The following is a 227,155-nucleotide window of genomic DNA, read 5'->3' on the forward strand; positions in this document are numbered from 1 at the left end:
TCTTGAAGACGAAGCCGGTCATCTTTGGCTCTTTCGCTTCCACCACGCGCTTATCCGCCTCCTGCGCGCGCGGGCTCGGCGCATATTCGGCCATGGCGTCGATGAGGTCGCGCACGCCGAAATTGCGCAGCGCGCTGCCGAAGAAGACGGGCGTGAGATGCCCCTCGCGGAAGGCGGCGAGATCGAAGGGCTTCGAGCCCTCCGCCGCCAGCATCGCCTCCTCGCGCCAGGCGTCGGCGGCGCCGGGGGGCAGCAGCGAGGCGAAGATCGGGTCGTCGAGGCCGCTCGTCTGCGTGAGTTCGTCGTCCTTGTCGATCTTCCGGATCGTCTTCGTCGCGAAGCGGTAGGTGCCTGCGAAACTCTTGCCGCCGCCGATGGGCCATGTGATCGGCGTCGCGTCGAGCGCCAGCGTCTTCTCGATTTCGTCGAGAAGCTCGAACGGATCGCGGCCTTCGCGATCGAGCTTGTTGATGAAGGTGACGATCGGGATGTCGCGCAGGCGGCAGACCTCGAAGAGCTTTCGCGTGCGCGCCTCGATGCCCTTCGCGGCGTCGATCACCATCACCGCCGCGTCGACGGCGGAGAGCGTGCGATAGGTGTCTTCCGAGAAGTCTTCGTGGCCCGGCGTGTCGAGCAGGTTGAAGACGCAGTCGGCGTATTCGAACGTCATCACCGAGGTGACGACCGAAATGCCGCGCTCGCGCTCGATGTTCATCCAGTCCGAGCGCGTCTGCTGGGCGTTGCGCTTCGCCTTCACCGCGCCGGCGAGCTGGATAGCGCCGCCGAAGAGCAGCAGCTTCTCGGTGAGCGTGGTCTTGCCGGCGTCGGGGTGCGAGATGATCGCAAAAGTGCGGCGCCGCGAAACGGGGTCGCGGGTGATGGGGTTGGTCATTGTGCTCGGTTCAGGCGAAATGGTCAGGCGCCCGGCTTAACGGCTAGCGCCCCCGCCTGCAACGATTTACGCAAAATCCTCCGCCAGCGCCGCCCGGGTCGCCTCGGACAGCACGGCCATATGGCTGTAATTCGGGTGCGTCAGGCCGAGGATCACCCTTGTATTTGGCTCGCGGAAGGCCGCGACCTGCGCGTCCGTGAAGGGGAAATGCACGAATTGCACGGAGCTGGCCTTGCCCTCGGCGGTGGTGCGGTCCTGATCTTCTTCAGCCCTCGCGGCGACGCGCTCGCCGCCGACCTCGATGAAGGCGGTTTCCTCGACGCCGCCGAGGCCGGAAAGCACGCGGGCGCGGCGCAGCGGGTCGTCGATCTCGATCATGAAGGTCGCCACGAGCTCGCGCCCCTTGGGGATGAGCGGATTATAGGCCGCGAGTTCGTCGGCGATCTGCGCGGGCCCGCCCTTCTCTATGTGCAGCATCTCCTGCACCTGCAGCCACATCGTGTCGAAACTCTCGAAATAGAAGGTCACGAAGGTCCCGACCTCGACGCGACGATTCCGCTTGATTGCGGTTATGCGGCGGCGATGCTCCGCGCGGTCTTTCGCGTATTCCGCCCAAGGCAGGATGTCGGATGGTGTGAGTTCGTGACGATTCGTCATCTTGTTGGTGCTCCTGAACCTGAGCCCTAATGCTGAGGCGTGGCGATCTATCGCCGCGTCTCGAAGCACGGGGGCGAGGCCACATCTGCGATCCGTTTTTCCTCGTCCTTCGAGACGGCCGCGCGGCCTACTCAGGACGAGGAAAGCCAATCCCGCCGGGTTACTCGCTCCCGACCCCATAGGCCCGCGCCATCAGCACGATCGGGTGCGAGATACGCTCCGGCTTCGGCGCGTCGCCGCCGAGCGCGCCGATCCCCTGCTCGATATGTATGCCGGCGAGCGGACATTCCGAGACGACATGTTTCTTTCCGGCGGTGTTCAGCTGGCGCGCGGCGGGCTTGCCGACTTTCATGGCGACTTCGAAATTGCCCTTCTTGTATCCCCAGGCGCCGCCGTGACCCGAGCAACGCTCGACCACCGCGACATCCGCCTGCGGAATGAGATTGAGCAGCTCCGCGCCTTTCTGGCCGATGTTCTGCGCGCGGGAATGGCAGGACACGTGGAAGGCGACGCCGCCCTCGACGGGAGTCATGCCTTCGGCAAGGCCCTCTTTCCTGGCGATGTCGACGATATATTCCGAAAGGTCGAAAGTCGCCTTGGAGAGCTTCTTCACGCTCTCGTCATTGGGCAGGATGAGCGGCCACTCGAATTTCAGCATCAGCGCGCAGGACGGCACCGGCGCGACAATGTCGTAACCCTCGTCGATGTAGGGCGCGAAAGCGGCGGCGACCTTGCGCGCGGCGTCGGCGACCTCGCCGATCAGACCCTGTTCGAGCTTCGGCATGCCGCAACAATGCGGGTGGACGACCTTGGTCTCGACGCCGTTCTTCGCGAGGACGTGCAACGCCGCCATGCCGATCGAGGTGTCGTTGTAGTCGCCGTAACAGGTGGCGTAGAGCACGACCTTGCGGGCCTTCGCCGGCCCGCTCTCGTTGCGCGCGGGCGGATTGGCGGCGGCTTTGGCCTCCAGCGTATGGCTGGCGTATTTCGGCAGTTCGGCGTTGCGGTCCAGGCCGGCGATTTTCTCCTCCAGCCCGCGCATGGTCGTGTTCTCACGACGCGTCGCCCAGTTGGCGGCGCCGGCGATCAGCGTCGCCCATTTGCCGTTACGGTCGGTCTCGGCCAGCGCGCGATCGGCGGCGCCGATCCCGTGCTTTTTCGCCTCGACGGCGCGATAGCGCAGCATCAGATGCGGGAAGTCGAGATTGAATTCATGCGGCGGGACGTAGGGGCACTTCGTCATGAAGCACATGTCGCACAGCGTGCAGGCGTCCACGACCTGTTTGAAGTCCGCGCTCGCCACCGTATCGAGTTCGCCGCTTTTTGACTCGTCGACGAGATCGAAAAGACGCGGAAACGAATCGCAGAGATTGAAGCAGCGGCGGCACCCGTGACAGATGTCGAGAACGCGCCGCATTTCGGCGTCGAGCTTCGCCTCGTCGTAAAAATCAGGGTTTTCCCAATCCAGCGGATGCCGGGTCGGGGCCTCGAGACTGCCTTCTCTCATGATGTTCCTGCCTGGCGGGCGTCAGCCGTCATTGCGAGGCGAAGCGGTGGCGGTCGAAGGGCTCCGTCATAAGTCCCGATCACCCCGCCTCCCTCGCAATGACGAAGGTCGGTTACTTCAGCTCGTCGAGCGCGCGCTGGAAGCGGCCGGCGTGCGAACGCTCGGCCTTGGCCAGCGTCTCGAACCAGTCGGCGATCTCGTCAAAGCCCTCTTCGCGGGCAGAACGCGCCATGCCGGGATACATGTCGGTGTATTCGTGGGTCTCACCGGCGACGGCGGCCTTGAGGTTGTCGGCGGTCTTGCCGATCGGCAGGCCCGTGGCGGGGTCGCCAACGCCCTCGAGGAACTCGAGATGGCCGTGGGCGTGGCCGGTCTCGCCTTCCGCGGTGGAGCGGAACACGGCGGCGACGTCGTTGTAGCCCTCAACGTCGGCCTTCTGAGCGAAATAAAGATAGCGGCGATTGGCCTGCGATTCGCCGGCGAAAGCCGCCTTGAGATTCGCTTCGGTCTTGCTGCCCTTGAGCGTAGCCATTGTTGCCTCCAGAAAAGTCACGTCGCCGGAATCGCTCTCTGCGCTTACCGGCGAGGCGAGAATTAGAATAATTCAAAACTAGGCGGCGTCCAACCAAAATCCGACAATCCGCCGGTAGATTTCGCCGCAGGGGACGCCGCACGCGGGACCGGCGGGTTTGACGCCCCCGGCGAGCAGGCTATGTCTTGGCAATTTCGGGGGAAGAGCATGTTCGACCGGCTTGTCCACAACTGGGTCTACGGCGGCTTTCTCGCCGGACTCGCGCTACTTGCGCTTTATCCGCTTCTCGCCGAGCACTGGTCGGAGCCGCTCCGGCTGACCTTTCTCTTCCTGCCGATCTATATTGTGCATCAGTATGAAGAACATGACGCGGACCGCTTCCGGCTGTTCTTCAACCGGACGATCGGCGGCGGCCGCGAGGTCCTTAAGCCTGCGGCCGTTTTCATCATCAATATTTTCGGCGTGTGGGGCGTGATCGTCGCGGCCTGCTATTTGTCGGCCAATGTCAATCCCGGCTTTGGGCTGATCGCGGTCTATCTGGCGGTGGTCAACGCCGTCGTGCACGCCGTCCACGCCATCGCCTTCCGCGGTTACAATCCCGGCCTCGCGACGGCGCTGGTCCTGTTTATTCCCCTCGGTGCCTACAGCATAATGCGATTCGACGCCCTCGGCGCCGGCGGCTTGGCGTGGCAGGCGACGGGCCTCGGCGTCGCCATCTCCATTCACGCCGCCATCATCGCCTATGCCCTGCGCCGCCGGGCGGCGCTCGCCGCTACTTGAAGCCGATGACCATCGAGTCGGGACCGACGAGATGCTCGACACGGGTTTTCGCGAAGCCCGCCTCCTTCATCCAGCTTTCGCAATCCGCTCCCGTGAAATCGAAGCCGCCGGCGGTTTCGATCAACATATTGAGGCTCATCAGAAGGCCGAAGGCGTTTTGGCGGCGGTCGTCGTCGATGATCGCTTCATAAACGATCAGCGCGCCGCCGTCGGGCAGCGCGTCATGGGCCTTTTTCAGCAGCATGCGCTTCTGCGCCAGATCCCAGTCGTGCAGGATGTGGCCCATGATGATGACATCGGCGGCGGGGAGCGCGTCGTTGAAGAAATCGCCCGGATGGAATCGCAGCCGGTCGGCAAGGCCATTCGCCGCGACGAAGTCATTGAAGATCGGACCGACCGCAGGCAGATCGAAACCGCCGCCCGAGAGATGCGCATGGGCGCGCGCGACGGTGACGGGAACCATGCCCTGCGCGGCGCCGACGTCGATGAAAGTCTTGTAGTCCGACCACGGGAATTTCTCGGCAATCGCGCGGGCCGCCCCGGCGCTGACGCCGCTCATCGCCGCAAGGAAGCCGCGCAGACGGTCGGGGTCCGCGTAAAGCGCCCCGAAGAGATCGCCCTCCTCCTTGTTCTCGCTCTGTCGCTGGCCGGTTTTCAACGCCTCCGTCAGATTGCCCCAGCTTGAATAAAGGCGCGCATTGGCCATCTCGAGCAGGCCGCCGACATAGCTCGGCCTCCCGCGCACGAGGAAGAAATCCGTTTCCGGCGTGTTGCGATATTGCCCGCTCTCTCGGTCCAGCATCTTCATCGCCACGAGCGCGTCGAGGAAATCGCGCGCCGAACGCTCGTGGAGGCCGAGCTTTTTTGTCAGCGTCGAGAGATCGGCGGGGCCGTCGGCAAGCGCGTCGAAGACGCCGAGCTCCACCGCCGAGAGCAGCGTCTTGGCGTTCCAGAAGGACATGCCGAGAGCGAGCAGCTTCTCGGGAGAGGGCTTCAACGTCATGGGGATACTCCTGCTGAAAACGTCGTCACTGCGCTTGACGGGGAATATTGAACGCCGCCTGTTACGGGATTGGCTGTTCGCCGTTTACCTTTGAAGATGCAAGCGTCGCCGCTTAATTTGTCAATGAGCGAACGACCGGGAGACAGTGCGCTTGGCTGACCGCTACGAGAGTTTTCAGTCGCTTGCGGCGCGCGAAATAGAGGGCGTGCATTACCGCATCCATGTCGCCGCGCGATCGTCGCCGGTCGTGGTCGTCGCGCCGCATGGCGGATTGATCGAGCCGGGAACGTCGGAAGTAGCGGCGGCGATCGCCGCGGATCGTTTCTCGCTCTATTGCTTCGAAAGCCTGACGATGCGGGCCAGGGGCGACGGCCTCCATATTACGTCCACGCGTTTCGACGAGCCGCGAGCCTTGAGACTGATCGAGGCGTCAGACGTCGCCATCGGCGTGCATGGCCGCAAGAATGGTGAGGACGAGGCGTCGGTCTGGGTTGGCGGACTGCATGAAACATTGCGGGACGCGATCTGCGATGCGCTGCTGCAAAGCGGCTTCCGCGCCAAGACGGTCGGCGAGGGCCACCGCCTCGCGGGCCGCGACCCGGCCAACATCTGCAACCGGGGCCGTCGCCGCGAAGGCGTGCAAATCGAAATGCCGAAGGCCCTTCGGATCAAATTCGCGGCCGACGCAGCGCATCGTCACGCCTTCGCCGACGCCGTGCGCGCTGCGTTGAGCGACGAACTGGCAGGCGTCCGTTGATAGTAGCCGGCGCGGCGCAACGCGCGCCGCGCCCGCCACAACTATCTGCGCTCGATTTTCTGTGAGAGAATTTGCCCGGTGCGGGCGTCGATCAGCAGCTCGGTCTTCCGTCCATTCGGGGACAGAACCTCGACCTCATAGACCCAGCGGCCCCGCTTCCGCTCCAGTTCGATCTCGGTCACAGTTCCCGGCGCCGCTTCATGCGCCCGGGCGAGAATCGTCTCCATCGGCAGGATCGCGCTGTCATTCGTCGACGGCAGAATGTCGAAGAGGTCGTCGGCGGATGCGGCGCCGGCCGTGAGGCCGATGCAAAGAGCGAGCGCTTTAAGACTATGCGAAAATGAGCGATTGATCATGACTCTTCTTTCCTCGACCGATTATTGGCGCCCGACGATGCGGCGTCGACGCAAAATCCCTAACTCTTTTTCTTTCCCGCATATGGGTTGTCGCCCGCCTTTCTCGAAATGCGGATTGGCACGCCCGGCAAGTCAAAGGTCTTGCGCAGGCCGTTGATGAGGAACCGCTCGTAACTCGTGGGCAGTTCCTCCAGTTGATTGCCGAAGATCACGAAATGAGGCGGACGCGACTTAGCTTGAGTCATGTAGCGTATCTTGATGCGGCGTCCAGAGACCGCCGGCGGAGGAGATTCCTCCACCGCGGAGAGGAGCCATCGGTTCAGTTTCGCCGTGGCGATGCGCCTGTTCCACACGGCATGCGTCGCGACGATCGCCTCCATGAGTCTGTCGAGCCCCTGCCCCGTGGCGCCCGACACGGGCACGACCGGACAGCCGCGAACCTGCGGCAACAGGCGCTCGGCCTCCTCTCGCAGCAGGGAAAGCTTCGCCCCCCGATCCTCGATCAGGTCCCATTTGCCAAGGGCGATGACGAAGGCGCGGCCCTCGCGCGCGGCGAGATCGGCGATGGTGAGATCCTGCTTCTCGAACGGGATCGTGGAATCGATCAGCAGGACCACGACTTCCGAGAAACGCACGGCGCGTAGCGCGTCGGCTGCGGACAGCTTCTCCAGCTTGTCGACGACCTTGGCGCGCTTGCGCAGGCCGGCCGTGTCGAAGAGCTTCATCTTGCGGTCGCGCCAGACGAAATCAACGCCAATGGAATCGCGCGTGATGCCGGCCTCGGGGCCGGTGAGAAGCCGATCCTCTCCGAGAATTCGATTGATCAGCGTGGATTTGCCCGCGTTCGGCCGTCCGACCACCGCGATGCGCAGCGGCTTGGTGACGTCGAGGTCGCTGCCGTCCTCCTCGTCGTCGTAGAGGTTTTCTTCTTTGTCGGCTTCTTCTTCCTCTGGCTCGGCGGTCTCTTCGGGCAGAGCCTCGCGCAGCGCGTCGTAGAGATTGCTCATGCCCTCGCCGTGCTCGGCGGAAAGCGGGACCGGATCGCCGAGGCCGAGCGCGAAGCCTTCGAGCGCGCCAGCCTCGCCCGCCTTCCCTTCCGCCTTGTTGGCGATGAGGATCACCGGCTTGCCGGCGCGGCGCACGAGATCGGCGAAATATTTGTCCTCCGGCGTCACGCCGACGCGCGCGTCGATGACGAAGAGGATCGCGTCGGCGGAGAGGATCGCGTTCTCGGTCTGGGCGCGCATGCGGCCTTCGAGCGTAGCGCTCGCGCCCTCCTCCAGCCCGGCCGTGTCGATGATGGTGAAACGCAGATCGGCAAGCCGCGCCTCGCCCTCGCGGCGGTCGCGCGTTACGCCCGGCCGGTCGTCGACCAGCGCCAGTTTCTTTCCGGTCAGCCGGTTGAACAGCGTCGATTTGCCGACGTTCGGCCGGCCGATGATGGCGAGCGAGAAGGACATTTGCGTTTTCTTCGTTTCAAAATATGCGAGCCTGAAGGCCTGTGGTCCAGAGGCGTCTTGGACCGCAGGCCTTCAGGCTCGCAAGAAATGAATGAGGCGTGGCCTGTTACTTGGCCTCGATTGGCGCCGAGCCGGCGGGGGCGTCGCCCTTTTCCGACTCGATTACCGGCGTCACGGGGATGACTCCACCATCGGCCCCGCCGGCGCCGGAGGCGGCCGCCTTCTTGGGGCCGCGCTTGGCGTGCAGCAGGCCCTTGTAAGCGGAGGCGCGCTGACGCATGGATTGAGGCGCGTCACGGTCAGCGAGCACCTGCTCGAACACGCGCTCCGCCTCGTCGAAATCGTCGTTGGCAAGGGCGTCGAGCCCGTTCCATTCCTGAGCGGAGAAGCGGAAAGCCCCGTTCGACGTCATCAGCGGACCCAGCGCGCGCTCCAGCTTCTCGCGGTCGCCGCCTTCCATAACCAGCAGCGCGGCGCGCAGCAGCGCGACTTCCTGCATGAGCTTGTCGACCGTGGGATCCTCGCCGATGGCGTTGAGCTCGGCCAGCGCCTGCGTCTTGTCCGGGCGAGCCTCGGCGGCGCGGATGCGGGCGAGCGCGGCGTAGCCTTTCGGGCCGTCCTTGGCGATCGCGTCGAAGGCGGCGGCGGCCTCGGCGTTCTTGCCCTCATTGGCCAAAGCCACGGCGGCCTCGAAGCGGGCGTTGGCGGCCTCGGCGGTCTTCTGGCGCTTGTCCTGGTAGTAACTCCATGCGCCGGTCGCGGCCACAATCAGGAAAGCGACAACGAAAATCGGCGTCTGATAACGCCGCCAGAAATCGGCGGCCTTGTCCCGACGGACGTCCTCGTCGACCTCGTGGAAAATATCCGACATCTGCTCGCGACCCTTTTGTAACGGCTATTGGAGCTTGGCGCCCGGGCAAGGCGTTAGCACAGGGCGGCGGGAAAGGCGAGTAGCACGCGCCGGGCGGCGGGAGCGCTCCTGTTCCGCCGCGCAGGAGCGGCCGAGGCTGGAGCGGACGCGCGCCTCCTGCCTCGCGAATGCCCGACCTTCTGTCGCTTCCGTCATATTATACAGTAATTTCAGTAGCTTGTCCGGACAAGGCTATTTTTGACCAAGGCGCCATGAGCCATCCCAGTCAGCGGCGGGAGGCGCCGTCGCCAAATCTTCGACGCGCCGCATCAGCGTCATCGACGGCCCGTCGCCGGGCGCCGCCTCCAGCGCCCGGGCGAGCGCCCGGCGGCCCTCGTCCCAACGCTGCGCACGATAGGCGGCGAGGCCCTCGGCGTATCGCAGCCGAAGCTCCATCAGGCGGGGACCTAGCCCGCCTTTCGGCCCCATGGCCTCGAACACCGTTTCCGGCTGCGTTTGACCCAGCATCGCCACGCGATCGATTTCGCGGATCTCGATAACGTCTTTGGCCCCGGCTGCGGCGCGTTCGGACAGAAGGATGCGGGAGCCATACATCTTGTTGGCGCTCTCGAGCCGCGACGCCAGATTCACCGCGTCGCCGAGCACGGTGTAGCTCATCATGTGATCCGACCCGACGCTGCCGACAACCACTTCGCCGGTCGCGACGCCAATGCGTATGTCGAAGGCGATCGGTACATTGCGCACGCCCAACAGCTCGGGAAACTCGGCGCGCAATTGCCCGACGCATTCCAGCATGTCGATGGCGGCGAGGCTCGCGAGCCGCGCATGATCTTCCGCGTCGTTGAAGGGCGGCCCCCAATAGGCCATGATGGCGTCGCCGATATATTTGTCGATAACGCCGCCATGGCGCCGGACCGGCTCCGACATCACGGAAAAATACCGGTTCATGATTTTCACCAGGCCCTGCGGCGTCATCCTCTCGCTGGCGCTGGTGAAGCCGGTGACGTCGCAGAACAAGACCGTCATGACGCGGCGCTGTCCGTCGGAGGCCAGCGCCCGCTGGTCGATCAGACCTTCGACGATGCGCGGATCGACATATTTTCCGAAAGTCGCGCGAATGTGCTCCTTCAGACGCAACTGCTCGACCATACGATTGAAGGCTGCGGTCAGATGACCGATCTCGTCGCGCGTCGTTATATGGATTACCCTGTCGAGATCGCCCATCTCGACGGCGCGCGTCCCCTCGAGCAACTGGCGGACCGGACGCGTCAGACCGTCACTGACCAGCACGGAGAACAATACGCCGAGCAAGGCGGCAAAGAAGGTGAGAGCCGCGGCGACGATCATGGCCTCATGCTGGGTCTGAACCGTGATTTCCGCGTCGGCGGTTAGTGTCCGTCCTGAAAGATGTTGAATCGAATGAATCTGTTGTGATGGATGGGAGGCGGTCTGATTCGTAGGAGGCCGTCGATGTGGACGAAGGCAAACCGGGCGAAATACAATCGCGACAGGTTACGTTATCCGAGTGATGTGACGGACGAGGAGTGGGGGCATGTGGCGCCGCTTATTCCTCCGGCCAAGCGTGGCGGGCGCAAGCGTGAAGTGGACATGCGGGCGGTGTTCAACGCCATCATGTATGTGCTGAGCACGGGATGCCAATGGCGGTACATTCCCAAGGATTTTCCCCCGAAGAGCACAGTGTATCGTTATTTTTGCGATTGGGCCTGGTGCGGCGTTCTGGATCGCATGCACGACGCGCTCTACGTCATGTGTCGCGAACGAGCGGAACGAGAGGCGACGCCCCACCGCGGCGATCATCGATAGTCAGAGCGTGAAGAGCGACGGAAAAAGGGGGGCGCGCATTGATCCGCATGGCTATGACGCCGGCAAAAAGATCAAAGGCAAGAAACGCCACGTACTCGTCGATACGCAAGGTTTGTTGATGGGCGCCGTCGTTCACGGCGCCGACATTCAGGACCGAGACGGCGGCGTCTTGCTGCTTTCGACGTTGCATGGGCGGTTTCCCTTTCTTGAAAAGCTGTTGGCTGACAGCGCCTATCAGGGACCGATCTTCGCCGACGCAACGGGCAAAATCCTACCGTGTCTCAAAATCGAGATTATAAAACGATCCGATCAGGCGAAGGGCTTCGTGAAATTGCCCATGCGCTGGATCGTCGAAAGATCAATCGCCTGGCTAAACCGCTGTAGAAGACTGGCCAAGGATTGGGAAAACCTCAATATCACAGCGCTCGTGTTCCTGCGTTTCGCGTCGATTCGGCTCATGCTACGAAAGCTCTGCAATTGTTGACTAACTTCTGGGACGGACTCTTAGGTTACTACGGGCTATGAAAATTGTGAAAGAGGACGCTGATGTTTCATTGACGGTTGTTGGAGTGCATCAAGATGAAATTGAACCAGCGTTGTGGACTGGTCTGAATGTCGATTGGCTTGGATTCGTGGATAAATCAGGCGATAGTTTCATACGCATCGTTTGCGCTCACGATGTGGGCTGTCTTCTCTCAAATGCAGAAGCAGGAGGAATCGTCCTTAGGGAATACAATAGACTGGGATTGGCGACGCTGGCTCCAGACGTTGGGGGCGCGCCCGAACATGCGCCTCAGGGGGGCGCTATTCTGATAAAGCCGCAGGCCTCAGATGAGGAAATTGCAACTTGGATCCGGACCCTCGCGAACGACCGTGAATTACTCGTGTCCTTAAGGCTGGCGTCGTGGCAAACGAGCCATATGGCATCTTGGGAGCGGGTGGCGGAAAAGCTGAGAGAAGTAATAATTAACTGATGATCGAGTCAATAATATTTTTCGGATTCGTGTGCTTCATAACTGCGTCAATCGCCTTTAGATACAGTTATGACACTTTACATCCCGCGATTATTTTTTCCGCTTTATTCTCATTTGTTTATGTTCTCCAACCACTTGTTTTGATAGCTAATGATAGCGATAAATTTGTTTTATTCAACGGCTCAGAAGATAACGTAATAACATATGAGTTCATTGTATTATTGATATTTGTGAGCTTAATTTCTGGTATCTATGTGGGCTCCCGACGGCGGGAGATGTCATCTTCGCTAGGTTATAATGCTTCGCATCTTACAGTGTTGGCCGGTTTAGTTGGCCTTACGGGTGCTGGTCTTTCATTTTTCTATTTATTTTCGTTTGGCGGCATATCTGAGGTTTACGGGCGTGCTTAGAGTCCGTCCCAGAAGTTAGTCAACAATTGCAGAGCTTTCGTAGCATGAGCCGAATCGACGCGAAACGCAGGAACACGAGCGCTGTGATATTGAGGTTTTCCCAATCCTTGGCCAGTCTTCTACAGCGGTTTAGCCAGGCGATTGATCTTTCGACGATCCAGCGCATGGGCAATTTCACGAAGCCCTTCGCCTGATCGGATCGTTTTATAATCTCGATTTTGAGACACGGTAGGATTTTGCCCGTTGCGTCGGCGAAGATCGGTCCCTGATAGGCGCTGTCAGCCAACAGCTTTTCAAGAAAGGGAAACCGCCCATGCAACGTCGAAAGCAGCAAGACGCCGCCGTCTCGGTCCTGAATGTCGGCGCCGTGAACGACGGCGCCCATCAACAAACCTTGCGTATCGACGAGTACGTGGCGTTTCTTGCCTTTGATCTTTTTGCCGGCGTCATAGCCATGCGGATCAATGCGCGCCCCCTTTTTCCGCGCTCTTCACGCTCTGACTATCGATGATCGCCGCGGTGGGGCTCGCCTCTCGTTCCGCTCGTTCGCGACACATGACGTAGAGCGCGTCGTGCATGCGATCCAGAACGCCGCACCAGGCCCAATCGCAAAAATAACGATACACTGTGCTCTTCGGGGGAAAATCCTTGGGAATGTACCGCCATTGGCATCCCGTGCTCAGCACATACATGATGGCGTTGAACACCGCCCGCATGTCCACTTCACGCTTGCGCCCGCCACGCTTGGCCGGAGGAATAAGCGGCGCCACATGCCCCCACTCCTCGTCCGTCACATCACTCGGATAACGTAACCTGTCGCGATTGTATTTCGCCCGGTTTGCCTTCGTCCACATCGACGGCCTCCTACGAATCAGACCGCCTCCCATCCATCACAACAGATTCATTCGATTCAACATCTTTCAGGACGGACACTTACGGAGCTGTGTATATTGCTGATGGATACATCAGTGAAGCGCGTAACATGTCAGTTGTTGCTGTACCGCTTTTGTTTATTGCGAGAAAAAAGGAGGGTATGTTCTGGCGGCATTGGGCCCTGCTCGGTGTCATTATCTCACCAATGTTGCTCCAAGCGATCCTTGGTGCTAGGCGGGGCCCTTTAATTTTAGTTTTCATGTTGCTCATCGGCGGATATGTCGGAATTCTGAGGAAGAAAATCCCGATTGTATTGGCTGCCGTTTCCGTAATATTGGTTGGATATGTCGCATTGTTTCTCGTGTCCAATCGTGATGCAATTTACGTTGGATCAAAGGCAGAGTTTTCGAGGGGTGCATTTGAAGCAATCAAGGACCTTTATGGTTCTGAATACGTTTATGGAAATAGTATAATGAGGTACTTACTCGGTGGAGGCGATCCTTTCATGGGCCGAAGATTGTTTGGGCATATTTTGGCTCGTGTGATCCCTTCGGCATGGTGGCCAACCAAGTATGAGGAAGTTGCGTCGTACCTAAACCTGATAGGTGTTGATTTTCACGTGAATAATGGGGTGCCGATCGGGTTGGTTGGTAGGATGACCGGGTGGATGCCTGCAGTGGGCGCAGCTCCCGGCTTTGTAGCTGAGGTTTGCTTGGAGTTTGGCCTTGCTGCGCCAGTTTTTGCATTCTCTATTGGTTACTTCTTTGCGAGCGCCTGGATAGCTGCTCGGCGGGAGTCGATGTTCTCAAACGCTGTTTACCTATTAATGGCCTCGATGTCGGTATATCTCGTGCTCCAGTCCTTGGAGGCATTTACCTACCGAATAATTCTTTTTGGGATACCTACGTTGCTGATTTCACGTATGGTATCCTCATGACCTGCCCCTGAACTTTCATCCAGCGGCGGGTTGAGTCCTTCCGGTTGATACGCCCGAGGGCGCGAATGGAGCAACAGGCGATCGGCGGAGTTGGTCCGGGTTGCGCAGCCGATCGCCTGTTGCGGTGAGATTGGCCGCGAAGGCGGCGGGCGTCGCATAGCCGAGGGCCGAATGCGGGCGGCGGTGATTGTAGTCCTGGGCCCAGGCGCTGATCTTCTCCCGGGCATGGTCGAGCCCGAAGAACAGCGCCTCGTTCAGCAGTTCGTCGCGCATGCGCCCGTTGAAGCTCTCGCAGAAGCCGTTCTGCATCGGCTTGCCCGGCGCGATATAGCGCCACTCGATCCTGTTCTCGCTCGACCACGACAGCACGGCGTTCGAGGTGAACTCCGTGCCGTTGTCCGAAACGATCATGCCGGGCCTGCCGCGCCATGCGATCAGCGCCGACAGTTCCCGCGCCACGCGTTGGCCCGAGATGGATGTGTCGGGGATCGCCGCGAGGCATTCACGCGTCACGTCGTCGACGATGTTCAGGATGCGGAACCGGCGTCCGCAGGCGAACTGGTCATGCACGAAGTCCAAAGACCAACGCGCATTCGGCCGCGCCTCGACAGGAATGGGCGCCCGCGCGCCGACAGCCCTTCGGCGGGCGCGCCGCTTTCTCACCGTCAGCCCTTCCTCGCGATAGAGCCGGTAGATGCGGTTCTTGCCCGACGTCTCGCCCTCCTGCCGCAGCAGCACGAACAGCCGCCGATAGCCGAAGCGCCGGCGCTCGTTGGCGAGTTCCCGCAGCCGCTCCCGTAACGGCTTGTCGGTCGGCCGCTTCGAGATGTAGCGGACGGTCGCGCGATCGACGGCGACAATCTGGCAGGCCCGACGCTCCGACAGAGCCATGGCGGCTCGCAGATGCACAACGGCTGCGCGCTTGGCGGCGGGCCCTACCATTTTTTTGACAAAAGCTCCTTCAGCGCCGCGGCTTCCAGCATCTGATCGGCCAGAAGCTTCTTCAGCCGCGCATTCTCTTCTTCGAGCGCTTTCAACCGCTTGGCCTCGGAGACGTCCATGCCGCCATATTTGGCCTTCCAGTTGTAAAGCGTCGTCTCCGACACAGCATATTTGCGAGCCAGATCCGCCGCCTTCGCGCCCGCCTCGTGCTCCCGCAAAATCCCGATGATCTGCTCTTCCGTGAACCGCTTCTTCTTCATCTCGTCCGTCCCGATATGGCCGGACTCTAATCGCATCTGGTCGAGTTTCTCAGGGGCAGGTCACTCACGGCGAAATCAGATAGCATGAGAACAGTCGTTATTTTCAAGAATTTTGGTCCGTATCACTTGGCCCGGTTGGCGGCACTTTCCGGAGAGATGGATTTATTCGCAATACAATTGGAAGCGTCTACAAGCGAGTATCCATGGGATCCAACAGTAGCTACGTCATTCAGATCCTTTACACTGTTACGAAGTGCGTTAGGCTCAAGAGCGCGAGAAGCAGAGTGGGAGCTTCGTCAGATCTTGGACCACATTTCCCCGCAAGTAGTGGCTATTCCGGGGTGGTATGAACCTTTGGCTCTTTGTGCTCTCGTGTGGTGTATAGAAAATAGTCGACAGACCGTGCTGATGAGCGATTCTCGAATGGAAGATGAGCGCAGGAGCATTCTGAAAGAGTTCGTTAAATCGCGTCTTGTCAAATATTTTAATTCAGCATTGGTAGCGGGTACTCAGCATTCAAGCTATCTTGTGGCGTTAGGTTTTTGCGAGAAGGCAATTTTCAAAGGATACGATGTTGTCGATAATGAACATTTTAGCAAGAAAAGTAACGATTTGTCCTGCAACATAGACGTTGTCGATAAATATTTTCTTGTGTGCAGTAGACTTATCCAACGAAAGCGTGTTGATCTCGTCATTGAGGCCTATTCATGTTTTAAGAATTCAAATCTTGGCCAAGAAATCAAGCTGGTCATTGTTGGCAATGGTCCTGAAAGATGTAAATTGGAGCGATTGGCTTCTGAGAGCGCTTGGGGGTCTGATATTATATTTCTCGGGAATAGGGATTATAATTCGCTATCGCACATCTATCAGAATGCCGAGGCATTCATTCTCGCCAGTGATAGTGATCAGTGGGGTTTAGTTGTAAACGAAGCGATGGCAGCGAGTTTGCCAGTCGTTGTTTCGACAGGGGCGGGATGTGCCTTGGATTTAGTTCGTGAGGGCTTTAACGGTTACACCTTTCAGCGTGGTTGTGTTTCTTCATTATGTGAAGGAATGAAGAAAGTTACTGAACGAGGGGAGCGTGTGAGGCTAGGAGAAGGCTCTAGAGGGTGTTATGCACCTTGGATCATGAAATCTGCTGCGCGCTTGAGCATGAGACATGCGAAGGCGACGACGTGGAGTCCTGCGAGGGTCTGAGCATAGCGCTCGTAGTCTTTGACGAGCCGCCTGCATCGCGTCGCCCAGGCGAATGAACGCTCGACCACCCAGCGCTTGGGCAGCAACACGAAGCCTTTTTTGGCCTCGGCGAGTTTGACGACGCAAAGCTCGGCGCCCTGCGCCTTTGCGGCCTCGGACGCCTTTTCGCCGGTGTAGCCCTGATCGACATAAACGAGTTCGACGCTTTCGCCTGTCACATCCTGCACGGCTGCGATGAGCTTGCCGACCTCGGCGCGGTCATCGACATTCGCCGGCGTGACATGCAACGCCAGCAAATGGCCCAATGTGTCGACTGCCATGTGCAGCTTCGAGCCGCGCTTTCGCTTCGCGCCGTCATAGCCCGCTCGTGGGCCGCTCTCAGGGGTCGAGCGCAAGGTGCGGCTGTCGATGATCGCCGCCGTCGGCTCCGCCGCCCGCCCGGAAGCGACGCGCAACTGGGCGCGCAGATCCTGCGCAAGCGCCTCGAACACGCCCGCCGACAGCCAGCGCTGCGATTGCTGATACACGGCGAACCATGGCGGCAGATCGTTGGGCATGGCGCGCCAGGCGATGCCGTAGCGCAGCACGTAACGCAGGCCGTTGAACAGCTCGCGCAGCGAATGTTGACGCTGCGGCGCGCCTTCGTCCATGAGCGTCAGATAAGGCGCAACCAGCGACCATTCTTCGTCGCTGACGTCAGACGGATAAGGTTTGCGAATCGGAGACATCCGATTCTACTAAGACAATCAATCACCAAAGTACATAACACCCTCTAGGACGATAATATCTACTTGGGGGCTCGATGCTTTCGTGAAGGGGATGATAGATGCTGCCGAGTACGCAGCCGGGCAAAGCGTTTTGAAACCGAATCTAATCGAGGGCTTCATTCTGCGAAAAATAGCGCGCCGCAAAGTGCCTTAGTGTCCGTCCTGAAAGATGTTGAATCGAATGAATCTGTTGTGATGGATGGGAGGCGGTCTGATTCGTAGGAGGCCGTCGATGTGGACGAAGGCAAACCGGGCGAAATACAATCGCGACAGGTTACGTTATCCGAGTGATGTGACGGACGAGGAGTGGGGGCATGTGGCGCCGCTTATTCCTCCGGCCAAGCGTGGCGGGCGCAAGCGTGAAGTGGACATGCGGGCGGTGTTCAACGCCATCATGTATGTGCTGAGCACGGGATGCCAATGGCGGTACATTCCCAAGGATTTTCCCCCGAAGAGCACAGTGTATCGTTATTTTTGCGATTGGGCCTGGTGCGGCGTTCTGGATCGCATGCACGACGCGCTCTACGTCATGTGTCGCGAACGAGCGGAACGAGAGGCGAGCCCCACCGCGGCGATCATCGATAGTCAGAGCGTGAAGAGCGCGGAAAAAGGGGGGCGCGCATTGATCCGCATGGCTATGACGCCGGCAAAAAGATCAAAGGCAAGAAACGCCACGTACTCGTCGATACGCAAGGTTTGTTGATGGGCGCCGTCGTTCACGGCGCCGACATTCAGGACCGAGACGGCGGCGTCTTGCTGCTTTCGACGTTGCATGGGCGGTTTCCCTTTCTTGAAAAGCTGTTGGCTGACAGCGCCTATCAGGGACCGATCTTCGCCGACGCAACGGGCAAAATCCTACCGTGTCTCAAAATCGAGATTATAAAACGATCCGATCAGGCGAAGGGCTTCGTGAAATTGCCCATGCGCTGGATCGTCGAAAGATCAATCGCCTGGCTAAACCGCTGTAGAAGACTGGCCAAGGATTGGGAAAACCTCAATATCACAGCGCTCGTGTTCCTGCGTTTCGCGTCGATTCGGCTCATGCTACGAAAGCTCTGCAATTGTTGACTAACTTCTGGGACGGACTCTCAGGAGCGCGAGCATATCCGACCGAACCGAGTCGAGCTTCCCGTTCAATTCGTCCCGCAGCGCGTCGACGCGCTCGAGATTGTCTGAAAGAGTTGCAGAGTCTTTTGCGTCGAGCTGCTTCAGAAACCGCTGGATTTCGTCATTGAGGTGGCGACGCGCATCCACGGCATGTTCTATGCGGTCATCGATCCGGGTGAGCCTCGTCGCGTCGCCAAAAGTGCTTCCCTTCTCGATAAGCGCTCCAATCAGGGCGTGTGCGCTCGCGATATTCTGTTCGACGGCGGCGCCCTTCGCTTCGAATTTTTCGAGGTTCGCGGCGGTTCGGTCATCGCCCGGGCCCAGCTGGATCTTGCCGATGATCATCCGTCGAAGCGCGAGGGCGCGTTCGAGCGATGAAATGTTGGCGCGCGCGAGGCTGCCATAGGCCGGAATGTAGCTGCGCGTCAGCTCTTCGAAATGGGCGCCGACGCGCATGATGTAAATCATCGACAAGAAAGACGTTAGCGCCATCAGCACGATAAGCGCCAAAGCAACGCCCATGATCTTTCGCCTGATGGATAACTGAATCATTACGAGATTTCCTTGAATCGTCATGCGCCGGAAAAGAGCCCGGCATTCGACGCCCCGGCGCCTCACGTCGTCTGACGCCGATCAAAAAAGCCGATCGCTGCAAAACGCGTCAAAACCGAAGACCGTTCGATTACTTTCCCATTTTTTCGTATGCGTCGTTGATCGCCTTGTGCAATTCCTTCCACACGGAGTTGATCCGCACGTCCGGCCCCCAGTTATACAACCCTTTGGCGACCTCGGCGATTGTCTCGTTGATCGGCTCGCTGCCGCCTTCCTCCAGCTCCATGGAGAAAAGCGCCGGCAGGGCGTCGCCTTTCCACGCGTCCCAATGTTCGTTCGAGTAATTGGACACGCCTCGCTGAGCCGCCAGCAATTCCGGCGTAAACCGCGCAAAGATCTGGTGTAGCGGGCCATCCGCCGCCTCGGCGCGATAGGCGTCGCGCACGGCGAAATAACGCACATGCTGAAGCTCATGAGCGAGGCAGCACCCCATGCGGGCGTCGCTCATCGCGGGATCATAATAGATCTTTATGGAGCCGTCGGGCAGCGCCTCGCCTTCCGAGGTGAAACTCTGACCGAGATAATCGAAGGTCTTTTTCTCCGGACTCAGCGTCACCTTGCTCGGGTCGCAGCCGAATTCCCGGACGAGCCCTTCGAGAATCTCGCGCTTTCGGATGAAATCCGGCGATGACGCAACTTCCTCGCCTGTCGCCGCCGGTGGCGACTGTCGGTGCGCCGGCCTATGGGTCGTATCCTCGTCATGGGTGATGCGCCAGTCGAACCCGGAATGAGATGCGGCGACATGCTCCCACCATCTCCGGCCGTCCTTTTGTCGCGGCGAGAGATCATTGACTCTTATCTGTCGAAAAACGCCGGGGTTCTCCTCCAGGGCGGCAATCGCCGCGCCGACCATCTGACGCCCCAGCCCGGGCCTCAGCGAATTTATCTGTTCAAACACCAGCGAGGGGGGATCGAATTTACCCGCGAGGAGCAAGGCGACGCCGGACGCCTCCTTGCCGTCGGGGACGGTGATCATCTTCGCGGACGACGACGCCCTGATCTCCCAGAAGCTGCGCCCGTATTTTTTTGCTTCCGTATACAGCCCGAGCGCCCGCAGATTAGCGCATATGGCGTCGGCGATCGCCTCGATCGCGGGATCGCATTCGTCAATGGCGTCGTTTCCGCGTCCAAACCGGAAAATGTCCCAAAGGCGCACGCGGCAAGCTCCCGGTGAAAGGAAATTTCGGGGCGGCGACGAAATCCATTAACCCATGAGGCGCGCATCGTTAAGGGGGCGAGATTGCGACGCTCGCCCGAAATGGGCGCGCGCTCACATTGATTCAGGCGATGGAGGCAAGCTACATTCCTTCCACCATGCTCTATTACGCCACCAAGGCCATCGTCTCGGCGCTCGTCATCGTCGCCATTTCGGAGATCGCCAAGAGATCGACGGGCTTTGCCGCTCTCGTCGCGTCTCTACCGCTCACCTCGCTGTTGGCCTTTGTCTGGCTTCGTATCGAAGGCGCGCCGCCCGAGAAGATCGCGGAGCTGTCCGGCCAGATCTTCTGGCTCATCATCCCGTCGCTGATCCTGTTTCCGCTGTTGCCCTTTCTGCTCAGGAACGGGGTCGGCTTCTGGCTCAGCCTCGGCGCGTCGATCGCCGCGACCGCGGGCGCCTATGTCCTGATGCTGCCGCTGCTGCGCAGGATGGGCGTCGGACTTTAGCTTCGGCCCGGCCGCTGAATATTCACGAACGTTTGTAGCCCGCAGGCATCCGACGCCGTCACCGGTGAAAGATCCCCACAAGCTCCGTTTCCGCCAACAGATGCTTGCGCGCTTCGACCTCGACCTCCTTGCAGGTCGGGTGCGTGCGAATGGGCAGTTCGGCGCAATCGAGCGCAAGCAGTCGAAAGTGATAATGGTGGACCCCATGGCCGTGCGGCGGGCACGGGCCGTTGTAGCCTAGCTCATCGAAGTCGTTGATCCCGTGCCGGAAATCCTCGAATCCCTCTGGGCGTCCGGCGCCTTCCACCAGCTCCGTGTGGTAGGCGGGGATGTCGTAACAGGCCCAGTGGCGGAAGACGCCGCGCGGCGCGTCCGGGTCTTCACAGAGCAGGACGAAGCTTTTCGTCTCCTTCGGCGCGCCGGACCATTTCAGCGGCGGCGAGCGATCGTCGCCCTCGCAGGTGAATTCCTGGGGGATTTTGTCGCCCCCAGGGAATGCGTCGGAAGTCAATCGCATCGATCCATCGCCCCATAGCAAAGGCCAGGCTATTTCAGCCGCCAGCCGTGTAATCCTACATCCTCGATGCAGGATGCATACTGCGCCAAATTAGCGCCGGACTGGAGTTCGGCGAGCGCGACGGCGCCTTCAATCCAGAATGACATGCGGGACAAAGCGTGAGCTATTCGACGTCAAGGGCGATACATCCTCACGAATGCCCATGCCCGCCGGCGCGCCGCCGACGAGCCATGATCCAAGCACCGGATAGCGGCCGTCGAAATTCCCGAGCAAATGGAGCGCCTGCAGCACGTGACCCTCGGCGCCGTACGAGCCCGGCGTGCTGACGATGGCGCGGCCATCCCTGACGAGCGAGACATTGGCGCCCTCGCGCGAGAAGAGTGGTTTCCGGGCGTAGCTCTCGCCGAGCGCCGCCGCGCGAGGCTCATCGGCGAAATTGCATTCGAGCAGATTGGGATGACCAGGCGCCATCTCCCACAACAGCGCCAGCATCCCCTTGTTGGAGAGCACGGTTTTCCACGGCGGTTCGACAAAGCGCGTGTTGCGCATCGTCGGGGCATGGCTGAATTCGTCGGCGAACATCCATTCCCATGGATAGAGCTTGAACAAGGTTTCGATCCGGCGCCCCTCGCGATCGTAAAAATTGGCGCCCTTGAGGCCGATGTCCTGCATGTCGAGCAGAGCGGCGACGCTTCCCGCCTGCGTCGCGCAATCGGCCAGATAGGCGGTCGTGCCGAAATCCTCGACGCTGTCGCTTATCGCTGCGAGATGAATCAGAGACTTTTGCGCTATCTCGCCCCAACGCGCGATGAGCTTGTCATGAAGCGAGTTGAACTGATCCGCGCCGCGCGGCAAATCACCGCTTTCGACCAGATGCTCCAGCCAATACCATTGCACGACGGCGGATTCATAAAGGCTCGTCGGCGTGTCGGCGTTGTATTCGAGAAGTTTCGCAGGACCCCTCCCGTCATATGCGAAATCGAAACGTCCGTAGAGCGACGGCTCCCGTTTTTTCCAGCTCTCCGCAACAAGGTCGCGCGCATGTGCGGGAATGCGGAGCCGCTCCATCATCTCCTGGCTTTCGACGATACGCCCGACGAGGTCGAGACACATCGCGTCGAGTTCGGCCGTCGGCGCTTCGATATCCTCCTCGATCTCGCGCAGCGAGAATGCATAGCGCGCGTTTTCGTCCCAATAGCGCACTCCGTCCATATTGGCGTAAGTGAAGCCGATTTCCGCGAAATGCCTTTCGAAATCGGGGCGCGGTGGCGAGGCTTCGCGTCTCATGAGCCGCCGAAGTGAAAACCGCCGGAATGACCGAAGCCCCCGAAGGACGCGCCATGCGAGGATGAGCCGCCCGCAGCCCAATGCCAGCCGCTGCTCGAACGGTGGTATGTCGAGCCGCTACGATGCTTGCAGATCAGCTCGTCGGGGTTCGCTGGGTCAGGCTCGCAGTTGAGCTTCCTGTCGAGCCAGTCGATTGTTTCATAGACGCCGAGCGACAGCGCGCCCATGATCGCCAATGAAACGGCGAGCGACCGCTTTTGCGACGACGGCCCGCCGCCCGCGGACGCCTTCGCCCTGTGGGTCACGACCGGCGGCGCCGGGCCGCGTTTGCCGAATTCCTTGCCCTTCTCCGTCATGCGCTCACGGGCTCATGCAGGCGGCGCTGAGCAGCCCCGCCGAAACCGAGACTGCCGCTACCCAGAGCGCCGCTCCGAGCGCATTCTCCTCGATCGCCAGCGACAGGCCCGGGTGTGCGAGACGCGCGAGGAAATAGGCGATGATCTGGGTGACGAGCGCGACGAAGCCCCACATCACGAATTCGAGAACCGAGCCCGTGTGATGGATCGCTCCCGCCAGCGCAATGGAGAATCCGACGAGACTTCCGCCAAAGGCGATCGCCGCCGAAGCGTTCTGCTGCTCGACGATGAGGGCGAACTCGTCGTGCCGCGTCACACGCGTATAGACGAGGCAGAAGACAGCGCAGAAGCCTACCGCGCCGGCGAAATAAACGGAGAAGGCCAGCAGGCCGGACAGAAATTCAGGCACGAACATCGACCCCCGTCAGGCTGAGTCGGAGTCAATGGTAGCATTTACCGAGCTTGAGCGACACAGTCTCCCGCATACAGTTCGCGACAGCGGAAAGAAGCGGGACAGAACGGTCACGGCGTAATCCCGGAACGTCAGCCACCGTCACGGTATCGGATTGAACGCCCGAACAAAGCAGAACTTACGACATTGCAATCGTCGCCAAGCGGATTTGGGCTGCAATTGTGGAATTCCACAATCGCGCGCCGCCTGCACTTTGCGCTCTCGACAAGTGAGCGCGTCTCTAGGTACCGGATGCGAGCGCTCGGATTGCATATCATTGAAGCGCGAGGCGAACCCGGCGCCGCTGTCTGTCATGGAGAGCTCGGCGTCGTTATGTCGACGCCGGCTCTATTGTCGGCCTGGCTCAGTCCTTTGCAGCGCTCACCCGCCACACCGTATTCCCGACATCGTCGGCGACAAGCAGTCCGCCGCGACGATCCACCATCACGCCCACCGGACGCCCGCGCGCCTCCCCTGTCGGACTCAGGAAACCGGTCAAAACATCTTCCGGCCCGCCTATGGGCGCGCCATTCCGGAACTTCACGAAGATCACCCGATAACCGGCGCGCGGATCACGGTTCCATGACCCGTGCTGACCGATGAATGCTCCATTCTGGAAGGGGCCAAGATCGGCCTCGCCAACAAAAGTGAAACCGAGCGACGCCGTATGCGAGCCGAGGGCGTAATCGGGTTTAACGGCCTTCTTCACGAGTTCGGGATTTTGAGGCTCGACGCGCGGGTCGAGATATTGGCCGAAATAACTGTAAGGCCAGCCATAAAAGGCGCCGTCACGCACCGAGGTCATGTAATCCGGCACGAGATTGTCGCCGAGTTCGTCGCGCTCATTGACCGATGTCCATAACTCGCCGGTCACCGGATTCCAGTCCATGCCCACCGGATTGCGTAGCCCCGACGCGAAGACGCGCGTTGCGCCATTCGCCGGATCGATCTCCAGAATTGCGGCGCGGTCTTTCTCTTCATCCATGCCATTCTCGCCGACATTGGAGTTGGAGCCGACGCCGACGTAAAGCCGCGAACCATACGGATCGGCCAGGAGACTTTTCGTCCAGTGGTGATTGCGTCCCGCCGGCAGGTCGGCCACTTTCAGCGGTTCGGAATCAATGCGCGTCTGTCCGTCCGTATATTGATAACTGACCAGGGCGTCGGCGTTGGCGACATAGAGCCGATCGCCGATGAGCGCCATGCCGAAGGGCGAATTCAGACGTTCAAGAAAAACGGTCTTGATCTCCGCCACGCCGTCACCGTCGGCGTCGCGCAGCAGGGTAATGCGGTTGGCGCTCGGCATGTGCGAGCCGGCCTTGCGCATATAGACCCCCATGAAAAACGACCGGATCACGCCGCTGGTTCCCGGCGCGCGCGGCGGCGCGTCGGTCTCGGCGACAAGAACATCGCCGTTGGGCAGTTCGTACAGCCAGCGCGGATGTTTGAGTCCTTCGGCGAAAGCTTTCACCGAGAGCCCTGCCGCAGGCGTCGGCTCCTCGTCAGGCGCCCAGCCGACCGCTCGCGCCGTTTTGACATAGGGCGCCCAGGCCGGGGATGGAGTCGGTTCAGGCAAGGTCGGATTCGGACCGTAGCCCGCGCTCTCGGGCAGGCTTGTCCCGCGATTGCAAGCGGCAAGCCCCAGCGCCGCCGCCGCGGCGCAAGCGAGAAATCGTGCTGAGAAACTTTTTGTGAACATCTAGCCTCCCACAAGGTCGGCGCATGGCATTGAAACGCGCCGACGATTGAAAAATGGCGCGAAGCCCGCGCTTCTCAAGCCTCGGCCAGGATATGCGCGTGAACTGATGAGGTGGATGCCCTCTCCACCCCATCAGTTCAGAGAGAGGGCGCAGATCCGAATTGCCAACTTGCAGATGGAGAACGCCAGTTCAGCGGATGTGAGATGCGAAATGGGAAGACGATCGCGCGGCCACGAAATTTGCCGCCAAAGGTATGCTATTGCCGCCGTTTGTATCCCTCACTCCCACTCGATTATTAACATCATCTGTAAGTTATTGATATGGCTAGCATACTCTTGTTGGTTGTGCCATAAGTACCGGCAAGCATGCCGTCAAAAAGAAACGCTCTTGATTTCATAAGAGTCCGTCCCAGAAGTTAGTCAACAATTGCAGAGCTTTCGTAGCATGAGCCGAATCGACGCGAAACGCAGGAACACGAGCGCTGTGATATTGAGGTTTTCCCAATCCTTGGCCAGTCTTCTACAGCGGTTTAGCCAGGCGATTGATCTTTCGACGATCCAGCGCATGGGCAATTTCACGAAGCCCTTCGCCTGATCGGATCGTTTTATAATCTCGATTTTGAGACACGGTAGGATTTTGCCCGTTGCGTCGGCGAAGATCGGTCCCTGATAGGCGCTGTCAGCCAACAGCTTTTCAAGAAAGGGAAACCGCCCATGCAACGTCGAAAGCAGCAAGACGCCGCCGTCTCGGTCCTGAATGTCGGCGCCGTGAACGACGGCGCCCATCAACAAACCTTGCGTATCGACGAGTACGTGGCGTTTCTTGCCTTTGATCTTTTTGCCGGCGTCATAGCCATGCGGATCAATGCGCGCCCCCCTTTTTCCGCGCTCTTCACGCTCTGACTATCGATGATCGCCGCGGTGGGGCTCGCCTCTCGTTCCGCTCGTTCGCGACACATGACGTAGAGCGCGTCGTGCATGCGATCCAGAACGCCGCACCAGGCCCAATCGCAAAAATAACGATACACTGTGCTCTTCGGGGGAAAATCCTTGGGAATGTACCGCCATTGGCATCCCGTGCTCAGCACATACATGATGGCGTTGAACACCGCCCGCATGTCCACTTCACGCTTGCGCCCGCCACGCTTGGCCGGAGGAATAAGCGGCGCCACATGCCCCCACTCCTCGTCCGTCACATCACTCGGATAACGTAACCTGTCGCGATTGTATTTCGCCCGGTTTGCCTTCGTCCACATCGACGGCCTCCTACGAATCAGACCGCCTCCCATCCATCACAACAGATTCATTCGATTCAACATCTTTCAGGACGGACACTAAGCCAAATCTCCGATGGTAAGATGGACGGCGAGCTATATCCGGTCGTCGGACTGCCGATCGACGCTATACTGAACCACATTATGGAGATGTATGAATACAAAAATATTTATGTGAAGATCGACGTGGAAGGATTTGAACTAAATGTGCTTAATGGGATGATCAACGCTTTGAAGAGAAATATAATTAATGAATTGTTTGTTGAGATGGGGGCGTCGCGTACGCTTGGTGAGACTGACAAGAATAGCGGACATGAACAGATATACATAATTATGGAGTCGTTTAACTATAGACCGCTCTACCTAAGAGATGCTTCTGGCGTTTATGATCAGCATTTCATTCTACATTAGATCGCGAGTTTCAAGAGTGCTTTCAATCCTGTTTATATGTAGCCGAATTAACTCCTAGACGATTCTCCAGCGATTTGGAGATTGCTGTCGAGGTCGTGCTTGCAAGCAGATGATGCCTTCTCCCAGGAACTCAGATGAATATTTTGTTGATAGCAAACCCAACGGTGCCGGTGCCTCCCATTGGTTACGGCGGCGCTGAGCGGGTCTGCTATTTTGTTGCAGAGGGCCTACATCATCGTGGTCACGATGTCACACTGCTGGCGGGCGAAGGTTCCAGCGGGCCTTGGCGTATTGTCACTTACTCATTTCCAAGGAAACAATCACTCTTCTATAGGGCGAAGTCAAAGTTGCATTTCCAATTTCAGAGCGCTTTGATTGCGCGGAAGCATGATGTTATCATTTCGTTTTCACGTCTGGATTATCTTTGGTTGTTAATGAGGATGAGGAAGCCAATTCTGCAAAGATGGGGTAATGATATCCCTGCTGAGGATGAATTTCTCGTTCCGAAGTGTGCCCATATACACCACATAAGTGTCAGTAACGCGCAGCGTCGGCACATTGATTGGGGTGTTTGGTCCACGGTTCCAAACGGTATACCATTGCATGCTTTTCCCTTCTCACGCGAAATCGGAACATATCTAGCTTTCCTTGGTCGCCTCCACCCAAGCAAAGGAGCTCATACAGCAATCAAGGTAGCAAAGCTTGCTGGGCTATCACTCAAAATAGCAGGAAATATACCCCCAGGAGATGAGTGCCAGAGTTATTTCGACAGTCAAATAAAGCCTTATTTAGTGTCCGTCCTGAAAGATGTTGAATCGAATGAATCTGTTGTGATGGATGGGAGGCGGTCTGATTCGTAGGAGGCCGTCGATGTGGACGAAGGCAAACCGGGCGAAATACAATCGCGACAGGTTACGTTATCCGAGTGATGTGACGGACGAGGAGTGGGGGCGATGTGGCGCCGCTTATTCCTCCGGCCAAGCGTGGCGGGCGCAAGCGTGAAGTGGACATGCGGGCGGTGTTCAACGCCATCATGTATGTGCTGAGCACGGGATGCCAATGGCGGTACATTCCCAAGGATTTTCCCCCGAAGAGCACAGTGTATCGTTATTTTTGCGATTGGGCCTGGTGCGGCGTTCTGGATCGCATGCACGACGCGCTCTACGTCATGTGTCGCGAACGAGCGGAACGAGAGGCGAGCCCCACCGCGGCGATCATCGATAGTCAGAGCGTGAAGAGCGCGGAAAAAGGGGGGCGCGCATTGATCCGCATGGCTATGACGCCGGCAAAAAGATCAAAGGCAAGAAACGCCACGTACTCGTCGATACGCAAGGTTTGTTGATGGGCGCCGTCGTTCACGGCGCCGACATTCAGGACCGAGACGGCGGCGTCTTGCTGCTTTCGACGTTGCATGGGCGGTTTCCCTTTCTTGAAAAGCTGTTGGCTGACAGCGCCTATCAGGGACCGATCTTCGCCGACGCAACGGGCAAAATCCTACCGTGTCTCAAAATCGAGATTATAAAACGATCCGATCAGGCGAAGGGCTTCGTGAAATTGCCCATGCGCTGGATCGTCGAAAGATCAATCGCCTGGCTAAACCGCTGTAGAAGACTGGCCAAGGATTGGGAAAACCTCAATATCACAGCGCTCGTGTTCCTGCGTTTCGCGTCGATTCGGCTCATGCTACGAAAGCTCTGCAATTGTTGACTAACTTCTGGGACGGACTCTAAGGAAAACTGGCCGGAAAATTTTTCTTAGGTTTCAGCATCTATCGGCATCTTTCGAACGAATTTCGCGCCTTCAGCTCACCGTCGAGGATTCAGACTCGGTAGCTGAAAGTACCGTCAGCAACAGGTAAGCCTGACTCGCTAAATAAGCCGCTCCGGGCCGCAAGCTGCATTGAGATACCGATAGGACACGCGCCCGCCGCTGACCGATGGGCAGCACTTGCAAAGGCCCCAAGTTCGATCTGGAATGTTGCGGCGGTTGCCGGCCTCCCGGGGACTGACTTCAGAGGGCCGCGGCTTCACGTCCGAACCGGTCCGGTTGAAGCGGACGCGCCAGCCAGTGCTCATGCCGCTATTCCTCTTTTACCTAGAGACCTGCTTATGCACCGCGGTACCGGCTAACGCCATGCCGCAGGTTTCATGGGCGGATGCCCTCGCTTATAGGCCGCCAATATCACGGGCGCAGCTTGTGAACCTACAAACCTTCATTGATTGACGTTGCAAGCGACGCTTCGCTCCATCTATTCGAGAAAAGCACGCCTCTCCCCGACGACGCCGCGCGCGTCGTCGCGACCAGAATGTCGAGATGCGTGGCGTCGGGCGCCGGAGCTGCCGTTGGCTCAAGCACGCCAACCGGCGTGGCGCAGCCACTCAAAGCGAGGCCGATCAGGCCGACGGCGCCCGGTAGGAGCCGGGCGCCGCGTCTTAGCGCGCTGCCGCCGAGACGGCAAACGCGCCTTCGACTATATTTCGGGGGCATCAAGCCCCGTTCGACCGCTGCGGCCGAAACGCCACCGCGAAGCCGCCGATGACGAGGCCAATCAGGACCAGCATTAGCGCCGATTGCTTGAGCCAGGCCATTGCTGGCACGGTGAGCGCCAGCGCAATGCCAAGCACAGCGATTTCAGACGAAACGTGGACGCCTGCGACAAATGTTCCGAGCGCGAGCAGCAACATGAGCGCGAGGCCCGTCGCCGGCCCATTCAGAAATGTATTCACCGAAGGCAGCAGCAGAATGCTCATGGCGATCAGGAACGCCAACCAATGCAGGGATTGTGTAATCAGGAGCTGCTTGCGCGCGGCCTTGTCGGCCGTCTTGCGCCAACCGATGGCGACACAGGCAAGACCAATGGCGACGGCCAGGAACTCCCAATAACCATAGAGGGGCCTGCCAGACATGCTGGTGTATGCCACACCCAGCAGCGCCAAAATCAGGACGACGAGGTAAGGCAAGCGCGCGCCGAGCCAGGGCAAAATCCCTTGCGGCCGATTGGAGGATCTCAGGTCAGAGGAGTCGATCTCGGTCATGCGTCACTCCCCTGCTGTTGGCCAGGCGGTCAGAGGTTTCATCACCCCTCTCGCGACTGAAACATTCATACGTTCAGCCTCCGCTGTCCATCATGCAATCTTGCCCCGCAAGCTATCCGCGAGCGCCGAAAGCGTGTTGGTAAGTTGTCTCGTGGTTTCTGGCGGCGGGAGCGGGTTTTGAGGTTTTGCGCGCCGCCGGCCGGATCCCGCTCAATCCATGGATGCGCCGGAGCGCTGGGATCGTTCGCAGCCACCAGAGCGGCAATAAATTGCTCACCGACCTGCACCAAGGCTTGCCACGGATCGGAACCTGCATCGCGGTGATCCTCCAGCCCTATCAGCCTGCGCGATCGCCATCTCCCCAGCGCCGATGTTCACATCCGCATTTACATCGTCCCCGGATCCGACGTCATCGGCAGTGACAATATTCCTGACTTCCTCAGCCGGCGTCACGGCCTCCCCCTTACCCATACTCCCAGTGACGGCTCACAAAATCGCGATGTCACCGGCCTCGGCAGCGCTTTGATAGAAGCGTCCAGCTGCCTTTTTCGTTTCAACCGACACTAGAAATGAACGCCGCTTAAGGAAGATCGTTGAAAATGCTATGCATACCGGTTCCATTCGGAGTAGTCCGGCGTTCCGCATAAACCGCACGGCCTCGATACGTCCTCGAACCGATCGCGGCAGACTGAACAGCGGCTCGCCGGGTGAGCAAAACGATCCGCGGCAATGCTCGCGTCTCTGGCCGGACGTTTATACTATCAAAAGAGTAATGTTTTCTCGCAGCGCGCAAATGATACGCTTAACCCTGCTCAGCCAGTTTTCGGAGCCCGGTATCGGCGGCGACCTCATTACGTTCAAAAGCTTTCCAGTGCCTCATGAGCCGAGAGGCGTCCGGCATTGTCGGGGAGAGGCCGTATCGGAGGAACCAATATACAACCGCCCAAACCCTCGTGTCCGACAAGTCGAATTGTTTCAATCCGTTCCGAAACGTCCAATCAATCCAACCATTGCTCAGTCCGAGCGCGTATCCGCAGCCATGATGCATCAATATTTGCCATTCAACTGCCCGTGGTCTCATGACATTGGCCATGTAGTTCAATGTCGTGCCTTCGATCTTTATTCGAACCATCTGATTGGGATGCGCCATCGGTGCGCCTTCTTCCGAATAGGGCACACCCTTCGCGGACCAGCCTAGATTTTGCTTTGTCCGATTGGAACGCGACCATCGCCAATGAATATGAAGACAATCATGGATGCAAAATGGTGCCATGACTATATCCTGAAATTTCGCGCGCATTTCGCATTTGTATTCTTCTGGAGTGATGTCGGGGGCCGGATCAAGAAACATGGGGGGCGCGATGTGGATATTGTCGTAGGCACCCTGGCCGGCGACTTTGTTCAAGTTGAAATCCCATTTTTTGAGGGCCGGAGCGGTCGGTTTTCGCGTTGCCTGCGAACTTCCCCAAGTCAAATTTATCGGGTCCCCGATGCGAGGGCGGATAACAACATACTCACCTTCAGGAGCGTCGGCTTGATAATAAGAGAAAATATTGTCCCATAGTGGAATAGGTAGGTCGGGCAATGCCCGCGCGAGGCGATTTATGAATGGATAGGTCAAAACAGCAAAAGGATTTTTGGTAATTTCACTTATAGACGCCACGAACTGCGCAATTCTGGCGGCACTGCTTTGACCTGCCCCTGAGAAACTCGACCAGATGCGATTAGAGTCCGGCCATATCGGGACGGACGAGATGAAGAAGAAGCGGTTCACGGAAGAGCAGATCATCGGGATTTTGCGGGAGCACGAGGCGGGCGCGAAGGCGGCGGATCTGGCTCGCAAATATGCTGTGTCGGAGACGACGCTTTACAACTGGAAGGCCAAATATGGCGGCATGGACGTCTCCGAGGCCAAGCGGTTGAAAGCGCTCGAAGAAGAGAATGCGCGGCTGAAGAAGCTTCTGGCCGATCAGATGCTGGAAGCCGCGGCGCTGAAGGAGCTTTTGTCAAAAAAATGGTAGGGCCCGCCGCCAAGCGCGCAGCCGTTGTGCATCTGCGAGCCGCCATGGCTCTGTCGGAGCGTCGGGCCTGCCAGATTGTCGCCGTCGATCGCGCGACCGTCCGCTACATCTCGAAGCGGCCGACCGACAAGCCGTTACGGGAGCGGCTGCGGGAACTCGCCAACGAGCGCCGGCGCTTCGGCTATCGGCGGCTGTTCGTGCTGCTGCGGCAGGAGGGCGAGACGTCGGGCAAGAACCGCATCTACCGGCTCTATCGCGAGGAAGGGCTGACGGTGAGAAAGCGGCGCGCCCGCCGAAGGGCTGTCGGCGCGCGGGCGCCCATTCCTGTCGAGGCGCGGCCGAATGCGCGTTGGTCTTTGGACTTCGTGCATGACCAGTTCGCCTGCGGACGCCGGTTCCGCATCCTGAACATCGTCGACGACGTGACGCGTGAATGCCTCGCGGCGATCCCCGACACATCCATCTCGGGCCAACGCGTGGCGCGGGAACTGTCGGCGCTGATCGCATGGCGCGGCAGGCCCGGCATGATCGTTTCGGACAACGGCACGGAGTTCACCTCGAACGCCGTGCTGTCGTGGTCGAGCGAGAACAGGATCGAGTGGCGCTATATCGCGCCGGGCAAGCCGATGCAGAACGGCTTCTGCGAGAGCTTCAACGGGCGCATGCGCGACGAACTGCTGAACGAGACGCTGTTCTTCGGGCTCGACCATGCCCGGGAGAAGATCAGCGCCTGGGCCCAGGACTACAATCACCGCCGCCCGCATTCGGCCCTCGGCTATGCGACGCCCGCCGCCTTCGCGGCCAATCTCACCGCAACAGGCGATCGGCTGCGCAACCCGGACCAACTCCGCCGATCGCCTGTTGCTCCATTCGCGCCCTCGGGCGTATCAACCGGAAGGACTCAACCCGCCGCTGGATGAAAGTTCAGGGGCAGGTCAGCTTCTTGGCGTTGTCGGATTGTTATTATCAGCAAAAAGTCCCGACCGGAGATATGGACGCACGTGCTCCCCGTGTGGTGGTTGCTCGCTCGGGCGCACCAGACGGATGGTGGCCTTAGCTTCAGCAACCGGAAGGCTCGACAAGAACATGGCCGTCGGGTAAAGGCGGGCCGAGAGCATAAGGTTTCCGGGATCAAAGTCGGCCCGAGCCTTGTTGCAGGCTACCCCCACGACGATAACAACACGCATGCCCGTGACTGGCACGTCGATCGAAGCGCCGCCGATTCGTCCTTCGATCCGCTCAGCGACAGACCGAGTCATGAAGCGATCGCTCGTGATCACGGTCTCGGGTATCGCTTTGAGTTTCTGGCCGGGGTCGATATCGTAAGCGAAGATGTGCTCAAGGGCGATGTCGTTCTCGGCAGGCAACGGCCATATCCATGGTCGCCCCGTCGCTCGCCGCCGACGATCGTCCGCGTCCGAACCCGGTACTCCTCCGACAGGGGGAGTTCGACTCCTCCTTTAGCGACTTTCACCACAAATGCTGACCAACTGATCGATTCACAGACCGTCGACAGGTGACGACCGTCATGGACGGCACAAGTGAGATTCGTGATGCGATCGAAGGCCCCGCTCGGGACATTCATGTGCCAAAGGGGATGCTTCGCGATATCCGTGACAGTCGCATTGGCCCGAGCGGCGGCCGTCGCGAACGTTGGGGGTCCGCCGGCACGCCCGAAGGTTTGTGTCCTGTCGGGGTTTTGGGTCGCCCCGATCAGCGTTTCGGTCAGCAGGTCATCCAGACCGCGCTTCCACGGAGTGAACTGCTGCCGGTTTCGTGGACACCGAGAAACGGTGTTTCATGAGGCCGGAGGTTTGTTATGGCGAGACGGATATTCAGTCGGGAGTTCAAGGTCGAGGCGGTTCGGTTGGTGAAGGAGCGCGGCGTCACCGTCGCGCAGGCCTGCCGCGATCTGGATGTGCATGAGAACGTGTTGCGGCGCTGGGTTCGGGATCTGACGACGGATCCCGTGCAGGCCTTCCCCGGACACGGCCAGCGGAAGCCGGAGCAACTGGAGATCGAAAGGCTGCGCCGTGAGGTCGCCAAACTGCGGGCGGAGCGCGACATTCTAAAAAAGGCCGCAGCCTTCTTTGCGAGGGAAGCGAAATGAGGTTCGCTTTCGTCGCAAAGCACCGGAGCGTCTGGCCGGTGGCGTGGCTCTGCGAAGCGCTGGACGTGTCCCGATCGGGCTTTCACGCCTGGCTGCGTCGCGGGCCGAGCGCCCGATCGGTCGCGGACGAGGAGCTGACAAAGAAAATCCGCGCGAGCTTCGTGGGCAGCGCCCGAACCTACGGCGCCCGCCGCGTCTGGCGGGACGTTCTAGCCGAAGGCGTCTCCTGCGGCCTGCACAAGATCGAACGGTTGATGCGGGCAAACGCCTTGCGGGCGCGACCGCGTCGCCGGGGTCAGCCGAAGGACGACGGACAAAGGTCGGCGGTCGTCGCGCCGAATGTTCTCGACCGGCAGTTCGCCGCGCAAGCGCCGAACCAGAAGTGGATCGCCGACTTCACCTATATTTGGACGGCGGAAGGCTGGCTCTACGTCGCCGCAGTCATCGACCTGTTCTCGCGAAGGGTCGTCGGCTGGTCGATGAAAGCCGAGATGACCGCTGGTCTTGTCGCGGATGCATTGATGATGGCGATCTGGCGTCGCGGCAAGCCGGACGCCTTGCTGCATCACTCCGACAGGGGCAGCCAATATACGAGCGAGCAGTTCCAGCGCCTCATGGCCGACAATGGCGTCGTTTGCTCGATGAGCCGATCCGGCAATGTCTGGGACAATGCGGCGATGGAGAGCTTCTTCTCTTCACTGAAGACGGAGCGGATCGGGAAGAAACTCTACCGCACGCCTGACGACGCCCGGGCAGACGTCTTCGATTACGTCGAGCGGTTCTACAACCCCGTCCGCAGGCATTCGACGATCGGCTACGTCAGCCCGGTTGAGTTCGAAAAGAAGGTGGGAGTAACTTAACTCGGTGTCCACGAAACCGGCAGCAGCTCAATCAGGAAGACGATCAGAAGGCACCAACTGCGAGAGATGGTCCCCCTCGCAGACAGCACGATTTACGAGATGGAACAGCGCGGTGAGTTTCCTCGGCGCTTTGCGCTGTCGCCGCGCTGTATCGTCTGGGATCTCTCCGAGGTTCACGCTTGGTTGTTGGCGCGGCGCGCAACTCCGATCCGTCGAGCGCAGCATCCCGACGTCTCCAAGCGCAAGTCCCGGCCTGTCAAAGCGCGGGATCGAGCGCAACAAGGGGCATAGAGGGAGGCAGTAACGTCGGAACATGTTTCCGACCCTCAACCCAGGCATCAACGATGTCAGCCCATTCCTGCATCATGTGCCGACGCTGAACCTCATACTCGGCCTTGTTGTAGACGCCGCGTGATGAGCGCCCGTCCTCGTGCGCCAGGCACTTTTCGATCCAGTCGCGGTTGAAGCCCAGCTCGTTGAGGAGCGTCGACCCCGTGCGCCGCAGATCGTGGATGGTGAACGGCTCCAGCGGCAGCCTCTCATTCTTCGCCTGTTCGACGACGGCGTAGGTGACCCGGTTGAAGGTCGCGCGCGACATCGGTGCGTCTGCATCGTACCGAGAGGGCAGCAGGTAGCGCGAGTTCCCGGCGCAAGTCTTGAGCGCGATCATGATGTCGAGCGTCTGCCGACACAAATAGACGTTGTGCGGCTTCGATCGCTTCATACGCTCCTTCGGGATCGTCCAGACGGCATTGTCGAAATCGACTTCGTCCCAAACTGCGTCCTGCAGCTCGCTCTTCCGGACCATGGTCAGGAGGTAGAGCTTCATGCCGAGGCGGATTGTTGGCAGAGTGGCAACATGCTCGAGCTGCTTGAGCATGATGCGGATCTCGGTCGCCGAGAGCGCACGGTCTTTGGGTGTGAAGGTGGCGATCGAGGCCGGACCGACGTCATCGGCCGGGTTTGCGACCTTCTCGCCGTGGAGAATGGCGAAGCCGTAGATCTGCTTCAGGAGATCCCGCACATGGATCGCCGTCGCCGGTGCGCCCCGTTCCACGATCTTCGCGCAATGGGCGCGAAGGTCATCGGGCGTGATCTCGGTCAGCAAACGGTTCCGCCAGACTGGCATAAGCTCCCGCTCAAAGATCGAGCGGCGCATCGCGCGCGTGCTGTCAGCCATTGGCGCGTTGACCAGCCACTTCTCCCCGAACTCGCCGAAACTCTTGGCTTCCTTGATCCGGCGCTTTTCCCGCTGCTTCTCGATGGCGGGGGACCGCCCCTCTGCGATCGCCCGGCGCGCGTCCAGGCATAGTTCGCGAGCCCGGGCGAGCGAGATCCCGTCTCGGGCGTACTTGCCGAGATAGACGGTCTCCCGCCTGCCGTTCAGCCGGTAGTCGAGCCTGAAGGAGATGGCGCCAGACGGTGCCACGCGCACATACATGCCGTCACGGTCGGTCACCTTGAACATTTTCTCTCTAGGTTTCAGAGCCTTGAGCGCTGCATCGGTCAACATGCTGAGCCACCTCGCGAAAAGTACCGTCACGCGGTTTTCGGAGGCTCGTGACGGTGAAAACGCTTACTATTCAGTGTGTTAGATCAAAAAAAGTACCGTCACGAGCCTCATTTGCCGTGACGGTACTTTCGATTTTCCGGTTGATCAATGGGGGCGAAGTCCGTCAGCGAGGCCGCCAGACGCGATTCATGCCCACCGATAGCCCCCGATAGGTATAGGCAGGATTATTTATTTTTTTCAGGTAGTTGTGTCGCGCGGTGGCGTAGTTCCGGATACCATCGGATGGGCAAAAATTATTCCCACTCGATCGTCCCCGGCGGCTTCGACGTCACGTCGTAGACCACTCGATTGACGCCCTTAACTTCATTGATGATGCGCGTCGCGGCGCGGCCAAGGAAGTTCATGTCGAAAGGATAGAAATCCGCCGTCATGCCGTCGCTGCTCGTCACGGCGCGCAGGGCCAGCACGTAATCGTATGTGCGGCCGTCGCCCATCACGCCGACGCTGCGCACCGGCAGCAGCGCGGCGAAGGCTTGCCAGATTTCATCGTAAAGACCCGCCTTGCGGATCTCGTCGAGATACACGGCGTCGGCCTTGCGCAGAATGTCGAGCTTCTCGCGCGTGATTAGGCCGGGGCAGCGGATCGCGAGGCCCGGTCCCGGGAAGGGATGGCGCCCGACGAAGGCTTCCGGCAGTCCGAGTTCACGGCCCAGCGCGCGCACCTCGTCCTTGAAGAGTTCGCGCAGCGGCTCCACCAGCGCCATGTTCATGCGCTCCGGCAGGCCGCCAACATTGTGATGCGACTTGATGGTCACCGATGGTCCGCCGGTGAAGGAAACGCTCTCGATCACGTCCGGATAGAGCGTGCCCTGCGCGAGGAACTGCGGCGCGCCGCGCCCGTCCTGCGCAATCTTCTTCGCCTCGGCCTCGAACGTCTCGATGAAGAGACGCCCGATGGTCTTGCGCTTCACCTCGGGATCTTCGACGCCTTCAAGCGCGCCGAGGAAAAGGTCCGCCGCTTCGACGTGATGCAGCGGAATATTGTAGTGGTCGCGGAAGAGACTGACGACTTCCTCCGCTTCGCCGAGGCGCAACAGGCCGTGATCGACGAAGACGCAGGTGAGTCGATCGCCGATCGCCTCGTGGATCAGCACCGCGGCGACGGCGCTGTCGACGCCGCCCGAAAGCCCGCAAAGCACGCGACCGTCGCCGACCTGATGACGGATCGCGGCGATCGCCTCCTGCCGGAAGGCCGCCATGGTCCAATCGGACTTGAGCCCCGCAACCTTGTGCACGAAGTTAGAGAGAAGCTTCGCGCCGTCGGGCGTGTGCACGACTTCGAGATGGAACTGCACGCCATAATAGCGGCGCTTCTCGTCTGCGATGGCGGCCATCGGCGCGTTCCCGGAAGCCGCGATGACGCGGAAGCCGTCCGGCAGCTTCGTGACGCGGTCGCCATGGCTCATCCAGACCGTGTGGCTCGTTCCCTTTTCCCAGACTCCGTCGAATAGCGCGCTACTCTCCAGCGCGGTGATGTCGGCGCGGCCAAATTCGCGATGATGGCCAGCTTCTACCTTGCCGCCGAGCTGCGTCGCCATCGTCTGCTCACCGTAGCAGATGCCAAGCACCGGAACGCCGGATTCGAAAATTGACTGCGGCGCGCGGGGAGAGCCTTCGTCGGTGACGGAACACGGGCCGCCGGAGAGAATCACCGCCTTGGGGCGAATATCCGCGAAGGCGCGTTCGGCGTTCTGGAACGGCGCGATTTCGCAATAGACTCCGGCCTCGCGCACGCGGCGCGCGATGAGCTGCGTAACCTGCGAACCAAAATCGACGATCAGGACCTTGTCGTGGCGATCGGCGATGTCGTGGTGGAATGTTTCTGTGGCGGTGGTCATGCCCTGCCTTACGGGATTGGCCCGCTCCTTTGCAACAACGCAACATAAAACCCGTCCGTCCCGCTCGTCGCCGGCGACAAGCGCAGCCCGGGGCCGTGGGGCGAGGCGTAGCGGGCAAGCTCCGGAAGCCCGGCGTTCTCGGCCATTTCCGCGCCGGAAAGCGCCATGAAATCCGAATGGGAGCCGAGGAAGACGGCGATCTGCTCCTCATCCTCCTCGAGCAGGACAGAGCAGGTCACATAGGCGAGCCGGCCGCCCGGCTTGACGAAGCGCACCGCCTGCTCCAGCAGCGTGGCCTGCTCCTTCAGGCGAAGCTCCAGCGCGCCGGGCGCGAGGCGCCATTTGGCGTCGGGATGACGCCGCCAGGTGCCCGTGCCGGTGCAGGGCGCGTCGATCAGCACGAGGTCGCAGCGGCCTTCGAGGTCCGCGAGCACGTCGGCCTTGCCGCGCGGGGCGCGGACCTGGATGTTGCGGGCCCCGGCGCGCTCCAGCCGCTCGTGAATCGGCATGAGGCGCCGGCCATCCGAATCATAGGCGTAGAGTTGCCCGCGATTGTGCATCTGCCCGGCGAGCGCCAGCGCCTTGCCGCCGCCGCCGGCGCAAAGGTCGAGAACCTGCTCGCCCGGGCTGGCGGCGCAAAGGAGGGACGCCAGTTGCGAGGCTTCGTCCTGCGGCTCCACAAATCCCTTCACATAGGCCGTCTCGGCCGTGAGCGCGGGACCGCGCCCCTGCCCGACCTCGATGCGAAGACCGATTGGCGAGAGCGGCGTCGGCGCAGGCGAAAGATGCGCGAGCTTCTCCAGCGCCTGATCGCGGGAGCCCTTGAGGATATTGACGCGCAGATCGACCGGCGCGCGGGCCGCGAGCGCGGCGCCCTCCTCCGCCGCGCGTGATCCGAAAGCGCTCGCAAATCGATCGGCGAGCCATTCAGGATAGTCGCCGCGCACATGGTCGGGCGCGTCGGCTAGCGTGGCGCTTTCCAGCCGCGCGCGCTCGTCGTCCGATAGCGGCGGCGGCGCATGGCGCTCGCCGGTGCAGAGCGCCGATATGGCGGCGGCGTCCATCCCCCTCGCCTCGCGCAGCGCCCCGAGCATCTGCGCGCGCGGCGTGTCGGCGCCCATCACATGGCTGGCCGAGGCTGCCTTGCGCAGCGCGTCGAAGACGAGGCTCGCGATGGCGGCGCGATCCTTCGAGCCCGCAAAACGATGCGAGACGCCCCACTCCTTCAGCGCGTCAGCGACAGGCCGGCGGCGTCGGGCAAGAACGTCGAGAATTTCGATCGCGGCGGAGACATGGGCTGCGGGAGTCATTGTAACTCGATAAGGCCGGAAAGGCCGCCCTGCAACCTTGTTGCCCGGAGGCGCCGACAAGGGAGACAGGATCGCGAGTCGTCTCGATGAACTTGCGAGTCCGGAGGTATCCTTGGCGGCGAATGCCGATTCGAAGCGGGTTGTGTGTACGCGAGTTACTGGCTAAGTCTAAGTGGTGCGACGAAACTGTTCGATGGATGAACTCTTCGAAACAGGATCCGCCCTCGAGAAATGACGGCGCAGCGCCGTCGGCGGCTTTGATCGCCTTGCGTCGTTCACTTCGAGTTCACCAGACGTCGCGGAATGTATCCTGTGCGCGATAGTCGAGCGCAATGGAGCAATTTGGGCATGTCGAAACATTTGCGTTGGGCAATTTTGCTTGCGGCCGGCGCGCTCGCCGGTTGCGGGCCCACGGGCGGCTACGACGGTTACGGCGGCGGTTACTATGGCGGCTATGGCGGTGGTTACGGCGGCTATGGCTATGGCGGTTACGGCCGGGGCTACGGCTATCGTGATTATGGTCCGGGCTACGGCTATCGCCGGGGCTACGGCTACGGACGCCACGGCTACGACGGCGGGCGCCCGAATTACGGCCCGCATGGCGGGCCGGTCGCGCCGCCGATCGGCCACATTGCCGGTCCCGGCATGCCGCCGCTCGGCAGCCGCGGAAACGAGATAGCGCCCCCGTCAGGGCGCCCTGGCTACGGCGGGCCGCCGCCGTTGACGCATAATCCGGGCTATCACAGCGCCCCGCCGAGCTTCTCGCATGGCGGGAATCCCGGCAGCAATCTCGGGGCGCCGGGCATGCCGCCCAGCGGCCAGACGCCGATGTGATGAAAGAAGGGGCCGCGATCCATGCCTGGATGCGGCCCCGTTCTCCGTCAGCAGATCATTTCGGCAAACGCCGATAGCGCCCGCGCCTCAATCGCCGCCCGAAACGCGCCGACGCGCGCCGATACAGCGAACCGTGCCGGTCGCGGAACGGTAGACGAGCGTTTCGGTGCGAATGAAGCCCTTGCCGAAGAAGACGCCGTCGACGAGCGGACCGTCGGTGACGCCCGTCACGCAGACCACGACATCGCCGGACACCATCTCCCGGACGCCATATTTTTTCCGCGGGTCGGTGATGCCGTGACGCGCCGCGCGGGCCATCTGTTCGCCCGTCTCCAGCACGAGCCGCCCCTGCATCTGGCCGCCGGCGCAGCGAAGGACCGCCGCCGCCAGAACGCCCTCCGAGGCGCCGCCGCGGCCGAGATACATGTCCACGCCCGTCTCTGCGGGATCGGTGGTGAAGATGATGCCGGCCACGTCGCCGTCCGAGATTAGCCGCACACAGGCGCCGGCCTTGCGGCATTTGGAGATGAGCTGCGCATGGCGCGGACGGTCGAGGATGCAGACTGTGATCTCGCCCGGCGCCACGCCCTTGGCCTCGGCGAGGGCAAGAATATTTTCCGCGGGCTCGCGATCGAGATCGACGACGCCGTCGGGATAGCCGGGGCCAACGGCGATCTTGTCCATGTAGGCGTCTGGCGCATGAAGCAGCGCGCCGGCGGTCGCCGCGGCGGCGATGGAGACGCAACCGGACATGTCCTTGGCGCAAAGCGTCGCGCCTTCGATCGGAGCGACGGCGAGATCGTAATTCGGTCCTGCAGCGGCGCCGATCTCCTCGCCGACATAGAGAAGCGGCTCCGCCTCCCTCTCCCCTTCGCCTATGGCGACGCGCCCCCGCACGGGAAGACGGGCGAGTTCCTCGTGCATCGCCTCGACCGCCGCGCGGTCCGCCGCCATCTCGTCGCCTCGCCCGCGAAGGCGCGCGGCCGCCACGGCGGCGCGCTCGGTCGCGCGCGCAAGCTCGATGGTGAGAAAGCGGTCGATCGACTTCTGGTCGAAGGCGGGCTGTTGCGCCATGGCTCGGTCGCCTCCGGAACTATTCGCGCTCGATGCGGATGACCTGCGCGCGCGACACGATCGTGCCGTCCTGGAAAATATGGTCCAGCGCCTCGCGCACCAGATGCTCGCTCGTCGCATGGGTGATGAGAATGACGTCGACGCAGGCCCCGGGCGCGCCGCGGCTGCCGCGCTGCATGATGCTGTCGAGCGAGATGCCGCGCTCCGCCATGCGCGTCGCGATCTTGGCGAAGGCGCCCGCCACATCGCGCACCGACATGCGGATGTAATAGCCGCCCTCGTGCCGACGCATCGGCGTGCGCTTCAATTCGGTGAGCTGCGCCGATGGCAGGCCGAAAGGCGCCGAGCGCACGCCCCTCGCGATGTCCGCGATATCCGCGACGACCGCGGAAGCGGTGGCGTCGCCGCCGGCGCCAGGGCCGACGAGCGTGAGTTCATGCACCGCGTCGGCGTCGATGGTGACGGCGTTGAGCACGCCCATCACCTGCGCGATTGCGGAATTCTTGCTCACCATGGTTGGGTGCACGCGCTGCTCGACGCCGTCCGCCGTGCGCTGCGCGACGCCGAGCAGCTTGATACGGAAGCCCAGTTCGTCGGCGGCTTCGATGTCCGCGAGCGAAACGCTCTCGATCCCCTCGATGTCGATCGCCTGTGCGGCGATGCGGGCGCCGAAGGCGAGCGAGGTGAGGATCGACAGCTTGTGCGCGGTGTCGAAACCGCCGATGTCGAAGGTCGGATCAGCCTCCGCATAGCCGAGCTTTTGCGCCTCGGCGAGACATTCCTCGAAGGAAAGCTGTTCGCGCTCCATTCGCGAGAGGATATAATTGCAGGTGCCGTTGAGAATGCCGTAGACTCGCTCGATCGAATTGCCGGCGAGCCCCTCGCGCAGCGTCTTGACGATCGGAATGCCGCCGGCGACCGACGCCTCGAAGGCGAGCGCGACATGCTTCTCCTCCGCAAGCTGGCTGAGATGCAGCCCATGAGCGGCGAGCAGCGCCTTGTTGGCCGTGACGACGGATTTGCCATGGGCGAGAGCGGTCTCGACGCTGGCGCGGGCGGCGCCCTCGGAGCCGCCGATCAGCTCGACGAAGAGATCGATATTCCCGGAGGCGGCGAGCTTCACCGGATCATGGAAGAATTCCGCGCCGGAAAGGTCCGCGTCGCGCTCCTTCTCCGGATTGCGGGCCGAAACGCCCGTAACCACGATGCGGCGGCCCGTGCGCGCAGTGAGCGCGTCCGCCTGCCGATGGAGAAGCCGCGCCACCGCCGCGCCGACGGTGCCGAGCCCCGCGATGCCGACGCGCAAAATCTCCGACATTTCGACTCTTTCCGGGAAAAAACCTGAATCGGCCGCAGCGGCCGGGGACGAGATGGCCTTGTGCCCGATTTCGCGAGGGGGATCAAGGAAGCTCGCCGCGAACGCATGGCGAGGCTTGTCCCGGCCAGGCTCGCGCCCCACTCTTAGGGCGTGGCCCGAAAACCGGGCATGGAGATCACTAGGAGGAGGATGTCGGCATGAAGCACTGGAGCGCGGCGGCTGTCATCGGATTTTTCGTCGCTTTCTCGCCGATCTGCGCGCAGGCGGGCGTCGGCGTGCATGTGGAAGCCGCCATGGAGCACGCTCGGGAGGCGATCGAAGACGGCGCGAAGGGCGACGCCGAGGAAATCCTCGTCCATGTCTCGAGCGCGCTTGGCCACGCCCGCGAGGCTCTGCACGAGAAGGCGGTCGAAATGGACCGCGCCGCGAACAAGCTGCTGCACAACGCGATCCGCCACCTGCGAAAGGCGGAGATGCGCGCGCGCTTCGGGGACGTCGCCAGCGCAACGAAACATTCGGTCGACGCGCTGACAGAATTGAAAAAGATCAGGTAAGGCGTCAGTCGCCGCAATTCAGCTCGATATTGCCGATGCGCTCCTGAGCGCCGAGGCGCGCCTTGAGGGTGATCTTGCCTATACAGGCGGCGTCTCGGAGGTACAGCGCCTTCACCGCCTTGCCATCCTTGAAGAACAGGGATTTGAACTTGCGGCTGGCGATGGTGCGCCCCTTCTCGTTGACAACGGATATGATCAGCGGCCCCTTCACATTGGCCTCGGCCGGCGTGCTGGTCAGGGACACGGTAACGAGGAGGTCATTCGCTGGCTGTTTGGCGTCGCCCTCGCCGATCATGGTGTTCCAGCCGCTGAAGGGCGCCGGCGACGCTATATTGTCGGAGAGTATTCCCGTTCCCTCGTAAAACAGGCGCGCCTCCACTCCTGAAATGACTGCGGAAGCGGTCGAGTTGTTTTTCTCCCCGCCCCAGGCGAGCGGCAAGCTGGCGAAAAAGGCGATGGAGCAAGCAAAAATATGGCTGATTTTCATCGGCGTTCCTATGAGAGACATCTGTCTTCTATCAAGGAGAAAACGCCGGATACAGGCTAAACGATCCGTCATCGCGCAGAATTTGGCGAGAGGACGCCAGTGACCGATTTCAACGAGCTCGCGAAAGCTTTTGTCACCCTGCTCGTCGTGGTGGAGCCGCTCGGCCTCGCACCGATCTTTCTCGCCGCGACGGCCGGACGCGGCGAGCGTTCGCGCGCGCGAATCGCCGCCCGCGCCTGTTTCTACGCCTTCGCGATTCTCGCCGGCGCGGCGCTCGGGGGCGAGCGGCTGCTTCACGCGATGGGCATCACCCTGCCCGCCTTTCATATCGCCGGCGGGCTGCTTTTGTTTTCCATCGCGTCTGAAATGGTGCTCGGCGTGCGCATCCGTCGGGAGGCGGACGCCGCTGCGCAGGCGGTCGAGGAAAACGGCCGTCACATTGCCGCCTTCCCGCTCGCGATCCCCCTGATGGCGGGACCGGGCGCCATCACGGCGACCTTGCTGATCGCGGGAAAGATGGCCGGAGACCCCACGCGGCTTGCCGGCCTGTTGGGCGCGATTGCGGTGGTGATCGCGATCTCGTTTCTGGTCTGCATTTTGGCCGGACGCGTCGAACGCGTCTTCGGGACCGCGGTCAATATCGTCATGGCCAAGCTGCTCGGCGTGATCCTCGCGTCGCTTGCCGTGCAGTTCGTCATGGATGGGGCGCGGAGCCTTCTTTAAGCCCGCGCCCCCGATGCTCAATGCGCCACGTTCGACCAGATCTTGCGCTTGGTGAAATAGAGCAAGCCGGCGAACACGATCAGGAAGGACAGGACGCCGAGGCCAATGCGCTTGCGCGTCTCCAGATGCGGTTCCGCTACCCACATCAGGAAGGCAGCGACGTCCTTGGAGTATTGATCGATCGTCTGCGGCGCGCCGTCGTCATAGGTCACCGATCCATCGGCGAGCGGCGGCGGCATGCCGATGCGGCGGCCCGGCACGTAAGGATCGTAGAACTGGCCGGTGGGCAGCTTCACATCCGGCGGCGGGTCCGAATAACCTTCCATCAGCGAGACGATGTAATCGACCCCGTGCTCCTGATAGGCGAGGCCCGGCAACGCGTCGAAGAGAAAGGTCGGGAAGCCCCGCGAATAACCGCGCGCCTTTGCGAGCACCGACATGTCCGGCGGATAGGCGCCCGACATCGCCGCGCGCGCCGCCTGTTCATTCGCGAAGGGCGGCGGGAAACGGTCGCTGGGACGGCCGGGACGGTCGAAATATTCGCCCGTGTCGTTCGGACCGTCCTTGATCTTGTAGCTCGCGGCAAGCTCCGCAACTTCCTTCTCGGAAAACTCCGGTCCGCCCGGCTGGCCGAGGTTGCGGAAGGCGAGCATCTTGATCGAGTGGCAGCTGGAGCAGACTTCCTTGTAGACCTTGAAGCCTCGGCGCAATTGCGCCTTGTCGTAGCGGCCGAAGACGCCGGCGAAGCTCCACTCTTGCCGATTAGGTTTTTCCTCATGCTTCGGGCTATCGCTCGCATGGGCGGGGGCGGCCAACGCGGCAAGCGCCAGAGCGACGCCCGAAATGAGAGAGAAAGTCAGTCGGCGCTTCATCGACGGATCCTGTTCGGCGTTCTTTCGCGCATCAAGCATGTCAGGCTCCCCGGCTCGCGACGGCGGCCTCGATCGACTCGGGCACCGGATCGGGCTTCTCCCGCTTGCCGAGCAACGGCAGAATCACCAGGAAGTGCAGGAAATAATAGGTCGCAAGGATACGCGCGGCCCAGAGATAGACGCCCTCAGCCGGCTGCGCGCCGAGATAGCCGAGCCCGATGCAGACGGCGACGAACACCCAGTACAGCTTGCGGAAGACGGGACGATAGGTCGCCGACTTGACCTTCGAAGTGTCGAGCCAGGGCAGCGCCGCCGTGATGAGAATCGACAGGAACAACGCAATGACGCCAAGCAGCTTGTTCGGTATCGCGCGCAGGATCGCGTAGAACGGCAGGAAATACCATTCCGGCACGATATGCGGCGGCGTCACCAGCGGATTGGCCTCGATGTAATTGTCGGGATGGCCAAGGTAATTCGGCACGAAGAAGGTCATCCAGGCGTAGAGAACGAGGAAGGCCCCGATCGCGAAACCGTCCTTCATGGTGGCGTAGGGCGTAAAGGGAACGGTTTCCTTCTCGACGTCCTTCACCTCGACGCCCGCCGGATTGTTCTGCCCCGTCACATGCAGCGCCCAGACGTGCAGGGCCACGATCGCGACGATGATGAAGGGCAAGAGGTAATGCAGGGCGAAGAAGCGGTTCAGCGTCGGATTGTCGACCGAATAGCCGCCGAGCAGCCAGGTTGTGATCGAGGTTCCGACGACCGGGATGGCCGAGAAGAGATTGGTGATGACGGTCGCGGCCCAGAACGACATCTGGCCCCAGGGCAGCACATAGCCGAGGAAGCCCGTCGCCATCATGACCATGAAGATGACGACGCCCAAAATCCAGAGCACCTCGCGCGGCTCCTTGTATGAGCCGTAATACATTCCTCGGAAGATGTGGATGTAGACCGCGAGGAAGAACATCGAGGCGCCGTTGGCGTGCGCGTAACGCAGCACCCCGCCCCAGTTCACGTCGCGCATGATCTTCTCGACGGAGTCGAAGGCAAGCGTCGTTTCGGGCGTGTAGTGCATCGCCAGCACGACGCCCGTCACGATCTGAGCGACCAGCATGAAGGACAGGATCGCTCCGAAGGTCCACATGTAGTTGAGATTCTTCGGCGTCGGATAGGCGACGAAGGAGTCATACATGAAGCTGATGATCGGCAGCCGGCGCTCCAGCCAACGGGCGAAGCCGCTCTTGGGCGTATATTGCGAATGTCCGCTCATGGAAATTTCTCGAATGCGTCGCGGGCGACAGGAGGCGGCGGGAGGGTCTTACCCCTCACCTAGCCGATCTTGATCTTGGTGTCCGACAGGAAGGTATATTTCGGCACCTCGAGATTGGTCGGCGCCGGACCGCTGCGAATGCGGCCCGAGACGTCGTAGGTCGAGCCGTGACAGGGGCAGAACCAGCCGTCGAATTCGCCCTCCTTGCCGGTCGGAATACAGCCGAGATGCGTGCATACGCCGATGACGACGAGCCATTCCGGTTTCTGGACGCGCTGCGAATCAGCTTCCGGGTCAGGGAGAACGGAGAGCTCCACATTCTCGGCGGCCTTGATCTCCTCGGCCGTGCGGTGGCGCACGAAGACCGGCTTGCCGCGCCATTTCACGGTGACGATCTGACCTTCGGGAATGGCGGAAAGGTCGACCTCCGTCGAGGCCAGAGCCAGCGTGGACGCGTCCGGGTTCATTTGCGCGATCAGCGGCCAGACCGCCGCTCCGGCCGCGCCGACGGCCGCCGTCCCCGTGGCGATGTAGAGAATGTCGCGGCGGTTCGCCTCCGCCGACGGTTTTGCGCTTACGTCCCTGGTGCCCACGCTCTACCCTCTCCCAACTGCTCCGACTAAAGGCGCGCTCGGCGCAATCGTTTCACGTTTTGACCGCAAGCGCCAGATTCGCTTTGCGGTCCGCCGCTGCGGGCGCTAACTGTGGTCTGCGCCCGCGGGCGGGATTTGTGGCGGAATTTGCGCACTATGTCCACAAGTCCGCCACGGGATTTTTCGCCTTTCTCCGCGGCTTTCCGGGCTTTCGCGGCGATTTGCCGCAAATTCTCAAGATTGCGGCGGGAACCCGACGCAATGACTCCCCTGACCCTCGCCCTCTACCAGCCCGACATTCCCCAGAACGCCGGCGCGATGCTGCGGACATGCGCGTGCCTCGGCGCCGACGCCGCTATCATCGGGCCGGCCGGCTTTCCCGTCGCCGACCGCGATTTCCGCCGAGCGGGCATGGACTACCTCGATCAGGTGACCATTGCGCGTCACGTCTCCTTCGCGGCCTTCATGGACTGGCGAGCCCGACTCGCCGAGGCTGGCGACCGCCGCCGCCTCGTCCTGCTTTCGACCCGCGCAAGCAAAAGCTACGCCGATTGCGCATATCAGCCCGGCGATGTGCTGCTGGTCGGGCGCGAATCGGCCGGCGTCCCCGACGATGTCTTCGCCGCCGCCGACATCACCGTGCGAATCCCCATGCGGCCCGGCGCCCGGTCCCTCAATGTCGCCGTCTCGGCCGCCATCGTGCTCAGCGAGGCGCTGCGGCAACTGGGCGCTGACTGACTGTCGACAGGGATGTGTGCGCCCGCACAGCGGCGCGATGCATAAAAGTCTTAATATTTCGTTGCTTCAATTTATTCACGCCGGGAGGCGAAAATGACTATGACCGAATTCAATGAAATGCTTGGCGTCGCCAAAAAGGTTGCGACCGTGCTCATCGGATTGTCGCTTCCGGCGACCCTTTACGCGAAGGGCGACCAGATCTTCTACGCCGTCGGGAACCTTGGGGCGCAGCTGAAATCGGCGGAGATCGCCGGCGTGAAGCTGGAGTTCAGCGAAGCCGCCATCCGCAAATATGTGCGTCCCGACCTCTTCAGCCATCTCGACCCCGCCGAAAGACGGGCCATCGCAAACGACATGGCGGCCTTCGATGCGCGGGCGGTGGTCCGGCTGCTTAGCCTGAGCTTTCTGGACAAGCCTTGCGAGTATGAGCGCCCGACCCATGAAATGGCTCAGGAATACGCCGCCGACATTTTCTTGCGCGAACGCGAACTCGCGGTGATCGAATTCGACGACGCCGAGCGCGACAGGATTGCCCAGAAGCTCAAAGCCAGCGGCGAAAAATCCGACATCGGTTATCCGCGGGCGTGCTACAAGGTCACGCTGACGAAGCGCGGGATGAACGTCCGGACTGCGATGATGCATGTCTTCGCCGCAAATCTGGCGACCAGTCTCGGCGAGAAGGATGCGCCTGCGGCAAAGCCGTATCAGGAAGCCAGCAATTGAGTTTACCCCGCCGTTCGATGGCTGGCGCGGTCCGTCGATAGACGCTCCGCGCTATTTTTTTGCTGATCGCGCGGGGGCCGGCGCGACTCCCGACGAATACGTTATTCGCCTTCCGCGCGTCCCGCGCTACCCTCTACTACTCGCGCATGTGCGACGCGCAGGGATTTTGGAGCGAATTCATATGGACAATGGATTTTTCCAGCGCTTCTTCGCGACGCTCGAGCGTTCGCTTTCCTGGCTCGAAAGCCTGTTGAAGGCCGTCTTCCTCGGCGTTCTGACCGCTGTCGTCCTGCTCAATTTCGACGTGATCACGTCGGGGTTTCGCGGGCTGGCGCAAAAGCTTCCGCTCCTTGTCGAGGTCAACGCGCTGGGCGTCGGGGCGAAATTCAGCCCCGCGGAAATCAACAGGAAGGTCAAATATTCGGAAATCACCACAAGCAATCTGCGGGCGTTTTACGGTCCGGAGCAGGCCGCCAACGCCTCGGAGGGCCTGAAGTCTCTCGATAAGAAGGGCCTCGTTCGGATAATGAATGTCGGCCTGCTGAAAAACATCTGCCAATTCGAAAAGCCAAACGCCGACATTCTCTCCGACAATGCGACGGACAAGGCGCTCGAGGAAAAGCGGCTGGTCAGGATCATCCAGAATCCCGCGCAGACCGAAACCGTTCGGTCGCAGATCAAGCGCAACGAGATCGCAACGCACAAGCCCTCGGATATCGGCTATCCAGTCAGTTGCTACGACATCGAACTGACCAACCGCGGCTACGATGTGCGCACCGCGGTCGTGCAGGCGATGGGGGCGCGCTTCGAGCCGGACGTCGCCGAATGAGGCGGCCGCCCTCAAATTGACAAGCCGCGCGGGGAGTTGGAAAAAAGCCGCCCATATCGGCCCTGCAATCCAACGCCCGGGAAGACGCCATCTTGACGGAAAGCCTGCTGGAACAGCGCAAAATAGCCGCCCGCGAGTGGTTCGAGTCGCTGCAACTTCGCATCATCGCCGCTTTCGAGACGCTCGAGGACGAAGCGCCGGGGCCGTTTTCTCCGGAGGCGACGGCACCCGGCCGCTTCAGCCTCACGCCCTGGGAGCGCACGGACCACAGCGGCGCGCCCGGCGGCGGCGGCCGCATGGGCATGATTCATGGCCGCGTCTTCGAGAAAGCAGGCGTTCATTGCTCGACGGTCTTCGGAACGTTTCAGCCCGAATTCGCCAGGCAGATTCCCGGAGCCGCCGAGGACCCGCGCTTTTTCGCCACCGGCATTTCGCTCATCGCGCATCCATGGAATCCGAATGTGCCTGCCGTGCACATGAACACGCGCTTCGTGGTGACGACGAAGGCCTGGTTCGGCGGCGGCGCCGATCTGACGCCGGTGCTCGACGCACGCCGCACACAGGACGATCCCGATACGATCGCCTTCCATGCGGCGATGCGCGGCGCCTGCGAGCGTCACCCGGTCGCGGACTACAAACGCTTCAAGGAATGGTGCGACGAATATTTCTTCCTCAAGCACCGAAACGAGCCGCGGGGAATCGGCGGCATTTTCTACGACTATTTCAACAGCGCCGGCGACCCTGCGAACAGCGCATGGGACAGTGATTTCGCCTTCACGCGCGACGTCGGCGAGAGCTTTCTGTCGATCTATCCGGAGCTCGTGAGGCGCAACTTCGCCACGCCGTGGAGCGAAGCCCAGCGGGACGAACAGCTCGTGCGTCGCGGGCGTTATGTCGAGTATAATCTGCTCTATGACCGCGGGACGATTTTCGGCCTCAAAACCGGGGGCAATGTGGACTCGATCCTTTCCTCCATGCCGCCGATGGTGAAATGGCCCTGATCACCCGACCCTGAACGTCCAGGCCCTGTTCAGAGCGAAGGTCATGAACATTGCGATGACGGTCGTCACGACCTGCGCGGGTAGATAAGGCGCGCCCCATCGCTCCACGAAGAGGCTCATCAGCGCGTAGGTGAGACAAAAGCCGGCGAAGGCGACGAGCGCGAAGCGCCATGTCGCCTCCCCGTGCGGACGGTCGCTCGCGAAAGTGTGTCGCCGGTTGAGCATGTAGGCGACGACCCCTCCGGCCACATAGCCGCACAGCGTCGCCGGGACCGCGCGCCAACCCGCGCCTTCGACCAGACCAACAAGAATCGCGTAATGGACGATCGTCGCGCCGACGCCGACCGAGGCGTAGGTCGCAAGCTGCCGCGTCGTGGACATTATTGGCGCGGCATCCGGGCGTAATGCGCCGCAATGTCCGCCATCTCCGCGTCGGACATCTGGCGACTCATGTAGCGCATCTCCTTATGCGGCCGCTTGCCGGATTTGAACGCCCGCAACTGGTTGAAGAGATAGACCTCGTGCTGGCCGGCGAGATGCGGGACGTCGGCGCTTTTCGCAATTCCGTCCACGCCATGGCAGGCCGCACATTGAACGAGGATCTCGGGAAGCTCCTCCGCGCGCGCGCCGGTCGCAGCAACCGCGACGAAAAGAAAAAAGGTGGTCCTCAGGAAAATCAACGCTACCTTGACCATAACAGCGTCCCAAACGAGCCTGATGAGCAATGCCATGCCGAACGTCTCGCAGCAAGTTCGCAAATCCGCCGTTGGCGGGACACGGATGATTTCGGCTGATTTATCAAAACACGACAAACGTTTCCGCCTCGGGGGCGTCAAAGTTGTCAGGGGTAATTCACGTAAAATTTTACATCGTTTTTCTTCAACCGGCTTCAAGAATAATAAATATTTCATGTTTACATAATTGCCGCGAACCTCAATCGACTGCGATACCGTGATGGTCCGACGCCCGAAGAACCCCCCTGCAGGAACGGTCGCCAAGCCGATCGCTAACTGGCTGGCGTCGCGGGTCGACGCGACGCTGGAGATCATCCGTCGGCTGGACAGCGTCGCGACCGCCGACGAGCTTGGCGACAGCCTGCTGGAGATAACATCTCCTCTGGGCGTCGAGGCAATTGTGGCCGGCGTCCTCCCCTCGAGCGCGAACCACCACATGGATCACGGCGACGAAAAGACGCCGGGGCATTGGCCCGCACTGCTGACGCGTGAAGCGTTGGCGCAGAACAAACTGCAATCGGAACTGCTGATCGACCTCGAAAAGCAGACCACGCATATCTTCACCCGCGACGCCGCGACCGGCGAAGCCTCCCACCTGCGTTTCGTCTACGCGCGGGATAACGACGCAGAGGCCTGGCCGGACGGCGAACGCATCGTCTTTCCGATCGTCACCGTCGCCGACATGCAATGCGGTTTCGCCTTCCTTGGCGAAAATCTGTCGCGTGATGAGACCGCGATGGAAATTCTGTCCTTCATCGCCAACTACGCATTCGCGCGGATGGTGAAGGTGGACAGGATGTGCAAGAGCAAGCCGAAATTGACCGACCGCCAGAGCGAAGTGCTGAAATGGGCCGCGCTCGGCAAGACCGACTGGGAGATCGCGGCGATCCTGGACGTCTCCCAGCATACGGTCGACAAATACATGCGCCAGTCCAAGGAGGCGCTCAACGCCGTCAATCGGACCGCCGCGATCGTTCTGGCGATGCGCTACGGCCTGATTTCCTGATAGTCCTCCCCGCGTCTCGCCACGCTTGCATCGCCCGCGCCCGAATAAAGACGAGATCTGGCCGGGCGCGGAGCGCTCCCGACCATGGAAACATCGATCGTGTAATAATGAAGGGAACCGATAAGCCGGCCCCGCATCAAGATGCTACCGACGCGAAGCCCGCATTCCATAAAGACTATGGCACCTTCGGCCGAGTTGTGATTCCCGAATCACAGATTTCGATCTCGATATCGTCTCTGCTGTTAACATTCTGAAAGAAAGTCAGAACCCTCCTCTTGTCTTCGTCATTCAGACGGCACAATTCACGAAGTGTTTCGAGCGCGTTCCGTTCCTGGATGAGGTAAAGAAACTCGAGAAACTCTGCGCCACGCCACTCCAGAACCTTTTGCCCGACAGCCTCGGCCAGGCGAACATCTGCCCCACGCATTTTAGAACCCTTCAATATCCTACAATGTCTAATAGTCCCGCCGCATCAAAGCTTTGCACTTGCCGCCATGCATGTCGAAAAGGCGCGCAGGGCTGTCTCATGCATTAAAATGTAATATATTTTGCACGGTTACATGAAGTACGTGATTTCGTACTGGCGTCGGCGCGCCTCAAGTCCATGCGCCCGTCGGACAGGAAAACGCGGCGACGCGTTCTCACCCCTTCTCAACGCCGCAATAATCGTCTAACAGAACCACGACTTTCGAGCCGGGCGCGCCCGCTCGCCGCCCCATGACCTGTCGCATGGGACGGGCGTCTTATCAGACGCCCTTAAAGGGCATTCCGGGACGCGTTCCGGTCCAAGAGGCCGGAAGCGGCCTTTTTTTTGCGCGCTCGCCACCCGGCGAAACACGAAGACGACTCAAGCCCGCCCGTTCAGGACGGGCGTCCAGAAGGACGCTTATGCCGAAAAGAACCGACATATCGACAATCCTGATCATCGGCGCGGGGCCCATCGTCATCGGACAGGCCTGCGAGTTCGACTACTCCGGCACGCAGGCCTGCAAGGCGCTGAAGGCCGAGGGGTACCGGATCGTGCTCGTCAACTCCAATCCGGCGACGATCATGACCGACCCGGATCTGGCGCATCGAACCTATGTCGAGCCGATCACGCCGGAATTCGTCGCCAAGGTCATCGAGAAGGAGCGCTATGCGGTCCCCGGCGGCTTCGCGCTGCTGCCGACCATGGGCGGCCAGACCGCGCTGAACTGCGCGCTCAGCCTCGAAAAAATGGGCGTGCTGAAGAAATTCGACGTCGAGATGATCGGCGCCACGGCGCACGCCATCGACAAGGCGGAGGACCGCGAACTCTTCCGCGAGGCGATGACCAAGATCGGTCTGGAGACGCCGCGCTCGCACCATATCAAGACGCTGCCGCAGGCGCTGGAGGCGCTGGACGACATCGGCCTGCCCGCCATCATCCGGCCGTCGTTCACGCTGGGCGGCACCGGCGGCGGCATCGCCTACAACAAGGCCGAGTTCATCGAGATCGTCGAGCGCGGCATCGACGCTTCGCCGACCAATGAGGTTCTGGTCGAGGAAAGCGTCCTCGGCTGGAAGGAATACGAGATGGAGGTCGTCCGCGACAAGGCGGACAACTGCATCATCGTCTGCTCCATCGAGAACATCGACCCGATGGGCGTTCACACCGGCGACTCGATCACCGTCGCCCCGGCGCTGACGCTGACGGACAAAGAATATCAGATCATGCGCGACGCCTCGCTCGCCGTGCTGCGCGAGATCGGCGTCGAGACCGGCGGCTCCAACGTGCAATTCGCGGTCGATCCGCGCACCGGCCGCATGATCGTCATCGAAATGAACCCGCGCGTGTCGCGCTCCTCGGCGCTGGCGTCCAAGGCCACGGGCTTCCCCATCGCCAAGGTCGCCGCACGCCTCGCGGTAGGCTACACGCTCGACGAGATCGCCAACGACATCACCGGCGGCGCCACGCCCGCCTCCTTCGAGCCGACGATCGATTATGTCGTCACGAAGATCCCTCGTTTCGCCTTCGAGAAATTTCCGGGCGCCGAGCCGGTCCTGACTACCGCGATGAAATCGGTCGGCGAGGCGATGGCCATCGGCCGCAATTTCGCCGAGTCGCTGCAGAAGGCGCTCCGCTCGCTGGAGACCGGCCTTTCCGGTCTCGACGAGATCGAGATCGAGGGGCTGGGCAAGGGCGACGACATGAACGTGCTGCGCGGCGCGCTCGGCACGCCGACGCCGGATCGCCTGCTCGTCGTCGGTCAGGCGCTGCGCCTCGGCATGTCCCGGCAAGAGATTCACGAGGCCTGCAAGATCGATCCGTGGTTCATCGACCGCCTCGCGGAAATCGTGGCGCTCGAAGACAAGGTGCGAAAATTCGGCCTGCCGAAAGACGCCGAGAATTTCCGCAAACTGAAATTCGCCGGCTTCTCCGACGTGCGCCTCGCGACGCTGACGGGACTTGAGGAGAAAGACGTGCGGGCCGCCCGCCACGCGCTGCAGGTCCGTCCGGTCTACAAGCGCATCGACACCTGCGCGGCGGAGTTCGCCTCGCCCACGGCCTACATGTATTCGACCTACGAGGCGCCTTTCATCGGCGCGCCCGAGAGCGAAGCCCGGCCGACGGACAAGAAGAAGATCGTCATTCTCGGCGGCGGGCCGAACCGCATCGGACAAGGCATCGAATTCGATTATTGCTGCTGCCACGCCTGTTTCGCCCTGGCCGACGCCGGCTATGAGACGATCATGATCAATTGCAATCCTGAGACGGTCTCCACCGACTACGACACTTCGGATCGCCTCTATTTCGAGCCGCTTACGAACGAGGACGTCGCGGAGATTCTCGATGTCGAGAAGTCGAACGGAACGCTCGTCGGCGTAATCGTCCAGTACGGCGGGCAAACGCCGCTGAAGCTCGCGCATGGTCTCGCGCAGGCGGGCGCGCCCATTCTCGGCACGCCGGTCGATTCGATCGACCTCGCCGAGGACCGCGACCGCTTCAAGCGCCTGCTCGACAAGCTCGGACTGAAACAGCCGAAGAACGGCATCGCCTATTCGGTCGAGCAGTCGCGCATCGTCGCAGGCGAACTCGGGCTGCCGCTCGTCGTGCGCCCGTCCTACGTGCTCGGCGGCCGCGCCATGGCCATCATCCGCGACCAGTCGGAGCTCGACGAATATCTGCTCGGCACGCTGCCGACGCTAGTGCCCTCCGAGATCAAGGCGCGCTATCCCAATGACAAGACCGGGCAGATCAATATGGTGCTCGGCAAGAATCCGCTGCTCTTCGACCGCTATCTCACCGATGCAATCGAAGTGGACGTGGACTGCCTCGCCGACGGCGAGCAGGCGGCAATCGCCGGCGTGATGGAGCACATCGAGGAAGCGGGCATCCACTCGGGCGACTCCGCCTGCTCCCTGCCGCCGCGCTCCCTGCCGCCGGAAACCATCCTGGCGCTCGAGGAGCAGACGAAGAGCCTCGCCATGGCGCTTGGCGTCGTCGGCCTGATGAATGTGCAATTTGCGCTCAAGGACGGCGAGATCTACGTTCTCGAAGTCAATCCGCGCGCCTCGCGCACGGTGCCCTTCGTGGCCAAGGTCGTCGGCGTGCCGGTCGCCAAGATCGCCGCGCGGGTGATGGCGGGCGAAAAGCTCGCGAATTTCACCCTGCCCGACACGCGCCCGGCCCATGTCGGCGTGAAGGAGGCGGTCTTCCCCTTCGCGCGTTTCCCCGGCGTCGACACGGTCCTCGGCCCCGAGATGCGCTCGACCGGCGAAGTCATCGGTCTGGACCGTTGCTTCGACGCGGCCTTCGTAAAGAGCCAGCTCGGCGGCGGAACGAAAGCGCCGCGCGAGGGCGTGGTCTTCGTATCGGTCCGCGACGAGGACAAGTCCCGGGTCGTTCCCGCCATCCGGCTTCTCAAAGAGATCGGCTTTTCCGTCGTCGCGACCGGCGGCACGGCGCGCTATCTGGTCGAACAGGGCATCTCGGCGCAGAAGATCAACAAGGTCTCGGAGGGCCGGCCGCATATCGTCGACGCAATCAAGAACGGCTCGATCCAGCTCGTGTTCAACACGACGGAGGGCGCTCAGGCGCTCGCCGACTCCCGTTCCTTGCGCCGCGCGGCGCTTCTGCATAAGGTTCCATATTATACCACCCTGGCGGGGGCCATCGCCGCCGCTCAGGGCATTCAGGCATATGTTTCGGGAGATCTGGAAGCGCGGGCGTTGCAGGATTACTTCGAGCCCCGCAACTGACGGAAACCAAAGGTTGATCGGCGACGCTCCGTCGCGCGGGCCCGGGGCCCGGTCGCCGTAAAGGCGAAAGCGCGGGGCGCCGCTGTGGCGGCAAATTCAACGCGACCATGATTCGGGGAGTCCCGCGCCGGTGTCCATGCCCGCGGGAGAAGCGGGTTTTCCCCGATAAAGAGGCGAATCGACGAAAGGCGAAGAGCGAGACCGATGGACAAGGTGCCCATGACAGCCCCCGGCTACGCCGCGCTCGCAGAAGAACTGCGCCGCCGGCAGCAGGAAGACCGCCCGCGCATCATCCAGCAGATCTCGGAGGCGCGCGCCCATGGCGACCTCTCGGAGAACGCCGAATATCACGCCGCCAAGGAAGCGCAGTCGCTCAACGAGGGCCGCATCGCCGAGCTGGAGGACAAGCTCTCGCGCGCCGAGGTGATCGACGTGTCCAAGCTCACGGGCTCGACCATCAAGTTCGGCGCGACAGTCACTGTCGTCGACGAGGACACCGACGAGGAAAAGGCCTATCAGATCGTCGGCGAGACCGAGGCCGACGTTAAGAGCGGCCGCGTCTCCATCACGAGCCCCATCGCCCGCGCGCTGATCGGCAAGACGGTCGGCGACACGGTGGAGGTGAAAACCCCCGGCGGCGGCAAAAGCTACGAGATATTGAAGGTCGCGTTTGTGTGACGGAGCCCGCTCGGGTCCTCTCCCCGCTAGCGGGGAGAGTAGTTTTGCGCCCCTCCTGCCGCCCGCGACCACCCTTCGCATCCTCTCCGACGGCCGCGCCGGCCATGAGGCGCAGACGCTGGGGATCGCCGAGGCGCTTGGCCTGACGCCCGACATCAGGCGCATCGCGCCTCGAAAATTCTACGACTGGATCGCGCCCTTCGGACCGCCCGACCCGCAGGACGCGCCAGCCTTCGCGCCGCCTTACCCCGACATCGCCATCGCCGCAGGGCGCCGCACGATACCCGCGCTGCGGCGGCTGAAGCGGGATTCGGGCGGCGCAACTTTCACGGTCTACGTCAACAGGCCGACGACCGGGCCGGGAACAGCCGACCTGATCGTCGCGCCCCGCCATGACCGCCTCTACGCCCCTAACGTCATTTCGGCGCTCACCCCGGCGAATCGCGTCACGCCCGAGCGCCTCGCCCGAGCGCGCGCCGCGCCCGATCCGCGCATCGCCGCCCTGCCCCGGCCCCGAGCCGCCATGCTGATCGGCAGCGCCGAGGGCGTTGTTTACGATCTCGATTTCATTGCGAGTTACCTGCTCGCCGCCGGCGAAAGCGTGATGGCGACGCCCTCCCGCCGCACGCCGCCGGAAATCTCACGAATGTTGCGCGGGGCGCTCTCCGCTCCGGGCGGCTATTTCTGGGGTGGCGAAGGCGAGAACCCCTATTTATCCATGCTCGCCAACGCCGACCGCATCATTGTCACGGGCGACAGCGTGAATATGGTGGGAGAGGCCGTCGCGACCGGCGCGCCGGTGCATGTCATCGAGCCCTTCGTGACGCGCAGAAAGCTCAGGGCCTATCTCGCCGCGCTGGAGAAAGCGGGCGCCATCCGCATCTGGAGCGGTCCTTTCGATGACTGGACCTACAAGCCGATCAACTCCACGCCGACGATCGCGCGCGGCGTCGCGGAAGCCTTCCGGCGCTTCGCGGCATGAGGCGGAGGGATTGCAGCGCGACGCATAATCGCTAGATTGCGGGCTCCTTCGAGGCCCCCAGCGAGTCCCAAATGTCAGCCCCACAACACGCGCGCGTCATCATCATCGGCTCCGGGCCGGCCGGCTATACGGCGGCGATCTACTCTGCGCGAGCCCTCCTCGAACCGATGCTGATCGCCGGCTTCGATCAGGGCGGGCAGCTCATGATCACCACCGACGTAGAGAATTACCCCGGCTTCGCCGAGCCCATTCAAGGCCCCTGGCTGATGGAGCAGATGCGACTGCAGGCTGAGCATGTCGGCGCGAAGCTCGTCTCGGATCACATCGTGGAAGCGCGGCTCGACAGGCGCCCCTTCACGCTCATCGGCGACAGCGGAAAGACCTATACCTGCGACGCGCTGATCATTGCGACCGGCGCCAAGGCGAAATGGCTCGGCCTGCCGAGCGAAGAGAAATTCAAGGGCTTCGGCGTATCCGCCTGCGCCACCTGCGACGGCTTCTTTTTCCGCGGCAAGAAGGTCGTCGTGGTCGGAGGCGGCAATACGGCGGTCGAGGAGGCGCTCTATCTCTCCAACCTCGCCTCGCATGTCACCCTGGTGCATCGACGCGACACGCTGCGCTCCGAGCGCGTGCTGCAGGAGCGCCTGAGCAAGCGCGAAAACATCTCCGTCCTCTTCGACCACGTCATCGACGAGATCACGGGCGACGACGAGCCGCCGACCGTTTCGGGCGTGAGGGTGAAGAACGTCAAGACCGGCGAGACGCAGACGCTCGACGTGGAGGGAGTCTTCATCGCCATCGGACATGCGCCGGCGTCCGAACTCTTCAAGGGTCAGCTTACCCTGAAGCCGTCCGGCTACATCGCCGTTGAGCCGGGCACGACGCGCACCAATATTGCGGGTGTCTATGCGGCGGGCGACGTCGCGGACGAGGTTTACCGCCAGGCGGTGACGGCCGCGGGGCTCGGCTGCATGGCCGCGCTCGAGGTGGAGAAGTTCCTGCTGGACGCGTGAGGAGAAAAAAACGTGACGGAACGCGTGATCTTCCAGAAGAAAGCCATGCCGATCGAGGTCGAGGCCGGCAAGACCTACTACTGGTGCGCCTGCGGACGCAGCGCCAAACAGCCGTTCTGCGACGGCGCCCACAAGGGCACGGGGATCGAGCCGGTCGCCTACAAGGCGGAGGCGACCGGCAAGGCTTTCTTCTGCGGCTGCAAGCACAGCAAGAAGGAGCCGCTCTGCGACGGCACACACAAGGAGCTGTGAGGCCGCCAAAACTCGGGCAGCCGGACCGCACCTAATCCTTCCCGCATGCGCGAGGGGAGCAATCCTCACTGGATCAAGATCACATGAGGAGTTCGCGCGATCCCCGGAAAGGCTCACGGATTCCCCTCCCCCCGCTTGCGGTGGGGAAGGGTTAGGGGTGGGGGGCTCGCGCAATGGGCAACAAATCCGACCGATCCGACCCGAGAACTTCCCGCGCCAGAGCGCTCAGACGCGACGCCACTCCGGCCGAGCGAAAACTCTGGTCACAACTGAAGCAGCTGGAAATCGCCGGCAGCCACTTTCGCCGCCAGGCGCCTATCGGGCCCTATTTTGCCGACTTCGCCTGTTATCGCACCCGCCTTGTTGTCGAAGTTGACGGCGAGCAGCACGGCATCGACGCGGCACGCCGCCACGACGAGGCCCGAACGCGTTTTCTCCAGTCGAATGGCTACCGCGTGCTACGCTTTTGGAACGCGGAAGTCCTGAGTAACCTCGAAAGCGTTGTGGACACGGTTTGCGCCGCGCTCTACCAAACACCCGAGCAGTAACCGTGTCCCCCCACCCCTGCCCCTCCCCGCCGCAAGCGGGGGGAGGGAAACGAGCCGCGCGACAACACCGCCCATGCCCGACCTTCTCCTTGAACTCTTTTCCGAAGAAATTCCCGCGCGCATGCAGCGTCAGGCGGCCGACGACCTCAGGCGGCTCGTCACCAATGCGCTCGTTGAGCGCGGCCTGACCTATGAGGGCGCGAGCGCTTACGCCACGCCGCGTCGCCTTGCTTTGCAGGTCGTTGGCCTGCCCGGCCGCCAGCCGGACGTGCGCGAGGAGCGGAAAGGTCCGCGCGTCGGCGCGCCGGACGCGGCCATACAGGGGTTTCTGAAAAGCGCGGGGCTGGCGTCGCTCGATCAGGCGAGGATCGAGAAGGACAAGAAAGGCGCGGAATTCTATCTCGCCGTCATCGAGCGCCCGGGCGCCGAGACGATTCAGGTGCTTGCGGAAATCCTGCCCGGAATCGTCAAGGGCTTTCCCTGGCCGAAATCGATGCGCTGGGGCGCGGCCTCGGAGCGCACGGACTCGCTGCGCTGGGTGCGCCCGCTCCATTCCATTGTCGCGACCTTCGGGCCAGAGACCGAAACCCCGGACGTCGTGCCTTTCGAGGTGGACGGGATCATCGCGGGCAATACGACGCACGGCCACCGCTTCATGGCGCCGGCGGCGATCCATGTGAAGCGCTTCGAGGATTATGCAATGTCGCTCGAGCGCGCCAGGGTCGTCATCGACCCCGAGCGCCGGCGCGACATCATCCTGCACGACGCGAAAGACCTCGCCTTCGCGCAGGGGCTGGAGCTGGTGGAGGACGCGGGCCTGCTGGAAGAAGTGGCGGGGCTCGTGGAATGGCCCGTGACGCTGATGGGCAGTTTCGACGAGAGCTTCCTCTCCATTCCGCCGGAAGTCATTCGCGCGACGATCCGCGTGAACCAGAAATGCTTCGTGCTGCGCAAGGACGGCAAGCTTACCAACCGCTTCATCCTCGTCTCGAATATCGAGGCGAGCGACCATGGCGCGACGATCGTCGCGGGCAATCAGCGCGTCATCGCGGCGCGCCTGTCGGATGCGAAATTCTTCTACGAGACCGATCTGAAGACAAAACTCGAAGACCGACTGCCGAAGCTCGATCAGATCGTTTTCCATGAGAAGCTCGGCACGCAGGGCGAGCGCGTGAAGCGCATTGCGGCGCTGGCGCGGGAGCTGGCGCCGATCGTCGGCGCCGACCCCGACAAGGCCGCGCGCGCCGCGACGCTCTGCAAGGCCGATCTCGTCTCGGAAATGGTTGGCGAATTCCCCGAGCTTCAGGGATTGATGGGCAGCTATTACGCGAGCGCGCAAGGCGAAGACCCGTCTGTCGCAAACGCCTGCTACGAGCATTACAAGCCGCAGGGCCAGGGCGACTATGCGCCCAAGGACCCGGTGTCCATCGCCGTGGCGCTGGCCGACAAGCTGGATACGCTCGTCGGATTCTGGGCGATCGATGAGAAGCCGACGGGAAGCAAGGACCCTTACGCGCTGCGCAGGGCGGCGTTGGGGGTGATCAGGATCATATTGGAAAATGAGCTGCGCTTGCAGGCGCTGCCAATTTTCGATTGTCAATACAATGTGTTCTCATTCCACGGCAAAACCCTGAAGGAAACCAGTGAAGGGATGGTCGGCACGAGCGCCATCAGCCTCCTCGAATTCTTCATCGACCGCCTGAAGGTCTACTTGCGAGACAAGGGCGCCAGGTACGATCTTATCGATGCGGCGCTCGGCGCCGTTGCGTTCGATGAGTCCGAGGAGGAGACTGCGAGCGCGGCGTTACAGGACGACCTGCTCATGATTACGAAAAAAGTTGAAGCGCTCGATAAATTTCTCGCAACCGACGACGGCAAGAACCTGCTCGCGGGCTACAAGCGCGCCGTCAACATTCTGAAAGCCGAAGAGAAAAAGGACGGGCCGCGCGCCTACTACCACCGCCATGCGCCGAACCTGCGCGTCGAGCCGCAGGAGCACAAGCTCGCCGCGGCCATCGCGCGGGCGCGCGAGGAGACGACTGAAAAGCTGGAGAAGGAAGATTTCGCTGGCGCCATGCGCTCGCTTGCGAAACTGCGCGATCCGGTGGACGCCTTCTTCGAGCATGTGACGGTGAACGCCGACAACGCCGATCTGCGCCTCAACCGCCTGCGCCTGCTCGCGGAATTGCGCCGCGTGATGATGGGCGTCGCGGATTTCGGGAAAATCGCGGGAGAGGCCGGGACGGCGTAAGGTGTCCGATTTCCTCGTCCTTCGGGATGCAAGCTTCGCTTGCTCCTCAGGAGGAGGAAATCCTTGTCCCCGTCCCTCATCCTGTGAGGTACGCCTGAAAGGCGCGTCTCGAAGGATAAAGGCGGCGTCCCTTACGCCCCATTCCCCGTGAAGGAGCGCGGCGCGGGCGAGATGATCTTCGCGGCGCCGCCGTTGATCTCCAGCACCGACAGGCCGCGCTCGTTCATGCCATCAGGGCGGAAGCGGAACACGCCGTCCGCGCCGTTGAAGCCCGACGGATTGGTGAGCACGCTTTCCGAATAGCGCTGCGACCCCTGCGTGCGCGAGAGGGCGATGGCCAAGGACACGGCGTCGTATGCGAGCGTCGCGATGCGCGCCGGGTCCGAGCCGAATTTCGCCTTGTAACGCTGCGCGAAGGCGTTGAAGCCGGCGTTCTCCGGCGCCGTGAACCATGCGCCCTGCAGGGCCGGCAGGGCGAGCGTGCGTGAGTCGTTCCACAGGCCGGTGCCGATGATCTGCACTTTCTTCGAGTCGAGGCCGTTGGCCACGAGCTCCTTCGAGACCGCCGCCATGGCGTCGGCCTGCTCGGGAATGAAGAGCGCGTCGAACTGGTCGCGCGCGGCCGCGAGGCGCTTCACCGACTCGGCGGAGGCGCCGGGCTTGTAACGCTCGATCATCGGGACACGCAGCCCGTGATTGGCGGCGCTCTGCTGGAACTGCGCCATCGCCAGCGTGCCGTAGTCGTTCTCCGGCACCAGCGCCGCAATGGACTTCTTGCCCTTTTGTGCGGCGAATTCGACGCCGCGCTCGACATAGCCCTCGACGAGGAAAGACAGGAGATAATTGCCTCGTCCCGCCGCCGAAGCGTCGGTCGAGAAGGCGATGACCGGGCGACTCGAAGAACGGGCGACCCGGCCCGCCTCCTTCACATCCGTCGCGAACACCGGACCGAGGATGATTTCGGCGCCCTCGTTGATCGCCGCCTGCGTCGCCGCGGCGGCTCCGGCGGGCGTCGAGCGGTCGTCTTTCACGAGGATCGTGACGTCGTTCGTGCCGCTGTCGGCATAAGCAAGCTTGGCGGCGTTGCGCAGCGACGCGCCGACCGAGGATGGGCCGTTCGCGCCGGTCAACGGCACGACAAGGCCGATCTTCACGGCGCCGTTGCCGATGACTTCGCCGGCGTCCGCCTGCTGATCGGTCGGGGCGGCGGGGCCGGCGGGCGCGCCGAGGCGCAGATCGCGCATACCCGGAATGCCCGGTCCTGTCGTGGGATTACAGGCCGCAAGCGCGACGACCGCGACGCATGCCGCAGCACGGAAGGCGGCGGAGACAAGGCTCTGGCGCGCGGTTCGAGAAATAGTCTTCATAAATAAACCAACCCCCTGCGCTCCGGCGGTCTTTGGCCGCGCCTGCGCCTTACCCCGCCGATAAGGTCCGTCTCCCCGGCGGAAAGTCAATAGATTACTCATTACGCAGCAATTGCGGCCTTGCGATGATTCGCGCTTTTGTTCTACAAAACGAACAAAAGATCATTTTTATAGAACGGCGCGTGCGGAGGAAACCTATGGCCAGCGACGTCGACTCCCCCTCCGCCGCGAGCTACACCGCCTTCGGCTTGCGCGCCGAGGCGGAAAAAATCGAACCGGGGCTTCATGTTGTCGCGACCCCTATCGGCAATCTGAAGGATATTTCCTTCCGCGCGCTGTCGACGCTCGCCGCCGCCGACGCGGTCATCGCCGAGGACACGCGCGTCACCAAGACGCTGCTGGCGCATTACGGCATATCGACGCCGCTCGTCGCCTATCACGAGCACAACGCCAGGGTGATTCGCCCGCATCTGCTGGCGCGGCTCGAGTCCGGGGCCAGACTGGCGCTGGTCTCGGACGCCGGCACGCCGCTCGTCTCCGACCCCGGCTTCAAGCTGGTGCAGGAGGCGCTGGAAAAGGGCCTGCATGTCACGGCCGTTCCCGGCCCTTCCGCGGTCCTCACGGCGCTGGTCGTCGCGGGCCTGCCGACCGACCGCTTCTTCTTCGAGGGTTTCCTGCCGCACAAGAGCGGATCGCGCCGGGCGCGGCTGGCGGAGCTGGCGCATGTGCCCGGCACGCTGGTGTTTTTCGAGAGCCCGCGACGGCTTGCGGAAACGCTCGAGGATTGCGCGGCGGCGCTCGGCCCCCGCAACGCCGCCATCGCGCGGGAATTAACCAAGATGTACGAGTCCGTGCGGCGGGGTCCGCTGGACGAACTCGCCGCCGCGCTGGCGCGGGAGGAGCCGCCTCGCGGCGAAATCGTGCTCCTCGTGGCGCCGCCCGAGGCCGGCGCGGCCGAATTGGCCGAGGCCGACCTCGACGCAAAAATCAACGAGGCGCTCGGCGCCTATTCGGTAAAAGACGCAGCCAGCGTCGTGTCCGCCGCCACCGGCCGGCCGCGCCGGCAGGTTTATGCGCGGGCGCTGCAACTTGCGGCGGAGCGGGAGAAGGCCCCTCCCCGACCCTGAGCATTTCCGCGAAAGAGCGGATTGAACACCCCTATTGCTGCGTTTACGCTGGCGCAGATTTTGAGCTTCGCTCCCGCGAGTCGGCGGGCGGCGCACAGGGAGAGGGACAGGCGTGATCGACGACAGGCGCGACGTCCGCCGCAACGCCTATGCCTATGGCCTGCGCGCCGAGACCGTCGCCACGCTCTGGATGCGCGCCCATCTCTATTCGATTCTCGATCGCAACTACCGCGTCAACGGCGGCGAAATCGACGTGATCGCCCGGCGCGGGAGCACCATCGCCTTCGTCGAGGTGAAGGCGCGCGGCGACCTCGATGACGCCGCCGTCGCCATCACGCCGCAGAAGCAACGCCGAATCGCGCGCGCCGCCAACCGCTGGGTCGCGACCCACCCCTGGGCGATGAACTGCACGCTGCGCGCCGACGCGATCTTCGTGGCGCCGGGGAAACTGCCGCGCCATGTGGAAAATGCGTTCGAGCTCGGGTTTGGGTAAACAACTCTTTATCAACACCCAGAGCGTTACCATTCGCGCAAGTGATTCCACCGCGCGAGACCCAATGCCCCTCACCCCAAAACTCGACACCGTCGCGCTCGCGAGGCGTATCCGCCTCGACGTCATCCGCATGACGAACCGCGGAAAAAGCTCGCATGTCGGATCAGCGCTCTCCATCGCCGACATTCTCGCGACGCTTTACGGCGCGGCGTTGAATGTCGATCCCTTCGATCCGCAAAATCCCGACCGCGACCGCTTCATTCTCTCCAAGGGCCATGCCGGCGCGGCCGTTTATGCGGCGCTGGCGGAGACGGGTTTCTTCGACGCGACGCTGCTGGAGCAGCACTATCAGAACGGCTCGATCTTCTCGGGGCATGTCTCGCACCAGGGCGTGCCGGGGGTGGAGCTTTCCACCGGCGCGCTCGGCCATGGGCTGAATGTCGCGACCGGCATGGCGCTGGCGGCGAAACGCGGCCGCGAGAACTGGCGCGCCTTCGCGCTGCTCGGTGACGGCGAATGCGACGAGGGTTCGACATGGGAGGCGGCGATGTTCGCCGCGCATCACAGTCTCGACAATCTCGTCGCCATCATCGACTACAACAAGCTGCAAAGCCTCGCGAGCGTCGCAGACACTCTCGCGCTGGAGCCATTCGCGGACAAATGGCGCGCCTTCGGATGGGCGGTCGAGGAAATCGACGGCCATGACCATTCGCAACTCCTCGACGCCTTCGACCGCCTGCCCTTCGCGCCCGGAAAACCCGACGTCCTCATTGCGCATACGACGAAGGGCAAAGGCGTGTCCTTCATGGAGAATCAGGTGGCCTGGCACTATCGCACGCCGCTCGGCGCCGATTTCGATCAGGCGATTTCGGAGCTGGAGTCGGCCGATGCGTGACGCCTTCATCGAGACGCTCACTGAACTCGCAGCCGAAGACCCGCGCGTCGTGCTCATCACCGGCGATCTGGGATATGGCGTGCTCACGAAATTCGCGGAGCGCTTTCCCAATCAATTCGTCAACGCCGGGGTCGCCGAGCAGAACATGACGTCCATCGCCGCTGGCATGGCGCTCGCGGGCTGGCGGGTCTACACTTATTCCATCGCAAATTTCCCGACGCTGCGCTGCCTCGAGCAGGTCCGCAACGACATCTGCTACCACGATTGCGACGTCACCATCGTCGCGGTGGGCGGCGGATTCTCGTATGGACAACTGGGCATGTCGCATTTCGCGACCGAAGACCTCGCCATCATGCGCGCGCTGCCGAACATGCGCGTCGTAGCGCCGACTGAGAAATGGGAGGCGCAGGATCTGACCCGCGACCTCGCGCGACAAAAAGGGCCGGCCTATCTGCGCATCGACAAGGACGCGGGCGGCATGGCGCGCCGCGAGGGCGAGCGCGCCACCGTCGGCAAGGCGCGTCGCGTGCGCGAAGGCGCGGACGCCACCATCATCGCGACGGGCGCAATAATGCGCGAAGCGCTCGCGGCGGCCGACAGTTTGTCGGCGCAGGGCGTCCAATGCCGCATCGAGGCGATGCACACGATCAAGCCGCTGGACGAAGAGGCGATCCTTTCGGCTGCAAGGGAAACCGGCGGGATCGTGACGCTCGAAGAGCACAACCGCGTCGGCGGCCTGATGGGCGCCGTTGCTGAAACGCTGGTGACGTCGGGCGCGCGGCCGGGGTTTTTCAGAAGCGTCGCGCTCGGCGACGTCTTCCCGACCATTGTCGGCGACCAGTCATATCTACGCGGACGCTATGGGCTGGATGCGATGACTGTTCAGGACGCCATTGCGAGCGCGCTTGCTACAGGCGCCCCTCTGAAGCGCATGGCGAGCTCGGGCTGAACAGCGATTAAGCAACACGTAGCGAAAACCGTCTCAATCGCCTATTGTGCAAGCAGCCTGCGGGGATCGAAAGCGTAAGGGTGGCGCCATGAAGGCCGCCAGCGGTGGTCCTTCCCTCTCGCCACGTGGGCGCCGACAATAGCGGCGTCAAGCCGGATTCGTATCCCGGGCGGGAGTCAACATGTTCAAACTGAAAACGATTTTGAATGGCCGGCGAAAAGTCGCGGCCATTCTGGGAGCGTTCGCCTGCGCGATGACGCTCGCCTTCGCGGGGCCGGCCTCGGCTGAGACGCCCGACGAGACCTACAAGGCGCTTGGCCTCGCCAAGTCCGCGTCGCCGAAGGAGCTCTACGAAGCGCTGACGAAGCGTTATCACGACGAAGCTCAGGGCGCCGGCAAGGGGTCGCTTGCGAAGTATTGGGAGCCGATCCCGATTTCGAAATATCTGAACCCCCAGAGCTTCTACAAGCCGCCACAGACCGTGGACGTCGACGCCTCGCGCGCGCAATGCGTCGAGTGCCATCAGCAGACCACGCCCGGCTGGACCCACAGCTGGCAAAAGAGCGTTCACGGCAATCTCGACGAGATCCGCAAGCTCCCCGACTCCGATTCACGCGCCTACAAGAAGGCGATGATCAAGGAGGTCGAGGACAATCTGCGTTCGATGGGAACGCTGAAGGCCGGCGAGAATCTGAAGGAAGTCGGCTGTATCGACTGCCACATGGGCGTCGGCAAGGACCACGGTCAGCACAAGGCCGAGCTGAAAATGCCCGACGCCGCGGCCTGCGGTCAGTGTCACGTCCAGCAATTCGCCGAGCGTGAATCGGAGCGCGACACCTTCACCTGGCCGCAGGGCCAGTGGAATCCGGGTCATCCCTCGCACGCTCTTTCCTACAAGGCGAATGTCGAGAACGCGATCTGGGCCGCGATGGAGCAGCGCGAAGTGGCCGAGGGCTGCACCTTCTGTCACACGCCGCAGACGACCTGCAACAGCTGCCATACGCGCCACGAATTCTCGTCGGTCGAAGCCCGCAAGCCGCAGGCCTGCGCGCAGTGCCACAACGGCGTCGACCACAATGAATTCGAAAACTACATGCTCTCGAAGCATGGCACGGTCTACCAGACCCGCGGCGACAGCTGGGACTGGAACGCGCGTCTCGCGGACGCGATGGAAAAGGGCAATATGAACGCCCCGACCTGCCAGTTCTGCCATATGGAATATGAGGGCAAGTTCACCCACAACATGGTGCGCAAGTCGCGCTGGGCCTTCCTGCCCATGCCGAAGATCGCCGACAATCTGAACCATCCGTGGTTCGTCAAGCGCAAGGAATCGTGGGTTTCGACCTGCTCGAACTGTCACTCCGACAGCTTCGCCCGCGCCTATCTCGACGACATGGACAAGGGCGTGATTTCCGGCATCAACATCACGGAGCAGGCGCGCAGCGTGCTCGTGAAGCTTTACAACGACAAGCTGCTGCCGGGTCAGACGACCAACCGCCCTGCTCCGCCTCCGACGGAGAAGGACGAGCCGGGCGCGTTCTTCCAGCTGTTCTGGCAGAAGGGCAACAACCCGACGGCGGTGGAATACGAGTTCGCCGAGATGTGGGAGCACCATCAGATCAAGCACTACAAGGCGCTCGCCCACATGAACCCCGGCGGATACACCTACTCCGACGGCTGGTCGCAGCTCATCAAGAGCGCGGCGAAGATCAACGACGAGGACACGCGCCTGCGTGAAGCCGCAGAGATCCGAGCCGAGCTGAAGCGCATCTCGGGCCAGAAGCGCGGCGATCTCTACGATCTCGACTCGCCGGCGCGCCGCGCCTGGGCGGCCGGGCTCGGCGGTCTCGCGGTGCTCATCGGCGCCGGCCTGTTGTTCCTTCGCGACAGAAAGAAGGCGTAAGGCGCCCCTCGCGTGAGAGGTGCGTAAACTTGACAAGCAATCCGGAGCCGTAACCCGGTTCTGGATTGCTTTTTTCTTTTTCCGACGCTCTCGCCTTCAGGACAGAGCGCGAGACAGAGGTTTGAACCTTTTATGAGAAAGACCATCGGCGCGGTGCTTATCGCAGTGGGCGTGGCCCTGCTCGGCTGGGTCGCCTATTCCACGCTGCATCCGGTCGCGCATTATACTTTCACCCTGGCGTCCGCCCGGGCCGACGCCGTGAAGGAGGTCGAAAACCTTGGCCTCGCGCCGGAGGCGTTGCAGCGTGTCGAGATTACGAGCCCCGAGGAGCGCCGCCCCCTCGCAACCGGGCTCGTTGCGCGCGACGAAACCCGCCTCGCGCCGATCGTCTGGCGCAACGAAGTGACGGAGCCGATCTTTTTCGCCGACGCCTCCGCCGCCGACATGACCAAGGTGCTGGCAGCCATCCGCGAACATGTCCCGGAGGACGCCGTCGTTCTCGCGTGGTGGGATTTCTCACGCGCCATTCGCGTCGCCGCAAAACGACAGGCGCCGCTCGACGACTCGCAGGCGCGCGGACTTCTCATCCCCCCCGCCTGGACCGGCGCGCGCGTCGACGAACGCGCCCGATGGGGCGCCGGCGCCAATCCGCAATCTGCGGAGTCGTTTGGCGAATTCATCGACGCGCTCACAGCGACGGATGAAGCGCAGGGCGCGGCGACGCTGAAAAAACTCGCCGGCGGCAAGCCCGCCTATGTGGCCGTGCATATTTCGGACGTCTGGAAAGCCGCGGCTGTGAAGCCGGACCGCTTCTCCATCGGCTTCAAGGATTTCGCCTCGTCGGGCGTTTCGCATGGCGTTATCAAATCCGCGCAGCAATGGATGCGCGAGCAAAAGGTGGAGGGAGGCTTCGCCGTCGAGCCGATAGGCGGCGCGACGCGGCTGCATTATTTCCAGCGCAAGGGCGACAGCGATGCGCTCATAGCGAAGCTCCTGCCCTTCTCGACGTCGAACCCAATGCAGCTCGACACGCTGGAACTCGTCTATCAGCATAAGGGCTGGTGGATATACCGACTGAAAGATTGAGGCGGAAAGTCCATCGCCGTCCGTGGCCGGCGCAGGATCGCAACCTCAATTTGCAGAAAGAGGAACATGCTCCGCGCTCGCCGGTTGACTCATTACGTCGCAAAAGTGGAGGCGCGTGATGAAACGACTTTACGTCACAACCGCGCTGTCGATTGCGCTCGCCGGCTGGTTGTCCGCAGCAGGCGCCGAACCTCGCAAGGATGACAGCGGCAAGGAACCGGAGAACGGCTATCAGCGCGATGACAATGGCTGGCGCCAACGCGCGGAAGCCGGCCGTCTCGGCTGCAAGACCGAGCGGAAATGGGATGGAGCTCGATACAGGGACGAGGTGACGTGCAAGGACGGCTCAAGCCCGCCCTTGCACCGCAACTGATGGCGTGAGGCGCCGCGCGGCCTAGCTGCTGCGCAGCGCTCCTGCGAGACGGGCGATTCCGTCCTCGATCTCTTTCTCGGTCAGCGCAACGAAACCAAGCATAAGCAGACGATCGCCGCCGTCATTCTTATCGAAGCGCAGCGCCGAACCGGTCGCGAGCGAGCAAACTCCGACGCCTGCAGTGAGCCCTCTCGCCTCGACCTCGGCGGCGTCCGGTAGACCCTCGGGCAGTTTCCAGACCAGATGCATGCCCGCCTGGTCGCCGAAGACCTCGCAGTGGCCGAAATGTTTCGCCAGCGCATTGAGCAGCGCATCGCGGCGCTCGCGATAGAGCTGACGGATGCGGCGCAGATGACGACCGAACTCGCCGCTGGCCATGAAGTCGGCCATGGCGGCCTGCTCCAGCCAGCTCTGGCCATTGTTCATGAGCATCTTCATGCGGCGGAAACTGTCGACGAGCCTGCGCGGCGCGACGACATAGCCGAGGCGCAGGCCAGGCCCCATGCATTTCGAGAAGGTGCCGAGATAAATGACGCGCTCGTTGCGATCGAGGCCCTTGAGCGCCGTCAGCGGCGAGCCGACAAAGCGGAAGTCGCTGTCGTAGTCGTCTTCCATGATGTAGGCGTCGTACTGCGTCGCCCATGACAGCAATTCGATTCGACGTTGCAGGCTCATCGTCACGCCGATCGGATATTGATGCGAGGGCGTGACATAGGCCACGGCGTCCCGCACATGCGGCAACCGCGACACGTCGAGTCCGTCATGGTCGATCGGCGCCGGATGCAGCTTGGCTCCGAGGCTCTCGAGCACGAAGGCCGCCCCTTGGTAACAGGGCGATTCGATCACCGCCGTCGTCCCGGGTTTCACGAGCAGACGGCCGACAAGATTGAAGCCGTCCTGACAACCGCCGACGATGATGATCTGGTCCGGATCGGCGATGACGCCGCGCGCCGGCGCTAGATGCTTGGCGATCGCCTGCCGCAGTTCGAGCAGGCCGGCCGGATCGTTGTAGCTGGTAAGCTTCGAGCCCGCGGTCTTGAGCCGGGCCTTGATGTGTTGCGACCACGCCTTCAGCGGGAAGGACCGCGGATCAGGACGACCGACCCAGAAGTCGGCCACGAGCCGGCGCCGGTCGGGGTCGGCTAGGCGATGGGTGCGTAGCGCGCCCCCGGGAGCGACGGGCTCGGGCTCATCCTCAGCCGCAGGCTCCGCCGCATGGCCGCCGCCATTGTTTGCGGACGACAGGAAGGCCGTGTCGGGCAAATCCGGCGAGACGAAAGTGCCGACGTAAGGCTTGGTGCGGATATAGCCTTCCGCAATCAGCCGCTCATAGGCAAGCACCGCAGTATTGCGCGACACGCCGAGCTGATTGCTCAGCTCACGCGTCGTCGGCAGCGGATCGTCTCCCCGAAGCTGCCCGTTGAGGATCATCGAGCGGATCTGGTCGAAGATCTGATTCTGCAGGGTCGATTTGTCCGACTCCCGCAGAAGTATCGACAATTGCACATGTCCGCTCCGAACAACGGGAACCGGACGACCTATCGTGGAAATGCCCATCATGTGCCTCCTGACACACAGATAAGAGGCGTTTGGTCCAATACATAGATCCACGCCCGATTGGCGCACTGGCGCCACGATACATCTTGCTGCGACCAAAGATCGCAACCAACGATGTGTCAAAAAACCTTTAACTGGCGCCATTAGCTTCCTGCGTTCTGGCGCTTTCTAACGGCCATTTTTTGGTCGAAGCTCTAATGGCGCAAAACAGCGCTCGGGGAGGATAAGAATGGCTCTGACTCACTCGCAAATCGTTCCGACCGCGTTTTGGGTCGGCTTTCTGGTGCTTGGCCTCATCACCAGTTCCTCTGGTCCGGAAAAGCGCCACAGCGCTCAGGCCACGCGCAGCGTCAAGGCGGCAAGGTCTTCACCGGCGCCCATCGGCGCAGTGGCAGCCGAGACGACGGCCCTGGACGCGCGCGACGCGAAGCCTTTGAAAGAGGCCGAACTCGCCGACTGACGGCGCTCCTCTTCCTCCCGACTTCCGGGCGCCGACATTGGCGCCTTTTTTGTTGCCTGGAACCGCTCGTTCAAGGTCTTTCGGCAGAGCGGCCAACCGGTAGTCCGCCGCCTTGATTTGATGAAACCGGCTTCCTATCTCTTCGACAAGGTGACGCTGACGGCGTGACCGAAGATGCGGCCCGAGCGCGGATGTAGCGACGGGCCGTTTCGCTGTGAGGAGGACGTCATGCCGGATGGCCTTGTGAAGCTCATGATTATCGGTACCCTCGGTTTCTTCGTGGGCGCCGCCCTCATCGGTTGGGCTTACGGCTGATCCCGTGTGGTCGGCGCAGAGGCCGCCTGCCCGGTTTTCGCTTCCTCTCGCATTTGCGCCAACCTCTTCCCGCCTCGCAAGGGTGCGACGTGAGTGAGCGCCGTGATCGACAGGAATCCGCCGATCCACGCGCCGACAGCCGCGAATAGAACATAGGCCCAGTTCGACGTGTAGCTGATGACCGCAAATGCGGAAAGCAGGTACCATATGCTGCTCCAGCTCGCGGCCGCAATTCGACGGCGCTCGGAAACGGCCGCATTGAAAAATACATAGACAGCGTCGGTGATCGCCGTCGATGCGACGACCCCTGCGGCAATCAATGGGTCGATCGTCGGGAAATCCATATGATCCTCCGCTTCTGCCTCAGCTCCGGCTGCCGTCGCCGCAAGCGAAACATTGTCGACGGGGTCGATCAAGCGGTCGCCGTGATGCTTGTGGACAAAGCGCCATCATCAAATATTTTGGCGGCCGCGCCCAAATCACGGACAATCCGGCGAGCATGAGAACGAAGGCGTCGGCGCTCCATCGCCAATTCCGCTTTCCCGCCGCCTCATCAACGATCGATAGCATGGATTTCGCCGACGGGCACAACGGCGCAGGCGCGCGCGGACTGACGGGCGACAAGTTCTCGCGCCCCCGGTTTCCCCACGGCGCGACACGCACTGAGAATGCGCCCGTTTATCCAGACCACGACAGTGAGACGCAAAATCCCTTCACGTGATTTGAATCGGTCCACCGTCTCGCCTGGCTGATTGATAGGCAGCAACTACCGGCTCGGGACCTTTGGAAAAACACAGGTGAGATCGTTAGCGACGCTCGCGCTCAACCTCGACGCCAAAGCGTGAAGCCAATTTCCACCAATCAACCCGCGTCGGCAATCAATCTGTCACTCCAGATGATGTAAATATCCGACTATGGAGCACCCAGCGTAATGCTTTCCATCAGCCGCCGCCAAATATCATCGCAAAGCTTCCCAACGCTGCGACGAGCATTGATATGGCTACGGCGTTGAAAATTTGCGGACGTATCATTTCTTAATTTCCATCGTTCCGCATAGAGCGACGATTGAAACTCGGATGCAATTCCCCAATTTGCCGCACCCGCCGATTTCGGAGATTTGAGACGCGCTCTTTTCTTTTTCACTTCAACGACAGGCGCGGGCTCGACCAGCGCCACAGTTCCCGAACGGATCGGAGTGCGCGCATGCGGGATTGTCGCCGGAGCGAGGACCCTCGCCGAACGGCGGTGATCGGAGAACCCGGGAGTGTGAGTAAAAAAACTCCGCAAATCGGCATATCATTTGCGGGCAACCGGCCTGCCGAACTTTGATCTTTTATTAGTCGCGCCCCAGAACGGCCGCCTTCACGCTCTCGTAGATGGCGGGCAACCCGCCATCCGGCTCGAACTGTTCAAGGAAGCTGCGCCGCTTCTCCTCTATTTTCGCCAAATGCGACGCAACACCCGGAAGTGCGCGCAGCATCTCCATCTCGGCCTCGACGGCGCGGATCAGCGACTCCGGCGCCGGATGGTAATTCCGCGGCGTCTCACGCGCGTTGTTGGTGAAAGTGAAGAAGTCTTTGAACTCGCGCTTCCAAATCGTATGATTGGTCAACGCGTCGCCGCGCGCTTTCTTGACAGCGAACTCCTCGAACGACTTGCACCAGTAATGCGCGAGCCTGCCGCTGGTAAAGACCGGATCAAGTTTCTTCTGCCGTAACGACCAGTCCAGCCTCGTGAAATCCGCGCGCGCCAGAAATCCGTCGGGCGGAATGTTCGGGTAATGGACGCGGTGCAGGGAGATGATGTCGCGTAGCCGCACCAGGCTTTTGATTCCCGGCCGCCCCTTCCCATGCGGAAAGCGCCTGCATAGGGGTCGCTGCTCATAGGCATAGACGTAGCCGCTGAAATACAAGAACCAGTTGAAGCAGATCGCGGAAGGAGCGCGCGCGGGGAAATGAGCCAGCGCATCGTCGATGAGCGCGCCGATCGAAAAACCATAATGCTCTGCGGGCACGAGGAACTCGTCGCCGTCGATCACCAGCGCCCATTCATGCTCCCACAGTTCCGGCAGAAGGTGCAGCGCGTGCGCATACACCTTTTGCTGCGGATCGTGCGGCCGGGCCGGATCCATTTTGTTGTCGATATAGGTGATGACGCCGTGCTCCGCGAGGCTGCGCAAAAGGCCTTCGGAGCCATCCAGATTATCGTTGGAATAGATGAACAGCGTGTCGAACCCTAGCACGCGGTAATGCGCCACCCATTCAAGCAAATAGGGACCTTCGTCGCGCATCGTCGCCACCACCGCGGCGCGACGGCTGGGCCGAATCTGGCGCAATTTGAAGGCGTTCAGCCAGTGAACCGCGCTCCAGCTTTCATGCCCGCGTGTTTCTGCGATCGCGTCCAGCGCTTCGTGCGCCACTTGCAACCTCGGGAGCGGCGCGCTCCGCAGGTGATGTTGCGCGTAGGAGTGGCGTTCGGCGGCGACAATGATGGTCTGAAGCAACGCCTGTTCGATTGGCGTGGTGGCCAGATCCGCAATGCCGGACTCGCGCGGGTCGCGTGCGAAGTTCAGCAGAGCGTTCAGCCGGGTCTGCGGAACATTCATTTCCCCGGCGAGCGCGGCGAGATTGCCCTCTCGCGGATTTGGCCCCAGCAAGTTTTCGAATAATGCGAACAGCCCATCCGGATCGCGCGTGCGGCGCAGGCCGGCTTGCGCCGTGGCGTTACCTGGGTTGATGCGCGCCGCTGCCGCGAACGCCGTGCGGGCGGCGGCGATCTCATGCCTCTCTTCCAGCAACTGGCCGAGTCGCAACTGCAGCGCCATGTTCCCCGGGACATGCGCAATAGCGTCGCGCAGAAGGTTGATGGCCTCCTCCAGCCTTCCGCGTCGAAAAAAGATCGTGGTCAACGCAACGAGCGCGCCCGCGTGGTGTGGGGCGAGCGTCAGAGCGGCGCGAAACGCCGCTTCTGCCGCCTCGTCAGGCCGGCGCGTTCTGAACAGCAAGTGGCCCAGATCCACGCGCAGTTCCGGATTGCCTGGCGCGAGTTCTATTTTAGCCTGCAATGCGGCAATCGTCTCGTTCTCTTCGCCCCGCTGTTTCAATGTTGCGCCAAGTGACGCGTAAGTCCCGGCGACGCTCGGGTCGATTGATTGCGCGATTTGGAAGGCGGCTGCGGCTTCGTCCCAGCGACCGAAATTCCCGAGCAGTTGCGCCGCCTGCACCTGCAACCCGGCGATTTCCGGCGCGATCCTGGCAGCCTTGAGCGCTACTTCCAACTCCTCCTCGCGCCGGCCCTGATGAAAATAAGCGGCGGCAAGTCCGTTCAGCGCGCCGATATGCAAGGGCATCAGGGCCAGGACCGCTTGAAACGCCCGTATCGCCTCCGCCGGCTCGCTATCTTGCACCCTCTCCCAACCGGTTTCGAGAAGCGCCTGGATCTCGGCGGCTCGGTCGTCGCGTTCCGACGCGCCGGCGGCGTCTATGTCCAAGGCGGTGATGCCGGCAATCTCCGTTACCCCCGCGGTCGGCTTGCTGGCGGGTATTGGCGGCTCGGGAACGCTCCCTATTCGACAAGGCGTCTCAGACATATTTCGAATTTGGCCGTGTTTCTGCCCAGCGCCATCAATGCCATATTTTATGTAAAATGACACGGATATGCGTGCGTCGCCAATGGGCGTCTACGGACATCAAAGCAATTCATTGAAAACGGGGGCGAATGGACGGCGCGGGTCGCGCAGAGTTTGTCGGATTAGCAGCCGGACGAAACGGGCGCAGTGATGCGGAGACGAAGAAACCCGCCATCGAGGCGAGGGAGGGTCGGTCGACGCATTGAGACCACGCAGAGGCGTGGGCCTCACAACGCGCCGCCATTTGCCGGGCCTCCTGTTTCCGCAGGATGCGACCGGTTCCTGGTGTTTTACGCTGAGGATCTGACATAAAATGGTGGGCGCGACAGGGATTGAACCTGTGACCCCTACGATGTCAACGTAGTGCTGACATATTTCCCTGAGTTTTCCCGTTGTTTCCCCATCTTTATAAGTTACTGATATTGACGCCGTTCCCCTTTACTTGTTTTATCCGCTTATGACTCGAATTTACCGCGAATTTCGTCCGCCTGCTTCCCCCATGCTTCCCCGGCGCGACCGCTGGGGTGGCTTCCCCCAGCGCAGGGCCCGCAGATGGCGAAGCTGACCAAACGGCTAATCGACGCCCTTCGGCCGCCGGAATCGGGCGACCTCTTCGTTTGGGATGGCGAACTGAAGGGCTTCGGCGTGCGGGTGAAGCCGTCAGGAGCCGGCGCCTACATCATCCAATATCGAACGCCGATCTGGCGGACCCGCCGGCTGGCCTTCGCTAAGGTCGGAACGATCACACCAGAAGAGGCGCGCGCGAGAGCACGGCGCTTGCTTGCCGACGCCGCTGAAGGCGGCGACCCTTCGGCGGAACGGCATGAGGCGCGTTCCGCTTTGACGGTCGCCGAATTGTGCGACCAGTATCTCGAAGCCGCGCGCGCCGGCCTCGTCCTGACCCGGTTCCGCAAGCCAAAGCGTGCGTCAACGATCGCAATCGACGAGGGGCGAGTTGCGCGACATATCGCCCCCCTCATCGGCAAAAAGGTCGCGTCCAAGATCACCCGCGCCGACTTGCAGCGCATGGCGGACGCGATCGCAGCGGGAAAAACCGCTGCCACGATAAGGACGAAGATGCGCGGCGTCGCACGCGTCGAAGGGGGCGCCGGGACAGCGGCACGTGTCGTTGAGCTGATCGGCGGGATTTGGAGCTGGGCGGAAAAGCGCGGACTGGTCGAAGGCGCCAACCCGGCCCGCGGCGTCGAGACTCATCGGGGGGACGCCAAAGACCGAATCCTCACGGCGGAAGAACTGGCGAGGCTCGGCGTCGTGTTGCGTGAGCAAGAGGCAGTCCGGCCGGCGCCCGTCGCGGCCCTGCGGATCATCGCTTTGACCGGCGCCAGACGCGAAGAGATTTGCAGCCTGAGGTGGAACGAAATAGACGCGGCAAATTCATGCCTGCGTCTTCAAGAGACAAAAACGGGCCGCTCCATGCGGCCGATCGGTCGCGCAGTGTTGGACTTGCTGGCCACCCTGCCCCGTGCCGGCGATTTTGTTTTTCCAAACCGAACGGGAGACGGGCACGCCGATATGAAAAAGGCGCTCGCCGACCTCTTCGACGCCGCCGGTTTGAAAGACACTCGGTCGCATGATCTTCGCCGGACCTTCGCCTCCGTCGCCGCCGATGAGGGATATGGAGACGCCACGATTGGGGAGCTGCTTGGCCATGCCCGGCGCGGCGTGACCGCGCGTCACTACATTCGCCGTCCCGACGCGGCGCTTGTTGCCGCCGCCGATCGCGTGTCGGCGTGCATCTCCGCCATGCTCGATGGCCGCGAGGCGGAGATCGTCGAGCTACGCAGGAAGGCGACAGGCAATGAGCACGGATGAGACCCTAGACCCGCCAGTGACGCCCCTTGAACAAAGCGCGGCTCGCGCCGACGGGATAACTGTTTCCGAAGATCGAGAATGGCGGCTCGCACTTATAGAGTTGCAAGGGCGTGCGGGCGGGCCTCCTTCCGCCGCGCGACTCGCCGCGCTAATGCGTCGGGGGCGGGGTGTGCCGCCGATGGTAGCAGTTGCTTTGGCTGATTTTCTGGACGGGAATGATGGGAGATTGCCAGTCGTTTTGGAGCCTCACAAAAACGGAAGCCACACCGGCAGAATGCAGAGAGTGCGAAATCATGAGGACCGCGTTCGAATCGGCTTGGAAATTATACGCGATCGCGAATCGGGCATGACCGTTGAAGAGGCTGTTGCGAAGCGCGTGAGAGGCGGCAAGCAGGAGCGATCCTACCTCTTCAAGTGCTACAATGCGGCGCGGGTGAGGATATGCGATCCGACGAAATTTGAATGCATAACTGACCCCGAGGAAATTAATCGTATCGGGAGAGTCCACGCGAATTTGAAAAACGACGCGGACTGACAAACGGGAAAACGTGCGTAAATTCGTGAGCCGTTCCACAAAACGAGGAATGGCATATGGTCACGCAGCAATTTCTTCGCCGCAAACAGGCCGGCGAATACCTCAAATCGAAATACGGTTTCGGCTCTGAAAAGACGCTCGCGAAGTTGGCGACCGTCGGCGGCGGTCCTTTGTTCCGCAAGGCCGGAAAGGCGGTTCTTTACGAGATCGACCTTCTTGACGCCTGGGCGCTGCGCAAGATCAGCGCTCCGATGGCGTCAACGAGCGACCGGCCCGAGGCCGCCTGATTCATGGCGCCCTTAAAAATGAGAAAGCCGCCCCGGCGAGACGCTGGCGGCGACCTTCAAAAGGACTTGCTTCCCGGCGCGTCCGACGTGCGAAATACCAAACCAGAAGCCTCCGCGCAATCGGTCGCAGATCGTCGCCTTTATCGGCTCCGCCCCGTCTCGCGCGACCCGTCCGACGGCGAGCTGGTGGACCCTCGATACCCCGCGTGGTGGGCGACGATCGTTCGGCTTACGGACGGTCAGCGTCGAGTCATCTTCAGGTATGGCCGCTGGTCCGCCGGGGCGCCCCGCGACCGGGACAGCGTGCTGCATTCCATCTGGCTGGAAGGCGACCGCGCGGCGGCGCGAGCGCCTGACGGTCCAGGATGGCTCTTGGACTTTTTGCGCGGCATCGTCTTGCCGGCGAGGCCATGCCGATGACGCTTGCGCCCTCGCCCCCCTGGCGTCGCCAGCCGTCGCCGCCTCCCGCCCCCACTGGCGACGCCCCGTCGCCGCTCGCTGTCGCGCTCGACTACATCGAGCGGGGCTGGTCGCCGATCCCGATTGGTTTCCGATCGAAAGCGCCATCACTCCCCGGCTGGACGGACCTCCGGATCAGCGCCGACGAGGCGTCACGCTATTTTAACGGCGCGCCGGCCAACATCGGAGTTGTATTAGGCCAAAACTCATCGGGCCTGAGCGACGTTGACCTTGACTGTCCCGAGGCCATCGCGGCCGCGCCGTATTTCCTTCCAAAAACCGCAGCGATCTTCGGTCGCGAGACGGCGCGCGCGTCGCATTGGCTCTATTACACTAACTCAGCTAGTGTAAATCTTTCCGCCAACGTCTACTTTGACGATCCGATCGCCAAGGAGCGTGGCGCAAAGGCGCGCCTTGTCGATTTGCGGCTTGGGCCGAAAGTCCAGACAGTCTTTCCGGGCTCGGCACACGAAGACACAAGCGAGCCGATCGCTTGGGAGCCGGGATGTGACGGCGAGCCTGCGCGCGTCGAATGCGACGACCTTTTGCGTCGCGTCGAGCGCCTCGCCGCATGCAGCTTGTTGGCGCGGCATTGGCCCGCGCATGGCGCGCGCCATGATGCGCGCCTCGCCGTCGCTGGCGTCCTAGTCCGCGCCGGATTTTCGGAGAGCGAGAGCAAACTTTTTGCCGAGGCGCTCGCCCGCGCTGTCGGCGACGAAGATGCGAGAGACTTCGCGGCGGCGATCCGAAGCACGTATGCGCGGGCGAGCTCGGGCGAAAAATTCTCGGGTTTGCCGAGGGCGTGTGACGTCTTCGGCGATGCGATCGGGCGCGCCGTGGCGGATTGGCTTCGTCTCGACGAGAGCGGCGCCGACTTCGGATCGACAGGGCATCTCGGGCCGAAACCGCGCGCGACGATCGTCCAGGACGGCGTGACAGCGGACGCCGAGACAGGCGAGATTTTGTCGCAGCCGGCGGACCCGCTAGCGGGCGTCTGCTTCGATGGCGCCACGAAGCTCGAGCCGCCGCCGCAGCTCGTGAAACGGTTGCTTCCGCTCCGTGGCGTGACCTTCCTCGGCGGACAAAGCGGCGCCGGAAAAACTTTCATCGCCGTTGACCTTGCCACGTCGCTCGGCAGCGGAGAGCCGTTTTTCGGACACAAGGTCGCCGAGCGCGTCGGCGTAGTCTTTCTCGCGGCCGAGGGTGCGGCGACGCTGGCGGCGCGTATTCACGTCGCGCGCCAACAGAAGACGACCGGCGAGCCGCTTCCGATCGCGTGGATTGATGGTGTCGGCAACCTGTCTGACTCGCGCGACCTCAACGCCGCCATTGCCAAACTGCGCGCCGTCGCCGAGCGTATGAACACGGACCATGGCGTGAGACTGGGCGCCGTCGTTATCGACACGCTCGGCGCGGCCTTCGCGATGCAGGACGAGAACGCCTCAGCGGAGGCAAATCGCATCATCGCCGCGATGAGGCGCATCGGCGACGCCGTCGGCGCCGTGGTCATTCCGGTTCACCACTTCGGCAAGGCGACCGACACCGGCTTGCGCGGCGCGTCGGCATGGCGCGGCGGCGCGGACGCTATCCTGTCCGTTTTGGCAAACCGCAACGAAGTTACCGGCAAGGTCTCGGATCGGCGCCTGGCGCTGGCGAAATCGCGCGTCGGCGAAGAGGGCGAAATTTCGGCCTTCGAGCTGCGCTTCGTGGAGCTGGGCGCCGACGAAGACGGCGAGCCGTATGGCGCCTGCTACGTGGAGCCGACGCAAGCCGCGGATCGCGTCGAAACCGCGCCGCGCATGACCCGGCCGGCGCGAGCGTATCTCTCGGCCCTACAAATCGCAGTTGGCGACAAGGGAGAGACGACACGGCCGTTCGGCATGGATGGACCGGAAGTGCGCGCCGCAGAGCGCGAGGACGTTCGGCGTGAATTTTACGCGGCGTGGCCCGCCGACGGCGACACGGTCGAAAAGCAGCAAGCCGCAAAGCAAAAGGCATTTCGGCGCGGCGAGGCTGAATTGTTGACCGGCCATGCGATCGCAGTCCGCGACGACGGCGCCCGCACTCTCGTCTGGCAGGTCTCAGACGATGAATAGACCCCACGGACACGGACAAAGCACCCGGACAAGGACGCACCCCTTATGGGGTGCTGTCCGGTCTGTCCGGCTAATTGCTCGCGACAAAACGGACAAATGTCCGGCTTGTCCGGCTTGTCCGGCAAAAACAGAAAAAGGAGCCGCACATGAGTTGCCAAGCTGAAGTTATCGCATTCGTCCACTCCGCCGCCCGGATCGAGGCCCGCTTCGATGGGAGGCCTTTCGCCAAACTCGTGGCGCGGGAGAAGCACGGCCGACAGTGGAACGTCGTCACAGTCGAAGACGCGGTGCGCGCCGCCGCCATGGCCCTACGACCTGGCCAGCGCGTCCGCGTCGTCGGCGTCCCGAGCTTCCGTATCGACGACAGCTCTCATAGTCCGCGAATGAGGCTCGACCTTCGCGCCGACCGCATCGAGGTGCTCGAATGACCAAACCCTCGCCTCTCGTCCGCGACCTCACCGCGAGCCTCGCCTTCAGGCTCGCCGTCGTCGAGCGCGTCGTCGCCCATCTCCCAGATGACGCAGGCGCCGCGTTGATCGCCGCCCGATCGAGACAGTGCGCCCGCGAGATGCTCGCGACCTTCGACCGGCCGGACCCCGACACGATGCTCGAGTTGCAAAAGGCCGTCATGACCGTCGTCGAGGAGGAAATGAGATGACGCTTTCCGAACTCGCCCGCCGCGTCGAGAAGCTCCGCCCCTCGCATCGCGATCCTGAAAACTTCTTCATCGAGAGAGCCGAGATCGCATTCGCCCTGCGCCAGATCGCCAAAAACGACCCGCCCGTGCGCGAGACGAAGGCGACAGCTACGACGCTAGCTCCGAGGTGGAAAAACGCGCCAGCTGCCCCCTGTGGCCCGCAGAGAGGAAAGGCACGATGACCGCCGATGAACTTCGCACGCTGGCCCGCCAGCTTCTCACCCTCGCCGATCAGCTCGAAGCCGGCGGACCCGCTGCGCCCGCGACGGAAGACATATGGCTCTCCACACCAGAAGCCGCATCGCTTGTGGGCGCCTCTCGCTCAACCGTCATCCGATGGGCGCGACGGTTCAAATGCGGTCAGCAAACGTATACCGGCCAGTGGAGGTTTCATCGCACGCGGCTATTGGAAATCGCACTAAACGAGGCGCAGCGTGACGCAAATAACGCGAATGACGCAAATGACGCGGCTATTCACAATGTCGCCGAGCGGGCCTAGTTTTCGACTCAACCAAGAGGTGAGCCTGTGAATTTCTTGAACCCCTTCCGCACCGAGTCCGCCGAAGTCCGCGAGCCGGGCGGCGGAGCTAATCCAAACTTCGTGCTCGACCCTATCGACCGCTTACCTCCCGCCGCCGCCGACAAGCTCCGATCAATCCGGCGTGAGGCGTCCGACGCGCACGCGGTGTTGCGACCTTTGCAAGACGAGCTGGCCGAACTCCGCGAAAAGCGCCAGCGCTCTGAAGTGTGGATCGGCTCTTACATTAACGGGCGCCATGATGGTCGCGCACATCGCGAAGACGACCCCGCGATCGTCCGCGAACGCGAAAAAATCGCGAAACTGACAGCGGAAATCGATCGCTTGCAGGCCGCGTATGACGAGCGCGCGGCGAAATGGCGTCACCTCGCCGCCGTGCGCGAGACCCTCGAAAATTACATCAAGCGCCTGTCCGATCCGGTCGAGGCAGCTCCGCCTGTTGCGCCGACGCTCGCGAAAAACGAGACGCATCAGCAAGCCGTTGAGCGCGTGCGCAAGCAATTGGAAAAATTGCGCGAGGACGCGCAGGCGGTCGCCGACGCACCTATTCATTCGAGCGTCGCAAAACAGATGGCGCGGACAAAAATCGAAGCCCTCGCCGAGCGCGGCCGGCCGAACACGCTTATCTCGATCGAAGCTGGCCGACCGTTCGAATTTCCCACTGTCATCGCGGGCGGCGGCGCCGTCGCAGTCGAGGGGAAGATGGTCTCCCTGCCGTTTCATCGCGTCACAGACACTGAGTCGATGTTTTGCTGGCTGCACCGCGACTCGCTCATCTCCACGATCGAGCGCGAGATTGACGAAAATTCGGACGACGCCAGCGCATTGAGCGACGAGCAGCGCCAAAAGAAGCGCGGACAGATTGCCGCCGCCATTTTGCATGCCGAGCGCGACGAGGAATCGTTGATCGAAACCGCCGCCGATCAGGGCGTCGTCATCGCCCGCCGGCCGGACGCAGATCCTCGCGCGGTTTTGGGCCTCTCCGACGCCGCGCCGGCGCCGCGCAACTGATCACAATAGGAGATGAAAATGAGCAAACTTTACGACGGCGAAGAACTCGAACGTCAACGCGCACTCGGCCGCGCCGAGGGATTGCAGCAAGCGCACGACGACGGGTCATTTGACCAGGGCTTTCTCGACGGAAAATTGACGGGCCTCGCGGAGGGCCGCGAGGCCGGCTACGCCGAAGGCCTGGTGCTTGGGGCGCAGGAAGAGCGCGCCCGCCTAACCGCAATCTTGACGAGCGACGCCGCACGCGGACGAGATGCAGCGGCGCGGCACCTCGCCTTCGAGACGGAGATGAGCTCCGAACATGCCATCGGCGCCCTGCGCACGATGGTGTCGTCGTCTTCGATCGGGGCCCGCCAGGCCGGGGCTATTATCTCGCACGGACGCTAACAGAGGATTCGCCACGGACTTAGATCACCCGTGGCGAAGGCGGCGGCCGGGGCGCGCTCATCCCAGCCGCCGCCGAACAAGCATTGCCTTTGCCATTGCAAGCATATGCTGAGCCATTCCGCAACCAGCATCGGCTAAGTGATTGAAAAGATTGACTAAGGTTCCTTTTGCAGTGCAGCGAGGCGGACGCGGGCGGCGACCCCGATCGTTGATTATATTCGATTTTTTGATTTTTCCGGTTCCGTTCCGGTCTAGTCTATCGAAAAGGTCGATAAAACAATGGGGATTGCCCGATGACGACACGAAAAAGAGGGGCGACGGGACCGGCGGAACGGGCCATTCAGACGATCCATAGCCGCACGCTCGTCACAATTCGGAACGCCGCCGATTTGCTTGGCGTGACGGACAGGTGGGTGCGCCAGCTATGCACGGATGGCCGCGTGACAAAGGAGGGGCCCGGCGTTGTCCCGATCGGCGAAGTGATTGCCGCCTATACCGAGAATTTGAAGACCGAGTCGAAGAAGACGTCGAAATCTGAAGCGGCCGCCGAAGTCCAAAGAGCACGCGCCGAAGAAATCCGCCTCCGCGTCGCCATCAGACAAGGCGAGCTCATCCCTATGACGGAAATCGAGCCTGTCTTTTCCGACATCCTTGGCTCGCTTCGCTCCCGGCTGGCGGGCGTCCCGGCGGCGTGCACACGCGATCTGAACTTGCGAGAGACGATCGAGGCGCGGCTTGAAGAGGCTCTCGACGAAGCCCGAGCCGATTTTGAGCGGCGCGCGGACGAATTGGCGCCTTAGACCAGGTGAAAGGACACCCAATGGCTTCCCTCACAAGCTCCTTAACCGTCCGTCTCATTGACGATGTTTCAAAGCCCGCGCGCACCGTCTCCCAGGCGCTCAGGGACGCCGAGAAAGCGGCGGCGAATGTCGCGAAGGGAATGGGAAAGGCCGGATCAGACCCGTTCCGCCGCCAGCTCGCGAGCCTAAAATTGACTGGCGCCGAGCTGCGAGACGTGCGCCAGGAATGGTTGCTTTATGCGCGGGCGCAAAAGCAGGCGATGGGCGCGCAAGCGTGGTCGTCTAAGGGCCCCGCGATGATGCTCGCGAAGGAGAAGCAGATCCTCGCGGCGGCAAAGGCGTCCGTGCGCGAGCGGATAGCGTTGAACAAGGCCATCGCCGCATCTGCCACGCATGGCGTCGGCCGGTTCAGCGGTATCGGCGCGAAAGCGTCCGACTTTGCTTCATTCGCGCTTCCTGGTGCTGCGGGAATGATGGTCGGAATGGGAGGCGCGGCGGTTGCTGGCGCGGCGGTCGGCGGCGTCTCCACGGTCGCGATCAAAGAGGCGATCAGCCGCAACAAGGCGTTCGCGGAAATTCAGAAGAAGGTCACGCTCGACGCGGGCGATAGCTGGTCAACGCTCGACCGCAAGATCGCGAAGGTTTCGACCTCGATCGGCAAGTCATATCAGGACGTGGCCGCGATCTTCGCGCAGGGCGGGCAGTCGGGCGTTGCCTATAAGGATTTGGACGCCTTCGCCCTGCTTGGCGCGAAAGTATCGACCGCTTGGGACATTAGCGCCCGTGAGGCTGCGCAGATGCTGACCGAGGTGAGGGCGCAGACGGGCAAATCTATCGCAGACCTCGAAATCTTCGCCGACAAAGTGAACGGGCTTGGCGACGTGTCCGCCGCCGCAGAGCGTGACATCGGCGCCATGTCGCAGCGCGCCATGGCAGGCATGAAGGCGGCGGGCGTCGGCGAGAATGACGCCCTCGCGATGATGACCGCCCTCCGCGGCGTCGGGATGGAAACCGACGTGGCGGCGCGGTTTCTGACAGCGTTCACGTCGAAGCTTCGCACCGCGTCAACGCTCGGGAAAGGTGCGGCCGCTGCATTCAAGGAAATTGGACTGTCCGGCAAGCAAGTCGAAGAAGGAATGCAGACAAAGCCAATGGAGACGATGATTGATCTCCTTGAGCGCGTCGGAAAGGCGAAAAATTCCGTCGGAACCATGAAATCGCTGGTAGGCGCCGAATGGTGGGACGAAGCCACACGCATGCAGCAAGCGCTTCCCGAGATCATTCGCCTGCTCGATTATCTCGGCGGCGGAACGTGGCGCAAGTCGATGCAAGGCGCCATGGATATCGAAACCGGGACGACCGAAGCGAAGCTCGAAAAGCTGAAGCAGTCGCTTCTGGATATCGCCGCGCAGGCCGCGAAGCCGGTTGTTCTCCCGTGGCTCGACAGCATCGCGGACAAATGGGCGGCGGCTGCAAACCGAATGCGCGCGGCGACCGAAGAGAGCGAGAAGGCCCGCTCCCGCGCCACGCCTGTCGGCGAGTCCGTGGTTGACTTGGAGAAGCGGCTGAAGATCAATCAGCCGCCGGCGGCTCCCGAGCCGCCCCGTCCCGTGTTTCAGCAATTGCCGCAAATATCTGTCAAGGCGAAGGACTGGGCGAAGAGCAAGGACGCTGGCCCGATGGGCGTCGCCGGCGGCATAAGCGCGAGCAACCTTCCGGCGTTTCGCAAGATGCAGGGAATACCGATCACGCTCGACGCCAGCGCACTCGACGCTGCGAAAGCGCAATTGGAACTGCCTGGCACGAAGATCACGGCGCAGCCGCCGCGCCAGCCCGGCGGCTACACGCACGGCCTGCGACATGCGCCGGTTGACAAAACGGGCGAAAATTCGGCTGCGGTTGCGGAGCGACCCGCGCCTGCCGAAAAGCCCGCGCCGGCCGCGCCCACCGTGCGCCCGCTGAGCCTCCGGGCGAAGGATGTGGAGCGCGTTCCGCCGGCGGCGCCTGTCATTACTCCACAAGCGATCTTGCCACCAAAGCCCGCCCCGACGCTCGCCCCGCGCATGTTGCGCGAGGACGCGAAGGCGCGGCCGATCCCGGCGGCGCAAGCTCCTGCGGCGCAGGAGATGGTCGTCACTCCGAAAGTCGAGCCTGTCCCGCCGTTCACGCCGCAAGAGCTTCGCGTCACTCCCAAGGTCGAAGATATCCCGCCTATTCCTCCGCAGGAGATGGTCGTCACGCCCCGTGTAGATGTTGGGCCGCTCGACGCCTTCAAGGGATCGATTGAGGGGGCGTCCGATCGCTTCGCCGCACTCAACACGACAGTGACACCGCAAGTGGACGCATCGAGCGCAGAGGCGGCGAAGGGCGCAGCGGAAGGCGCGCGCACGGCGTTCGAGGGGCTGAACCTGTCCGTCGCGCCGCATGTCGATACGGGCAGCGTAGACGCGGGAATCGGCAAGGTTCAAACCTTACTCGGGCTCCTTCACCAGGTCGGCGCGGCGGCGTCGGGGGCGACGGGCAAGGTCAACGCTTTGAGCGCGGCGGCTGGCGCCGCGTCGGCGAAGATCGGCACCATTCGGGCCGAGCAAAATCGCAACTTCACGGCGTCGGCGCAGAAGGGCGAATAGGCAAAGTCCACTCCCCAATTTTGGGGAGTGAAAATCGTGGGGCCGCGACCTTCTTCGCCATCTGGACGCCGCGCCCGGAAGCGCCGACGACCTTCGCAGCCTGTTCGCTGGACTTGCCGTCCTTAGCTTGTCGCAGGTCTGCGACAAGCTTTTCTTGCCCTCGCCCGAATTGCTTTCCGGCTTCGACCTGCCTTTTCTTCGCGTCTTCGGCGAAGAGTTTTTCGAGATCGAGGGCGATGAGGGCAAGCTGGCGTTCATTCCGCCTTCTTCAGCCTCACGCCTGGCCCGCCGCCATTTTCGGCAATGAACTCGACCCCCGCCGCCTCAAGGGCGGCGCGGACCTTGTTCATTGCTTCTGCGCTAACGCCTTGGCCGACCGAAACGCCAGGCCGCACGCCCATAACTCGCTTCAACGTCTCAACCGAAACGCCAGCGCGCTCGGCCAATTCCGGCTGAGATAGGCTCAGCATGGCTATCGCTCCCCGAATTTGAGAAGGCGTTGGGCTCATCTTTTTGACACCATCCGGGTTGACAGATTTAGGTCTATCGCTTACACATTTAGGTATACCCGCTTAGGGCCATCCACACAACGCGGAAACCACCATTTCCGCGAACGGGAAAGGCTTGCTCAATGCCTTGGAAAGTCACAGCCGAACTTCTCTTCCTCGCCCCATTCGCCGCCTTGTGGCTGGCCTTTGTCGCCCATGAGGCGAGCAAGGCCGTTTCCGCGATCCGGGGAGGCCGCCGCCATGGCTGACCCGATCTTTGCGGCCATCGCCGAGTGGGAGCGCCTCGAAGCGCTTCACATTGAAGCAATCAATGCGGCGGACGCAATCGACGACGAAGACAGCGCCGAATTTGCCGCGGCGGAGGCGGTTCTCGAAGTTCGCCCGCAGACGGTCGCGGGGGCGCTGGCGCTCCTGCGCTTCATTGCGACGATCGAGCAGGACTACCTCGGCAATGAGTGGAAGAAGGGCGACGCCATTCGCGCCTGCGCCGATCTGATCGAGGCGGCGCCATGAGCCAGCGCCTATTTGTCGAACTGGACGGCAACCTCCGCCACCGCCTCGAAGCCGTGGTCGATATGCTGATTGACCTTCTCGACCAGTTGGACGGCGACCCAGACCTGGAAGACGACGACGCGGAGGAAGTCGCTTGACCGTTGACCCCGCAATTCTCGCGGCCGCCGCCGCCGAATATCACGAGCAACGCGGCGACCGGTCGCGCATCGTCGTCGGGCTTCCAGCCGCGCCACAAGTCGAACTGGTCCGCGCCGACGCAATCGAGCCCGAGCCCATTCGTTGGCTCTGGCCCGGCTGGATGGCGAAGGGCAAGCTGCACATCATCGGCGGCTCGCCCGGCGCCGGAAAGACGACCATCTGCCTGCGGATGGGGGCGACTGTTTCGAAGGGCGGCGCATGGCCCGACGGCTCACACGCGCCCATTGGCAACGTCGTCATCTGGTCCGGCGAGGATGACCCCGCCGACACTCTTGTTCCCCGCCTGATCGCCTCGGGCGCGGATATGCGGCGCATCTTCTTCGTCGGCGGCGTCTACAGCGGCGATATCGCCCGCGCCTTCGACCCTTCCCGCGACATTGGCCCCTTGCAGGCGGCGATCGAACGGGCGGGAGGCGCGGCGTTGATAATCGTGGACCCTATCGTGAACGCCGTGACCGGCGACAGCCACAAAAGCACGGAAACGAGGCGCGGGCTTCAGCCGCTCGTGGACCTTGCGGCGGCGACGGACGCGGCCCTGATCGGGGTGACGCATGTCGCGAAAGGCTCGGCGGGACGGGAGCCCCTGGAGCGCCTCTCCGGCTCGCTGGCCTTCGGCGCCGTGGCGCGAATTGTCCTGATGGCGGCGAAGAAGGCAGAGGACGACGGGCCAGCGCCGCGCATCGTCTGTCGCGTAAAATCGAACATCGGCCCCGACGGCAATGGCTTCACTTATGAAATCTGCCAGACGGGCATCGTCGGGCATCCGGGCGTCGAAACCTCCTATGTCGAATGGGGCGAGGCGGTGAAGGGAAGCCCGCGCGAGCTGCTTGGCGAGCCCGACGGCGACAAGGGGCGCGCCGAAAGCGACGCCGAGACGTTCCTGAAGGCGTTGCTTGCCGACGGGCCGATGGCGGCGAAGGACGTGAAGGAAGCCGCCGAGGCGAATGGGCTGGCGTGGCGGACAGTGAGGCGGGCGCAGAAGGCGCTTGGCGTGAAGGTGGCCCGCTCTGGATTCGGACCGGAAGGGCAATGGACGTGGAGCCTTCAACCATAGGTGGCCAAAGATGGCCACGCGAAAAACCTGGCCACCTATGGCCACCTATGAGCGAGACCACCAAAGATGGCCATAGGTGGCCAAAAAAAGAGATAGACGGCTTTGGCCACCTATGGGCCGGAGGCTCAACCAGAGGACAATAGACGATGACCATTCACGATAAGACCGTGCTCGAGCTGGCCGCGTTATTGTGGCGAATCCGGCTCGCCGGATGGGCACTTAAAGTCGGGACGCGCACCATATCCGCAGGCCGGGCGCTCGTGGCGCTCGGGGAGCGGCTCACCCCGAGGACGTGAGACATGGCGACGCCCGCTGGCGGATATGACCGGGCCGCGATCCTCCGCGACGCTCACAAGCGCTACAGGGACGGCAAGCGCCTCGGGCTCGGGTGGAGCTGGTCGCAATGCCTCTCGACAGCATGGGCGGCGGCAAAGCAACGGCGGGCCCTCGCCGAAGACGCGAAGAAAAGGCAGGGACAGCGGAATGACCTGAAGCCGCAGAACATTCGCGCAGACCTGCGCAAAAGTTCTGACCGCAGCAATCGTTCTGACGAACAGGCTGCGAAGGTCGTCGCCACCTGAGCGCCGGCCAGCTTGCCCTCATCGCGCTCGATCTCGAAAAACTCTTCGCCGAAGACGCGAAGAAAAGGCAGGGACAGCGGAATGACCTGAAGCCGCATAACATTCGGGCAGATCTGCCCAGAAGTTCAGAGGCGGACCGTCCACGCGAACAGGCTGCGAAGGTCGTCGGCGCTTCCGGGCGCGGCGTGAGTTGCCTTGCGGATTGCGGCTTGCCTGTTTAGGTTGAGCAAACGCCGGCGTCGTCCATTCGCCGGAACACGAGAGCCCCGCGACCACGGATGAACTGGCGCGGGGTTTTTTCTATCGAGGGCCTCGATATGATCGGCGTTCCCTTCCTCGATCTGAAGCACGGCCAGTGCAAGTTCGCCCTGGGGAGCATTGACGATCCGCCGGCGCTCTTCTGTGGCGAGGCTTCCGCCACGGGCTCGCCCTACTGCGCGGCGCATCATGCCATCTGCTATCCGCCCAGGGCGAAGAATGAGAGGGGCGGGCGCGGAGAGAAACATTTACCGCGAATTACCCCCGCGTGCTTCCCCCATGCTTCCCCGAAAAGGAAAGGGCTCGGCGGTTTTTCGCCAAGCCCTTGATTTTTATGGTGGGCGCGACAGGGATTGAACCTGTGACCCCTACGATGTCAACGTAGTGCTCTCCCGCTGAGCTACGCGCCCCAGAGCCGCTGAACGGCTCGAGCGCCCCGCATATACTGGCGATTCTGGCGGCGCGCAAGCGCCAACGGCGCTGGTCGTCGAAATTCCTGTTTTCCCGGGGCGATCGGCCGGAGTAGGGGCCCCCGCCGGCTCAATTGTTAGCGAATCGTAAAATTTCGGCCGACGGCGCGTGAAAGATTTGTGACGCGCGACGATTTCTCTCCTTGCGGGCCACGATGGTTGTGGCATGCTTGGCTATGCCCTCGCTCGACGAGAGGAGAGCTACAAAGGAGGTTTCGCATGTCCTTGCAAGGTCATATCGTCGAACTCCAACGCCGCCACGAGGCGCTCAAGAAGGAAATCGAGAAGGAACAGCTCCACCCCCACGCGGACGAAACCAAGATCCTGGAGCTGAAGCGGAAGAAGTTGCAGATAAAGGATGAACTGGCCAAATTGGCGGTCAGTGAAACGCGACACTGAAGCGATCACTGTATCATCCCGACGACCCACGAGGGTCAACGGCAGCCATGGGCGGAGAGCGATCTCCGCCTTATTTTTTGGCGCATAGCTTGCTCCTTGCTCGCGCCAGATCAAAGAGACCGCAGCCCCATGCCCGTGACCGACAGCTACCGCCCCGAGACCCTCCATGAAGGTCTCGGTGATCCCTTTTTCGACCGGGTAGAGGCGGCGCGCTTCCCGAAGCATATGCTGCGCTATCGCAACCAGCGCTGGGCGGCGCGCGTTGGGCTCGATGGGCTGACGGATGAGGAATGGATCGCCCATTTCGGGCGTTTCGAGCCCCTGCCCGACGGCCTGCGCCAGCCGCTCGCCTTGCGTTACCACGGCCATCAGTTCCGCGTTTACAACCCTGATCTCGGCGACGGCCGCGGCTTCCTCTTCGCTCAGTTGCGCGACGACGCGGACGGCCGCCTACTCGACCTTGGCACGAAAGGCAGCGGCCAGACGCCCTGGTCGCGGCGCGGCGATGGACGCCTGACGCTGAAGGGCGGCGTGCGCGAAATCCTCGCCACCGAAATGCTGGAGGCGCTCGGCGTCGACACCTCCAAGACCTTCAGCCTGATCGAGACCGGCGAAGCGCTCATGCGCGGCGACGAGCCCTCGCCGACGCGCTCCAGCGTGCTGGTGCGGCTGTCGCATTCGCATATCCGGATCGGCACCTTCCAGCGCCTCGCCTTCCATGAGGACAAGCCCGCGATCGATCGGTTGCTCGACCATGTCTGCCGGCATTATTTCCCCGCGCTGGCGGAGCTGCCCGGCCCCGCCAAGGCACTCGCCTTTCTGGGGCAAGTCGTCGCCCGGGTCGCCCGGCTCGGCGCGGGCTACATGTCGGCGGGTTTCGTCCATGGCGTGCTGAATTCGGACAATATCAACGTCACCGGCGAAAGCTTCGATTACGGGCCATGGCGCTTCGCGCCATCCTACGACCCGCAGTTCACGGCCGCCTATTTTGACGAAACCGGGCTCTATGCCTTTGGCCGGCAGCCCGGCGCGCTGGGGTGGAATCTCGCCCGACTTGCCGAATGTCTCCTGCATTTGACGGGGCTGGAGGCGGCCGAGAAGGCGCTGGACGTGTTTCCGGGCCTCATCCAGCAGGAGTTCCGCGCGGCGCTGCTGAGGCGGCTCGCGCTCGCGCCGGCGGGTGAGGAGGCCGACGCCCGGCTCGCCAAGGCTTTCGTGGATTTCCTCATCGCGACGCGGGCGCCCTTCGAGCAGACCTTCTTCGACTGGCGCGGCGGCCTCGCGAGCGTGGATCGGGCCAGGTCGAGCCCGTCGGCCTCCTTTTACGAGACGGCAGAATTCGCGCCCCTGCGCGCTGCTCTCGCCGAGCATGAGGCGACGCCGGCCGCGCGGCTCGACCACCCCTATTTCCGTCGCCCCGCGCCCTGCACGATGCTGATCGACGAAGTCGAGGCGATCTGGGCGCCCATCGCGGAGAGGGACGACTGGTCCGCGCTTCAGGCCAAGATCGCGGAAATCGCCCAGATGCGCGACGCCTATGAGGCGTGACAAGCTTCGCGACAGACGCGGCGCCATTTCCGCTTGAACGCGACTTGGGTGCGGCGCGATAATCGCACCGAGGAGAAATTCGATTCTCGCGCGCTGTGAAGCGCGATACGGATGCGGCGATGAACGATAATCCGAGCGACGCCGAGCAGAGCGCCATTCGCGCCGAGCTGGAGCGCCTGCGTCTCGAACATCACGACCTGGAAGCCGCCATCGACGCGCTGATCGCCGTCGGCGCGATAGATCAGTTGCAGATCCAGCGTCTCAAGAAACGCAAGCTGCTGTTGCGCGACCGCATCTCGGCGCTCGAAGACCAGCTGACCCCCGACATCATCGCCTGACGGCACACGGCTTGAAGCCCCCGGACCATAGGCCGATCCACCGTCCCAATTCGGGACAGAAGCGGATCGCCTTCGGTCAATTTCAGGGAGTCAGGCCATGCCCCGTCTCGGTCTTTCGATCAGCGAATCTTTCGACGCGCGCCGCAAGGTCAGCAAACCGGATCGTTTCGGACGCCGGGTGCGCCACGTAAACGGCGTCTACCATGTCGGCGAGAAGCCGGAGCGGCCCTTGTTCGGCCCGCTCTTCCTCAAGCTCGCCTTCGCGCTCTCGATCATCGCCATGCTGGCGATGTCGCTGGCCATGTGGCGACTGTTCCACTTCCCGCACTGAACCTACTTCGGCAGAAAGCCGAGGGCGCGGAGCAGGAACGGCATCGTCAGGCCCTGCACGACGATGGAGAAGGCGACGACGCCGAATGTGACGACCACGATCGTGTCGCGCATCGGCAGCGTCGCCGGCAGCGATAGCGCGAGCGCCAAAGCGAGGGCGCCGCGCAACCCGCCCCACCACAGAACATGCTGCTCGGCGAAGGTCACCTTCCAGCGCGAGGGAAGGAAAAGCGCGCTGAGCGGATAAACGGTCAGCGCGCGTCCGGCGAGCGTGATGCCTATGATCGCGAAAATGAGCGGCAGCCCGAATGATTCGAAGGGAGTTGTCGCCACATCGAGGCCGATCATCAGAAACACCGCCGAATTGGCGACGAAGGCCGCGAACTCCCAGAAGCCATGCACGAATTCGCGGCCCTTGAGGCTGAGATAGCCGCCCTCTCCCTCGCGCAGCAGGCCGAGATTGCCCATCATCAGACCCGCCGTCACCGTCGCCAGCACGCCCGAAAAATGGAAATGTTCGGCAAGGAGGAAGGAACCGAAGGCCGCGATGGTCGTCAGCGCCGCCTCGATCAAATGCTCCGATGTGCGGAAGGAGGCAATTATTGCGGCCCCGCCGCAGAGGGCCCCGACGGCGACGCCGCCGAATACGATCTTCAACAGCGTCAGGAGAGTGTCGCCCGCGCCCTGCCCGGCCGAACCCTCCGCCCAGGCCAGCGCCATGACGAACAGCACCGCCGCCGCGCCGTCGTTCAACAGGCTTTCGCTCTCGACGAGAAGCCGCAGCCGGCCCTTCAGCCCATTGTCCTTGAACATTGCGATGATCGCGACGGGGTCCGTCGCCGCGATCAATGCGCCGAAAACCATAGCGGACGGCAGCGGCCAGCCGAGTAGCGTCACCGTCGCCGTCGTCACGAAAGCGGCCGAAACCACGGTGCCGACGCCGGCCAGAGCCAGCAGCGGCAGGGAGTCGCGCAGCAATTCGCGCCACGAAAGCGTCAGCGCCGCCTCGAAGAGAAGCGGCGGAAGGATCAGGTCATAGATCAGGTCGTGCGTCAGATGCGGGCCGACGTCCGGCGCGGTCATGGCAATGACGGCGCCGACGATAACCAGTCCCACCGTGTAAGGCAGCCGCACCTGCCGCGCGGCGATGGCGACGATCATCGCAACCGCGAGGATGGCGACCCCCTGCCTCAGTTGTTCGTCCATGTCGGTAGTTCGCTCCTGCGGCGTTTCCGGTTCGGTCCATGGCGCGGCTGCATGGGAAAATAGACGCGCCGGCGGCAGTTTCCCGCCCTTGCTTATGCGCGGGCCATCGTCTATGCCGCATGGCTTCCTTATATCCGAGCATGAACGGAAGCAAAGTGGCGAAGCCGAAGACGCCAGTCGCTGTCATCATGGGGTCGCAGTCCGACTGGGCGACCATGCGCCATGCAGTCGAGACGCTCGAAACGCTCGAGGTCGCCTGCGAGGCGCGCATCGTCTCCGCCCACCGCACGCCGGACCGACTCGTCGCTTTCGCCAAGGGCGCCGAGGGCGAGGGCTTTCAGGTCGTGATCGCCGGCGCCGGCGGCGCGGCCCATCTGCCGGGCATGACCGCCTCCATGACCCACCTGCCCGTTCTCGGCGTGCCGATCGAATCCGCAGCGATGAAGGGCATGGACTCGCTTCTCTCCATCGTGCAGATGCCCGGCGGCGTTCCGGTCGGGACGCTAGCCATCGGCAAGGCCGGCGCGATCAACGCCGCAATCCTCGCGGCGTCGATTCTCGCTCTCACCGACAAGACTCTGGCCAAACGGCTGGCCGCGTTCCGCGCAAAGCAGACGGAAAGCGTGGCGCTCACGCCGCGCGACGAGGTTTGACCATGCTGAAGCCCGGTTCGACGATTGGCATACTCGGCGGTGGCCAGCTCGCCCGCATGCTGGCGCTCGCCGGCGCGCGACTGGGCCTCAAGAGCCATGTGTTTTCGCCCGTCGACGATGACCCCGCTTTCGACGTCTGCTCGGCGCATACGCGGGCGGACTTCCTGGACGAGGCGGCGCTCGCCGCCTTCGCCGAGGCCGTCGACGTTGTGACCTATGAATTCGAGAATGTGCCTGCGCGAACGGCCGAGGTTCTCGAAGCGCGCCGTCCGGTCCGGCCGAATCCCAAGGTTCTGGCGCTGACGCAGGACCGTCTCGTTGAAAAAGATTTCGTGCAGGGGCTTGGTATTCCCACCGCAGGATTCGCAGATGTGCTCGACGCCGAAGGTCTGGCGCGGGCGGTGGAGCGCCTTGGTCGCCCGTCGATCCTGAAGACCCGCCGTTTCGGCTACGACGGCAAGGGCCAGACGCAAATAAGGGAGGGCGCCGATCTCGCGGAGGCCTTCCGCTCGCTGGGCGGCGTTCCCTGTATTCTCGAGAGCTTCGTGCCCTTCACCAAGGAAGTGTCGGTCGTCGCCGCGCGTGGTCTCGATGGGGAGTTTCGCGCCTACGACGTCTGCGAGAACGTGCATGAGCATCACATTCTCGCGACCACCACCGCGCCGGCGGCGATCGGCCCCGAGACAGCCGAAGCGGCGGTCGACGTCGCCCGACGGATCGCAGAGGCGGCCGAATATGTCGGCGTCATCGCCGTTGAAATGTTCGTCGTCGAGGACGAGGGCCGCGAGACGCTCGTCGTCAACGAGATTGCGCCGCGCGTGCACAACTCCGGCCACTGGACGGTCGACGGCGCCGTGACCTCGCAATTCGAGCAGCATATGCGAGCCGTCGCCGGCATGCCGTTGGGCTCGACGCGCCGTCATGGACAAAAGGTCGTCATGCGCAACCTGATCGGCGCCGACGCCGACAAATGGGCGAACATTCTCGCCGAAGACGGCGCCTGTCTGCATCTCTACGGCAAGAAGGAGACGCGCGCCGGCCGCAAGATGGGCCATGTGACGCGCGTGGTTTCCCGAGACTGATCCAACAAACAAAGCCTTGACTGGCTCCATTGAGTTGTTCGGGGACTTCGCGTTAGAAATTCGAATCAAAGGCGATGCGCGTCAGGCGCCAAGCTGGAGGTTCCATGACAAACGCGCCCATCCGCGCAGTCTCCGCCGGATTGCTCATCGCGGTTCTCATGACTGCGCCCAAGGCGATCGCCGCCGAGGAAGACTTCCGCGTGTGGGAGAATATCACCGCCATAACCAATCTCGGCTCGCTCGACCCGAAGCTGGACAAGTGGCGCTGGTGGCTGGAGGGACAGGGCCGCTTCCGCGACGACGCCGGCGCGCTCGACCAGAGCCTTGCGCGCACCGCCATCGGTTATCAGCTCACCGACCGCGCGAGCATATGGCTCGGTTATGCGCATGTGGGGAATTATCCGCGCCCACAGGCGCGCATCCAGCATGAGCACCGCATCTGGCAGCAGTTGCTCCTGACCGACAAGCCGTCATTCGGCGATCTCATGAGCCGCACGCGCCTCGAACAGCGCTTCATCCAGAATGTCGATCCGGTCGAGTGGCGGCTGCGCGAATTTGTCCGCTTCTCCCGACCGATCGTGGAAGGCTCAGCTTTCAGCTTCGTCATTTGGGACGAGGTCTTCGTGCGGCTGAATTCGACGACGCCGGGAACGCGCTTCGGCTTCGACCAGAATCGCGCCTTCGCGGGGATCGGCTATACCTTCAGCAAGCAGGCGCGCGTGGAGGTGGGCTATATAAATCAGCTTATCCAGCTGCGCACCGTGACGCGCAGGGCGCAGGGCTTCAACGAGCGGATGAATCACATCCTCTCGGTGAGCATGTTCCTGAATCTGTAAGGCTACGGCGGCAGCGCGGCGAAAAAAGCCGCGCTGCGTGATTTTCGTTTACGCGAATTCCATGATTACCGCGTCGACAGCGAGGCTGTCGCCGGGCTTCGCCAGGATCTTCTTGATCGTCACGTCGCGCTCGGCGCGCAGCACGTTCTCCATCTTCATGGCCTCGACCATGCAGAGCGGCTCGCCGGCCTTGAGCTCCTGTCCCTCTACGACGTCGATCGTCTTCACGAGGCCGGGCATCGGGCACAGCAGATGCTTTGTCGCGCCGGAGTCCTTTTTCTTCGGCATGAGAGCTACAAGCTCGGCCTCGCGCTGCGTATAGACGCGCGCGGCGACGCTGACGCCCTGATGCGACAGCTCATAACCGTTGAGGATCGGCCGCGCCTGCACATAGACGGTGAGGCCGTCGACGTCGCCCTTGAACACGGGCTGGCCCGGCCGCCAGTGCGACGAGACGCGATGCGCGCGCTGGTCGCCCTCCGCGAAGCGCACGACGAGCGCTTCGCCCTGCTCCTCGATCGAGACGTCGAAGCGGCTCTCGCCAAGGAGGCAGACGCGCTCGCGCGCAAATTCAACCGGCCTGCCCGAGCGCAATTGTCCGCTGATCTGGCGCTTGCGCTCATTGCCGATGTGATCCATGAGCGTGGCGACGGCGGCGAGCGTTTGGGCCAGATCGCCCTTCGGCTCGGGCGGCGTGAAGCCGTCCGGAAATTCCTCGGCGATGAAACCCGTGGAGAGCTTGCCCGTCCGCCAGCGCTCGATCTGCATGAGCGTGGACAGGAACGGAATGTTGTGGCGGATGCCCTCGATCAGGAAGCGGTCGAGCGCGTCGGCCTGCGCCTCGATGGCGCGCAGGCGCTCCGGCGCATGGGTGACGAGCTTGGCGATCATCGGATCGTAATGGATCGAGATTTCGCGGCCCTCGGTCACGCCCGTGTCGTTGCGCACGGTGACTCCGTTCTCGCGCTTCTCCTCCGGCGGGCGGTATTTGGTGAGGCGACCGATCGACGGCAGGAAGTTGCGCGACGGGTCTTCGGCGTAAATGCGGCTCTCGACCGCCCAGCCGTTGATCTTCACCTGATCCTGCGTGAGCTGCAGCGGCTCGCCAGCGGCGACGCGGATCATCTGCTCCACAAGGTCGATGCCGGTGATCAGCTCCGTCACCGGATGCTCGACCTGCAGGCGCGTGTTCATCTCCAGGAAGTAGAAGCTCTTGTCCTGCCCGGCGACGAACTCGACCGTTCCGGCCGAATCATAGTCGACGGCCTTGGCCAGCGCGATGGCCTGCGCGCCCATTTCGGCGCGGGTCTTCTCGTCGAGCAGCGGCGACGGGGCTTCCTCGATCACCTTCTGGTTACGGCGCTGGATGGAGCATTCGCGTTCGTTCAGATGGATGACGTTGCCGTGCTTGTCGCCGAGAACCTGAATCTCGATGTGGCGCGGATTGACGATGAACTTCTCGATGAAGACGCGATCGTCGCCGAACGACGACGCGGCCTCCGAACGCGCGCGCGTGAAACCTTCAGCGACTTCGTCGGCCTTGTAGGCGATGCGCATGCCTTTGCCGCCGCCGCCGGCGGAGGCCTTCAGCATGACGGGATAGCCGATCTCGTCGGCGATCCGGATCGCCTCCTGCGCATCCTCGATCACGCCGAGATAGCCCGGCACGACATTGACCTTGGCCGCCGAGGCGAATTTCTTCGATTCGATCTTGTCGCCCATCGCCTCGATGGCGCGCGGGTTCGGGCCGATGAAGACGATATTGGCGTCGGCGAGCGCCTTTGCGAAAGCCGCGCGTTCGGAGAGGAAGCCATAGCCCGGATGGACGGCCTCGGCGCCGGTTTCTTTACAGGCGGCGACAATCTTGTCGATCAGCAGATAGGACTGGGCGGCAGGCGGCGGACCAAGATGGATCGCCTCATCCGCCATTTCGACATGGAGCGCGTCGGCGTCGGCGTCCGAGTAGACGGCGACGGTGGCGATCCCCATTTTCTTGGCGGTCTTGATGATGCGGCAGGCGATTTCACCGCGATTGGCGATCAGAATTTTGCGAAACATGCGCGCCCCAATTCCTCAAGCATATGGCGCTGCGGTTCTTCTTGACGAGAACGCCGCCGGCGCCAGCTCCCTTCTTTCAACCCTGCCGCATCTTCTCCGCCGGAACGTGATCCGCTCCGGCGGAAAATGCCTTACTTCGCCTCGGTCTCGTCCTCGGCGCGCTTCTCCTGCACGCTGTCGATGATGCCGAAGGACTTGGCCTCTTCCGCCGACATGAAGTGGTCGCGGTCGAGCGTGCGCTCGATCGTGTCGTAATCCTTGCCAGTGTGACGGACATAGATGTCGTTCAGGCGCTTCTTGACCTTCAGAATGTCTTCCGCGTGGCGCTGGATGTCCGAGGCCTGACCCTGGAAGCCGCCCGACGGCTGGTGCAGCATCACGCGGGCATTGGGCAGCGCGTAACGCAGGCCGTCCGCGCCGGCGCAGAGCAGAAGCGAGCCCATCGACGCGGCCTGTCCGACGCAGAGCGTCGAGACCTTCGGCTTGATGAACTGCATCGTGTCGTAGATGGCGAGGCCGGAGGTCACCACGCCGCCCGGCGAGTTGATGTAGAGCGAAATTTCCTTCTTCGGATTTTCCGATTCGAGGAAAAGCAGCTGGGCGATGATGACCGAGGCCATGTGGTCCTCGATCGGGCCGGTCACGAAGATGATGCGCTCGCGCAGCAGGCGCGAGTAGATGTCGAACCCGCGCTCGCCGCGCGAGGTATTCTCGATGACCTGCGGAATAAGATACTGGCTGTAGACCTCGATCGGATCACGCATCGTGTCGCCTTCCTTGGCCGCTTGCGGCCATGCGGCGGAGCGCGTGGGAGCCGCCCTCCGCCGATGAAATCACCGTTCCGTCATATTCCGCGCTGCGGCAAGACGCAAACGAAGCTTACGCTTCTTCCTCTTCCGCAAAGAGTTCGTCGCGCGTCACCGTCTTGTCGGTGATCTTGATGAGCTTGGCGATGTGATCGACGACCCGCTCCTCGTAGATCGGCGCGCGCAGCTGAGCCAGCGCCTGCTCATTGTTGCGGTAGAAATCCCACACCTGCTTTTCCTGACCCGGGAACATGCGGGCGCGCTCGACGAGCGCCTCGGTGAGGTCCTTGTCCTCGACCTTCACGCCCGCGTTCTGGCCGATTTCCGCCAGAACCAGGCCGAGGCGCACGCGGCGTTCGGCGATCTTGCGGAACTCGGCCCGGGTCTCTTCCTCTGTCTTGCCTTCCTCGGCGAGCGGGCGGCCGGCGCGCTTGCTTTCCTGCTCGTGCTGGCCCCAGATGTTGTTGAACTCGTGCTCGACCAGCGTCTCCGGCAGCTCGAAGGAGTAGCGGCCGTCGAGAGCGTCGAGCAGCGCGCGCTTCATCTTGTCGCGCGAGGCCTTGTCGAAGTCGGCTTCGAGATTGCCGCGCACGGCCGTCTGCATCGCCTCGAGCGATTCGAAGCCGTATTTCTTGGCGAGCTCCTCGTCGAGGCCGAGCGCCTTCGGCGCGGCGACGGACTTCACGGTCACGTCAAATTCGGCGTCCTTGCCGGCGAGATGCTTGGCGGAATAGTCCTCCGGGAACTTCACCTTTACGAGACGCTGTTCGCCAGCGGCCGCGCCCTCGAGCTGCTCCTCGAAGCCCGGAATGAAAGTAGCCGAACCCAGCACGATGTCGACGTCGCCGCCCGTGCCGCCCTCGAAGGGCACGCCGTCGAGCTTGCCGGTGAAGTCGATCGTGAGCTTGTCGCCCTTCTCGGCCTTGGCGCCCTCTTCCCGCGCCTCGAACTCCTGCGCCCGCTCAGCCAACGATTTCAACGCCTTCTCGATATCCTCGTCGCTGACCTGCGCGACCGGGCGCTCTAGCGAAATGTCGTCGAAGGAGCCGATCTCGATCGTCGGCAGCGTCTCGAAGGTCACGACGAAGGAGAGGTCGCCCTCGGCCTCGAGCGCGCGCTCGACCTCCTCCTGACCGCCGGGGAAATCGAGCTTCGGCTCGACGGCGATTCGCAGCTGATGATCCTCGACGATCTTGCGGTTGGCCTCGTTGACGGCCTCCTGCAGCACGTCGCCCATGATGCTCTTGCCGTAGAGCTTCTTGAGATGGCCGATCGGCGCCTTGCCGGGTCGGAAGCCCTTGATCTGAGCCTTGGCCTGAACCTCGGCGAGCTGCGCGCCGAGCTTGGCGGCGAGATCGGCCGCCGGCAGCACGACCTTGAATTCCTGCTTCAAACCCTGCGAGGAGGTTTGCGTAACTTGCATGTCGATCGCCTTCTACAACTTCAAAACCGCCGGCAAGCGCGCGGCGGTGCTAGAGAAATGTCCGCAAAACTGCGGCATCTGGTGCGGGCGGAGGGAGTCGAACCCCCACGACTTTCGTCACCGGAACCTAAATCCGGCGCGTCTACCAGTTCCGCCACGCCCGCGACAGGCGGCCCCTTGCCGGGCCCGCCGCGAAACCCTTAGCCCGCTGGCGCGGGCGCCGCTCTATAGCATGGTCGGCGCGGGATGCTCGGAAAAAATTGCGCGTTGGGGGCCTGGGTGGCGCCATCGACCAGAATGGCGCGTCCCGTCGCAGGCTGACGCGGAAAAGGGCGGCTCCGCGAGCCGCCCTCCTCCTGCAAATCCTTTGCTGGAATCAGTGACCGCCGCCGGTCGGACCAGCAGCCGGGGGAGCCACGCCCGCTCCCGGAGCCTTGCTTACACTCGCCGGAGCGAAGCCCGGCGTCGCGCTGGCGCAGTTCGGATTGCTCGAGCCAGAGTAACGGCCGTAAGCCAGAACGAAGTCGTGCTCTGGATTCGGGTTGCCGGCAAAATGAGCGATGGTGACGTAATACCAGCCCCGCTGCGGCGCGATGAACGCCACCCTCGGGCGAAGGCCGCTGAAATCATCGTTGCGCCACACGGTGCCGTTCGGGCCAACCACCACCATCTCATCATCGGCGCCGGAGCCGAACATCGCGGTTTCGTCCAGCCGCAGACACTCGCCCCGATTTGCGAAAACCGCGCCCTCCCATCGCGCCGTCGACGCGCCGACGGCGTTCATCACCGTTCCGCCGAACACCACGGAGCTGCAATTGAGCCCGGTGCAGGTCGAGACGGAGGTGTCCCATATCTCATACCCCGCCTGTCCGGCCGTCGGCGCCATCATTGAAATGCAAAGACCAGCAGTAGCGACAATGAATTTTTTCATAGCTTTACCCTCTCGCAAATCGCTCATCGGTCATTGGTTGAGCGATGCTCGTGACGAGGCGAACCCATTCGACACGGAGGAGAAGCAGAGTTTTCATCGGCCAACACATCCGTGATCAAAAGAAATAAAGGCAAAGGCAGCGCCCGACCCTTAATTCGAGGGCTCGCGTCACAGGAGTATAAATGTGTACAAACGGCTTTGGTTCCATGATTTTGTAAATTTTTTCAAAATTTTAGCTTTGCAATTCAGATAATTTAATGGCTATGCTTTCGTCTTCACCTATGACAATTACAAATCTACAGCTGCGCTTGACGTCCTCCGGATCGGCGGCGCAAATCGCCCACGCGCCGGAAGCCGAACGACGTTGCCGGCAAAGATAAAGGGCGGCTCTGCGAGCCGCCCTCTGCCGAAAACCGCACTTCGATTAGCACAAAAGCTATCGTGCGGTAGGCGACCCGCCCGGCGCGGACTGGCCCGCTGCATTTGGCGCTTTGTTCGGCGCCGCCGGCGCGAATCCCGGAGTCGGGCTTGCGCAATTCGGATTGCCAGTCCCGATGTAGCGCCCGTAGGCCAGGTAAAAATCATGCTCCGGCGCTGGAGCTCCGTTGAACCGGGCGATGGTCACATAATACCAGCCCCGCAGCGGCGCGATGAACGCCACCCTCGGGCGCAGGCCAGTGAAATCATCGTTTCGCCAAACGGTTCCATTGGGTCCGACCACGACGATTTCGTCATCGGCTCCCGTGCCGAACATCGCGATTTCATCCAGCCGGAGGCACTCACCCCGATTTGCGTAAACCGCCGCCTCCCATCTCGCTGTCGATAGTCCCACCGAATTCAAAACAGTGCCGCCCATCACAATCGAGCTACAGTTCAGGCCAGTGCAACTGGAAACCGAGGGATCGAAAATTTCGTAGCCTGCCTGGCTCGTCGTGGGCGCAAACATGGAAATGCAAAAGCCTGCGCTGGCCATAATCAGCATTTTTTTCATAGCCTTACCCTCTCGCATTACGCTCGGTCGGTCAGGTTGAGCGATGCCTGTGACTGAGAAGTCCCGACGCCGAAGCACTGCAAAGCTATTATTTGCGCTTCCCGTCAGACGTCAGAGGAAATGAAGGCAGAGCCAAAGCTCATTACCCCAAATCATGAACTTCCATCACGCTCAATTAACTGTAGACATTCAACTAAGTTCCGATGCGTAAATATTTTTTAAATAAATACTACTGAAACTTGACATTTTGATCATGATTGTTGCCAAGCTTACATTTATTTCTTGATAAGTATTAGCCTGAATGATTGCTAGGAACACGCCAGGGGCGGACAGGCGCAGATTTTGAACAGGGGCGAGAAGCGACCTTGAGTCGACAACCACGGCTGCACGTCGGAGCACGGTCGAGAGGCCGCGCTGAAACCGCGAACGGTTGCCCCCTTCCCGCGACTGAGCCATAGGGGGAATCGCCGCCGCCCCGCGCGGTCCAACGCGGAGCGCCGCCCATGCCCTCGCCTTCCCGCCGCGCCTTTCTCACCGGCGTCGCCGCAAGCCTCGTGACCTTGCCCGCCCGCGCCGAGACGCCCGCCGGTCCCCGCGTGCTGGAGGCGCGGGCCGGGACGGCGAAGATCGCCGCAACGGGCGAGACGGACATTCTCGGGTTCGACGGCGTCACGCCCGGCCCCCTGCTGCGCTTCAGGCAGGGCGATGAACTCGCCGTTCGCCTCGTCAACAAGCTCGACCTGCCCGCGAGCGTTCACTGGCACGGCATGCGCGGCGACAACGCCATGGACGGCGTCGCGCCGCTGACGCAGCCCGCCGTTGCTCCGGGCGACTCTTTCGATTACCGCCGCAAGCTGCCCGACCACGGACTCTTCTGCTACCGTCCGAGCGTCTACGGAAAGACGCCCGAGTTGATGGGCCGCGGGCTCAAGGGCCTGATGCTCGTCGACGAGCCCGCGCCCCTTTCCGCCGACGCGGACCTGCTGCTCGTCCTCGACGACTGGCGGCTCGACGCGCAGGGCAAGATCAGCGGCGCTTTCGACGACGACGCCGAAGCGCGCGGCGCCGGTCGCACCGGTCCCCTCCTTGCCGTCAACGGCAAGGCGGCTCCCGCGACGCATGACTTCGCGCCGGGGGCGCGCGTCCGCCTGCGCCTCGCGAATCTCGCAAATGCGCGGATCATGATCCTGACCTTCGATGGGGTGAAACCCTTCGTCATCGCCATCGACAGCCAGCCCTGCGACGCGTTCGAGCCCGTTCGACGCAGCATCCCCGTCGCGCCCGGCGCCCGTTTCGAGCTGATGTTCGACATGCCGGAGACCGAGGGCGCCAAGGCGCGCGTCATCCTGCGTGGGCCGGACGGAGCCGACAGCGACCTTCTTATCGCTACGGCGAAAGGCGCCAGAACGGAGAAGCGCCCGCCCATCGCGGCGGCGCCGCAGAACCCGTCGCTGCCGCCGGAGATCAAGCTCGCAAACGCCAGGAAGGTCGATCTCGTCATCGCGCCGCGCAAGGAGCAGTCCGGCGCCGGATGGACCATCAACGGCGCCGTGACCAAAGGCTATGAAGGCGCCCCGCTCTTTCGGGTCCCCGCCGGAACGCCGGTGACGCTCGGTTTCGTCAACAAATCACAAAACCCGCTCGCGATGCATGTCCATGGCCAATGCATGCGCCTGCTGCACGACCTCGACGACGGGTGGGAGCCCTATTGGCGCAATGGGGTCATCGTGCCCGCGGGCAAGACCAAGCATGTCGCTTTCATCCCGGACAGCCCCGGAAAATGGGCGATTCACGACGATATTCTCGAACACGAAGCCGCCGGCCTCGCGAGCTGGTTCCAGGCTGACTAGAGTGAAATTGCGCCATCGTCCCCAATAAAAATTCATCCTGTTGAAATATTGGGGAGATTTTTGCCTTTTTTTCAGCATTATGAGGCACTGTCGATTCAGTGAGCGCCAGAGTTTCAACCAGCGGTTTAGGTTTTCGCGAAATAGGTCAACTGTTGACAGCAGTCGCCTAAAATCGCCGACCGGACGAATACATGCGCATCTACATTGCCGCCCGCCGATGTCCGACAGCCTCCGCGCCTGACGCCGATGGCGAAAGCGCTCGGCTCATTTCCCGCTCGTCGCGCCCTTCCGCGGAATCCCGGCGATGACAGGGATCGTCTTTCGAGGCCCCAAGGACCCCGCCGAATTTCCGCGCTGGCGGTTCGAGACGCTGGATATCGACTACCAGCCGGAAACCCGGTCGATCTGGATGAGCTACCGCGCCGACGCGCCGCATTGCTACACGCTCACGATGCTCGTCGAACTTCTGCAACTGCGCGACTCGCTGCGCGCGCTGCACCAGAGCGGAGCCACGAGCCGTTATCCGTTCCGCTATCTCGTCATGGCGTCGAAACGACCGGGCGTCTTCTCCCTCGGCGGCGACCTCGCAACCTTCGCTGCGGCGATCCGGCGGAATGATTTGTCGACGCTCGTGACCTATGCGCACGCCTGCGTCGACCTCGTCTACAGCTATTCCCAAAGCCTCGACCTGCCGATCGTCACGCTTTGCGCCGTACACGGTCAATGCCTCGGCGGCGCGCTCGAAGCCGCCCTCGCCTTCGATTTCATCATCGCCGAGGAAGACGCGGTCTTCGGACTCCCGGAGGTGATGTTCAATACATTCCCCGGGATGGGAGCGGTGACGATGCTCACGCGCCGCGTCGGTCCTGCGCTGATGCAGCAGATCATCATGGAGGGGCGGACCTACACGGGTCGTCAGATGCATGAGCTCGACGTCATCGACGCGCTCTCGCCGACGGGCCGCGTGAAGGACGCGGCCGTGGAGTGGATGCGCGAGGACGGAGATAAACGCTGGCGTCGTCGACGCGCCATCGCCGAGGCGCGACGACGCTGCAACCCCGTGACGCACGACGAACTCATCCGGATCACGGAGCTCTGGGCGGAATGCTCGGCGCGCATTGACGACCGCGACCTGCGCCACATGGACCGTCTGGTCCGCGCGCAGCGCCGGCTGTCCGGAGCAGCGGCCGAGATTGGCCACCGGACGTCCGGGCAGTCTCTCGAAAAGACCTGTTCGGAGTGACGGCGCGACAAATGGACGGATATTGATGCAGGCTCTGACGAACCAGAGAGTTTCCGCCGAGGCGGAAATCTACGCCGACCTCGTCGAGACGCTGTTCGACACGACGGAGACCCTGATCGCGGGGATCGTCTTCGGCCTGCTCGCGCCAATGATCGCCTGGCTCTCGACCGGCGAAGCGACCTACCTTGCGCTCGTCGCGCTGATGTCCTGCATCGGCGCCTATCGCATCCACGTCCTCCTCTCGCACAACCACACCCCCATTGCGGAGCGCCGCCGCGACGCGCGCAAATGGGAGCATCGCTATACGATCGGCGCCGTGAGCTTCATGGCCCTGCTGGGGTTTTCCACAGCGATCCTGTTCAGTCAGCATCACAGTGAGATGATCGGCTATTACGGCGTGATCATCATGACCGGCGTCACCGGCAATCTCGCCGCGCGCAATGCCGCGCGGCCCAATATCGTCTTCTGGCAGGTGGTCGGCACCTGCATGCCGCTCGCCATCACCGTGTTTTTCAGCTTTTCTGTCTGGTATTGGGGTATTTCGGCGTTTCTGATCTTCGGAGCGCTGTCGGTCTTCAAGACGACGAAATTCCTGAAGGGCCATCTCGAGTCGGCGCTGCGCAATGGTCGCGACGCGTCGCGCCAGCGGCAGAAATTCAGCCTGGCGCTCAACTCGATGACGCACGGCCTGTGCATGGGCGACTCGGAGCTTAACATCACCGTCGTCAATCGCCGCGTGATCGAGTTTTTCGGCATCGTCGCGGCGACGACCCCCATCCGGCTCGAGGCGCTGGCGCATGCGATTGGCAGAAGCGTCGCCATGTCCTCCGTCGAGACGACCGTGTTCACCGAAAGGTGGAAGCGCCACGCCGCCATGCCGCACGCAAATGTATTCACCCACAAGATCGGCGAGCGCTTTTTCGACTTCCACTGCGAGCGCGCAGAGGGAAACGCTTTCATCACCGTGATCGAGGACGTGACGGCGCAACAGCGCGCGCTGCGTGAAATCGAGCGCATCGCCCATTTCGACGATCTCACCGGCCTGCCCAACCGCTATCAGTTCCAGGACACGCTCGGCGAAAACCTTGTCCAGCTGAACGAGCGCGGCCTGAAGGCGGCTCTGATCAATATCGATCTCGATCGGTTCAAGGAGGTCAACGACACGCTCGGCCACACCGTCGGCGACCAGCTTCTCGCGAGCGTCGGGGCGCGTCTGAGCGCCTGCGCGCCCGCGCCGCACATGGTCGCGCGTCTCGGCGGCGACGAATTCTGCGTGCTCGTGCGCGCCACGAGGGAGTTGCCCGACATCGACGCTTTGGCCCAGCGAATGATCGCGGAGATGAACCGCCCATTCTTCATCGACGGCAACACGATCAGCATCGGCGCAAGCATCGGCGTCGCGGCGGCGCCGCAGGACTCGGAAACGCCCATCGGCCTGCTCAAATGCAGCGATCTGGCGCTGTACCGCGCCAAGTCCGGTCAACGCGGAACGGCGGTCTGGTTTACGCCGCAGATGCAGGAGGCGCTGAGCAGGAAGCGCGAGATCGAGACGGAACTGCGTCATGCGCTCGAGGCCGATCAGCTGATCGTCCATTATCAGCCGATCGTCGACTCGCGCCGCGGAGCGGTCGTCGCCATGGAGGCGCTCTTGCGCTGGCGCCACCCCGAGCGCTGCCTCGTCTCGCCGGTCGAATTCATCCCGGTCGCCGAGGAAACCGGACTGATCGTCGACATCGGCGCATGGGCGCTGAAGCGAGCGTGCAGTGACGCAATGGCCTGGCCGGCGCATGTTCGCGTCGCGGTCAATCTTTCGCCCCGACAGTTTCATCAGACCGATCTCGTCACGACGATCGCTGCGGCAATCAGCGAAACCGGTCTGTCGCCCGACCGGCTCGAACTCGAGATCACGGAAACGACGCTGATGGCGCAAACGGACGACGTCGAACGCAAGGTGCGCGCGATAGACGCGCTGGGCGTCCGTCTCTCGCTCGACGATTTCGGCGCGGGCTACAGCAGCCTCGGCTACCTCGACCGTTTCCCAGTGAAGAAAGTGAAGATCGACCAGTCCTTCGCGCGGCAGGCGATCGATTCGCCGAAAACGCAGGCGATCATCGGCGCGATATCGCTGCTTGCACGTGACCTCGGCATAGACCTCGTCGCAGAGGGCGTCGAAAACCATGACCAGCTCGCCTTCATGGCGAGCAAGAACATCTTCCTCATCCAGGGTTACTTGTACAGCAAACCGCGCCCGATAGAGGAACTCGCGCCGCATCTCGCCCATTGGCAAGACGCGCCGCGCCTCGAGAGCGCGGCGTAACCGATTTTTACCGGCGGTCCAGCGCGCGGCGATCGATGGGCGGCTGCGCCATGCGTTCGGCGCGGAAAATCGCATGCGACGCATTATAGCGTCGGCCGAACAGCCGCAGATAGGCGTCGATTGCGGCAAGCTCGGGCTGCGGCTCGACGACATCCTTGACGATCATCAATTCACGCGCCTCTTCCGCGCCAATGACGGAATCGCTCTCGATCAGCCGCTCGGTCTTCACAAAGCCGATTCGGCGGCCGAGCGCCGCATAGAGCCCGAACAATTCAAAGGGCTCGCCCTCGAACGAGAATTTCGCGCCGGCTTCCGCGACGATTGCGGAGCAATGCATGGCGAAATCGAAATCCGCACCGCTCATCAGCGAACGCGCCCAGGCCAGCGTGATGACGGGCGTATCGACAATCAACTCCGCATTCGCGGCGACCATTGCGGCGAAGCCTTCGGCGGCCGGGGAAGCCGCCCCGGGCCCATGAGCAAAATCGAAAATCAGAAACTTCAGCGCGCCATATTCGCCTCTCGTGATGGAGCCGAGCAGAGCCGAGATCGTTTCGACGCCCGCCTTGTCGAAACCGGCGTGCGTTTTTGACAGCACGATCGCGTCGTGTTGCCTCATCCAGACCTGACGAACGCCCGGAAGCTGCGCTGCAGCGTCAGGCAGATTTTCCAGCAACAACCTAGAATCATTGGAAAAAACTACGGTCATGCCTCGACTCCGGGGGGCGGAACGGCTGAAGACAGCGTAAACTAAGCATTAATCCGAAACCCGTAAAAGCGGTTAATTTTCGTTAAATATCGTTAAATTTTTTAATCATTCGGACTTGCCGCCAAAGAAGCGCGCGGTCCGAATGAGGCCCCCGTGTGGCTGAAGGTCGCGGGACAGGCGGCGATCCTTGATATAAGATAACTTTCAGCTGCTACCCGGCCCCGCGTCGCGCCGACGGCGCCTCGGCGGGCGGTCTGTCAGCTGGGAGCGTCTCGGGGCGCATGTTCCAACGGCGCGTCGATTGGAGACCAAAACCGCTCGGCAGAAAAAGAAGCGGCCGAATTATTCGAAAGGGAGAAAAGGAATGAAGATGCGCTTTCTCGCCGTCATGACGATGGCGACGCTCGGATGGGTGGCGCAGGCTCACGCGCATGGCGACGTGGGGTCCAACCAGGGCCAGTGCCTGATGAAGATCGGCCCGGACACGATGAGCTTCACCGGCTATCAGCCCGCCAAGTCACGCGAGCAGTTCTGCGACGACATTCCGGACGCCGGCCCGACGATCATCACGCTCGACGCCCAGCAGGACGAGTTGCGTGACATGAATCTCGAGATGCGCGTGCTGCGCGACGTCGGCCAAAAGGATGACAACGAGAATCTCGAAGCCAATACGGAATATTATTCGGCGCCGAAGAAGTACAGGACCGGCACGCTGACCTTCGACCACAACTTCGTCAACGAAGGGAAATATATCGGCATCGTGAAGGCCAGAAGCGACGACGGCACCAAGGAATATGTCGCGCGCTTCCCCTTCTCGGTCGGCCTGACCGCCACCAAGGACCTCACCATCGCCGTCTTCTTCGGCGCTCTGGCGCTCGTCGGCTTCGGCCTCTGGTACAAGAAGGCCTTCGTCGACAAGAAGCCGGCCGCAAAGGCCTGAGGCTTCAGGGCAAGTCCTCGATGCGACCGTCGCGTAATGTTACGCGGCGGTCCATTTGTTCCGCCAGCTCAAGATTATGCGTCGCGATCAGCGCCGCCAGCCCGGTGTTGCGGGCGAGCGCCATCAGCGTCGCGAAGACATGCTCCGCCGTGCGCGGATCGAGATTTCCCGTCGGCTCGTCAGCCAGAAGAAGATGCGGCGCATTGGCGACCGCGCGCGCGATGGCGACACGCTGCTGCTCGCCTCCAGAAAGTTCCGACGGCCGGTGCGACGCGCGCGCGCCGAGACGCAGATAATCCAGCAATTGCTGCGCGCGAGCGCGCGCTTCCTTCGGATCGAGCCCGTTTATCATCTGCGGCAGCGCAATGTTCTCGAGCGCCGAGAACTCCGGCAGCAGATGGTGAAACTGATAGATGAAGCCGATCGCCGAGCGCCGCAGCCCGGTGCGCTCCGCGTCGCTCATGCGCGAGGTCGGCGCATTATTGATGAGCGCCTCGCCGCCGTCAGGCCGCTCCAGGAGTCCGGCGATATGCAGCAGGGTCGACTTGCCGGCGCCCGATGGCGCGACCAGCGCCACCGTCTCGCCCGGGTAAATCGACAGGTTGATGTCGACGAGAATGTCGAGCCGCGCTTCGCCTTCGCGGTAATGGCGCGCGATGTTGCGCAATTCGAGGACGGCTTCGGTCATTGCGCTTACTCGTGCCGGAGCGCTTCGATCGGGTCGAGCGAGGCGGCCTTCCAGGCGGGATAGATCGAGGCGAGAATGGCGATGACCAGCGTCATGACGACGATCATCGTCACTTCACGCGAATCGACGATGGCCGGCAGTCGCGAGAGGAAATAAAATTCGGCTGGAAACAGATTGGCGTCGAGCGTCCTGTTGAGCAGGACGCGAATCGAATCGAGATTCTTGGCGAGCAGCAGCCCGAGCACGAAACCCGCGATCGTGCCGAGAACGCCGATCGACGCCCCGATGATGAGGAAGACGCGCAGCACCGCTCCCCGCGTCGCGCCGATCGTCCGCAGGATGGCGATGTCCTGCGTCTTGTCCTTCACCAGCATGGTCAGGCCGGAGATGATGTTGAAGGCCGCGACGATGACGATCAGCGTCAGGATGATGAAGAGTATGTTCTTCTCGACCTGCAGCGTGTCGAAGAAGGTCTTGTTGCGCTGTCGCCAGTCGGTGACGATGATCGGCCGCGTGACCGCCTTTTCGAGATTTGCGCGAAAGGCGTCCATCTGCTCCGGGTCGTCGACGAAGGCCTCGACGACCGTCGCCTCATTGTCCTTGTTGAAGAAGGCCTGCGCCTCGGCAAGCGGCATATAGACGAAGACGTTGTCGAACTCCGACATGCCGATCGAGAAGATCGCCGCAACCTTGTAGGCCTTGATGCGCGGCGCGACGCCAAAAGGCGTCTGCGCGCCCTTGGCGATGAGCAGGCTCACCTTGTCGCCGACGGCGACGCCGAGATTCTCCGCCAGACGCTGGCCGATCGCAACGCTCTCGCCGGCGTCGAAACCCTTGAACGAACCATCCTTCACATTGCCGGTGACGCCCGGGAGGCGCATGATGTCCTTCTCACGCACGCCGCGCACAAGCACGCCCGACTGACCAAATTGCGTCGATATGCCCGCCGCACCCTCGACCATCGGAATCGCGAGCTTCACGCCCGGAACTTTCTCGGTCTTGCCGGCGACGTCGTCCCAATCGGTGAAAGGCGTCTCGACGGCCTGCAGGAACGCGTGGCCGTTGATGCCCATGATCTTGTCCATCAGCTCGCGATGGAAACCGTTCATCACCGAGGTGACGACGATCAGCGTCGCGACGCCGAGCATGATGCCGAGAAACGAGAAACCGGCGATGACCGAAACGAAGCCATCGGCGCGGCGCGCGCGCAGATAGCGCAACGCCACCATCCATTCGAAGGCCGAGAAGGCCCCGGCGCCCTTCGCCGTCGACGTAACGGCTTCCGCGCTGTCGCTCATGCGCGCGCCTGCTTGACCGCCTCGACGATCCGCGCGACGACGTCCTCGGGAGAGAGCAGCTCACGCTCGCCGGTGCGGCGACGCTTCACCTCCACCCTGCCCTCGGCGAGGCCCTTCGGCCCGACGAGTATCTGCCAGGGCAGGCCGATGAGGTCGAGCGTGGCGAATTTCGCGCCGGGGCGCTCGTCGCGATCGTCATGCAAGACGTCGAGCCCGGCGTTTTCGAGCTGCTGGACGAGGTCGCCGCAAACCCTTCCGGTGTTCGCATCCCCGACCTTGAGATCCGCGACGCCGACATGGAAGGGCGCGACCTGCTCCGGCCAGACGATGCCGGCCTCGTCGTGACCCGCCTCGATGATCGCCGCGACGAGACGCGACGGGCCGATGCCGTAGGAACCCATCTGCACGACGACCTCCTTGCCGTCCGGGCCGTTGACGACGGCCTTCATCGGCTCGGAATACTTCGTCCCGAAGTAGAAAATATGGCCGACCTCGATGCCTCGGGCGGAAACCCGCGAGGCTTCGGGCACAGCCTCATAGGCCGCGGCGTCGTGCATCTCGCTCGTAGCGGCGTATCGGCTCGTCCATTTGCCGACGATCTCCTCCAGCGCGGGCGCGTCGTCGAAATCGACATTGGCCGGCGGCGGCGCGAAGGACAGGAAGTCCTTGTGACAGAAGACCTCGCTCTCGCCGGTCTCGGCAAGGATGATGAACTCATGGCTCAGATTGCCGCCGATCGGGCCGGATTCGGCGGCCATCGGAATGGCGGTCAAACCCATGCGCGCGAAGGTGCGCAGATAGGCCACGAACATCCTGTTGTAGGAATGGCGCCCGGCCTCCGCCGTCAGGTCGAAGGAATAGGCGTCCTTCATGAGAAATTCGCGCGAGCGCATGACGCCGAAACGCGGGCGCACCTCGTCGCGGAACTTCCATTGGATGTGATAGAGATTGAGCGGCAAGTCCTTGTAGGAGCGCACATAGGCCCGGAAGATCTCCGTGATCATCTCCTCATTGGTGGGGCCGAAGAGCATCTCGCGGTCGTGGCGGTCGGTGATGCGCAGCATCTCCTTGCCATAGGCGTCGTAGCGGCCTGATTCGCGCCAGAGGTCCGCCGACTGGATCGTCGGCATGAGACACTCTATTGCCCCGGCGCGATTCTGCTCCTCCCGAATGATTCTCGTGATATTGTTGAGAACTTTCAGTCCGAGCGGCAGCCATGCGTAGATGCCGGCCGATTCCTGCCGGATGAGCCCCGCCCGCAGCATCAGCCGGTGCGAGACGATCTCGGCTTCCTTCGGCGTCTCGCGCAGTATGGGCAGGAAATATCGGGACAGGCGCATGTCGTCTTCCAGTCGGGCGAATCGGAAAGGTGGGCGAGCATAGCCCGTCCGCCGCTAAAGGAAACGGCGCGAGGCTCACGCTCTCGGGGGCCGTTGAAGCCCGTCGCGAGGGAAAACGCAAGTGAGCGGATTTCTTCACCATCCCGGAACAGGCCTAAACTTTTTATCGATAGGCCGGACACACAGCCTATATTATGCCCATCCATGATGAAGCGAGCTATTATTGTCAACACTTGCTTCGGGGGAGGTCAATCTTATGAAGAAAGCGTATATATTACTGGCTGCTATGACGCTCGTCTCTCCAATCATTACATCATCGGCTCCTCGCGCCGAGCAACAAACGTCGAAAAAGCCCAACATTCTCATTATCTGGGGCGACGACATCGGCCAGTTCAACGTCAGCGCCTACAATAACGGCATGATGGGCTACCGGACGCCCAACATCGACAGCATCGCGCGGGAGGGCGCGATGTTCACCGACTGGTATGGCCAGCAGAGCTGCACCGCCGGCCGCGCCGCCTTCATCACCGGCCAGTCGCCAATTCGCACCGGCCTCACCAAGGTAGGCCTCCCCGGCGCGCCGGAGGGCATGAAGAAGGAAGACCCGACCATCGCCGGGCTCCTCAAGCCGCTTGGCTATGTGACAGGCCAGTTCGGCAAGAACCATCTCGGCGATCGCGACGACATGCTGCCCACGAACCACGGCTTCGACGAGTTCTACGGCAATCTCTATCACCTGAACGCCGAGGAAGAGCCGGAGAACCCGGATTATCCGAAAAATCCCGATTTCAAGAAGAAATTCGGCCCGCGCGGCGTCATTCACAGCTTCGCCGGCGGCAAGATCGAGGACACGGGTCCGCTGACCCGCAAGCGCATGGAGACGGTGGACGAGGAAACCACCGCTGCGGCGCTCGGCTTCATGGAGAAGGCCGTGAAGGAGGACAAGCCCTTCTTCATCTGGTGGAACTCGACCCGGATGCACATCTTCACGCATCTCAAGCCCGCATCCGAGGGCAAGAGCGGCCTCGGGGTCTATGCCGACGGCATGATCGAGCACGACGCGATGGTGGGACAATTGCTCGCCAAGCTGAAGGAGCTCGGAATCGAAGACAACACGATCGTGATGTATTCGACCGATAATGGTGCCGAGACCTTCACCTGGCCCGACGGCGGCACGACCATGTTCCGCGGCGAGAAGAATACGAACTGGGAAGGCGGCTATCGCGTTCCGACGGTCATCCGCTGGCCGGGCGTGATCAAGCCCGGCACGATCAGCAATGAGATCGCCGCCCATGAGGACATGGCGACGACGCTGCTTGCGGCGGCGGGGGACCCGGATATCAAATCCGAACTGCTGAAGGGCAAGCGCATCAGCGGCCGCAACTACAAGGTCCATCTCGACGGCTACAATCTGCTGCCGGCGCTGAAAGGCGAGGCGGAATGGCCGCGCAAGGAGTTCATCTACTGGACCGACGACGGCTCCGTCGCCGCAATGCGCTACCAGAACATGAAAGTGACATTCCTCAAGCAAAACGCGGTTGGCCTGAAGGTCTGGCAGACGCCCTTCGAGGAGTTGCGGGCGCCTTTGCTGACGAATCTGCGCATGGACCCGTTCGAGCGCGCGGAGGAGGAGAACGCGGTCGGCTACCAGCGATGGTATCTCGATCGCATGTTCATGATCGCGCCAGCGGCCGGATACGTCGGGCAATGGTTGCAAAGCTTCAAGGAGTTTCCGCCGCGCCAGAAGCCGGGCAGCTTCAACCTCGACCGCGTGATGGAAGCGGTTACACGCGGCGCGGGCGCCAAATAGTCTGGTCCGCCAATGCCCTTTCGAGGCCGCGGGCGACCCCGCGGCCTTTCCTTTTGACCCCCCGCCTCCGATTGACGATCATGGGCCGGCAGGAGGACAGGATGAGCGAGAAGAATTTCGGCGCTGTGCGCGACAATCCCGCGCGTAGCCGCTTCGAACTTGAAATCGACGGGGCTATCGCTCTCGCGGAATATCGTGTCGACGACGGCGTGATGACCTTCTTTCACACCGAGACGCCTCCCGCCCTGCAGGGACGCGGCGCCGCATCGAAGCTGATCCATGAAGCGCTGCTGACGGCGCGCGAGCGCGGGCTGAAGGTCCGTGCGACGTGCTCCTTCGTGATTGCCTATCTGAAGCGGCACCCGGAGTTTGCGGATCTGGCGGGATGAAGACGAAGGACCGCGCAAAGCAAAGCGCCCAAGCATCGGTTCCGTCGGACCGGCCGTAAGGGGAGTTCTTCCTCCACGACGGAGACAATATGTGTTAAGTATATGGCGGCCCCGAGAGCCCCTCGCCCCGAAGGAGCGACGACATGCGTTATTTTCTTGCAGCGATATTCATTTGCGCGATTTGCGCGCCCCCGGCCTCAGCGCTGCCGGCGCTCAGCCATAATTCGGTTTCGCTGTCGAAAGCGGACTCGATCGTGCAAGTTGCAAAACAAAAGCGGGCGCCCGCTCAGCGCCAAAGTCGCGGCGGCTCCGGCGGCATCCATCCTCTGGTCGGAAGCGGCGACTACTGAACGGCGGATAAGCCGTAGCGCTTTGGCCGCGGCGCCGACCGCGGGCGCGGTGGCGCGCAACTTGTCGCATCCGATTTTTCCCGAGCCGGCGGCTGCGGCTCGCGACAGGCTCACGACCCTTCCGCTTCGGCCGCCAGCTCCAGCCACTGCTCCTCGGCCGCCGCCAGCGCTTTCGCCAGTTCCTCGCGCTGCGCCGCGAGCTTCGAGGCTTCCTGCGGATTACGTGAAAAGGCGTCGGGAGCGGCGAGCGCTTCGTCGACACGGGCGAGGAGCTGGGTGAACTTTTCGACTTTTTCCTCAGCCGCCGCAAGCCGGCGCCTGTAAAAGCCGGCGTCGCGCCGTCGCGGAGCCTCGGGCGCCGACGCTTGGGGCGGCGCTTCGCGTTTCGGCTCCTCGCCTTTGGTTTTCGACAGCACCAGCCTGGCGTATTCATCCATATCGCCGTCGAAGGCCTTCACCGTGCCGCCGTCGACGAGCCACAGGCGATCGGCGCAGGCTTCCAGCAGATAGCGGTCGTGCGAGACCAGCACCACCGCTCCCTCATATTCATTGATGGCCTCGATCAACGCGGCGCGGCTGTCGATATCGAGGTGGTTGGTCGGCTCGTCGAGGATCAGCAGATGCGGGGCGTTGAATGAGGCGACGCCGAGAAGCAGCCGCGCCTTTTCGCCACCAGAGAGATGCGCGACCCTGGTGTCGGCGCGCGCGCCGGAAAAACCCGTCTGCGCCGCCCGCGCCCGCACCCTCGCCTCTGGCGCGTCCGGCATCAGCCGCGAGAAAATGAGGTAGGGCGTGTCCTGCTCGTTGAGATCGTCCACCTGATGCTGGGCGAAAAACCCCGCCTCCAGCTTCGCCGCCCGCACCATATTCCCAGACATGGGCGAAAGGCGCCCGCCGAGCAGCTTGGCGAAGGTCGATTTGCCATTGCCGTTTGCGCCCAGCAGGCCAATCCGATCGTCGTTGGAGAGCGACAGGGTCAGCCGCGACAGCACCACACGCTCGCCATAGCCGATGGAAACCTTGTCGAGCGCGATGATCGGCGGCGACAGCGGCTTTTCCGGCGACGGCAAATGGATCGGCAAAACGCTGTCGTCCACGATCGCCGCGATCGGCTCCATCTTTTCGAGCATCTTGAGACGGGACTGCGCCTGCCGCGCCTTGGTGGCCTTGGCGCGGAAGCGGTCGACGAAGGCCTGCAGGTGTTTCCTCTGCTCCTCCGCCTTCCTGGCGCCCTTGGCGGCAAGAATTTGCGCCTCGCGCCGCTGTTTCTCGAATGAGGAATAATCGCCTTTGTAGAGCGTCAGCCTGCCGCGCTCGAGATGCAGGATATGCGTCGCCACGTCATCCAGCAGATCGCGGTCGTGACTGATGACCAGCACGCTCGCCGGATAGCGCGAGAGATAGTCGACAAGCCAGAGCGTGCCCTCGAGATCGAGATAGTTTGTCGGTTCGTCGAGGAGCAGCAGGTCGGGCTGGGAGAACAGCACTGCCGCAAGCGCCACCCGCATGCGCCAGCCGCCGGAAAACTCCGACAATGGACGCTGCTGCGCGGCGGCGTCGAAGCCGAGGCCATGGAGAATCGCCGCGGCGCGGGCGGGCGCGGAATGGGCGTCTATATCCGCAAGGCGCGTCTGTATCTCGGCGATGTCATGCGCGTCATGCGAGGTCTCGGCGCGCGCAAAAAGTTCGGCGCGCTCGATGTCGGCCGCCAGCACGAAGTCGATGAGCTTGGTCGGCCCGCCCGGCGCCTCCTGCTCGACCCGCCCGAGGCGTGTGCGCGACGGGAGCGAGATGGTTCCTGATTCGGGAGCGATCTCCTCGCATATGAGCCGAAAGAGCGTGGTCTTGCCCGCGCCGTTGCGGCCAACGAACCCCGCGCGCGAGCGGCCAGGCAGAAACACGCTGGCGTGTTCGAAAAGCAGGCGGTCGCCCAGCCGGTAAGTGAGATCATTGACGGTCAGCATCGCCGCGAGCTTTAGGACCTCCGGCTCGCGCGCGCAAACGGTCGGCAAGGGCTTGTCTTGCGCCCCGCGCCCATCTATACAGCCCTCGCTCCGCCGCAACGCGGCCGAGCGGCCCGCGCCCATCGTCTAGAGGCCTAGGACGTCGCCCTTTCACGGCGAAAACAGGGGTTCGAATCCCCTTGGGCGCGCCAAGTTTCCGGGGAACCGCTGTTTCCCCGTGCGGACGAAAGAGTCCTGACTCATTACCGAGAAACGCCGACGTTCACATACCCGAAAGCAAGTGATGGCATTTTAAGCTCGGCAAAGACGTTCAGCGGGTAAGTGCCGGAGCATTCTCTGGCCGGGCGACAGGACATGGGAAACTCCGAAATCATGATCATGGGCGATGGGATTGCCGATACTGGCGAAAGAATCGAGGGGGCTCTGCCTGGACTTCAGTCGGGGCGTCTGAACCGCCGGTCGTTTCTGTCCGGCTCCGCGGCCGGACTCGGCGCGCTGGGGCTCGCCGGTTGTGTGTCGTCAGACGACATGCTGCGCGCCGAGGCGGCGAAGTTCTACGCGCTGGTCCCCGACGAGAAGTTCCCGATCCCGGCGGTTGATATCAGCAAGATAAATCCGAAATTTTTGCGCCAGACAGTGCGCTACGACACCAAAGAGGCGCCCGGCACGATTATCGTCGATCCCGGCAATTACTTTGTTTACCGCATCGAAGGCGACGGAAAGGCCACCCGCTATGGAGCCAATGTCGCCCGACCCGGGTTCCGGTGGAACGGTGAAGTTTATGTCGGACGCAAGGCCGAGTGGCCCGTCTGGACGCCGCCCAAGGAGATGATCGCACGCCAGCCGGAAGCGCGCAAATATGCCGCCGGCATGCCGGGAGGGCTCGACAATCCGCTCGGCGCCCGAGTGCTCTATCTCTATAAAAACGGCGTCTACACAGTCTTCACGATCTACAGCACGAGCGACCCAGAGACGATCGGGACCGCCATTACGAGCGGCTGTACCGGCCTCCTCAGTCAGGACATGCTCGACCTCTATTCGCGAACGCCGGTCAAGACGAAGGTGGTCATGCTGCCGGCATAACCAACGGCGACACCCCCCTTGTCAGTTCGTTAAAAGGGCTTCGGAAGACGACGGTCCACCGGGAGAAGTTTACTCTTTTTGTCCTCTGCCATGCGCCAATGAAATCAATGCGTCGCGAATTTCAGCCAGTCGGAATTCAGCGTCATAAGGAAAAGGCGTTACCGGACATGGCCGACGAACGCGAAAGCAGGATGGGGTTAGCCCGTCGCTTGTGAAGAACGCTGATTACGCGGCGACGGGATGATTTTCTGAGTGAGTCGCGGGACCCGGTCTGGCAAGGAAGAGCGCCTACGAAAGCGCCCGCCATGCGAGCAGTCGCCGGAAGTTATAGCCGGCGGGGCGAGGATGGCGTTGATTGGGTCGCCGGTCGCATGGGCGAGACGATTTCTTTCCATGCGATGCTCGCCTCCTCCATGTCCACTCCATTCACGACTTCGTGAAGTAAGTCGACGCTTTCGCCAAGTTGTCCAGCGCCGCGATCGATCGTCATGACACGATAAACCTTGTTGACCTGCATGGTCATGCCGCCAGCGCCTTGTCGAGATGATCGTTATCACCATAACAGCCAATGACCGCTTCAATCTCCCAGTTGGCGCGCGCGTCGTCCTGGCTCACGCTCAGAGCGGTTTCGTCCGCTGGCCTCCGGGATAAAAAGCTTCAGCGGCAGTGCTTGCTTAATTTTCGATCGGAACCGAGATCATCGTCGCTAATGCTGCGGCGGCGGTGCAAGGTCTGTAAAGGCTTTATCGCTCGGACACGTTGCGAGCGGTGATTCCAAGATTGAGGCCGCCCGAGCGCTGAACGCGCCCGGGCTATTTTTTAGCGACTTGAAAAAGTTACGCAGACAACGAAGACACTCCCGCGCAGAACGCAACCGCGTCACCAGAGGAGCGGGTAGCATTGCCCTCCTGCACGACCGAACGCGCAGTATCGCCGACGCGTTCCGAGAGGACTCCTGCCGACTGTCAGCTCTCTCTCGCACCGCAATCAACCATCAGAGCGCGAGGCGCCCCCGCCGCCTGAAAACAGGCGGCGGGGGCGCGGCTTATGCAGCGACTATTGAGCGGCCAGCGCTCAATGGCGGCCCTTCTTGCGCGGAGCCGGAGCCGCAGCGGCGGCCGCAGGCGGGGGCGGCGTTACGGGCATATACTGTAGGCTGATGTTGCCGATTCCGGCCGAGAGATTGAGGCCCGTATCCGCGGAGACAGAAATCGGCTGCAGCGAAATCGTCTTGTTGGAGCCGCCAACGAGCACCGCGCCCCCTGCGCCGGCGCCGACAGCGACATTGCCCTGGGCGCCGACATAGTCGCCGGCGAGAGCGCCCGGCGCCACACTGTTCGTGGCCGCTACGACACCCCACACAAGCTGCCCCGGACCGCTGATTCCGATGTTCAAGCCGACATTGGTGAGACGGCCGATATAATGCTGAGGCGGAGCGCCCGACGCATCCTGATACACGCAGTCGAGCGCCTGGTTCTCCATAAGGATCATCCCGACGCCGCCGGAAATATGGCACACCAGCGAACCGACTTTCGCCGATTGCGCCGACGCAGCCATCGGAACCAACGCGGCGATCAGCGAAACAGCGCAGAGACGGCCAGAAAGCCATGAGAAGGACATTGCATACCTCTTGAAAGTGAGCGAACCGATCCTCGCTAATAGAGGCCGGATTGCGGCAAATTTCAGTTCACGGGCGCATCCTGCGCCTTCGAAAGATTGCCGATCATGACGCTGATGGACAACTCTCCCGCCGCGCAAATGTAAATCTTACTTACAGCCGCGCTTTAAACCGACAAACTGGTTGTACACAAAAGCGCCCAAGTCTCCCGCCATCACGCGACACGAGCGCGTTACACGCACTCTCCCGCCTTCACTGATTTTGCCAAACTGTCCGCGGCGAACATCGCATCCATCACCATTTGAGCGGTGACCTCGAAAGGCTCATTGTGCGCGCTCTCGCCTTCGGCGACCGCCCGCTCCGCAATCGCGCGGGCTTGTTCCATCGACATAGCCTCCAGCCCGAGTTCCGCAAGCGTCGTCGGCAATCCGACCGAAAGGCAAAAGCCCAAGACTTCGTTCAGGAGCCCGGAGTCCCTGCCCTCCAGAACAAGTTGAACAAGCGTTCCGAAGGCGACTTTCTCGCCATGAAGTCGATCATGCGTTTCGGGAGCGGCCGTCAACCCGTTGTGCACCGAATGCGCGACTGCGAGGCCGGCCGACTCGAAACCTAGACCCGATAGCAATGTGTTTGCCTCGACGATACGCTCGAAAGCGGGAGTCACCACGCCAGCCCGAGCGGCGGCAACCGCAGCGACGCCATCCTTCAACAAAGTGCGGTAGCAAAGTTCTGAAATCGCGGCGGCCGCGAGCGTGCTCGATCCCCCGACAACATTTTTCTTATGGGCGCGGATCGAGGCCTCCGCCTCGAAATAGGTCGCAAGCGCGTCACCCATGCCTGAAATCAGCAGACGAACCGGGGCCTTTGCAATAATGCTCGTGTCGACGAGGACAAGATCCGGGTTTCGCCGGTAATAGAGACATTTTTCAAAGACGCCTTTCTCGGTGTAAACAACGGACAATGCGCTGCATGGAGCGTCGCTCGACGCCGTCGTCGGGCAACATGCGATGGGCAAGCAGAGCTCGCTCGCGACGGCTCTCGCCGTATCGAGAACCTTCCCGCCGCCGACGCCGATAATGAGCGATGCCCCGACCCGACGCGCCTCATCTTTCCCGCGCGCAATCTCCACAAAAGAGCATTCGCCGCCAAAATCGAGAATTTCAAAACTCAGTTCACAGACAGAAAATGTCGCTTGCCAGACGGGGAAGAGAACTTCGCGTGGACTGCGGCTTGCGATGATGAGCGTCTTGCCGACAAGACCCAATCTCTGCAATTCCGAGGCGAGAAATCGCGTTGCCTCGCGTCCCTGCACATAACGCGCCGGTGAACAAAAGACACTGAGCATGGCGACGCCGTCCTCCACGAGGGGATCGCCACAGATGCTACGCCATCGCCTTACGCAAAGATAGGCGTCGAAGTTTCCATTGATAAAATGTCAACGCTTTGACAAGCTTATCAGCGTTGACTCGGGAATTCGGCGACGACAAATTTTTCGAGGGTGGGCCGAAAGCGTGACTTGAGAGCGCTTCATCAATAATCTTGTCCTCTTTGCCGCTTCGACAGTTTTCCGGTTCCGCCCCTGTTGCGAACCGGGAAGCGAGTGGGATCCGCGGCGATCCTCGCCACGCTGAAAGACAACACTGGGAACTGATCGAAGAATGTCCAACTATGACCAACAGCCAGCCGCCGCTTCTTTGCCCGCCGAATTCCTGAATCGATGGATAGCGCATTCAGCGGCGCTACTGGATTCGTTTCGTGAACGGACTGGCCTGGAGTTGATTGAGAGAGGCGGTGACCCGCACGACGAGGCGGAGCGCCTGTTTCTTGCGCCCTTCGTAGTGGTGTCGCACGGAACCGAACAGGATCCTGTTCTCAATTACGGCAACCGACAAGCCTTGCTCTTATGGGAAATGACACCGGAGGATCTCGTCTCCACCCCGTCCCGATTGACGGCCGAGCCGATGTTGAGGGAATCGCGCGAGCGCCTGCTGGCGGAAACGGCCCGCAAGGGATATGTCAGCGCTTATGAAGGCGTTCGTATCAGTGCGACCGGTCGGCGCTTCAACATCCATGACGTGACGATCTGGAATGTGACGGACTCGTCCGGTCGAGCGCTGGGTCAGGCGGCGACATTTCCGCGCTGGACATATTTGTCCTGATGGAGATCGAAGGCTTGGGAAAATGACATTGCGTCCGCAATCGCTTCTCCCAATGCGTCACGCGAGAAATGCGCGGATTGAACGAAGGAATTTCGTTGGGTTTTCGAGTCACATGATATGACTGTCTCCTTCCTGCTCTTCAAAAATCTCGACAGTCGCTCCAATCCGGCCATGCCGTGACAACAGGCGCCTGGTCGATGGGCGCCAGTCGGGAGACGCAATCTCTGCCGAACATTTCGAGGTAGCTCGATATGACCGCGCACCCCATCGGATGGCCAAACAATATCGCGCCGTCGAGGTCGAACTTGGCAATTACACCAGCCGCATCGGCGGCGAACCATGCTATGCGATAGCCGCAATCCGGCTTTTCCGACGCGCCATGACCGCGCATGTCGAAGGCGATGACTGTGTAGTCTTTTGATAGATCATCCAGCAACTGCGTGAACATTGCCGCAGTTTGCGACCAGCCCAAAGCAAGAACCATGGGTCTGCCGCGTCCGGCTGTCAGATAGTGCAGGCAGACATCGTCGTTCGTGATGATAGAGCGTGAGTTGAGCATCATCGGAGTCAATCGTTTTCCGACTCCACTTCAAGACAGCGCCATGCGCTTTGGCGAATGCATTGTGTCCTGACGCAATTTGTCGTCGTAACGGCCGAATCTCGAGGCGCCCCGCGCGCCATTCGGTTGATGTGATTTCTTATGATGTGAAAGGCTAGCCACGAAACAGAAGAGCGTCGCCTGTTTACATTAATCGGCGCACCTGTCGTCAAATGAAAATATGCTTTCGTCTATCAAAAAGCGGATAGCCCCTTTTCTCTAACATCGCTAAACAGTCGGACGGGCTGGCCACGCCGGACCATAGCTGTGGAATGTCAAAAATTCACCGCACACGAGTGGGAGAAAGAATATGCGCTTTGCAACTCTGACCGTTGCAGCCATGATCTCGATCATGGCTGAGTCGGCCTCAGCCGCCGTCGGGCTCGACACATATGTCGACAAGAATGGCTATCTCGATGTTCAAGCACTCACCTGCGACCAACTCGCAAACACCTATCAGGAAGACGCCAACGCCCTCGCATTCTGGTATTCCGGTTGGTACAACGGCCTCGCGAAGAAGCACTACTATCACATGACCCGCTCGAAGGGTCTGGAGCACGAGCTGATCGTCTACTGTAAGGCGCATCGTGATCAAAAGATCATTCATGCGCTCGACGTGCTCTTCAAGGAAGAGCGCGACAAGCAGTAATCGAAACCGGCGACGAACCCACAGTCGGGATTCGATTGCCGACGACAAAGCCGCCGCGCAAGGTTGCGCAGCGGCGCTGTCGGTTTCCCGTCGGACTTAGCCGGTATTCCTTTTTTGACAACAGTCATTTAGGTGCAATCGGCTGCGTCGGCGCAACTATAAATGGCTGTTCCAGAAGCCGGTCGCTACATTTCTTCAAATTATGCTGCGCACATTCCGAGGGGTTACGCCGCAGATTGAACTGAAAAGGGGCGCGTAGCTTCTTGACAAGGTCGCGCCAGACGCCAAAGAGCCTCGCGACGATTTCCATTGAAAAAAGGGCCTTCCAGTCGCCATAACGGGTCGGGGGCTTCGCTTCAACAAGCCGCGCTGCCTCGTTCGGCTTCGTTCAGCCTCGATTTTCTCGGGGGGAGAGTCTCGATCGCTCTTTGCAAGCGTCGACAGGCGAGTGAGAATGACTCGTCGCGTATTTGAACGACGCGCGAAGATACTCGGTTTCAGGGAATGATATGACCATCGCGCAAGAGATTTCCCGAGTTGTGGCCTTCATCGTCGCTGCGCTATGGATTTTCTTCGGACCCGCATGCAGCGCATTGGCGCAGCAGACTTCAGCGACGTCACCGGGCTCGTCTCATGCAGGTTCAGAGACTTGCGCCGGCTGTCACCCGGCGGAGAGCGCCGCGTGGAAAAAGTCCCATCACGCAGCTGCGATGGCGCCCGCGACCACGGAGACCGTGCGCGGCGACTTCAACAATGCGACGGCCGAAAGCCACGGCTCGAAAGGAAAATTCCTCCGTGACGGCGGCCGTTTTGTCGTCGAAACGGACGGGCGCGACGGCAAGACGGCGCGCTTCGAGGTCAGTCATACTTTCGGCGTCGAGCCCTTGCAGCAATATCTCGTGACTTTTCCGGACGGGCGCCTGCAGGCCCTGCCCTGGGCATGGGATACGCGACCAAAGGACTCTGGCGGCCAGCGCTGGTTCCATCTCTACCCCGATCAGGCGACGCCGAGTTCCGATCCGCTGCATTGGACCCGCTCCATGCAGAACTGGAACTTCATGTGCGCGGAGTGTCACACGTCCGATCTACACAAAAATTATGACGCGAAGAAGGATCGCTTTCGGACCAGCTTCTCAGAGTTGGGCGTTGGCTGCGAAGCTTGCCACGGGGGCGCCTCTGGTCATGTCGACTGGGCGAAAGGCGCTCGCAATCCACTCGCGAAAAACCAGGGTTTCGCAGCGGCGCATGCGCGTCGACCCCATATCGACTGGTCGCCTGACGAGAAGACCGGCAGCCCTGCGCAATCTGCGTCGCGCCCGATTGGCGACGAAGTGGAATTATGCGCTCGCTGCCATTCGAGACGTGGCCAGCTCACTGAAGACTGGCGCCCCGGCAAGCCGCTCGAGGACACGCATGCGCCTGCATTGCTGACCCATGATCTTTTCGAGGACGACGGCCAGATGAAGGACGAAGTCTTCAATGATCATCTTTTCAAACAGAGTTTGATGTATGCGAGGGGCGTCAATTGCAGCGATTGTCACGATCCGCATTCGGGCAGGCTAAAGGCCGCGCGCGCGGACGTTTGCGGGCAATGCCATCAAGCAGAACGCTTCTCTTCTGCGACGCATACCGGCCACAAGAGCGGGCCGGGCGCGCCGGATTGCGTTTCATGCCACATGCCCGCGCGTACCTACATGGTCGTCGATGAGCGTCATGACCATTCTTTCCGTATTCCGCGACCCGACCTTTCCGTTACGCTCGGCACGCCAAATAGCTGCAACGCCTGCCATAAGGATAGATCCGCAAGCTGGGCGGCGAACGCAATCGAGCAATGGCATGGGCCGGTTCGCAAGGGCTATCAGCACTGGGCGGAGGCGTTTCACAAGGCGCGGTTGGGGGAGCCGTCCGCGCGAGAACTTCTGTTGAAACTCGCCAACGACGCATCGACGCCCGCCGTCGCGCGTGCGACTGCAATTTCCGAAGCGCAAAGATTGCCCTCGATGTCGGTGGAACAGGCGACGAACAAGGCGCTCTCTGATCCTGATCCTATTGTGCGCATGGCCGCGGTGCGCGCGCTGTCGCCATCACTGCCGCTCGATCAGCGTTGGCGTCGTGTGGAACCTCTATTGTCGGACCCTGTGCGCGCCATTCGCATCGAGGCGGCGGTTGCGTTGGCGGACCAGCCTGCCGACACGCTTTCGAAGGAAGACGCCTCGCGTCTCGAAGCGGCCTGGGCTGAATATGAAGCGAGCCAGAGGCTGATTGCAGACCGGCCGGAGGGGCGCGCCAATCTTGGAATGTTCCTCCTTCGTCGTGGCAAGCCTGCGGAAGCCGAGGCGGAATATCTCGCAGGCCTGAAGCTCGAACCTGCTGCGGCGCCGCTATCCGTCAATCTCGCAGACCTTTATCGCGGGCAGGGAAAGGAAGCGGAAAGCGAACAGGTTTTGCGCAAGGCGATTGCTATTTCTCCCGACGCCGCCGCCGGCCATCACGCGCTGGGTTTGAGTCTGGTGCGGCAGAGGAGATATGACGAAGCGATTTCGGAGCTTGGCCGCGCCGTCGAATTGGCGCCCGACGAGTCGCGCTACGCCTATGTGAATATAGTCGCGCTGCAATCGCTGGGACGCGAGCAAGAATCCCGCGCGCTTCTCGACAAGGCGTTGCGACGATTTCCTTACGACATGGATATTTTGCAACTCGAGTTGCAGGACGCGATTCAGGCCGAGGATGTAAAGCGCGCCGCGCCCGTGGCGAGCACGCTCGCCGAGATGGCGCCCGACGACGCGGAAATCGCGCGACTTGCTGCAGAGCTCAAGGATCACCGATAGGGCGCACGAAACCCAGAAAGTTTCGATTGGCCGTCCCGCGCCCGCTGCATCTGCGCTTGACGTTGTCTCGACGCCGTGGCTCCATTCTGCGTGTCACATCCCGTCCTACTATCGAGTAGGGCGCGAGGGAGATCGTCTCCATGAACATCTCGATCTGTAATCTGGGAAATTTCCTGATCATACTGGCATTTGCGCTCCCCGGCGCGTCTCCCCTCGCCGCGCAGTCCGCTTTCGCGCCCACGCAAGTCGTTACGCCGATGGATCGCACGGTGTTGCCCATTCCCGAACCTCAATATCCGCACAGCACGGTAATGGACGCACGCAACGCCTCGCCGCCGCCTCGGTTCGAGGTGAGGGCGCCCACAGGCGCCCCCAATGTGCTGATTGTGCTGATCGACGATATGGGTTTCGGACAGTCCAGCGCTTTTGGCGGTCCCATCCATATGCCGACTGTCGAAAGCCTCGCCAACGCGGGGCTGCGTTACAATCAGTTTCACACGACGGCGCTTTGCTCGCCGACCCGCGCCGCGCTGCTCTCCGGCCGCAATCACCATATGAACAATATGGGCTCCATCACTGAAACAGCCACCGCTTTTCCCGGACAAACCGGACAGCGCCCAAACAGTGTGGCGCCGCTCGCCGAGATGCTGCGACTGAACGGATACAGCACGGCGGCCTTTGGAAAATCGCACGAGACGGCGGCGTGGGAACTGAGTCCTTCGGGTCCGACCGACCGCTGGCCGATACGCTCCGGGTTCGACAAGTTTTACGGCTTCCTCGGCGGCGAGACCAATCAATGGTCGCCGCTCATTTATGACGGGCTGAACCAGATAGAAACGCCGAAAGACCCCAACTACCACTTCATGACCGACATGACGAATCAGGCGGTCGCCTGGGTGCGTTACCAGAAGTCGCTGACGCCGGATAAGCCCTTCTTCATCTATTTCGCGCCGGGCGCCACCCATGCGCCGCATCATGTGCCGAAAGAATGGATCGCGAAATACAAGGGCAAGTTCGATCAGGGCTGGGATAAGCTGCGCGAAGAGACGTTGGAGCGCCAGAAGAAGCTCGGCGTCGTTCCGGCGGATACGAAGCTGGCGCCGAAGCCGGAAGCCATAAAGGACTGGAGCGCGCTGACAGCGGATGAAAAGAAGCTTTTCGCGCGTCAGATGGAAGTCTTCGCCGCTTTCGGCGAATACGCCGATACGGAAGTCGGGCGGTTGATCGATGCGATCAAATTCGTTGGGCAACTCGACGACACGCTGATTTTCTATATCGTCGGCGACAATGGCGCGAGCGCCGAGGGCGGCATGGCCGGCCTCTACAATGAGTCGACCTATTTCAACATGGTCCCGGAAAGCGTCAAGGACGTGCTCAAGCACTATAACGAACTCGGCAGTCCCAAGACTTACAATCATTACGCCGCGGGCTGGGCGGTGGCAGGCGCCACGCCTTTCACCTGGACGAAGCAGGTCGCGTCGAACTATGGCGGCACGCGTAATGGCATGGTCGTGCACTGGCCAAAGGGCGTCTCGGCGAAAGGCGAGGTGCGCTCGCAATGGCATCACGTCATCGACATCGCGCCGACGGTTCTGGAGGCGGCTCACCTGCCCGAACCCAGGAGCGTCAATGGCACGTTGCAGGAACCGATCGAAGGCGTGAGCCTGCTTTACACATTCGCGGACGCCGGGGCGGCCGACCGTCACACCACGCAATATTTCGAAATGTTTGGCAATCGCGCGATCTATCACGATGGCTGGATCGCCGGAACTGTCCACCGTGCGCCTTGGGAATATCAGCCACGCGCCAAGCTCGAAGACGACAAATGGGAGCTCTATGACACGCGCGGCGACTTCAGTCTCGTGAACGACCTCGCGACGAACAAGCCCGAGAAGCTGAAGGAACTGCAGGACCTCTTCATGAGGGAGGCCGTCAAATATTCCGTGCTGCCCATCGACGACCGGACCGCGGAGCGTTTCAATGCAGGTCTGGTCGGACGCCCCGACCTCATGGCCGGTCGCGCCTCGCTGACTGTTTATCAAGGAATGACAGGCATTTCCGAAAACGCCTTCATCAATGTGAAAAACCGTTCTCACACGATTAACGCAGATGTGAATGTCTCGAAGTCCGGCGCCAATGGCGTCATCCTGGCGCAAGGCGGGCGCTTCGGCGGCTGGAGTGTCTATCTGAAGAACGGCAAACCGACTTACGAATATAACTTCGTCGGTCTTCGTCATTACGTCGTCGCCGCGAAACAGCCGCTCCGCGCAGGCAGGTCGTCCATCCGCCTAGACTTCGATTATGATGGCGGCGGCTTGGGAAAAGGCGGAAACGCTACGCTTTACGTGAATGATGAAAAGGTCGCGAGCGGACGCGTCGAGGAGACGCAATGCTGCGCCTTTTCGCTGGAAGACGGCGTTGACGTCGGCGCCGACAAAAGCACACCCGTGACGGAGACCTATAAGTCGCCTGCCGAATTCACGGGCGTGATCGAGAAGGTTACGGTCGAGCTGAAGCCGGGGAAAAAGGTTGAAATCGACGACGCAGAAAAAGCGCGAAAGTACGGCGCGGCGGCGAAGGCAATCGCGGATTAAAACTCGTTCAGGATAAGTGTGGGCGATTTTCCGCTCGGACGCGCGACAAGACATGATGGGAGGGCAAATTCGGCGAATCCAAATTCGCGGAATTTGATCGAGCATGAAGGCGCGCCCACAATCGTTATTCATGCCGACGACGCCCTCCTGCCGCATAAGTGCGGCTCGAGGCAATCCGGAGATTCCGCGCCGCTGCGGATACTTCATCAATTCCTGGCGACGGCCGGCTCTGCGCCGAACAGATCGAAGTGGCGGTTCACGCCTGCCTGAACCAGATCGCCATTGAACCGGGTGGACGTCGAGGCGTTGTAATTGAAGGCGCCGCTGCTCGGCGCCGCAAAGCCGGAGGCGCGCGCATTGCCGAGGTCATAATGCAGGTAATCGACCTTGGCGCTCCAGTTCGGCAAAAACATCCACTCCACGCCGCCGCCGGCCGACCATCCAACCAGCGTGTCCTGGAACACGGGATTGACCTGCGTCTGACTTGTGCCGCCGATGCGTCGGGTGAAAATCGCCGTATTGGAGACAACGCCGCCATAGGCCATGCCGCCGGTTCCATAGACGACCAGCGTCGGCGTCGCGAGATAGCCGAGGCGGCCGCGGACCGTGCCGAGATAGTTCAGCGTCGCCGTGCGCTGCTCATAGGTCAGGAACGTATCGCCGCCGCCATTGGCCGACGTGAGCTGCCATTTCGTGTCCGTGTTTCCCGAGACGCCGTGGAGATCGGTCTCGACGCCAGCGAGGAAATTGCCGGAAAAATTCCAGTTCGCTCCGAGCTGAAGACCGCCGATGAAGCCGGCGAGATGGTTGCCCGTATCGATCGGCGCCGCGCTGAAAGCGACAGGCAAGCTCGCCGGCGCCGGGCCGACGCCCACAACCTGCACGTTCGACGCAGGGCTGGACCATGCGCCGCCGCCATTGAGACCGACATAGACGTCCGTCCAGCTGGGACGCGGCGCGGGCGGCGCATCCGGCGCCATGCTGGCGAAGAAGTCGGAACCCGGCGGTTTGGCGATGGGCTGTCCGTCGCCGAAGCCGTTCGCCGAGACTTCCAGATAGAAGAAGTCGGTTGGACGCGCGGTCAGGCCGTTCGTCGTTCCGGTCTGTCCGAGCGCGGATTGCCCGGGCCAGGCGACCGGCGGCCATTGCAGCGACGTCGGCGGCGCGAAACTCGAGGTGAAGGAGCCCGGCCAGAAACGCGCATAGCTGGCGGTGAGATTGATGAATTGATTCAACTTGTGACGGATACGGATGTCATATTCCGTGCCCATGAAATCGCCCCTGTTGCCGAGGGGGGCGTATAAATTGGCGCGATCCCACGCAGCCGCCGTGCTCGCCAGCCAATAGGCGCTGAAGGCCGTGTCGATCCTGGTGTCCTTGAACGGCTCGAACTCCAGTCGCACCTTGGGAGCCTTGACGTTGTTCCAGGCGATATAATCATCGCGTGAAAACGGCTGGTTGAAGCCGTAGAACACATCCACGTTCTGGTTGACGCTGTCGAACGGGCTCTTGTTGCCCGAACCATAGGCATAGTTGGCGCTGATGCGCGGCTTCCACGGATGGTCCGAGAACGTGTAGCCCGCCTCGAAGGCGTAGGCGATCGCATCGTGTTGAACGGTCGTCTGGACGGCGTTCCTTACCGTGCGGAAATCCCGGAACTCGCCTGCTTCGCCAAACTGCTTGTTGACTTCGAAATCATAATCGAAATTCCCGAGCACGCCATAGACGCGTAGACCCGGCGCATAGGTGTCGCGATGAACCTTCAGTCCGTTGGAGACGTTCAGCGGGTCGCCATATTGCTTGCGGCCGATGAAGTAGGGCTGAACGGTCGCATATTCCGACCAGCGGCGAATGCTGAGAACGCTGCCATATATCCAGTTCTGCCAGTCGGGGCGGTCGAACCAGTACGGATAGCGCACCACCGGGCGCATCAGGAAACTGTCGAGATCCCAGTCGTTGTCCCTCTTGCCGACCTTGATGCGGAAACCTTCGAAGTTATTGGTGGTGTTGCGGAACTCATTTTCCGCGATCAGGCGCCTGTCGAGCAGTTCAAGGTGAAATCGACCGGCGCGCAGGATAAGGGGACGATCATTGCCGCGATCATCTTTCCCAAACGCGTCCTTGAAATACAGCTCTCCATAAGCCGAGATCAGTTCTGACTGATTGATTTCCTGACCCTGCAATTCATAAATACTGTTGAAAGCGCGCGAATCCTGGAACTCCACGACGAAACGCAATGGATCGAGTATGTTCTTGACGCCAAGGTAGGCGCGCGTGCGTTCAAGCCACAGCGAGTTGGGGAAATTTCGTCTTTGCAGGATGGGCAGGTTGCCGCTCGTGTCGGTCCACGGGCGATAGTCGTTTGTCCGATATTCGAAGCGAACGCGCGAATCGAGGCCGACGTCCAGCCAGTCGATCCCCTCGAATTGCTTGTATGTCTTGCCAAGCTCCCGAACATAGGGCGGCACATCAGGCTGCGGCTCCAACCGATAGCCGCGGGTTGGAACATAATAGCTTTTCTTTCCCGCTTTTTCGGTCGACCCTGACGCAGCGCCTTTCGCCTCAGCGCCCAACATTTTCTTTTTGGCGGTCGCCGTCTCCGTATAGCTGGCGGCGCTATTGTCACCGGCCCCAGCCGGGACCGGCGCAATGACCAAAAAACCGCCAAGCGCGCCTAGCGCGATAACGCCCAGCGTCCCTTCTTTTTCCGCCCGCGCCATCGCCCATGGCTCCATTCCTGCTTAACGTCCCGGCTCACAGCGGTTGCGCTATGCCGAGTCGCTATATAGGCCTCTTACATAGCGATTATCTGCTGTGCGATCCCAAGTTCAAGCGCAAATTTTGAACAGCAGAATCCAATATCTGGCCTGTTGCAAATATGTTTCCCTCACGAGAGCATCGCGGGTAATGTCGCCGCGAGAACGACGACAGGGCGGACGCCCTGCTCGCTGTGCGCAGCGGGGGGCGACTGCCGTCGCGAGGAAGCAGACTCCTATGCTGCAATCCTTTTATGGAGCGTGGCGGAATCGCCAATGCAGCTGAAGGCGATCTGCTTCAATCACAAGACCGCCTGCGACGCCGTAGCTTTCATCAACAATTGCCGCCCAGCCCGCCGTTCGTGACCAAGCCGGGCGGTCGCTGCGGCGCGAGAACTACGACGACTGCAGCGGGGCTCGACGGCAAAACATCTCGCCGCGCTCAGGGAGCCCGCGTCTGAAGAAACCGACGATCCGCACCCTCCAGGACGAGGGCCGTCAGGACGGAGGTGGCGAAGGCGCCCGTATCGACGTTGATTCGGTTGGCTTGCACGTCAGGCGCATCGACCGGGGTATGGCCATGAACGACAACCTTGTCGAATTGTCCGCGAAAGCGAAGAAATTCTTCGCGAATCCAAAGGAGGTCGTCCGCATTTTGCAAGTGAACAGGCACGCCCGGGCGGACCCCGGCGTGCACGAACAAATAATCGCCAAAAGATGCGAATAAATCCGTCCCCTCCAGAAAGCGGCGGTGTGTCTCCGGCATCAGCTCCAGCAGCCTCTTGCGCGCCGCGTCATACCCCCGCCCCCGCATCGCTTCGCTCACATCAACCCCATAGGAGTGCAGCGTCTCGAGCCCCCCGAATTTCCTCCAGCTCTCCAGCACCGACTCATCTTCCAGAAATTTCAGCAGTATTTCCTCATGATTACCACGCAATGCGTGAAATGGCGTCGGAAACTCGCCTCTGTTGAGGCGATCGATGACGCCCGCGCTTTCCCTGCCGCGATCAATATAGTCGCCGACGAATATTGTCAGGACGTCCGCGGGCGCATCGTCGAGATCGGCTGCGATCTGCTTCGAAAGATCATCGAGCAGATCCAGACGGCCGTGCACATCGCCAATGACATAAAGGCGCAGCCCGGCCTCAATCGAGGCAGACGCCTTCGGGGCCGGCTTCAGGAATTGCTTCAGTCGCGAAAGCGCCATTGGTCTGGCCCAAACTTCAAGGCCCGAGCGCAAAGGCGCGCTGCCGGGCCAAGTCCAAAAACGAAACCGGACTACCATATTATGTCGCCGACTTTCCACAGCCGCGATCACGGCGCCATATTTTTGCCTGAATTTGAAAACATCTGTTTACAGACAACGCTACTTTCTTTCTTAATCGCGATCTAGAGGGTGTTATGCACCTTGGATCATGAAATCTGCTGCGCGCTTGAGCATGAGACATGCGAAGGCGACGACGTGGAGTCCTGCGAGGGTCTGAGCATAGCGCTCGTAGTCTTTGACGAGCCGCCTGCATCGCGTCGCCCAGGCGAATGAACGCTCGACCACCCAGCGCTTGGGCAGCAACACGAAGCCTTTTTTGGCCTCGGCGAGTTTGACGACGCAAAGCTCGGCGCCCTGCGCCTTTGCGGCCTCGGACGCCTTTTCGCCGGTGTAGCCCTGATCGACATAAACGAGTTCGACGCTTTCGCCTGTCACATCCTGCACGGCTGCGATGAGCTTGCCGACCTCGGCGCGGTCATCGACATTCGCCGGCGTGACATGCAACGCCAGCAAATGGCCCAATGTGTCGACTGCCATGTGCAGCTTCGAGCCGCGCTTTCGCTTCGCGCCGTCATAGCCCGCTCGTGGGCCGCTCTCAGGGGTCGAGCGCAAGGTGCGGCTGTCGATGATCGCCGCCGTCGGCTCCGCCGCCCGCCCGGAAGCGACGCGCAACTGGGCGCGCAGATCCTGCGCAAGCGCCTCGAACACGCCCGCCGACAGCCAGCGCTGCGATTGCTGATACACGGCGAACCATGGCGGCAGATCGTTGGGCATGGCGCGCCAGGCGATGCCGTAGCGCAGCACGTAACGCAGGCCGTTGAACAGCTCGCGCAGCGAATGTTGACGCTGCGGCGCGCCTTCGTCCATGAGCGTCAGATAAGGCGCAACCAGCGACCATTCTTCGTCGCTGACGTCAGACGGATAAGGTTTGCGAATCGGAGACATCCGATTCTACTAAGACAATCAATCACCAAAGTACATAACACCCTCTAGTGTCCGTCCTGAAAGATGTTGAATCGAATGAATCTGTTGTGATGGATGGGAGGCGGTCTGATTCGTAGGAGGCCGTCGATGTGGACGAAGGCAAACCGGGCGAAATACAATCGCGACAGGTTACGTTATCCGAGTGATGTGACGGACGAGGAGTGGGGGCATGTGGCGCCGCTTATTCCTCCGGCCAAGCGTGGCGGGCGCAAGCGTGAAGTGGACATGCGGGCGGTGTTCAACGCCATCATGTATGTGCTGAGCACGGGATGCCAATGGCGGTACATTCCCAAGGATTTTCCCCCGAAGAGCACAGTGTATCGTTATTTTTGCGATTGGGCCTGGTGCGGCGTTCTGGATCGCATGCACGACGCGCTCTACGTCATGTGTCGCGAACGAGCGGAACGAGAGGCGAGCCCCACCGCGGCGATCATCGATAGTCAGAGCGTGAAGAGCGCGGAAAAAGGGGGGCGCGCATTGATCCGCATGGCTATGACGCCGGCAAAAAGATCAAAGGCAAGAAACGCCACGTACTCGTCGATACGCAAGGTTTGTTGATGGGCGCCGTCGTTCACGGCGCCGACATTCAGGACCGAGACGGCGGCGTCTTGCTGCTTTCGACGTTGCATGGGCGGTTTCCCTTTCTTGAAAAGCTGTTGGCTGACAGCGCCTATCAGGGACCGATCTTCGCCGACGCAACGGGCAAAATCCTACCGTGTCTCAAAATCGAGATTATAAAACGATCCGATCAGGCGAAGGGCTTCGTGAAATTGCCCATGCGCTGGATCGTCGAAAGATCAATCGCCTGGCTAAACCGCTGTAGAAGACTGGCCAAGGATTGGGAAAACCTCAATATCACAGCGCTCGTGTTCCTGCGTTTCGCGTCGATTCGGCTCATGCTACGAAAGCTCTGCAATTGTTGACTAACTTCTGGGACGGACTCTTAGTGTCCGTCCTGAAAGATGTTGAATCGAATGAATCTGTTGTGATGGATGGGAGGCGGTCTGATTCGTAGGAGGCCGTCGATGTGGACGAAGGCAAACCGGGCGAAATACAATCGCGACAGGTTACGTTATCCGAGTGATGTGACGGACGAGGAGTGGGGGCATGTGGCGCCGCTTATTCCTCCGGCCAAGCGTGGCGGGCGCAAGCGTGAAGTGGACATGCGGGCGGTGTTCAACGCCATCATGTATGTGCTGAGCACGGGATGCCAATGGCGGTACATTCCCAAGGATTTTCCCCCGAAGAGCACAGTGTATCGTTATTTTTGCGATTGGGCCTGGTGCGGCGTTCTGGATCGCATGCACGACGCGCTCTACGTCATGTGTCGCGAACGAGCGGAACGAGAGGCGAGCCCCACCGCGGCGATCATCGATAGTCAGAGCGTGAAGAGCGCGGAAAAAGGGGGGCGCGCATTGATCCGCATGGCTATGACGCCGGCAAAAAGATCAAAGGCAAGAAACGCCACGTACTCGTCGATACGCAAGGTTTGTTGATGGGCGCCGTCGTTCACGGCGCCGACATTCAGGACCGAGACGGCGGCGTCTTGCTGCTTTCGACGTTGCATGGGCGGTTTCCCTTTCTTGAAAAGCTGTTGGCTGACAGCGCCTATCAGGGACCGATCTTCGCCGACGCAACGGGCAAAATCCTACCGTGTCTCAAAATCGAGATTATAAAACGATCCGATCAGGCGAAGGGCTTCGTGAAATTGCCCATGCGCTGGATCGTCGAAAGATCAATCGCCTGGCTAAACCGCTGTAGAAGACTGGCCAAGGATTGGGAAAACCTCAATATCACAGCGCTCGTGTTCCTGCGTTTCGCGTCGATTCGGCTCATGCTACGAAAGCTCTGCAATTGTTGACTAACTTCTGGGACGGACTCTTAGGGTTCGGACCCATAAAGTTGTTGGCGTGAGGGCATTGTCGTGATTCAGAGGCTTCCGAAAGGAAGCGCCGATGGTTCCCGACCGCTTTTGGCTGACCGACGCCCAATTTGCGAAGATTGCGCCGCACCTTCCCACCGACACGAGAGGCAAGGCGCGGGTGGACGACAAGCGCGTCATCAGCAGCATCGTGTATGTGCTCAAATCCGGCGGGCGCTGGATCGATGCTCCGCCGGAATGCGGGCTGACCTGCCCCCGAACTTTCATCCAGCGCCAATTAGAGTCCTGACATTTGATACGCCCGAGGGCGCGGATGTAGCAACAGGCGATCGGCGGAGCTGGTCGGGGTTGCGCAGCCGATCGCCTGTTGCGGTGAGATTGGCCGCATATTCCGCCGGCGTCGCGTAGCCGAGCGATGAGTGCGGGCGTCGATGATTGTAGTCGCTGACCCAGGCGCCGATCTTCTCGCGCGCGTGGTCGAGGCTGAGGAACAGCGTTTCGTTCAAAAGCTCGTCGCGCATGCGCCCGTCGAAGCTCCCGCAGAAGCCGTTCTGCATCGGCTTGCCCGGCGCGATGTAACGCCACTCGATCTTGCCGTCGCTGGCAAAGGACAGGATAGCGTTCGAAGTGAACTCGGTCCCGTTGTCGGAGACGATCATGCCGGGCTTGCCGCGCCGCCCGATCAGCGTCGACAGCTCCCGGGCGACGCGCTTGCCCGAAATCGACGTGTCCGGGATCGCCGCGAGGCAGTCCCGCGTCACATCATCGACGATGTTGAGGATGCGGAACCGCCGGCCACAGGCGAACTGGTCATGCACGAAGTCCAAAGACCAGCGCGCATTCGGCTTCGCCTCGACGAGGATCGGCGCCCGCGTTCCGACCGCGCGGCGACGGGCGCGACGCTTCTTCACCGTGAGCCCTTCCTCGCGATAGAGCCGGTAAATGCGGTTCTTGCCCGAACGCTCGCCTTCTTGGCGCAGCAGGACGAACAGCCGCCGGTAGCCGAAGCGGCGGCGCGCGTTGGCGAGCTCCCGGAGCCTCTCACGCAACGCCGCATCCGCCGGCCGCTTTGACGCATAGCGGACCGTCTTGCGGTCAATCGCGACGATGCAGCAGGCCCGACGCTCCGACAGGCCCATGACGGCCCGAAGGTGCGCGACGGCTTCGCGCTTCACGGCGGGCCCTACCATTTTTTTCCCAGGAGCTCCCGGAGCGCCGCCGCTTCGAGCATCTGATCGGCCAAAAGCTTCTTCAGCTTTGCGTTTTCGTCCTCGAGCGCCTTCAGACGCTTCGCTTCGGAGACGTCCATGCCGTCAAACTTCGCTTTCCAATTGTAGAGCGTCGCCTCCGAAACCGCATGCTTGCGCGCCAGATCGGCGACCTTCGCACCCGCCTCCTGCTCCCGCAAAATCCCGATGATCTGCTCTTCCGTGAACCGCTTCTTCTTCATCGCGTCCGTCCAGCAATAGGCCGGACTCCAATCGAAGCTGGAGGAGTTTTTCAGGGGCAGGTCAGGATTGACCTGCCCCTGAACTTTCATCCAGCGGCGGGTTGAGTCCTTCCGGTTGATACGCCCGAGGGCGCGAATGGAGCAACAGGCGATCGGCGGAGTTGGTCCGGGTTGCGCAGCCGATCGCCTGTTGCGGTGAGATTGGCCGCGAAGGCGGCGGGCGTCGCATAGCCGAGGGCCGAATGCGGGCGGCGGTGATTGTAGTCCTGGGCCCAGGCGCTGATCTTCTCCCGGGCATGGTCGAGCCCGAAGAACAGCGTCTCGTTCAGCAGTTCGTCGCGCATGCGCCCGTTGAAGCTCTCGCAGAAGCCGTTCTGCATCGGCTTGCCCGGCGCGATATAGCGCCACTCGATCCTGTTCTCGCTCGACCACGACAGCACGGCGTTTCGAGGTGAACTCCGTGCCGTTGTCCGAAACGATCATGCCGGGCCTGCCGCGCCATGCGATCAGCGCCGACAGTTCCCGCGCCACGCGTTGGCCCGAGATGGATGTGTCGGGGATCGCCGCGAGGCATTCACGCGTCACGTCGTCGACGATGTTCAGGATGCGGAACCGGCGTCCGCAGGCGAACTGGTCATGCACGAAGTCCAAAGACCAACGCGCATTCGGCCGCGCCTCGACAGGAATGGGCGCCCGCGCGCCGACAGCCCTTCGGCGGGCGCGCCGCTTTCTCACCGTCAGCCCTTCCTCGCGATAGAGCCGGTAGATGCGGTTCTTGCCCGACGTCTCGCCCTCCTGCCGCAGCAGCACGAACAGCCGCCGATAGCCGAAGCGCCGGCGCTCGTTGGCGAGTTCCCGCAGCCGCTCCCGTAACGGCTTGTCGGTCGGCCGCTTCGAGATGTAGCGGACGGTCGCGCGATCGACGGCGACAATCTGGCAGGCCCGACGCTCCGACAGAGCCATGGCGGCTCGCAGATGCACAACGGCTGCGCGCTTGGCGGCGGGCCCTACCATTTTTTTGACAAAAGCTCCTTCAGCGCCGCGGCTTCCAGCATCTGATCGGCCAGAAGCTTCTTCAGCCGCGCATTCTCTTCTTCGAGCGCTTTCAACCGCTTGGCCTCGGAGACGTCCATGCCGCCATATTTGGCCTTCCAGTTGTAAAGCGTCGTCTCCGACACAGCATATTTGCGAGCCAGATCCGCCGCCTTCGCGCCCGCCTCGTGCTCCCGCAAAATCCCGATGATCTGCTCTTCCGTGAACCGCTTCTTCTTCATCTCGTCCGTCCCGATATGGCCGGACTCTAATCGCATCTGGTCGAGTTTCTCAGGGGCAGGTCAGGATCGACGTCGTTGAGGCACGCAGTCGCAAGGAGAGAGGCGATCGTCGCCCAGGTCTGGCCGCCTGCTTCGGATCCTGCGAACAGCGCGTTTTTCCGGGTGATCGTCTGGGGCCGGATGGCGCGTTCGACGCTGTTGTTGTCGAGTTCGACGCGTCCGTCTTCGAGGAAGCGCCGGAACTCGGCCTTTCGCGACAGGCCGTATCGGATCGCCTCGGCGAGTTTGGATTTGCCCGAGATGCGCGTCAGCTCGTTTTCCCAGAGCATCTGGAGTTCGTCGACGATCGGCGCTGAAGCGGCGCGTCGGGCGTCGAGCCGGGTCTGAGGATCGCAACCTTTAACCTGCGCTTCGACGGCCCACAGATCGGCCATGCGTGCGATCGTCCATGTCGCCGTCTGCGAGACGCCAGCGTCATGGAGCTTGTAGAACTCCCGGCGCAGATGCGTCCAGCAGCAGGCGAGCGTCGCCGGTCCGCCCGGCCGATCGGGCTCGGCGAGCCTGCGATAGGCGGCATAGCCGTCGCACTGGAGAACGCCCCGCCAGCCCGCAAGATGCCGTTCGACGCATCCGGCGGCGCGGCTGTCTTCGAAACGGTAGACGACGATCGGCGGTCCCGCGCCGCCATAGGGACGATCGTCTCTCAGATAGGTCCACAGATAGCCGGTTCGCGTTCGTCCGCGTCCGGGCGCGAGGACCGGCAGGGTGGTCTCGTCGGCGAATATCCTTTCGCCGTCGCGGACGAGCTGGAAGAGCCGGTCCGCAAGCGGCTCGAGATGGAAGCCGACATGGCCCATCCAGCCGGCCATGAGATTGTGTCCGAGCTCGACCTTCTCTCGCGCGAAGATGGCCTCCTGTCGGTAGAGCGGCAGGCCGTCGGCGTATTTGGAGACGGCGATGCTGGCGAGAAGCCGTTCCGTGGCGATCCCACCCTCGATCAGCCGGGCGGGCGCCGGCGCCTGGACGATGCTCTCGCGACAGGCCGCACAGGCGTATCGGGGACGGCGCGTCACGATCACGCGGAACTTCGGCGCGACGACGTCGAGGCGCTCGCTGACGTCCTCGCCGATCTTCACCCGGGCGCAGGCGCCGCACGCGCAAGTCTGCTCTTCGGGCTCGATGACTTCTTCGATCCGTTCGAGATGGGCCGGCAGGGGACGCCGCCCGCCAGGCTTGCCCGGCGACGGGCGCAGCTTTTCGAGCCCGGCTTCGACGGCGGCGATCCCGGTCTGAACTTCCTCGAAGGCGAAGGCGTATTGGCTGTCGTCGAGCTTCTCGGAACTGCGCCCGTAAGTCGCGCGCCGGATCGTCTTCAGCAGGAGTTGCAGACGTTCGATCCGCGCCTGCGCGTCCGCGCTTGCCGCCTTCAGCGCCGCGACCTCGGCTTCGAGCGACGCGCTAGAGCGTTTCATATTTTGACGGAAGTGTATCCTGCGTTTGTGAAGTAGTTGCTGCATTCTTGTGGTTGGATGTCTTTTGCGAGGCGTCCGATCTGTCGCCAGGTTTCATCGATGGTTCGCGGCTGCGCCTGTCGCATCCAGTGTTTGAGCTTGGAAAAGGTCTGTTCGATTGGATTGAGGTCGGGCGAATAGGGTGGCAGAAACCACAGTCTGGCTCCGGCGGAGCGGATCGCGCGTCGCACCGCCTCGCCCTTGTGACTGCCGAGATTGTCCATAATGACAATATCGCCCTGCTTAAGCGCGGGGACGAGTTGTTGTTCGACATAGGCGCGGAAACACGCGCCGTTGATTGGCCCGTCGAAGACGCAGGGCGCGTCGAGACGATCGCAGCGTAGCGCGCCGAGAAAGGTCAACGTGCGCCAATGGCCGTGCGGCGCGAGGCCGCGCAAGCGCTTGCCCTTGGGGCCCCAGCCGCGCAGCGGCGTCATGTTCGTCTTGATCCAGGTCTCGTCGATGAAGACCAGCCGCCTGGGATCGAGGCGCGCTTGCAGCGATTGCCAGCGCTTGCGCCGTCGCGCAATGTCAGCGCGGCCTTGTTCGAGCGCCAGCAGCGTTTTTTTTGTATGAACAGCGGCGGCAAAGTGTACCACTGAACCGGCTTTGGGGGCTGCTTTGACGGCGGCGCAAAAGTGTACCGGTCCTGATAGGCCGAACTCGATGTCATCGACTGGCATGGAGAGGCCGAAAGGATGTTCACAGTGGAACTCTATGCCCGGGTGAGACGCGCGGTGATGGCGGAAGGGCTGAGCCGGCGGGAAGCGGCCAGGCGCTTCGGCGTGCACCGCAATACGATCACGAAGATGCTTCAATATTCGGTTCCGCCGGGGTATCGGCGTCGGGAGCGGCCGATCTCGAAGAAGCTGGGGCCGTATATGGCCTGGATCGACAAGGTCCTGGCGGATGATCGGCTTGTTCACGCCAAGCAGCGTCATACGGCACAGCGGATATTCGAACGGCTGCGGGACGAAGAAGGGTTTTCCGGCGGTTACACGATCGTCCGGGAATATGTCGCGCAGGCGCAGTTGCGGTCGCGCGAGATGTTTATTCCACTCAGCCATCGACCGGGGAATGCGCAGGCGGATTTTGGCGAGGCGGACGCCTATATCGCCGGCAGGAAGGTCCGCTTTCATTATTTTTGCATGGACCTGCCGCATTCGGACGGCTGCTTCGTCAAGGCCTATCCGGCGGAGACGGCGGAAGCCTTCTGCGACGGCCATGTCGCGGCCTTCGCCTTCTTTGGCGGCGTCCCCCAGTCCATTCTTTACGACAATACGCGTCTCGCGGTCGCCAGGATCGTGAAGGGTGGAGAGCGTCTGCGTTCGCAAATGTTTGCGGAACTCCAGAGCCATTACCTTTTTGCTGATCGCTTTGGCCGGCCCGGCAAGGGGAATGACAAGGGCAAGGTCGAGGGGCTTGTCGGCTATGTCCGGCGCAACTTCATGACGCCACTGCCCGTGGCGGAGAGTTTCGAGGCGCTGAACGCGAGGTTCCTGGACGCCTGCACGAAACGACGGCGGGCGATCCTGCGCGGCCAGTCGACGCCGATCGGCGAACGCATGCAGGCGGATATGGCGGCATTCCTGCCGGCGCCGCCGGCTCCCTATGACGCCTGTCACAAGGTCGCGACGCGCGTGTCGTCGATGGCGCTGGTGCGCTACCGCAACAACGATTACTCGGTCCCGATGCGCTTCGGCCATCGGGAGGTGCTGGCCAAGGGCTATGTCGATCGGGTCGAGATTGTCTGCGGCGGGGAGACCATCGCCGTGCATGCGCGCAGCTACGGCAAGGCCGAGTTCATCTACAACCCGCTGCATTATCTCGCTTTACTCGAACACAAGAGCCGCGCGCTCGATCAGGCCGCGCCGCTCGACGACTGGCGGCTTGCCGACTGCGTGCATCGTCTGCGGCGGCTGATGGAGGCGCGCATGGGGAATAGCGGGCGCCGCGAGTTCATCCAGGTGCTGCGGCTGATGGAGGACTTTCATCAGCATCAGGTCGAACAGGCGGTCGCGGAGGCGCTGCGTCTTGGCGCGATCAGCTTTGACGCAGTGAAGATGCTGCTGCTGGCCAGGCTGGAGAACCGGCCCGCGCGGCTCGATCTGACATTCTACCCCTACCTGCCGGCGGCTACGGTCGGCGCGACGGATCCGCGCGCCTATCTCGGGCTCGTCGCCGGCGCGAGCGTCATCGCGGGCGTCATGGACTCGAACGCGGGGGGGCCGGCATGACCATCTCGCATGAGCCAGGTTCGCAGACGATCGTCGCGCCGCAGGTGCTGCTGGGTAATCATCTCAAGGCGCTGAAGCTTCCCACCTTCGCGCGCGAATATGAGAAGGTGGCGCTGGAGTCGGCGCAGGACCGCGCCGATTACCCGCGCTATCTGCTACGCCTGTGCGAACTGGAGCGCATTGATCGCGAGCGGCGCAATGTCGAGCGCCGCATCCGGCTGGCGCGCTTTACGCAGGTCAAAAGCCTCGACACATTTGACTTTACCGCCCAGCCTTCACTCAACAAGCCGCTCGTGCTGGAGCTAGCGCGGTGCGAATGGATCGAGAAGCGACAGAACTGCATCGCCCTTGGGCCAAGCGGAACGGGGAAGACCCACGTCGCGCTCGCCCTGGGGCTCGCCGCCTGCCAGAAGGGGTTCAGCGTCGCGTTCACGACCGCCGCGGCTCTTGTGCACGAACTGATGGAGGCGCGCGACGAGCGCCGCCTGCGCGCGCTGCAAAAGCATCTCAACACCGTCAAACTGCTGATCGTCGACGAACTGGGCTATGTGCCGTTCACGGCGGTCGGCTCAGAGCTGCTCTTCGAGGTCTTCAGCCAGCGCTATGAACGCGGTGCGACGCTGGTGACCAGCAATCTGCCCTTTGATGAATGGACGTCGGTGTTTGGCTCCGAGCGTCTCACCGGCGCATTGCTCGACCGGCTCACCCATCATGTCCACATTCTGGAAATGAACGGCGAGAGCTATCGGCTGGCGACCGCAAAGAAAGCGCAACGGCGAAACCGCGATCTCCCCGACGCGCCCGCAATCGACAAAGGAGGCGCCGACACGACGAACTGATCGCCGTCGCGCGCGTTGAACCGCGCTGCGCTACGCTCCGCGCGCCTCAACGCCCGCGTCAACTAAACTACAAGGGCCGTGCGGCCCTTTTCTCGAAACCAGACCGGTACACTTTTACCCCGCCTTCATGCACATTTTGTCCCCGCCATTGACAAGCGGACGGTCGCGCGATCGACGGCGACAATCTGGCAGGCCCGACGCTCCGACAGAGCCATGGCGGCTCGCAGATGCACAACGGCTGCGCGCTTGGCGGCGGGCCCTACCATTTTTTTGACAAAAGCTCCTTCAGCGCCGCGGCTTCCAGCATCTGATCGGCCAGAAGCTTCTTCAGCCGCGCATTCTCTTCTTCGAGCGCTTTCAACCGCTTGGCCTCGGAGACGTCCATGCCGCCATATTTGGCCTTCCAGTTGTAAAGCGTCGTCTCCGACACAGCATATTTGCGAGCCAGATCCGCCGCCTTCGCGCCCGCCTCGTGCTCCCGCAAAATCCCGATGATCTGCTCTTCCGTGAACCGCTTCTTCTTCATCTCGTCCGTCCCGATATGGCCGGACTCTAATCGCATCTGGTCGAGTTTCTCAGGGGCAGGTCAAATCTTCGAAGCGCAATCGGGCAGATCTCTTTCAGTCAGGCTCACAATAAATTGCCGGACGAACTTTCTGGTAGCGCACAAGGATCCCGACGCCATTGGTAGCGAATAGATTCCCAACGCATACGCGGCCGGCGCGAACATAGGGCGCCGTGTATCCCCAAGGGTACTGGGGCGTCATTATCGCATCCGGACCAAAAACTCTCCAGCCTGGAGAGCCCCACCCTCCGACATAGCTCCCGTTGGGATCCCATACGCCGGGAATCCAGGGTCCAAGGCCAGGTGGACCGTTGCTGCGGACCCAATGCTCCCTGCCGCCGCGATCAAAGGCCGAAACCCCGGCGATCGGAGCGACGCAAGCGGCGATCGATGTCGCGAAATGCAAATATACCAACAATCTTCGTGTCTTACCCATCACCGCCTCAAAATCCTTGCCTATCTGACGCGATTGGCGTCCGACAGCGCGAAAAGCCATTACCTCCAATACATAACAGCGAGTTTGTCAGAAGCCACCCTCCCATTCGTGTAAGTTTCCGGACAGGTTTTTCGTTCTCTCCCGCTTCTGCCAAAGCCCAATTCCCATTATTTTATACTCCTCAGTCGAGGAGTCGTTCAATACACGAATAATATACGACAGTATATTGCTACAAGGCGGCATTCACCAACAGCTCGGCTTGCTTAAGCGCGGCAATGCCGAGCCCTTTTCAGCAAGAATTGGTTAACCCATCGACATTGCGAATCCAGTGTCCATGATTCGATCGATCTTCGTTCACGCTCGGGGCATCATTCCATATATGAGACTGCGCCCTTTCTGATCGCATTTAAGATATTTTCAGAATTGCCAATCGTCAGATTCCAAGATGGAGTCAACAGCAGAGGATTTTATACAGTTTTGATGACATGTTTTCACCGCTCCACGTACCGACGCCGCTGAAGCAGTTCAGGAGCATAGTGGCAACATTGTTTCTACTATTTATACCCGTCCTCACTGACGCTGACTCGTCTGGGGATCTGAACTGATGGCGTCGTCTAATCGCGGTTGTAGAGTCAAGCGATTGTGCGAGGCGTCGAACGCGTATGCCGGGTGCAGGGTCGTCTTCGCGGTCGACATCGGTCGCCGCACGATGGGGCTTCGCGGGAAGAGCCTTCAAATGTGGATGGCGCACTTCGCTGAGGCAGCGGTGCATCGCATCAAACGGAATGGCTCGGCCCACCTCCCGGCAGGGACGTTCTGGCGCACTCGATGCGAACGCTGTCTCTAAACTGTTACGCGGCTATCCCCGCCATTCGGTCGAAGAAGGTCCCCGTTTTGAGCATTGCGTGCATTATGACCGCCAGCTTGCGCGCGACTGCGACTGCGGCTCGCTTGAAACCAAGCCTCTGTTTGAGCGCGAGCCCCCATGTCCGCAAGCCGCTGTCGGCTGAACTGCGCGTCAGGATGACGGTCGCCGCCTCGTAGAGAAGCCCTCGTAAATGGCGATCGCCGCGTCGGGATATGTTGCCGTCATAGTCCACCTCACCTGACTGATAGCGCCGGGTCGTCAACCCAGGCCACGCGCCAACCGGGCGCGAATTCTTGAAATTATTCGGGTCCTCGATCGCAGTCGCGAAGGAGGTCGCCGTGATCGCGCCGACACCAGGAATTGATATAAGGATACGGCAAGCATGGCTTTGGCGTGCGGCCGCTATGAGCTGGCGTCCAAGTTCGGCGGCGCGAATTCGAACGCTTCGCCACGCCTCCAGCATCGGCAGCACGATCGACTCCAGCCTGTCCTGATCAGCAGGAAGGGGGCGGACATTCTTCTCGAATGAGCTGCCCTTGCCCGGTGGCGCGATCAAACCGAACCTCTTCATGATGCCGCATTCGCATCGGTCTTGTTCGCGGCCATGTCGAGAGCTGCCTTCGCATGACGAGCGTCAATGCAGATTGCGGGCAATCCTTCTTCTTGAAGGGCGTGATAAAACCACACGGACAAGGGGCCTGTTTCGAGCACGATGCGCCGCGCCGCTGGCGCCCGCGCCGACAGCGGCGTGGGGTTCCGCAAGAAACTTTCTCAAGGAGAAAGTTCTCGTTTTCTTTTCCGAACAGGCGCGCTGCGTCGTCGCGATGGAGGCCTGCGGCAGCGCGCATCATTGGGGGCGGGCCATCGGCGGCCTTGGCCATGAGGTTCGGTTGATCCCGCCGGCATACGTCAAGCCCTTCGTGAAGCGGCAGAAGAACGACGCGGCCGACGCGGAGGCGATCTGCGAGGCGGCGAGCCGGCCCACTATGCGGTTTGTCGCGGTCAAACTCGAGGGGCGAAGTTTTGCGGCGGGCCGCCGGCTAGGTCAGGCTCTGCAGCCATTCAATCCGTTTCCGGACGTCTGAATAGCCAATCTGACAATTCAAGCCGACGAGGCGCTGGATGTCATTTGACTTTAACGAGCCCGAATATGGCCGGGAGATCCCTGCTTCCCGCAATCAAGAGGCGCTGTCGACTTGCATTCAATGGAAGCCTTGATATGCGATGTCCTGCGCGGAGAGCGCGCGCCATGGCCCGCCGCGCGGGGCGAAGACTTTGCCGACGCGCTCCTCGATAAGGCGCAATATCACGGCGTGCTGGCTCTTCTCGACGAACGCAGGGCGCACATGGTCGGCTGGCCCCCCACACTTCTCGAGACCCTGCGTGGCTGCAGCCGCGCCGACGCGATGTGGGAGATGCGCCATCAGATAGTCCTGGCGCAACTTCACGACGCCCTGGTTGCGCGCGACGTGTATCCGATCGCGATCAAGGGCACTGGGCTCGCCTATTCGCTCTATCGCAGCCCATTTCTGCGCGCGCGCGGCGATACGGATCTTTTCATCGCGCCTGATGAACGGTCCAAGGCGGAGGAGGTTCTCGAGGGCCTCGGCTTCCTCCGCGACATGGGAGTTTCTGGCGCGTACGTCAGTTATCAGGCCAGCTACACGTTGACGGTAGATGACAGGAGCGCCCATACGATTGACCTGCATTGGAAAATCAACAATTCCGAGCTGCTGTCACGGTTATTCTCATATAACGAACTGCTGGACCGGGCGACAAAAATACCGCGCTTGTGTGGCAAGGCGCTTACAGCGGGGCCAGTCGACGCACTGATGCTTGCGTGTATGCATCGGGCCACACATAAAGTTGCTCCCTATTATGTTGACGGAAAAGCCCATTACAGCGGCGATCGACTCATCTGGCTCTATGATATCCATCTGCTGGCGCAAAGTTTCACCGACGCGATGTGGCAGGATTTCCTCCGCCTGGCGACAGCGAAGGGGTTGTGTGAAGCCTGTCTGGACGGGCTCGAAGGCGCCCGGACTTTTTTCAGGGCCAATTTGCCACACTATGTGTCCTTGACTCTCAAAGAGGCGGCTGGCGTCGAGCTCGCCTCGAAATATCTTCGATGCGGAAGCTTGCGTCAAAAATGGATGGATTTTTGTTCGCTCGGTTCGGCCGGACAAAAGCTGGCGTTTCTGCGTGAGATGATCTTCCCGCCGCCACCCTATATGCGATGGAAATATGCCGACGCCCGATTCAATTTTTTACCCTGGCTCTATTTGCGACGGTCGGTTATGGGGGGCGTCAAATGGCTCAACCCCCGTCGACAAAGTTGAACCTTCGCGCTCTTGTCGCTTACGCGGCGCCATATCGCGTCTCTCTGCTCTTCGCGAGCGGCGTTACGCTTGCCGAAACGGGCGCGGCGCTTGTCGTGCCCTGGCTTGGCGGCCGATTTGCGGGGGACATGCTGTCGCAAGGGCAGGGGCCTGTCGGTTCGACGCTGCTGGCGCTCCTCGCCGCATTGGCGGCTCAAGCGCTGTTGAAGTTTCTCAACGGATATTTGGTCGCCAGCGTCTCCGAACGCATATTGGCCGACCTACGCGTCCGCATCTACGATCATTTGCAGTCGCTGCCGCTCTCCTTTTATCATCAGCGGCCGAGGGGAGACATTCTTGCGCTCATAACACGTGAAATTTCGCAACTCAGCGAATTCATTACCGGCACCTTCATCGCTGCGGCGCCGACTCTGCTGACGATCTTTGGTGCAATCCTGCAAATGTTTTCGATCGATGTCTTGCTCGCGGGGCTTGTCGCGGGCCTGACGCCGATCTTCATCCTGCTTTTGAAGATCGTCGGTCGTAAACTGCGGCCGCTTTCGGGCGAACTCCAGGAAGCGGAGGCGACCTCTGTCGCCATCGCCGAGGAAAATCTCGGCATGCTACCAATCATAAAGATGTATACGCGGGAGAAGCAAGAAGGGCAACGTTACCGCAGACAGATATACAATGTCGTCCGTCTAAGCACGCTTCAGCAGCGAATCTATGCTGCGCTCGATCCGGCGGTGCAGCTTATCGCCGCGAGCGCAGTCGTGCTTTTGCTCTGGGTCGCCACGGGTCAAATGGCGCAAGGTTCCCTGACGCCTGCCGGATTGGTCAGTTTCATTCTCTACTCTGCGATGCTGTCGCGTCCGATCGGCGCGATAGCTGGCCTGTATGGCCGGACGCAGATGGCGCGAGGGACTCTGGAGCGCCTGCATCGCGTGCTTGCCGAGCGGCCAGAGCCGATCGCTCTAACAGGCCTCACCCTGCAGCGCGTTCGCGGCGAAATTGAATTTCGCGGCGTGAGTTTTCATTATCCGGGCCGACCGCCCGTTCTGAAAAGCCTCGATTTTCATATCAGGGCGGGCGAAACCATTGCGATCACCGGTCACAACGGCGCCGGCAAGAGCACGCTAATGCACCTCTTGATGCGGCTCTATGAGCTCGACGCTGGCCGCATTTTCATCGACGGCGTCGATATTGCAAACGTCGACCTGCATAGTCTGCGCAGTCAGATCGGCGTCGTTCCGCAACGCGTGCTTTTGTTCAATTCGAGCGTGCGCGCCAATATCGGATTCGGCGATCCCCGGGCGGAGCAGGCCGCGATTGAACGTGCTGCGCGCTCGGCCCAGGCGCATGATTTCATAAGCCGACTGCCGGCCGGTTATGACACCGTCATCGGCGATGACGGCGTCAGATTGTCAGGTGGGCAGCGCCAACGCATTGCTCTTGCGCGCGCCTTGATAAAGAATCCGCCGATCCTCGCGCTCGATGAAGCGACGGCCATGTTCGACCCGCAAGGCGAGGCTTCGTTGATAGGGGAATTGCGCGATGGTCTGGCGGGTCGCACGGTCATTCTCATCACGCACCGCCCGGCAAGTCTGGCGCTGGCGGATCGCGTGGTGAAGCTCGAAGGCGGCGTGATTTCGACAATGTGAGCGGCGCGGTTCGGTCGATTTCAAGGCAAGACGCCAGGGAAGCATGAGCGGAATCGCCGGGATAGTGAGATTTGACGGCGCTCCGGTCGAGCGGGGGCTGATCGAAAAAATGACGGCCGCAATGGCTTATCGCGGCCCCGATGGCGTCAATCATTTCGTGCGCGGATCGATCGCGCTCGGCCACTGCATGTTGCGCACGACGCCTCAGTCACTGCACGAAAATCAACCGCTCTCCAGCGATGATGAAGCGGTGACGCTGGTCATGGACGGTCGGGTCGACAACTGGGAGGATTTGCAGCGCGAAGTTGTGATGCGCGGCGCAAGGTTGCGCGGAAAATCTGACGCCGAGCTCGTGCTGCGCGCCTATGAGTTTTGGGGCCCAGACTGTCTTGGCCGGATCGACGGCGACTTCGCCCTTGCGATCTGGGATGAGCGGCGCCGGGAGATTTTTTGCGCCCGCGACCGCATCGGCGTCAAGCCGTTCCATTATCATTGGGACGGGAAGACGTTCGTCTTCGCCTCCGATCTTCACGCAATTCTTGCCTTGCCATGGGTTCCCCGAACGCCCAACGAAGGGATGCTTGCGGAGGTGATGGCGGACGAATGGTATACGAGAGACGAAACATTATGGCTCGGGGTGATGCGTTTGACCGCGGCGCATTGCATGAGCGTTGGCGGCTCCGCTCCGCTGCCGCGGCAGTATTGGGCTCCCGATCCATGGGCGACGCTTCCCTGCAGCAGTGACGACGACTATTTCGCCTATTACCGCGATCTGCTGACGGAGAGCGTCAGACGGCGCAGTCGCTCGCATCGAGAGCTTGCTTGCGAAGTGAGCGGCGGTCTCGACTCGTCAGCGCTCTTTTGCCTAGCCGATTCGCTCGAAAGGCAGGGAAGACTGCTTGCGCCGGGCCTCGAGGGATACACGGTCGATTTCTCGGACGACGCCGCCGCAAACGAACTGTCTTACGCACGAGCTGCAGGCGCGCATGTCGGAAGAACGATACATGAAGTATCACCGACATTTCACGATATCGACTGGTTTGCCGAGCGGGCCGCAGCTTTTCTCGATATGCCTGGCGCGCCGAATGGCGCCGCGCTGATGGGGCTCCATGAGCATGCTGCGTCGCGAGGCGCCCGGGTGATCCTGTCTGGCGCCGGCGGCGATCATTTCCTGAGTGGATCGCGAGTCTACTATTTTGAAGAATTTGAACAACGCAATTGGCGTAATCTGATCAATTGCTTCATAGCCGATGTTCATGCGGCGGGCGGCGTCCGCGCCATATCGTGGTTGATCAGCAATGGGATGGCGCCATTGCTGCCACAAAGGGCGAAAGCAGTGTTACGCACGCTCATCACATCTGTGATGGGACGATCCGAAAAGGCCGCATCCTGGTTGACGCCTCGCATGCGTGCGAAGCTCGACGAGCGCCGCATGCGCGCCTGGAATATTCCCGAAGAAAGCTTGCGCCGAAAGAGTCAGCGATCGATTTTGGAAGCATTATACTATCCTCCTGACAACTGGGGTCGCGTTCAAAGTGAACGTCTCGACGCGAGTGTCGGGATCGAAACCAGAGCCCCTTTCTACGCGCATGAATTGGTGCAATTCGCTCTTTCGACGCCAGAGCGATTGCGGCTACGCGGGAATCGAGACAAATTCATTCACACCGAGTCCCTGCGCGGCATCCTTCCGCCAACGCTGACCGCCAGAACGACCAAGGCCGATTTCGGCGACATCTTCCATCGTTTCCTTCTTTCGCACCGGGGACTTGTCTCCAAGATGGTCCCGAGCGCGCGACCGGAATGGCTGGATTCGAAGGCGATGGAGGAACTCCTGCCGAGTGATGCGCCGCATCCGGGGCGGATCCCGGAAAGCTGGGCTTTGTGGAGGGTTTTATGTATACATATGGGCATGTCGCGATTCGATTTGCGTTCGGATGAGGCGATATAGCTGCGTCCTTGAGCACTTATGCTTGAAGGCGGGCAAATGGGGCAGTCTTGACCCGGTTTTACTCCGTCAAAACAAAAGGCGCCGTCGGTGACGTCAGATCGACCACCCCTTGGTCCCGGCAAAATCATCGCCGAAGAAACGAACGCGGCGGTTTGCGGAGCCGGGAAGAAGAAGGCGTATTCGGCGCCAATCCTGCGGGTCTATGGCTCAGTGATTGAATTCACCAAAGGTTCTAGAGGGTGTTATGTACTTTGGTGATTGATTGTCTTAGTAGAATCGGATGTCTCCGATTCGCAAACCTTATCCGTCTGACGTCAGCGACGAAGAATGGTCGCTGGTTGCGCCTTATCTGACGCTCATGGACGAAGGCGCGCCGCAGCGTCAACATTCGCTGCGCGAGCTGTTCAACGGCCTGCGTTACGTGCTGCGCTACGGCATCGCCTGGCGCGCCATGCCCAACGATCTGCCGCCATGGTTCGCCGTGTATCAGCAATCGCAGCGCTGGCTGTCGGCGGGCGTGTTCGAGGCGCTTGCGCAGGATCTGCGCGCCCAGTTGCGCGTCGCTTCCGGGCGGGCGGCGGAGCCGACGGCGGCGATCATCGACAGCCGCACCTTGCGCTCGACCCCTGAGAGCGGCCCACGAGCGGGCTATGACGGCGCGAAGCGAAAGCGCGGCTCGAAGCTGCACATGGCAGTCGACACATTGGGCCATTTGCTGGCGTTGCATGTCACGCCGGCGAATGTCGATGACCGCGCCGAGGTCGGCAAGCTCATCGCAGCCGTGCAGGATGTGACAGGCGAAAGCGTCGAACTCGTTTATGTCGATCAGGGCTACACCGGCGAAAAGGCGTCCGAGGCCGCAAAGGCGCAGGGCGCCGAGCTGTGCGTCGTCAAACTCGCCGAGGCCAAAAAAGGCTTCGTGTTGCTGCCCAAGCGCTGGGTGGTCGAGCGTTCATTCGCCTGGGCGACGCGATGCAGGCGGCTCGTCAAAGACTACGAGCGCTATGCTCAGACCCTCGCAGGACTCCACGTCGTCGCCTTCGCATGTCTCATGCTCAAGCGCGCAGCAGATTTCATGATCCAAGGTGCATAACACCCTCTAAGAGTCCGTCCCAGAAGTTAGTCAACAATTGCAGAGCTTTCGTAGCATGAGCCGAATCGACGCGAAACGCAGGAACACGAGCGCTGTGATATTGAGGTTTTCCCAATCCTTGGCCAGTCTTCTACAGCGGTTTAGCCAGGCGATTGATCTTTCGACGATCCAGCGCATGGGCAATTTCACGAAGCCCTTCGCCTGATCGGATCGTTTTATAATCTCGATTTTGAGACACGGTAGGATTTTGCCCGTTGCGTCGGCGAAGATCGGTCCCTGATAGGCGCTGTCAGCCAACAGCTTTTCAAGAAAGGGAAACCGCCCATGCAACGTCGAAAGCAGCAAGACGCCGCCGTCTCGGTCCTGAATGTCGGCGCCGTGAACGACGGCGCCCATCAACAAACCTTGCGTATCGACGAGTACGTGGCGTTTCTTGCCTTTGATCTTTTTGCCGGCGTCATAGCCATGCGGATCAATGCGCGCCCCCCTTTTTCCGCGCTCTTCACGCTCTGACTATCGATGATCGCCGCGGTGGGGCTCGCCTCTCGTTCCGCTCGTTCGCGACACATGACGTAGAGCGCGTCGTGCATGCGATCCAGAACGCCGCACCAGGCCCAATCGCAAAAATAACGATACACTGTGCTCTTCGGGGGAAAATCCTTGGGAATGTACCGCCATTGGCATCCCGTGCTCAGCACATACATGATGGCGTTGAACACCGCCCGCATGTCCACTTCACGCTTGCGCCCGCCACGCTTGGCCGGAGGAATAAGCGGCGCCACATGCCCCCACTCCTCGTCCGTCACATCACTCGGATAACGTAACCTGTCGCGATTGTATTTCGCCCGGTTTGCCTTCGTCCACATCGACGGCCTCCTACGAATCAGACCGCCTCCCATCCATCACAACAGATTCATTCGATTCAACATCTTTCAGGACGGACACTAAGGCACTTTGCGGCGCGCTATTTTTCGCAGAATGAAGCCCTCGATTAGATTCGGTTTCAAAACGCTTTGCCCGGCTGCGTACTCGGCAGCATCTATCATCCCCTTCACGAAAGCATCGAGCCCCCAAGTAGATATTATCGTCCTAGAGCCTTCTCCTAGCCTCACACGCTCCCCTCGTTCAGTAACTTTCTTCATTCCTTCACATAATGAAGAAACACAACCACGCTGAAAGGTGTAACCGTTAAAGCCCTCACGAACTAAATCCAAGGCACATCCCGCCCCTGTCGAAACAACGACTGGCAAACTCGCTGCCATCGCTTCGTTTACAACTAAACCCCACTGATCACTATCACTGGCGAGAATGAATGCCTCGGCATTCTGATAGATGTGCGATAGCGAATTATAATCCCTATTCCCGAGAAATATAATATCAGACCCCCAAGCGCTCTCAGAAGCCAATCGCTCCAATTTACATCTTTCAGGACCATTGCCAACAATGACCAGCTTGATTTCTTGGCCAAGATTTGAATTCTTAAAACATGAATAGGCCTCAATGACGAGATCAACACGCTTTCGTTGGATAAGTCTACTGCACACAAGAAAATATTTATCGACAACGTCTATGTTGCAGGACAAATCGTTACTTTTCTTGCTAAAATGTTCATTATCGACAACATCGTATCCTTTGAAAATTGCCTTCTCGCAAAAACCTAACGCCACAAGATAGCTTGAATGCTGAGTACCCGCTACCAATGCTGAATTAAAATATTTGACAAGACGCGATTTAACGAACTCTTTCGGAATGCTCCTGCGCTCATCTTCCATTCGAGAATCGCTCATCAGCACGGTCTGTCGACTATTTTCTATACACCACACGAGAGCACAAAGAGCCAAAGGTTCATACCACCCCGGAATAGCCACTACTTGCGGGGAAATGTGGTCCAAGATCTGACGAAGCTCCCACTCTGCTTCTCGCGCTCTTGAGCCTAACGCACTTCGTAACAGTGTAAAGGATCTGAATGACGTAGCTACTGTTGGATCCCATGGATACTCGCTTGTAGACGCTTCCAATTGTATTGCGAATAAATCCATCTCTCCGGAAAGTGCCGCCAACCGGGCCAAGTGATACGGACCAAAATTCTTGAAAATAACGACTGTTCTCATGCTATCTGATTTCGCCGTGAGTGACCTGCCCCTGAGAAACTCGACCAGATGCGATTAGAGTCCGGCCATATCGGGACGGACGAGATGAAGAAGAAGCGGTTCACGGAAGAGCAGATCATCGGGATTTTGCGGGAGCACGAGGCGGGCGCGAAGGCGGCGGATCTGGCTCGCAAATATGCTGTGTCGGAGACGACGCTTTACAACTGGAAGGCCAAATATGGCGGCATGGACGTCTCCGAGGCCAAGCGGTTGAAAGCGCTCGAAGAAGAGAATGCGCGGCTGAAGAAGCTTCTGGCCGATCAGATGCTGGAAGCCGCGGCGCTGAAGGAGCTTTTGTCAAAAAATGGTAGGGCCCGCCGCCAAGCGCGCAGCCGTTGTGCATCTGCGAGCCGCCATGGCTCTGTCGGAGCGTCGGGCCTGCCAGATTGTCGCCGTCGATCGCGCGACCGTCCGCTACATCTCGAAGCGGCCGACCGACAAGCCGTTACGGGAGCGGCTGCGGGAACTCGCCAACGAGCGCCGGCGCTTCGGCTATCGGCGGCTGTTCGTGCTGCTGCGGCAGGAGGGCGAGACGTCGGGCAAGAACCGCATCTACCGGCTCTATCGCGAGGAAGGGCTGACGGTGAGAAAGCGGCGCGCCCGCCGAAGGGCTGTCGGCGCGCGGGCGCCCATTCCTGTCGAGGCGCGGCCGAATGCGCGTTGGTCTTTGGACTTCGTGCATGACCAGTTCGCCTACGGACGCCGGTTCCGCATCCTGAACATCGTCGACGACGTGACGCGTGAATGCCTCGCGGCGATCCCCGACACATCCATCTCGGGCCAACGCGTGGCGCGGGAACTGTCGGCGCTGATCGCATGGCGCGGCAGGCCCGGCATGATCGTTTCGGACAACGGCACGGAGTTCACCTCGAACGCCGTGCTGTCGTGGTCGAGCGAGAACAGGATCGAGTGGCGCTATATCGCGCCGGGCAAGCCGATGCAGAACGGCTTCTGCGAGAGCTTCAACGGGCGCATGCGCGACGAACTGCTGAACGAGACGCTGTTCTTCGGGCTCGACCATGCCCGGGAGAAGATCAGCGCCTGGGCCCAGGACTACAATCACCGCCGCCCGCATTCGGCCCTCGGCTATGCGACGCCCGCCGCCTTCGCGGCCAATCTCACCGCAACAGGCGATCGGCTGCGCAACCCGGACCAACTCCGCCGATCGCCTGTTGCTCCATTCGCGCCCTCGGGCGTATCAACCGGAAGGACTCAACCCGCCGCTGGATGAAAGTTCAGGGGCAGGTCATGAGGATACCATACGTGAAATCAGCAACGTAGGTATCCCAAAAAGAATTATTCGGTAGGTAAATGCCTCCAAGGACTGGAGCACGAGATATACCGACATCGAGGCCATTAATAGGTAAACAGCGTTTGAGAACATCGACTCCCGCCGAGCAGCTATCCAGGCGCTCGCAAAGAAGTAACCAATAGAGAATGCAAAAACTGGCGCAGCAAGGCCAAACTCCAAGCAAACCTCAGCTACAAAGCCGGGAGCTGCGCCCACTGCAGGCATCCACCCGGTCATCCTACCAACCAACCCGATCGGCACCCCATTATTCACGTGAAAATCAACACCTATCAGGTTTAGGTACGACGCAACTTCCTCATACTTGGTTGGCCACCATGCCGAAGGGATCACACGAGCCAAAATATGCCCAAACAATCTTCGGCCCATGAAAGGATCGCCTCCACCGAGTAAGTACCTCATTATACTATTTCCATAAACGTATTCAGAACCATAAAGGTCCTTGATTGCTTCAAATGCACCCCTCGAAAACTCTGCCTTTGATCCAACGTAAATTGCATCACGATTGGACACGAGAAACAATGCGACATATCCAACCAATATTACGGAAACGGCAGCCAATACAATCGGGATTTTCTTCCTCAGAATTCCGACATATCCGCCGATGAGCAACATGAAAACTAAAATTAAAGGGCCCCGCCTAGCACCAAGGATCGCTTGGAGCAACATTGGTGAGATAATGACACCGAGCAGGGCCCAATGCCGCCAGAACATACCCTCCTTTTTTCTCGCAATAAACAAAAGCGGTACAGCAACAACTGACATGTTACGCGCTTCACTGATGTATCCATCAGCAATATACACAGCTCCGTAAGCACGCCCGTAAACCTCAGATATGCCGCCAAACGAAAATAAATAGAAAAATGAAAGACCAGCACCCGTAAGGCCAACTAAACCGGCCAACACTGTAAGATGCGAAGCATTATAACCTAGCGAAGATGACATCTCCCGCCGTCGGGAGCCCACATAGATACCAGAAATTAAGCTCACAAATATCAATAATACAATGAACTCATATGTTATTACGTTATCTTCTGAGCCGTTGAATAAAACAAATTTATCGCTATCATTAGCTATCAAAACAAGTGGTTGGAGAACATAAACAAATGAGAATAAAGCGGAAAAAATAATCGCGGGATGTAAAGTGTCATAACTGTATCTAAAGGCGATTGACGCAGTTATGAAGCACACGAATCCGAAAAATATTATTGACTCGATCATCAGTTAATTATTACTTCTCTCAGCTTTTCCGCCACCCGCTCCCAAGATGCCATATGGCTCGTTTGCCACGACGCCAGCCTTAAGAGTCCGTCCCAGAAGTTAGTCAACAATTGCAGAGCTTTCGTAGCATGAGCCGAATCGACGCGAAACGCAGGAACACGAGCGCTGTGATATTGAGGTTTTCCCAATCCTTGGCCAGTCTTCTACAGCGGTTTAGCCAGGCGATTGATCTTTCGACGATCCAGCGCATGGGCAATTTCACGAAGCCCTTCGCCTGATCGGATCGTTTTATAATCTCGATTTTGAGACACGGTAGGATTTTGCCCGTTGCGTCGGCGAAGATCGGTCCCTGATAGGCGCTGTCAGCCAACAGCTTTTCAAGAAAGGGAAACCGCCCATGCAACGTCGAAAGCAGCAAGACGCCGCCGTCTCGGTCCTGAATGTCGGCGCCGTGAACGACGGCGCCCATCAACAAACCTTGCGTATCGACGAGTACGTGGCGTTTCTTGCCTTTGATCTTTTTGCCGGCGTCATAGCCATGCGGATCAATGCGCGCCCCCCTTTTTCCGCGCTCTTCACGCTCTGACTATCGATGATCGCCGCGGTGGGGCTCGCCTCTCGTTCCGCTCGTTCGCGACACATGACGTAGAGCGCGTCGTGCATGCGATCCAGAACGCCGCACCAGGCCCAATCGCAAAAATAACGATACACTGTGCTCTTCGGGGGAAAATCCTTGGGAATGTACCGCCATTGGCATCCCGTGCTCAGCACATACATGATGGCGTTGAACACCGCCCGCATGTCCACTTCACGCTTGCGCCCGCCACGCTTGGCCGGAGGAATAAGCGGCGCCACATGCCCCCACTCCTCGTCCGTCACATCACTCGGATAACGTAACCTGTCGCGATTGTATTTCGCCCGGTTTGCCTTCGTCCACATCGACGGCCTCCTACGAATCAGACCGCCTCCCATCCATCACAACAGATTCATTCGATTCAACATCTTTCAGGACGGACACTAAGCCAAATCTCCGATGGTAAGATGGACGGCGAGCTATATCCGGTCGTCGGACTGCCGATCGACGCTATACTGAACCACATTATGGAGATGTATGAATACAAAAATATTTATGTGAAGATCGACGTGGAAGGATTTGAACTAAATGTGCTTAATGGGATGATCAACGCTTTGAAGAGAAATATAATTAATGAATTGTTTGTTGAGATGGGGGCGTCGCGTACGCTTGGTGAGACTGACAAGAATAGCGGACATGAACAGATATACATAATTATGGAGTCGTTTAACTATAGACCGCTCTACCTAAGAGATGCTTCTGGCGTTTATGATCAGCATTTCATTCTACATTAGATCGCGAGTTTCAAGAGTGCTTTCAATCCTGTTTATATGTAGCCGAATTAACTCCTAGACGATTCTCCAGCGATTTGGAGATTGCTGTCGAGGTCGTGCTTGCAAGCAGATGATGCCTTCTCCCAGGAACTCAGATGAATATTTTGTTGATAGCAAACCCAACGGTGCCGGTGCCTCCCATTGGTTACGGCGGCGCTGAGCGGGTCTGCTATTTTGTTGCAGAGGGCCTACATCATCGTGGTCACGATGTCACACTGCTGGCGGGCGAAGGTTCCAGCGGGCCTTGGCGTATTGTCACTTACTCATTTCCAAGGAAACAATCACTCTTCTATAGGGCGAAGTCAAAGTTGCATTTCCAATTTCAGAGCGCTTTGATTGCGCGGAAGCATGATGTTATCATTTCGTTTTCACGTCTGGATTATCTTTGGTTGTTAATGAGGATGAGGAAGCCAATTCTGCAAAGATGGGGTAATGATATCCCTGCTGAGGATGAATTTCTCGTTCCGAAGTGTGCCCATATACACCACATAAGTGTCAGTAACGCGCAGCGTCGGCACATTGATTGGGGTGTTTGGTCCACGGTTCCAAACGGTATACCATTGCATGCTTTTCCCTTCTCACGCGAAATCGGAACATATCTAGCTTTCCTTGGTCGCCTCCACCCAAGCAAAGGAGCTCATACAGCAATCAAGGTAGCAAAGCTTGCTGGGCTATCACTCAAAATAGCAGGAAATATACCCCCAGGAGATGAGTGCCAGAGTTATTTCGACAGTCAAATAAAGCCTTATTTAGTGTCCGTCCTGAAAGATGTTGAATCGAATGAATCTGTTGTGATGGATGGGAGGCGGTCTGATTCGTAGGAGGCCGTCGATGTGGACGAAGGCAAACCGGGCGAAATACAATCGCGACAGGTTACGTTATCCGAGTGATGTGACGGACGAGGAGTGGGGGCATGTGGCGCCGCTTATTCCTCCGGCCAAGCGTGGCGGGCGCAAGCGTGAAGTGGACATGCGGGCGGTGTTCAACGCCATCATGTATGTGCTGAGCACGGGATGCCAATGGCGGTACATTCCCAAGGATTTTCCCCCGAAGAGCACAGTGTATCGTTATTTTTGCGATTGGGCCTGGTGCGGCGTTCTGGATCGCATGCACGACGCGCTCTACGTCATGTGTCGCGAACGAGCGGAACGAGAGGCGAGCCCCACCGCGGCGATCATCGATAGTCAGAGCGTGAAGAGCGCGGAAAAAGGGGGGCGCGCATTGATCCGCATGGCTATGACGCCGGCAAAAAGATCAAAGGCAAGAAACGCCACGTACTCGTCGATACGCAAGGTTTGTTGATGGGCGCCGTCGTTCACGGCGCCGACATTCAGGACCGAGACGGCGGCGTCTTGCTGCTTTCGACGTTGCATGGGCGGTTTCCCTTTCTTGAAAAGCTGTTGGCTGACAGCGCCTATCAGGGACCGATCTTCGCCGACGCAACGGGCAAAATCCTACCGTGTCTCAAAATCGAGATTATAAAACGATCCGATCAGGCGAAGGGCTTCGTGAAATTGCCCATGCGCTGGATCGTCGAAAGATCAATCGCCTGGCTAAACCGCTGTAGAAGACTGGCCAAGGATTGGGAAAACCTCAATATCACAGCGCTCGTGTTCCTGCGTTTCGCGTCGATTCGGCTCATGCTACGAAAGCTCTGCAATTGTTGACTAACTTCTGGGACGGACTCTTAGGAAGTGGCGTGGAATGGCTGGGGGAAGTTAATCATTCTCAAAAGTGCGTGCTTCTATCCGGAGCACGCGCGCTTTTATTTCCGATCGAGTGGGAGGAGCCCTTTGGAAATGTTATGGTAGAGGCGATGGCTTGCGGTACCCCTGTTATAGCGCTGAAGCGGGGCTCAGTATCAGAAATGATTAAACACGGTGAAAATGGCTTTATATGTGACTCCGTCGACGAAATGGTTGCGGCAACATTTCTGGTTAACAATAAAATTAGGTTTTTAGCACGTAATTACGCAGAGGTACATTTCTCTCAGGAAACTATGATCTCTTCATACGAAAGGCTTGCGTTTCAAATGCAGCACGTCCATCGAAGCTAATTCTATTTGTGTAGTTTCTGATCAGTTTGTTCCAAGAAAACCCTGATGGGCGACCGTCACGCTCGGGTTTGCCTTTGGCCTTCGAGCAGCTTCTTCTCAGGCCAGCAGTGGCGAGGAAGTTTCCGCTTTCGATTGGCGTGAACTCATTGGGTAGAGTGCCGATCCTGTTCCACAAGGCATCAACATTGCACTCGGCGACCTGGCGCAGAGGCGCCATTATTTTGGATCGTGCTTTTGCTATTTTGGCTATCCAGCTCCGCCGCTACCCTCTCAACATCAAGATCGCATTCTAGAACGTAGTTTGAAGACATCGTAATTGTCTATGATTTTTGCGGTAGCCAAAAAAATTGGGAGAGACGATGAGTTATTCTAGAGAATATTTTGTTGGATTTGCTGGGGCGAGAGATAATTACGAAGTTCCTGCTGCATTAGCTCAGCAAGGAACGCTATCTGCGCTTGTTACAGATTTATACTTACCAAAAATAATTGCAGGCGCACTCCACAGCTCCGGGATAATCAAATCATCTGCTCCTAGATACACTAGATATATTGAGCTTCATCAAGTTATACAAGTGCCGTCGGCGTTCATGGCTGATCGGTACAATATGCGAAAAGCAATAAGCGGTCAATCAATAATAGCGAATAAAATAAAAAGTATTCACTTGAGACTACCTGATCGCGGCTTGTTTTTATACGCTGGATACGCATATGAAGCGTTTAAGTCCGCATCAACGGTGCCGAAAATACTATTTCAATATCATCCTTATAGAGAATTTGAGCGTAACATTCTTAGAGAAGATGCAAAGAAGTGGCCCGAGCTATCGAAGCTTGTCGACAGCTATAATACTCTCCCTGAGGACAGTAGAAACATCAGAGAGATCGAATTAGCAGATATTATTGTCTGTGCAAGCGAATTCACTGCCACATCATTGCGGGGAATAGTTCAAGGTAGTAAGCCGATTTTTGTGGTGCCTTACGGGGCGAATAATATATTTGAGCAAAAACGGGCCCGGCTTCAGATGCCGCATGCCGTGAAGCGGTTTCTATTTGTCGGCACGGGGTTGCACAGGAAGGGCTTGCATATATTACTACGATCTTGGTCTCTGAATCGTCCACCAAACTCAAGACTAACGCTGGTAGTTCGCAACGTGGAATTTGATATCACTAGCTTCATCGAAGATATTCGGGGGGATGTCGACATTGTTAGTAACATTAGTCGGGAGCAGCTTTCGCAGATGTATTTATCACATGACGTTTTTGTTCTACCTTCTTTAGTGGAAGGATTTGGGCACGTTATATTGGAGGCGCTTTCTGCGGGGTGCTATGTGATCAGCACCGAAAACTCCTGCTTGCCTACCCTAAAACTGCCGTCATTCGCATGCGCTGCTGTTCCGGCGAGTGACGTAAATGCGCTTTCGATGGCTATGAATGACGCCGCAAAAATGGAACTGCAAAGCACACGCGAATCGATCGCAAGAGTGGCCGTTGATTTCACATGGGATAATTTCCGTCGGACTATTATAAGCATAGCCGATTCATTTGGTTGATCTCTGAGCTTGACGGGTTTGTGATCTCTGACTCGAAAACGCGCATCCATGTCCTGTTTCGCCGTGAAGGATGACGGGTTAAGGCCAAGCGCGATTCGCGATTGTATCGTGAAATAGGCCTGCAAAATGGCTCAACAAATCGCCGAAACTGGGATTCCCTCGGATCATTTTGCGTGATTCATGGGTGGTCGGCGTTTTGGAGGGCCGACCATGGAGGAGAGCTGGAAGTCCGATCTCGAGCAGTGGCTAGCGCCTTTTATCGGCGCGCTTCGACACAAGACGCGGGCGCGGATGTGCCCGGCCTATGTCGCGGGGCTGATCGGCCCGGGGGATCGCAAGAGCGTCCAGCCTATGGCGGCGCGCGACGGCGACGTTGGTTACGACCAGCTTCATCACTTCATCGCCAGCGGCGTGTGGGACGCCGCGCCGCTGGAAATGGCTCTCCTTGTCGAAGCGGACAAGATGGTTGGCGGCGCCGACGCCTGGCTGATCGTCGACGACACGGCCTTGCCAAAGAAGGGCGCGCACTCGGTCGGCGTCGCGCCGCAATACGCCTCGTCTCTTGGAAAGACCGCCACTTGCCAGTCAGCTTCTTCCAGATTGAGATTGTCCAATTTAGAACAAAGGAAGGAAAGCTTTATCTTTTCGCGCGATCGAAGGCGCCGAGAAGTGTAGTTCATTAAAGAGTTGCAATGGTAGTCTTGACGTATCAAAGACAGGATTCAATATGAACTGGGTCAGCTCAATTACACGCAGTGAAGTAATTCATACAACACTGAGGTGGCTAGGCACAGTTGCATCTGGGATTTTGTCTAGTGCGGCCGGTATGATTACTGGTATTATGATCGCTCGCGCGCTAGGCCCTGAGGGCCGTGGGGAGTTAGCGCACCTGATGTTTTGGCCCGGTCTCATTCAGGCAATAGCCACGCTCGGGCTTCCATCGGCGATTCTTGCAGAGGCAGCGCATGGCAACAAAAACAGAAAAGACCTAGTTTCAAAAGTATTAATGTCAACAGCCATAGTTTCCTGTCTTGATGTCGTCTTGTCGACGGCATTCTTTATGATTTTGATGAAATTTGACGAAAGATATTTAGTATCATTGGTATATACGGCCATTATATTGCCGGCACACCTGCTTAGCCAAAACCTTTTGTCAGTCACTAATGGGTATGGAGAAATAAAAACATTGAATATTTACAGGATTGCGCCGCATGTAACGATTCTTGTGTGCAGTATCTTTCTTTTTTTGTTTGGAATTCTAAATATTACAACGATTATGTCAACTTATGTAATCGGAACTTGGGCTGTAGCGATAATCAGGTACGCGCAAGACTTCGATACAAATTTTACAAGCAGCCTACCTGGCTCAATAAATTTAATTAGAAATGGAATGTTCCTTCATTTGGCGGGCATAATTAATATTTTCAGAGACCAATTCGATAAATTTATAGCGGTTACATTGCTTCCTTTCGATCAGATAGGCATATATTTTGTTGCAGTTACATTGGCAACCGCGCCAATTACAGTAACGATCGGATCGTTATCATCTATTATTGCACCTGCAATAGGCACAAATGAAACGTATCCAGATAAAATTGAGTGTTTTTGCCGATATTCAAGGGTTTCCCTCCTCTTCGGACTGGTCATATCGTGTGCATTTGTGTTTATTCTTCCAATAATTGTGCATATTATTTTAGGTGAAAATTATGAATCCGCAATTTCAGTTTCTCAAATACTAGGAATTTCTGCTGTGGCAGCTTGTATTAGAGGTGTAATGAACACGGGATTAATTGTGTTGAAAGATTGGCGGCTCCAATCATCCAACGAAGCTTTAGCATTCATCGCTTTGGCTCCGGCGCCTTTGTTCGCATATTATTACGGGTCAATGGGTCTAGCAATGGTGACGCTATTTTCAGCCCTCGTCTCGCTTATTTTCTGCATTAGCCAAATAACTAAGAAATTTAATATTCCCGTACATATGCTAATTGGGAGTGCGCAAGTTTTCAAAAATGACTTCTCTCCTTTTATCTCGATACTAAGGGGCTCTAGGATCAGGAACTATTAAAATCTAATTCAGTGCGAGGATTCGAATGCCTTCGGACGCGGAGATGTGAATATGTGATGCTACCATGGCTCGAGGGTGTCGAGGGTTAAGCCGGGCTTCCCATCCGCGACGCGCCGCATATCTCGGTTCTGGCCGCTCCGGCGATCGCCTTCTGCGACACGGTCGTCGGATTTCTGGGCTTCAATAGGGATGGTCTTATTCCGGCGACATACTCTGTGCCCTCTTCTTTCCGCAAGTCGGAAGGGTCTCTATGGGCTAGGTGGTTGATCCCGGGTAATTCCAAGCGGTATGGCGTCAACCCGAAGACCATCGCCAAGTGGAAGAAGTGGGCCTCGGTTTGCGACGAGCGCACGGGCCCGTAGAAACAGAGATCAATGCGATTCTTACGGTCGAGGGGGAGGCGATCATCGTCGCCTTCCGCCGTCACACGCGGTTGGCGAAGATAAACTCGACATATTCGTCGCTATCAACCGAACGTCTAAGTGTCCGTCCTGAAAGATGTTGAATCGAATGAATCTGTTGTGATGGATGGGAGGCGGTCTGATTCGTAGGAGGCCGTCGATGTGGACGAAGGCAAACCGGGCGAAATACAATCGCGACAGGTTACGTTATCCGAGTGATGTGACGGACGAGGAGTGGGGGCATGTGGCGCCGCTTATTCCTCCGGCCAAGCGTGGCGGGCGCAAGCGTGAAGTGGACATGCGGGCGGTGTTCAACGCCATCATGTATGTGCTGAGCACGGGATGCCAATGGCGGTACATTCCCAAGGATTTTCCCCCGAAGAGCACAGTGTATCGTTATTTTTGCGATTGGGCCTGGTGCGGCGTTCTGGATCGCATGCACGACGCGCTCTACGTCATGTGTCGCGAACGAGCGGAACGAGAGGCGAGCCCCACCGCGGCGATCATCGATAGTCAGAGCGTGAAGAGCGCGGAAAAAGGGGGGCGCGCATTGATCCGCATGGCTATGACGCCGGCAAAAAGATCAAAGGCAAGAAACGCCACGTACTCGTCGATACGCAAGGTTTGTTGATGGGCGCCGTCGTTCACGGCGCCGACATTCAGGACCGAGACGGCGGCGTCTTGCTGCTTTCGACGTTGCATGGGCGGTTTCCCTTTCTTGAAAAGCTGTTGGCTGACAGCGCCTATCAGGGACCGATCTTCGCCGACGCAACGGGCAAAATCCTACCGTGTCTCAAAATCGAGATTATAAAACGATCCGATCAGGCGAAGGGCTTCGTGAAATTGCCCATGCGCTGGATCGTCGAAAGATCAATCGCCTGGCTAAACCGCTGTAGAAGACTGGCCAAGGATTGGGAAAACCTCAATATCACAGCGCTCGTGTTCCTGCGTTTCGCGTCGATTCGGCTCATGCTACGAAAGCTCTGCAATTGTTGACTAACTTCTGGGACGGACTCTAAGTTTCGCTCTGGTGAGCGGCACCAGAGCCACGACGCGGCAGGAATGTCGAAGGAGCCCTTTCGTTCAATCTTCGGGAACGCGTGGTGCCCAGTGCCTCTTGCGACATGTCTCGGCGGCAGACGGCGGAGCACTGCGGCGCTTCCCCGGTGAGCGCGATCCGCTAGTGTCAACGGCAGAAGGCGACCGGCAATCCCGCCTCCGATAAGCGCGGCGGAGAATGCCGGTCGGCGCGGAACGACGCGTGCGGGAGCCAGCCCGGAAGAACAGGCGCGCCCCGAGAGGCCAAACATTACGCACCGGCGTTCCCGCACCGATCATGAAGAACGACGACCTTCGGCGACGATGGTTCTCGGCTGCCTGATCAACGGCGTCTAGTTTCAGGTCTGTGTCGATCACGTTCTGGTTCCGACGCTCTCTCCGGGCGACGTCGTCGTGATGGACATGTATGGACGTATATGGACCCCGCCCGATTGCAACGGCTTTGACAGTTCCGACTTTCGGTCACAACTGCTGACGTATATCCGGCTTCATGATGCGGCCGAAAAAGTTCTTGCCGCGAGCCTCGATGGATTTTCGCGCGCTTCCACCTCAATGCCCCCAAGGCATTGGCTCTCGCCATGCCGGTCCACACATCAGGTTCGGGAATCGACGGAGTGACCGTTTCGCCATCACTGCCAATCGTTGCAATTGCTGGTGGGAATCTCGTTGGTTGTCTGTTTCCCGGATGCTTAGCTGCGGTTAGGCCGAGCTGACGGTTAGACGCTGATCGTAGCTCATGCCGCTGGCGAGCAAGCTCCATGCGATCCGCGCGTTCTTGTTGGCGAGCGCGACGGCGACGACATTTGGATGATGGCGTTCGCGCGCTTTGAGCAGCCAAAGGCTTCTCGGATCCTGCTTCCCTCGTATCCGGCCCAAGGCGGCGCGTGCGCCGTGGATAAGCAAGGTACGAAGATATCGGTCGCCGCGTTTGCTGATGCCGAGCAGCCGCGATCGGCCGCCACTCGATCGTTGTCTCGGGACAAGTCCGATCCATGCCGCGAACTGCCGTCCATTCTTGAAGCATTTTGCATCGCCAGCCGCTGCGACCAGCGCTGTCGCAGTAATAGGTCCAATTCCTTCGACCATGCCGAGGCGCTGACATGCTGCGCTTGTTCGATACAATTCCCGGATTTTGCGATCGTAAATTGCGACCCGCCTATCAAGGTCGATCAATTCCTCCCGCAATTCGCCGATCAACTCCCGAACAATGCTGTTCAGACCGTTGCTTTCCTCGTCGACGATCCGCGGCAAAGCGCGCCGAAGATTGCCGATGGTCTGCGCAATAACGACGCCGTGCTCGCCGAGTAGGCCGCGGATCTGGTTCACAAGTCTAACCCTATTGGCGACTAGACGACTGCGAATCCGATGAATAGCCTGGATCGCCAGCTGTTCGGCGGATTTGACCGGAACGAACCGCATGTTCGGACGGCCGACTGCTTCACAGATCGCCTCGGCGTCATTCCGATCATTCTTGTTGGATTTTACGTATGGCGTGACGAACTGCGGGCTGATCAATCGAACGTCATGCCCAAGCTCGGAGAACGTCTTGGCCCAATAATGCGCGCCGTTCGAGGCTTCCATTCCAACAATGCAGGGCGGAAGATTCGCGAAGAAGAGCGCAACGGCCGGGCGGCGTAAAGTCTTACGCAAAACGACTTTGCCGCGTTCGTCAACACCGTGAAGATGGAAAACATATTTCGCGAGATCGAGGCCGATACGGACGATGTGCATGGTCGTCTCCTGCTCTGCGAGTGACAGTTCGACATCCCAGCCTAGGCCAAGGGCGGGGTCCATACCATTGCCCCCGCCGGAGCAAGAAGAATCTTTCGACTGGCGCAGCACATAGTCGGGGGCTGACATGTATCCGGCCTCTGATGCGGCCTGACCAGCGACGAGCGCGCGCGGCTGTAGGCGCTGGAGCGGGAGAACCGCGAGTTGCGCCAGGCGAACGAGATATTGCGTAAGGCGTCGCCGTATTTTGCGCAGGCGGAGCTCGACCGCCGGTTCAAGCCATGATCGCCTTTATCGACGATCATCGCGAGGCGCACGGGGTCGAGCCGATCTGCAAGGTGTTGCCGATCGCCCCTTCCACTTACCACGCGCGGGTTGCGGCCCGCCGCGATCCCGCAAAGGTTTCGCCTCGTGCTCGGCGCGACGCCGCGCTCTGCGAGAAAATCCGGCGCGTCTTCGACGGGAACTTCGGCGTCTATGGCGCGCGAAAGGTCTGGCGACAATGGATCCGGGAAGGCGAGAGCGTGGCGCGCTGCACGGTCGAGAGGCTGAAGCGCGCCATAGGCTTGCAGGGCGTGGTGCGCGGCTAACCCGTCAAGACGACGGTGAACGACAAGGCGGCTCCCTGTCCGCTCGACAAGGTCAACCGGCAATTCCAGGCGCCGCGGCCGAATGCGTTATGGGTATCCGACTTCACCTATGTCGCCGCCTGGCAGGGCTTCGCCTATGTCGCCTTCGTCATCGACGCCTTTGCGCACCGGACGTCGGCTCGCGCGTGTCACGAACGGCGCAAGCGGGCTTCGTGCTCGATGCGCTCGAACAGGCGTTGCATGATCGCCAGCCGATTCACAGTGGCGGCCTCGTCCATCATTCGGATCGCGGAAACCAAGGCGGATTCAACCTGTCGTCGCAACACCAAGGAATTGGAAATAGCGACGACCTTTCACCGCCGTGCATCGGACCGATGCACTCGAAAAAAGCTGTGCTCACCGGGACGCCCTCCGGCTTGGCGGCGTGAGAATCGCTGCCGTTTCTGGCAGGCGATTGCTCGGGGGCGGCCCAGTGAGGTGCCTGCCGCGGAGGCCGGCGTTTCGGCGCCGCTCGGGCCGCGCTGGTTTCGGAGTTCCGGAGGAATGCCGCCATGCCATCTTGCGCCCAAGGCGCGTCAGCTCACCGGACGATTCTTATCTTTCCGCGAGCGAGAGGAGATCGCCATCCTGCTCGCGCAGGGGGCGACTCTCCGTTCGATCGCGCGCAATCTTGGGCGCTCGCCCAGCACGATCTCGCGGGAAGTGCGACGCAACGCCGCCACGCGTAGCGGCAATCTGGATTATTGGGCCAGTTCCGCCCAGTGCCATGCCGAGCGAGCCGCCCGCCGCTCGCGGCCCGGCAAGCTCGCCAGAAAGCGCTTTGAGAAAAAAGCTTCAGATGAAGAAATCAAAGAACGTATTGGTTGTCCTATACTCGCTTCGCGCAGAAGGAACCCCGAAGCTTACGTTGAGTATTATACAATCTTGGCGCGATTATGGGGTAGACGCTACGGTATTAGTATTAACGCGAATGCAAAACGAGCTTGAATCAGAATTTATTAGAAATAATATTTCGATTGAATATGCAGATATCTCGATTTCATCTCGTTATTTAGCGATAAAGATCGCACTAAAAACGATGCAGTCGTGTCTTAAAAATAGAAGTGTCGCCGTCGTATCCATGCTGTTCGGTTGGCACTTATTTATAAATATTGGAGCACGATTAGTCGGCGTCAGGAAATGCATCGCGCATGTTGGTAACGCTTCAGAAGCTAAAAATATCAATTGGAAATTTAAGGCATTAGTTGCATTAGCGAGGCCGGTAACGACAAGATTGGTGTGCTGCACCGATTACGTGCGACGTTCTGTATTAGCTAACTTTTGGCTAAACGAATCTGAACTAATTACGATACCGAACGGAATTGATCCTAAATTATTCAAGAGCCCCGGCCCTGCTTTAAACCGAGACCTAAATGTCGGGATGATCGGCACCCTTGAGCGCCATAAAGACCAGGCGACTCTCATTCGATCTATTGTCTACCTACAGGACTTAGGTGGCGAGAGCCGCCGGAAACCCAAGCTGTTTCTTGCTGGGGAGGGAACCCAGAACCTAAGACTTCGCAGTCTAGTAAACGAGTTGGGCTTGAACGAGGAAGTCGTATTCTTAGGCAGTGTCAAGGACGTCCCACAATTCCTTTGTAAGCTGCAGGTTTTTGCGTTCTCCACTACATCAGAAGAAGGCCAGGGGATCGCTCTAATTGAGGCGATGGCAGCACGTGTGCCCATCGTCGCAACAGACGTTGGAGCTTGTCGAGAGGTGCTCGACGGGGGGAGATGCGGCTTGATGGTTCACGAACAGAACCCCGAGGCGCTCGCAAATGCGATCTGGCGTATGGCGACCGATGAAGATCTGGCATCTAGGATCGTCGACGCTGCACTAGAGAGAGTTAACTCAGTTTATAACATAAAAAACACCGCGCATGATTACCTTAAACAAATAATGAATGCTTGATGGCAAAATACAACAGTATCCTACACGTTATATGCAGCTTGGACCTTGGAGGAACCGAGCTAAACGCTTTACGCATGATTCGCAATCTTGCTGACAAAAAATACAAGAACAGAGTATTCGTCTTAAATCCTAATTCGAGAATGATGATTGAAGAATTCAATAATGCGTCAGGCCGTTGTGTAGTGTTGTCAGATGCTAGTAATAAAAATATTTTCTTGAAATTCAAATTATTTAACGAGATACTCAGCTCTCGGTCAGAGGGAGTCGTGATTATCCATTTGATAGGAAAAGATCAGATTTTGCTATCCATCGCAGCCCTTATACACGGGGCTAAGGCAATAGCAGCTGTCGCCGGTAATCCCCCGCCGCGACTTGGCGTAAAAGGTCGATGGAAATGGAGAGCAATAATCTATGTAAACGCTGCTCTCGGCGTGAAGTTGATATCTGCTTCAGCATACATAAAAGCCCTTATCGAAAGTGTCGCTCCAGGAATAAGGACGGATGTAATCCCAAATGGGCTTGACAAGGGAGAGTTCTGTTTAACTCGTGACTTATTTACTACACAAAAAGTGATAGCGATGGTCGCTCGTTTCGATCCTATTAAGGATCATCGCACATTGCTATTGGCTATCAGCGAACTGTCCAAGTTAAAAAGCATTCCTCCCTTTAAGCTGTGGCTTATCGGTTCCGGCGTAACATTGGAAGCCAGCCGCATTTTATCAACGTCTCTTGGGCTAGAGGGTGTAGTCGAGTTTCTTGGTGCTCGCAGTGACATCCCATATTTACTTTCCAGAGCGAACGTATTTGCATTCTCGACAACAGAAAACGAAGGATTTGGTATCGCACTTATTGAAGCACTTTTTGCAGGCGTGCCGATCATAGCGAGTGATGTTCCTGCGTGCCGAGAAGTTTTAAATGATGGAGAGCTGGGAGTATTGATCCCTCCAAACAATCAGCAAGAACTCGCAGCAGCTTTAGCATCTGAATTAACAAATCCAACAAGCCAGAATAAAATAGATTCGATCCGGGAGAGGTCATCACATCTATATGACATATCTAAAATAACAGAAAGATACGAAGAAATATTGGGTATATTGTGACCAGATATCTTGCGGCCGTTGGGGATGCGAATGATCCAAAAACATGGAGCGGGATCCCATATTTCTTGTTGAGAGCCGCGAAAACGCAAGGCCTTATCGAATTCGGCTTAAAATTAGATCCCTATATGGATCAAAACGTAAGGAAAATATGGTATTTAAAGCAGATATTGAGAGGTCGTTGGCCATCAGGATTCCAATATTCGAACGAATTTCTCGAATCTATGTGGAGTGGAAAGCGTTTTGCTGAAAAAAGCTCAATTATAAACTGCTTTCAACTCTACCCAAATTCTATCACGCATCGAACTGATATCTCTAGATGGTATTATATCGATCAAACCTTGCAACAGATGTTCGATGGCTACGCGTCAGACGTATCTTTATCGAGCAGCTTCAGAGATGAGATTGTTAAAAGAGAAAGAGAACAATATAGAACTGCTGAGGGGATCATTGTGCACAGCAGGTGGTGTGCTAATGATCTTGAACGCCGATATAAAATTGAATCTGGTAAGATCTTCAAGGTTGTACCAGGAGCGAATCTAGATGAATTCAAAGTTAGAACCATTCTCGGTAATTGGCGCATTGAGCCCCATGAAACTTTAAAACTCATTTTCGTCGGAAAGGATTGGAAGCGTAAAGGATTGCTTAGTGTCCGTCCTGAAAGATGTTGAATCGAATGAACCCGCATTCGCCGGATGACGCACAAATTTCTTGTACGAACCCGACTATTGATGCATAATTTTCAGGATCTTGTGCTCGATTGGTCGAGGCGGCTATGGCGAACCCGACGGGTGAATCAAACCGCGAGGTTCTCCGGCTCGAATTCGACCGGCGATTGATGCTTCAGTTTCGCGGTTCGGTCGTGACCTCCGATGCCGGATTGCTCGCCTACCGCGAACTGGACGACGCGCTTGGCCTGAGCGCCATGGCAGGCGAGACTCTCGCCGACGCCCGCACCGGAAAGAATGGCCGGCATAGTCTCGTCGGAATGTTTCGACAGTCTGTGTTCGGGCGGCTCGCCGGGTATGAGGACGTGAACGACGCCGCGCGGCTACGGCATGATCCGGCAATGCGCTGGGTCGTCGGCGGCAGGGCCGCCATCTCCGGCGCGGCGTCGCCAAGCCAAATCGGCCGCTTCGAGACGCGCTGGCTCGCCGCCGAGAAGAACCTCTCCGCCCTGGCCGATCTTTCAGGCAGATGGATCGACCGCGTCCACAGCCGCCGACCGCCAAGAGGCATCCTGCTCGACATGGATTCGAGCGTCAGTCCTACCCACGGCGAACAGGAAAAGAGCTGCTGGAACGGGCACTACGAGTGTACCTGCTATCATCCGTTGTTCTTGTTCAACTAGTTCGGCGATCTGGAGCGCTGCGCGCTGCGGCCGGGCAACGTCCATAGCGCCGACGGCTGGGAGAGCGTGCTCAAGCCGGTCCTGGCGCGCTACAAAGGTCGCGTCCCGCGCATCTACTTCCGCGGCGACGCCGGCTTCGCCAATACTGAGATTTACGATTGTCTCGAAGCCGAGGGCCTCAAATACGCCATTCGCCTGCCGACGAACCGCGTCTTGCAAGAGCGGATCGCACATCTATTGACGCGCCCCGTGGGACGCCCGCCGAATGCCGTCCGGCGCTTCTATGCGAGCTTCCGCTATCAGGCTGGAAGCTGGAGGAAACCGCGCCGGGTCGTCGCGAAAGTCGAATGGCATGTGGGCGAGCTTTATCCGCGCGTCGGGTTCATCGTCACCAACATGGCGCGGCGCGCCGAGAATGTTGTCGCTTTCTACAACAAGCGCGGGACTTGCGAGCAATACATCAAGGAAGGCAAAGGGGCGATCAATTGGACCCGGCTGTCCTGTCGCTCCTTCGCTGCCAACGCCGTGCGTCTCCAGCTTCATGCGCTCGCTTACAACCTCGGCAACTTCCTGCGCACGCTCGCGACGCCCGAGCCGATCAAAGATTGGACGCTGACGACGCTCAAGGAAAAGCTGATCAAGATTGGCGCGAAGGTCGTCGCTCACGCTCGCTATGTCGCCTTCCAGATGGCGGAGGTCGCGATTCCGCGAAGCTCGTTCGCTGACATCTTGCGGATGATCGCCGAGTTGCGAGCGCCGCCCTTGTCGTCAACGGCATAGGGCGTTTCCGCGTCATGAGTTCGAGCCAAAGGACGGAAGAGGTGCGTCTCGATGATGGAAAATCCAGCCAGTGCTGATTGGTCCCCGGCGGGTTCGGTCGATCACCGGCCCGTATCCGCCCCTGAGGCTGCTCAGACCCGCGCCTCGGACTTGCCAAAGCGTCCAAATGACGCAAAGCTTACCTCCGAACCCGGGGTCATCTGGCGAATCCCGGTTGGACAGCATAGGGCTCTAGATATTGGATGTTTCCAGAAACTTGACCTTCAGCGGTTGACGAAGCATAGGTAAGCGCGACAGCGCAAAAAACATATCCGCCGAACCCTCTCCATATTTTTGGTCCTCGCCGACAGTTTTTTTCGACAGTCCATTGAGGGAGGGGCCGACTTTTTGGCTGACATCCACCAGACAACAGTCGAAGATCGGCATTTTCCCGCATCACGATGCACTTCTTTTGGGAACCTCCAAAAATTTCAGCTACCTGCCTCCTGCGATGTAATTGAGTAGAACGCGCGTAAATCGAAAAGAGAACGAACCGGAATCATCCGAGGGTTTTTTTGCGGCGGGCGTTCGGAGTTTTTCAGATGAATCTGTTGTGATGGATGGGAGGCGGTCTGATTCGTAGGAGGCCGTCGATGTGGACGAAGGCAAACCGGGCGAAATACAATCGCGACAGGTTACGTTATCCGAGTGATGTGACGGACGAGGAGTGGGGGCATGTGGCGCCGGCTTATTCCTCCGGCCAAGCGTGGCGGGCGCAAGCGTGAAGTGGACATGCGGGCGGTGTTCAACGCCATCATGTATGTGCTGAGCACGGGATGCCAATGGCGGTACATTCCCAAGGATTTTCCCCCGAAGAGCACAGTGTATCGTTATTTTTGCGATTGGGCCTGGTGCGGCGTTCTGGATCGCATGCACGACGCGCTCTACGTCATGTGTCGCGAACGAGCGGAACGAGAGGCGAGCCCCACCGCGGCGATCATCGATAGTCAGAGCGTGAAGAGCGCGGAAAAAGGGGGGCGCGCATTGATCCGCATGGCTATGACGCCGGCAAAAAGATCAAAGGCAAGAAACGCCACGTACTCGTCGATACGCAAGGTTTGTTGATGGGCGCCGTCGTTCACGGCGCCGACATTCAGGACCGAGACGGCGGCGTCTTGCTGCTTTCGACGTTGCATGGGCGGTTTCCCTTTCTTGAAAAGCTGTTGGCTGACAGCGCCTATCAGGGACCGATCTTCGCCGACGCAACGGGCAAAATCCTACCGTGTCTCAAAATCGAGATTATAAAACGATCCGATCAGGCGAAGGGCTTCGTGAAATTGCCCATGCGCTGGATCGTCGAAAGATCAATCGCCTGGCTAAACCGCTGTAGAAGACTGACCAAGGATTGGGAAAACCTCAATATCACAGCGCTCGTGTTCCTGCGTTTCGCGTCGATTCGGCTCATGCTACGAAAGCTCTGCAATTGTTGACTAACTTCTGGGACGGACTCTTAGGTTACTACGGGCTATGAAAATTGTGAAAGAGGACGCTGATGTTTCATTGACGGTTGTTGGAGTGCATCAAGATGAAATTGAACCAGCGTTGTGGACTGGTCTGAATGTCGATTGGCTTGGATTCGTGGATAAATCAGGCGATAGTTTCATACGCATCGTTTGCGCTCACGATGTGGGCTGTCTTCTCTCAAATGCAGAAGCAGGAGGAATCGTCCTTAGGGAATACAATAGACTGGGATTGGCGACGCTGGCTCCAGACGTTGGGGGCGCGCCCGAACATGCGCCTCAGGGGGGCGCTATTCTGATAAAGCCGCAGGCCTCAGATGAGGAAATTGCAACTTGGATCCGGACCCTCGCGAACGACCGTGAATTACTCGTGTCCTTAGAGTCCGTCCCAGAAGTTAGTCAACAATTGCAGAGCTTTCGTAGCATGAGCCGAATCGACGCGAAACGCAGGAACACGAGCGCTGTGATATTGAGGTTTTCCCAATCCTTGGCCAGTCTTCTACAGCGGTTTAGCCAGGCGATTGATCTTTCGACGATCCAGCGCATGGGCAATTTCACGAAGCCCTTCGCCTGATCGGATCGTTTTATAATCTCGATTTTGAGACACGGTAGGATTTTGCCCGTTGCGTCGGCGAAGATCGGTCCCTGATAGGCGCTGTCAGCCAACAGCTTTTCAAGAAAGGGAAACCGCCCATGCAACGTCGAAAGCAGCAAGACGCCGCCGTCTCGGTCCTGAATGTCGGCGCCGTGAACGACGGCGCCCATCAACAAACCTTGCGTATCGACGAGTACGTGGCGTTTCTTGCCTTTGATCTTTTTGCCGGCGTCATAGCCATGCGGATCAATGCGCGCCCCCCTTTTTCCGCGCTCTTCACGCTCTGACTATCGATGATCGCCGCGGTGGGGCTCGCCTCTCGTTCCGCTCGTTCGCGACACATGACGTAGAGCGCGTCGTGCATGCGATCCAGAACGCCGCACCAGGCCCAATCGCAAAAATAACGATACACTGTGCTCTTCGGGGGAAAATCCTTGGGAATGTACCGCCATTGGCATCCCGTGCTCAGCACATACATGATGGCGTTGAACACCGCCCGCATGTCCACTTCACGCTTGCGCCCGCCACGCTTGGCCGGAGGAATAAGCGGCGCCACATGCCCCCACTCCTCGTCCGTCACATCACTCGGATAACGTAACCTGTCGCGATTGTATTTCGCCCGGTTTGCCTTCGTCCACATCGACGGCCTCCTACGAATCAGACCGCCTCCCATCCATCACAACAGATTCATTCGATTCAACATCTTTCAGGACGGACACTAAGCATCTCATCGAACCGGAATATTATTTAATTGCTTCAATTGCGAGTTCTTGGAAAGAATCTTCAAAGAACCTTTCTCTTTTCTCAACATAAGCAAATAAATGATGATTACTGTCACCAAATTGGCATCTTCGAATTGATCTGAAGCCTGAAACTTTTAGGCGACTGGAAAGCGATTCGTAATCGAACATCCAGAGGTGAGCGCTATTGCCAACAGCAGCACGAACACGCCCGGCTAACCGTTTGGGTCTTTTCTCCATACCAAGTAGCGTCGAACGCATAAAATCATCGGCAGCGGATGCGGATATCCCCTTTTTGTAGATGTCTATACGCGCTCTAAGATCGGGGACAACACAACGAAATATCCCATTGGGCTTTAAAATGCGCGACACTTCATTTAGCGCGATATCACACTCTTCTGAAGTTAAATGCTCCAGAACGTGACTACAGAATACGGCTGTTGCAGCACAATTATCGAAGGGTAAACCTTTGACTATATTACCATACATTACACTTTCTGGGAAAATCTTACCTACTGTCAGCTGCATAATTTGTCCGGTTAGCCAGAATCTTTCCAGGCGCAGGCGCAGAGACGAGTCGAAGTTAATCCATTGAGGCGGCGCATCAAGCCCGCATCCAAACTGGACATGGAGATCATTTTTTTTGCCGCCCATGTTACGCCACCTTCGAGTGATGCTTTTCCGACAAAAAGAGTGCGCGGCCTTTCTTCACGTAGCCGCAACTTCACGCTCTGCTGAGTCGCATCTCATGCGGCGGATGGTTTTGCCGGGCGTCATGCGCGGTAGCTGGCTTCGTATTGGTCGTTCGGTCTTCGAAGGCTTCACCGGCAGATATCGCCGACGCTGGCATCACGTCATTTGTCGGCAGCGTCGGAGACCCTTTAGAGCCTGTTTCGCTTTTGGAGCTTCCTCTCTTGCGTCGGTCAGACACGCGAAGCATGCTCGTCAGCGGCGGTGTTCGACGTCAGTGATCATGGAGCCGCAAGGAAAGGCGCTTGCCTTCGACGCAGGCAAGAAGATAGACAGCCGCAAGCGTTACATCGGTGGCTATGCAGATAGCGATTGCTGATGGTCAATCTGACGATCGCCGTAATTTCCCACAGCGCCGGCGCTCAGGCGATCGTCGACGCCATCAATAAGCGCAGGCCGCCGTGAGAAACATCTCTACCCCGACGCCGCCTGCGATCGGCTCAAGCTGATGGACAAGATCGCCTATCTGGAGTTCTTGCTCGTCCATTCGTCGCGGCGACACTCAGGATAGCTTCGAAGTCATCCACCGCCGCTGTGTCGTCTGAGGAACTTTCGGCTGGATGATCTTCTGCTGGCGCAGGATGGTTCGAGATTACGAGCGACGCATCGCGTCTCAACCGCCACGGGTGTCCCATGCGCATGGCCGGATCTTCCGCAAGAGATTATCGACCGCTTGCGGAAACATTGGCGCTCCGTTCCGTTTTCCTTTACAGCCGGAGACACCGTCTATGGTCGGGGAAATCGAATTGGCGCTGCCATGCGTCGGCAAAGGTTATTTGCTCGCACACGACAACAAAATGAGCATTTTCATTGCTAGGGGCATGGCCCCAAGCCGTGACCGGAGCAGTGAAGGTGATTGTCAGCCGCGCGCCTTTCGGCCAGCGAGGGAACCAAACTCAGAAGTTAGAGCCTGTTTGGAAATTCGGTTTGAGGGAATTCCTGTCTCGCTGCAAATATGATTCATACTTTGGATGTGGACAGGCAAGCAGCGGGGCCGGATGGCCAGGATCGCCCGAAAGACCAAGCGCCATCCGTCTGATTTGACGGATGAGGAATGGGCGCGGATCGCGCCGTTGATGCCGAAGCCCGGGCTCAGGGGCAGACCTCGCGAAGTCGAGTTTCGCGAAGTGATCAATGCGGTGCGCTATCTCGTGCGCTCGGGCTGCGGCTGGCGGATGCTGCCGGTGCAATGCGGTCATTGGCGAACAGTCTATGGCTGGTTCCGCGAGCTGGCGCGGCGTTTCCTGTTCCAGACGATCCATGACGTCGAACTCATGCTCGATCGGGAGCGACAAGGACGAGAAGCGAGCCCCTCGGCGGCGGTCATCGACAGCCAGTCGATCAAGGCGCCGCATGCGCAGGCGCGGGGCTATGACGCGGGCAAGAAGATCGTTGGCCGCAAGCGCCATATCGCGGTCGACGCGGATGGGCGATTGCTGATGGTCAATCTGACGACCGCCGACATTTCCGACAGCGCCGGGGCGCAGGCGATTCTCGACGCCATCCGCAAGCGTTGGCCGTGCCCTCGAGCGCGAATAGGTGAAGAAGAACCTCGGTGTCGGATTGACTGCGGAAAACACATCCCCTGTCCTGCAGGCATTGGCGAAGTTGCCGATAATTGTATATCTCGCCGTTGAAGGTAACGACGTATCTTCCATCGGCGCTCGTCATCGGCTGGAGCCCGGCCGCCGAGAGATCGATGATCGAAAGGCGCCGATGCCCAAACCCGACGCGCAAGTCGTCGGAAGTCCAGCAACCTTCTGCATCCGGTCCGCGCGCAATCATGTGGTCGCGCGTGCGGAGCAGTTCGTCTGCATCGATCGGATTAGCCGCGTAATGATAAGCGAAAATGCCGTTGACGCCGCACATACACAATGATCCCGCATGAATTTTGAAACAACAACAACTCATACTCATGACTTCGCCGCCACATGAACTTTCGACGGGAAGCCCCCCCGTATTAGCTGGCCGCTTGGTCCAATCTTATGTGGTGTGGCGACACGGCGCATTTCGTGGCCGTCCGCACGCAGCGACGACAACTCATACGGCTCCAATCTCCTCCGCGTGACCTACCCGCAAACTCGCCTTGATGGCTCGCCGGACTGCAAAACTTGTCCTTTCGAAGAGGAGCCAGAACACGTAAGCCGCCAGCAGGCAAGCCGCCATCTTCACGAAGAACGCCCCGATCGACACAGGATCGATTTTATCGCTCTTGGGGAGAAGGACGCATAACCAAGCATTTATTGGATCATGGATCAGATAGAGGCTGAACGAAATTTGGCTTATAAATCGTATCACATTTCCCGCAGGAGCGAGCGCTTGATTGACCCAATTTCCGTCAAGAGCGGGAATGCTAGCGCAGAAACCGAGACAAATGAGAGTTTCGGCATGCGCGGGTGAAAGGAGCACTATATTCGAAAACGACTTGCTGGTTGCGCCGAGTTGATATGCGATGAGGCCGAGCGCAACCATCGCCAATCCGACAAGGCACTGCCGCCGCGCCAGCGTCGAATGGCATCTCATCTGCGCGGTCAGGGCGCCGAAACTCCAGAACAGCACATAAAGCGCACCGAGCTTTGCGAAAACGAGAGCTGCGAACAAGATCGCCATGAGGGCGAGGGGACCCGTCTTTCCCGTGAATATGGCGGCAACGGCGCCAGCCAGAACATAGAACCAGATTTCATAGGCGAGGGACCACAGCGGCGCATTTCGGGGAAGCGTATCTACAAGGACACCGTTCAATCCGAACACATTGCCTACGGCCTGTAGCGCCCCAACCGCGTCACTGAAGATGCCGAGATTGATGGAAACGGTCAGAACGCAGGCGGGGACGAGCGGGATGAGAATACGCGTGCCGCGATCGATTGCGTAATCAGCAATCGAAAAGCGCCCTGCTCGAAGCCGCGAAATGAGGTTGCCGCCGACAAGAAAGCCGCTCAGAACGAAGAAGATCAGGACCGCTTCATGGCCTAGTCTCGTGCTTAGAAAGAAAAGTTCGACCACCGACGTGCGCTGACTGGTCGGCAGCGCGCCGAACTCGACCCAGTTGCCGCCGCGCAAATGGGTGAGCATCACCTCGATCGCCGCGAAGCCGCGAACGAGATCGAGCGCTAAAATGGAATTTCGAGGCGTCGCCAGTGCGATAACCTTCATTTCTCGCGCGACGCGCTCACGGCTGCGACGCGCCAGACTTGACGCGCAGCCCCTGCCGCGCCGGCGCGCCTGGGCGTCCGGCAGCCAGCAGGCCGGCGCGGACGCTTTCTCGCGTCTCGTCGCGGGCGACCGATAGCGCGGTGCGCAGCGCTATGCGCTGCGGGTCGGCGATCTCGCCCCAGCCGCCGACGAGATCGCTGATCACGCCCTTGCGGACTCCGCCCGGCAGCATCGGCCATAGCGGCAGCGCGAACACTGCCCTGCCCGCCATCAGCCGGCCCTCGTTGCGGCCGGTCAGTTGAGACATCAGCAATGCGCCACTGATCCTTTCGGCGGGTTCACGGGTGGAAAAGCGCGCTCGCGCCAGATCGAGCCACGCGCCGCTGGCGAGCGGCGTCAAGACCAGGAGATCTTGCAGCGCCACGAGCCGCTGCGACGAGTCCTCCCTTCCGGAGAGCGCCAGCAAACGTGTGCGCGCGCGCGCGCCGACAGTGACGTCGCCGAGGAATGGTCGAAGCGCCTCGGGCGCGGAAGCGGCGTCGGCGCGCAGTTCAGCGAGACCATAACGCAGCAGCGTCGTCGCACGCCAAATCGTGAAGGCGCAGAGCCCGATGACAAGCAGCGCGGCGCCTGTTCTCCAGCCGGGCGCGACGCTCATTCCGTGTAGTATTTCTTGTAGTAGCGGCCGCCAAAATAATACGAGTGGGCGTATTTGCCGTATTTCTGCGCCTGAGCGTCGATCACGCGGTTGAAAACCACGCCGGCGACTTTCTTGTGACCCGACAGACGCTCTATCGAATGAGTGACCATCTCGCGCGCCGTCGACGCCCAGCGCACGACGAAGATCACCTTGTCGACGAGATGGGAGACGATGAGCGGGTCTATGACCGGACCCATCGGCGGCGTATCGATGATCACCAGGTCGAATTCCACGCGCAGCGCGGCGACAAGCGCCTTCATGCGCTCGGAAGCGAGAAGATCCGGCGGATTCTGCGTCTTGCCGCCGCCCGGCAATACCCAGACCTTAAGCTTTTCGCTGTAATGCATCACCGAGGCGAGGTCCGCGTCGCCAACGAGATAGTCGACGACGCCGATTTTCTTGTCGGCCTTGACGTAGCGCGATGTGGTCGGATGACGCAGATCGCCGTCGACGACGAGAACCTTCAACCCCGACTGCGCCGCGGAGCTGGCCAGGGCGAGCGCCAGCGTGGACTTGCCTTCGCCGGGAACCGTCGAGGTGAATTGCAGCACCTTCGGCGGATGGTCGACGTCGCTCATCTGAATGGCGCTACGCAGCGAACGAAAGGCTTCGCTCATTCGCGACAGCGGCTTGACCTGGGGATATTCCGGAATGGTGAAGGCGGAGCCATTGACGGTGAGATCGCGCGCCTCGATCCGGGAAATCGAGGCGAGCAACGGCAGCGCCAGCATTTCCTCGATCTGGCGCGGCGTGGTGAAGCCGGCGTTGAGCAATTCGAGCGTATAGGCCCCGCCGGCGCCCGCCATCAGCCCAAGGACGAGCGAGACCAGCATGATCTGCATTTTCTTGGGCGACGAGGCGAAGCCCGGCGGCAAGGCCGGGGTGATGATGCGGGCCTCGCGCACCTCGAAGGTCGACTGCTCCTGAGTGACCTTGGCTCGCTGCAGGAAATCCTCGAACAGGCTCTTGTTGACCGCGGCGGTGCGCTCGAGTTCGCGCAGCGTAATCGCCTTTGTATTGTCGAGATCGCTGGCGCCGGTGACCTCGCGCAAGGTCTTTTCGACCGCTTCCTGGCGCGCCTTGGCGAGTTCATATTCGTTGCGGACATTGGCCGCGAGGCGCTGCACTTCGGCGTTGATGGCGCGGTGCGCGTCGGCCAGTTGCGCGCGCAGATTGACGACGGCGGGATGGTTGCCGCTGTATCGGGCGAGCAGATCCGCCTCCTGACGGGAGAGGTCCTGAGCCTGCTTGCGCAACTCTGCGATGGGGCCGGAATTCATGATATCCGGCAGAGCAGTAATATTGCCGCCGCGCGCCTCGATCTTCTGCAAGATGTCGAGCCGGGCTTTCTTGTCTGCGGCCTCGGCGCGCGCCTGAACCAGCCGGCCGTTCAATTGGCCAAGTTGCTCCTGATTTAGAGTCGCGCCCGGCGAAGAGCCGCCGAGATTGTTCTCGGCGCGGAAGCGGGCGACGGCCTCCTCCGACTGTCGCAACTGCTGACGCAATTCGACGAGGCGGTCGGAAAGCCAGGTCGAGGCGCGCTTGGCCGCCTCGAACCGCGCGTCGAGCTTGTCGACGACATAGGCGTCAGCGACGGCGTTGGCGAGGCGCGCAGCCTTTACGGGATCCGCGGAGGTGACCGAAATGGCGATCACCGACGCCTGACCGGCGCGCGTGACGGTGAGCGCGCTCTTGAGATTCTCGATGGTGGCGATGGTCTCGGGCGCAGCCGCGTCCGACGCCCCCGGGGAACGCGACGGAATGGCGTCGCCGCCTTTTTCGCCTGCTTTTCTGTCACGCTCGCCGGACCGCGAAAACAACCCGCTGATTGTCGAGAACAGCCCGCCTCCGCTTTCGACCGACGGCGCCGCGCCGAACTCCGGATCGCTGACGAGGCGCTCCTTCTTCACGACGCGCCGCAACAAATCGCTCGACTTGATGATCGCCATCTGGTTCTCGATCATCGAGAGATCGCGATATTCGTCATCCATGATGACGTCCTGTCCCGCGGCCTTCTCCTTGCGCGGATCGAGCAGCAACTGAGCGGTCGCGGTGTAAAGCGGCGTCTGCCGGACGATATACACAGCGCCGAACAGCAGCGCCAACGCGGTAACGCCGGCGATCAGCTTCCACTGGCGCCAGACGAAATTGATCGCCTCGCGGATATCGAAACCGCCGCCGGTCTCAACCGGGACGGTGAAATCCTGCACGGGCTCGAAGCGGTTCAAATGCGGAGCTTTCGACTTTGTTCTGAGGGGATGGACATCGATCAGGCTAGTCGGACGTTACGGCGAGCGAACTTTCGGCCTGTGCGGCGCCGGCGCCGAGGATCGCCAGAAAAGTCAGCGCCACGCCCTCCATCTGGAGACTGAAATCGACAAGCGCATGCGCGCCGACGAGGATCGAAGCCGCCGTCGCAGCCAGGGCGGGCGTGGCGTCTCGCCGTCGTGTCAGCGCGCCGCGGAAACATCGCGCCGCGATCCAGCAAACCGACAGGATGAGCGCTGAGCCGAACAGCAATCCGAGGCCGTGCCAGATTTCGAGATAGCTGTCATGCGCCTTGTCCCAGACGCCGGAGACAGGGATCGACTGGTCGCGATACATCGGGAAGACGTCAGCGAACGTTCCGTAACCGAAGCCCAGCAGCGGCGTGTCCAAGATCGAGCGCATGACGACGACGTAGACGGAAATGCGGCTCGTGTCCTCGAGGCCGGAGGTCGCCATGCGCCCGACGATCAGGTCTCCGAAAAACATGAAGCTGGCGACAAGCGCGACGGCGATGAAGACGACGGCTTCGACGCGGTCGCCGCCGCGACGCTGCTGTCGGGAGAATGACATTGCGAGCAAGGCGAACACGCCGAGCGCCGTCGCCAATATGCCGCCACGCGACACCGTCCCGAGCAAAGCGACGACGGTGACGAAACCCGCTCCGAGCAACGACCAGCCCCGCCGCCCGGTCGCCTCGATGAATTTGGTCAGACGATAGCGCATCAACCCCGCCGACGCAGGGACTTCATGCCGGAACAGGCGCAGCGTCAACGCCACAGTGACGACAAGGCCCAGACCGGCATAGGTGGCGAAACTGTTGCGATTGACGAAGGTCGCGCGCAGGAAGCCGCCGCTCGCCGGCGCGTCGAAGGGTGGAATCTCTCCCGCGAAAAAAGCGGCGAGGATGATCGCATAGGCGGAATAGGCGGCGACGATGAGACTGACCGCGCGCAGGAGCGCGTGCGCGCGCAGGGAATTGCGGCACAATTGCACGGCAAGCCAGAACAGACTCGCCGCCGTCAACAGGCGAATGAGCGACACCAGGGTCTCACCACGGTTGACGGAAATGGCGCCGTCGATCGGCTGACCCAGCGCATCGGCGGCCATGCCCCAGATCGGATGCGCGAGCATGGGCGGCGTCGGCGCAAGTTGCAGGCCGATCCACAACAACACGAGGCCGAACAGCGTCGCCGGCGCGTTCAGGCGCCTGAGTCCGATCGGATGCGGTTGACCGGTCGTCAGCAGATAACACTCGTAAAGCAATGTCAGCGTAGGGAAATAGACGCCATTTATTCCCCAGGCCGTGATGCGATTGCCGCCGAGCCAGAACGGCGCCCAGGTGAGACCGAGGAGAAGGCCGAAAAAGATCAGGGCCTCGACTTTGCTTTCACGCCAAAGATGCGAAAGCGGCCCGGGAAGGCGCGCAGGCGCGCTCGGCGCCGCGGAGTCAAAAATTGGTTTGGAAATGGACAGGCGGATTATTCTTTCAAACGGCGCATGGAATGTCGCCACGCTACCGCAGTTCGGGTGAAACCGATTGTTTCACCCGCGGCATAGCAATAGTCGTCCGCCCAAGGCGAACGAATTTACGCGGCGACGAGGCTCGAACGCTCCAACGTCGCGGGGATCTTGCCGCCCATGATTTCGAGCAGCACGCGCACTCGACCATTGGCGTCGAGGCGCACGAGCTCCCCAATCGCCTGCGCGAATGGACCGACGGTCACGCGAACCGCCTGGCCCTCGACCAGATCGCGGTCGAAACGGCAGACGCCGGCTTCATCGACGTATCCGAGCAACGTCTCGACGACGCCGGCAGGGACCGGCATCGGAACGTCTTCTCCCATGATCATGCGCGCGACGCCGAACGTGCCATTGACGGAGCGCCATCGATCACGATTCAGATCGAGGATCACGAAGAGATAACCGGGAAAGGCCGGCGCACGCACTGTGCGTAGCTTGCGCGCATGGCGGACGGTCTTGATCACCTGCGGCGTGAAGACGGCGAAACCCTGCGCCACGAGTTGCGCGCCGGCGCCCGCCTCGCGCCTTGCAAGCGTCTGAGCCACATACCAGCGTTCGCCCGGCGCGAGCTCGAAACTGCTGCGCGCGCCAGTTACGCCAAATGCGCTTCCGGACGATAAAACCATGTTCTACGTCGCGCTCCGGCCACTCTCGTTACACAACCGCGAAGCGGTATGGCGGCGCCTCTTCGGCCGCCTTTCCCGCATTGGTAAAGCCATTTGTATACAACCGCAACGCTTTAGATAGGACATGCACAAAAATTCTTGCGGCGGTCGCTCCGCTGGACGCGTCCGCCTTCATTACGTCATTGACCGGGAATGCTTTTTGCCTCGGGTTGGAACAGTTGGCGCGGTTGAATTGATTTCGCGCCGCCGCTCTCCGACTCCTGTCTTGCGATTTCGGCGCAATAGGGGTCTCGCGACATGTTGCGGGTGAATCGAGTTTGCGTGGATCGAGGCGTTTGCCGCCAAAGTCCGGCGCCGGAGGTTAGTTGACTGGCCAGCGCAATTTCGGCGAATTCGGATTCGCCTAATTTGCTCTCGCTTCATGTCTTGTCGCGCGTTCGGACGGAAAACCGCCCACACTTTTCCTGAACGCGCTTTAGTGTAATTGGCGATTGCGTCGCCGACGACGATCGCCCGCGTCGTCTCGGCGAGCAGGTCGGCCGAAATGTTCGCATCCAGCGTCGCTGGCGTGCACGCGAATCCAATCAGGCAAGCACAAAATCAATGGAAGTCGTTCGGAAACGACATCGTTGACCGTGACGGGCGAAGGACAAATAGCCGGTTCATTCTCCACCGCACGACGACTCCTCGGCATTCTCCCCGCTCGCAGTGTGTATGGCGCGCATCGTGCGATTGTTCGGTATCGGCGAGCAGGAATCAAAGCGCCCCCTGCCCCGCACTTGCGGAAGCGGCGCAGGGTGTCACCTCAGCACGCGCGCCGCGACACACGACTCAGCGCTCATCGTCTGCAGCGCGAAGTGGAGGTCGTCGCGCGCGATCCCGCCCGGCAAAAGAGATGGCGCAGCGTCTGCGACGGGCGTCAAACATTCAAGATCGACTCGACACGGGTCCAAGACGGCGCTCAATTCGGACTGACGAAGATTCCGCCGCCGCCGCCCAAGGCGCCGCCCGGGCCAAAGCCCCCGCCCCCGGGGGAGAAGAATGTCGAGCCGCCATTCGACCCGCCGGCTTCGGCGTAGTTCTGGTTTTGCAGAGACGCCACCATCGCGCCGGTCACAGGGTCCGAACATCCCAGCGCGGCCTTGATTACCCGCGCCTTGTCGGGATCGGCGCCTTGCAACGCGCGAACGAGGCCGATGGCGATGGCCGCCTTCTGTTCAGGGTTCGCCATTTTCGCCAGGGCAATGACAGCCGCGGCTGCGGAGGCGTCGCCCCTTACGGCGTCGGCGATCGCCGCTGAGAGCGCGTCGCCGCCATTGGGATTGGCGTGGAGCAGGTCCTTGAGGCTCGCCGGCGGCGCTGCGTCGCAGGAATTCGTCGCCTGTTGCTGCCGGGGCGCGGGCTTCGCGTCGACGGCGGTCGCGCCCGGGAGCATGAGCGCCGCGAGGAGGAAGGAAACTGCTGCTCTGCTCATCATTTCACCCCGATTGGTCAATAACGATAGGTCAGGCCGGCCGACACGATATTCTGGGCGAACCCGGACGGCTTGCCGGCCAGAAGCATGGCGGCAGGCCAACTATACGCAAATATTGGCGTATTCCAGCCAAAGAAGCCCCACGGATTCGTGGAGAAGGTGCGCGAAAACTGGTATTCGATCGTCGCAGAAATATTCCGCCAGAAATTATAGTTCAGACCGACCCCCGTTGTCCAAGCATTTTGCTTGTTCCAGGGATTTGAAAACTGCGTCTCGCCATAGCCGCCGCGCACATAGGCCGACCAATATTGCGACAGCGCGTAATCGCCTTGCACGCGCGCCTGCAGGGTCTTGCTGGCCGCGGCCGAGGTCCAGGGCAGCGCAGCCGTCGACAAGGGAACGCCAAACCCCGTCGCGGTCGGCTGCTGGGCCGCGGACGACAGCGTCTGATCGACGCTCGCGGTCAGGGTGATGTAGGGCGTCGGATAATAGAAGATGCGGGCGCCAAACGCCGGCCGCGACGTCGTTCCAAAATGGCCGCGCGCACTGGTCTGGCTCTGATAGCCGCCGTAGATCTCGCCGCGGAACAGGCTGATCATGTCGGAACCGAGGCCGCCGACGACGCGGTAACCATTCGTGTCCGCCCAGGAGTTCTGGTAGAAGCGCAGATCGGCGCCGGGTTCGACGAAGGCGTAAAGCTGCGGCGTGACCCACATGCCGCCGCGAATCGAACCTGTGTAATTGAGGCCATTCAGCGACCGATTGGCGAAATTGGCGCCGCCGAAGGGCGCATACCACCAGGGATCACTCGGACGACTGTCGTAGGTGATATATTGCGCGCCCGTTGTCCCGCGCAGGAACCAGCGGCCGGCGAACTTCTTTTCCACCGAGACATAGGCCGAATACTGGTTCGTATACTGCTGGGCAGCCGAAATCGTATTGGCGCTGAGGAGATTGGCGCCGCCCGAGCCGACGCCGAAGTTGGAGCCGAAGACGCCGTTCTGGCGCGTGTAATCCGCCATGACTTGGAACGACAAATCCGCCATCGGCTCCCAATTGTGGGCAAAGCCGGCGCGGCCGGTGACGTTGGTCGGCCGCGCGTCGACGAGCGGGCGCGGCAGGAAGCGGTATGATTCTCCCAGGCCCGGATAGATCTGGACGTCGGCCATCAGATAGGCGTTGGTCTTGTGTATGCCGTTGTCGAGCCGCGCATCCAGCGCGGGGCGCAGCCGAACGCCAACGCCCGCGACGCGATCGAACGGCCGCTGATAGATATTGTCGTTGAACACCGCGCCAGCCATGAACGACGGGTAGAACATCCAGCCGGCCATCGCGACGCCCTGGGCGGGGCTGGGGCCCGCCGAGACGCCCAGCGCCGCCTGCGTGGCCGCCGAGGGCGCGCCAAAGGTCGCGGCAGGCGCAGCCGCCTCCTCGGCGGCGACGGTGGGCATGACGAGAAGGACGCCGACAGTGGAAAAAAGGGCGCCCGTGCAAATATTTAGCTGCGAAAGCTTCATCACGCCCCCAACACACGCACGTCTGAAAAAGCAGTGTATACATTCAATTCATACTAAAGCTTGACAATTCAATGCAAGGACAACCTTTCCGAGTCAAGGAACGCGGTCAATAAACATTTAAGAGTGTGGCGCTAGCGCCACAGTTAGGCGCGCCGTCAGAAATAGCGCTCCGGGAGCCGGATGAGATCGCCGGGAAGCACCGGAATCGTCGGCGAGAGCGGGTATTCCCGAAAGCCGTTGTCGCCGATGTGCTGGATGAGAACATTCGAGCGGCTGGCGCGATAGGTCGAGCCGCCGGCGAGCGCGATGGCGCTCATCACATTCAGCCCGCTCTTGTAGGGATACTCGCCCGGCTTCCCGACCTCCCCGAGAATATAGAAGGGACGGAAGCTTGCGACGTCGACAGTCACTTTCGGATTGCGCAAATATTCGCCGCGAAACTTCTTGGCGAGCTCCCTTTCGAGATCCGGCTTGGTCAGGCCGGCCGCCTTGACCGTGCCGGCGAGAGGCAGGGAAACCATGCCCGCCGGGTCGATTTCATATTCGCCTGAAAGACGGTCCTCACCGAAGACGGTGACCTTGATCTTTTCGCCCGGCTGAAGGACCGGCGAGGATGCGGAAGACTTGATCAGCGCCTCCCGGTCCTCCAGCGACACGGGCCCGAGCGACGCGCCGCTGTCGCAGCCGGCCGACGAAAGCAGCAACAGGAAAATGAAAAGAGCGCGGAGCGGCGTGAGTGAATTTCTGGTCAACAGCATGGAATGCACCTTGGTGCGCGTCGGCCGAGAACTGTATAGCTTTAGGCTACCGTTGGGATATAAGACCCATCGGTGAACGTCAACATTAACGCGCCGCGAACAGATAAGCTAAAGCTCTGAACAAGGTATGAACCGCCGGAACACCTTTGTTTTCCATATCGCCGCCCGGCGGCCTCGCCCGGTCGTCTCCACCGGCGGGAGCGCCGGCTTTTGGCGAATGGCGATCGCCATGGCGGCTAGCCTGGGCGCGTTCCCGGTGGATGCAGACATGACGCGCGGCGCAACGAGTTATTTTTCCGCGCAGAACTGCGCGTCGGCCGGAAAACTTCCCGCCGAGGTCTGCAATTTCGCCGACATGAATTCGGCGGCCGAATTCGATGAAAAGGCGCCCCGCTTTGCCTCGCGCGACATTTGCGAGAGGAGTTACGGCTCCTGCTCTCTCGGCTTTCGCGGCGCCGACGGATGGGCGGGGCGCAAAAATGCGATCTTCTTCTCGCCGCGCCGCCAGGGGTTCCGGATCACGGTCAAGTCGGAACATGACGTGACCGTGGTTCCCACCAACGCCGGCATGAACTTCTCGCCACGCAGCGCCCTGCGCCGAGACGCGTCGATCAATCCCCGCTCAGCGCGAGAGCAAACCGGCCCCGTCGCGCCGGCGGGCGGCGGACAATCCGGCGCCTTCGGCGTTCCGACAGCCGAAGGCATGCGGGGGCCGTTACCGCCCCGCCCGCCGGTCGACCCGAATTTCGATTGCGCCGCGGTGCTCGAGCCCACGGACAAGGGCGATCCCAGCACGGGCTGCGTCCTCGCTCCCCCCAACAGGCGCTGACCTCCTTCTCCGCATCCACAGGCTAGTCGCGCTCCGGAGCGGCAGCCGCAGCCGGGCCGTGATCGGCTGCGCCCGCCGCCAAAGTTGATTGGCAACATTACTTGAGAGCGACCGGGTAAAATCGACCCGTTCATGAGCTGATCTGACAGCTCTGCAAGCTACACTCCAGCTTCGCGCCTTCGTATACATACAATACATTGGCGTGCGGCGGCGTCAGTAACGATAAATAAGCGAACGAGTTCTAGCGTCTCCGGGATAAATGTTGACGTTGTTTGTCAACATGGGTTCTCGGAGTGGAGTTATGTGTTCGATTACTTCGGAAACAGGCTGGATACTTGCTGCAAGGCCAAGAAAAAATAGATCGTCGGCGCGCCCCCTGGTTCTGGGGGCGTTGGTCGGCGCGGCTGCCGTAGCAGCGCTGGTCGCTTCCATTCCGGCGCAGGCTTTCGATTTCTTCCGGCCGATGGATCGCGGCGGTCGCATTGGCGACTACATGGAGCGCGTCGTGGCACAGGCGGGCCAGCCTTACGCCATCGCGGGCGACTGCATGTCCGCCTGCACCATGTGGCTGGGGCACAGGGGAACTTGCGTCATGCCGGATGCGGTGCTGTGGTTCCATGGTGCGTCAGATCGGTCGGCGGAACTGGCGGACGGAAATCCATGGCGAGCCATCAGCGCCACGGGCAACGCCACGCTGCTTTCCATGTATCCGCCCCGCGTGCGCGCGGTCGTAAGGCCATGGCTGGCGTCGCCGGACTTCCATACGCTGACGGGCACGCAGCTCGCGGCGCTCGGCGTTCCCCTGTGCCGCGCCACCGCGCGGGCGGATTAGGCGGCGACGGCGCTACTCGCGCGGTGCTCCAGAAACCACTGATAGGTGGAGGCAAGCCCGTCATCGAGCGATATTTCCGGTCGCCAGCCCAGCGCCCGGATGCGGCTCGAATCCATCAGCTTTCTGGGCGTGCCGTCCGGCTTCGTGCGATCGAAGACGATGTCGCCCGAAAATCCCACCGCGCGCGCGACGGCGCCGGCGAGATCGCCGATCGAAATATCGGATCCGGCGCCGCAATTGATGTGCTCGTAGTCGTCGTAAGAATCGAGGCAAAAGACCACGCCGCGCGCGAGATCGTCGACGTGGAGGAATTCGCGCAGTGGCGCGCCCGACCCCCACACGACCGCCTCGCGACGGCCCTGGACCTTCGCCTCGTGGAACTTGCGGAGCAGCGCGGGCAGCACATGGCTCGTGGTCAGGTCGAAATTGTCGTTCGGGCCATAAAGGTTGCAGGGCATGACCGATATGTACCGGCGGCCGTATTGTTTGCGATAGGCCTGGCAGAGTTTCAGACCGGCGATCTTGGCGATCGCGTACCATTCATTCGTCGGTTCGAGCGGCGAGGTCAGCAGCGAGTCTTCTCGGATCGGCTGCGGCGCGAATTTCGGATAGATGCAGGATGAGCCGAGAAACACCAGGCGATCGACGTCCGCGGCATGGGCGGAATGGATGACATTGGTCGCAATCGCCAAATTGTCATAAATAAATTCGGCGGGGAAAGCGTCATTGGCGTAGATTCCGCCGACCTTTGCCGCGGCGAAGATGATGGCGTCCGGCCGGTTCTGTTTCAGCCAGACCTCGACGCCGATCTGGTTGCGCAGATCCACGACCGAGCGGCCGGCCGTGATGACCTCGTCGCCGCGGGCGCGCAAATATCGCGTAACGGCCGAGCCAACCATGCCCGTATGTCCCGCAACCCAAATGCGTCTGTTGCTCATGAAAAGTTCCTGAGAGCCAAGCAATCCGCTCAGGAACCAATGTATACCTTCAGCTTGACAATTGCGCCAGATCCTGACGCCAATTGTCGACAAGCCCTTCAGCGGGGGGCGCCGACTACTCCGGCCGCCGCTCGATCTCCTCCATGTCTTCGTCCGACAGGCCGAAATGATGGCCGATCTCGTGGACGAGGACATGGGTGACGATCTCGGCGAGCGTGTTCTCGCTGCCGGCCCAGTAATCCAGGATCGGCCGACGATAGAGCCAGATCATGTTGGGCTCGTCGCCGGTCTGGGAGAGATGCTCGCCCTGGGCGAGGCCGCGCCCGCGAAACAGGCCGAGCAGGTCGAACTCCGTCTCGCAATCCATGTCGTCGAGCGTCTCGTCGTCCGGGAAATCCTCGACCCGGATGACGAGGCCCTCGCAAAGACGGGTGAACCGGCTGGGCAGCGCCGCAAAGGCGGCGTCCGCCAGCGCCTCCATGTCGGCGAGCGAGGGGGCGGAAAGATCTTTCCATTCCGGGGGAGTCTTCGACATCTAAGGACTATGTCACGGCGTTCAGGCGCGCGAAACCGCGGCCTGGTAGTAATCGGGTAAGCACAATCGCCTGATCTTCATTCAGCCAAGCCTTTGCTGTGAGACACTGTCGCCGTTCCCGGCTGGAGTTCGGCATGTTTGCGTCAATCTGGCGAGTAAAGGAGCCGCGAACGCGGCGCGACGCGCTGCGGCTCGTCCTTCTTTACGCCGCGATCTCGGTCTCCGTCTCGGCGCTGGTCACGGCCGCCTTCGCCAGAATGAACGGCTGGCCTTTGGGGCCGGCGCTGATCCCCGCCATCGGGATACCCTTGCTGGTCGCGCCCTGGATGACCTGGACCGTCGCGAGCGCCGCCTTGCGACTGCATGAGATGCGTCAGGAGCTGGAGCGGCTCGCCCGCATCGATCCTCTGAGCGGGGCGCTGAACCGGCGCGGCTTGGCCGAATTCGCCGCGCGCCACTTTGCGGAACGGCGCGAGAGCGGAAAATTCTGCGCAATCGTGGCCGACGTCGACCGCTTCAAGACGATCAATGACGCCTTCGGGCATGCAGCCGGCGACGCGGTCATCGCGCGGGTGGCGGACATCATGCGCCTGATTGTGGGAACGAGGGATTGCGCCGTCGGCAGGTTCGGCGGCGACGAACTCGGCGCGCTGATCGTCGGCCTGTCGCTCGAGGAAACGATGATCCTCGCCGAAAATCTCCGCGCCGCGATCGAGCGGACGATTTTTCTGCATGGCGACCGCCGCATTCCGGTCACGACGAGCATCGGCGTCGCCGCTGTCGACGTCGACGACGCGACCCCGGAGGCGATGCTCAACCGGGCCGACCAGTCGCTCTACGCAGCAAAGGAGGCTGGCCGCAATCGCGTGCGCGCCAGCCTGTCTCGCAGGGCCGCCTGAGCGGCCCCTTACTTCCAGTTCCGCACGTCGACGAAGCGGCCGGCGATCGCCGCCGCGGCCGCCATCGCGGGCGACACGAGATGAGTGCGGCCCTTGAAGCCCTGGCGGCCCTCGAAATTGCGGTTCGAGGTCGACGCGCAGCGCTCGCCCGGCGCCAGACGGTCCGGGTTCATCGCAAGGCACATGGAGCAGCCCGGCTCGCGCCACTCGAAGCCCGCGGCGATGAAGATCTTGTCCAGACCCTCGGCCTCGGCCTGCTCCTTCACGAGGCCCGAGCCCGGCACCACCATGGCGTTGACGCGATCGGCGACCTTCTTGCCCTCGACCATCTTCGCCGCGGCGCGAAGATCCTCGATGCGGCCATTGGTGCAAGAGCCGATGAAGACGCGGTCGATCTCGATGTCCGTCATCTTCTCCCCGCCCTTGAGGCCCATATATTCGAGCGCGCGCTCGATGGCGGCGCGCTTTTGCGGGGTTTTGGCGCTATCCGGGGTCGGCACCGTTCCGTCGATCGTCGCCACGTCCTCCGGCGAGGTGCCCCAGGTCACGATCGGCGGGAGCTTCGAAGCGTCGAGCCTGATGACCTTGTCGTAATGCGCGCCTTCGTCGGTGAAGAGCGTCTCCCAATATTTGCGCGCCATGTCGAAGGCCTCGCCCTTTGGCGCCTTCGGGCGGTCCTTGATATAGGCGAAAGTCTTTTCGTCCGGCGCGATGAGGCCGGCGCGGGCGCCGGCTTCGATCGACATGTTGCAGACGGTCATGCGGCCTTCCATGGAAAGGTCGCGGATCGCTTCGCCCGCATATTCGATGACGTAGCCGGTGCCGCCAGCGGTGCCGATCTCGCCGATGATGGCCAGGATAATATCCTTGGCGGTGGCGCCGTCGGCGAGCTTGCCGTCGACCTGCACCAGCATGTTCTTGGCTTTCTTCTGGATCAGTGTCTGGGTGGCGAGGACGTGCTCGACCTCCGACGTGCCGATGCCATGCGCCAGCGCGCCGAAGGCGCCATGCGTCGAGGTGTGGCTGTCGCCGCAAACGATGGTCATGCCGGGCAGCGTGAAGCCCTGCTCCGGTCCGACGATATGCACGACGCCCTGACGGCGGTCATGCTCATTGTAATATTCGACGCCGAATTCCTTCGCGTTGATCGCCAGCTGTTCGACCTGCGCCTTGCTCTCCGGGTCCTCGATCGGCAGGGAGCGGTCGGTGGTCGGCACATTGTGGTCGACGACGGCGAGCGTCTTTCCCGGCGCGCGGACCTTGCGGCCCGACATGCGCAGCCCTTCGAACGCCTGCGGACTCGTCACTTCATGCACGAGATGGCGGTCGATGTAGAGCAGGCAGGCGCCGTCATCCTGGCGGTCGACGACATGGTCGTCCCAGATCTTGTCATACAGCGTGCGCGGCCCGGTCGAATTGGACATGTCTTCCTGTTCCTCTTGCCGCCTGAGCGGCCTGGCCCTTGAATTGATGGTCTTCTAACCGTAACGCAAGCCCCATGGAAGAGAGTTTGCGCCCCTCCCCCGCCGCGAGGCCGCGTTGAGCGGGCCGTCGCCCGCCCTGCCCGCGGGTTTGGCCGCCGCTATTTCGGCTCAGCTCGAGCGCCGGCCGCGAGGGGCGCTCGCCGAGAGCGCGCAACGGCTTTCCGAGAGCTATCGCGCCCGAAAGCCCACGGCCGACGCCATCCGCGACGTGACCGACGCGCTCGCCTATGCGCTCACCCGCATGCCTGCGACCTACGCCGCCGTCGTCACGGCGCTGGGGCGGCTGCAAAAGGAGCAGCCGGCTTTTGCGCCGCAGAGCCTCCTCGACGTCGGTTGCGGGCTGGGCGCGGCCTCCTATGCGGCAACGCAGGTCTGGCCGGAGATCGAGAGCGTCGAGATGCTCGACCGCAGCCGCGCCTTTCTTGCGCTGGCTGCGGCGCTTGCAGCAGAGAGCGGCCCGGTTCAGGTCGCAACGGCCCGCGTCGCCGAGGCCGACATCGCCCGCCTGTCCGAGGCGGCGTCAGCTCATGACCTCGTCGCCGTCGCCTATGCGCTCACCGAGCTGCCGGACGCCGATTTACCCCGCATCGCAGCGGCGCTTTGGGGCCGCACACGCGGCGCGCTCGTCATCGTCGAGCCGGGAACGCCGCGCGATCATGCGCGGCTGATGGGCGTCCGCGCCCGGCTGATCGAACTCGGCGCGACGATTCTCGCCCCCTGCCCCCACGCCGCCCCCTGCCCCCTTCAGGCGCCGGACTGGTGCCATTTTTCGGTGCGCCTTCCGCGCTCCCGGGACCATAAATTGCTGAAAGGCGCCGACGCGCCCTTCGAGGACGAGAAATTCTCCTGGCTGATCGCCGGCAGGACGGGCGCGCCGGCGCCCGCGCGCTTGATCGCGCCGCCGCGCGCCGGCAAGCCGGGAATTTCGACAAGGGTATGCGGGCGCAATGGAATACGCGAGACTTTCACGCCCAAGCGCGATAAGGCTCGATATGAAAGGGTTCGCAAAAAGAACTGGGGCGATCCGATCGACGCCCTGCCGGAGGATAATGGATGAATCGCCCGAAGGTCGCGCCTTATCTCACCGTCAGTCCGGCCGCCGCCGCCATCGCCTTCTACACGGGGGCCTTCGGCGCCAAGCAGCGCGCGCTCATGCCGTCGGTCGACGGCCTGCGCATCGCCCATTGTGAATTGCTCATCAATGGCGGCTCGGTGATGCTAGCCGACTTTTTTCCCGAATTCGGACAGACCCGCGTTCCCATGCCCGGCGATCAGGCCACCGTTTCGGTCAGCCTCGAATACGATACGGCCAAGGAAGTCGACGAGACTTGCGACCGCGCCGCAAAGCTCGGCGCCAAGATCGAGACGCAGCCGACGAACTCTTTCTGGGGTACGCGCTACGCGAGCCTGCGCGACCCCTTCGGCCACCGCTGGATCCTGAACGGCCAGCTGGAGAAGTGACCGGCCCCAAAGCGAAACCGCCCGGAGCCTCTCGGCGCCGGGCGGCTCGAAATACGCAGAGACGAAGCTCTTACTTGGCGGCCGCAGCCTTAGGCTTGGTGTCGACGCGCTCGGCGATACGGGCCGACTTGCCGCGACGATCGCGCAGGTAATAGAGCTTGGCGCGGCGGACCTTGCCGCGGCGGACGACCTTGATCGAATCGATCAGCGGCCCATGGATCGGGAAGACGCGCTCGACGCCCTCGCCATAGGAAATCTTGCGGACAGTGAAGGACTCGTTGAGACCGCCGCCGTTGCGGGCGATCACGACGCCTTCATAGGCCTGGACGCGCGAGCGGTCGCCTTCCTTGACCTTGACGTTCACGATCACCGTGTCGCCGGGGCGGAAATCGGGGATCGTCTTGCCTTCGACGAGCCTGGCGGCCTGCTCGGCCTCGAGCTGCTCGATAATGTTCATCGTTGTAAACTCCTGCCGTTTCGTCTGTAGCCTTGCGGGCCGACGAGCGTTTCGGAACGCTGTTTTAGTTGAGGCGCGCCTCCCATACAGGACGCGCGGCCGAATGTCGAGACCGCGGCCTTATGTCGCCTGCGGAAATTTCGCCGCCGAGGGCGTCAAATCGCCGGAACGCCCTATCTGTCGCCCGGGGAAGCGGCTGACCACCCCAAATCAAGGAGGGACGAAGGCATGACCAGTCAGGATGAGGCACGGGACAGGCGCGCGGGGCCAGACAGATCGAGTGACTCCGCAGGGGCGCGAGGCGAGGAAGGCTTCAGCGACAATTATCGGCAATTGTGGGATCGTTTTCAGGAGTCTAACAAGCAGTGGCTCGATCGCTACCAGAGTGAAGCGTCGCTCGCTCTCGAGTTCACCGGCAAGTTGACGGCGGCGCGCTCCGTTTCGGACGCCGCTGACGCCTATCAGCAGTGGACCGTAAAACACATCGAGATGGCGACGGAAGACGCCCGGCGCGCCATGGCCGACGTCCAGCATTTCTGGGAGGCGGGAACGCGCCTGTGGTCCGACGCCGGCGGCGAGGCCGGCAGGATTCGCGGCATGATGTCGTGACCGCACAGAAGCGGAGCGCGCGCGGGCGCTCCCCTTCCCTTACGCTATTCATCCTCCCGATCGAGCGTAAAGCCGACCTTCAGCACGACCTGATAGTGGCTGACTGCGCCCTTTTCCAAACCGCCCCGGATCTGCGCGACCTCGAACCACCGCATGTTTCGCAACGATTCTCCGGCGCGCTGGATTGCGGCGGAGATAGCGTCCTCGACGCTGTCCGGCGACGAGCCGACGAGTTCCACGACCTTGTAGACATGGTTTTGCATGGGGGCGCTCCCGAACCAGGATTACCCTCGATAGGTAGCGCGGCGCGCGGCCGCGTCATCTCGCGCCTCAGCTGAGCCGGTCGCCGAACAGGAACTCCATCGCACGGTCGAGCCGGATATGCGGAAGCGGCAGGGCCAGCTTGTCCTGCCCCAGCGAGGCGATCGGCGGACGGAATTTCAGAAAGCGGAAATCCGCATCCTCGTCTCCGAGCCCCAACGCGTCGCCGCGGAAGACCTTGCCGGGGTCCTCGGGCAGTTCGCCGGGGAAGATCGCGCCCTCCTCCACCCCGTCGAAAACCTCATCGCCGATGCGCTCGCCCTTGATCGGCGTGCCGACGATCGCGGAAAGCTGCTCGCCCTCGTGGCGCACCATGGCCTCTCGGGTGGCGCGCACGGCTGCGAGCGCGATCACGTCGATCTTGGCGCCGACGCCTTCCGCGCGCGTGATCGCCCGTCCCGTGAGATGCCGCAGCACGCCTTCGAGCCGGTCGTGGCTCGTGTGGTGAAGGTGGTCGGCCTTTGTCGCGGCGAAGAGGATGCGGTCGATTTTCGGACGGAAGATCGTCGAGAACAGATTCGAGCGCCCGGTGCGGAAGGCCATCAGCACGTCGGTCAGCGCGGTTTCCAGGTCGCGCACGGCGGCGGGGCCGGAGTTGAGCGCCGCCAGCGCGTCCACCAGCACGATCTGCCGGTCGAGTCGCGCAAAATGGTCGCGAAAGAAGGGCCGAACGACATGCGCCTTGTAGGCCTCGTAGCGGCGCTCCATCTCGCGGCCGAGGCTGCGATAGGGAAGGTCCTGCCCCTCCTCGACCGGCAGCGGCGCGAAGGTGAGCGCCGGCGAGCCTTCGAGATCGCCGGGCATCAGAAAACGGCCGGGCGGCAACGTGGAGAGCGCGTACCGTTCCGTCTTGGCGAGGCGCAGGTAATTGGTGAAAAGCCGCGCCAGATTTTGGGCTGTTTCCTCGGAATAGCGCGCCTTCGGATCGGCCATCGCCGTCGCGCCGCGCCAGTCGGCCGCAATCGGCGCGCGCGCCGCCACGCTCGCCGCCTCCAAGGTCTCGCGCGACCATTGCGCGAAGGTCTTGCCGAGCAGCGGCAGGTCGAGCAGCCACTCGCCGGGATAATCGACGATGTCGATGTCGAGCCGCGTATTGTTCTGCGCCATGTTCCGCAACGACCAGGACTTGGCCGTATATTCCAGCGTGACCCGGAGTTCGGAGATGCGCCGCGTCGATTGCGGCCAGTGCCGGTCGGGCCCGGTGAGCGCGCGAAGATGCTCCTCATAGGCGAATCGCGGGACGCTGTAGTCGGGCTGCGGATCGAGATGCGCGGCGCTGATCCGCCCCTCCGTCAACGCGCGAAAGACGGGCAGCTGCGCCTTGCGGCCCGCGGCGACCGCGCGGGTGAGATTGTGCACCAGCGCGGTGATGAAGACCGTCTTGCCCGCGCGCGACAGGCCGGTCACGCCAAGCCGCAAGCGCCCCCCGGCCACGAAATCCGCGAAGCTTTCCGCGGCGACCCGCGTTTCGAACCAGAGATCGGAGAATTGCGACACAAGAGCTCCCGGACCAGACGAGATCGATCCTCATCTAATCCATGAGCCGCAGTTTTGGGAGAGCGGAAGGGGAGGACGCCGCCCGCGCGACAGTTTACCGCTTCGACATCGGCACGTAGTCCCGACGCTTCTCGCCCGTGTAGAGCTGGCGCGGACGGCCGATCTTGGAGCCGGAATCCTCGATCATCTCCTTCCACTGCGCAATCCAGCCGACCGTGCGCGCGACCGCAAAGAGCACGGTGAACATCGATACCGGGAAGTTCATCGCCTTGAGCGTTATCCCCGAGTAGAAGTCGATATTGGGATAAAGCTTCTTCTCGATGAAATATTCGTCCGAAAGGGCGATGCGCTCCAGTTCCAGCGCGACGTCGAGAAGATCGTCCTTCACGCCGAGTTCGTTCAGCACTTCGCGCGTCGTGCGCTGCATGATCTTCGCGCGCGGATCGTAGTTCTTGTAGACGCGATGGCCGAAGCCCATCAGGCGGAACGGATCGTTCTTGTCCTTCGCGCGGGCGATGAACTGCGGAATCCGCTCCGGCGTGCCGATCTCCGCCAGCATTTTCAGCACGGCCTCATTGGCGCCGCCATGCGCCGGCCCCCACAGCGAGGCGATGCCGGCCGCGATGCAGGCGAAGGGATTGGCGCCCGAGGAGCCCGACAGACGGACGGTCGACGTCGACGCGTTCTGCTCATGGTCCGCGTGCAGGATGAAGATGCGGTCGAGCGCGCGGGAAAGCACGGGATTGACCTTGTATTCCTCGCAGGGCACCGCAAAGCACATGCGCAGGAAATTCGACGTATAGTCGAGATCGTTCTTGGGATAAACGAAAGGCTGGCCGATCGAATATTTGTAGGCCATGGCCGCGAGCGTCGGGATCTTCGCGATCATGCGCGTCGAGGCGACCATGCGCTGCACGGGATCAACGATGTTCGTCGAGTCGTGATAGAAGGCCGAGAGCGCGCCGACCGAGGCGACCATCACAGCCATCGGATGCGCGTCACGACGGAAGCCCTGGAAGAACCGCGCCATCTGCTCATGCACCATGGTGTGGCGCGTGATGCGATAATCGAAATTCGCCTTCTCCGCCGCCGATGGCAGTTCGCCGTAGAGCAGCAGATAGCAGGTTTCCAGAAAGTCGCCATGCTCGGCGAGCTGATCGATCGGATAGCCGCGGTAGAGCAGCACGCCGGCGTCGCCGTCGATGAAAGTGATCTTCGATTCGCAGGAGGCCGTCGAAGTGAATCCGGGGTCGAAGGTGAACATTTCGGTCTCTGAATAGAGATGGCGAATGTCCACGACGGCCGGCCCCATCGTGCCCTCCATTACGGGAAGATCGATGGTTTTGCCCTCGATGGCGAAGGAACCCTTTTTCTCGGCCATTGCGACCCCTCTCATCAGCCTTTCGCGCGAAACGCGACTCATGTTCGTCACGGCGCGCGGCGACGCTACGCAAGAACTGCGTCAACTCGTCGGCAGGCCTCGAATAACGCACATTTTCTGTCGGCAGGACGCCGGGTTGTGCAGTGCAAAAACTATAGCAGCCATAAGCGCTGTCAAGCTGCAAAGCGCTGCGGAACGCCCGCAGGAAAGGCGGCTCCGGCTCGCCGAAAGCCGCTTTTCGAGGCGCCCCGTCAGACGCTCTGATCGGCGATCCGGCCGAGGCTTTCCTCGCGTCCAAGAATTTCGAGCACGTCGAAGATTCCCGGCGAGGTCGAGCGGCCGGTGAGCGCTGCGCGCAGCGGCTGGGCGAGGTCGCCGAGCTTGACCCCGAGTTCGACGGACAGATCGCGCACGACGCCCTCCATCGCCGCAGCCGTCCAGTCGGGGAGCGCCGCAAGCTTTGGCCCGAGCGCCGCGAGCCGCGCACGCGCGTCGGCGGAGAGAAGCTTCTGCGCCTTTTCGTCGAGCGGCAAGGGACGCTGCACGAAAAGGAAGGCGGCGCCGTCGACGAGTTCGTTGAGCGTCTTGGCGCGCGCCTTCAGTCCCGGCAGCGCGGCGCGCAGTTGCGCGCGCTTCCTGTCGTCGAGCGCCCCCGCGACCGCCTCGCCGCCTTCGAGATAAGGAAGCGTCGCCACCAGCGTCTCGAACAATTCGTCATCGTTCGAGTCGCGCAGATAATGCCCGTTCATGTTTTCGAGCTTGGCGTAATCGAAACGCGCGGGCGAGCGATGAACCTGGGAGAGATCGAAAGCCTCGATCATCTCCGGCAGCGAAAAGAATTCCTTGTCGCCCTGGCTCCAGCCCAGCCGCACGAGATAGTTGCGCAGCGCCGCCGGCAGATAACCCATGGCGCGATAGGCGTCGACGCCGAGCGCGCCATGGCGCTTGGAGAGCTTGGCGCCGTCCGGCCCGTGAATCAGCGGAATATGCGCGAAGGCCGGCGTCTCCCAACCCATCGCTTCATAGATGTGCTTCTGGCGCGCGGCGTTGGTGAGATGGTCGTCGCCGCGGATGATCTGCGTCACGCCCATGTCGTGGTCGTCCACGACGACGGCGAGCATATAGGTCGGATTGCCGTCGGAGCGCAGCAGCACGAAATCGTCGATGTCCTTGTTGGGGAACACGACGCGACCCTGCACGGCGTCCTCGATGACCGTCTCGCCGTCGAGCGGCGACTTCAGCCGGATCACCGGCGCGACGCCGGCGGGCGCCTGGGAAGGATCGCGGTCGCGCCAGCGGCCGTCGTAGCGCGGCGGGCGCTTCTCGGCGCGCGCTTTCTCGCGCATCTCCTCCAACTCCTGCGCGGAGGCGTAGCAGCGATAGGCCTTGCCCCTCGCCAGCAGTTCCTCCGCCACCTCGCGATGCCGCGCGGCGCGTGAATATTGATAGACGATGTCGCCGTCCCAATCGAGGCCGAGCCACTTCATTCCGTCGATGATGGCGTCGATCGCCGCCTGCGTGGAGCGCTCCCGGTCGGTGTCCTCGATTCGCAGCATCATGCGCCCGCCATGGCGCCTGGCGTAAAGCCAGTTGAACAGGGCGGTTCTCGCCCCGCCGATATGCAGGAAGCCGGTGGGGGAAGGAGCGAATCGCGTGACGACTTGAGACATGGGGGCCGTGGTTGGAGGGGGTCGAGGCAGCCCCTCTAACACGCGCTTCCGGAATTTTCACCCACCCGACGGCAGGCGCACCCGGCAACCTCTCAAGGCGCAGGCAAGGCACAATCCCGCCGAGCCGGAAATGAACACCGCGACGCCGAGCGCGGCGGTCGCCCAGCCCAGAGGCGTCTCGCCGAAGTAGAAGACCGCAAGGAGCATGAGCGCGAAAGCGGCGATGAGACGCGGCGCGCGCCGCCATCCGGTTACGTGCATGGTTTCCTCCTGCGTCGAAGGTAGAGACGCGAGAGCGCGGAAAAAAGGCCGCTTCACGCGACCTTCTCCTCCCGCGCCTCTTCGGAGGATTTCTCGTTCCCGGTCTGCGCCTCGGCGGACGCTTCCTTCTTCTCCGTCTCCTGCCCGACGCCCGCCTCTATCGCCAATGCGCTGACGGCGGCGGCGGCCGCGAGCTTGTCGAGTTCGGGGATCTGCAAAATCGTGGGAGCCGGCGTCGACGCGGAAGCGGCGATGCTGATCCCCGCCGCCTTGAGCCGCTGGTGCAGATCGAAATGCAGGTCGCTGCGCACGCGCGAGGATTTCTCCACATCCTCGACGTAACACCACAGCTCGAACTTGAAGGTCGAGGCCTCCATGCCGAGGAACATCACCTGCGGCGCGGGGATGCGCAGGACGCCCTCCTGCGCCTTCGCGCAGGCGAGCATGATGTCGCGCAGCTGCTCGGGGTCGACGCCCGAATGGGGCGAGATTGCAACCTTGATCCGCCCGACCTTGTCGCCCCGCAGCCAGTTCTTCACCACGCCGGTGACGAGGTTGGAGTTGGGCACGATCATCGTCGCGCGGTCGAAGGTCTCGATCTCCGTCGAACGCACATTGATCCGCCTCACATAACCTTGCTCATCGCCGAGCACGACCCAGTCGCCGACGCGAATGGCCCGCTCCCACAGCAGAATCAGGCCGGAGACGAAATTGCCGACGATCGACTGAAGGCCGAAACCGATGCCCACGGAAAGCGCGCCCGCGACGATCGCGAGCTTCTCGAAACCGAGGCCAAGATTCGACATCGCCAGCCCGGCGGCGAGGATGAAGCCCGTATATCCCAGCGTCGCGCTGATCGAACTGCGCAAGCCGACATCGAGTCGCGTCAGCGGCAGCAGGCGCGTGTCCAGCCACTGGCGCAGCCCCTGCGTCGCCGCGAGGACGAGCGCGAAGATCAGCGTCGACGTGATCGCGCCATAGGGCGAGACGGTGACGTCGCCGATCCTGAAGGAGAAGAAGGCCGAACGGACATTGGCGAAAAAGTCGTTCGACTGGTAGCCCAGCGGGGCGATGGCGACGAGCGCCGCGCCCACATAGGCGACGATCGTCACGGCGCCGGAGAGCAGGACGCCGATCGGCGCGAGCTGCTCGCGACGCAGGCCGAGACCGCCCATGAGAGCGTGTCCGAGTATGCCGTCAGGCGAGAAGGCCGCTTCCACGCCGCCGCCCGCCAGCGCAACCACGACGTAAAGAAGGAAGACGACAGCCGCCATCCAGCCCGTCTGGAGAATCACGAAATTGGCGAAGGTCACGTAACCCGCGCCGCAGGCGCCAATGATCACCAGCAGAACGATCGAGCCGAGAAATCGCGTGACCGCGAGCCAGTCGCGCCCGTGCGCGGTCGCGAGCGCGCCCTCGTCCGCCACGGCCTCGTGCGACGGCAAGGCGATTAGCGCGCGCGCGAACAGCCCCGCTATGATCATGACGCCGACGCCGCGCGTGACGATGACGACGGGCAGACTCGCCTGCACGGTCTCCTCGACCTGCTCCAGAAGTCGCGTGATCGACAAAACGACGGCCGCGGCGGTGAGAAGCCGCACGAAAAGCCGCGCGAGACGGTCGCCCGGATCGACCACCCGCCATTCGGGATGACCGGGCGCAAAGACCGCGCGCGCGATGCCATAGACAAAGGAGACTCGCGCAATCGCCTCGAAAATACGCCGCCAGACCGGTTCGAGCGTCGAATCGAGCAGATCGAAGGCGTCGAGCGCGAGGCCCAGGGCCGCGGCGGCGGCAAGCGGCACTGCGGCCGCAACCAGCGCCGTCCAGCCGGCGGAGGCGGCGCGCCGCATTCTTGTCGGCTGGGTTCCGAAATTGTTTCGGGCGAGCACGCGCCGGGCGAGGATGAGCGCTGGCGGCAACGCCAGCAAGATCACCAGCACGACCGCAAGAAATTCCGAACGTCGGCCTTCGACCCGGCTCAGGAAATTCTCGCCGCGGTCACTCAGGAAACTGGCTCCTGCGCTGATTGCGCTGGGCGCATCGGCCAGCGCCACGCGCCACAGGTCCGGCGAGAACAGGCCGCTTGTGCGCAGAAACAGCGTCTTGGCGAAGAGCGCGCGCTGGCGCGCGACGATCGTGACCGTGACCTGCTTGACCTCGAGAAGCAACGCCCGGGCGCGCTTGAGCGTGGCTTCGGTGGCGTCGTGTAGCTTTCGCTGCTCGACCAGCTCCGCGCTGACGCTCTCTTCTGCGGAAGCGGGGGCCGGCTCCGAGACGGGCGGGGGTTGCTGTGTCGCCCTGTCCGGCTTCCCGGGCGGCGCGGGCGCTGCGGCTTTGGCGTCCGGTTTCGCAGCCGTGGGCTTTACCGGCGGCAGGGGAACGGGTTTCGCGGGCGCGACCGGCGCCGGCGGCGGCGCGGGGGCGGCCTTTTCGGGCTCGGCCGGCTTCGCCGCTTCGGGCGGCGCGAGTTCTTTCAGGCGCGCGTCAACTGCGGCAAGCCGCGGCGTCAGCTTGTCGATCGTATCCTCGAGCTCATGCCGCAGCGGGTCCATACGATCACGCAGAAGCCGTAGCGCGCCGTCAGAAAGGCTCTGATCTTCAAGGCTTTTTTGCGCCTCATCGAGCGTCGCGCGGGTACGGTCGAGCCGCTGATTGATCTGGTCGATCGTCGCCGGCGCTTCATCGCCGCGCGAAAGCGCGGGCGCAAACGCCACAAGGCACAAGGCGAGAAGAAGCGTGAATTTACGCAAGCGGTATCGTCTCCATGGGCGCGAAGCCAAGAGAAAGCGTGCGAATCGCGTCAATCTTGGGGCGATCTTAGGGGTCGTCGCGATAGAGATGCACCCGCCCGGAGCGATCGGCGATCCTCCAGCCGCCCTCCCCATCGGTTTCCGCGTCCGAAACCGGCGCCTTTCCGAAGCCGCCGGGGATGTCAAGCACGTAGCGCGGAACCGCAACGCCCGTGACGCGGCGGGTCAGCTCCGAGTGAACCCGCAAGCCGGCGTCGAGGCTCAGCCGGAAATGGCTCGTGCCCGGCGCGAGGTCGGGATGATGAAGGTAGTATGGCTTGACCCGCAAGGCGACGAGATCGCGCATGAGCCGTTCGAGCGTGTCAGCGTCGTCGTTGACGCCTTTCAGCAGGACCGTCTGCGAGAGGAGCGTTGCGCCGGCCTCGTGCAGGCGCGCGATCGCCGCTCGGGCCGCGGGCGTGAGTTCCCGCGAGTGATTGACGTGCAGCGCCACGTAAAGAGCCTTGCCACTCTCTCGCAGCGCGTCCAGCCGCTCCTGCGTCACAAGGTCCGGCGCGGCGGTCGGCGCGCGGGTATGGACGCGCAGGACGGCGACGTGCGGGATTTTCGCGAGACGGCGCGCAACGGCGGACAGCCGGCGCCCTGACAGCAACAACGGGTCGCCGCCGGTGAGGATGACCTCGAAAATCTGCCGGTGTCCGGCGATATAATCCAGCGCCGCGTCCGTCGCCTCGGGCGACAGCACGTCGCCCTTGCCGCGTCCCACAGTCTCACGACGGAAACAGAATCGGCAATAGACGGGACAGACCGTCAGCAGCTTCAGCAGGACGCGGTCGGGGTAGCGATGAACCAGCCCGGGGGCCGGGCTATGCGCGTCGTCGCCGATCGGATCGGCAAGCTCCTGCGGCAATGTCACGAGTTCGCGCGCGTCGGGCAGGAATTGCCGCGCGATCGGGTCCGCCGGATCGGCGGCGTCGATCAGCGCCGCCATGTCCGGCGTTACGGCGACGCTGTATTGCGACTCGACGCCGCGCAGCGCCTGGGCGCGCCCGGGGGCGAGCAATGCCGCGGCGGCGAGATCGTCCAGCGACAGCAGAGCTTTTTTCACCCTGGGGCGGTCGGGCTCGGCCAAGTCAGACGCGTCATGTTGAAAATTCATGAGGCCGCATTACGTCCCTTGCAGCGTCCTCGCAATCCTATTGACAAGGGACGAGAGGTAACTACTCTATAGAAATAATAGACTACTAGGGACCGAGGAAATCGCCATGCGCGCAAGATACGCCGAAACGGGCCACTTCCACATTCCTCACCTGCATTTGCCGTTTGCGCCGGTCTTCAACAAGTTCAAGGCGGCCGAGACGGCGGAACCGGCGCCTGCGCGGTCGGCGGACGCCGCGAAGGCATTCAATCCCGCGACGCTCGTGGAGTTCTTCGGGCTCGGCTGGCTGTGCGGCTTTGCGGCGGGTGCGGGAGTCGTCGCGATTTTTCTCCGCTGAAGCGCAGCAAGCTCATCCTGCGCTACCGAGCTCTGCGACCGGCGTCCAGAGCACATGTTCGATGCGCTCCGCTCCCGTTGCGAGCATGACGAGCCGGTCGAACCCGAGCGCGACGCCGCTGGCCTGCGGCATGAGAGCGAGAGCCTCGAGGAAATCCTCGTCGATCGGATAGTGCTCGCGATAGATGCGGCTCTTCTCCGCCATCTGTGCCTCGAATCGGCGGCGCTGTTCGACGGGGTCTGTCAGTTCGGCGAAGCCGTTCGCCACCTCCACCCCGCAGACATAGAGTTCGAAGCGGTCGGCAAAGCGCGGGTCGTCCTCGCTCGGACGCGCCAGCGCAGCTTCACTCAGTGGATAATCAGTTAGAATTGTCGGCCGTTCGCTCCCCAATCGGCCCTCGACCTTCTCCGACAGAATCTTGCTGAACAGATCCGACCATGAGTCGTCCTCCGCCACGCGAATGCCGTCGCGGGCCGCTGCGCGCGCGAGCCCGTCACGGTCATCGAGCAGCGCTTCGAGATCGATGCTCGCGTGGGCCGCGAAAGCCTCGCAGCAGGTGACGATCTCGGGCTCCTCGAAGGGATCGCAGACCCGCCCGCGCCACGCCAGATCCGTCGCCCCCGCCGCCCGGGCCGCTGCGGCGAGCAGGCCGGCGCAATCCTCCATCAGCCGCAACGTGGGTTCGCCGACGCGATACCACTCCAGCATGGTGAATTCCGGGTGATGCAGCGCCGAGCGCTCGCGGTTCCGGAACACGCGGGCGAGCGTGAAAATCCGTTCTTCGCCGGCCGCCAGCAGCTTCTTGCAGGCGAATTCCGGCGAGGTGTGGAGAAAAAGTCGGCTCCGGTCGCCGCCCTGCCCGATCAGTTCGGTCGAAAAGGCGGTCAGATGCGTCTCATTGCCGCCGGAGACCTGCAAGGCCGCGGTTTCGACCTCCGTGAAGCCCTCCGACGCAAAAAAATGCCTTGTCGCGGCGGTGATCTTGCCGCGCGCCTTGAGAAATGGCTTGCGATCGGCGTAAACATCCCGCGCCCACCAGGGCGAAGCGCGCGTCATGAGGCCTCCCTGCGGGCCGGATTTGCCGGCGCGCGCGAAATATGGTCTTACCCCCGTTCATAGACCAGTCCGGCGCATGCCGGCAATGAACGCGAGCCGGCGAGCCGGCATTGAAGGAAAGAAACCCGTGAAAGTCATCGCCAGCTCGATTCGCAAGGGCAATATTATTGAGCGTGAGGACGGCCAGCTCTATGTCGTGCTTACGGCCGAAAGCTTTTTCCCCGGCAAGGGCACGCCGACGACGCAGATCGACATGCGCCGTCTCTCGGACGGCGTAAAGGTCTCCGACCGCTACAAGACGACCGAGCAGGTCGAGCGCGCCTTCGTCGAGGATCAGGACTTCACCTATCTCTACAGCGACGACGACGGTCACCATTTCATGAACCAGCAGAGCTACGAGCAGGTCGCCGTGCCGGCCGACGTGATCGGCGATCAGGCGCAGTGGCTACAGGAAAACATGGTCTGCATCCTTTCCATGTTCAACGGCGTCTGCGTCGCGATCCAGCTCCCGCCGCGCGTGACGCTCGAGATCGTCGAGACAGAGCCGGCGCTCAAGGGCCAGACGGCCTCCTCCTCCTACAAGCCGGCGAAGCTCTCCAACGGCGCCCGCGTGATGGTGCCTCCGCACATCCAGACCGGCACGCGCGTCGTCATCCAGACGGAAGACGGCGCCTATGTCGAGCGCGCGAAGGACTGAGCGCAGCTTACCATCCCGCGCGTGCGGCGGACGTCCATGACGTACGTCGCGGCGCGGACGTGCTTTGCCGGAATGGCCGGGCCAGACCCGGCCATGAAACAGCTTAACGATCTCGTACCTGATTCAGGAATTCCCGCAGCTTTTTCTCCAGCGCGGGCGCGTTCTTCAATTCACATTCCCAGACAATGAGCGTGCGCCAGCCGAGCGCGGCGAGTTTTTCGCGATGCACCTTGTCTCGCGCCCGATTACGCGCAATTTTCGCGCGCCAGTAGTCGGCGTTGGCCTTGGGCATGCGCGCCCCGCGCGCGCAATCATGCCCGTGCCAGAAACAGCCATGCACGAAGATCGCCTGCTTGCGGCCGATGTAGGCAATGTCGGGATTGCCGGGAACATCCTTGCGATGCAGCCGATAGCCAGGCGCAAATTTTCGAAGCAGGGCGCGAACAGCCAGCTCCGGCGAGGTGTCGCGCGACTTCACCGCGCGCATTGTGGCGGAGCGTTGCGCGGGGTCTTCCACCCTACGCAGCGACGCGCATAGGGCGCGGGCCGATCAGCGGTTCGAGGATATGCGCCGCGATATGTCGAACTACGGGCGCGACAACGCCGTCGCCGGTGAGATGATAAGCCTCATTGTATTTCTCCGGCAGCGTGTATTCGTCAGGCAGGCCCATCAGCCGTGCAGTCTCGCGCGCCGACATGAGCCGCGAGCGCACCTGGCCCTTGTCGACGACAAGCACGAATTGCCGGCTGGACCCGCCCGCCGGCGTGCGAAGACAGCCCGCAACATCGTCGAAGCGCGCCTCGGCGCGCTGGATTTTTTCGCCAGCCGTATAGCGCGTGCGGCGATACATCGTCCCAACCATCCTGCGGCCGGCGCGCTTCGCCTCCGCAATCTTTGCAAGATTGACGTCGCTCATCATATCTATGAGCGTCTGCGTCTCCGCGGCGCTGTGCCAGGCGACGTCGCGCGGCGCGTCCTCGACGATCTCCGCAAGCGTGACATTGCGTAGAGGCGGCGCCGGCAGGCGCCACCACAGCCATTTCGCTTTCAGCGCTTCGGGCAATTGCTCCTGCGCCGTGCGCAGCGCACGGGTATGAAAGGGAGCGCTCGCGCGCTGTTCCATGAGCGGCGCGGGAATCGGCGCGTCCTCGCGCACCGCGATGATGAACAGACGCGGGCGCGATTGCGGCAGGAAGAGCGCGGCGTCGATGACCAGCGCGCCGAATCTGTAGCCCCCGTCGCCAAGCGCCCGGCAAATCTCGGTAAAATCCCGCCCGCCATGCGAGGTGAGCGCCCCGCAGACATTTTCGAGCACGATCGTTGCGGGTGCCCGCCCCTCCGCGCAAAGCGCCTTCATCAGCGCCCAGAAGGGCCAGAACGTCCCTGACCGCTCGCCCTTCAACCCTGCCCCTGCGCCGGCGAGCGACAGGTCCTGGCAGGGGAACGACGCCCAGACGAGATCGGCGCGGCCGGGAAGCTGCGCGGTCGTGATCTCGCGAACGTCGCCGACATGCATCTCTCCGCCGCCCCAGTTGGCGCGGTAGCTCTCGGCTTTCTTGCGGTCGAAATCATTGGCGAAGAGGCAGGCCCAGCCCGGCCCCAACCCCGCGCGCGCCATGCCGCCGCCGGCGAAGAACTCGTAAAAGCTGGGCTTGCAGCGCATGTCGGCGTCTCGCCCCGGATCTGCGGGAATCGTCGGCGTTTTTGAATGTGTAGGACGAAACCGCCGATATTGTCACATTCTTTTTATGTGCGCGTGCTTGACACAAATCGTTCGCGCGGCCCGAGGGCGCGCGCGTCGCAGCTGCAAATACTCCCCGGTCGAGGCGTCTGAGCGCTTCCCTTCTTCTTCGATGGAGAAAGAAAATGAAAAAACTGCTGTTTGCTATCCTGGCTCTCGCCCCTTCTGTCGCCTACGCGGGCGACGAAGCATTCGACTGCAGCAAGAAAGACGGCGACGTCGAATGCAAGGTCAAGAAGGACCATGTTTCGGTCAAGGCTGTCACGATCGATGGCGGTGACTGCGCTGTTCCGGCCCGGGACAAGGCATACCACAAGACCATGGCCAAGGGCGACAAGTTCAAATTGCCCGGTTCGCACGAATGCAATTATGTGAGAGCTTTCACGATCACGACCGAGGACGGCAAGACGCAAAAATTCGTTGCGTTTTGAGGAATGTCACGAAACTTGCCCGCAGGCGGCGGGCAAGTTTTGCCGCTCGGGCAAGCAGTCGTTTCGTTTAGACTCGTTTTCAGCCAATCCGCCCCTGCATCGGGCGTAGGTCAAACCGACACAACCATCACATGCACGATGGGCTTCTTGCCCCATACGGAAAACACGGCGCCGCGCACCGAGCGCTCGATCGCATTTGAGATCGCGTCCGCGTCCCGTCGGCGCGCGCGCGGCAGGCCGTCAAACGTAGCGAACAGCGCCTCGTCGACGACCTCCCCCATGTCCTCGCCGAATTTTCCGCGCTTCGGCACGCCGGCGAAGACGACATCCGGATCGCCGACGAGATCGCCCTTCTTGTCGACGGCGAGCGCGATCGACACCACGCCCGCATAGGAAAGCTTGCCGCGCTCGCGCACGGCGCCGTCATCCTCACGCAGCACGACGTCGCCGTCCTTGAACAGGCGACCGGCCGGAATGTCTCCTACAACGCCAGGCGCGCCGGGCGCGATGCGTACGAGAGTGCCATTGCGCGCGGGAACCACTTGGTCCACGCCCTTCGTCTTGGCGAAGGCGGCATGCTGGGTGAGATGATGCGCCTCGCCATGCACGGGGATCGCCGTCTTGGGCCGCACCCAGTCATACATCTGCGCGACTTCGCCGCGGCGCGGATGGCCGGAGCAATGCACGAGGTGATCGTGATCGGTGATCACTTCTACGCCGAGATTGCACAGATTGTTGATGACGCGATGAACCTCGCGCGCGTTGCCGGGGATGGTGCGAGAGGAAAAGATGACGCGATCGCCGGGACCGAGCTTGATGGACGGATGCTCGTTGTTCGCGGCGCGGGCCATGGCTGCGCGCGGCTCGCCCTGGCTGCCGGTGGCGATGACGACGACCTTCTCGCGTGGAAGCGTCGGCAGAAGCTCCGGCGAATGAAAACCGGGTATGCCGTCCAGATAGCCGCATTCACGCGCGACCTGAACCACCCGATCCATCGCGCGGCCGGCGACGACGACCGTCCGCCCGCACTCCATCGCGGCCTCCGCAATGGCGCGCAGACGCTGGACATTGGAGGCGAAAGTCGTGATGAGGACGCGTCCCGTCGCTTCCGAGATCAGCGTCCTTAGGGTGCGGGCGACGTCGCTCTCCGAAAAGCTGTCGCCCTCGCGAAGAATATTGGTCGAGTCGCAGACCAGCGCGTCCACGCCCTCGTCGCCCAGCGTCCGCAGCCGCGCCTCGTCGATCCGCGCGCCGATGCCCGGTTCGGGATCAATCTTCCAGTCGCCGGTGTGCAGCGCGACGCCGAGCGGCGTGCGGATCGCGAGCGCATGCGCCTCGGGGATCGAATGGGCGACGGCGATATATTCGACAGTGAAAGGATCGAGGTCGAGTACGCTTCCCGCGCGTGCGGGAAGCAGATCGATCTTCGGCGCGCCGGGTTCGCTCAGCCGACGCACCTCCAGCAGGCCAGAGGCGAAAGGCGAGGCGAAGACCCTGCACTTGAGCTTCGGCCATAGCGTGGCGAGCGCGCCGATATGATCCTCATGCGCATGTGTAATGCAGATCGCGACGAGATCCTTCGCGATTTTCTCCACGAAGGCGATGTCGGGAAAGACGACGTCGACGCCCGGAAGCTCGGGCCCCGGAAAACCGAGGCCGCAATCGACCATCAGCCATTTGCGCGCTTTCGGCGGACCATAGCCGTAAAGCGCCAGATTCATGCCAATTTCGCCGACGCCGCCGAACGGCACGAAAACGAAGTCAGCCGCGCCGGTCGTCATCGGGCTATTCCTGCCGCGATGGGGCGCGGGCCAAGCAGCACGTCCCCGGCTTCCACGACGCGCGCGCCGTCACTGGTCGCGAGAACCAGCCGACCAGAGGAGTCTATCGTCTCGAAGCGGCCCTCGACGGTTTCCCGAGCCAACGCGACCCGAATATCGGCGCCGAGCCCGGAGGCGTAGGTCAGCCACTCCTCCCGCAATTGCGCAAAGCCCGCGCCGCCGCGCCAGATTTCGAGCGTCTCCACGAGGGCGTCGGAGAGATGCGCAAAAACGGTCGCAGCCGAAGGCGCCTCTGCGCCAAGAGCAGCAAGCGCGCGGGCTTCATAAGGAAGATCATCCGGCGCGTTCGCGCAATTGACGCCAATGCCGATGATCGCGACCGAAGCCGCCGGCGCGCGTGCGTCGCCGGTGGGAACGATCACATTCTCGAGAAGAATGCCACCGAGCTTTGCGCCGTCCAGCATCAGGTCATTCGGCCATTTCAGCCCGAAACGCCCGCGCCCCGCAGCCGAAACCAGGGCGCGCATCGCCGCGACGCCGGCGACGAAGCCCAGTTGCGGCGCGACGAGAGTTTCGCCGAAGTCGCTGATGATGAAGCTTGCATGGAGATTGCCGGCCGGCGACAGCCACTCCCGGCCCATCCGGCCCCGGCCTTTCGTCTGACGCGCCGCGACGACCCAGAGCGGACCCCGTTCGCCGCCTTCAATCAGGCGACGAGCCTCGCTATTGGTCGAGTCTACCTCATCGAGCGCAAGAAGCCGAACGCCATGCGCGCGCGCGGTTGAACCAATTTCCACGCGCGCGTCCTCTTCAGAACAGTGATTTGGCTGCAACGGTAGCCGCGTCCATGACCGGCGCAGGATAGATCCAGAATCCGAGCAGCGCGATGGTCGAGACGGCGAGAACGGCGCGGATCGCCAGCGGCGAACGGTCGAAGCCCGGCGCCGGATCGTCGAAATACATGACCTTCACGACGCGCAGATAATAGAAGGCCGCCACCGCGCTCGCCAGCACGCCGATGACGGCGAGCGGATAAAGCCCGGCGTCGACCGCCGCGAGCAGCACGTAATATTTCGCGAAGAAGCCGGCGAGCGGCGGCACGCCCGCAAGCGAGAACATCAGCATCGCCATGAAGAAGGCCATGAGGCCATTTGTGCGGGACAGGCCGGCGAGGTCGGAGATGTTCTCGACGTTCCTGCCGTTGACGCGCATCGCGAGGATTGCGGCGAAGGAGCCGAGCGTCATAACCAGATAGACGGCAAGATAGATCGCCACGCCCTTGACGCCCGCCTCATTGCCGGCAGCCAGGCCGATCAGCGCGAAGCCCATGTGGCCGATGGACGAATAGGCCATCAGGCGCTTGATGTTGTTTTGACCGATCGCCGCGAAGGAGCCCAACAGCGTCGAGGCGATCGCAAGGAACACGATGATCTGACGCCACTGATGGGTCACGCCCGGGAAAGCGGTGATGACAATGCGCGCCGTAATGGCGACGGCGGCCATCTTGGCGGCGGAGGCGAAAAACGCGGTGACCGGCGTCGGCGCGCCTTCATAGACGTCGGGCGTCCACATGTGGAACGGCGCGGCCGACATTTTGAAGGCGAGACCGGCGAGCACGAAAACGAGGCCGAAGATCACGCCAATGGGCGCCTGATCAGACACGACCTGCGCAATGCCCGAAAAGGACACCGTGCCCGCGAAGCCGTACAGCAGCGACGACCCATACAGCATCATGCCGGACGACAGCGCGCCGAGCACGAAATATTTCAGACCCGCTTCCGACGAACGACCGTCATCCCGCGCGAAGGCGGCCATGACGTAAAGCGCGAGCGACATGAGCTCGAGGCCGAGGTAGAGCGCGATGAGATTATCCGCCGAGATCAGCAGCATCATGCCGAGCGTGGAGAGGATGACCAGCACCGGATATTCGAATTTCTCGAGGCCGTTTCGCTGCAGCCAGTCCACCGACATCAGGATCGAGACCAGCGCGCCGACGAGCGTCAGCACTTTCATGAAGCGCGAGAAGGCGTCATCCATGAAGGCGCCGTCGAAGGCGCTTTGATCCACCGACTTGGTCGACAGCACGATCGCCAGAATGGCAAGGCCGAGGAGACCGACCGCCATTTCGTCGACGAGGCTGAAGCCGCGCTCGCCGCGCCAGGCCCCGATCAGAATCAGAACCATTACGCCGACGGCGAGAATGATTTCCGGCAGGAAATTTTGCGCGAGTTGAACGAGAAAGGGCATCGTCATTGATCCGTCATTGACCCGCGACGGCGAATTTCACCGCGTCGAGCAGGGCCGTATGGGATTGGATGAGATTGTCGACCGAAGCCTGGGTCGCACTGAGGATCTGTCCCGGCAGCACGCCGTAATAGATCGTCAGGGCGATGAGCGGGGCGAAGATCGCGATCTCGCGCGGCGTCAGATCGACGATGTCCTTGAGGCTCGCCTTCTCCAGCGCGCCGAAGACGACGCGACGGTAAAGATAAAGCGCATAGGCCGCCGAGAAGATCACGCCGCTGGTGGCGATAAGCGCAACCCAGCTGTTGGCCTTGAAGGCGCCCATGAGCGACAGGAACTCCCCGATGAAGCCCGTCGTACCCGGCAAGCCGACATTGGCCATCGTGAAGAGCATGAACACGAAGGCGTAAATCGGCATCCGGTTCACGAGCCCGCCATAGGCCGCGATCTCGCGGGTGTGCATGCGGTCATAGATCACGCCGACGCAGAGGAAGAGCGCGCCGGACACGAAACCATGCGAAATCATCTGGAACATCGCGCCCTGCACGCCCTGCGGATTGAGCGTGAACAGGCCCATCGTCACATAGCCCATATGGGCGACCGACGAGTAGGCGATGAGCTTCTTGATGTCTTCCTGCACCAGCGCGACGAGCGAGGTGTAGACGATCGCGATGACCGACATCGCATAGACCAGCGGGGCGAAATAGGCCGACGCGTCAGGGAACATCGGCAGCGAGAAACGGATGAAACCGTAGCCGCCCATCTTCAGCAGGATCGCCGCGAGGATGACCGAACCGGCCGTCGGCGCCTCGACGTGAGCGTCCGGCAGCCACGTGTGCACCGGCCACATCGGCATCTTCACCGCGAAAGAGGCGAAGAAGGCGAGCCACAGCCAGGTCTGCATCTCCTTGGGGAAATCGGTCTTCAGCAACACGGTGATGTCGGTCGTGCCGGCCACGCCATACATGGCGAGGATGGCGATCAGCATCAGAAGCGAGCCGGCGAGCGTATAAAGGAAGAATTTGAAGCTCGCATAGACGCGCCGTTTGCCGCCCCAGATGCCGATGATGAGGAACATCGGAATGAGGCCGCCCTCGAAGAAGAGGTAGAACAGCACAAGATCCAGCGCGCAGAAGACGCCGATCATCAGCGTCTCGAGCACAAGGAATGCGATCATATATTCCTTTACGCGCTTCGTGACCGACTCCCAGGAGGCGAGGATCGAAAAGGGCATGATGAAGGTCGTCAGCAGGACGAGCGGCATCGAGAAGCCGTCGACGCCCATCTTGTAGACGAGGCCGCCCTTTCCGGCGCCTTCAGCGCCGAACCAGCTCTTTTCCTCGACGAACTGGAAGGCGGCGCTCGACGCGTCGAAGCCCGACCAGACGTAGAGGGACAAAGCGAAGGTCGCGAGCGTCGTGAGAAAGGTCGCCCAGCGGATGTTGCGAAGGCTCGCCTCGTCGTCGCCCTTCTGCGTCAGAAGGAAGGCGACGCCGACCAGAGGAAGAAAGGTGAGGCCGGAAAGAATGCCGAACCCATACATCAGCGGAGCCCCCCGACGACGAACCAAGTAACAACCGCCGCGACGCCGATGAGCATGGCGAAGGCATAGTTATAGATGTATCCGGTTTGCAGACGCACCGCGAGGCGCGCGCCATCCGCGACGCGCGCGGCGACGCCGTCGGGACCGAGGCCGTCGATGATGGCGCCGTCGCCGCCCTTCCAGAACATGCGGCCGATCGCAAAGGCGGGCTTCACGAAGATGGCGTCATAGAGCTCGTCGAAATACCACTTGTTGAGCAGGAACTGGTAGAGACGCGGGAAAGCGCCCGCAAGCTTCTGCGCGGTTCCGGGCTTGAGCACATAGACATAGAGCGAGACGAGGAAGCCGAGGATCATCATCACGGTCGGCGCGAAACCGGCCCACGCGGGGATCTGGTGCATTTCGTGCAGGATTTCATTGTGCTCGCCCGTGAAAAGCGCGCCTTTCCAGAACTCGCCATATTCGTGACCGGCGAAATAGGGCTCGAACAGGAAGCCCGCGCCAATTGCCCCGAGAGAGAGGACCGCGAGAGGGATCAGCATCACGATCGGCGATTCATGCGGGGCATGATGGCCATGACCATGATCATCATGCGCATGGTCATCGTGATGGGCCCCATGCGCATGCTCGTCGTGCGTCGGTTCGTCATGCGAGTGGTTGTGTGCAATCTCATGCGCCGGGCGGTGACCGAAGAAGGTCATGAACACGAGGCGCCAAGAATAGAAGGAGGTCAAACCCGCGGCGACGACCGTCGACACGAAGCCGATCATTGCGGTCGTGTGGTGTTCGCCGGCGGCGAAGGCTGCCTCGATGATGCCGTCCTTCGAGAAATAGCCCGCCGTGTAGGGGAAGCCTGTCAGCGCCAGAGTGCCGATGGTCATCATGGCGAAGGTGAACGGGATGTCCTTGCGCAGGCCGCCCATGTTCCGCATGTCCTGCTCGTGATGCATCGCGTGGATGACCGAGCCGGCGCCTAGGAACAGCAGCGCCTTGAAGAAGGCGTGGGTGAAGAGGTGGAACACGCCGAGCGAATAGGCGCCGACGCCTTCAGCAACGAACATGTAGCCGAGCTGCGAACAGGTCGAATAGGCGATGACGCGCTTGATGTCATTCTGCACGAGGCCGACGGTCGCGGCGAAGAACGCCGTAACGGCCCCGATCAGCGTCACGAATTCCAGCGCTGCCGGCGCATGTTCGAAGATCGGCGACAGGCGCGCGACCATGAACACGCCCGCCGTCACCATGGTGGCGGCGTGGATGAGCGCAGAAACCGGCGTCGGACCCTCCATCGCGTCGGGAAGCCATGTGTGCAGGAAGAACTGCGCCGACTTGCCCATGGCGCCGATGAACAGCAGGAAGGCCGCAATCGTCAGGGCGTCGACGTCCATGCCGAAGACATGGATCGGCTTGCCCGCAAGACCCGGAACGGCCGCGAAGACCTCATTGAAGCTCAGCGACTGCGTGAGCTGGAAGACGAGGAAGATGCCGAGAGCGAAACCGAAATCGCCGACGCGGTTGACCACGAAGGCCTTAATGGCGGCGGCGCAGGCCGACGGCTTCTCGTACCAGAAGCCGATGAGCAGATAGGACGCCAGACCCACGCCCTCCCAGCCGAAGAACATCTGCACCAGATTGTCGGCGGTCACCAGCATCAACATGGCGAAGGTGAAAAGCGACAGATAGGCGAAGAAGCGCGGACGCGACGGGTCCTCGTGCATGTAGCCGATCGAATAGAGGTGCACGAGGCTCGACACGGTGTTGACGACGACGAGCATCACCGCTGTCAACGTGTCGACGCGCAGCGCCCAGTCGACCTTGAGCGCGCCAACCGTCATCCAGTTGGCGAGGACGGGAGCGCTTGCCTCTTTGTGGCCGAGGGCCACGTCGAAGAACACGACCCAGGACAGCACGGCCGAGACCATGAGCAACCCGGTCGTAACGAGCTCCGACGGGCGCGGTCCGAGCTTGCGCCCGAAGGCGCCTGCAATCAGAAAACCGAGCAGCGGGAGAAAGACGATTGCCTGAATCATCGCGGGATCAGCCCTTCAACGAATTGATGTCTTCGACCGCGATCGTGCCGCGATTGCGATAGAAGGCGACGAGGATCGCAAGGCCAATTGCAGCCTCCGCCGCCGCCACGGTGAGAACGAAGAGCGCGAACACCTGCCCCACAAGATCGCCGAGCGACTGCGAAAAGGCGACGAAGTTGAGGTTCACAGACAGGAGAATCAACTCCACCGACATTAGGATGACGATGATGTTCTTGCGGTTGAGAATGATGCCCGCAACGCCGAGCGTGAACAGGATCGCGGCGACGACGAGGTAGTGAGTGAGGCCGATGGTCATCATGAGACTTCCTCGTTAGACGCCGGTCCGGAACGGGACTTTCTTGATTTCGATGACATTGTCGCGGTTGCGCGCGTTCTGTTCCGCGATCTTCTGGCGCTTCACATTCGGCTTGTGATGCAGCGTCAGCACGATCGCGCCGATCATGGCGGTAAGCAGCACCAGCGCTGAAGCCTGGAAGAAGATCACATACTTCGTATAGAGCACCTGCCCGAGCGCCGCAGTGTTCGAGACATTGGCGACGATAGGCGTGGCGGCCGCCGAGGAGGCCGAAGGCGCGGATTGCCAGCCAATGGCGACCATGCCGAGCTCCGCCAGAACGACGACGCCGACCGCGGCGCCGACAGGCAGATATTTATTGAAGCCCTGCTTCAATTCCGCGAAGTCGACGTCGAGCATCATGACCACGAAGAGGAACAGGACCGCCACTGCGCCGACATAGACCACGATGAGGATCATGGCCAGGAACTCGGCGCCGGCGAGCAGGAACAGACCCGCGCCGTTACAAAAGGCGAGGATGAGAAACAGCACGGAATGCACCGGATTGCGGGCGAAGATCACCACGCAGGCTGACGCGATCATGATCGTCGCGAAGATGTAGAAAAATACAGCCGCCACGGCCTCATCCTCTCATGAAGAGCGCGACCTGCGTCGCGGCTCGCGTTCTCTTTTTACCGGTAGGGCGAGTCCATCGCGATGTTGCGCGCGATCTCACGTTCCCAGCGGGCGCCATTCTCGAGCAGGCGCTCCTTGGTGTAGTAAAGCTCCTCGCGCGTCTCGGTCGCGAATTCCTGGTTCGGGCCCTCGACGATCGCGTCGACGGGGCAGGCCTCCTGGCAATAGCCGCAATAGATGCACTTCACCATGTCGATGTCGTAGCGCGTCGTGCGACGGGTGCCGTCGTTGCGGCGTGGACCCGCTTCGATGGTGATGGCCTGAGCCGGACAGATCGCCTCGCAGAGCTTGCAGGCGATGCAGCGCTCCTCGCCGTTGGGATAGCGGCGCAGCGCATGTTCTCCCCGAAAACGCGGCGAAATCGGGTTCTTTTCATGGGGATAATTGATGGTCGCCTTCGGCTTGAAGAAGTAGCGCATGGAGAGCCAGAAGGCTCCGACGAACTCCGACAGGAACAGCGACTTGGCGGCTTGGTCTAGTCTCATGACGGGCCTCAGCTCGCGACCGCGCCGGGGCCGAACTGCAGCACCGCGGCGACAATAATGACCATGACGAGCGAAATCGGCAGGAACACTTTCCAGCCCAGACGCATAAGCTGATCGTACCGATAACGCGGCACGAACGCCTTCACCATGGCGAAGAAGAAGAAGAAGAAGCTGACCTTCAGGATGAACCAGATGACTCCCGGCACCCAGGTGAAGGGGGCGATATTCGCCGGCGGCAGCCAGCCGCCGAAGAACAGGATGGTCAGCAGGGCGCACATGGTCACGATCGCCACATATTCGGCGAGCATGAACAGCACGTAAGGCGTCGCCGAATATTCGATCATGAAGCCGGCGACGAGTTCGGATTCCGCCTCGACGAGGTCGAAGGGAGGACGGTTCGTCTCGGCCAGCGCCGAAACGAAAAAGATGACGAACATCGGGAACAGGCGCAGCCAGTACCAGCCGGCCATGCCGTATGGCGTGTCCTGCGCGCGAACGATTTCGGTCAGATTCAGCGAACCGGCGCAGAGCAGCACGGTGATGATGACGAAGCCGATCGAGACTTCGTACGACACCATCTGCGCGGCGGAGCGCAGGGCGGACAGGAAGGGATATTTCGAGTTCGACGCCCAGCCGCCCATGATGACGCCGTAAACGCCGAGCGACGAAAGCGCGAAAATATAGAGGATGCCGACATTGATGTCGCCGACGACCCAGCCGCCGTCTGACACCGGCACCACCGCCCAGGCGGCGATCGACAGCGTCGCCATGATGAATGGCGCGAACAGGAAGATGCCCTTGTTCGCGGTGTCCGGGATCACCGGCTCCTTGAGGGCGAATTTGATGAAGTCGGCGAAGCTTTGAAGCAGACCCCACGGGCCGACGACATTCGGGCCGCGACGCAACTGCACCGCCGCCCAGATCTTGCGGTCAGCGAGAATGACGTAGGCCACATAGATCAGCAGAACCACCGCGATCAGCACGCTCTTGATGAGCGCGAGCAGAACGGGGCTTTCCGCGAGATAGGCGGTAATTGCGTTCAGCCACTCGGTCACGTCTTCGCTCCTATTCCGCCGCCTGCTTCAGCCGGCCTTGCGCGAGAGCCGAGCATTCCGCCATGACCGCCGAGGCGCGCGCGATCGGATTGGTGAGGTAGAAATCTTCGATGGCCGGGACGAAAGCGTCCTTCATCGCGACCGCCGGATGAATGGCGAGCTTGCCGATATCGGCCGCGTCGCCCGCCGCGATCTGATCGATGCGCGCGAAATGCGGATGGACCTCGACGAGCTTTTTGCGCAAAGCCGCAAGCGAGTCGAAGGGCAGCGCCTGCCCGAGCGCGCCGGAAAGTGCGCGCAGGACGGCCCAGTCCTCGCGGGCCTCGCCTGGCGGGAAGACGACGCGTGAGGCAAGCTGCACGCGGCCTTCCGTGTTCACATAGATGCCCGACTTTTCCGTGTAGGCCGCGCCGGGCAAGATCACGTCGGCGCGATGCGCGCCGCGGTCGCCATGCGTGCCGATATAGACGACGAAGGCGCCCGGCTCGATCGCCAGTTCATCGGCGCCCAGGTTGAAAATGAGGTCGAGAGCGCCCGCTTTGGCCATCGCCTGCGCGTCCATGCCGCCCGCCGCCGGCGTGAAGCCGAGATCAAGCGCGCCGACGCGCGACGCCGCCGTGTGGAGGACGCTGAAGCCGTTCCAGCCGTCGCCGACCCCGCCGAACTTCTGCGCGGCCTGCGCGGCGAGCGCGAGAATTGCGTCGCCATCCGGGCGTGCGAGCGCGCCCTGCCCCACGATCACGAGCAATCTGCCCGCCGGCTTGCCTTCCTGAATGAACCGCAGAAGCGAATCCGCGCCCGCGCCGAGATAGTCGTAGTCGTAAGTGAGATCGGCCTTTTCGCCGACCACCGAAATCTTGAAGTCGCCCCTGAGCCAGCGCTTGCGGATTCGCGCGTTGAGAACGGGCGACTCCTTTCGCGGGTTGGACCCGACGATCAGCAGCGCGTCGGCGTCGTCGATACCGGCGACGGTGGCGTTGAACAAATAGGACGCGCGCCCGAATTTCGGATCGAGCTTGGCGCCATCCTGACGGCAATCGATATTCGGCGTTCCCAGCTGCTGCATGAGCAGCCTGAGCGCGAAAATCTCCTCGACCGCCGCGAGGTCGCCGACGATCGCGCCCGTACGCGCGGGCGCCGTCGCCTTGCGCTTGGCGGCGATGGCCTCGAAGGCCTCCTGCCATGTCGCGGGACGCAGACGACCATTCTCGCGCACATAGGGGCGATCCAGACGCTGGGTCTTGAGACCATCGACGATCTGACGCGTCTTGTCGGAAATCCACTCCTCATTCACCGCGTCGTTCACTCGCGGCAGGATGCGGATGACTTCGCGGCCGCGGGAGTCGACGCGGATGGCCGAACCCAGGGCGTCCATGACGTCGATGGTTTCGGTCTTCTGATATTCCCACGGACGCGCGCGGAAATTCTGCGGCTTGGGCAGCAGCGCGCCGACCGGGCAAAGGTCCGCGACATTGCCCTGGAGCTCCGAGGTCATCGCGCTTTCGAGATAGGTCGTGATTTCCATATCCTCGCCGCGGCCGATGGCGCCCATGTCGCCCGTGCCCGCGACTTCCGCAGTGAAGCGGACGCAGCGCGTGCAATGAATGCAGCGCGTCATCTCGGTCTTGACCAGCGGGCCGATATATTTGTCTTCGACCGCGCGCTTGTTTTCGCTGTAGCGCGAGCTGTCGCCGCCGAATGCGAGCGCCTGATCCTGCAGGTCGCATTCGCCGCCCTGATCGCAGATGGGGCAATCGAGCGGATGGTTGACGAGCAGGAACTCCATAACGCCTTCGCGGGCCTTCTTCACCATCGGCGATTTGGTGAGAACTTCTGGCGGCGCGCCGTTCGGACCCGGACGCAAATCCTTCACCGACATTGCGCAGGAGGCCTGCGGCTTGGGCGGTCCGCCCTTCACCTCGACGAGGCACATGCGGCAATTGCCCGCGATCGACAGGCGCTCATGGTAGCAGAAGCGCGGCACCTCAGCGCCCGCCTCCTCGCACGCCTGCAGAAGCGTGAACTCTCCCGGCACGTCAACTTCGACGCCATCGACGAGAATCTTGGTCACTTCGCTCTCTCCGAAGTCTCGACGCGCTTGTTCATGATCACTCCGCCGCCTCGCGCACCGGCTCCGGGTGCGGGTTGGCCGTATATTGATCGATTCGCTGTTCGATCACGTCGCGGAAATGGGTGATGAGGCCCTGAATCGGCCACGCCGCCGCGTCGCCGAGCGCGCAGATGGTGTGGCCCTCGATCTGCTTCGACACGTCGAACAACATGTCGATTTCCTTCTTGTTCGCGCGGCCTTCGACCATGCGCTGCACGACGCGATACATCCAGCCGGTGCCTTCTCGGCAGGGCGTGCACTGGCCGCAGCTCTCGTGCTTGTAGAAATAGGCGAGGCGCGCGATGGCGCGGATGATGTCAGTGGACTTGTCCATGACGATCACCGCCGCCGTGCCGAGGCCCGAGCCGAGCTTTACAAGGCTGTCGAAATCCATCGGGCAGTCGATGATCTGATGCGCCGGAACGCAGCGCACCGACGAACCGCCGGGAATGACCGCGAGAAGATTGTCCCAGCCGCCGCGAACGCCGCCGCAATGGGTGTCGATCAGTTCGCGGAAGGAGATCGACATCGCCTCCTCGACGTTGCACGGCCGGTTGACATGGCCGGAGATCGAGAAAAGCTTGGTGCCGGTGTTGTTGGGCTTGCCGATGCCGGCGAACCAGTTCGGGCCGCGACGCAGGATCGTCGGAACCACGGCAATCGACTCGACGTTGTTGACGGTCGTCGGACAGCCATAAAGGCCGACATTCGCGGGGAACGGCGGCTTCAGGCGCGGCATGCCCTTCTTGCCTTCGAGGCTCTCGATCAGGGCCGTCTCTTCGCCGCAGATATAGGCGCCGGCGCCGTGATGGACATACAGATCGAAGGGATAGCCGTGGACGTTGTTCTTGCCGATTAGATTGGCCGCATAGGCTTCATCGACGGCGCGCTGCAACGCCTCACGCTCGGCGATGAACTCGCCGCGAACGTAGATGTAACAGGCGTGCGCGCCCATGGCGAAGGAGGCGACCAGCGCGCCCTCGACCAGCGTATGCGGGTCGTTGCGCATGATCTCGCGGTCCTTGCACGTGCCGGGCTCGGACTCGTCGGCGTTGATGACGAGATAATGCGGACGCCTGGGATCGACGTCCTTCGGCATGAAGGACCATTTGAGGCCTGTCGAGAAACCTGCGCCGCCGCGGCCGCGAAGGCCCGAGGCTTTCACTTCCTCGATGATCTTGTCGCGGCCCTTGGCGAGAAGCGCCTTCGTATTGTCCCACTGGCCGCGCTTGCGCGCACCGGCGAGCGAGCGATCCCCGAGGCCGTAAAGATTCGTGAAGATGCGATCTGAGTCGGAGAGCATGATGGTTCCGTTCCCTCCGCTTACTTCTGGCCGTAGAGCGAGGTGAGGCTCGTGAGCCCGCCCTCGGGCTCCGATGAAACGCGGCCCTTCTGCGAGCCGGTCTTCACCGGACGGCCGGCGGCGAGATCGTCGAGAAGCTTCTCGAAATTCTCGGCGGTCAGGTCTTCGTAATAGTCGTCGTTGATCTGCACCATCGGCGCGTTGCAGCAGGCGCCGAGACATTCGACCTCGAGCCAGGAGAACATGCCGTCAGCCGTCACCTTGCGCTGCGGGCCGACGCGACGCTCCAGCACCTTGATGAGATCGTCGGAGCCGCACAGCATGCAGGGCGTCGTGCCGCAAAGCTGGATGTAATACTTCCCCACCGGTTCGAGATTGAACATGGTGTAGAAGGTCGCGACCTCGAGGACGCGGATCTTCGGCATGCCGAGCGTCTCTGCGACCTTCTCGATCGCCTTCTGCGGCAGCCAGTAATTGTTTTGCTTCTGCGCCTGCCACAGGGCTGGCACGACCGCGGAGGCCTGTCGGCCATCGGGATATTTGGCGATCTGCTTTTCGAGCCACGCCTTGTTTTCGGCTGTGAACTCGAAGCTCCCTGGCTGGTTCTCGGCGAGACGACGGACGGACATTAGCGATCGACCTCCCCGAAGACGATATCGAGCGAACCAAGGATCGCCGAGACGTCGGCGAGCATGTGGCCCTTGCACAGGAAATCCATGGCCGACAGATGCACGAAGCCCGGCGCGCGGATCTTGCAGCGATATGGCTTGTCGCCGCCGTCGGATACGAGATAGACGCCGAATTCGCCCTTCGGCGCCTCGACCGCCGCATAGACTTCGCCGGCCGGGACGTGGAAGCCCTCGGTGAAGAGCTTGAAGTGATGGATGAGCGCTTCCATCGAGCGCTTCATCTCCTGACGCGACGGCTGCGTGATCTTGTGGTTCGGCGTCAGCACCGGGCCGCGGCCGTCAGCGCGCATCAGCTTTTCGACGCACTGCTTCATGATGTACGTCGACTGGCGCATCTCCTCCATGCGGATCACGGCGCGGTCGTAGCAGTCGCCATGTTTTCCGACGGGGATGTCGAACTCCATTTCCTCGTAGCACTCATAGGGCTGCGCCTTTCGCAGATCCCAGGCCGCGCCGGAGCCGCGCACCATCACGCCGGAGAAACCCCATTTCCAGGCGTCCTCGAGCGAAATCACGCCGATGTCGACGTTTCGCTGCTTGAAGATCCGGTTCCCGATGAAGAGTTCATCGAGATCGTCGACGACTTTCAGGAACGGGTCGCAGAAGGCGCCGATGTCCTCGACAAGCTGGTCGGGCAGATCGCGCGCCACGCCGCCGGGACGGAAATAATTGGCGTGCATGCGGGCGCCGCAGGCGCGCTCGTAAAACACCATAAGCTTTTCGCGCTCTTCGTAACCCCACAGCGGCGGGGTGAGCGCGCCGACGTCCATCGCCTGCGAGGTGACATTCAGGAGATGCGACAGCAGGCGGCCGATTTCGGCGTAGAGCACGCGGATGAGCTGACCGCGGCGCGGAACCTCCACATCGAGCAGGCGCTCGATCGCGAGACAGAAGGCGTGCTCCTGATTCATCGGCGCGCAATAGTCGAGCCGGTCGAAGTAAGGCACGTTCTGCAGATAGGTGCGCGACTCCATCAGCTTCTCGGTGCCGCGATGCAGGAAGCCGACATGCGGATCGACGCGCTCGACGACTTCGCCGTCGAGTTCGAGAATAAGGCGCAAAACGCCATGCGCCGCAGGATGCTGCGGACCGAAGTTGATGTTGAAGTTGCGTTGACCCTGCGGGGCCGCGGGCTGTTCAGTCATCGTTGAGGCGCTCACTTGCTCGCCTTCTCGTCGCCGGGAAGGTCGTATTGGACGGCCTCCCACGGCGAGAGGAAATCAAAGTTGCGATATTCCTGCGTCAGTCGCACAGGCTCATAGACCACGCGCTTCTGCTCGTCGTCGTAGCGCACCTCGACGAAACCGGTCATCGGGAAATCCTTGCGCAGCGGATGCCCGTCGAAGCCATAGTCGGTCATGATGCGGCGCAGATCCGGATGGCCAGAGAAAATGACGCCGAAGAGATCATATGTCTCGCGCTCGTACCAGTCGGCTCCCGGAAAGAGCGGGACAAGCGAAGCCACCGGAGTCTCCTCCGAGGCCGGCGTCTTGATGCGGATGCGGCGGTTGTGCTTCGGCGACTGAAGATGCGCGACGACCTCGAAGCGCTCCTCGCGCTCGGGATAATCCGCCGCCGTCACGTCGATCACGTTGACGAACAGACATTCGGCGTCATCGCGCAGAAAGGTCGCGACATCGAGCCAGCGATCGCGCGCCACGGTGAGCGTGAGTTCGCCATAGGCGACGTTCACATTCGTCACCGCGCCGGGAAGAGCGTCGCTGATCCGCGCGCCCAGCGCCTCGAATTCCCCAACCATTGCCAGTCCCTTCGCAAGAAGCTTTTTGCTTCGCGTCAATTTTCCCTCGCGTTTCCCGCCCGCGACGCGAGCGGAGAACGCGCTAGCGCTCGATCGTCCCCGTGCGCCGGATCTTCTTCTGCAACAGCAGCATGCCGTAGACGAGCGCCTCGGCCGACGGCGGACAGCCCGGCACATAGACGTCGACCGGGATGATGCGGTCGCACCCGCGCACCACGGAATAGGAATAATGGTAGTAGCCGCCGCCATTGGCGCAGGAGCCCATGGAGATGACGTAGCGGGGCTCCGGCATCTGGTCATAGACCTTGCGCAGCGCCGGCGCCATCTTGTTGGTCAGCGTGCCGGCGATGATGATGCAGTCCGACTGGCGCGGCGAGGCGCGCGGCGCGAAGCCGAAGCGCTCGAGATCGTAACGGGGCATAGCCGCCTGAATCATCTCGACCGCACAGCAGGCGAGGCCGAATGTCATCCACATGAGCGACCCGGTGCGCGCCCAGTTGATGACGTCGTCCGTCGCGGTGACGAAGAAGCCCTTGTCGGCCAGCTCT

206 protein-coding genes, 3 tRNA genes, 15 pseudogenes and 1 other annotated feature (2 of these 225 running past the window's edge) are annotated in these 227,155 nt (G+C 61.2%); of the genes and pseudogenes, 113 read left to right on the forward strand and 111 right to left on the reverse strand.

What is annotated here, in order from left to right; genetic code table 11:
- The 4 genes from MET49242_RS08025 to MET49242_RS08040 form a co-directional block, all read right to left on the reverse strand.
- A protein-coding gene (locus MET49242_RS08025) for a peptide chain release factor 3 (protein ID WP_036282145.1) crosses the window boundary here: on the reverse strand, positions 1-892 show its 5' portion. The gene continues 698 nt to the left of window position 1, outside the view; 892 of the gene's 1,590 nt are visible here — the first part of the coding sequence; the start codon lies at positions 890-892; its stop codon lies beyond the left edge, outside the window.
- Positions 893-958: 66 nt separating this feature from the next.
- Complete coding sequence (locus MET49242_RS08030) at positions 959-1,549, reverse strand: DUF3501 family protein (RefSeq protein WP_036282147.1); 591 nt, start codon at positions 1,547-1,549, stop codon at positions 959-961.
- A 160-nt stretch (positions 1,550-1,709) separates the two neighbouring features.
- On the reverse strand, positions 1,710-3,056 hold the full coding sequence (locus MET49242_RS08035) for a heterodisulfide reductase-related iron-sulfur binding cluster (RefSeq protein WP_036282150.1): 1,347 nt from the start codon (positions 3,054-3,056) through the stop codon (positions 1,710-1,712).
- A gap of 112 nt (positions 3,057-3,168) precedes the next feature.
- On the reverse strand, positions 3,169-3,588 hold the full coding sequence (locus tag MET49242_RS08040; RefSeq protein WP_036282154.1) for a rubrerythrin family protein: 420 nt from the start codon (positions 3,586-3,588) through the stop codon (positions 3,169-3,171).
- Between the two features lie 207 nt (positions 3,589-3,795).
- Between MET49242_RS08040 and MET49242_RS08045 the strand changes: the two genes are divergently transcribed.
- On the forward strand, positions 3,796-4,368 hold the full coding sequence (locus MET49242_RS08045) for an HXXEE domain-containing protein (RefSeq protein ID WP_036282157.1): 573 nt from the start codon (positions 3,796-3,798) through the stop codon (positions 4,366-4,368).
- Here MET49242_RS08045 and MET49242_RS08050 read toward each other — a convergent pair.
- Complete coding sequence (locus MET49242_RS08050; protein ID WP_036282160.1) at positions 4,361-5,371, reverse strand: methyltransferase; 1,011 nt, start codon at positions 5,369-5,371, stop codon at positions 4,361-4,363. The two genes, MET49242_RS08045 and MET49242_RS08050, sit on opposite strands and share 8 nt — an antisense overlap.
- Positions 5,372-5,516: 145 nt before the next feature.
- Here MET49242_RS08050 and MET49242_RS08055 point away from each other — a divergent pair, with 145 nt between their 5' ends.
- On the forward strand, positions 5,517-6,128 hold the full coding sequence (locus tag MET49242_RS08055) for a poly-gamma-glutamate hydrolase family protein (protein ID WP_036282163.1): 612 nt from the start codon (positions 5,517-5,519) through the stop codon (positions 6,126-6,128).
- A gap of 41 nt (positions 6,129-6,169) precedes the next feature.
- Here MET49242_RS08055 and MET49242_RS23265 read toward each other — a convergent pair whose 3' ends face one another.
- The 4 genes from MET49242_RS23265 to MET49242_RS08075 all read right to left on the reverse strand — a co-directional run bounded on the left by MET49242_RS23265 (position 6,170) and on the right by MET49242_RS08075 (position 10,162).
- Entirely contained in the window at positions 6,170-6,484 is a 315-nt protein-coding gene (locus MET49242_RS23265; protein WP_051134075.1) for a PepSY domain-containing protein, read from the reverse strand.
- Between the two features lie 59 nt (positions 6,485-6,543).
- The gene (gene der / locus MET49242_RS08065; RefSeq protein WP_036282166.1) at positions 6,544-7,944 is read right to left on the reverse strand and encodes a ribosome biogenesis GTPase Der; all 1,401 of its coding nucleotides are present in this window, start codon (positions 7,942-7,944) and stop codon (positions 6,544-6,546) included.
- A 106-nt stretch (positions 7,945-8,050) separates the two neighbouring features.
- The gene (locus MET49242_RS08070) at positions 8,051-8,815 is read right to left on the reverse strand and encodes a tetratricopeptide repeat protein (protein WP_036282169.1); all 765 of its coding nucleotides are present in this window, start codon (positions 8,813-8,815) and stop codon (positions 8,051-8,053) included.
- 231 nt (positions 8,816-9,046) lie between these two features.
- A complete protein-coding gene (locus MET49242_RS08075) occupies positions 9,047-10,162 on the reverse strand; it encodes an adenylate/guanylate cyclase domain-containing protein (protein ID WP_051134076.1) in 1,116 nt (371 codons plus the stop codon).
- 123 nt (positions 10,163-10,285) lie between these two features.
- Between MET49242_RS08075 and MET49242_RS24005 the strand changes: the two genes are divergently transcribed.
- Both MET49242_RS24005 and MET49242_RS24010 read left to right on the forward strand, forming a co-directional pair.
- Positions 10,286-11,123 (forward strand): IS5 family transposase gene (locus MET49242_RS24005; protein WP_144259517.1). Its coding sequence is split into 2 segments (ribosomal slippage): positions 10,286-10,615 and positions 10,617-11,123, totalling 837 coding nucleotides; the frame shifts between segments, so codons are not numbered across the junction.
- Positions 11,124-11,130: 7 nt separating this feature from the next.
- Positions 11,131-11,613, forward strand: coding sequence for a glycosyltransferase (locus MET49242_RS24010; protein ID WP_256378613.1), 483 nt, complete (start codon positions 11,131-11,133; stop codon positions 11,611-11,613).
- Between the two features lie 429 nt (positions 11,614-12,042).
- On the opposite strand, the gene MET49242_RS24015 is transcribed toward MET49242_RS24010, so the two are convergent.
- Positions 12,043-12,877 (reverse strand): IS5 family transposase gene (locus tag MET49242_RS24015; protein ID WP_144259518.1). Its coding sequence is split into 2 segments (ribosomal slippage): positions 12,043-12,490 and positions 12,489-12,877, totalling 837 coding nucleotides; the frame shifts between segments, so codons are not numbered across the junction.
- 128 nt (positions 12,878-13,005) lie between these two features.
- On the opposite strand from MET49242_RS24015, the gene MET49242_RS08100 reads away from it, so the two are divergent.
- The gene (locus MET49242_RS08100; RefSeq protein ID WP_036282420.1) at positions 13,006-13,833 is read left to right on the forward strand and encodes a hypothetical protein; all 828 of its coding nucleotides are present in this window, start codon (positions 13,006-13,008) and stop codon (positions 13,831-13,833) included.
- Between the two features lie 15 nt (positions 13,834-13,848).
- On the opposite strand, the gene MET49242_RS08105 is transcribed toward MET49242_RS08100, so the two are convergent.
- Positions 13,849-15,035 (reverse strand): IS3 family transposase gene (locus tag MET49242_RS08105; RefSeq protein WP_371212543.1). Its coding sequence is split into 2 segments (ribosomal slippage): positions 13,849-14,783 and positions 14,783-15,035, totalling 1,188 coding nucleotides; the frame shifts between segments, so codons are not numbered across the junction.
- A gap of 303 nt (positions 15,036-15,338) precedes the next feature.
- Here MET49242_RS08105 and MET49242_RS24020 point away from each other — a divergent pair.
- Positions 15,339-16,232 (forward strand): glycosyltransferase, encoded by an 894-nt coding sequence (locus tag MET49242_RS24020; RefSeq protein ID WP_158497271.1) that lies wholly within the window; start codon positions 15,339-15,341, stop codon positions 16,230-16,232.
- On the opposite strand, the gene MET49242_RS08115 is transcribed toward MET49242_RS24020, so the two are convergent.
- Positions 16,148-16,960 (reverse strand): IS5 family transposase, encoded by an 813-nt coding sequence (locus MET49242_RS08115; RefSeq protein ID WP_036279258.1) that lies wholly within the window; start codon positions 16,958-16,960, stop codon positions 16,148-16,150. The two genes, MET49242_RS24020 and MET49242_RS08115, sit on opposite strands and share 85 nt — an antisense overlap.
- A 271-nt stretch (positions 16,961-17,231) precedes the next feature.
- On the opposite strand from MET49242_RS08115, the gene MET49242_RS24025 reads away from it, so the two are divergent.
- Positions 17,232-18,067 (forward strand): IS5 family transposase gene (locus tag MET49242_RS24025; protein WP_144259444.1). Its coding sequence is split into 2 segments (ribosomal slippage): positions 17,232-17,616 and positions 17,616-18,067, totalling 837 coding nucleotides; the frame shifts between segments, so codons are not numbered across the junction.
- On the opposite strand, the gene MET49242_RS08130 is transcribed toward MET49242_RS24025, so the two are convergent.
- Positions 18,068-18,658 carry a hypothetical protein gene (locus tag MET49242_RS08130; protein WP_144259519.1) on the reverse strand — a complete coding sequence of 197 codons (591 nt, stop codon included), beginning with the start codon at positions 18,656-18,658 and terminating at the stop codon, positions 18,068-18,070. It lies immediately after the preceding gene.
- A 130-nt stretch (positions 18,659-18,788) separates the two neighbouring features.
- A complete protein-coding gene (locus MET49242_RS26100) occupies positions 18,789-19,874 on the reverse strand; it encodes a hypothetical protein (protein WP_244430759.1) in 1,086 nt (361 codons plus the stop codon).
- A gap of 119 nt (positions 19,875-19,993) precedes the next feature.
- Between MET49242_RS26100 and MET49242_RS08145 the strand changes: the two genes are divergently transcribed.
- A complete protein-coding gene (locus MET49242_RS08145) occupies positions 19,994-20,383 on the forward strand; it encodes a DUF3147 family protein (RefSeq protein WP_244430761.1) in 390 nt (129 codons plus the stop codon).
- Between the two features lie 58 nt (positions 20,384-20,441).
- Here the strand turns inward: MET49242_RS08145 and MET49242_RS08150 are convergent, their stop codons facing one another.
- The 6 genes from MET49242_RS08150 to MET49242_RS24030 form a co-directional block, all read right to left on the reverse strand.
- Complete coding sequence (locus MET49242_RS08150) at positions 20,442-20,900, reverse strand: YbhB/YbcL family Raf kinase inhibitor-like protein (protein WP_036282180.1); 459 nt, start codon at positions 20,898-20,900, stop codon at positions 20,442-20,444.
- A gap of 129 nt (positions 20,901-21,029) precedes the next feature.
- Complete coding sequence (locus MET49242_RS08155; RefSeq protein WP_036282183.1) at positions 21,030-22,187, reverse strand: glutathionylspermidine synthase family protein; 1,158 nt, start codon at positions 22,185-22,187, stop codon at positions 21,030-21,032.
- Complete coding sequence (locus MET49242_RS08160; RefSeq protein WP_036282200.1) at positions 22,184-22,543, reverse strand: hypothetical protein; 360 nt, start codon at positions 22,541-22,543, stop codon at positions 22,184-22,186. The genes MET49242_RS08155 and MET49242_RS08160 overlap by 4 nt, the downstream gene beginning before the upstream one ends.
- A gap of 4 nt (positions 22,544-22,547) precedes the next feature.
- A complete protein-coding gene (locus MET49242_RS08165) occupies positions 22,548-22,958 on the reverse strand; it encodes a DUF350 domain-containing protein (protein WP_036282203.1) in 411 nt (136 codons plus the stop codon).
- A gap of 400 nt (positions 22,959-23,358) precedes the next feature.
- On the reverse strand, positions 23,359-24,693 hold the full coding sequence (locus MET49242_RS08170) for a sorbosone dehydrogenase family protein (protein ID WP_036282205.1): 1,335 nt from the start codon (positions 24,691-24,693) through the stop codon (positions 23,359-23,361).
- A gap of 420 nt (positions 24,694-25,113) precedes the next feature.
- Positions 25,114-25,949, reverse strand: a protein-coding gene (locus tag MET49242_RS24030) for an IS5 family transposase (protein WP_144259444.1) whose coding sequence is annotated in 2 segments (ribosomal slippage) — positions 25,114-25,565 and positions 25,565-25,949 — 837 coding nt in all. Because the reading frame shifts where the segments join, the coding sequence is not laid out codon by codon here.
- A 102-nt stretch (positions 25,950-26,051) separates the two neighbouring features.
- On the opposite strand from MET49242_RS24030, the gene MET49242_RS08185 reads away from it, so the two are divergent.
- The 3 genes and pseudogenes from MET49242_RS08185 (at position 26,052) to MET49242_RS24035 (ending at position 28,085) form a co-directional block, all read left to right on the forward strand.
- Positions 26,052-26,378, forward strand: a complete 327-nt coding sequence (locus tag MET49242_RS08185) for an FkbM family methyltransferase (RefSeq protein ID WP_036282208.1) — start codon at positions 26,052-26,054, stop codon at positions 26,376-26,378.
- A 134-nt stretch (positions 26,379-26,512) separates the two neighbouring features.
- A complete protein-coding gene (locus MET49242_RS24815; RefSeq protein WP_144259520.1) occupies positions 26,513-27,238 on the forward strand; it encodes a glycosyltransferase in 726 nt (241 codons plus the stop codon).
- Positions 27,239-27,248: 10 nt separating this feature from the next.
- Positions 27,249-28,085: pseudogene (locus tag MET49242_RS24035) on the forward strand (IS5 family transposase).
- A gap of 779 nt (positions 28,086-28,864) precedes the next feature.
- Here MET49242_RS24035 and MET49242_RS08205 read toward each other — a convergent pair.
- Positions 28,865-29,413 carry a hypothetical protein gene (locus tag MET49242_RS08205; protein WP_036282218.1) on the reverse strand — a complete coding sequence of 183 codons (549 nt, stop codon included), beginning with the start codon at positions 29,411-29,413 and terminating at the stop codon, positions 28,865-28,867.
- 802 nt (positions 29,414-30,215) lie between these two features.
- Positions 30,216-31,187 (reverse strand): hypothetical protein, encoded by a 972-nt coding sequence (locus tag MET49242_RS24820; protein WP_144259521.1) that lies wholly within the window; start codon positions 31,185-31,187, stop codon positions 30,216-30,218.
- On the opposite strand from MET49242_RS24820, the gene MET49242_RS08230 reads away from it, so the two are divergent.
- A protein-coding gene (locus MET49242_RS08230; protein WP_371212522.1) for an IS3 family transposase occupies positions 31,168-32,354 on the forward strand; the annotation gives its coding sequence in 2 pieces (ribosomal slippage) (positions 31,168-31,420 and positions 31,420-32,354; 1,188 coding nt in all). The two genes, MET49242_RS24820 and MET49242_RS08230, sit on opposite strands and share 20 nt — an antisense overlap.
- 15 nt (positions 32,355-32,369) lie before the next feature.
- On the opposite strand, the gene MET49242_RS08235 is transcribed toward MET49242_RS08230, so the two are convergent.
- Entirely contained in the window at positions 32,370-32,801 is a 432-nt protein-coding gene (locus tag MET49242_RS08235; RefSeq protein WP_036282231.1) for a hypothetical protein, read from the reverse strand.
- 452 nt (positions 32,802-33,253) lie between these two features.
- On the opposite strand from MET49242_RS08235, the gene MET49242_RS08245 reads away from it, so the two are divergent.
- Positions 33,254-34,404 (forward strand): IS3 family transposase gene (locus MET49242_RS08245; RefSeq protein ID WP_371212523.1). Its coding sequence is split into 2 segments (ribosomal slippage): positions 33,254-33,515 and positions 33,515-34,404, totalling 1,152 coding nucleotides; the frame shifts between segments, so codons are not numbered across the junction.
- Between the two features lie 30 nt (positions 34,405-34,434).
- The gene (locus MET49242_RS24045; RefSeq protein WP_084678936.1) at positions 34,435-34,695 is read left to right on the forward strand and encodes an AlpA family transcriptional regulator; all 261 of its coding nucleotides are present in this window, start codon (positions 34,435-34,437) and stop codon (positions 34,693-34,695) included.
- Here MET49242_RS24045 and MET49242_RS08250 read toward each other — a convergent pair.
- The 3 genes from MET49242_RS08250 to MET49242_RS08260 all read right to left on the reverse strand — a co-directional run bounded on the left by MET49242_RS08250 (position 34,661) and on the right by MET49242_RS08260 (position 39,125).
- The gene (locus MET49242_RS08250; RefSeq protein ID WP_036282239.1) at positions 34,661-35,917 is read right to left on the reverse strand and encodes a site-specific integrase; all 1,257 of its coding nucleotides are present in this window, start codon (positions 35,915-35,917) and stop codon (positions 34,661-34,663) included. The two genes, MET49242_RS24045 and MET49242_RS08250, sit on opposite strands and share 35 nt — an antisense overlap.
- A 293-nt stretch (positions 35,918-36,210) precedes the next feature.
- Positions 36,211-37,815, reverse strand: a complete 1,605-nt coding sequence (gene guaA / locus MET49242_RS08255; RefSeq protein WP_036282246.1) for a glutamine-hydrolyzing GMP synthase — start codon at positions 37,813-37,815, stop codon at positions 36,211-36,213.
- 8 nt (positions 37,816-37,823) lie between these two features.
- Complete coding sequence (locus tag MET49242_RS08260) at positions 37,824-39,125, reverse strand: RsmB/NOP family class I SAM-dependent RNA methyltransferase (protein ID WP_036282248.1); 1,302 nt, start codon at positions 39,123-39,125, stop codon at positions 37,824-37,826.
- A 348-nt stretch (positions 39,126-39,473) separates the two neighbouring features.
- Here MET49242_RS08260 and MET49242_RS24050 point away from each other — a divergent pair, with 348 nt between their 5' ends.
- Positions 39,474-39,959 (forward strand): hypothetical protein, encoded by a 486-nt coding sequence (locus MET49242_RS24050; RefSeq protein ID WP_084678937.1) that lies wholly within the window; start codon positions 39,474-39,476, stop codon positions 39,957-39,959.
- 87 nt (positions 39,960-40,046) lie between these two features.
- Here the strand turns inward: MET49242_RS24050 and MET49242_RS08270 are convergent, their stop codons facing one another.
- A complete protein-coding gene (locus MET49242_RS08270) occupies positions 40,047-41,033 on the reverse strand; it encodes a fructose-bisphosphatase class II family protein (protein ID WP_036282249.1) in 987 nt (328 codons plus the stop codon).
- 19 nt (positions 41,034-41,052) lie between these two features.
- Positions 41,053-42,351, reverse strand: coding sequence for a homoserine dehydrogenase (locus MET49242_RS08275; RefSeq protein WP_036287380.1), 1,299 nt, complete (start codon positions 42,349-42,351; stop codon positions 41,053-41,055).
- A 197-nt stretch (positions 42,352-42,548) separates the two neighbouring features.
- Here MET49242_RS08275 and smbP point away from each other — a divergent pair, with 197 nt between their 5' ends.
- A complete protein-coding gene (smbP, locus tag MET49242_RS08280; protein WP_036282251.1) occupies positions 42,549-42,905 on the forward strand; it encodes a small metal-binding protein SmbP in 357 nt (118 codons plus the stop codon).
- A 4-nt stretch (positions 42,906-42,909) separates the two neighbouring features.
- Here the strand turns inward: smbP and MET49242_RS08285 are convergent, their stop codons facing one another.
- Entirely contained in the window at positions 42,910-43,392 is a 483-nt protein-coding gene (locus MET49242_RS08285; RefSeq protein WP_144259523.1) for a hypothetical protein, read from the reverse strand.
- Between the two features lie 99 nt (positions 43,393-43,491).
- On the opposite strand from MET49242_RS08285, the gene MET49242_RS08290 reads away from it, so the two are divergent.
- The gene (locus MET49242_RS08290; protein WP_036282259.1) at positions 43,492-44,115 is read left to right on the forward strand and encodes a MarC family protein; all 624 of its coding nucleotides are present in this window, start codon (positions 43,492-43,494) and stop codon (positions 44,113-44,115) included.
- A gap of 17 nt (positions 44,116-44,132) precedes the next feature.
- Here MET49242_RS08290 and MET49242_RS08295 read toward each other — a convergent pair whose 3' ends face one another.
- From MET49242_RS08295 to petA, 3 genes are read right to left on the reverse strand one after another with little or no spacing between them, the layout of a single operon-like run.
- Entirely contained in the window at positions 44,133-45,026 is an 894-nt protein-coding gene (locus MET49242_RS08295) for a cytochrome c1 (protein ID WP_244430765.1), read from the reverse strand.
- A gap of 1 nt (position 45,027) precedes the next feature.
- Positions 45,028-46,257 carry a cytochrome b/b6 gene (locus MET49242_RS08300; protein WP_036282262.1) on the reverse strand — a complete coding sequence of 410 codons (1,230 nt, stop codon included), beginning with the start codon at positions 46,255-46,257 and terminating at the stop codon, positions 45,028-45,030.
- A 59-nt stretch (positions 46,258-46,316) separates the two neighbouring features.
- Positions 46,317-46,850, reverse strand: a complete 534-nt coding sequence (petA, locus tag MET49242_RS08305; RefSeq protein WP_036282265.1) for a ubiquinol-cytochrome c reductase iron-sulfur subunit — start codon at positions 46,848-46,850, stop codon at positions 46,317-46,319.
- A 261-nt stretch (positions 46,851-47,111) separates the two neighbouring features.
- On the opposite strand from petA, the gene MET49242_RS08310 reads away from it, so the two are divergent.
- From MET49242_RS08310 to hemF, 4 genes are all read left to right on the forward strand, one after another.
- Positions 47,112-47,588, forward strand: a complete 477-nt coding sequence (locus MET49242_RS08310) for a tRNA (cytidine(34)-2'-O)-methyltransferase (protein WP_084678938.1) — start codon at positions 47,112-47,114, stop codon at positions 47,586-47,588.
- Positions 47,589-47,681: 93 nt separating this feature from the next.
- On the forward strand, positions 47,682-48,311 hold the full coding sequence (locus tag MET49242_RS08315) for a hypothetical protein (protein ID WP_144259524.1): 630 nt from the start codon (positions 47,682-47,684) through the stop codon (positions 48,309-48,311).
- Positions 48,312-48,492: 181 nt separating this feature from the next.
- Positions 48,493-49,140, forward strand: coding sequence for a hypothetical protein (locus MET49242_RS08320; protein ID WP_036282270.1), 648 nt, complete (start codon positions 48,493-48,495; stop codon positions 49,138-49,140).
- A 92-nt stretch (positions 49,141-49,232) separates the two neighbouring features.
- The gene (gene hemF / locus MET49242_RS08325) at positions 49,233-50,141 is read left to right on the forward strand and encodes an oxygen-dependent coproporphyrinogen oxidase (protein WP_036282273.1); all 909 of its coding nucleotides are present in this window, start codon (positions 49,233-49,235) and stop codon (positions 50,139-50,141) included.
- Here the strand turns inward: hemF and MET49242_RS08330 are convergent, their stop codons facing one another.
- Together MET49242_RS08330 and MET49242_RS08335 are read right to left on the reverse strand one after the other, a co-directional pair.
- Positions 50,142-50,522 (reverse strand): GtrA family protein, encoded by a 381-nt coding sequence (locus tag MET49242_RS08330; protein ID WP_036282276.1) that lies wholly within the window; start codon positions 50,520-50,522, stop codon positions 50,142-50,144.
- Positions 50,522-50,872, reverse strand: coding sequence for a cytochrome c (locus MET49242_RS08335; RefSeq protein WP_036282279.1), 351 nt, complete (start codon positions 50,870-50,872; stop codon positions 50,522-50,524). Before MET49242_RS08335 ends, MET49242_RS08330 begins: the two co-directional genes overlap by 1 nt.
- Before the next feature lie 223 nt (positions 50,873-51,095).
- Between MET49242_RS08335 and MET49242_RS23280 the strand changes: the two genes are divergently transcribed.
- From MET49242_RS23280 to glyS, 8 genes are all read left to right on the forward strand, one after another.
- Entirely contained in the window at positions 51,096-51,881 is a 786-nt protein-coding gene (locus MET49242_RS23280; protein WP_051134080.1) for a LuxR C-terminal-related transcriptional regulator, read from the forward strand.
- An 888-nt stretch (positions 51,882-52,769) separates the two neighbouring features.
- A complete protein-coding gene (gene carB / locus MET49242_RS08350) occupies positions 52,770-56,102 on the forward strand; it encodes a carbamoyl-phosphate synthase large subunit (RefSeq protein ID WP_036282285.1) in 3,333 nt (1,110 codons plus the stop codon).
- 204 nt (positions 56,103-56,306) lie between these two features.
- Positions 56,307-56,780, forward strand: a complete 474-nt coding sequence (gene greA, locus MET49242_RS08355; RefSeq protein WP_036282292.1) for a transcription elongation factor GreA — start codon at positions 56,307-56,309, stop codon at positions 56,778-56,780.
- The gene (locus MET49242_RS08360; RefSeq protein ID WP_084678939.1) at positions 56,773-57,762 is read left to right on the forward strand and encodes a mitochondrial fission ELM1 family protein; all 990 of its coding nucleotides are present in this window, start codon (positions 56,773-56,775) and stop codon (positions 57,760-57,762) included. The genes greA and MET49242_RS08360 overlap by 8 nt, the downstream gene beginning before the upstream one ends.
- A 71-nt stretch (positions 57,763-57,833) precedes the next feature.
- Positions 57,834-58,775, forward strand: a complete 942-nt coding sequence (gene trxB, locus MET49242_RS08365) for a thioredoxin-disulfide reductase (RefSeq protein ID WP_036282295.1) — start codon at positions 57,834-57,836, stop codon at positions 58,773-58,775.
- A 12-nt stretch (positions 58,776-58,787) separates the two neighbouring features.
- On the forward strand, positions 58,788-59,027 hold the full coding sequence (locus MET49242_RS08370) for a CDGSH iron-sulfur domain-containing protein (protein WP_036282297.1): 240 nt from the start codon (positions 58,788-58,790) through the stop codon (positions 59,025-59,027).
- A 173-nt stretch (positions 59,028-59,200) separates the two neighbouring features.
- Positions 59,201-59,575, forward strand: a complete 375-nt coding sequence (locus MET49242_RS08375; protein ID WP_051134081.1) for an endonuclease domain-containing protein — start codon at positions 59,201-59,203, stop codon at positions 59,573-59,575.
- A gap of 73 nt (positions 59,576-59,648) precedes the next feature.
- The gene (gene glyS / locus MET49242_RS08380) at positions 59,649-61,826 is read left to right on the forward strand and encodes a glycine--tRNA ligase subunit beta (RefSeq protein WP_036282299.1); all 2,178 of its coding nucleotides are present in this window, start codon (positions 59,649-59,651) and stop codon (positions 61,824-61,826) included.
- Between the two features lie 131 nt (positions 61,827-61,957).
- Here the strand turns inward: glyS and MET49242_RS08385 are convergent, their stop codons facing one another.
- Positions 61,958-63,193: an ABC transporter substrate-binding protein gene (locus tag MET49242_RS08385; RefSeq protein ID WP_036282301.1), complete on the reverse strand. Its 1,236-nt coding sequence runs from the start codon at positions 63,191-63,193 to the stop codon at positions 61,958-61,960.
- Between the two features lie 197 nt (positions 63,194-63,390).
- Here MET49242_RS08385 and rsmI point away from each other — a divergent pair, with 197 nt between their 5' ends.
- The 7 genes from rsmI to MET49242_RS08420 all read left to right on the forward strand — a co-directional run bounded on the left by rsmI (position 63,391) and on the right by MET49242_RS08420 (position 70,019).
- Positions 63,391-64,320, forward strand: coding sequence for a 16S rRNA (cytidine(1402)-2'-O)-methyltransferase (rsmI, locus tag MET49242_RS08390; protein ID WP_036282302.1), 930 nt, complete (start codon positions 63,391-63,393; stop codon positions 64,318-64,320).
- Between the two features lie 112 nt (positions 64,321-64,432).
- Positions 64,433-64,813: a YraN family protein gene (locus tag MET49242_RS08395; RefSeq protein WP_036282303.1), complete on the forward strand. Its 381-nt coding sequence runs from the start codon at positions 64,433-64,435 to the stop codon at positions 64,811-64,813.
- Between the two features lie 64 nt (positions 64,814-64,877).
- Positions 64,878-65,708 (forward strand): transketolase, encoded by an 831-nt coding sequence (locus MET49242_RS08400; RefSeq protein WP_036282306.1) that lies wholly within the window; start codon positions 64,878-64,880, stop codon positions 65,706-65,708.
- Positions 65,701-66,657, forward strand: a complete 957-nt coding sequence (locus MET49242_RS08405; RefSeq protein WP_036282307.1) for a transketolase family protein — start codon at positions 65,701-65,703, stop codon at positions 66,655-66,657. The genes MET49242_RS08400 and MET49242_RS08405 overlap by 8 nt, the downstream gene beginning before the upstream one ends.
- A 181-nt stretch (positions 66,658-66,838) precedes the next feature.
- Complete coding sequence (locus MET49242_RS08410) at positions 66,839-68,560, forward strand: multiheme c-type cytochrome (protein WP_036282308.1); 1,722 nt, start codon at positions 66,839-66,841, stop codon at positions 68,558-68,560.
- 132 nt (positions 68,561-68,692) lie between these two features.
- Positions 68,693-69,646, forward strand: a complete 954-nt coding sequence (gene haoB, locus MET49242_RS08415) for a hydroxylamine oxidation protein HaoB (RefSeq protein ID WP_036282309.1) — start codon at positions 68,693-68,695, stop codon at positions 69,644-69,646.
- Positions 69,647-69,764: 118 nt separating this feature from the next.
- Positions 69,765-70,019 carry a hypothetical protein gene (locus MET49242_RS08420; protein ID WP_036282311.1) on the forward strand — a complete coding sequence of 85 codons (255 nt, stop codon included), beginning with the start codon at positions 69,765-69,767 and terminating at the stop codon, positions 70,017-70,019.
- A gap of 21 nt (positions 70,020-70,040) precedes the next feature.
- On the opposite strand, the gene MET49242_RS08425 is transcribed toward MET49242_RS08420, so the two are convergent.
- Complete coding sequence (locus tag MET49242_RS08425) at positions 70,041-71,576, reverse strand: PLP-dependent aminotransferase family protein (protein WP_036282314.1); 1,536 nt, start codon at positions 71,574-71,576, stop codon at positions 70,041-70,043.
- 229 nt (positions 71,577-71,805) lie between these two features.
- Here MET49242_RS08425 and MET49242_RS08430 point away from each other — a divergent pair, with 229 nt between their 5' ends.
- Positions 71,806-72,036 (forward strand): hypothetical protein, encoded by a 231-nt coding sequence (locus MET49242_RS08430; RefSeq protein WP_036282318.1) that lies wholly within the window; start codon positions 71,806-71,808, stop codon positions 72,034-72,036.
- Positions 72,037-72,341: 305 nt separating this feature from the next.
- On the opposite strand, the gene MET49242_RS08435 is transcribed toward MET49242_RS08430, so the two are convergent.
- Positions 72,342-72,695, reverse strand: a complete 354-nt coding sequence (locus tag MET49242_RS08435) for a hypothetical protein (protein ID WP_227968418.1) — start codon at positions 72,693-72,695, stop codon at positions 72,342-72,344.
- A 992-nt stretch (positions 72,696-73,687) separates the two neighbouring features.
- On the reverse strand, positions 73,688-75,940 hold the full coding sequence (locus tag MET49242_RS08445; RefSeq protein WP_084678940.1) for a tetratricopeptide repeat protein: 2,253 nt from the start codon (positions 75,938-75,940) through the stop codon (positions 73,688-73,690).
- A 591-nt stretch (positions 75,941-76,531) separates the two neighbouring features.
- Between MET49242_RS08445 and MET49242_RS08450 the strand changes: the two genes are divergently transcribed.
- The 12 genes from MET49242_RS08450 (at position 76,532) to MET49242_RS08510 (ending at position 87,252) form a co-directional block, all read left to right on the forward strand.
- Positions 76,532-77,812 carry a site-specific integrase gene (locus MET49242_RS08450; protein WP_036282322.1) on the forward strand — a complete coding sequence of 427 codons (1,281 nt, stop codon included), beginning with the start codon at positions 76,532-76,534 and terminating at the stop codon, positions 77,810-77,812.
- Complete coding sequence (locus MET49242_RS24825; protein WP_144259526.1) at positions 77,799-78,347, forward strand: hypothetical protein; 549 nt, start codon at positions 77,799-77,801, stop codon at positions 78,345-78,347. The genes MET49242_RS08450 and MET49242_RS24825 overlap by 14 nt, the downstream gene beginning before the upstream one ends.
- 56 nt (positions 78,348-78,403) lie before the next feature.
- Positions 78,404-78,634, forward strand: coding sequence for a hypothetical protein (locus MET49242_RS08460; protein ID WP_036282325.1), 231 nt, complete (start codon positions 78,404-78,406; stop codon positions 78,632-78,634).
- Between the two features lie 365 nt (positions 78,635-78,999).
- Positions 79,000-81,189: an AAA family ATPase gene (locus MET49242_RS08470; protein WP_084678941.1), complete on the forward strand. Its 2,190-nt coding sequence runs from the start codon at positions 79,000-79,002 to the stop codon at positions 81,187-81,189.
- 146 nt (positions 81,190-81,335) lie between these two features.
- Positions 81,336-81,617: a hypothetical protein gene (locus MET49242_RS08475; protein WP_036282329.1), complete on the forward strand. Its 282-nt coding sequence runs from the start codon at positions 81,336-81,338 to the stop codon at positions 81,615-81,617.
- The gene (locus tag MET49242_RS08480) at positions 81,614-81,847 is read left to right on the forward strand and encodes a hypothetical protein (RefSeq protein WP_036282330.1); all 234 of its coding nucleotides are present in this window, start codon (positions 81,614-81,616) and stop codon (positions 81,845-81,847) included. Before MET49242_RS08475 ends, MET49242_RS08480 begins: the two co-directional genes overlap by 4 nt.
- The gene (locus MET49242_RS08485; protein WP_036280797.1) at positions 81,844-82,068 is read left to right on the forward strand and encodes a hypothetical protein; all 225 of its coding nucleotides are present in this window, start codon (positions 81,844-81,846) and stop codon (positions 82,066-82,068) included. The genes MET49242_RS08480 and MET49242_RS08485 overlap by 4 nt, the downstream gene beginning before the upstream one ends.
- Entirely contained in the window at positions 82,065-82,385 is a 321-nt protein-coding gene (locus MET49242_RS08490; protein ID WP_036280799.1) for a helix-turn-helix domain-containing protein, read from the forward strand. Before MET49242_RS08485 ends, MET49242_RS08490 begins: the two co-directional genes overlap by 4 nt.
- 27 nt (positions 82,386-82,412) lie before the next feature.
- On the forward strand, positions 82,413-83,435 hold the full coding sequence (locus tag MET49242_RS08495) for a hypothetical protein (protein ID WP_036282332.1): 1,023 nt from the start codon (positions 82,413-82,415) through the stop codon (positions 83,433-83,435).
- Between the two features lie 18 nt (positions 83,436-83,453).
- Positions 83,454-83,822: a hypothetical protein gene (locus MET49242_RS08500; protein ID WP_144259527.1), complete on the forward strand. Its 369-nt coding sequence runs from the start codon at positions 83,454-83,456 to the stop codon at positions 83,820-83,822.
- 293 nt (positions 83,823-84,115) lie between these two features.
- Positions 84,116-84,622 (forward strand): hypothetical protein, encoded by a 507-nt coding sequence (locus MET49242_RS08505; RefSeq protein ID WP_036282335.1) that lies wholly within the window; start codon positions 84,116-84,118, stop codon positions 84,620-84,622.
- A 20-nt stretch (positions 84,623-84,642) separates the two neighbouring features.
- On the forward strand, positions 84,643-87,252 hold the full coding sequence (locus tag MET49242_RS08510) for a phage tail tape measure protein (RefSeq protein ID WP_036282337.1): 2,610 nt from the start codon (positions 84,643-84,645) through the stop codon (positions 87,250-87,252).
- Between the two features lie 254 nt (positions 87,253-87,506).
- Here the strand turns inward: MET49242_RS08510 and MET49242_RS24055 are convergent, their stop codons facing one another.
- Positions 87,507-87,722 (reverse strand): XRE family transcriptional regulator, encoded by a 216-nt coding sequence (locus MET49242_RS24055; RefSeq protein WP_244430767.1) that lies wholly within the window; start codon positions 87,720-87,722, stop codon positions 87,507-87,509.
- A gap of 161 nt (positions 87,723-87,883) precedes the next feature.
- Between MET49242_RS24055 and MET49242_RS26360 the strand changes: the two genes are divergently transcribed.
- The 7 genes from MET49242_RS26360 to MET49242_RS26575 all read left to right on the forward strand — a co-directional run bounded on the left by MET49242_RS26360 (position 87,884) and on the right by MET49242_RS26575 (position 90,694).
- Positions 87,884-88,009, forward strand: a complete 126-nt coding sequence (locus tag MET49242_RS26360; protein WP_256378579.1) for a hypothetical protein — start codon at positions 87,884-87,886, stop codon at positions 88,007-88,009.
- Positions 88,002-88,274 (forward strand): hypothetical protein, encoded by a 273-nt coding sequence (locus MET49242_RS08520; RefSeq protein WP_036282340.1) that lies wholly within the window; start codon positions 88,002-88,004, stop codon positions 88,272-88,274. The genes MET49242_RS26360 and MET49242_RS08520 overlap by 8 nt, the downstream gene beginning before the upstream one ends.
- Positions 88,271-88,411 carry a hypothetical protein gene (locus MET49242_RS25745; RefSeq protein ID WP_192815587.1) on the forward strand — a complete coding sequence of 47 codons (141 nt, stop codon included), beginning with the start codon at positions 88,271-88,273 and terminating at the stop codon, positions 88,409-88,411. Before MET49242_RS08520 ends, MET49242_RS25745 begins: the two co-directional genes overlap by 4 nt.
- A complete protein-coding gene (locus MET49242_RS08525) occupies positions 88,408-89,526 on the forward strand; it encodes an AAA family ATPase (RefSeq protein ID WP_084678943.1) in 1,119 nt (372 codons plus the stop codon). The genes MET49242_RS25745 and MET49242_RS08525 overlap by 4 nt, the downstream gene beginning before the upstream one ends.
- A 146-nt stretch (positions 89,527-89,672) precedes the next feature.
- Entirely contained in the window at positions 89,673-89,822 is a 150-nt protein-coding gene (locus MET49242_RS25510; RefSeq protein WP_158497251.1) for a hypothetical protein, read from the forward strand.
- Positions 89,823-89,825: 3 nt separating this feature from the next.
- Positions 89,826-90,107, forward strand: a complete 282-nt coding sequence (locus MET49242_RS08530; RefSeq protein ID WP_036282342.1) for a hypothetical protein — start codon at positions 89,826-89,828, stop codon at positions 90,105-90,107.
- A gap of 317 nt (positions 90,108-90,424) precedes the next feature.
- Complete coding sequence (locus MET49242_RS26575) at positions 90,425-90,694, forward strand: GcrA family cell cycle regulator (protein ID WP_158497273.1); 270 nt, start codon at positions 90,425-90,427, stop codon at positions 90,692-90,694.
- 6 nt (positions 90,695-90,700) lie between these two features.
- Here MET49242_RS26575 and MET49242_RS08540 read toward each other — a convergent pair.
- Positions 90,701-90,775, reverse strand: a tRNA-Val gene (locus tag MET49242_RS08540).
- A 279-nt stretch (positions 90,776-91,054) separates the two neighbouring features.
- Here MET49242_RS08540 and MET49242_RS08545 point away from each other — a divergent pair.
- From MET49242_RS08545 to MET49242_RS08560, 4 genes are all read left to right on the forward strand, one after another.
- Positions 91,055-91,234, forward strand: coding sequence for a YdcH family protein (locus tag MET49242_RS08545; protein WP_036282345.1), 180 nt, complete (start codon positions 91,055-91,057; stop codon positions 91,232-91,234).
- Between the two features lie 129 nt (positions 91,235-91,363).
- Entirely contained in the window at positions 91,364-92,782 is a 1,419-nt protein-coding gene (locus MET49242_RS08550; RefSeq protein WP_036282347.1) for a protein adenylyltransferase SelO, read from the forward strand.
- Positions 92,783-92,901: 119 nt separating this feature from the next.
- Positions 92,902-93,120 carry a YdcH family protein gene (locus MET49242_RS08555; protein WP_036287403.1) on the forward strand — a complete coding sequence of 73 codons (219 nt, stop codon included), beginning with the start codon at positions 92,902-92,904 and terminating at the stop codon, positions 93,118-93,120.
- 97 nt (positions 93,121-93,217) lie between these two features.
- Positions 93,218-93,451: a hypothetical protein gene (locus MET49242_RS08560; protein WP_036282348.1), complete on the forward strand. Its 234-nt coding sequence runs from the start codon at positions 93,218-93,220 to the stop codon at positions 93,449-93,451.
- A 2-nt stretch (positions 93,452-93,453) separates the two neighbouring features.
- Here MET49242_RS08560 and MET49242_RS08565 read toward each other — a convergent pair whose 3' ends face one another.
- Complete coding sequence (locus MET49242_RS08565; protein ID WP_036282349.1) at positions 93,454-94,656, reverse strand: sodium:proton antiporter; 1,203 nt, start codon at positions 94,654-94,656, stop codon at positions 93,454-93,456.
- A 188-nt stretch (positions 94,657-94,844) separates the two neighbouring features.
- Between MET49242_RS08565 and purE the strand changes: the two genes are divergently transcribed.
- The 3 genes from purE (at position 94,845) to MET49242_RS08580 (ending at position 97,227) form a co-directional block, all read left to right on the forward strand.
- Positions 94,845-95,309, forward strand: a complete 465-nt coding sequence (gene purE, locus MET49242_RS08570; RefSeq protein WP_036287406.1) for a 5-(carboxyamino)imidazole ribonucleotide mutase — start codon at positions 94,845-94,847, stop codon at positions 95,307-95,309.
- Positions 95,310-95,311: 2 nt separating this feature from the next.
- Complete coding sequence (locus tag MET49242_RS08575) at positions 95,312-96,391, forward strand: 5-(carboxyamino)imidazole ribonucleotide synthase (protein WP_036282350.1); 1,080 nt, start codon at positions 95,312-95,314, stop codon at positions 96,389-96,391.
- A gap of 104 nt (positions 96,392-96,495) precedes the next feature.
- Positions 96,496-97,227, forward strand: coding sequence for a DUF2490 domain-containing protein (locus MET49242_RS08580; RefSeq protein ID WP_036282351.1), 732 nt, complete (start codon positions 96,496-96,498; stop codon positions 97,225-97,227).
- A 48-nt stretch (positions 97,228-97,275) separates the two neighbouring features.
- Here MET49242_RS08580 and MET49242_RS08585 read toward each other — a convergent pair whose 3' ends face one another.
- The 6 genes from MET49242_RS08585 to MET49242_RS08610 all read right to left on the reverse strand — a co-directional run bounded on the left by MET49242_RS08585 (position 97,276) and on the right by MET49242_RS08610 (position 103,436).
- Positions 97,276-99,285, reverse strand: coding sequence for an acetyl/propionyl/methylcrotonyl-CoA carboxylase subunit alpha (locus MET49242_RS08585; protein WP_036282352.1), 2,010 nt, complete (start codon positions 99,283-99,285; stop codon positions 97,276-97,278).
- Between the two features lie 131 nt (positions 99,286-99,416).
- Positions 99,417-100,049 (reverse strand): ATP-dependent Clp protease proteolytic subunit, encoded by a 633-nt coding sequence (locus MET49242_RS08590; protein ID WP_036282353.1) that lies wholly within the window; start codon positions 100,047-100,049, stop codon positions 99,417-99,419.
- A 115-nt stretch (positions 100,050-100,164) separates the two neighbouring features.
- A complete protein-coding gene (gene tig / locus MET49242_RS08595; RefSeq protein ID WP_036282355.1) occupies positions 100,165-101,514 on the reverse strand; it encodes a trigger factor in 1,350 nt (449 codons plus the stop codon).
- Between the two features lie 79 nt (positions 101,515-101,593).
- Positions 101,594-101,678, reverse strand: a tRNA-Leu gene (locus tag MET49242_RS08600).
- A gap of 212 nt (positions 101,679-101,890) precedes the next feature.
- Complete coding sequence (locus MET49242_RS08605; protein WP_144259528.1) at positions 101,891-102,445, reverse strand: hypothetical protein; 555 nt, start codon at positions 102,443-102,445, stop codon at positions 101,891-101,893.
- A 436-nt stretch (positions 102,446-102,881) separates the two neighbouring features.
- Complete coding sequence (locus MET49242_RS08610; protein WP_036282360.1) at positions 102,882-103,436, reverse strand: hypothetical protein; 555 nt, start codon at positions 103,434-103,436, stop codon at positions 102,882-102,884.
- Between the two features lie 503 nt (positions 103,437-103,939).
- Here MET49242_RS08610 and MET49242_RS08615 point away from each other — a divergent pair.
- The 3 genes from MET49242_RS08615 (at position 103,940) to MET49242_RS08625 (ending at position 108,846) form a co-directional block, all read left to right on the forward strand.
- On the forward strand, positions 103,940-105,286 hold the full coding sequence (locus MET49242_RS08615) for a multicopper oxidase family protein (RefSeq protein WP_036282369.1): 1,347 nt from the start codon (positions 103,940-103,942) through the stop codon (positions 105,284-105,286).
- Between the two features lie 304 nt (positions 105,287-105,590).
- Entirely contained in the window at positions 105,591-106,529 is a 939-nt protein-coding gene (locus tag MET49242_RS08620) for a crotonase/enoyl-CoA hydratase family protein (protein ID WP_051134082.1), read from the forward strand.
- Positions 106,530-106,554: 25 nt separating this feature from the next.
- Positions 106,555-108,846 carry a bifunctional diguanylate cyclase/phosphodiesterase gene (locus MET49242_RS08625; RefSeq protein ID WP_036282370.1) on the forward strand — a complete coding sequence of 764 codons (2,292 nt, stop codon included), beginning with the start codon at positions 106,555-106,557 and terminating at the stop codon, positions 108,844-108,846.
- A 7-nt stretch (positions 108,847-108,853) separates the two neighbouring features.
- On the opposite strand, the gene MET49242_RS08630 is transcribed toward MET49242_RS08625, so the two are convergent.
- Complete coding sequence (locus MET49242_RS08630) at positions 108,854-109,555, reverse strand: enoyl-CoA hydratase (protein ID WP_244430768.1); 702 nt, start codon at positions 109,553-109,555, stop codon at positions 108,854-108,856.
- Between the two features lie 364 nt (positions 109,556-109,919).
- Between MET49242_RS08630 and MET49242_RS08635 the strand changes: the two genes are divergently transcribed.
- Positions 109,920-110,495: a hypothetical protein gene (locus tag MET49242_RS08635; RefSeq protein WP_036287412.1), complete on the forward strand. Its 576-nt coding sequence runs from the start codon at positions 109,920-109,922 to the stop codon at positions 110,493-110,495.
- A gap of 4 nt (positions 110,496-110,499) precedes the next feature.
- On the opposite strand, the gene MET49242_RS08640 is transcribed toward MET49242_RS08635, so the two are convergent.
- The 3 genes from MET49242_RS08640 to proS are packed head-to-tail and all read right to left on the reverse strand — an operon-like array spanning position 110,500 to position 113,821.
- The gene (locus MET49242_RS08640; RefSeq protein ID WP_036282376.1) at positions 110,500-111,183 is read right to left on the reverse strand and encodes an ABC transporter ATP-binding protein; all 684 of its coding nucleotides are present in this window, start codon (positions 111,181-111,183) and stop codon (positions 110,500-110,502) included.
- 5 nt (positions 111,184-111,188) lie between these two features.
- A complete protein-coding gene (locus tag MET49242_RS08645) occupies positions 111,189-112,481 on the reverse strand; it encodes a lipoprotein-releasing ABC transporter permease subunit (RefSeq protein ID WP_036282378.1) in 1,293 nt (430 codons plus the stop codon).
- Positions 112,478-113,821, reverse strand: coding sequence for a proline--tRNA ligase (gene proS, locus MET49242_RS08650; protein ID WP_036282380.1), 1,344 nt, complete (start codon positions 113,819-113,821; stop codon positions 112,478-112,480). Before proS ends, MET49242_RS08645 begins: the two co-directional genes overlap by 4 nt.
- A 256-nt stretch (positions 113,822-114,077) precedes the next feature.
- Here proS and MET49242_RS08655 point away from each other — a divergent pair, with 256 nt between their 5' ends.
- Both MET49242_RS08655 and MET49242_RS08660 read left to right on the forward strand, forming a co-directional pair.
- Positions 114,078-115,631 (forward strand): sulfatase-like hydrolase/transferase, encoded by a 1,554-nt coding sequence (locus tag MET49242_RS08655; protein ID WP_036282381.1) that lies wholly within the window; start codon positions 114,078-114,080, stop codon positions 115,629-115,631.
- Positions 115,632-115,732: 101 nt separating this feature from the next.
- Positions 115,733-116,020, forward strand: a complete 288-nt coding sequence (locus MET49242_RS08660) for a GNAT family N-acetyltransferase (RefSeq protein ID WP_036287415.1) — start codon at positions 115,733-115,735, stop codon at positions 116,018-116,020.
- Between the two features lie 460 nt (positions 116,021-116,480).
- On the opposite strand, the gene MET49242_RS08670 is transcribed toward MET49242_RS08660, so the two are convergent.
- Positions 116,481-118,334 (reverse strand): ABC-F family ATP-binding cassette domain-containing protein, encoded by a 1,854-nt coding sequence (locus tag MET49242_RS08670; RefSeq protein WP_036287417.1) that lies wholly within the window; start codon positions 118,332-118,334, stop codon positions 116,481-116,483.
- A gap of 115 nt (positions 118,335-118,449) precedes the next feature.
- Here MET49242_RS08670 and MET49242_RS08675 point away from each other — a divergent pair.
- Positions 118,450-118,525, forward strand: a tRNA-Glu gene (locus tag MET49242_RS08675).
- 181 nt (positions 118,526-118,706) lie between these two features.
- Entirely contained in the window at positions 118,707-119,417 is a 711-nt protein-coding gene (locus MET49242_RS08680; protein WP_036287420.1) for a L,D-transpeptidase, read from the forward strand.
- A gap of 325 nt (positions 119,418-119,742) precedes the next feature.
- On the opposite strand, the gene MET49242_RS08685 is transcribed toward MET49242_RS08680, so the two are convergent.
- The 3 genes from MET49242_RS08685 to MET49242_RS08695 all read right to left on the reverse strand — a co-directional run bounded on the left by MET49242_RS08685 (position 119,743) and on the right by MET49242_RS08695 (position 122,380).
- On the reverse strand, positions 119,743-119,940 hold the full coding sequence (locus tag MET49242_RS08685; protein ID WP_144259529.1) for a hypothetical protein: 198 nt from the start codon (positions 119,938-119,940) through the stop codon (positions 119,743-119,745).
- 551 nt (positions 119,941-120,491) lie between these two features.
- Positions 120,492-121,037, reverse strand: a complete 546-nt coding sequence (locus tag MET49242_RS08690; protein ID WP_036282384.1) for a DUF992 domain-containing protein — start codon at positions 121,035-121,037, stop codon at positions 120,492-120,494.
- A gap of 230 nt (positions 121,038-121,267) precedes the next feature.
- Positions 121,268-122,380: a glycerol dehydrogenase gene (locus MET49242_RS08695; protein WP_036287424.1), complete on the reverse strand. Its 1,113-nt coding sequence runs from the start codon at positions 122,378-122,380 to the stop codon at positions 121,268-121,270.
- A 313-nt stretch (positions 122,381-122,693) separates the two neighbouring features.
- Between MET49242_RS08695 and MET49242_RS08700 the strand changes: the two genes are divergently transcribed.
- The gene (locus tag MET49242_RS08700; RefSeq protein ID WP_084678945.1) at positions 122,694-123,194 is read left to right on the forward strand and encodes an MEKHLA domain-containing protein; all 501 of its coding nucleotides are present in this window, start codon (positions 122,694-122,696) and stop codon (positions 123,192-123,194) included.
- 139 nt (positions 123,195-123,333) lie between these two features.
- Here the strand turns inward: MET49242_RS08700 and MET49242_RS08705 are convergent, their stop codons facing one another.
- A complete protein-coding gene (locus MET49242_RS08705; RefSeq protein ID WP_051134083.1) occupies positions 123,334-123,756 on the reverse strand; it encodes an alpha/beta fold hydrolase in 423 nt (140 codons plus the stop codon).
- Positions 123,757-124,102: 346 nt separating this feature from the next.
- On the opposite strand from MET49242_RS08705, the gene MET49242_RS08710 reads away from it, so the two are divergent.
- The 3 genes from MET49242_RS08710 to MET49242_RS08720 all read left to right on the forward strand — a co-directional run bounded on the left by MET49242_RS08710 (position 124,103) and on the right by MET49242_RS08720 (position 129,863).
- On the forward strand, positions 124,103-124,441 hold the full coding sequence (locus MET49242_RS08710) for an HdeA/HdeB family chaperone (RefSeq protein ID WP_036282386.1): 339 nt from the start codon (positions 124,103-124,105) through the stop codon (positions 124,439-124,441).
- Positions 124,442-124,950: 509 nt separating this feature from the next.
- Complete coding sequence (locus MET49242_RS08715; protein ID WP_144259531.1) at positions 124,951-127,269, forward strand: tetratricopeptide repeat protein; 2,319 nt, start codon at positions 124,951-124,953, stop codon at positions 127,267-127,269.
- 140 nt (positions 127,270-127,409) lie between these two features.
- Positions 127,410-129,863: an arylsulfatase gene (locus tag MET49242_RS08720; RefSeq protein WP_051134084.1), complete on the forward strand. Its 2,454-nt coding sequence runs from the start codon at positions 127,410-127,412 to the stop codon at positions 129,861-129,863.
- Between the two features lie 206 nt (positions 129,864-130,069).
- Here the strand turns inward: MET49242_RS08720 and MET49242_RS08725 are convergent, their stop codons facing one another.
- The 3 genes from MET49242_RS08725 to MET49242_RS08735 all read right to left on the reverse strand — a co-directional run bounded on the left by MET49242_RS08725 (position 130,070) and on the right by MET49242_RS08735 (position 134,831).
- Positions 130,070-132,349, reverse strand: a complete 2,280-nt coding sequence (locus tag MET49242_RS08725) for an alginate export family protein (RefSeq protein ID WP_244430769.1) — start codon at positions 132,347-132,349, stop codon at positions 130,070-130,072.
- A gap of 712 nt (positions 132,350-133,061) precedes the next feature.
- Positions 133,062-133,826, reverse strand: coding sequence for a metallophosphoesterase family protein (locus tag MET49242_RS08730; RefSeq protein ID WP_084678947.1), 765 nt, complete (start codon positions 133,824-133,826; stop codon positions 133,062-133,064).
- 192 nt (positions 133,827-134,018) lie between these two features.
- On the reverse strand, positions 134,019-134,831 hold the full coding sequence (locus MET49242_RS08735; RefSeq protein WP_036279258.1) for an IS5 family transposase: 813 nt from the start codon (positions 134,829-134,831) through the stop codon (positions 134,019-134,021).
- 126 nt (positions 134,832-134,957) lie between these two features.
- Here MET49242_RS08735 and MET49242_RS24060 point away from each other — a divergent pair.
- The 3 genes and pseudogenes from MET49242_RS24060 to MET49242_RS08760 form a co-directional block, all read left to right on the forward strand.
- A protein-coding gene (locus MET49242_RS24060; protein ID WP_144259444.1) for an IS5 family transposase occupies positions 134,958-135,793 on the forward strand; the annotation gives its coding sequence in 2 pieces (ribosomal slippage) (positions 134,958-135,342 and positions 135,342-135,793; 837 coding nt in all).
- A 102-nt stretch (positions 135,794-135,895) separates the two neighbouring features.
- Positions 135,896-136,731, forward strand: a protein-coding gene (locus tag MET49242_RS24065) for an IS5 family transposase (protein ID WP_144259444.1) whose coding sequence is annotated in 2 segments (ribosomal slippage) — positions 135,896-136,280 and positions 136,280-136,731 — 837 coding nt in all. Because the reading frame shifts where the segments join, the coding sequence is not laid out codon by codon here.
- A gap of 94 nt (positions 136,732-136,825) precedes the next feature.
- Positions 136,826-136,990 (forward strand): annotated as a pseudogene (locus tag MET49242_RS08760) (transposase); the annotation flags it as partial.
- Positions 136,991-137,015: 25 nt separating this feature from the next.
- On the opposite strand, the gene MET49242_RS08765 reads toward MET49242_RS08760, so the two are convergent.
- The 4 genes and pseudogenes from MET49242_RS08765 to MET49242_RS08790 form a co-directional block, all read right to left on the reverse strand.
- Positions 137,016-138,202, reverse strand: a protein-coding gene (locus tag MET49242_RS08765; protein WP_144259800.1) for an IS3 family transposase whose coding sequence is annotated in 2 segments (ribosomal slippage) — positions 137,016-137,950 and positions 137,950-138,202 — 1,188 coding nt in all. Because the reading frame shifts where the segments join, the coding sequence is not laid out codon by codon here.
- Positions 138,203-138,288: 86 nt separating this feature from the next.
- A pseudogene (locus MET49242_RS08775) lies at positions 138,289-139,476 on the reverse strand (IS3 family transposase).
- 62 nt (positions 139,477-139,538) lie between these two features.
- A pseudogene (locus tag MET49242_RS08785) lies at positions 139,539-140,930 on the reverse strand (IS66 family transposase); the annotation flags it as partial.
- A 14-nt stretch (positions 140,931-140,944) separates the two neighbouring features.
- Positions 140,945-141,556: pseudogene (locus MET49242_RS08790) on the reverse strand (IS630 family transposase); the annotation flags it as partial.
- Between the two features lie 129 nt (positions 141,557-141,685).
- Between MET49242_RS08790 and istA the strand changes: the two are divergent.
- A complete protein-coding gene (istA, locus tag MET49242_RS08795) occupies positions 141,686-143,224 on the forward strand; it encodes an IS21 family transposase (protein ID WP_051134086.1) in 1,539 nt (512 codons plus the stop codon).
- Positions 143,221-144,063 carry an IS21-like element helper ATPase IstB gene (gene istB, locus MET49242_RS08800; RefSeq protein WP_036282401.1) on the forward strand — a complete coding sequence of 281 codons (843 nt, stop codon included), beginning with the start codon at positions 143,221-143,223 and terminating at the stop codon, positions 144,061-144,063. The genes istA and istB overlap by 4 nt, the downstream gene beginning before the upstream one ends.
- Before the next feature lie 155 nt (positions 144,064-144,218).
- Here istB and MET49242_RS08805 read toward each other — a convergent pair.
- Both MET49242_RS08805 and MET49242_RS08815 read right to left on the reverse strand, forming a co-directional pair.
- Positions 144,219-144,589: pseudogene (locus tag MET49242_RS08805) on the reverse strand (transposase); the annotation flags it as partial.
- A gap of 1,326 nt (positions 144,590-145,915) precedes the next feature.
- Positions 145,916-146,676: pseudogene (locus MET49242_RS08815) on the reverse strand (IS110 family transposase); the annotation flags it as partial.
- Here MET49242_RS08815 and MET49242_RS08820 point away from each other — a divergent pair.
- The 5 genes and pseudogenes from MET49242_RS08820 to MET49242_RS08840 form a co-directional block, all read left to right on the forward strand.
- Positions 146,645-146,939: pseudogene (locus MET49242_RS08820) on the forward strand (IS110 family transposase); the annotation flags it as partial. The pseudogenes MET49242_RS08815 and MET49242_RS08820 sit on opposite strands and share 32 nt — an antisense overlap.
- Positions 146,940-147,137: 198 nt before the next feature.
- The gene (locus MET49242_RS08825) at positions 147,138-148,271 is read left to right on the forward strand and encodes a nucleotidyltransferase family protein (protein WP_036282412.1); all 1,134 of its coding nucleotides are present in this window, start codon (positions 147,138-147,140) and stop codon (positions 148,269-148,271) included.
- On the forward strand, positions 148,244-149,911 hold the full coding sequence (locus MET49242_RS08830) for an ABC transporter ATP-binding protein (protein WP_158497274.1): 1,668 nt from the start codon (positions 148,244-148,246) through the stop codon (positions 149,909-149,911). The genes MET49242_RS08825 and MET49242_RS08830 overlap by 28 nt, the downstream gene beginning before the upstream one ends.
- A gap of 43 nt (positions 149,912-149,954) precedes the next feature.
- Positions 149,955-151,859: an asparagine synthase (glutamine-hydrolyzing) gene (gene asnB, locus MET49242_RS08835; RefSeq protein WP_036282416.1), complete on the forward strand. Its 1,905-nt coding sequence runs from the start codon at positions 149,955-149,957 to the stop codon at positions 151,857-151,859.
- A 280-nt stretch (positions 151,860-152,139) separates the two neighbouring features.
- Positions 152,140-152,952, forward strand: a complete 813-nt coding sequence (locus MET49242_RS08840; protein ID WP_036279258.1) for an IS5 family transposase — start codon at positions 152,140-152,142, stop codon at positions 152,950-152,952.
- 30 nt (positions 152,953-152,982) lie between these two features.
- On the opposite strand, the gene MET49242_RS24070 is transcribed toward MET49242_RS08840, so the two are convergent.
- Both MET49242_RS24070 and MET49242_RS24075 read right to left on the reverse strand, forming a co-directional pair.
- Positions 152,983-153,818 (reverse strand): IS5 family transposase gene (locus MET49242_RS24070; RefSeq protein ID WP_144259444.1). Its coding sequence is split into 2 segments (ribosomal slippage): positions 152,983-153,434 and positions 153,434-153,818, totalling 837 coding nucleotides; the frame shifts between segments, so codons are not numbered across the junction.
- 78 nt (positions 153,819-153,896) lie between these two features.
- Positions 153,897-154,844, reverse strand: coding sequence for a glycosyltransferase (locus MET49242_RS24075; RefSeq protein ID WP_158497275.1), 948 nt, complete (start codon positions 154,842-154,844; stop codon positions 153,897-153,899).
- Between the two features lie 303 nt (positions 154,845-155,147).
- Between MET49242_RS24075 and MET49242_RS08855 the strand changes: the two genes are divergently transcribed.
- A protein-coding gene (locus tag MET49242_RS08855) for an IS3 family transposase (RefSeq protein ID WP_371212545.1) occupies positions 155,148-156,333 on the forward strand; the annotation gives its coding sequence in 2 pieces (ribosomal slippage) (positions 155,148-155,401 and positions 155,400-156,333; 1,188 coding nt in all).
- A gap of 15 nt (positions 156,334-156,348) precedes the next feature.
- Here the strand turns inward: MET49242_RS08855 and MET49242_RS24830 are convergent.
- A complete protein-coding gene (locus MET49242_RS24830; RefSeq protein ID WP_144259534.1) occupies positions 156,349-157,632 on the reverse strand; it encodes a hypothetical protein in 1,284 nt (427 codons plus the stop codon).
- A 103-nt stretch (positions 157,633-157,735) separates the two neighbouring features.
- A protein-coding gene (locus MET49242_RS24080) for an IS5 family transposase (protein WP_144259444.1) occupies positions 157,736-158,571 on the reverse strand; the annotation gives its coding sequence in 2 pieces (ribosomal slippage) (positions 157,736-158,187 and positions 158,187-158,571; 837 coding nt in all).
- Between the two features lie 102 nt (positions 158,572-158,673).
- Between MET49242_RS24080 and MET49242_RS08875 the strand changes: the two genes are divergently transcribed.
- The 8 genes and pseudogenes from MET49242_RS08875 (at position 158,674) to MET49242_RS24105 (ending at position 166,104) form a co-directional block, all read left to right on the forward strand.
- Positions 158,674-159,000, forward strand: coding sequence for an FkbM family methyltransferase (locus tag MET49242_RS08875; RefSeq protein WP_036282208.1), 327 nt, complete (start codon positions 158,674-158,676; stop codon positions 158,998-159,000).
- Between the two features lie 134 nt (positions 159,001-159,134).
- Positions 159,135-159,860: a glycosyltransferase gene (locus MET49242_RS24835; RefSeq protein WP_144259520.1), complete on the forward strand. Its 726-nt coding sequence runs from the start codon at positions 159,135-159,137 to the stop codon at positions 159,858-159,860.
- A gap of 10 nt (positions 159,861-159,870) precedes the next feature.
- Positions 159,871-160,706 (forward strand): IS5 family transposase gene (locus tag MET49242_RS24085; protein WP_144259444.1). Its coding sequence is split into 2 segments (ribosomal slippage): positions 159,871-160,255 and positions 160,255-160,706, totalling 837 coding nucleotides; the frame shifts between segments, so codons are not numbered across the junction.
- Positions 160,707-160,777: 71 nt separating this feature from the next.
- On the forward strand, positions 160,778-161,095 hold the full coding sequence (locus tag MET49242_RS24090; RefSeq protein WP_244430892.1) for a glycosyltransferase: 318 nt from the start codon (positions 160,778-160,780) through the stop codon (positions 161,093-161,095).
- A gap of 359 nt (positions 161,096-161,454) precedes the next feature.
- On the forward strand, positions 161,455-162,642 hold the full coding sequence (locus MET49242_RS24095; RefSeq protein ID WP_084678959.1) for a glycosyltransferase family 4 protein: 1,188 nt from the start codon (positions 161,455-161,457) through the stop codon (positions 162,640-162,642).
- A gap of 173 nt (positions 162,643-162,815) precedes the next feature.
- A pseudogene (locus tag MET49242_RS08895) lies at positions 162,816-163,239 on the forward strand (transposase); the annotation flags it as partial.
- Between the two features lie 130 nt (positions 163,240-163,369).
- Positions 163,370-164,707 (forward strand): lipopolysaccharide biosynthesis protein, encoded by a 1,338-nt coding sequence (locus MET49242_RS24100; protein WP_084678961.1) that lies wholly within the window; start codon positions 163,370-163,372, stop codon positions 164,705-164,707.
- Positions 164,708-165,268: 561 nt separating this feature from the next.
- Positions 165,269-166,104, forward strand: a protein-coding gene (locus tag MET49242_RS24105) for an IS5 family transposase (RefSeq protein WP_144259444.1) whose coding sequence is annotated in 2 segments (ribosomal slippage) — positions 165,269-165,653 and positions 165,653-166,104 — 837 coding nt in all. Because the reading frame shifts where the segments join, the coding sequence is not laid out codon by codon here.
- A gap of 762 nt (positions 166,105-166,866) precedes the next feature.
- Here MET49242_RS24105 and MET49242_RS08920 read toward each other — a convergent pair.
- Positions 166,867-167,898, reverse strand: a complete 1,032-nt coding sequence (locus tag MET49242_RS08920; RefSeq protein ID WP_036287460.1) for an IS110 family transposase — start codon at positions 167,896-167,898, stop codon at positions 166,867-166,869.
- 239 nt (positions 167,899-168,137) lie between these two features.
- Positions 168,138-168,254, forward strand: a sequence feature (AL1L pseudoknot).
- Here MET49242_RS08920 and MET49242_RS26580 point away from each other — a divergent pair.
- The 7 genes and pseudogenes from MET49242_RS26580 (at position 168,180) to MET49242_RS08935 (ending at position 173,667) form a co-directional block, all read left to right on the forward strand.
- Entirely contained in the window at positions 168,180-168,488 is a 309-nt protein-coding gene (locus MET49242_RS26580) for an IS3 family transposase (protein WP_036282426.1), read from the forward strand. It overlaps the preceding feature by 75 nt.
- Before the next feature lie 15 nt (positions 168,489-168,503).
- Positions 168,504-168,692 (forward strand): annotated as a pseudogene (locus MET49242_RS26585) (DDE-type integrase/transposase/recombinase); the annotation flags it as partial.
- A 339-nt stretch (positions 168,693-169,031) separates the two neighbouring features.
- Positions 169,032-169,301: pseudogene (locus MET49242_RS26590) on the forward strand (helix-turn-helix domain-containing protein); the annotation flags it as partial.
- 157 nt (positions 169,302-169,458) lie between these two features.
- Complete coding sequence (locus MET49242_RS24120; protein ID WP_158497276.1) at positions 169,459-170,439, forward strand: glycosyltransferase; 981 nt, start codon at positions 169,459-169,461, stop codon at positions 170,437-170,439.
- A complete protein-coding gene (locus MET49242_RS24125) occupies positions 170,439-171,539 on the forward strand; it encodes a glycosyltransferase (RefSeq protein ID WP_084678965.1) in 1,101 nt (366 codons plus the stop codon). The genes MET49242_RS24120 and MET49242_RS24125 overlap by 1 nt, the downstream gene beginning before the upstream one ends.
- A complete protein-coding gene (locus MET49242_RS24850; RefSeq protein ID WP_144259536.1) occupies positions 171,536-172,207 on the forward strand; it encodes a glycosyltransferase family 4 protein in 672 nt (223 codons plus the stop codon). Before MET49242_RS24125 ends, MET49242_RS24850 begins: the two co-directional genes overlap by 4 nt.
- A gap of 104 nt (positions 172,208-172,311) precedes the next feature.
- Positions 172,312-173,667 (forward strand): annotated as a pseudogene (locus tag MET49242_RS08935) (IS1380 family transposase).
- 231 nt (positions 173,668-173,898) lie between these two features.
- Here the strand turns inward: MET49242_RS08935 and MET49242_RS08940 are convergent.
- On the reverse strand, positions 173,899-174,093 hold the full coding sequence (locus MET49242_RS08940; protein WP_036282429.1) for a hypothetical protein: 195 nt from the start codon (positions 174,091-174,093) through the stop codon (positions 173,899-173,901).
- Positions 174,094-174,299: 206 nt separating this feature from the next.
- Here MET49242_RS08940 and MET49242_RS24130 point away from each other — a divergent pair.
- A pseudogene (locus tag MET49242_RS24130) lies at positions 174,300-175,136 on the forward strand (IS5 family transposase).
- Between the two features lie 7 nt (positions 175,137-175,143).
- Positions 175,144-175,527, forward strand: a pseudogene (locus tag MET49242_RS26595) (glycosyltransferase); the annotation flags it as partial.
- A gap of 38 nt (positions 175,528-175,565) precedes the next feature.
- Here the strand turns inward: MET49242_RS26595 and MET49242_RS24140 are convergent.
- A protein-coding gene (locus MET49242_RS24140) for an IS5 family transposase (protein WP_144259444.1) occupies positions 175,566-176,401 on the reverse strand; the annotation gives its coding sequence in 2 pieces (ribosomal slippage) (positions 175,566-176,017 and positions 176,017-176,401; 837 coding nt in all).
- A gap of 103 nt (positions 176,402-176,504) precedes the next feature.
- Positions 176,505-177,155, reverse strand: a complete 651-nt coding sequence (locus MET49242_RS24145; protein WP_084678969.1) for a methyltransferase domain-containing protein — start codon at positions 177,153-177,155, stop codon at positions 176,505-176,507.
- A gap of 1,067 nt (positions 177,156-178,222) precedes the next feature.
- Between MET49242_RS24145 and MET49242_RS08970 the strand changes: the two are divergent.
- A pseudogene (locus MET49242_RS08970) lies at positions 178,223-178,771 on the forward strand (IS5 family transposase); the annotation flags it as partial.
- Here the strand turns inward: MET49242_RS08970 and MET49242_RS24150 are convergent.
- The 9 genes from MET49242_RS24150 to MET49242_RS09015 form a co-directional block, all read right to left on the reverse strand.
- Positions 178,695-179,168, reverse strand: a complete 474-nt coding sequence (locus tag MET49242_RS24150; protein ID WP_371212524.1) for a hypothetical protein — start codon at positions 179,166-179,168, stop codon at positions 178,695-178,697. The pseudogene MET49242_RS08970 and the gene MET49242_RS24150 sit on opposite strands and share 77 nt — an antisense overlap.
- A 123-nt stretch (positions 179,169-179,291) precedes the next feature.
- Complete coding sequence (locus tag MET49242_RS08975; RefSeq protein WP_036282432.1) at positions 179,292-180,404, reverse strand: acyltransferase; 1,113 nt, start codon at positions 180,402-180,404, stop codon at positions 179,292-179,294.
- 16 nt (positions 180,405-180,420) lie between these two features.
- Entirely contained in the window at positions 180,421-181,062 is a 642-nt protein-coding gene (locus MET49242_RS23295; RefSeq protein WP_051134089.1) for a hypothetical protein, read from the reverse strand.
- Complete coding sequence (locus tag MET49242_RS08990; protein ID WP_051134090.1) at positions 181,059-183,332, reverse strand: polysaccharide biosynthesis tyrosine autokinase; 2,274 nt, start codon at positions 183,330-183,332, stop codon at positions 181,059-181,061. The genes MET49242_RS23295 and MET49242_RS08990 overlap by 4 nt, the downstream gene beginning before the upstream one ends.
- A 46-nt stretch (positions 183,333-183,378) precedes the next feature.
- Positions 183,379-184,884 (reverse strand): O-antigen ligase, encoded by a 1,506-nt coding sequence (locus MET49242_RS08995; RefSeq protein ID WP_036282440.1) that lies wholly within the window; start codon positions 184,882-184,884, stop codon positions 183,379-183,381.
- A gap of 74 nt (positions 184,885-184,958) precedes the next feature.
- Positions 184,959-185,519, reverse strand: coding sequence for a transcription termination/antitermination protein NusG (locus MET49242_RS09000; protein ID WP_036282442.1), 561 nt, complete (start codon positions 185,517-185,519; stop codon positions 184,959-184,961).
- 961 nt (positions 185,520-186,480) lie between these two features.
- Positions 186,481-186,993, reverse strand: a complete 513-nt coding sequence (locus MET49242_RS09005) for a hypothetical protein (protein WP_144259537.1) — start codon at positions 186,991-186,993, stop codon at positions 186,481-186,483.
- Positions 186,994-187,010: 17 nt separating this feature from the next.
- The gene (locus tag MET49242_RS09010; protein WP_036282446.1) at positions 187,011-188,510 is read right to left on the reverse strand and encodes an outer membrane beta-barrel protein; all 1,500 of its coding nucleotides are present in this window, start codon (positions 188,508-188,510) and stop codon (positions 187,011-187,013) included.
- A 155-nt stretch (positions 188,511-188,665) separates the two neighbouring features.
- Positions 188,666-189,268, reverse strand: a complete 603-nt coding sequence (locus MET49242_RS09015; RefSeq protein WP_036282448.1) for a polysaccharide biosynthesis/export family protein — start codon at positions 189,266-189,268, stop codon at positions 188,666-188,668.
- A gap of 229 nt (positions 189,269-189,497) precedes the next feature.
- Here MET49242_RS09015 and MET49242_RS09020 point away from each other — a divergent pair, with 229 nt between their 5' ends.
- Together MET49242_RS09020 and MET49242_RS09025 are read left to right on the forward strand one after the other, a co-directional pair.
- Positions 189,498-190,097 (forward strand): DUF1190 domain-containing protein, encoded by a 600-nt coding sequence (locus MET49242_RS09020; RefSeq protein ID WP_158497277.1) that lies wholly within the window; start codon positions 189,498-189,500, stop codon positions 190,095-190,097.
- A gap of 301 nt (positions 190,098-190,398) precedes the next feature.
- A complete protein-coding gene (locus MET49242_RS09025) occupies positions 190,399-190,929 on the forward strand; it encodes a hypothetical protein (RefSeq protein ID WP_144259538.1) in 531 nt (176 codons plus the stop codon).
- Here the strand turns inward: MET49242_RS09025 and MET49242_RS09030 are convergent.
- Positions 190,926-191,867, reverse strand: a complete 942-nt coding sequence (locus tag MET49242_RS09030; protein ID WP_036287474.1) for a GDP-L-fucose synthase — start codon at positions 191,865-191,867, stop codon at positions 190,926-190,928. The two genes, MET49242_RS09025 and MET49242_RS09030, sit on opposite strands and share 4 nt — an antisense overlap.
- 115 nt (positions 191,868-191,982) lie before the next feature.
- The gene (locus MET49242_RS09035) at positions 191,983-192,402 is read right to left on the reverse strand and encodes a metallopeptidase family protein (RefSeq protein WP_036282450.1); all 420 of its coding nucleotides are present in this window, start codon (positions 192,400-192,402) and stop codon (positions 191,983-191,985) included.
- Between the two features lie 134 nt (positions 192,403-192,536).
- On the opposite strand from MET49242_RS09035, the gene MET49242_RS09040 reads away from it, so the two are divergent.
- A complete protein-coding gene (locus MET49242_RS09040) occupies positions 192,537-193,301 on the forward strand; it encodes a GGDEF domain-containing protein (protein WP_051134092.1) in 765 nt (254 codons plus the stop codon).
- Positions 193,302-193,309: 8 nt separating this feature from the next.
- Here the strand turns inward: MET49242_RS09040 and leuC are convergent, their stop codons facing one another.
- Complete coding sequence (gene leuC, locus MET49242_RS09045; RefSeq protein WP_036282453.1) at positions 193,310-194,725, reverse strand: 3-isopropylmalate dehydratase large subunit; 1,416 nt, start codon at positions 194,723-194,725, stop codon at positions 193,310-193,312.
- 115 nt (positions 194,726-194,840) lie between these two features.
- On the opposite strand from leuC, the gene MET49242_RS09050 reads away from it, so the two are divergent.
- Both MET49242_RS09050 and MET49242_RS09055 read left to right on the forward strand, forming a co-directional pair.
- Entirely contained in the window at positions 194,841-195,842 is a 1,002-nt protein-coding gene (locus MET49242_RS09050) for a small ribosomal subunit Rsm22 family protein (RefSeq protein ID WP_036282454.1), read from the forward strand.
- Positions 195,839-196,246 (forward strand): glyoxalase/bleomycin resistance/extradiol dioxygenase family protein, encoded by a 408-nt coding sequence (locus MET49242_RS09055; protein ID WP_036282456.1) that lies wholly within the window; start codon positions 195,839-195,841, stop codon positions 196,244-196,246. The genes MET49242_RS09050 and MET49242_RS09055 overlap by 4 nt, the downstream gene beginning before the upstream one ends.
- A 70-nt stretch (positions 196,247-196,316) precedes the next feature.
- On the opposite strand, the gene rplS is transcribed toward MET49242_RS09055, so the two are convergent.
- Positions 196,317-196,703, reverse strand: coding sequence for a 50S ribosomal protein L19 (gene rplS, locus MET49242_RS09060; RefSeq protein ID WP_036282458.1), 387 nt, complete (start codon positions 196,701-196,703; stop codon positions 196,317-196,319).
- Between the two features lie 228 nt (positions 196,704-196,931).
- Between rplS and MET49242_RS09065 the strand changes: the two genes are divergently transcribed.
- Positions 196,932-197,312, forward strand: a complete 381-nt coding sequence (locus MET49242_RS09065) for a hypothetical protein (RefSeq protein ID WP_051134093.1) — start codon at positions 196,932-196,934, stop codon at positions 197,310-197,312.
- 44 nt (positions 197,313-197,356) lie between these two features.
- Here MET49242_RS09065 and MET49242_RS09070 read toward each other — a convergent pair whose 3' ends face one another.
- The 7 genes from MET49242_RS09070 to MET49242_RS09100 form a co-directional block, all read right to left on the reverse strand.
- Positions 197,357-197,575 (reverse strand): dodecin, encoded by a 219-nt coding sequence (locus MET49242_RS09070; RefSeq protein ID WP_036282460.1) that lies wholly within the window; start codon positions 197,573-197,575, stop codon positions 197,357-197,359.
- 67 nt (positions 197,576-197,642) lie between these two features.
- A complete protein-coding gene (locus MET49242_RS09075; RefSeq protein ID WP_036282462.1) occupies positions 197,643-199,130 on the reverse strand; it encodes a YcjX family protein in 1,488 nt (495 codons plus the stop codon).
- A gap of 94 nt (positions 199,131-199,224) precedes the next feature.
- Positions 199,225-200,511 carry a citrate synthase gene (locus MET49242_RS09080; RefSeq protein WP_370634986.1) on the reverse strand — a complete coding sequence of 429 codons (1,287 nt, stop codon included), beginning with the start codon at positions 200,509-200,511 and terminating at the stop codon, positions 199,225-199,227.
- Positions 200,512-200,762: 251 nt separating this feature from the next.
- Complete coding sequence (gene gltX / locus MET49242_RS09085; protein WP_036282464.1) at positions 200,763-202,181, reverse strand: glutamate--tRNA ligase; 1,419 nt, start codon at positions 202,179-202,181, stop codon at positions 200,763-200,765.
- 57 nt (positions 202,182-202,238) lie between these two features.
- Positions 202,239-202,442: a YgaP-like transmembrane domain gene (locus MET49242_RS09090; RefSeq protein ID WP_036282466.1), complete on the reverse strand. Its 204-nt coding sequence runs from the start codon at positions 202,440-202,442 to the stop codon at positions 202,239-202,241.
- A gap of 53 nt (positions 202,443-202,495) precedes the next feature.
- Positions 202,496-205,195: a DUF3772 domain-containing protein gene (locus MET49242_RS09095; protein WP_051134094.1), complete on the reverse strand. Its 2,700-nt coding sequence runs from the start codon at positions 205,193-205,195 to the stop codon at positions 202,496-202,498.
- A 67-nt stretch (positions 205,196-205,262) separates the two neighbouring features.
- Positions 205,263-206,354, reverse strand: a complete 1,092-nt coding sequence (locus MET49242_RS09100) for a lysine-2,3-aminomutase-like protein (RefSeq protein ID WP_051134095.1) — start codon at positions 206,352-206,354, stop codon at positions 205,263-205,265.
- Between the two features lie 106 nt (positions 206,355-206,460).
- Here MET49242_RS09100 and MET49242_RS09105 point away from each other — a divergent pair, with 106 nt between their 5' ends.
- On the forward strand, positions 206,461-206,691 hold the full coding sequence (locus MET49242_RS09105; protein WP_036282468.1) for a hypothetical protein: 231 nt from the start codon (positions 206,461-206,463) through the stop codon (positions 206,689-206,691).
- A gap of 12 nt (positions 206,692-206,703) precedes the next feature.
- Here MET49242_RS09105 and epmA read toward each other — a convergent pair whose 3' ends face one another.
- Positions 206,704-207,747 carry an EF-P lysine aminoacylase EpmA gene (gene epmA / locus MET49242_RS09110; RefSeq protein WP_036282470.1) on the reverse strand — a complete coding sequence of 348 codons (1,044 nt, stop codon included), beginning with the start codon at positions 207,745-207,747 and terminating at the stop codon, positions 206,704-206,706.
- Between the two features lie 127 nt (positions 207,748-207,874).
- On the opposite strand from epmA, the gene efp reads away from it, so the two are divergent.
- A complete protein-coding gene (gene efp, locus MET49242_RS09115; protein WP_036287492.1) occupies positions 207,875-208,444 on the forward strand; it encodes an elongation factor P in 570 nt (189 codons plus the stop codon).
- Positions 208,445-208,547: 103 nt separating this feature from the next.
- Here the strand turns inward: efp and MET49242_RS09120 are convergent, their stop codons facing one another.
- Complete coding sequence (locus tag MET49242_RS09120; RefSeq protein ID WP_036282471.1) at positions 208,548-208,961, reverse strand: very short patch repair endonuclease; 414 nt, start codon at positions 208,959-208,961, stop codon at positions 208,548-208,550.
- A 1-nt stretch (position 208,962) separates the two neighbouring features.
- Positions 208,963-210,108, reverse strand: coding sequence for a DNA cytosine methyltransferase (locus MET49242_RS09125; RefSeq protein ID WP_036282474.1), 1,146 nt, complete (start codon positions 210,106-210,108; stop codon positions 208,963-208,965).
- Between the two features lie 203 nt (positions 210,109-210,311).
- Between MET49242_RS09125 and MET49242_RS09130 the strand changes: the two genes are divergently transcribed.
- Positions 210,312-210,617, forward strand: coding sequence for a hypothetical protein (locus MET49242_RS09130; protein ID WP_036282475.1), 306 nt, complete (start codon positions 210,312-210,314; stop codon positions 210,615-210,617).
- Between the two features lie 110 nt (positions 210,618-210,727).
- Here MET49242_RS09130 and MET49242_RS09135 read toward each other — a convergent pair whose 3' ends face one another.
- The 15 genes from MET49242_RS09135 to MET49242_RS09205 all read right to left on the reverse strand — a co-directional run.
- Positions 210,728-212,398 (reverse strand): ribonuclease J, encoded by a 1,671-nt coding sequence (locus MET49242_RS09135; RefSeq protein WP_036282477.1) that lies wholly within the window; start codon positions 212,396-212,398, stop codon positions 210,728-210,730.
- A complete protein-coding gene (locus tag MET49242_RS09140; protein WP_036287496.1) occupies positions 212,395-213,195 on the reverse strand; it encodes a biotin--[acetyl-CoA-carboxylase] ligase in 801 nt (266 codons plus the stop codon). The genes MET49242_RS09135 and MET49242_RS09140 overlap by 4 nt, the downstream gene beginning before the upstream one ends.
- A gap of 13 nt (positions 213,196-213,208) precedes the next feature.
- Entirely contained in the window at positions 213,209-214,645 is a 1,437-nt protein-coding gene (nuoN, locus tag MET49242_RS09145; RefSeq protein ID WP_036287499.1) for an NADH-quinone oxidoreductase subunit NuoN, read from the reverse strand.
- A gap of 13 nt (positions 214,646-214,658) precedes the next feature.
- Complete coding sequence (locus MET49242_RS09150) at positions 214,659-216,185, reverse strand: NADH-quinone oxidoreductase subunit M (RefSeq protein ID WP_036282479.1); 1,527 nt, start codon at positions 216,183-216,185, stop codon at positions 214,659-214,661.
- Positions 216,185-218,215, reverse strand: a complete 2,031-nt coding sequence (gene nuoL / locus MET49242_RS09155) for an NADH-quinone oxidoreductase subunit L (RefSeq protein ID WP_036282480.1) — start codon at positions 218,213-218,215, stop codon at positions 216,185-216,187. Before nuoL ends, MET49242_RS09150 begins: the two co-directional genes overlap by 1 nt.
- A gap of 7 nt (positions 218,216-218,222) precedes the next feature.
- Positions 218,223-218,531, reverse strand: a complete 309-nt coding sequence (nuoK, locus tag MET49242_RS09160; protein WP_036287502.1) for an NADH-quinone oxidoreductase subunit NuoK — start codon at positions 218,529-218,531, stop codon at positions 218,223-218,225.
- Positions 218,532-218,546: 15 nt separating this feature from the next.
- The gene (locus MET49242_RS09165; protein WP_036282482.1) at positions 218,547-219,149 is read right to left on the reverse strand and encodes an NADH-quinone oxidoreductase subunit J; all 603 of its coding nucleotides are present in this window, start codon (positions 219,147-219,149) and stop codon (positions 218,547-218,549) included.
- A 53-nt stretch (positions 219,150-219,202) separates the two neighbouring features.
- Positions 219,203-219,691 carry an NADH-quinone oxidoreductase subunit NuoI gene (gene nuoI / locus MET49242_RS09170; protein ID WP_036282484.1) on the reverse strand — a complete coding sequence of 163 codons (489 nt, stop codon included), beginning with the start codon at positions 219,689-219,691 and terminating at the stop codon, positions 219,203-219,205.
- 8 nt (positions 219,692-219,699) lie between these two features.
- Positions 219,700-220,734 (reverse strand): NADH-quinone oxidoreductase subunit NuoH, encoded by a 1,035-nt coding sequence (nuoH, locus tag MET49242_RS09175; RefSeq protein ID WP_051134493.1) that lies wholly within the window; start codon positions 220,732-220,734, stop codon positions 219,700-219,702.
- Positions 220,735-220,756: 22 nt separating this feature from the next.
- A complete protein-coding gene (gene nuoG, locus MET49242_RS09180) occupies positions 220,757-222,817 on the reverse strand; it encodes an NADH-quinone oxidoreductase subunit NuoG (protein WP_036282486.1) in 2,061 nt (686 codons plus the stop codon).
- A 37-nt stretch (positions 222,818-222,854) separates the two neighbouring features.
- Positions 222,855-224,159, reverse strand: a complete 1,305-nt coding sequence (gene nuoF, locus MET49242_RS09185; protein WP_036282488.1) for an NADH-quinone oxidoreductase subunit NuoF — start codon at positions 224,157-224,159, stop codon at positions 222,855-222,857.
- A gap of 20 nt (positions 224,160-224,179) precedes the next feature.
- Positions 224,180-224,788 (reverse strand): NADH-quinone oxidoreductase subunit NuoE, encoded by a 609-nt coding sequence (nuoE, locus tag MET49242_RS09190; RefSeq protein WP_036282490.1) that lies wholly within the window; start codon positions 224,786-224,788, stop codon positions 224,180-224,182.
- Positions 224,788-225,993: an NADH-quinone oxidoreductase subunit D gene (locus MET49242_RS09195; protein ID WP_036282492.1), complete on the reverse strand. Its 1,206-nt coding sequence runs from the start codon at positions 225,991-225,993 to the stop codon at positions 224,788-224,790. Before MET49242_RS09195 ends, nuoE begins: the two co-directional genes overlap by 1 nt.
- 11 nt (positions 225,994-226,004) lie before the next feature.
- Entirely contained in the window at positions 226,005-226,607 is a 603-nt protein-coding gene (locus MET49242_RS09200; protein ID WP_036282494.1) for an NADH-quinone oxidoreductase subunit C, read from the reverse strand.
- 82 nt (positions 226,608-226,689) lie between these two features.
- Positions 226,690-227,155, reverse strand: the 3' portion of a protein-coding gene (locus MET49242_RS09205; protein WP_036282496.1) for an NADH-quinone oxidoreductase subunit B family protein. Its footprint extends 119 nt past the window's final position; 466 of the gene's 585 nt are visible here — the last part of the coding sequence; its start codon lies beyond the right edge, outside the window; the stop codon is at positions 226,690-226,692.

The sequence above is a fragment of the Methylocystis sp. ATCC 49242 genome (assembly GCF_000188155.2).
GTDB lineage: Bacteria > Pseudomonadota > Alphaproteobacteria > Rhizobiales > Beijerinckiaceae > Methylocystis.

Excerpts from the sequence above, each read along its gene's own strand:
- MET49242_RS08735 (WP_036279258.1), bottom strand. The coding sequence starts at position 134,831 with ATGTCTCCGATTCGCAAACCTTATCCGTCTGACGTCAGCGACGAAGAA.
- MET49242_RS08690 (WP_036282384.1), bottom strand. The coding sequence starts at position 121,037 with ATGTCCTTCTCATGGCTTTCTGGCCGTCTCTGCGCTGTTTCGCTGATC.
- MET49242_RS09025 (WP_144259538.1), top strand. The coding sequence starts at position 190,399 with ATGTGTTCGATTACTTCGGAAACAGGCTGGATACTTGCTGCAAGGCCA.
- MET49242_RS09005 (WP_144259537.1), bottom strand. The coding sequence starts at position 186,993 with ATGAGCAGAGCAGCAGTTTCCTTCCTCCTCGCGGCGCTCATGCTCCCG.
- MET49242_RS08490 (WP_036280799.1), top strand. The coding sequence starts at position 82,065 with ATGACCGCCGATGAACTTCGCACGCTGGCCCGCCAGCTTCTCACCCTC.
- MET49242_RS08460 (WP_036282325.1), top strand. The coding sequence starts at position 78,404 with ATGGTCACGCAGCAATTTCTTCGCCGCAAACAGGCCGGCGAATACCTC.
- MET49242_RS08580 (WP_036282351.1), top strand. The coding sequence starts at position 96,496 with ATGACAAACGCGCCCATCCGCGCAGTCTCCGCCGGATTGCTCATCGCG.
- glyS (WP_036282299.1), top strand. The coding sequence starts at position 59,649 with ATGCCCGACCTTCTCCTTGAACTCTTTTCCGAAGAAATTCCCGCGCGC.
- MET49242_RS24145 (WP_084678969.1), bottom strand. The coding sequence starts at position 177,155 with ATGGGCGGCAAAAAAAATGATCTCCATGTCCAGTTTGGATGCGGGCTT.
- MET49242_RS09100 (WP_051134095.1), bottom strand. The coding sequence starts at position 206,354 with ATGAATTTTCAACATGACGCGTCTGACTTGGCCGAGCCCGACCGCCCC.
- MET49242_RS08070 (WP_036282169.1), bottom strand. The coding sequence starts at position 8,815 with ATGTCGGATATTTTCCACGAGGTCGACGAGGACGTCCGTCGGGACAAG.
- nuoK (WP_036287502.1), bottom strand. The coding sequence starts at position 218,531 with ATGACCATCGGCCTCACTCACTACCTCGTCGTCGCCGCGATCCTGTTC.
- MET49242_RS08605 (WP_144259528.1), bottom strand. The coding sequence starts at position 102,445 with ATGAAAAAATTCATTGTCGCTACTGCTGGTCTTTGCATTTCAATGATG.
- MET49242_RS09070 (WP_036282460.1), bottom strand. The coding sequence starts at position 197,575 with ATGCAAAACCATGTCTACAAGGTCGTGGAACTCGTCGGCTCGTCGCCG.
- MET49242_RS08275 (WP_036287380.1), bottom strand. The coding sequence starts at position 42,351 with ATGTCGGAGATTTTGCGCGTCGGCATCGCGGGGCTCGGCACCGTCGGC.
- carB (WP_036282285.1), top strand. The coding sequence starts at position 52,770 with ATGCCGAAAAGAACCGACATATCGACAATCCTGATCATCGGCGCGGGG.
- trxB (WP_036282295.1), top strand. The coding sequence starts at position 57,834 with ATGTCAGCCCCACAACACGCGCGCGTCATCATCATCGGCTCCGGGCCG.
- MET49242_RS08710 (WP_036282386.1), top strand. The coding sequence starts at position 124,103 with ATGCGCTTTGCAACTCTGACCGTTGCAGCCATGATCTCGATCATGGCT.
- MET49242_RS09195 (WP_036282492.1), bottom strand. The coding sequence starts at position 225,993 with ATGACTGAACAGCCCGCGGCCCCGCAGGGTCAACGCAACTTCAACATC.
- MET49242_RS08615 (WP_036282369.1), top strand. The coding sequence starts at position 103,940 with ATGCCCTCGCCTTCCCGCCGCGCCTTTCTCACCGGCGTCGCCGCAAGC.
- nuoN (WP_036287499.1), bottom strand. The coding sequence starts at position 214,645 with ATGCCCTTTCTCGTTCAACTCGCGCAAAATTTCCTGCCGGAAATCATT.
- MET49242_RS09065 (WP_051134093.1), top strand. The coding sequence starts at position 196,932 with ATGACCAGTCAGGATGAGGCACGGGACAGGCGCGCGGGGCCAGACAGA.
- MET49242_RS08185 (WP_036282208.1), top strand. The coding sequence starts at position 26,052 with ATGGACGGCGAGCTATATCCGGTCGTCGGACTGCCGATCGACGCTATA.
- MET49242_RS09080 (WP_370634986.1), bottom strand. The coding sequence starts at position 200,511 with ATGGCCGAGAAAAAGGGTTCCTTCGCCATCGAGGGCAAAACCATCGAT.
- MET49242_RS08285 (WP_144259523.1), bottom strand. The coding sequence starts at position 43,392 with ATGAAAATCAGCCATATTTTTGCTTGCTCCATCGCCTTTTTCGCCAGC.
- MET49242_RS08920 (WP_036287460.1), bottom strand. The coding sequence starts at position 167,898 with ATGCACATCGTCCGTATCGGCCTCGATCTCGCGAAATATGTTTTCCAT.
- MET49242_RS08620 (WP_051134082.1), top strand. The coding sequence starts at position 105,591 with ATGACAGGGATCGTCTTTCGAGGCCCCAAGGACCCCGCCGAATTTCCG.
- MET49242_RS08075 (WP_051134076.1), bottom strand. The coding sequence starts at position 10,162 with ATGATCGTCGCCGCGGCTCTCACCTTCTTTGCCGCCTTGCTCGGCGTA.
- guaA (WP_036282246.1), bottom strand. The coding sequence starts at position 37,815 with ATGACCACCGCCACAGAAACATTCCACCACGACATCGCCGATCGCCAC.
- MET49242_RS09055 (WP_036282456.1), top strand. The coding sequence starts at position 195,839 with ATGAATCGCCCGAAGGTCGCGCCTTATCTCACCGTCAGTCCGGCCGCC.
- MET49242_RS08295 (WP_244430765.1), bottom strand. The coding sequence starts at position 45,026 with ATGCTTGATGCGCGAAAGAACGCCGAACAGGATCCGTCGATGAAGCGC.
- MET49242_RS08875 (WP_036282208.1), top strand. The coding sequence starts at position 158,674 with ATGGACGGCGAGCTATATCCGGTCGTCGGACTGCCGATCGACGCTATA.
- MET49242_RS09135 (WP_036282477.1), bottom strand. The coding sequence starts at position 212,398 with ATGACGACCGGCGCGGCTGACTTCGTTTTCGTGCCGTTCGGCGGCGTC.
- MET49242_RS24125 (WP_084678965.1), top strand. The coding sequence starts at position 170,439 with ATGGCAAAATACAACAGTATCCTACACGTTATATGCAGCTTGGACCTT.
- MET49242_RS09035 (WP_036282450.1), bottom strand. The coding sequence starts at position 192,402 with ATGTCGAAGACTCCCCCGGAATGGAAAGATCTTTCCGCCCCCTCGCTC.
- MET49242_RS09125 (WP_036282474.1), bottom strand. The coding sequence starts at position 210,108 with ATGCGCTGCAAGCCCAGCTTTTACGAGTTCTTCGCCGGCGGCGGCATG.
- MET49242_RS08100 (WP_036282420.1), top strand. The coding sequence starts at position 13,006 with ATGTCAGTTGTTGCTGTACCGCTTTTGTTTATTGCGAGAAAAAAGGAG.
- MET49242_RS08205 (WP_036282218.1), bottom strand. The coding sequence starts at position 29,413 with ATGACCGAGATCGACTCCTCTGACCTGAGATCCTCCAATCGGCCGCAA.
- MET49242_RS08660 (WP_036287415.1), top strand. The coding sequence starts at position 115,733 with ATGAGCGAGAAGAATTTCGGCGCTGTGCGCGACAATCCCGCGCGTAGC.
- MET49242_RS08315 (WP_144259524.1), top strand. The coding sequence starts at position 47,682 with ATGACTATGACCGAATTCAATGAAATGCTTGGCGTCGCCAAAAAGGTT.
- MET49242_RS08115 (WP_036279258.1), bottom strand. The coding sequence starts at position 16,960 with ATGTCTCCGATTCGCAAACCTTATCCGTCTGACGTCAGCGACGAAGAA.
- MET49242_RS26360 (WP_256378579.1), top strand. The coding sequence starts at position 87,884 with ATGCCTTGGAAAGTCACAGCCGAACTTCTCTTCCTCGCCCCATTCGCC.
- MET49242_RS09040 (WP_051134092.1), top strand. The coding sequence starts at position 192,537 with ATGTTTGCGTCAATCTGGCGAGTAAAGGAGCCGCGAACGCGGCGCGAC.
- MET49242_RS08250 (WP_036282239.1), bottom strand. The coding sequence starts at position 35,917 with ATGTTGACCGATGCAGCGCTCAAGGCTCTGAAACCTAGAGAGAAAATG.
- MET49242_RS08585 (WP_036282352.1), bottom strand. The coding sequence starts at position 99,285 with ATGTTTCGCAAAATTCTGATCGCCAATCGCGGTGAAATCGCCTGCCGC.
- MET49242_RS26580 (WP_036282426.1), top strand. The coding sequence starts at position 168,180 with ATGATCGCCTTTATCGACGATCATCGCGAGGCGCACGGGGTCGAGCCG.
- MET49242_RS08375 (WP_051134081.1), top strand. The coding sequence starts at position 59,201 with ATGGGCAACAAATCCGACCGATCCGACCCGAGAACTTCCCGCGCCAGA.
- MET49242_RS08150 (WP_036282180.1), bottom strand. The coding sequence starts at position 20,900 with ATGCGATTGACTTCCGACGCATTCCCTGGGGGCGACAAAATCCCCCAG.
- MET49242_RS24095 (WP_084678959.1), top strand. The coding sequence starts at position 161,455 with ATGAGTTATTCTAGAGAATATTTTGTTGGATTTGCTGGGGCGAGAGAT.
- MET49242_RS09090 (WP_036282466.1), bottom strand. The coding sequence starts at position 202,442 with ATGCACGTAACCGGATGGCGGCGCGCGCCGCGTCTCATCGCCGCTTTC.
- MET49242_RS08695 (WP_036287424.1), bottom strand. The coding sequence starts at position 122,380 with ATGCTCAGTGTCTTTTGTTCACCGGCGCGTTATGTGCAGGGACGCGAG.
- MET49242_RS08430 (WP_036282318.1), top strand. The coding sequence starts at position 71,806 with ATGGCTCTGACTCACTCGCAAATCGTTCCGACCGCGTTTTGGGTCGGC.
- MET49242_RS26575 (WP_158497273.1), top strand. The coding sequence starts at position 90,425 with ATGATCGGCGTTCCCTTCCTCGATCTGAAGCACGGCCAGTGCAAGTTC.
- MET49242_RS08410 (WP_036282308.1), top strand. The coding sequence starts at position 66,839 with ATGTTCAAACTGAAAACGATTTTGAATGGCCGGCGAAAAGTCGCGGCC.
- MET49242_RS09020 (WP_158497277.1), top strand. The coding sequence starts at position 189,498 with ATGGCGGCTAGCCTGGGCGCGTTCCCGGTGGATGCAGACATGACGCGC.
- MET49242_RS24815 (WP_144259520.1), top strand. The coding sequence starts at position 26,513 with ATGAATATTTTGTTGATAGCAAACCCAACGGTGCCGGTGCCTCCCATT.
- MET49242_RS24050 (WP_084678937.1), top strand. The coding sequence starts at position 39,474 with ATGTCGAAACATTTGCGTTGGGCAATTTTGCTTGCGGCCGGCGCGCTC.
- greA (WP_036282292.1), top strand. The coding sequence starts at position 56,307 with ATGGACAAGGTGCCCATGACAGCCCCCGGCTACGCCGCGCTCGCAGAA.
- MET49242_RS08300 (WP_036282262.1), bottom strand. The coding sequence starts at position 46,257 with ATGAGCGGACATTCGCAATATACGCCCAAGAGCGGCTTCGCCCGTTGG.
- MET49242_RS09200 (WP_036282494.1), bottom strand. The coding sequence starts at position 226,607 with ATGGTTGGGGAATTCGAGGCGCTGGGCGCGCGGATCAGCGACGCTCTT.
- MET49242_RS08520 (WP_036282340.1), top strand. The coding sequence starts at position 88,002 with ATGGCTGACCCGATCTTTGCGGCCATCGCCGAGTGGGAGCGCCTCGAA.
- MET49242_RS08705 (WP_051134083.1), bottom strand. The coding sequence starts at position 123,756 with ATGATGCTCAACTCACGCTCTATCATCACGAACGACGATGTCTGCCTG.
- leuC (WP_036282453.1), bottom strand. The coding sequence starts at position 194,725 with ATGTCCAATTCGACCGGGCCGCGCACGCTGTATGACAAGATCTGGGAC.
- MET49242_RS08270 (WP_036282249.1), bottom strand. The coding sequence starts at position 41,033 with ATGGCGCAACAGCCCGCCTTCGACCAGAAGTCGATCGACCGCTTTCTC.
- MET49242_RS08630 (WP_244430768.1), bottom strand. The coding sequence starts at position 109,555 with ATGACCGTAGTTTTTTCCAATGATTCTAGGTTGTTGCTGGAAAATCTG.
- MET49242_RS08680 (WP_036287420.1), top strand. The coding sequence starts at position 118,707 with ATGATCATGGGCGATGGGATTGCCGATACTGGCGAAAGAATCGAGGGG.
- MET49242_RS08590 (WP_036282353.1), bottom strand. The coding sequence starts at position 100,049 with ATGCGTGATCCGATCGAGGTCTACAGCCAGTATCTTATTCCGCAGGTC.
- MET49242_RS08700 (WP_084678945.1), top strand. The coding sequence starts at position 122,694 with ATGTCCAACTATGACCAACAGCCAGCCGCCGCTTCTTTGCCCGCCGAA.
- MET49242_RS08500 (WP_144259527.1), top strand. The coding sequence starts at position 83,454 with ATGAGCAAACTTTACGACGGCGAAGAACTCGAACGTCAACGCGCACTC.
- MET49242_RS08575 (WP_036282350.1), top strand. The coding sequence starts at position 95,312 with ATGCTGAAGCCCGGTTCGACGATTGGCATACTCGGCGGTGGCCAGCTC.
- MET49242_RS08530 (WP_036282342.1), top strand. The coding sequence starts at position 89,826 with ATGGCGACGCCCGCTGGCGGATATGACCGGGCCGCGATCCTCCGCGAC.
- MET49242_RS09130 (WP_036282475.1), top strand. The coding sequence starts at position 210,312 with ATGAAAAAACTGCTGTTTGCTATCCTGGCTCTCGCCCCTTCTGTCGCC.
- MET49242_RS08400 (WP_036282306.1), top strand. The coding sequence starts at position 64,878 with ATGCCCCTCACCCCAAAACTCGACACCGTCGCGCTCGCGAGGCGTATC.
- MET49242_RS08640 (WP_036282376.1), bottom strand. The coding sequence starts at position 111,183 with ATGACCGAAGCCGTCCTCGAATTGCGCAACATCGCGCGCCATTACCGC.
- MET49242_RS08470 (WP_084678941.1), top strand. The coding sequence starts at position 79,000 with ATGGCTCTTGGACTTTTTGCGCGGCATCGTCTTGCCGGCGAGGCCATG.
- MET49242_RS08050 (WP_036282160.1), bottom strand. The coding sequence starts at position 5,371 with ATGACGTTGAAGCCCTCTCCCGAGAAGCTGCTCGCTCTCGGCATGTCC.
- MET49242_RS08335 (WP_036282279.1), bottom strand. The coding sequence starts at position 50,872 with ATGGCATTGCTCATCAGGCTCGTTTGGGACGCTGTTATGGTCAAGGTA.
- MET49242_RS08385 (WP_036282301.1), bottom strand. The coding sequence starts at position 63,193 with ATGAAGACTATTTCTCGAACCGCGCGCCAGAGCCTTGTCTCCGCCGCC.
- MET49242_RS24055 (WP_244430767.1), bottom strand. The coding sequence starts at position 87,722 with ATGCTGAGCCTATCTCAGCCGGAATTGGCCGAGCGCGCTGGCGTTTCG.
- MET49242_RS09030 (WP_036287474.1), bottom strand. The coding sequence starts at position 191,867 with ATGAGCAACAGACGCATTTGGGTTGCGGGACATACGGGCATGGTTGGC.
- MET49242_RS08045 (WP_036282157.1), top strand. The coding sequence starts at position 3,796 with ATGTTCGACCGGCTTGTCCACAACTGGGTCTACGGCGGCTTTCTCGCC.
- MET49242_RS24825 (WP_144259526.1), top strand. The coding sequence starts at position 77,799 with ATGAGCACGGATGAGACCCTAGACCCGCCAGTGACGCCCCTTGAACAA.
- MET49242_RS08425 (WP_036282314.1), bottom strand. The coding sequence starts at position 71,576 with ATGGGCATTTCCACGATAGGTCGTCCGGTTCCCGTTGTTCGGAGCGGA.
- rsmI (WP_036282302.1), top strand. The coding sequence starts at position 63,391 with ATGGCCAGCGACGTCGACTCCCCCTCCGCCGCGAGCTACACCGCCTTC.
- MET49242_RS08510 (WP_036282337.1), top strand. The coding sequence starts at position 84,643 with ATGGCTTCCCTCACAAGCTCCTTAACCGTCCGTCTCATTGACGATGTT.
- MET49242_RS08555 (WP_036287403.1), top strand. The coding sequence starts at position 92,902 with ATGAACGATAATCCGAGCGACGCCGAGCAGAGCGCCATTCGCGCCGAG.
- MET49242_RS08685 (WP_144259529.1), bottom strand. The coding sequence starts at position 119,940 with ATGACCATGCAGGTCAACAAGGTTTATCGTGTCATGACGATCGATCGC.
- MET49242_RS24150 (WP_371212524.1), bottom strand. The coding sequence starts at position 179,168 with ATGAGTATGAGTTGTTGTTGTTTCAAAATTCATGCGGGATCATTGTGT.
- MET49242_RS23265 (WP_051134075.1), bottom strand. The coding sequence starts at position 6,484 with ATGATCAATCGCTCATTTTCGCATAGTCTTAAAGCGCTCGCTCTTTGC.
- MET49242_RS08975 (WP_036282432.1), bottom strand. The coding sequence starts at position 180,404 with ATGAAGGTTATCGCACTGGCGACGCCTCGAAATTCCATTTTAGCGCTC.
- MET49242_RS08170 (WP_036282205.1), bottom strand. The coding sequence starts at position 24,693 with ATGTTCACAAAAAGTTTCTCAGCACGATTTCTCGCTTGCGCCGCGGCG.
- MET49242_RS08825 (WP_036282412.1), top strand. The coding sequence starts at position 147,138 with ATGGAAGCCTTGATATGCGATGTCCTGCGCGGAGAGCGCGCGCCATGG.
- istA (WP_051134086.1), top strand. The coding sequence starts at position 141,686 with ATGTTCACAGTGGAACTCTATGCCCGGGTGAGACGCGCGGTGATGGCG.
- MET49242_RS08030 (WP_036282147.1), bottom strand. The coding sequence starts at position 1,549 with ATGACGAATCGTCACGAACTCACACCATCCGACATCCTGCCTTGGGCG.
- MET49242_RS08475 (WP_036282329.1), top strand. The coding sequence starts at position 81,336 with ATGAGTTGCCAAGCTGAAGTTATCGCATTCGTCCACTCCGCCGCCCGG.
- MET49242_RS08445 (WP_084678940.1), bottom strand. The coding sequence starts at position 75,940 with ATGTCTGAGACGCCTTGTCGAATAGGGAGCGTTCCCGAGCCGCCAATA.
- MET49242_RS08655 (WP_036282381.1), top strand. The coding sequence starts at position 114,078 with ATGAAGAAAGCGTATATATTACTGGCTGCTATGACGCTCGTCTCTCCA.
- MET49242_RS25510 (WP_158497251.1), top strand. The coding sequence starts at position 89,673 with ATGACCATTCACGATAAGACCGTGCTCGAGCTGGCCGCGTTATTGTGG.
- MET49242_RS08435 (WP_227968418.1), bottom strand. The coding sequence starts at position 72,695 with ATGGATTTCCCGACGATCGACCCATTGATTGCCGCAGGGGTCGTCGCA.
- MET49242_RS08625 (WP_036282370.1), top strand. The coding sequence starts at position 106,555 with ATGCAGGCTCTGACGAACCAGAGAGTTTCCGCCGAGGCGGAAATCTAC.
- rplS (WP_036282458.1), bottom strand. The coding sequence starts at position 196,703 with ATGAACATTATCGAGCAGCTCGAGGCCGAGCAGGCCGCCAGGCTCGTC.
- MET49242_RS08450 (WP_036282322.1), top strand. The coding sequence starts at position 76,532 with ATGGCGAAGCTGACCAAACGGCTAATCGACGCCCTTCGGCCGCCGGAA.
- MET49242_RS23280 (WP_051134080.1), top strand. The coding sequence starts at position 51,096 with ATGGTCCGACGCCCGAAGAACCCCCCTGCAGGAACGGTCGCCAAGCCG.
- MET49242_RS08715 (WP_144259531.1), top strand. The coding sequence starts at position 124,951 with ATGACCATCGCGCAAGAGATTTCCCGAGTTGTGGCCTTCATCGTCGCT.
- MET49242_RS08485 (WP_036280797.1), top strand. The coding sequence starts at position 81,844 with ATGACGCTTTCCGAACTCGCCCGCCGCGTCGAGAAGCTCCGCCCCTCG.
- MET49242_RS08480 (WP_036282330.1), top strand. The coding sequence starts at position 81,614 with ATGACCAAACCCTCGCCTCTCGTCCGCGACCTCACCGCGAGCCTCGCC.
- MET49242_RS08040 (WP_036282154.1), bottom strand. The coding sequence starts at position 3,588 with ATGGCTACGCTCAAGGGCAGCAAGACCGAAGCGAATCTCAAGGCGGCT.
- MET49242_RS08635 (WP_036287412.1), top strand. The coding sequence starts at position 109,920 with ATGAAGATGCGCTTTCTCGCCGTCATGACGATGGCGACGCTCGGATGG.
- MET49242_RS09000 (WP_036282442.1), bottom strand. The coding sequence starts at position 185,519 with ATGGTTTTATCGTCCGGAAGCGCATTTGGCGTAACTGGCGCGCGCAGC.
- smbP (WP_036282251.1), top strand. The coding sequence starts at position 42,549 with ATGAAGCACTGGAGCGCGGCGGCTGTCATCGGATTTTTCGTCGCTTTC.
- MET49242_RS08940 (WP_036282429.1), bottom strand. The coding sequence starts at position 174,093 with ATGCCGATCTTCGACTGTTGTCTGGTGGATGTCAGCCAAAAAGTCGGC.
- MET49242_RS24100 (WP_084678961.1), top strand. The coding sequence starts at position 163,370 with ATGAACTGGGTCAGCTCAATTACACGCAGTGAAGTAATTCATACAACA.
- MET49242_RS08330 (WP_036282276.1), bottom strand. The coding sequence starts at position 50,522 with ATGTCCACGACGCGGCAGCTTGCGACCTACGCCTCGGTCGGCGTCGGC.
- MET49242_RS08160 (WP_036282200.1), bottom strand. The coding sequence starts at position 22,543 with ATGACGGAGAAGGGCAAGGAATTCGGCAAACGCGGCCCGGCGCCGCCG.
- MET49242_RS08165 (WP_036282203.1), bottom strand. The coding sequence starts at position 22,958 with ATGTTCGTGCCTGAATTTCTGTCCGGCCTGCTGGCCTTCTCCGTTTAT.
- MET49242_RS08730 (WP_084678947.1), bottom strand. The coding sequence starts at position 133,826 with ATGGCGCTTTCGCGACTGAAGCAATTCCTGAAGCCGGCCCCGAAGGCG.
- MET49242_RS09015 (WP_036282448.1), bottom strand. The coding sequence starts at position 189,268 with ATGCTGTTGACCAGAAATTCACTCACGCCGCTCCGCGCTCTTTTCATT.
- MET49242_RS08565 (WP_036282349.1), bottom strand. The coding sequence starts at position 94,656 with ATGGACGAACAACTGAGGCAGGGGGTCGCCATCCTCGCGGTTGCGATG.
- MET49242_RS08505 (WP_036282335.1), top strand. The coding sequence starts at position 84,116 with ATGACGACACGAAAAAGAGGGGCGACGGGACCGGCGGAACGGGCCATT.
- epmA (WP_036282470.1), bottom strand. The coding sequence starts at position 207,747 with ATGACGCGCGCTTCGCCCTGGTGGGCGCGGGATGTTTACGCCGATCGC.
- gltX (WP_036282464.1), bottom strand. The coding sequence starts at position 202,181 with ATGTCTCAAGTCGTCACGCGATTCGCTCCTTCCCCCACCGGCTTCCTG.
- MET49242_RS24120 (WP_158497276.1), top strand. The coding sequence starts at position 169,459 with ATGCAAAACGAGCTTGAATCAGAATTTATTAGAAATAATATTTCGATT.
- MET49242_RS08645 (WP_036282378.1), bottom strand. The coding sequence starts at position 112,481 with ATGAGCGACAGCGCGGAAGCCGTTACGTCGACGGCGAAGGGCGCCGGG.
- MET49242_RS08310 (WP_084678938.1), top strand. The coding sequence starts at position 47,112 with ATGACTCCCCTGACCCTCGCCCTCTACCAGCCCGACATTCCCCAGAAC.
- istB (WP_036282401.1), top strand. The coding sequence starts at position 143,221 with ATGACCATCTCGCATGAGCCAGGTTCGCAGACGATCGTCGCGCCGCAG.
- nuoI (WP_036282484.1), bottom strand. The coding sequence starts at position 219,691 with ATGAGACTAGACCAAGCCGCCAAGTCGCTGTTCCTGTCGGAGTTCGTC.
- MET49242_RS08035 (WP_036282150.1), bottom strand. The coding sequence starts at position 3,056 with ATGAGAGAAGGCAGTCTCGAGGCCCCGACCCGGCATCCGCTGGATTGG.
- MET49242_RS08405 (WP_036282307.1), top strand. The coding sequence starts at position 65,701 with ATGCGTGACGCCTTCATCGAGACGCTCACTGAACTCGCAGCCGAAGAC.
- MET49242_RS08420 (WP_036282311.1), top strand. The coding sequence starts at position 69,765 with ATGAAACGACTTTACGTCACAACCGCGCTGTCGATTGCGCTCGCCGGC.
- MET49242_RS25745 (WP_192815587.1), top strand. The coding sequence starts at position 88,271 with ATGAGCCAGCGCCTATTTGTCGAACTGGACGGCAACCTCCGCCACCGC.
- der (WP_036282166.1), bottom strand. The coding sequence starts at position 7,944 with ATGTCCTTCTCGCTCGCCATCATCGGCCGGCCGAACGTCGGCAAATCG.
- MET49242_RS08130 (WP_144259519.1), bottom strand. The coding sequence starts at position 18,658 with ATGATTCAGTTATCCATCAGGCGAAAGATCATGGGCGTTGCTTTGGCG.
- haoB (WP_036282309.1), top strand. The coding sequence starts at position 68,693 with ATGAGAAAGACCATCGGCGCGGTGCTTATCGCAGTGGGCGTGGCCCTG.
- asnB (WP_036282416.1), top strand. The coding sequence starts at position 149,955 with ATGAGCGGAATCGCCGGGATAGTGAGATTTGACGGCGCTCCGGTCGAG.
- MET49242_RS09105 (WP_036282468.1), top strand. The coding sequence starts at position 206,461 with ATGCGCGCAAGATACGCCGAAACGGGCCACTTCCACATTCCTCACCTG.
- MET49242_RS08560 (WP_036282348.1), top strand. The coding sequence starts at position 93,218 with ATGCCCCGTCTCGGTCTTTCGATCAGCGAATCTTTCGACGCGCGCCGC.
- MET49242_RS08670 (WP_036287417.1), bottom strand. The coding sequence starts at position 118,334 with ATGCTGACCGTCAATGATCTCACTTACCGGCTGGGCGACCGCCTGCTT.
- proS (WP_036282380.1), bottom strand. The coding sequence starts at position 113,821 with ATGCGCCTGTCCCGATATTTCCTGCCCATACTGCGCGAGACGCCGAAG.
- purE (WP_036287406.1), top strand. The coding sequence starts at position 94,845 with ATGGGGTCGCAGTCCGACTGGGCGACCATGCGCCATGCAGTCGAGACG.
- MET49242_RS08155 (WP_036282183.1), bottom strand. The coding sequence starts at position 22,187 with ATGAGACGCGAAGCCTCGCCACCGCGCCCCGATTTCGAAAGGCATTTC.
- MET49242_RS08830 (WP_158497274.1), top strand. The coding sequence starts at position 148,244 with ATGGCTCAACCCCCGTCGACAAAGTTGAACCTTCGCGCTCTTGTCGCT.
- MET49242_RS08720 (WP_051134084.1), top strand. The coding sequence starts at position 127,410 with ATGAACATCTCGATCTGTAATCTGGGAAATTTCCTGATCATACTGGCA.
- MET49242_RS08260 (WP_036282248.1), bottom strand. The coding sequence starts at position 39,125 with ATGACTCCCGCAGCCCATGTCTCCGCCGCGATCGAAATTCTCGACGTT.
- MET49242_RS08545 (WP_036282345.1), top strand. The coding sequence starts at position 91,055 with ATGTCCTTGCAAGGTCATATCGTCGAACTCCAACGCCGCCACGAGGCG.
- MET49242_RS24835 (WP_144259520.1), top strand. The coding sequence starts at position 159,135 with ATGAATATTTTGTTGATAGCAAACCCAACGGTGCCGGTGCCTCCCATT.
- MET49242_RS08840 (WP_036279258.1), top strand. The coding sequence starts at position 152,140 with ATGTCTCCGATTCGCAAACCTTATCCGTCTGACGTCAGCGACGAAGAA.
- tig (WP_036282355.1), bottom strand. The coding sequence starts at position 101,514 with ATGCAAGTTACGCAAACCTCCTCGCAGGGTTTGAAGCAGGAATTCAAG.
- nuoL (WP_036282480.1), bottom strand. The coding sequence starts at position 218,215 with ATGATTCAGGCAATCGTCTTTCTCCCGCTGCTCGGTTTTCTGATTGCA.
- MET49242_RS08320 (WP_036282270.1), top strand. The coding sequence starts at position 48,493 with ATGGACAATGGATTTTTCCAGCGCTTCTTCGCGACGCTCGAGCGTTCG.
- MET49242_RS08610 (WP_036282360.1), bottom strand. The coding sequence starts at position 103,436 with ATGAAAAAAATGCTGATTATGGCCAGCGCAGGCTTTTGCATTTCCATG.
- MET49242_RS24830 (WP_144259534.1), bottom strand. The coding sequence starts at position 157,632 with ATGATCGAGTCAATAATATTTTTCGGATTCGTGTGCTTCATAACTGCG.
- nuoF (WP_036282488.1), bottom strand. The coding sequence starts at position 224,159 with ATGCTCTCCGACTCAGATCGCATCTTCACGAATCTTTACGGCCTCGGG.
- MET49242_RS23295 (WP_051134089.1), bottom strand. The coding sequence starts at position 181,062 with ATGAGCGTCGCGCCCGGCTGGAGAACAGGCGCCGCGCTGCTTGTCATC.
- nuoE (WP_036282490.1), bottom strand. The coding sequence starts at position 224,788 with ATGTCCGTCCGTCGTCTCGCCGAGAACCAGCCAGGGAGCTTCGAGTTC.
- MET49242_RS08550 (WP_036282347.1), top strand. The coding sequence starts at position 91,364 with ATGCCCGTGACCGACAGCTACCGCCCCGAGACCCTCCATGAAGGTCTC.
- MET49242_RS09150 (WP_036282479.1), bottom strand. The coding sequence starts at position 216,185 with ATGTATGGGTTCGGCATTCTTTCCGGCCTCACCTTTCTTCCTCTGGTC.
- MET49242_RS09010 (WP_036282446.1), bottom strand. The coding sequence starts at position 188,510 with ATGAAGCTTTCGCAGCTAAATATTTGCACGGGCGCCCTTTTTTCCACT.